Source organism: Novosphingobium ginsenosidimutans, assembly GCF_007954425.1.
Lineage (GTDB): Bacteria > Pseudomonadota > Alphaproteobacteria > Sphingomonadales > Sphingomonadaceae > Novosphingobium > Novosphingobium ginsenosidimutans.
Genome location: NZ_CP042345.1, coordinates 447,759 through 666,618, shown reverse-complemented (window position 1 = coordinate 666,618; position 218,860 = coordinate 447,759). Strand labels below are relative to the sequence as shown.

Here is a 218,860-nt window from a genome sequence, read left to right as displayed (position 1 = left end):
CCGCCCCAGCCAGGGCCGCACAGCCGATCAGGACCGTGCGCCGCTTCATCCGAAAATCTTCTGCAGGAAGGGGTTCATCATCCGTCCCTGCGGGTCAAGGCTGCGGCGCACCGCATTGGCCTCGGCAAATCGCGGGTAAAGTGCGGTGAGCTCTTTCGCGCTGAGCGAATGGAGCTTGCCCCAGTGCGGCCGCCCGCCTGCCTCGCGCAGCACAGGCTCGACCAGCCGCGCCATCCAGTCATGCGCTTCCTTGTAATAGGCGTGGACCGCAATCGATCCGCTTTCGCGCTGGTAGAAGGGCGAAAGCCAGGCATCGTCGGGCGCAATGATTCGCGCTTCGATCGGGAAGAATACGTCGGTTGCGTCGCGCTCGATCCGGGCGATGATTTCCTTGAGCGCGCCGACCTGCTGATCGATCGGCACGTGGTATTCCATTTCCTTGAACCGCACGGGGCGTTCGTTGGAAAGGAGCTTCCAGCCTTCGTCGATGGCGATTTCGGGCGGAATGTCCTCCAGCGCGGCGCTGGCCAGCTGCTTGCGCAGGCCCGGCGTGAACTCGAAGACATCGCGCAGGGTCTTGAGGCTCATCAGCGTGTCGGCGTCCTGGTCCGGCCCGCGCGGGCGGACCGGCTCGTCGGTCACATCATGGGTGATCAGCGCCGATTTGCCGGTAAAGGGCAGGACCAGAAACTCGGCATTGCGGTGCCGCGCGGCGAGCGCCGGCCAGTCCCGCAACAGGGCATCGGTATCGACCAGCCGCACTTCCTTGCGGACGCGCGTGATTGGCTTGTTGGCAAGCGTTACCTCGGTCAACACCCCGAAGGCGCCAAGCCCGACGCGCGCGGAATGGAACAGCTCTGGCCGGCTGTCGCGGCTGCATTCGATCACTTCGCCTGCGGGCGTAACCAGCTTCAGCGCTGTAACTTCGCCATGCAGCGCGGTCAGGCCCTTGCCGGTGCCGTGCGTTGCCGTCGCCATTGCGCCCGCCATGGTCTGCTTGTTGATGTCCGGCAGGTTGGGCATCTCCTGCCCGATCGCGGCCAGCGCCGGACCAAGCGCAGAAAGGCGCGTCCCGGCCCGCACGGTTGCAGTCATCGCGCCAGCTTCGTGGCTGACCAGGCCGGTCATCCGGTCCAGCGAGAGTAGCGTGCCTTCGGTCGGAACCAACGCGGTAAAGCTGTGCCCGGCGCCGACCGGGCGGATCGGGGCGGGCGCGGTGCGCAGCAGTTCGGCGAGTTCGGCATCGCTGGCGGGCGCGGCGCGCAGGGCTGGATAGGAATGCTCCAGCCCGGACCAGTTCTGCCAGACCATGCGGCCTTGTGCGTCGGTTGCGGGCAGGGCGGCAGGCTCGCGATCGAGCCACAGCCGCCGTCCGGCCAGGCCGCCTACGCCGAGCGCCAGCACGCCTGCGCCGCCCAGCAGGACCTTGCGCCGAGTCGTCATTGTGTGCGCCCCGCCATGAAGCGGATCAGCGCGGCGTGGTCGGCCGGCGTGCAGGTAAAGCACTGCCCGCCCGCCGGCATGGCTCCGAACCCGACCTGGGCGTGTTGCAGCAGTACATCCTCACCCTTGGCCCAGCGGGCGTCCCACTGGGTGCGGTCGCCCGTTAGCGGCGCGCCCGAATCCGCGACCGTGTGGCAGGCCTTGCACGAGCCTTCGTACAGCGCCGCCAGCCTAGCATCGGCGGGCTTCAGCGCGGCGCTTTGCTCGGGGGTCAGCGGCTGAGGAGGTGCCTCGCAAGCCGCCAGGGCCAAAGGCAGTGCAAAAAGCAGTCGGCGCATCGATTCTCCCCTTCCTTCAGAACGAAATCTAGCTATAGCTATATTTCTGTCAAGGAGGCAGCGCAGTGATCCGTAAACCGACGCAACAGCGCGCACTGGTGACATACGAGCGGCTGCTCGATGCCGCAGGTGAGCTGCTGGCAGAAGTGGGGGTGGAGCGGATCAGCACCAACCTGGTCGCGGCGCGCGCCGGGGTCAGTCCGCCGACGCTCTATCACTACTTTGCCGACAAGTACGCGCTGCTGGCGGCGCTGGGCGAGCGGCTGATGGTCGCGCAGAACGCGCTGGTCGGGTTGGGCGCGGCGGCCGACGAGGCCGAGATCGCGGAGGTGTTGCTGGCCCATGTCGCGCTGACCGAAGCCAGCCCGGGCGGACCGTGGATCATGCGGATGCTGCGTGCCGTGCCGCAACTGGCCGAGGTTCGGCTCGCCTCGCACCGCGCGCTCACCGCCGACCTGGTCGCGCGAGCGCTGGACGCTGATCCCGATCAGGATCGCGCGGCGCTGGAACGCCGGGCGCGGCTGGCGGTGGACCTGGGCTATTGCGCGATCGAGCTGGTGTTCGACGAACCAGAGCTTGAGCCGCGTGCCATCATGCAGGATGCCGCCCGCGCCATTGCGGCCGTGCTGACGGCCTAGCCCGCAATCGCGCCGAACAGGTCGTGCTCGTCGGCGTCCTCGATGGTGACCTGGACAATGTCGCCGGGCTGCAGGCTGGCCGGCACTTCACGCAGGTGGACCGCGCCGTCGATCTCGGGCGCATCGGCCTGTGACCGGCCGGTTGCGCCGATATCACCGTCTTCGTCAGGCTCACCCACCATGTCGATGATCACCGGCAGAGTCCGGCCGATCTTGGCCTGGAGCTTGGCAGCGCTGATCGCGGCAGTCTTTGCCATGATCCGGGCATAGCGTTCTTCCTTGACCGCTTCCGGCACGGTGCCGGGCAGGTCATTGGCGGCCGCGCCGGCGACGGGTTCAAAGCGGAAGGCCCCGACCCGGTCGAGCTGGGCCTCGTCGAGCCAGTCTAGGAGGTACTGGAAGTCCGCCTCGGTCTCGCCCGGGAAGCCGACCACGAAGGACGAACGGACTGCGATGTCGGGGCAGATCTCGCGCCAGGACTTGAGGCGTTCGAGCACCTTGGCTTCGTTCGCCGGGCGCTTCATCGCCTTCAACACGCTGGGGCTGGCGTGCTGGAACGGAATGTCGAGGTACGGCGTCAACAGCCCTTCGGCCATCAGCGGGATTACGGCATCGACGTGCGGATAGGGATAGACATAGTGCAGCCGCACCCACGGTGCCTGGCCTCCCCCAGGTACATTGGCGGGCGTGCGGAGCTGGCCCAGTTCGCGGGCCAGGTCGGTCATATGGGCGCGAACCTCGCGGTCCTTCCACATGCGGCTCTCGTGCCGGATATCGACGCCATAGGCCGAGGTGTCCTGGCTGATCACCAGCAGTTCCTTGGTCCCGGCGGCAACCAGTTTCTCCGCCTCGCGCAGCACGGCATCGACCCGGCGGCTGGCCAGCTTCCCGCGCAGCTGGGGAATGATGCAGAAGGCGCAGGCGTGATTGCAGCCCTCTGAAATCTTGAGGTAGCTATAGTGCCGCGGGGTCAGCTTGACGTCCGGCTGGGGGATCAGGTCAACGAACGGACCCTGCGAAGGCGGTGCCGCTTCGTGCACCGCCTCGACCACCGCCTCGTACTGGTGCGCGCCAGTTACGGCGAGAACCTGTGGGAAGCGGGCGCGGATTGTTTCGGCCTCTTCGCCCATGCAGCCGGTGACGATGACACGGCCGTTTTCGGCAATCGCCTCGCCAATCGCGGCCAGGCTCTCCTCCTTGGCGGAATCGAGGAAACCGCAGGTGTTGACCAGCACGACGTCGGCCCCGGCATAGTCGGGGCTCATTGCATAGCCATCGGCGCGCAGCCGGGTAAGGATCCGTTCGGAATCGACCAGCGCCTTCGGGCAGCCAAGGCTGACCATACCCACGCGCTTCTGGTCGGGAAGTTCGATTGTCATGGGGGCGGGCCCTTACACTGCACTGTCCGAAAGTGCTAGGGAAAGCGGATGGAGATCACGATCACCAAGGGGCTGAGCGAGGACCGGATCGCGATTGTGCATGCCGATGGGCGGCGCGTGGAGACGACGTTTCCCAAGAAGGGCTTCATTCCGCATGACGCGGTGCATGTCTTCGTTGAGCGCGAACTGGGGCTGAAGGACGCCTTCTGGGGCATGGTTAAGGCCGGTCGCCACCCGGAAGAGATCGCCGGAATCGCCAAGGCAGCCGGTCATGCCAGCGCATCGCGCAACACGGTGCCGGATGCGTCAATCGTCGAACTGCTTCAGGCCGAGCGGCTGGTCGAATGCTTCGAGGCTGACCAGTGGAGCGGCGGCAGCGGCGCGGCGGCGGACCTGATCGCCATGGCCGAAGTGGCCTGCCATACATCGCACGTGCCGCTGCCAGGGCTGAACGCCGCGCAGGTTGCGGCAATCCGATCACACATCACCGCCTTTGCGGGCGAGTGGATGGCGGCACCGCTGGGCCATGTGGCCCGCTTTGACTGGGAGTAAGGCGATGGGTGCAATGGACTGGCCGGGCGTCATTCTGGCAGCCCTGGCGGCAAGCGGCGTGTTGGCCTTGGCTTTCGGTCAGGCGCGCACCGGATGGCTCTATGCGGCCGTTCCGCTGAATCTGCTTTCCGCGCTGATGCTCGGCCACGCGCTGGCCCGGATCGGGCCAGAGAAACTCGCCGCCAAACCCCAGCTGTTCTTCATGCAGTCGGGCGGGCTGGCGCTGGCATTTGTTATCCCCGCGCTGTGGCTGACGCAGCTCCGCGACGGCGCGCCGCGGCAGCGGACGGTGATCGATAGCTTGGCCTTTCTTGCCGCCTATCTCGTGATGGGGTTCGTATTCTGGCTGCGGGCCTAGTTGGCGATTTCCGCAATGCGATGGTGCGGCAGTACGCGCCAGGCGGCTAGCGCCAGCACCACCTGCACGGCTTCCACCGCCATCGGCGTGGCAAAGCCCGGATAGCTGCCATCGAGCGCCAGGCTGACCGCGCGGCCGGTGAAGGCGATGCCCATCAACAGCGCGGGAACCAGCAGCAAGTCGCCATTGCGCCGCCAGCCGCCCCATAGCTGGCACCCGCCAGCGACCAAAAAGAAGGCGGTCAGGTCGGCGCGCAGCACCGCCAGGCCTCCGACTCCGACCGGCGAAAGGTTAAACGTCGTCCCCAGGCCAACCGGGTCGAGGAAAAAGCCGATCCCCAGCAACAGATTGAACAGGCCGAACAGGAATAAAAGGGCGGTCAGGATCAGGCGCATGGCGGTAACTTTCCCCGTTTTGACGATCTTAACCTTTGTGCCCCACGGAAATCCGAAAGCAAAGCCTGTTGCGCAAGGGGATGGGGCATTGCACAAGCTGGTGGCCATGACTGGCCCACGTATCCTTCTGGTGATTGGCGGCGGGATTGCCGCCTACAAGTCGTGCGAGCTCGTGCGGCTGATCCGCAAGCATGGCGGCGAGGTGACTTGCGTCCTCACGAGCGGCGGGGCGCAGTTCGTCACGCCGATGACGCTCGCCGCGCTGAGCGAGAACCCGGTCCACACCTCGCTCTGGGACCTCAAGAACGAGGTCGAGATGGGGCACATCCAGCTGTCGCGCCAGGCTGACCTGATTGTGGTCTGCCCGGCGACGGCCGACCTCCTTGCCAAGATGACCCACGGTATCGCCGATGATCTGGCGACGACCCTGCTGCTGGCGACCGATAAGCCGGTCATGGCCGTTCCGGCGATGAACGTGCGGATGTGGGAGCACGCCGCGACCCAGGCGAATATCGCTGCGCTGCGCGAACGCGGCATCGCGGTGATGGAGCCAGACGAGGGCCCGATGGCCTGCGGCGAGTTTGGGCCTGGACGCCTGCCCGAACCGATCGAGGTGATGCGCGCGATCTGCGACACACTTTCACTCGAATTGCTGCCCAGTGCGGTGCCCGAGCTGACCTGGGAGCCGGAAGACCCGCTGGCCGGTGCGGCTGACCTGGGCGGCCTGTCGAGCAGCCTGATCCAGCGCAGCACGACCTCGCGGATCGTGTTCGAAGACGAATTGCTGCCCGAGGATGCCGAGGTTGAGGACGTGGTCCCCTATGCGGACTTCGACGGGCCGGCGCCCTTCGTGCCGCTGCCGGATCCCGTCCCCGGCGATGCTGGTCCGATCCTGGTCAAGAAGGGCAAAGCCCGCGCTGCCCCGCCGACTGACGCCGAGGCGATCAACCATCTGGTGATGAACCAGGTCCCGCCCGAGCCGCTGCAGGGCGATACCCCAGCAGCCCCTCCGGTTGATGCTGCGGTGGGGGCCGATCCGCTCATCGGGCAGCCCGATTTCGAGGAAGATCCAGCGCATCGCCCGCTCTATGGCAAGCACGTCCTGGTCACTGCCGGACCGACGCATGAGCCGATCGATCCGGTGCGCTACATCGCCAACCGTTCCTCGGGCAAGCAGGGCTATGCCATTGCTGCCGCTGCCGCCCGCGCTGGCGCTCGCGTGACGCTGGTCTCTGGCCCGGTCGCCCTGCCCACACCGCCGGGAGTTGACCGCATCGATGTCGAAACGGCGCGCGACATGGCCGATGCGGTGCGCCGCGCGCTGCCGGCCGATGCCGCGGTGATGGTCGCTGCCGTCGCCGACTGGCGGACCGAGGACTACGCACCCGAAAAGATGAAGAAGCGCGGTTCGGCCCCGCCGGCGCTGCGGCTAACCGAGAACCCGGACATCCTGGCCATGGTCTCGGTAAGCGACAAGCGGCCCAAGCTGGTCGTCGGCTTTGCCGCCGAGACCGAGAAGGTGCTGGAACACGCCAAGGACAAGCGCAAGCGCAAGGGTGCCGACTGGATCGTGGCCAACGATGTCTCGGGCAGCGTGATGGGGGGCGATATGAACCTCGTCCACATCGTTTCAGCCAAGGGCGTTGACCACTTGCCCGAACTGCCCAAGGACGAGGTTGCGGTTGCCCTTGTCGAGAGAATTGCAGATGCCCTCAATGGATGATGTCCCGGTTGCGGTCATGCGTTTGCCGCACGGGGAAGGTCTCGATCTGCCGGCCTACGCCACCGCCGGCGCAGCCGGGATGGACGTGGTTTCGGCCGAGGACGTGACGATTGCGCCCGGTGCGCGCCATGCAGTCGCGACAGGTCTGGCGATGGCCATTCCTGCGGGGTTCGAAATCCAGGTAAGGCCGCGTTCAGGGCTGGCGCTGAAGCATGGGATTACCGTGCCCAACACCCCCGGTACCATCGACAGCGACTATCGCGGTGAGCTGAAGGTCATCCTGATCAATCACGGCAGCGAGGACTTTGCAATCCGCCGCGGTGACCGCGTGGCGCAGCTGGTGCTGGCCCCGGTCACACGAGTCGGCTGGGTGGAAGTGACCAGCCTTGATGAGACCGCACGAGGGGCGGGCGGCTTCGGTTCGACCGGCGGGGTGGTCAGCCTGAAAGGCTAAAGCAGGCCGATCACCGGCCACAAAAAAGGCGGGCCCGTTTCCAGGCCCGCCCACTCGGTGTTGGGTATATTAGTTACGCCGATTCTTTTCCGGTGCAACCGAAATCCGGACGGTTTCCCCGGAATTGCCCGGAAAGTCGGTGAACATCGCTTCGACCAGGTTCGGCACCAGGTACTGGAGCCGATTCGAGAGCGAAGCAGCCTCGGCCTTGCCTTCGAACAGGCGCTGGCCATCGGCCTTGCGATCGATCTTCAGGCTGATGCCGCTGGTATAGACGGTGTAACTTTCCACCCCGCCATCGAACCACGGGTCATACCAGCCATAGCCCCAGACCGAGGTCGGACGATAGAAACCGCGGCGGCCATAATAACCAAAGCGCGGGCCATACCAGGGCGACCAGAACGGATCGTCAAACCCGGCGGTGCGGCGGATCCGCTCACGCCCCTTGTCGACGCCATAGTCGAACCGGACCAGCAGCGTGGCGGCCTCGGGCGGGGCCGGGCGATAGCCCAGCGCACCCATCCGGTCTTCGACCAGGCGGGCATATTGCGAGAATTCCAGGCCGCCAGCCAGCGCCGGATCGTCAGCAACGATGGCAAAGGTCTGTCCCTGCGGTGCCGGCAGCTGGCTGGCAAAGCGGGTGACCTGGCTGTTGAAATTGGATGCACAGGCGCTGAGCGCGAGCATCAGCAAGGGTACCACCGCCAGCTTGAGCCGGCTGAGTGGCGAGACGCTTAGGTGCGACATGGAACCGGAACTCCGTAAACCGCCCAGTCTGCGAATCGTCAGACGGACTGGCGCAAAGGTTAGCATTGCCCCTCTGCTAGGGAAGCGCCGCTTAATCGTGCTTGAATAGCGACCGACCGTTAGCGTACCAACCCCAGCGCTGCATAGGCCTTCTCCAGCGTTGGCACCGCCAGCTTCCGGGCCTTCTCCGCACCCTGGCGCAGGATCGCATCCAGCGCGGCGCGGTCCTGGCGCAATTCGATGAAGCGGGCGTTGATCGGGGCGAGGCTTTCGACCAGCAGTTCGCCCAGCGCCGGCTTGAACTTGCCAAATCCTTCGCCGCCGAACCGGGCCAGCACCGCGTCCTGACTCTCACCCGACATCGCGGCATAGATACCGACCAGATTGGCCGCCTCGGGCCGCCCGTCCAGCCCGCCCTTGTCGGACGGCAGCGGTTCGGGATCGGTCCTGGCTTTCTTGACCTTGGTCATGATCGTCTCGGCATCGTCGGTCAGGTTGATGCGGCTCATGTCCGAAGGATCGGACTTGCTCATCTTGGCCGAACCATCGCGCAGCGACATGATCCGCGCGGCTTCGGCAGGGATGATCGGATCGGGCAGGGTGAAGACTTCTTCTCCGGCGCCGAAGTCATTGTTGAACTTCTGCGCGATGTCGCGGGCCAGCTCCAGGTGCTGTTTCTGGTCATCGCCCACCGGGACGTGGGTGGCCTGGTACAGAAGCACGTCGGCGGCCTGAAGCACCGGATAGGTGAACAGCGCGACTGAGGCTCCCTCGCGGTTCTTGCCGGCCTTGTCCTTCCACTGGGTCATGCGGTTCAGCCAGCCCATCCGGGCCGTGCCGTTGAGCAGCCACTGCAGTTCGGCATGGTGCGGCACCTGGGTCTGGTTGAAAAGGATCGAACGCTCGGGATCGATTCCGCAGGCAACCAGCGCCGCCACCATCTCGCGCGTGTTCGATGCGAGCTCAGCGGGCACGTGCGGCTGCGAAAGCGCGTGGAGATCGGCGAGGAAATAGAGGCACTGCCCGCCCTGCGCGGTCACATCGTCCTGCATCCGCACCCAGTTGCGGATCGCGCCCAGGTAGTTGCCAAGGTGCAGGTTGCCCGTGGGCTGGATACCGGAAACGACACGCATTGGACTTATTGGACCTCCAGGATTTCATCATCGGCTTCGGTGCGCTTGGGCCGGCGGCGGCGCAGCATGGCGATCAGATCAGGGTCAATCGCCCCGACCAGATAGGCGGTGCCGAAGAATACTGCCATCCCCGCGCCAACCAGTGCCAGCAGCGACCAAATCCGATCAAGCACCGATGCGCCGAAATAAGGCGAAAGGGCTGGCATCAGGAACCACAGCGCCGCGCCCATCACTACAGTGGCGATCACTTGCCGCGCGATCCGGCCCGCAAGCTTGGCGGTGAAATGGAACCAGCCACGGCGATGCAGGATGATGTAGAGCAGCAGGCAGTTGAGACTGGCCGAGCAGGCTGTTGCCGCAGCCAGGCCAACGATGCCGTATTGCCGCACGACGTAGAAGTTGAGGAACACGTTGAAGATCAGCGAAGCGAGCGCGGTCCAGACCGGAGTGCGGGTATCCTCGCGCGCGAAGAAGCCGGGGTTGAGGATCTTGACGATCACGTAGGCCGGCAGACCAGCAACCAGCGCGACGACGATCTGCGCCATGATCACCCCGTCCTCGGGCCGGAACTTGCCGCCGACGAAGAAGGCCGTGACAAAGGCCGGCGCGCAGATCGCCAGCGCAGCAGCGGCGGGTAGGGTCAGCAGGGTCGCGATTTCGAAGGCATTGGTCTGCAGCCGCTGCGCTTCGCCGCGATTGCCAGTATGGATATGGCGCGAAAGCATCGGCAGGATCGCTGTGCCGAGCGCGATGCCGACGATCCCCAGCGGCATCTGGTTGAGCCGGTCCGCCAGCTTGAGCAGGGTCAGTGAACCCTGCGGCAGGCTGGTTGCGAAGAAAGTGTCGACCAGCTGGCTGATCTGGTAGATTCCCGCCCCGAACGTGGCGGGCAGGATCAGCGCGCCGAGCCGTCTTACCTCGGGCGTCAGCTTGGGCAGAGTCAGCTTGAGCCGCACCCCGGCGCGCCGCGTTTCCCACATCAGGTAGAGTAGCTGGAGCAGGCCTGCGACAGACACCCCGACCGCCAGCGACCAGGCGGTGACCAGGTCATCCCCCCGGTGCGTATACCAGGCAAAGCCCATCGCCGCGATCAGGCTGACGTTAAGCAGGATCGGCGCCGCCGCGCCCGGCGCAAAGCGCGAGCGGGCATTGAGCAGGCCTGAAAGCATGGCCACCAGGCTGATCAGCGTGAGGTAGGGGAAGGTCACCCGGCTGAGCGTTACTGCCAGGTCAAACTTGCCCGGCACCTTCTGGAACTCGCTGGCCAGCAGCCAGACAATCCCCGGCATGGCCAGCATGGCAACGGCACTGAAGGCGACCAGCACCCAGACGAAGACCGCCAGGACATCGTCGGCAAACTTCTCGGCTGCTTCCTCGCTGCCGGGCTCACCGTCATGGCCGTGTAATGCGCGGCTGTAGAGCGGGACGAAGGCGACGCTGAAGGCACCTTCGGCAAACAGTCGGCGGAAGGTATTGGGCAGCGTGAAGGCCAGCTGAAACGCGTCCGCCGCCAGTCCCGCACCCAGCACCCGGGCCAGGATCATGTCGCGGGCAAAACCGAAGACGCGGCTGACCGCCGTCAGCCCGCCAATCGTGCCGACGTTGCGGATCAGGCTCAAGTTTTACCCCCCGCTATCAGGCTCAGGCGTTGCCGACCGGAGCCGCGTCGCCTTCGCCTTGCTGGGCAGCCAGCTGCTGCAGATAGATGCCGTTGAAATCGATCGGCTCAAGCAGCAGCGGCGGGAAGCCGGCGTCACGCACGGCGTCCGCGATCACCCGGCGGGCGAAGGGGAACAGGATGCGCGGCGCTTCGGCATAGGTGAAGGCGTGCTTCGAGGCATCATCCAGGTTGCGCATGCCCAGCAGGCCGCAATAGGACAGGTCGATGATGAAGGCGGTGCCGGCTTCGGCCACCGACTTCAGCGCGATCTTCAGCTCAAGCTCGCTCACTTCGTCGCTCAGCTGACGGGCGCCGATGTTGAACTGCACGTCGATCTGCGGCGCGTCGGTCCATGAATAGCTGTCCGGCGCGTTGGGGTTCTCGACCGAGAGATCCTTGACGTACTGCGAGATGATCCCGGCGGCTGGCGCGGTATCGGCGCCGTTCATGGCGGGGCCTTCAAGGCCAAGGTCGGTGATGATGTTGCCTTCGTCGGACATGATACAGCGTACTTTCGGCTGGAAAGGGATTGGAAATTGGCCGCGCGCCTAGCATTGCGCAGGTGCGGCGGCAAAGGTTTTTGCGGGATTGTGACCGCCTTGCGTCACTTGCCGCAAAAAATTGCCGTTAGGACCTTATCCACGCGTTGTTCATTTGTCTTGGCTACCTATTTAGGCATAGTGAATTGCAAGGCCGCGTTGCTGCGGCAGGGACTGAGTCACGTGGACAAGACTGTAGAGATCGTCATCCTCGCCATGATCGCAGCCTTTCTGGGCCTGCGGCTCTATTCGGTGCTGGGGCGCCGGGCAGAGCATGAAGAGGAAGTGATCCAGGGCCCCCGCCCGGGTGAGACGCCGCGCGTTGCCGCCGGCGAAGCTGCCGATCGCAGCCCCGCCGTGGTCCGGATGCCCGCAGTCGGCGTAACGCCGGCAATCGAACGCGGCCTGCGCGAAATTGCCGCGACCGATCGCCGCTTTGACATCACCGCCTTCCTTGAAGGAGCCAAGAGCGCCTATCGCATGGTCCTTGAAGCCTTCTGGAAGGGTGACAAGGAAACGCTGGGCGAACTGTGCGACCGCGATGTCTACGAAGGCTTTGTTGCCGCCATCGCTGCGCGCGAAGCTGCGGGCGAAGTGCTCCAAAACCGTCTGGTCCGGATCGAAGAGGCGGTGATCGTATCGGCTGCGTTTGAAGCGCCAATGGCCCGGATCACCGTGCGCTTTGCCGCCGATATCGCCGCCGTCACCCGTAATGCCGAAGGCCAGGTCGTGGCCGGTTCGCTCGACGATGCGATTGAGGCGCGTGACCTGTGGACCTTCAGCCGCGATGTGACATCGGCTTCGCCCGACTGGCTGCTTGACGAGACTGACGAGGCCTGAGGCCCAATGCGCGGCGGGGGCATCGCTGCGCTGGCCGGGCTGGCGCTGCTGGCGGGCTGTGGCCGGATCATCCCTGCGCCAGCCGGTGTAGTCCAACCGCCCGCAGGCGTCGCGGCCACCACTGCGCTTGCTGCTGGCTTCTGGGCCGGCCCCCCGATTGACAGCCTGGCCATCGACCAGAATGACGCCGCCGCGGCGTTGGCCTCGTTTCGCGAAAGCTGCCCGCGCCTGACAGCGCGTGACGATGCTTCGGGCTTGACCCGGCCCGCCGATTGGCAACAGGCCTGCACCGCCGCAACCAAATGGCCCGAGGGCCAGGCGCTGCGTTTCTTTGCCCAGCATTTCGAAGCGGTGAAGATCGGCGACGGCAAGGCCTTTGCGACCGGCTATTACGAGCCAGAGATCGCCGGGGTCCGCACCCGCCAGCCAGGGTTTGACGTGCCGGTCTATGCCGTGCCGCCCGATCTGGTCCGCGCCAATCCCGGCGATGCGCCGCCCAATGCCAATGGCACCATGCCGCTGGGCCGCTATGACGAGAGCGGCAAATTCGTGCCCTATTACGACCGCGGCCAGATCTATGACGGCGCGCTGGAAGGCAAAGGGCTGGAGATCGCCTGGGCGGCCGACCGGGTCGAGATGTTCTTCCTGCAAATCCAAGGCTCAGGCCGGCTGCGCGCGCCGGACGGATCAGTGATCCGGATTGGCTATGCCGGACAGAACGGCCATCCCTATACCGGCATCGGCGGCGTCATGCGCCAGCGCGGGCTGCTTGGCACCCTGCCAGGGCAGTACTCCGGCTCGATGCAGGGGATCATGCAATACGTGCGGGAACAGCCCGAGGCCGGCAACGCGCTGATGCGCGAGAACAAGAGCTTCGTGTTCTTTCGGGAGCTGACCGGTGAGGGACCGCTGGGCGCGCTGGGCGTGCCGGTGCGGCGTGAGAGCAGCGTGGCGGCCGATCCAGCCTTTGTCCCGCTTGGTGCGCCAGTTTGGCTCAAGATGGAGCGACCCGAAGCGAGCGGTCTGTGGGTGGCCCAGGACACCGGCGGCGCGATCAAGGGCGCCAACCGCTTCGATACCTTCTGGGGCGCTGGCGAGGATGCCCGCACCATCGCCGGCGGCATGAGCAGCCGCGGCGAAGCGCTTCTGCTGCTGCCCAAGGGCACGGTCGCCCGGCTGGGCGCCAGCTAATGCGCACCCCGCGCGGACTCTCGGCGGCCGAGGCCGCGCTGTGGGCGCGTGTCGCCAGTACGATCGATCCGCTCCATCCGGCGCGGCCTGCCGCCCAGACCTTGGCTGAACCTCCGGCGCCGCCACCGCCCGTGATAAAGCGGGTCAAGGGCCGGGTTCCTCCGCCCTTGCCGGCTCCGCCGCCCAAGGCGATGCCGCCGCGCCCGCTTGACCGCCACGGCCTCGATGGCACGTGGGAGCGCAAGCTGGCCAAGGCGCAGACTTCGCCCGACCTGACGCTCGACCTTCACGGCCACTCGCTCGATGCAGCGCACGCCCGGCTCGATGCGGGGCTGCTGCAGGCCGTGGCGATGGGCGCGCGGCTGCTGCTGGTGATTACCGGCAAGCCGCGCCCGGTTGCCGCCGCCGACCGCGGCGAGCGGCGCGGGGCAATCCGCGCCAAGCTGCTCGACTGGCTGGCAGCCGGTCCTCACGCCAGCCGGATCGCCGCCGTCCGCCCGGCACACCAGCGCCATGGCGGCTCGGGTGCGCTTTACGTCATCCTGCGCCGGCCTCGCTAAACAGGCTTCGGCTAAAAAGACGCCCCCCGCACCGGGTGGTGCGAGGGGCGGCAGGGAGGAAGGCAATAAGGCTTAGAAGTTGACCGTTGCCGTCACGAAGACCTGGCGCGGGTTGCCGTAGAAGGCGGTCAGTGTGCCTTCGCGGCCCAGTGCCGGGATCAGCGCCCCGGTGACCGGATTGGTCAGCGGCGCGCCAGTCGTGGCATTGCCGGCCATGAAGTTATAGCCCGAGGTCTTGTACTTCACGTCGAACAGGTTCTTGCCATAGACGCCCAGCGTCCAGCTCTTGCCCGGCGCCGTGTAGATCAGCGAGGCATCGACCAGCTGGTAAGCGCCCTGATCGAGGTAGGGGTTGGGCACTTCGAACTGATAGGTGGTGCTCTTGAACGAGACGCCGGCCGTTGCGGTCAGCGATCCCTCGCCCAGTTCGGCGCGGTAGCTGGCCTGGGCGTTGCCGGTCCAGGCCGGGGTGTTCTGGATCTTGCGGAAGGCTGCCACATCGGTCGGGACATTGGCGATGTTGGTGATGTACTTCTGGAACTTGGCGTCGATGTAGCCGAGCGAGCCCGACAGGGTCAGCGCGCCCAGGTTGGCCCGTGCTTCAAACTCCACGCCCTGCATCCGCGCCTTGCCGGCGTTGGAAACGACGCCGCAGAAGCTGGGCAGGCCCGAAACTGTGCAGGCGACCGAACCGGGGATCTGCACGTCGGTGTAGTCCATCCGGAAGGCGGCGAGCGCGACGAACAGCTTGCGATCGAGCAGCGAGCCCTTGTAGCCCACTTCGTAGCTGTCGACCTTTTCGGGCTTGAAGCTCAGGAAGGCGGCGATTTCGGCATCCGAACGCACGCCATTGCCATCAAGGTCAGGCGCATTGACGCCGGCGCCGCGCGGGTCGAAGCCGCCGCCCTTGAAGCCTTGCGAGTAGGAGGCATAGAGGTTGTGACCCTCGGCCGGCTTGAAGCTGATCGAGCCGCGCGGGGTGAACTTCTTGAAGGTGCTCTTCCCCTTGAAGTTGGTGCCCGGCGCGCCAAAGGCGACCCCGGCCCCGCCGAACACCGGCGAACCACCGCCCAGGTAGTTCTGGCGCAGGATCGTGGCCGTACGCTCGTCCCAGGTATAGCGGCCGCCGACCGACAGGCTGATCTGGTCGGTAAGGTCGTAGGTAAAGTCGGCAAAGCCGGCCAGCGTATCGGTGCCGATATCGGCGCTGGTGAAGGCGGTCAGGCCGGCCAGCGTGGTGAACAGCCGCACGTCGAACTGGGTCAGCGCCTTGGCATTGAGGTAATAGGCGCCGATCAGGCCGTTGAAGCGCCCGGAATTGATCAGCAGCTGCAGTTCCTGGCTGGTCTGGCTGTTCTTGTAGATGCCGGGGACGTCAACGTCGGTCGATGCCAGCGCGTCGAAGTCGATCGGCGAAGCTGAATCGTCCTTGCGGTAAGCGGTGATCGAGCGGACGGTCAGCGTGTCGTTCAGCTCGCCTTCCAGGAACAGCGAGGTGCCCCAGGCCTTGACGTCCTGCTTGGGCGAGACAAGGCCGCCGCGGGTGTCAAAGACATTGCTCAGCACTGGCGCGCCGGTGAGCTGGCTGGGGATCAGACGGTGGCCGCCGCGCTCGTTCGACTTGTCGTGGGTGTAATCGCCCGAGATCCGCGCGAAGATACCATCGCCATGGACTTCGATCGTGCCGCGGCCGGCCCAGATGTCCTTGTTGTAGTTTTCACGGCCGGTCGTCAGGTTGTCGCCAAAACCGCCGCGCGATAGGCGGGCAAGCGAGCCGCCAAGGCGCAGGGTGCCGTCACCCACCGGGGTGCTGGCGGTGATCACGCCATCGGCCTGGTTGTAAGTGCCATAGGTGCCGCGCAGCGACAGGCGCGGATCGTTGTCGATCTTGCGGGTGACGTACTTGACCGCGCCGCCGACCGTGTTGCGGCCATAGAGCGTGCCCTGCGGCCCGCGCAGCACTTCGATCCGCTGCACGTCATAGATGTCGACCACGGCGGCCTGCGGGCGGTTGAGGTAGACATCGTCAAGATAGATGCCGACGCCCTGCTCGAAGCCCGAAACCGGGTCCTGCTGGCCCACGCCGCGGATGAAGGCGGTGAGGGTGGAGTTGGTCGCGCGGCTGGCTTCCAGCGTGACGTTGGGGGCCTGTTCGGCCACAGCGGTGATGTCGATCGCGCCGGTGCGTTCCAGCTGGTCGGCCGAGAGCGAGGTGATTGCGATCGGCACGTCGGTCAGGTTTTCCTCGCGGCGGCGGGCGGTGACGATGATGGCATCGTCATCGGCAGCGCTGGCGCCTTCTTCCTGGGCCAGGGCGGGGGTCGAAAGACCGGCAAAGGCGCTGGCAATCAGCGAGGCACGGCAAAGCAGGGCAGTGGTACGCATCGGTGGGTTCCTCCCAAAAATTCCTCCGCCTGACGCGCGCGGCCCCAGGCTCTGATTGCGTCTTATATAAAAGTTGAACCAACTTTCAACTTCTCTATGCTTGCATCAAGCGAAAGGAAGCGCGAATGGTGGGGAAACGTGGCGCAAGTGCCACAGGGGCGGATCGCACCGCCCGTCTGATGGGGAGCAAAAGGATGGACGCAGCGGCCAATCTGCCGCGCGAGCCGCGCACCGAGCGTGGGCGCCGCACGCAGCGCACCATCCTCGATGCTGCCGCCGCCGAATTCGGCGACAAGGGTTTTCACGAAAGCTCGATCGTCTCAATCACCCAGCGTGCCGGCGTCGCGCTTGGCAGCTTCTATACCTACTTTGAAAGCAAGGAGGCGCTGTTCAAGGCGCTGGTGCTCGACATGTCCGAACAGGTTCGCCAGCTGGCCCTGCCGATTGTGGCCGAGGCGCGCGATCCCGTTGAAACCGAACTTTCGGTCCTGACCCGATTCCTGGAGTTCGCGCGCGAGCATAGCGAGATCTACCGGATCATCGACGAAGCGGAATTCGTCGCGCCCGAAGCCTGGCGGGCGCACTATTATGGGGGTGCTAGCCGCATCTTTGCCCGCCTCAAGGCGGCCAAGGATCGCGGCGAGATTACCGGTGAGGTCGACGAGATCCACGCCTGGGCGATCATCGGCATGAACGTGTTTCTGGGCCTGCGCTATGGCGTGCTGGAGCGCGACCGCTCACCTGAAGAAGTCGCCGCCATTGCAAACCAGCTACTGCAGCGGGGACTGCGCTAGACCTTGCCGACCAGCGCGGCTAAGGCGCGCCACCATGTCCAATCGCCGCACCTTTGCCATCATCTCGCACCCTGACGCGGGCAAGACCACGCTGACCGAGAAGCTGCTGCTGCAGGGCGGGGCGATCCACCTGGCGGGCGAGGTCAAAGCGCGCGGCGCGGCGCGGCGGGCGCGGTCGGACTGGATGAAGATCGAGCAGCAGCGCGGGATCTCGGTCACCAGCTCGGTCATGACCTTTGAGCGTGACGGGGTGACCTTCAATCTGCTCGACACCCCGGGCCACGAGGACTTTTCCGAAGACACCTATCGCACGCTGACCGCGGTCGACTCCGCGATCATGGTGATCGACGCCGCCAAGGGGATCGAGCCGCAGACCCGCAAGTTGTTCGAGGTCTGCCGGCTGCGCTCGGTCCCGATCATCACCTTCGTCAACAAGGTCGACCGCGAAGGCCGCTCGGTGTTCGAGACGCTCGATGAAGTGGCCGATGCCCTGGCGCTGGACGTTTGCCCGATGGCCTGGCCGATCGGGATGGGCGGTGAGTTCAAGGGCGTGCTCGATTTCGCCACCAACCAGATCAGCCGCCCGGAAGGTGACAGCCGCGAGTTCCTGGGCAAGCGCGAAGGCGCGGAGGACATCCCGGCTGACATCGCCGAAGAGATCGAGCTGGCCCAGGCCGGCTATCCTGCCTTCGATATCGAAGCCTACCGCAATGGCGACCTGACCCCTGTCTATTTCGGCTCGGCGCTCAAGAACTTCGGCGTGGCCGAATTGATCGAGGCGATCGCCAAATATGCCCCGCCGCCGCGCCCGCAGCCAAGCGACGCGGGCGTGATCAATCCCGATGGCAAGGAAGTGACCGGCTTCATCTTCAAGGTCCAGGCCAACATGGACCCGATGCACCGTGACCGGATCGCCTTCATGCGGCTGGTTTCGGGCACCTTCAAGCGCGGCATGAAGCTGACTCCGTCGGGCAGCGGTAAGCCGATCGCGATCCATTCCCCGATCCTGTTCTTCGCCCAGGACCGCGAGATCGCCGACAATGCCGAGCCGGGCGACATCATCGGCATTCCCAACCACGGCACGCTGCGGGTCGGCGATACGCTGTCCGAGACCAACAAGGTCCGCTTCACGGGCCTGCCCAACTTCGCGCCGGAAATCCTGCGCCGCGTGGCGCTGAAGGACCCGACCAAGACCAAGCAGCTCAGGAAGGCGCTCGACGACCTCAGCGAAGAGGGCGTGATCCAGGTGTTCTATCCAGAGATCGGCGCGCAGTGGATTGTCGGCGTGGTCGGCCAGCTGCAGCTTGAAGTGCTGATCAGCCGGCTGGAGGCCGAGTACAAGGTTGAGGCCGTGCTCGAAGCCTCACCCTTCGATACGGCCCGCTGGCTCAGGGGCAGCGATGCCGCGCTGAAAGCCTTCGCCGATTTCAACTTGTCCAACCTTGCCAAGGACCGCGATGGCGATCCGGTCTTCATGGCGCGCTCAAGCTGGGATGTCGGCTACCAGCAGGAAAAGAATCCGGAGCTGGTCTTCTCGGCAACCAAGGAGCGGTAACTCACTGCCCGTCATTCCCGCTTATATGGGAATGACGAGTTTGATGATGGCTTGCTGCGATCCGCTACCCGGCCTAACCAGCCTCCATGGAATTCACCGACCACCTCACGCCCGATCACGAGGCGATGATCGCCCGTCAGGCCGTGTTCTTTGTCGCCACGGCGGCGGACGAAGGCCGGATCAACCTCAGCCCCAAGGGCTTGGCCGATACCTTCAAGGTGCTGGGGCCGAACCGGGTGGCCTATCTCGACCTCGGCGGTTCGGGCAACGAGACCCACGCGCACCTAGCCGCGGATGGCCGCATCACCATCATGATGTGCAATTTCGAGCAGCCCGCGCTGATCCTGCGCATTTATGGCCGGGGCACGCCGGTTTTGCCGCAGGACGGGGGCTGGGCGGAGCTGGCGGGGCACTTCACCCTGCTGCCCGGCACCCGCCAGATCTTCGACATCGCGGTTGAGAGCGTCCAGACCTCGTGCGGCTGGGGCGTGCCGGTGATGAGCCTCGACAAGGAGCGTGAGACGCTGGTCAAGTATCATGCCCAGAGCGACCCGGCGAAGTGGGAGGCCAAGATGGCCGGCCGCACCCGTTCGATCGACGGCCTGCCGACCCGCGCGACCGATCGCTACATCGCCGGGGAATGAGCCAATGCGCGATATTCCCCCCTCCCGCTTGCGGGAGGGGTTGGGGGTGGGCCCACCCCGCTGCGACTAGCGCGCGGCGCGCAAGTCTCGCTGCCCCTCCCGCCAGCGGGAGGGGATAGGTAAGTGCAGCTCAAGTTCGCCAGCTACAACATCCACAAGGCGGTCGGGACTGATCGCCGCCGCGATCCCGACCGGATCCTGGCCGTGCTGCGCGAGATCGACGCCGATGTGATTGCCCTGCAGGAAGCCGACCGGCGGATCGGCCGGCGCGAAAGCGTGCTCCCGCGCGAGGCGATCGAGGATTACACCCCCTGGCAGCCGGTTGCACTCAATCACCGCCCGGATTCGCTCGGCTGGCATGGCAATGCCCTGTTGGTGCGGCGCGGGATCAGCGTGATCGAGGCGGGCGTCGTCCCGCTCCCCACGCTCGAGCCGCGCGGAGCGATCCGGGCCGACCTGATGGTGGAGGGACAGCGCGTCCGGGTGGTCGGCATGCACCTTGACCTGTCCGGCCTGCGCCGCCGCCAGCAGGTCCGCACGATCCTCGATCACCTGACCCGCTGCGATGGCGCTTGCCCGACCGTGCTGATGGGCGATTGCAACGAGTGGAGCCTCCACCGCGGCGCGCTCGGCGAATTCCGCGCGCCCTGGCGGCTGATCACCCCCGGCGCCAGCTTCCCCTCGCGCCGCCCGGTCGGCCGGCTCGACCGGCTGGTCCTGTGCGAGCGCTGGGAGCTGGAAGAGGCCGGGGTGCATCACTCGGCGCTGGCGGCGAAGGCGTCGGATCATCTGCCGGTGTGGATGCGGGTTTCACTGCCTAAAAAATAGGCACGTGCGCAGGATTCGAGCGCTACCGTACCAAGCCGCGCAATCCTGTTTCGCTGATTCTGCTGAATCTCCCTGATAATTCCAAACTGGCACGGCCCTTGCTGCACTAGCGAAAGCCGGGATGGGCCCGGCAGGCAAACAGGGGACGGGCATGAAATTCATCATCGCCATCATCAAGCCCTTCAAGCTTGACGAGGTGCGTGAAGCGCTCGGCGCGATCGGCGTCGCGGGCATGACCGTGACCGAGGTCAAGGGCTTCGGGCGGCAAAAGGGACAAACCGAAATCTACCGCGGTGCGGAATATTCGACCAACATGCTGCCAAAGGTGAAGGTCGAAGTCGCGGTGAGCGACGACCTGGCTGACCAGGTGATCGAGACGATCCAGCAGATCGCCAGCACGTCGTCGATCGGCGATGGCAAGATCTTCGTGCTCGACCTGGCTTCTGCCACCCGCATCCGCACCGGCGAAACCGGGGACACGGCACTGTGATTGCCGGCCCTGACAGGAGGACTTTTCCAATGATCCGCAAGATTGTTTGCGGTCTTGGCGCAGCGGGGGCCAGCCTCTTCGCCGCCACGGCCGCTTTCGCGCAAGACGCGACTGCAGCGGCCACTGCCGCCGCGACCGAGGCGGCTGCGACCGCCACCGAAGCGGCGACCACCGCCGCCTTCACTCCCACCGCCGAAATGGTCAACAAGGGCGATGTCGCCTGGATGCTCGTTGCATCCGCGCTCGTCCTGCTGATGTCGGTTCCGGCGCTCGCGCTGTTCTATGGCGGCCTGGTGCGCGCCAAGAACATGCTGAGCGTGCTGATGCAGGTGCTGACCATCGTCTGCGTTGCGGCGCTGGTCTGGTTCGCCTGGGGCTATTCGATGGCCTTCACCTCAACCGGCACGCCCTTCCCCAAGATCGTCGGCGGGCTCGACAAGGCCTTCCTGGCGGGGGTCGACGTAACCACCTTCGCAGCGACGTTCTCCAACAGCGTCTACCTGCCGGAATACGTCTTCGTGATCTTCCAGATGACCTTCGCCTGCATCACGCCGGCGCTGATCGTCGGCGCCTTTGCCGAACGCGTGAAGTTCACGCCGCTGATCATCTTCACGGTGCTCTGGCTGACCTTCGCCTATTTCCCGATCGCACACATGGTCTGGTACTGGGCTGGTCCCGACTTCCTCCACGCCGCGCCGGATGACAGCGGCCTGTTGTGGGGCTGGGGCGCGCTCGACTTTGCTGGCGGCACCGTGGTCCACATCAATGCGGGTATCGCTGGCCTGATCGGCTGCCTCGTGATCGGTCCGCGCGTCGGCTTCAAGACGGAATCGATGCCGCCGCACAGCCTGGTGATGACCATGATCGGCGCCTCGCTGCTGTGGATCGGCTGGTTCGGCTTCAACGCCGGCTCGGGCCTGGAAGCCAATGCCTTTGGCGCGCTGGCCTTCATCAACACCTTCGTTGCCACGGCTGCGGCCGGCGTGACCTGGGCGGTGATCGAACAGATCGTCCACAAGAAGCCTTCGCTCCTCGGCGCGGCCTCGGGTGTGGTGACCGGCCTGGTCGCGATCACTCCGGCGGCGGGCTTTGCCCACCCGGGCACCGCGATCATCCTGGGCGCGGTTGCCACTGTGGTCTGCTTCTTCTTCGTCACCACGGTGAAGAACAAGCTCAAGTATGACGACAGCCTGGACGTCTTCGGCATCCACGCGGTTGGCGGGATCGTCGGCGCGATTGGCACCGGCTTCGTCGCCAACCCGGCCTGGGGCGGCCAGGGCTGGATCGACTACACCGCACCGGTGGCCAAGGCTGGCGAGTTTGACCTCTATGGCCAGGTCATGACCCAGATCTGGGCAGTTGGCACCACGGTCCTCTGGACCGGCGTGGTCTCCACCGTGCTGTTCCTGGGTCTCAAGTACACCATCGGGCTGCGCCCCTCGGTCGAAGCCGAGCGCGAGGGCCTGGACATCACCGAACACGGGGAGCGCGCCTACAACATGTAACGCTTCTCTCAAGCTTGGCAGGGTCGGGTTCCTCCTCCTCTCCTCCCCCGATCCTGCCTCCCGGCGTTCCTCCTGCGAACGCAAACTAGATGGGCCGGAACTGCAAAGTTCCGGCCCCTTTTTTTTTGTTTGGTGGGGTAAGGCAGTCAGTCGCCGAAGAAGTTGAGCTCCAGCACCACGTTGTTGGGATCGGTCACGAACACCTGGCGCAGCCCGATCGAGGCGATGGTGTTGACGTGACGGGTCAGGCCGGCCGCATCAAGCCGCTCGATCAGGCCATCAAAGCCGGAGCAGTTGAAGGCCACATGGTGGATTGCCCCGGTCGGCTGACCGGGAAACACTTCGCGGTCGAACGCGCGCGGGCACTCCGTATGGTTGATGTGAACCAGTGCGCGGCCGGCATCGTCATGCATCCACTGGACCTGGTGCGGCGGCAGTGGTGGGGGGCCATCGCGGCGCTCCAACCCCAGCACGGCGGTATAGAAGGCGGCGGTTTCATCCATCTGCTCGGTGATCACGTTGAAGTGATCCAGTGCATTCACCCGCATGCCTTGTGCTCCTTTAGCGTGTCAGCGCAGCCTCGCACTCGCTCATCAGCTGGGCCATGATTTCGGCCACCGGCTGTTCTTCGGTCACCATGCCGACCGACTGGCCGGCCATCAGTGAGCCATTCTCGACATCGCCGTCAATCACCGCGCGGCGCAGCGCCCCGGCCCAGAAGTGCTCGATCTGGAGCTGGGCCTCGCCCATCTCGATCTGGCCTGTGTCGAGCAGCTTGGCCACTTCGACCTGCTTGGCAGTGAATTCCTCGGTGCCCTTGTTCTTCAGCGCGCGGACCGGGATGACCGGCAGGCGCGGATCAACCTGGACCGAGGCGACTGCATCGCGGGCATTGGCGCGGAAGAAGGCCTTCTTGAAATCGGGGTGCGCGATGGATTCGGTCGCGCAGGCAAAGCGGGTGCCCAGCTGGACGCCCGAAGCGCCCATTTCCAGATAGGCAGCGATCATATCGCCCCGGCCGATCCCGCCGGCCACGAAGACCACGTGGTCGGCCGCCAGTGCCGGCAGGAATTCCTGCGCCAGCACCGAAGTGGCAACCGGGCCGATATGGCCGCCAGCTTCGCTGCCTTCGATCACCAGCGCATCGGCGCCGGAGCGGAGCAGCTTCTTGGCGAGCGCCAGCGTGGGGGCAAAGACCAGCACCTTGGCGCCGAAAGCCTTGATCGCCTCAACCGAGCCCTTGGGCGGGATCCCGCCGGCAAGGACGACGTGGCTGATCTGGTGCTTGGCGCAAACTGCGATCAGGTCGAACAGGCCGGGATGCATGGTGATCAGGTTGACGCCGAAGGGCTTGGTGGTGAGCGCTTTGGTCGCGGTGATTTCTGCATCGAGCAGGTCGGGGGTCATCGCCCCGCAGGCGATCACGCCAAAACCGCCGGCATTGCTGATCGCGGAGACCAGGTTGCGTTCGGACACCCAGGACATCGCGCCGCACAGGATCGCGTGTTCGGTCCCCAGGAAGGCGCGGCCGCGTTCCATCAGCGCATGGGTCTTGTCGTACACTGGAAATTCCCCCCGTGGTCTTGGCGTCGCGCGCCTATAGGCAAGCAAAGTCCGCCCGGCTAGCCCTGCGCCTTACAGCCAGCCGGCACTTTTGAGCACTGGCACCATGTTGCGTGCAACCGGTGCGACGAGGCCCTTGCCGAGGACCAGGCGTACATTGCGTCCGTCGCGCTCAACCGTTTCAACCGCCGCCCGCGCCACCCACCAGCTGCGGTGGACCTGCGCGCCGTCAAGCCCGTCAAGCTCAGCCACGGCATCGCGCATCCGCAGCAGGATCAGGTCAGACCCAAGCGCGGTGTGGACGCGCAGGTAATGGTCCTCCATCTCCAGCGCGACGAGTTCGGTGCCAAGTGCGGGCGGAAGCCGGTCAAACAGACGCGGTTTGCCGGGCCTAGGGGCTGGCGCTTCGGCGGGGACTGCGACCGCTGCGGGCACCAGCACTTGCACCGGCGGCGGCTTCGACTGGACCAGATAGAACACCATGGTCACCACCGCGCCTATCGCCAGGACATAGCCATAGGTCCGCAACCACACCTCGGGCGAGGGCACTTCGAGCGGCGGCGGCAGGGCTTCGACCAGCCAGACCACCACGGTCATGGGAACGGTCGCGATCAGGCAGGCCAGCAGCCACAGCGACCATTCCGGCAGGTCCAGGTTCGCCCCCAGCCGTGCGACCAGCCCGCCGATCGGGCGGTAACAGGCATAGCCGGCCCACGCGAGGCCGAGCCAGTAAACCAGCCGCAGCCAGAACGGCGCGTCAAAGCTGCCGAGCGGTCCGACCACGGCCAGCACCACCCCGATCACCGTCATCACCGCCAGGTCAATCACGATCTGGCGGGCCGGGTGAGCGGCAGGCTGGGCGCAAGTCTCGGTCATTGCGGGCAAACCTAGCGCCCGTTCGCGCTTCGTAAAGTGGCGCGGCACCGGAAATGCGCACCTTTCGCGAAGCGCGCTGCACCATCTCCGCAAGCGCGCTTGCGGGCGAACGGGGTGACGGCAGGGAAGGGGCAACAACCGTTCAACCGGAGTTTTGCCATGACCACCATCGCCCTGCCCCGTCCTGCCCACGCCCGCGCCAACGGTTTCGATCTCGGCCCCGTTGCCCGTGCCGCCGTAGGTTTGGTTGGAGTTGGCTTCACCACCGCCTGCGCGCTTGCCGCGGTGCGCTTTGCTGCCGGCCTGGCCCCGGCCCATCCCAATACCCAGAGCATTGCGGTGTTGATCCATGTCGCCACGGTGCTCCCCGCCGTGCCCCTTGGCGCCTGGCTGATGCTGGCGCGGAAGGGCACGCCTCGGCACAAGGCGCTGGGCAAGGTCTGGGTCGTGCTGATGGTGGTGACAGCGCTGACAGCGCTGTTCATCCGCCAGATCAACGGCGGCGGGTTCAGCCCGATCCACATCTTCGTGCCGTTGACCCTGCACGGTGCCTGGAAGACGATCAGCACCGCCCGCCGCGGCGATATCGCGGCGCACAGGAAGGCGCTGATCGGGCTCTACCTGGGCGCGCTGACGATCCCCGGCCTGTTCGCCTTCATGCCCAATCGCCTGATGGGCACCTGGCTGTTCGGCTGATTGGCGAATAATCGATAAAACGCCACACTCTATCCAGTTTTGATCGATATCATCGATTATAGTGTTAGGACATGATCAGCTCAGTCGCCCGCTGAGTCGGGCTGAACAGGAGACATGACCATGGATGCCAAGACTGGATCGATCGACGGGGGCGGTTGCCCGTTTCATCAGCAGGATGGCGGCGTGCGCGCCCTGCTGGGGCGACAGAATCGTGACTGGTGGCCTGATGCCCTGGCCGTCGAAATCCTCTCGCCCAATGGGCCGAGCGACCCGATGGGCGATGACTTCGACTATGCCGAAGCCTTCAACGCGCTTGACTACCATGCGCTGAAGGCCGACCTGACCGCGCTGATGACTGACAGCCAGCCGTGGTGGCCGGCCGACTATGGTCACTATGGCCCGTTCTTCATCCGGATGGCCTGGCACGCAGCCGGGACCTATCGCACCGGCGACGGGCGCGGCGGGGCTAACAGCGGCCAGCAGCGCTTTGCCCCGCTCAATTCCTGGCCCGACAACGGCAACCTCGACAAGGCCCGCCGCCTGCTCTGGCCGATCAAGCAGAAGTACGGAAAGCACATTTCCTGGGCTGACCTGTTCATCCTGGCCGGCAATGTCGCGATCGAATCGATGGGCGGCCCGGTGTTCGGCTTTGGCGGCGGCCGCGCCGACGTGTTCGAGCCCGAGAAGGACATCTACTGGGGCAACGAGGACAAGTGGGTCAACGAAGGCGTCCAGACCCGGATCGACGAAGAGCGCGGCCTGACCGATCTCGACGGTCCGCTCGCCGCGATCCAGATGGGCCTGATTTACGTCAACCCCGAAGGCCCGGGCGGCAATCCGGATCCGCTGAAGTCGGCGCGCGACATCAAGGCGACCTTTGAGCGCATGGCGATGAACCACGAGGAAACCGTCGCGCTGACCGCGGGCGGTCACACGTTCGGCAAGGCGCACGGCAACGGCGATCCCTCGCTGCTCGGCCCGGCCCCGGCGGGCGGCGACATCGCTTCGCTCGGCTTTGGCTGGACCAGCAGCGCCGAACACGGCGGGATCGGTCAGTACACCGTCACCAGCGGGATCGAAGGTTCGTGGGTCAACACCCCCACCGAATGGTCGGCCAACTACTTCCGCCTACTGCTCGATTACGACTACGAGCTGGTCCATTCGCCGGCCGGTGCGCAGCAATGGCAGCCGATCAACCAGCGTGAGGAAGACATGGCCCCGGCCGCCTGGGACCCCAGCATCAAGGTTCCGACCATGATGACCACGGCCGACATGGCGCTGAAGATGGACCCTGAATTCCGCGTGATCTCGGAGAAGTTCCGTAACGATCATGAGGCGTTCAAGGATGCCTTCGCCCGCGCCTGGTTCAAGCTGTGTCACCGCGATATGGGCCCCAAGGCGCGTTATCTTGGCCCTGAAGTCCCCGCCGAAGACCTGATTTGGCAGGATCCGGTACCGGCCGGGACCATGCCCAGCGAAGCAGATGTTCAGGCGATGAAGGCGAAGCTGGCCGACAGCGGCCTGACCGTCAGCCAGCTGGTCAAGACCGCCTGGGCCTCGGCCAGCACCTATCGCAAGTCGGACCATCGCGGCGGCGCCAATGGTGCCCGCATCCGCCTGGCCCCGCAGAAGGACTGGGATGTCAACGAACCGGCCGAGCTGGCCAAGGTCCTCACCAAGTACGAGGAACTGCGCGCCGGAACCGGCTTCTCGATGGCTGACACCATCGTGCTGGGCGGCGTCGTGGGCCTTGAGCAGGCAATCAAGGCGGCGGGCTTCAACGTGGCCGTGCCCTTCACCGGCGGCCGCGGTGACGCGAGCGCCGAGCAGACTGACGCCGAAAGCTTCGCCGTGCTGGAGCCGCAGGCCGATGCCTTCCGCAACTACCTGCCGAAGAAGCTGCGCGTGAAGACCGAGGAAATGATGCTCGATCGCGCCGCGTTGCTGGGCCTGTCGGTGCCGGAAATGACCGTGCTGATCGGCGGCCTGCGCGTGTTGGGCACCAATTACGGCCAGCGCGGCCACGGCAGCTTCACGCACCGTCCAGGGCAACTGACGAATGACTTCTTCGTCAACCTGCTCGACATGACCCACGCGTGGAAGTCGGTCGAAGGGAGCGACGAGGAAGAGTTCGTCGCGACCGATCGCAGCAACGGCGGCGAAAGCTGGCGCGCCACCCGGGCCGACCTGGTGTTCGGTTCAAACTCCGAACTGCGTGCCGTGGCCGAGGTCTATGCCGAACGCGGCAACGAAGAGAAGTTCGTCCGCGACTTCGTTAAGGCCTGGACCAAGGTGATGAACGCCGACCGCTTCGATGTGAACAAGGGCAACCACGCTTAAACATCCCGGTGGAGCGCATGCTGCCCCGTCTCCGGCTTCAGCCGGGGGCGGGGTTGCTGCGTCAGTACCGCGTCCTCTTTCCCGTCATCCCCGCGAAAGCGGGGACCCATCTCCCGAGATGGCCGATGGCGCGACAGCTGCAATGACACGTGATGGGTCCCCGCTTGCGCGGGGATGACGGTAATGGTCTGAGCGCTTCCGAGTTAAACCGCCATTCAGCCGCCAGCCGTCACCGCCGCTTGTCGCCGTGGCGCTGCTGGCCTAGGCGGCGCTACCACGCTTGCCGAAGAGCTGCCTTGCCCAATCCCCTTACGCCATTGCTGGAACGCCTGCGCAACCGCGAGCAGGGAACGGCGCTGATCCTGGCGCTGGTGGTGGAAGCGCTGCTGGTGCTGGCGGTGCTGTCGATCGGGCTCTACGATCCGCCCAAGCCGCCGGGCACCGCTTCGCTGGTCAGCGTGAATGTCGCCGCCCCGCCCGCGCCGGAGCAGGACCAGCCCAAGCCCGAACTGGCCCAGGCCAAGGCGCCGCTGCAAACCCCGCAGGAAAAGCCGCCCGTTCCAACCCCGACAGTGGCACCGGTCCAGCCCGCGCCGCCGATCATCCAGATCTCGCGCAGCCAGATGGCCGAGCTCGACATCGCGCGTCTGCCGCGCCAGCCGGGGCCGCCAACCGCGCCGCCCAAAGGCACCTACGGCCCGGTCGACGCCGGCGTGCCGGGTGACAGCAAGCGGGTCGGCTCCGCACCCAATGGCGAGCCGATGTATGCCGCTGCCTGGTATCGCGAGCCCTATGACAGCGAGCTCAGCGGTTATCTCTCTACCGCCGATGGTCCGGGCTGGGCGCTGATCGCCTGCCGCACCGCGCCGGATTACCGGGTCGAAGATTGCGTCGGCCTGGGCGAATACCCGCAGGGTTCGCGGATCGAGCGCGCCGTTCTTGCCGCTGCCTGGCAGTTCAAGGTCCGTCCGCCGCGCGTCGGCGGCGTAGCGAAGATCGGCGAGTGGGTGCGAATTCGGATCGAGTATGGGATTGGCCCGCGCAGCCGTTAGCGCCGGCCAGAACCAGCTTTCCTACAGCCGGCGGGAAATGCGATATTCGCGCAATGCCGGATCAAACCGCCCCTGCTGCCCATCGCCCCGCGCGGGTTTTTCTTCCGCCGAGGTGGACGATCAATCCGATATCGGCCCGAAAGTCGCAGATAACTGCCGAAAAACCGATGTTGGAAGAAGCGGACACAGTGTCAACTGTGTCAAGTCCAACGTTACGCTGAGGCCGCTTCGTCCTTGGCATCCATGTCGTAAGCGGTGTGCAGCACGCGGACGGCCAGTTCGGTCTCGTCCTCGTCGATCAGAACCGAAACCTTGATCTCGCTGGTGCTGATCGCCTGGATGTTGATGCCGCGGTCGGCCAGGGCGCGGAACATCGTCGCGGCGACCCCGGCGTGGCTCTTCATGCCGACGCCGACGACGCTGATCTTGGCCACCTTGCCGTCAGTGATGATGCGATTGAAGCCGATCGCCTCCTTCTGCGCTTCCAGCAGGGTCTGGGCCCGCAGCAGGTCAGCTCCCGGCACGGTGAAGGTCACGTCGGTCTCACCCTTGTCGCGGCCAACGTTCTGAATGATCATGTCGACGTTGATGTTCGCCTGGGCCAGTGGGCCAAAGATCGTCGCCACGGCGCCCGGACGGTCGGGCACGCGGGTCAGGATGACCTTGGCTTCGTTCTTGTCGGCGGCGATGCCGGTGATCAGCTGGCGTTCCATATCCAGGCCTTCCAGTTCTTCGTCGGACACGATCATCGTGCCGGGGATTTCATCAGCGGGGGTGGCGTCATCGTCGATGAAGCTCGACAGCACCTGAACCCGCACGCCTTCCTTCATGGCGAGGCTGACCGATCGGGTCTGCAGCACCTTCGAGCCAACCGAGGCCAGTTCGAGCATTTCCTCGTAGGTCACGTACTTGAGCTTGCGCGCCTTGGCGACAATCCGCGGGTCGGTGGTGTAGACGCCGTCGACATCGGTGTAGATGTCGCAGCGGTCGGCACCGATTGCGGCAGCGACGGCGACAGCCGAGGTGTCGGAGCCGCCGCGGCCCAGCGTGGTGATGCGGTTGTCTTCGCTCACACCCTGGAAACCGGGGATCACGGCAATTTCGCCCGCCGACATCGAGGCGAGCAGGGCGTCGCTGTCGATCTCGCCGATGCGGGCTTTGGCATGGGCATCGTCGGTGCGGATCGGCAGTTGCCAGCCGAGCCACGAACGCGCCTTGCAGCCCAGCGCCTGGAGCGTCAGCGCGAGCAGGCCCGAGGTGACCTGTTCGCCGCTGGCCACGACTACGTCATATTCGGCGGGGTCATACAGCGGGTTCGCCTCGCGGCAGAAGCCCACCAGCCGGTCGGTCTCACCCGCCATGGCCGAGACGACCACGGCGACTTCGTGCCCGGCCGCCTGCTGGCGGCGGACGATGTTGGCCACCCGGCGGATCCGTTCCGATCCGGCCATCGAGGTGCCACCGAATTTCATCACGATGCGGGCCACGCCAGACGCACCTTTCCGCAATATTCTTGCCCGCGGAACCCCTCGCCCCGCGGCGCGCGCCCTGTTAGGGAGGCTCTATGAGCAATGCAACCTCCAGAGCGACCATCCGGCCCGAGGAAGCCGCCCATTTCGGCCAGTTGGCGGCTGACTGGTGGGATCCCAATGGTTCCTCGGCCATGCTGCACAAGCTTAATCCGGTCCGGCTGGGCTTCATCCGCGCGGCCATCGATGCGCACTGGGGCACCGATTCGCGCGGGGTTCGGCCGCTGTCGGGCAAGCGCGCGCTCGATGTCGGGTGCGGAGCGGGGCTGCTGTGCGAACCGCTGGCGCGGCTGGGCGCAGCGGTAACCGGAGTTGATGCCGCTGAAGAAAACATTGCCGTCGCCAGCGCCCATGCGGCGGGTGGCGGGCTGGCGATTGACTATCGCTGCGGGGATATCGGCGCGCTGCGCCTGACGGGTTTTGATCTGGTCACCTCGATGGAAGTGATCGAACACGTGGCTGATAAGGCGGCTTTCGTGAAGGCGCTGGCAGGGGCCTTGGCCCCGGGCGGGCTGATGATCCTCTCCACCCCAAACCGCACCGCGCAGTCAAAGCTGCTGCTGGTTGAAGGCGCCGAACGGCTGGGCATGGTCCCGCGCGGGACGCACCACTGGCAGGATTTCGTGACACCTGATGAGCTGCGCGAACTACTCGCCGATGCGGGGCTGGTCATGGGCGAGCCGCAGGGCATTGGCTGGAGCCCGACCAAGGGCCTCCACCTCTCGGCCGACCTTGCGCTCAACTACATCTGCGGGGTGACGCTGGGTTCCTGAGCCGGGGCTGCCGGTGCTGGCTCAGGCGGCGGCACGGCCTGGCCAACCCGAACCTTTGGGCCTTCGGCTAGGCAGGCCGGCAAGCGGCTGGCAAGGTCGAACGGCCGCTTGCGCAGCGCCGCGATCTCGGCCTCGCGCACGGCCAGGTAATAGTCGCGCTCGGCAGCATAAGGGTTGGTGCACTCGCCGCGCAAACGGCGCAGGAACTCGTCAAGCTCGACCCGGTCGTCGAGCGAGCGGGCAACCCCGGTGCCAAGTGCATAGGCGGGAGAGCTGAACGGCTTGCCGGCTACGCCCGGCACCAGCGACAGGTCGAGCACCCGCCCGACCAGGTCGCGGGCCGAGGTTGGGCCAATCAGCGGCAAGTACATGTAGGGACCGGCGCCGATGCCATAAAAGCCCAGCGTGTTGGCAAAGCCATTGCGTTCGTAGGGCAGCTTGAAGGGTTTGCGCTTTGCGACATCAATCAGCCCGGCCACTCCGACTGTGGAGTTGATCCCGAACCGGCCCAGCGCCCGGAACGCCTTGCCGACCTTCAACTGAAGCAGCGAGTTAACAAAGTTGATCGGCTCGCTAAGGTTGTTGAGCGCGTTGTGCACCCCCTGCCGAAGCGGCTTCGGCGCGGCCTTGGCATAACCCATGGCGATTGGCTCGACGAAGGCCTTGTCGACCGCCTGGACGGCCTCGAAGCTGACCTCGTTGACGGCAGCGGCCGGGTCGCCGGGAGGCGCGCCGCGGCCGGTCACGACGATGGCGTTGGGGTCTTCCGGCTGGACGGGAGCGGGCTGCGGCACTGGCTGCGGCGGGGCCGGCGCGACCGGCTCTGCAACCGGTGCAGGTGGCGCAACCGGTGGTTCAGCCGTCAGAGGAGCGGCCGCCAGCGCTGCGGCCATCAGGATCTGCAAGGTCGGTCTTCGCTTTCAGTGAGGCTTAGCCCCATGGAATGGTAGGTCTAGGTTGATGGAGGGCACACTGTCCATGGTATATGCGGCATTTACCGGTCACTTGGGGGTCATCGTGAAAAGCGCCCAGGCGACCACGGTGCCGATCACGAACAGCGGCCAGGACCAGAACATGCTGTGTTGCTGGAAATGTAGCCGCTCGATCGTCAGCCAGGCACCGCGCGAACCTTGCCCGCCGATCGCCGAGCTGACCAACCAGGACAGAAGCGCGGCGGGGAAAACTGCCTTGAACAGGTTCATAAGCCGACCTTTCGGGAACGCCGGTCCTCAGAAAGAACCGATCGTTCCCGAAGGTCAAGCCTGTGAAGCTGGGGCATCAATGCCGGGAGCGCCCGGCGCCGGTCAGTCGTTCTTCGCTTCCTTGACCGATTCATTGTGCAGGTCGGCTTCTGCTTCGGCCCGTTCCTGCTCGACGTTCGCTGCGGCCTTGTTGGCGGCGTTGGCTGCCTTGTCGCCCAGTTCGTCGGTCGCAGCCGCAGCCTTGTCGACACCGGTAGCCACATCATTGGCGGCGGATTCGGCGGTCGTCCCGGCGGCGTCCTGGGTCTTCTCGGAACAGGCAGCAAGGCCAAGAGCGGCGGCGGCAACGGCAGTTATCAGGGCAATCTTGCGCATGGCAGGTCCTCTGTTGTGAGCCCGAAGGCGGATACTCCGGAACCTGTTCGCCCTCAGTGGCCATCTGCCGGCGAGGGTCGATCAGCTTCCCGGAACCCGTTCAAGCGGGCCTTGGCGCAAAATGTTCCCGACCGTCCGGGCGCGGTCCTCCCACGTCCCGGTAACCGGCAGCCAAGGGACCCCGGTGAGCAGCAGGACATCCTGGGCCAATTGCGCGAACCGCGTGCGCTCCGCCTGGGTCCCGAAGAACCGCGTGCCATCGGCGATCCAAGGCACATCCGCGGCGAACTGCAGATAAAGGTCTGCCTTGGGATAGGCCAGCAGCGCCGTGGGCACCTCCCCAAACAGCATCTCGGCCCAGGCGGCGGTCATCAGCTGGTCGGTATCAAGAATCAGGATGGGCGGGTGCTGGGCCAGGGCAGCGCGGGTAAGCTCTGCCTGGCCCTCGGCAATCGCCAGCAGGTCGGCCATGGTCAGGTCGGTTCCGCGTTCTTCGCAATAAGCGCGACCGTATTCGGGCACCCATGGGATATCGAACTCGCGCGACAACTGCTCAGCCAAGACCGACTTGCCCGTGCTCTCGGCACCATGAAAACAGACGGTGAAGGTCACGCGGCGGTTGCGCGCTGGCGGCGCTCGACCGCGATCCATTCGCGCAGGCCGAAAAGGCTCATCACCAGCATCCCGCCATAGAGGCCTGCGGTGGGGTAGAGGCCGCGGTTGATGTAGAGCAGCACTGCCGCAATATCGATTGCGACCCACAGCACCCAGTTCTCGATCCGGCGATAGCCAAGCAGGATCTGCGCCGCGACCGAAGCGCCGGCAATGGCGCTGTCGGCAAAGGGCATGGCGGCATTGGTGTACTTGTGCATCAGCCAGCCCAGATTGAGGCTGAGCGCGGCGGTGACCGTCAGCCAGACCACCCGGCTGCGCCAGTCGAGCCAGCGCACGGCGACGCGGGTTTCATCTTCGCCCGCCTCAAGCGAACGGCGCCAGACGAGCCAGCCCCAGATGTTGGCGATGATAAAGAACACCTGCAGGCCGCTTTCGGCATAGAGCCGGCTCTCGAAGAAGATGAAGACGTAAAGCGAAACCGAGGCGATCGCGAAGGCAAAGTTCCACTGCGAGCGGAAAATCAGCAGGGCAATGTTGATCACCCCCAGCGCCGCCGCCAGCCATTCCAGCATCTTCAGGGTTTCGGGCGAAAGGATCATCCCAAAGCTGCCGCCCACTCGGCTTCCTTGAAGCCTACCAGCAGCCCACCGGGATGTTCGACGATCGGCCGCTTGATGCAGCTGGGATTGGCCGCCATCAGCGCAACTGCTTTCTGCTGATCGAGATCGGCCTTGTCAGCCTCGGGCAGCTTCTTGAAGGTCGTGCCGGCGCGGTTGAGCACCTTGTCCCAGCCAGCCGCCTGGCACCAGGATGCCAGCTTCGCCGCATCGGCACCGGCCTTCTTGTAGTCGTGAAAGGTAAAGGCAAGGCCCTGCCTATCAAGCCAGGTCCGCGCCTTCTTGACGGTGTCACAGTTGGGAATGCCGTAGACAATCAGGCTCACTCGGGCTGCCTTTCGAACTGGTGGGTGCGCGGTTTGTCCGCAGTGTAGAGCGTGTAGCTCTCGTAATAGGCCTCGCGCCCGCGGCGCTGAACCGTGGCGTGGTCGGCGTGGCGGCCCCAGGCATGGGCCGCTTCGGCGCTGGCCCATTCGGAGAGGGCGATGACCTCGCCATCATCGGCGACATAGCTCTTGAACGAGATGAACCCTGGCTGGGCCTCGGCCAGTTCCTCCATCCGCGCGGCGTCGGCGGCATAGGCGGCCGCATCCATATCGGGGCGCTTGCGATTGCGGAAGACGACCAAGAACATGGGCGCTTCCTAAGGCGCAGACGCCGCGCTCGCTAGTGGACTTTTCACCACATTGCCGCCAAAGCCGCAGCACTATGTCGTTCAACACCTTCGGCCGTCTGCTGCGTTTCACCACCTGGGGCGAAAGCCACGGGCCGGCGTTGGGCGCCGTGGTTGACGGCTGCCCCCCGGGGCTGGCGATCAGTGAAGCGGTGATTCAGCCGTTCCTCGATGCACGCCGTCCGGGCCAATCTAAGTTCACCACCCAGCGGCAGGAGCCGGACGCGGTGCGGATCCTCTCCGGCGTGTTTGAGGGCAAGACGACCGGCACGCCGATCAGCCTGATGATCGAGAATGTCGATCAGCGCTCCAAGGACTATTCGGAAGTCGCCAAGGCCTATCGCCCCGGCCATGCCGACTATGCCTATGACGCCAAGTACGGCTTTCGCGATTATCGCGGCGGCGGGCGCAGCTCGGCGCGCGAAACGGCGGCGCGGGTCGCCGCCGGGGCCGTCGCCCGGCTGGTGATCCCGGAAGTGGCGATCATTGGCTATGTCGCCGAAATCGGCGGCGATGCGATCGATCTGGCCAACTTCGATGCGGCTGAGATCGGCAACAACCCGTTCTTCTGCCCCGATGCCAAGGCTGCGGCGCGCTGGGAAAAGATCGTCGACGACGCGCGGCTGGCCGGGTCTTCGGTCGGCGCGGTGGTTGAATGCGTGGCCACTGGCGTTCCCGCCGGTTGGGGGGCGCCGCTTTATGCCAAGCTCGATAGCGAGCTGGCCGCCGCGATGATGAGCATCAATGCGGTCAAAGGCGTCGAGATCGGCGATGGCTTTGCTGCCGCCCGCCTGCGCGGCGAGGACAACGCCGATCCGATGCGCCCGGGCGAGGGCGGGCCAGAGTTCCTGGCCAACCACGCTGGCGGGATCGCTGGTGGAATCAGCACCGGTCAGCCGGTCAAGGTGCGGGTGGCGTTCAAGCCCACCAGCTCGATCCTGACCCCGGTGGAAACGATCGACCGCGATGGCGGCGCGACCGAAATCCGCACCAAGGGCCGCCATGACCCTTGCGTCGGAATTCGCGGCGTGCCCGTGGTCGAAGCGATGATGGCGCTGGTCCTGGCCGACCAGAAACTGCTGCATCGCGGACAGTGCGGCTGAGTTTCACAGTAAGTCGTCGAAGGCCGCAAAAATCTGCTTGAGGCCGGCTGGCTGGTCCGCCCGGCGCAGGATCTCAAGGGCAGCCGCGATATTGAGCGCATATTCGCCAACCGAATCCGCGCTGCGACATTGCTCGGCCCCGAGCGAGCGAAGCAGGCGGATCGCAGGTCGGTTCTCTAGCAGGACCTGGGAGTCGAGGGTGGCAATGCCCTCCAGCCAGCAATGAATCAGGAGCACTGCCGACAGCATCCGCGCGAGACCTTGCCCATGAAAGTCATCAAGCACGGCGATGGCAAATTCGGCACGGGGACCGTTCTCCTCGGAACGGACGGCGTGAACCACACCGATTGCCTGGTGATCCGGAACGTCTGACAGAAGCGCGCCCCAAGCCAGGTGACGATGACCGTCAACATCGGCCAGCTTTTCAATCACGTGATCGGGCATGGTCGGGGCCGGGGTGAAGAACCGCAAGTAGCGCGAGCGATTGGAAAGCTGCGCCACGCCATCGCGCAGCCGCTCTTCATCGTCGGGGCGGACCGCACGAATGCAGATCGCGCGGCCGTCCTCCAGCCGGGTCTGAATGACCCGTTCGTCGAAATCGCTGCATTGCGGCACTTGTGACACGCGGGGCAGCTCCCTCGGCTCGGTACGGACTTAACCTCTCAGCACCGCCCCGAGTTTCGCCGCAGCCGTGGTGATCGCCTCGGCAATCGCCTTCAGCTCAGCCTCGGTATAGCTTTTTTCGGCGGGTTGCAGCGTGACCTCGACGGCCAGCGACTTCTGTCCCTCGGGCACGCCCTGGCCGCGGAAGTCATCGAACAGGCGGACGGCTACGATGTTCGCCTTGTCCGCGCCTTTGACTGTGCGAACGAGGTCACCTGCCGCAAGCTTGGCATCGACCAGGAAGGCAAAGTCGCGCGTTACGGCCTGCAGTGCCGGGGGCGCATAGGCGGCGCGGGCAAAGCCGGCGGCGCCGCGCTTGGCCGGGATGGCGTCAAGGAACAGCTCTACCGCAGCGACCGGCCCGTCGACATCGAACTGCTTGAGCAGCGCCGGATGCAGCATGCCGAAGCGGGCAAGGACTGTCTTGGGGCCAAGCCGCAAGGTGGCCGACTGGCCGGGATGGAACTGCGCACCGGCCTCGCCCATGACTTGCAGGTTGTCGACCGGCGCACCGGCTTCGGCCAGCAATGCCAGCGCTTCGGCCTTGGCATCGAAGGCGTCGAAGGGCACGGCCTTGCCGGTTGCCCAGCCGCGCGCGGCCTTCTCGCCTGCCAGAACGACGCCAAGAGTCAGCCGTTCGTCACTGTGGCCACCTTCGCCGCGCAGGTAGCGGCGGCCCAATTCGAACAGTCGCAGGCCGGCAGCACCGCGATCGCCGTTGCGCTTGGCGGCGGAGAGCAGGCCCGGCAGCAGCGAGGGGCGCATGACCTTCAGGTCTTCGCTGATCGGATTGGCCAGCGTCCAGAGGCCGCCGTTGCCGTCCGCAAAGGCCTCCGCCTGGTCTTCGGGCAGGAACGACCAGGTGACCGCTTCGTTGAGCCCGCGCGCGGCGGCAGCGCGGCGCAGCTTGCGCTCCAGCTTCTGCGCCAGGGTCGCGGTCGGCCGAGCGACGCCATCAACGCGGGGCAGCGCGACGCTGGCGACATTGTCGAGCCCATGGATGCGGACCACTTCTTCGACCAGATCGGCGGCGCCATCGACGTCCGGGCGCCAGCTCGGCACGGTCACGTTCCATTGCGCATCGGCATGGAAACCAAGCGCAGCGAGGATCTCGCGCTGGCGCTCGCCGGGAATGGCAACGCCGCCGAGGCCTTCCGACATGGCCGGATCATAGGCCACAACCTTGGTCCCGGCGGGCGGATTACCGGCCTGGATCACTTCGCTCGGCTCCCCGCCGCAGATCTCCACGATCAGTTCGGTCAGGATTGCAAGACCGGCATCGAGGAAGGCTGGATCGAGACCGCGCTCAAACCGGGCACGGGCATCCGAGGTCAGGTTGAGCGCACGGCCGGTTTCGCCGATCCGCACCGGATCGAAATAGGCCACTTCCAGCAGCACGTCGGTCGTCTCATCCGAACAGCCCGAATGCTCCCCGCCCATGATCCCGGCGATGTCGTGGACGCCAATGTCATCGGCAATGACGGTCATTGCCGCAGTAAGCGTGTACTCCTTGCCGTTAAGCGCCAGCACCTGTTCGCCATCCTGGGCGCGACGGGCGAAGATCGCACCGGTCAGCTTGGAAAGGTCATAAGCGTGGGCCGGGCGGCCATAGGCCAGCATGACGTAATTGGTGATGTCAACCAGCGCCGAGATCGGCCGCTGACCAGCGCTGAGCAGGCGGTCCTGCATCCACTGCGGCGAGGCGCCGTTCTTCACGCCGCGGATCGCGCGGCCGAAGAAGGCCGGGCAGCCTTCCGGATCGTCGGTGCGGATCGGCAGCGGGCAGGGGAAGCTGCCGGGTACTGCCTGAACCGCGATCGGCTTCAGCGTGCCGAGACCGGCCGCCGCCAGATCGCGGGCAATGCCGTAGACGCCCATGCAGTCCGGCCGATTGGGCGTGATTGCCACGTCGAAGACCGGATCGGTGCCATGATAGTCGGCAAAGTCGGTGCCAACCGGCGCATCGGCCGGCAGCTCGATAATCCCGTCGTGATCGTCGCCCAGCTCCAGCTCGCGGGTCGAGCACATCATGCCGTTGCTCTCGACGCCGCGGATTGCGCTCTTCTTGAGTTCGAACCCGCCGGCCGGGACTACCGCACCCGGCAGGCCGAGCACGCCGACCAGGCCAGCGCGGGCATTGGGCGCACCGCAGACAACCTGCAGCGGCGTGCCGTGACCGGTATCGACGGTGAGGACCTGCAGCTTGTCGGCATTGGGGTGGCGCTCGGCGGTCAGCACCTTGGCGACCTTGAATCCGGCGAGCTTGGCGGCGGGATCCTCGATCCCCTCCACCTCAAGCCCGACGGCATTGAGCTTGGCCGCGATCTCCTCGACCGAAGCCGAGGTGTCGAGGTGGTCCTTGAGCCAGGAAAGCGAGAACTTCATTGCGCCGCCCTCCTCAAGCCGCAGTGCCGACGCCGCCCGACAGGGTCGGGACGTCGTTGGGGTTGAAGCCATAGTGCGACAGCCAGCGAGCATCGCCATCGAAAAAGGCGCGCAGGTCATCCATGCCGTATTTCAGCATGGCCAGGCGATCGACGCCGACGCCGAAGGCAAAGCCCTGCCACTCATCGGGATCGAGTCCGCCCGCGGCGATGACCTTGCGGTTCATCATCCCGCTGCCGAGCAGTTCCATCCAGCCATGACCCGGCGCATCGCCTGAACCGCCGAGCACGCGCCTGCCACCCACCAGCGCGAAGCCGACGTCGACTTCAACCGAAGGCTCAGTGAAGGGGAAGTAGCTGGGGCGGAGGCGCAGAACGATGTCATCGCGCTCGAAGAAGGCCTTCAGGAAGGTCTCGAGCGTCCACTTGAGGTGGCCGAGGTGAATGCCGCGATCGATCACCATGCCTTCGACCTGGTGGAACATCGGCGTGTGCGTGGCGTCGCTATCGCTGCGATAGACCCGGCCCGGGGCGATGATCCGGATCGGCGCGCCCTGTTCGATCATCGCCCGGATCTGGACCGGGCTCGTGTGGGTGCGCAGCAGCATGGCGCGGCCTTCCGCGTCCTTGTCGGGGAAGTAGAAGGTATCGTGCATGGCCCGGGCCGGATGGCTTTCCGGGATGTTGAGCGCGGTAAAGTTGTGCCAGTCGTCCTCGATCTCAGGACCGGTCGCGACGGCAAAGCCCAGGTCGGCGAAGATCTCGGCCAGTTCGTCCATCACCTGGCTGACGGGATGGACCGACCCGCGCGGTGCCTCGGGGGCGGGCAGGGTCAGGTCGACGGTCTCGTTGGCCAGGCGTGCTTCGAGGACGGCAGCTTCAAGCGCCGCTTTGCGGCTGGCGAGCGCATCCGTCACGCCCTCGCGCAGGGCATGGATCTGCGGTCCGACGCTCTGACGCTCTTCTGGCGACATCGTGCCCAGGGTCTTGAGCAAGCCCGAGATGGAACCCTGCTTGCCCAGAAACTCGATCCGCAAAGCTTCCAGCGCGTCGAGATCCTGCGCGGCGGCAATGCGTGCCAGCGCCGCTTCACGGGTGCTTGCGTAATCCACTGGTTTGGGCCCTGTCCTTTGCTTGGAATGGCGCCTTTAGCGGCCTTGCAGGCAGGGTCAAAACCGAATCTGCTATTTGATCGGAGTGGTCGCTCCGGCCGGCACGTCGAGCGTCTGCACAGCGGCGCCGTGGACGCGGGCACGCTCGTACATGAAGCGTTCCAGCACGGGATGTGGCATGGCCGCATATTGGCGCGGGCTCATGCCCATGAACTCACGAAAGTCGCGCACGAACTGGGCCTGGTCGTGGTAATGTTCATCGATCGCGCCGATCCACTTGCGCGAGCGATCGAGCATGAACTGAGCCAGGCTGCGCATGAAGCGCTGACGGCGCAGCAGCAGCTTGGGTGGAAAGCCGAAGTGGCGCAGGCAGGCCCGCTCGACCGTGCGCTGGCTGGTGCCGATCCGCTGGACCATATCGGTAACGGTTGCGACCTCAGGATCGACCAGGGCGGCGTGGATCGCCAGGATCCGGGCTTCCTCGTCCTGATCGATTGGGGGGATCGCGTCGAAGAAGGCGATGATCCGGGCTAGCTCTTCCGCCTCGTCCTCAACACGCAGGGTCAGGCTGTGGGCCAGCGACCGGAAACGGGCGAAGCTAACGTGGCGGTTTCCGTCAGCGATCAAATTGGCATGGTCGGCAGCGGGCTGGCCAATGAACCGGGCCCAGCCCAATGGCATGAGCCCGATCCCCCAGAAGCGCGTCTGCCCCAGCTTAAAATTGGTCGAGCGCGTGCTGGGGCCGGTGGCGACGAAACGCGCATTCTCGACCCGGTCCCCGTTTTCAATCCAGGCCTGGGGCCGCTCTCCGCCAAAGAAGCGCAGGTTGGCCCATTCGGGCTGGAGCGCGTCGGTCACAACCGCGCCAGGGGGCACGTCGATCTCGGTCAAGTAGAACGACGTGAAGCAGGCCTGCAGCGTTGGCGGCGGTGCGTGGAACCGAACCTTGACGGCTACGTCGGCAGGGAGAGCGTCGGGCATCAGGGGCGATGCAGAACCTGGACCGCTGCCCCGGCCGCTGCCTCACGCGCCTTGGCGGCAGCACCAAGGACCGGATGTTCCAACGCGGCATAGGTGCTGGGGCTCATGGTCATGAAGCGCTTGAAATCGCGCACGAAGTGGGCTTGATCGACATATTGGCAGTCCAGCGTCTTGATCCATGACAGCGAGGGATCAAGCAGAAATTGCGCCAGGCTGCGCAGGAACCGCTGGCGGCGCAGCAACAGCTTGGGTGAAAAACCGAAGGCGCGCAGCGAGAGCCGTTCAAGCGAACGCGGCGATAATCCGATCTTGTCGGCCAGTTCGCTGACAGTGCCCGAATCGAGATCGACCAAGGCGGCGTGGGCTGCCTTGATCCGGATTTCGTCTTCAGCTGGCGGACGTTGGTCAAGCAGCTGCAGCAGGAAGCTATCGATCCGCTGTGCTTCGCCCGCCGGGTCGGGCGCGCCGGCGAAGATCGTGTCGAGCAGCGGAGCAAAGTGGGCATAGGCCTGGCTCGTCGCGCCATCCACCGACCGATCGGCCAGCGCCGCGGCGTCGCTGCCGACCAGACGGGCCCACCCGACCGGCAAGAGACCGATCCCCCAGCTGCGCATCGGACCAGTCCGGAACCGGGCAGCCTGGCTGGTCGGCCCGGTAGCGATGAAGTGCGGCATCGGTTGAAGCGGCTGTGAGCCGATCGCTGCTTCCCAGCTATCGTTATGGGCAAACCGCAGGTTGGCCCACTCGGGATGGAGCCAGTCCTCGATCCGGTCATCGGCGGCGATATCCACCTCGGTTAGGTAGTAGGTGGTGATATAGGGCGCCAATGCCGGCGACGGCATGAAGAAGCGTACGCGCACCGCTTCGCCCAGTCGCTGGCTACTCATGGCTAGTGAATCACCCCTGTTTCCCGTGCTCGCAACGGGATTGGAGCGAGTGTTGCATTCGTGGCCCCTGCTCGCAAGCCTTTCAGGCCTATCACCTCTATACGAAACGAAAAGGGCGCGGACGGCTTGCCGTCCGCGCCCCTTGCGCTGTGGCAGCTGCCTGCGGCTTAGGCCGGCAGGGCAGCCTTGGCCTGCGCGATGATGGCAGCGAAGACGCCGCCTTCGTTCATCGCCAGATCGGCCATCGACTTACGATCGAGTTCGATCCCGGCCAACTTCGCGCCATGGATGAACTGCGAATACGACAGGCCTTCGGCGCGGACGGCAGCGTTGATGCGCTGGATCCACAGGGCGCGGAAGGTCCGCTTCTTAACCTTGCGGTCGCGATAGGCGTACTGGCCGGCCTTTTCGACGGCCTGACGGGCAACGCGAATCGTGTTCTTGCGGCGGCCGCGGTAACCCTTGGCCTGATCCAAAATCCGCTTGTGCTTGGCTCGGGTGGTAACACCCCGCTTGATACGGCTCATCTTTCAGTACTCCTCAGTTGAGCCCGTAGGGCGCCCACTTCTTGATCGTCTTCGCATCGGCGTCGGAAATGACGTCGGTGCCGCGATTCTGGCGGATGTACTTGCCGTTATGGCTGATCAGGCGGTGGCGCTTGCCGGCAACTCCGTGCTTCACCTTGCCAGTGGCGGTGAGCTTGAAGCGCTTCTTGACGCCGCTCTTGGTCTTGAGCTTGGGCATTTTCGTCTCCTTGTTCGAGACACGTCCAACCGGCCATGGCAGCCCTTGTAAGCCAGGCAGGTCATCGAATCCGTGTCAATTAAGGGCGCGCCCCTAAGCGGGAATCGCCGCGAAGGCAAGGCCTAAGCGCTATCGCGGCCCTGGAATTCCGGCAGGTTCTGCGTTTTCAGCCAGGCGCGAAAGTCGCCGCCGGGGATTGGCAAGGCATCTGCTGGCGGGGCCCCATTCATGCGATAGACCGTCACCAGCTCGCCGCTTGTCAGCGTCCGCGTCTCGCGCAGGTACCACGACGTTTCGGGCGAGGCGGGGTCAAACTCCTCGTAGCGGTCGAGCGCGGCAAGGTCCTCTGCCGAGAATTCCGGACCCGCGGCATAGACCTGGCCGTACACTTCGCCATCGCCGGGGACCAATGCAGGTAACCATCCATCGGCATCGGGCACAGCGACGAGTGCGCCCGTGATCCGGCCCGGTCCTTGCGGAACCAGACGGCCATGGATCGCGGCGATCGCGGGATTGAGATTGCCGGCCTGGAGCGTGCCGTAAAAGAAGAAGCGCATCCGGTGGTGTTGGCAAAGTGCGCGCCATCCGCCAAGAGCATTGCGATGTCCGACCGCCTGATCCTGACCCTGTCCTGTTGTGACCGCCCCGGAATCACCGCCCGGGTAACCGGGCTGCTGTTCGAGCTGGGCGGCAATATCCTTGAGGCGCAGCAGTTCAACGATATCGCCGACCGACAGTTCTTCATGCGCGTGGCCTTTGCCCCCGGCAGGACTAGGCTTGATGCCTATAGCGCGGCGGTGGACGGGCTTGCCAGCAAGCTCGGGATGCGCTGGACCTTGCGGGCGGCCAGCGACCGGCGCCGGGTGCTGATCCTGGTCAGCAAGTTCGACCATTGCCTGTCCGATCTGCTCTATCGTCAGCGGCTGGGCGAGCTGGCAATGGATGTGGTGGCCGTTGTCGGCAACCACCCGCGCGATGCTCTGGCGGCCAGCCTGCCGGGGGATCTGCCCTATCATCACCTGCCGATCACGCCCGAGACCAAGCCGCAGCAGGAAGCCGCCTTGCGCAACCTGATTGCCGAAACTGGGGCGGAGCTGGTTGTTCTGGCGCGCTACATGCAGGTTCTTTCGGACGACCTGTCAGCCCATCTTGCCGGGCGCTGCATCAATATCCACCACTCGTTCCTGCCCGGCTTCAAAGGTGCCAAGCCCTATCACCAGGCCCACACGCGCGGGGTCAAGATGATCGGCGCGACGGCACACTATGTGACCGCCGATCTCGATGAAGGGCCGATCATCCACCAGGATGTCGAGCCGATCAGCCATGCCGATGCGCCCGATGACCTGGTCCGCAAGGGCCGCGATATCGAGCGGCGCGTGCTGGCCGAGGCGGTGCGCCTGCATTTGGAAGACCGCGTCCTGCTGAACGGCAGCCGCACGGTCGTGTTCCGCAGCTAGGGAGAGAGCGATGCCCGGAGTCTGGTTTGACGAACTGTCGGTGGGCCAGCGGTTCGATCATGCGATCCGCCGCACAGTGACCGAGACGGACAATGTGCTGTTCACTACCCTTTCGCACAATCCGGCGCAGCTGCATCTGGATGCCGAGTACATGAAGGGCAGCGAATATGGCCAGGTGCTGGTCAATTCGTGCTTCACGCTCAGCCTGATGGTCGGCGTCAGCGTGGGCGACACGACTTTGGGCACGGCAGTCGCCAACCTCGGCTGGGACGAGGTGCGGTTTCCAAAGCCGGTCTTCATCGGCGATACGCTCAATATCGTGACCGAAGTGCTGGAGCTGCGGGGATCGAAGTCGCGGCCCGACGCCGGCATCGTCACCTTCCTGCATCAGGCGTTCAACCAGCGCGGCGAACTGGTCGCTTCGTGCAAGCGCTCTGGCCTGCAGCGCAAGAAGCCGGCCGCCTGAACCGCCACGGGTTTGCGCCGCCCGGCGATTGCGATAAGGCGGCGAAGCAACAGGGAGCTTGGCGCGCAGATGGCCGGAACGATCCTCGTCCTCAACGGACCCAACCTCAACCTGCTCGGCACGCGCGAGCCGGAGGTCTATGGCCACGCAACTCTGGCTGACGTCGAGGCCCTGTGCCGCGCCGAAGCCGAAGCAGCGGGGTTCACGATCGATTTCCGTCAGACCAACGCCGAACATGAAATGGTCGAGTGGATCCAGCAGGGCCGGACGGGTCTGGCCGGCATGGTTATCAATCCGGCCGCCTTTTCCTATGCGGGCTTTCCGGTGCTTGATGCACTCAAGCTGGTCGAATGCCCGGTGGTGGAAGTCCACATCTCCAACATCCACCGCCGCGACGAGGCCTGGCGCAAGGACACCATCATGACCGCAGCGGTAACGGGCGTGATCTCTGGCCTGGGGATCGCCGGCTATGGCCTGGCGGTGCGCTATCTGGCGGGGCAAGGCCGCAACTAGCGCTGGCAGGGACGGAATCGGCCAGGACCCTTGGCGGAAAAGCATAACATTCCAGCGTTATTCCATGACGGCCCAATTCTGACCATCATTCTAACCCGAGTCCTGCAGGAACCGCCATTGCGCCCCGTTTGCTCGCGATTTGTAAGCGCCGGTCATAATCTCGTCGCCGGGTTGTCCGCAGAGCATCATTTAGATCACATCGCGGCGTAACACTGCCCGCCTAACCCGCCCCCGAACCAAACCTGGATGGGGGTACTATGCGTAATCTGATTGCCGTGCTGCTTGCTTCGACTGCTCTGCTTTCGCAGGCTGCCTGGGCCGAAGAAGTCGAAGAGGAAACTGCCGCCGCTGCTGACGAAAGCGAAATCATCGTCTTCGGACAGGGCGAAACCAAGCAGGTCCAGGAAGTGGGTGCGCGCGACATCGCCGTGCTGCTGCCGGGAACCAGCCCGCTGAAAGCGATCGAGAAGCTGCCAAGCGTGAATATCCAGTCGGCGGATGCCTTCGGCAACTACGAATGGTCGACCCGCGTCACGATCCGCAGCTTCAACCAAAACCAGCTGGGCTTCAACTTTGACGGCATTCCGCTGGGCGACATGAGCTATGGCAACCACAACGGCCTGCACATCAGCCGCGTGGTAAGCCCGGAAAACATCGGCACGGTGCGCGTGACGCAGGGTTCAGGATCGCTCGGCACCCAGTCCACCAACAACCTTGGTGGTACGGTCGAAACGTTCTCGATGGATCCGCTCGATCGTCTCGCGGTCCAGGCCAATGGTACTTACGGCAGCGACAACACGATTCGCGGCTTCGTGCGCCTGAACGCGGGTAGCGCGGACGGTGTGCGCGGCTTTGTCTCCTATGGCTACGGCTCGACCGACAAGTACAAGGGCGAGGGCAAGCAGGACCAGCACATGGTCAATGCCAAGGTGGTTGTGCCGCTTGGTGAAGCGACACTCGACGGTTGGTTCAGCTTCTCGGACCGGCGCGAGCAGGATTATCAGGACATGTCGCTCGGGATGCTGGCGCGGCTGGGCTACGATTCCGACAACCTTTATCCAGACTATGCGCTGGCGATCCGCCTGGCTGACATTGGCAACAACCGCGGCGAAACCGGCGCGCCGGTTTCGAACGCCGCTGCGGGTACGGTCTATCCGGGCAACTACACCTCGGTCGACGATGCCTACTACGATGCCTCGGGGCTGCGTCAGGACACGGTCGCGGCGCTGGGCTTCAAGAGCCCGGTGGGTGATGATGTGAAGGTCGCACTGCGGGCCTACTACCACCACAACAAGGGCATGGGCCTGTGGGGCACGCCCTATGTACCAAGCCCCAACGGTGTTCCCATCTCGATCCGCACGACCGAGTACAAGATCGATCGCGGCGGTCTGTTTGGCCGGATCGACTGGGATGCCGGCATGAACAAGCTGTCGGTCGGCGGTTGGTATGAAACCAACAGCTTCAACCAGGCGCGTCGTTTCTATGACCTTGAAAGCCGGACCAACCCGGGCCGCTCGTTCCGCGAATATCCTAAAAATCCGTTCTTCACCCAGTGGGAGTTCGATTTCGACACCGAGACGCTGCAGTATTTCGTTGAGGATCGGATCGACCTGGGACAGCTGAAGATCAACCTTGGCTGGAAGGGTTTCAAGGTCACCAATGAGGCCACTGCCGTCGTCGCCGCAAGTTTCCCTCAAGGTAAGATCGGCGTGACCGACTGGTTCCAGCCACATGTTGGCGCGAACCTCTCGCTGGGCGGCAATGCCGAACTCTTCGCCGGCTTCACCCAGGCCACCCGCTCGTTCGCCTCGGCCACGACGACGGGTCCGTTCTCGACCAACCAGACCGGCTTCAATGCCATCGTCAATACGCTCAAGCCCGAAACCTCGGACACCTATGAGCTGGGCGCGCGTTACAACAGCTCGGTGCTCAACGGGGTGGTCGGGGTCTATCTGGTCAACTTCAAGAACCGCCTGCTCTCCGCCGCCAGCGGCCCGAGCATCGTCGGCAGCCCCTCGGTGCTGCAGAACGTCGGGGCGGTCCGCTCGGTCGGGTTCGAGGCTGTCGGCGACCTGAAGCTTGGCGGCGGGTTGGGCCTGTTCGCTTCCTATAGCTACACTGACGCTACCTACCGCGACGATGTCCGCAACATCTCCGGCACCTTGCTGGCAGCTATCAAGGATAAGACGGTGGTGGACTCGCCCAAGCATATGCTGCGCGGTGAGTTGACTTATGATCAGGGTCCGATCTTCGGGCGGATCGGCGTGAACTACATGTCGAAGCGCTACTTCACTTACACCAATGACCAGTCGGTGCCGGGCCGGGCGATCGTCGATGCCTCGATCGGGTACCGGGTGACCGACGGGATCGAGGTTCAGCTGAACGCGACCAACCTGTTCGACAAGCAGTACCTGGGCACCATCAATTCTGGCGGCACGGGCAACAGCGGGGATCGCCAGACCCTGCTGGTGGGCGCGCCCCAGCAATTCTTCGTCACGCTCAAGGCCGGGTTCTGATCCGGATTGGGTTCCCTGAACTGGGGCGGGGCAGATCTGTCCCGCCCCTCTTTTGACCTTTGCGACCGGCAGCAAGTGCGGCAAGCCAGCAGCCGGATTTTACGCAGGAGCATCCGATGCGCAAGCCCGCTTCCGTTACCCGCCGTACGACCTTGGCCGCAATTTCGGCCACCGCCGCCGTAGCTGCCTTGCCCACATTGGCACGAGCGGCGACGGGCGGGGCCGAGGTATTCCGCCACGGAGTGGCCAGCGGCGACCCCGATGCAACCAGCGTGGTACTTTGGACGCGGGTAACCGTTTCCGCGCCGCTGGAAGTCGAGTGGGAAGTGGCGAGCGATCCACGCTTCGCCCGCATCGTGCGCCAGGGTCGGGCTAGTGCCGGGCCGGAACGTGATTTCACGGTCAAGGTCCTGGCCGAAGGGTTGGAGCCCGGCGGGCGCTATTTCTATCGCTTCAGGGCGGCTGGCGTCACTTCGCGGGTAGGGCAGACCCGCACCCTGCCGGTGGGGCGGGTCGAGCAGCTGGGCATCGCGCTCGCGTCATGCTCCAACTTCGCCTTCGGCTATTTCAACGCTTACGATGCGATCGCGCGCGACGGGGCGGTCGATTTCGTTCTGCATACTGGCGATTATATCTACGAGTACGGCGCGGATGGCTGGGGCGGGGACATCGCCCGCCAGATCGGCCGGGTGCACGAGCCGGCGAACGAGATCGTCTCGCTCTTCGACTACCGGACCCGCCACGCCCAGTACAAGACCGATGCTGGTTCGCAGGCGATGCTTGCCGCCAAGCCGCTGCTGGCCTGCTGGGATGATCACGAAAGCGCGAACAACCCCTGGACCGGCGGGGCGCAAAACCACCAGCCGGACAAGGAAGGCGATTGGGTCGATCGGCGGGCTGCGTCAATCCAGGCCTATTTCGAGTGGATGCCCGTGCGCGAACCTGGTCCTGGCCGGACACGGATGCAGTTCTGGCGGACCTGGGTGTTCGGCGATCTGGCGACGCTTGCGACCCTGGAAACTCGCCATACCGCCCGCGCCAGGCAGATCGACTATGATCCGTACCGCAAGACCATCACCAGCTATGCCGCCGCGCGCGAAATGGAGCGTGACACCTTCGGCGCGGTTGGCCGCGCCATGCTGGCGCGCGAACTTGAGGCCGACCTGACGGCCGCCTGGACCCAGTCGAAGCTGGGCAACCTGCCGTGGCGGCTGATCGGCAATCCCATGCCGATTGCCCGCACCCGCGTTCCCGATGTGGTTGGACTTGGCTTGATTCCGGATCCGGCCAGCCAGAGTAAGCCGCTTTCGGCGGCGGTGGACATGGCGTGGAAAGGCAAGTGGAACCTGCCGTTCTATCCCGATACCTGGGATGGCTATGACTGGGCGCGCGAGCGGCTTTACAGCCAGGCGCGCGAAGCGGGTGTCGATGACCTGGTTTTCCTGACTGGTGACAGCCACAGCTTCTGGGCCAATCGCCTGGCCAATGCTGCTGGTCAGCCAATGGGCGTTGAGCTGGGAACCTCGGGCGTCACGTCTCCAGGCGATTTCATCGAAAGCGGGTTCGATCCGGCGACGGCCGCCAGGCTCGATGCCGCCTTCGCCGAGCACAATCCAGAGGTGGTCTGGACCGACAACCTGCACCAGGGTTACGTCCGCGTTGTGCTGACCCGCAACGAAGGCCGTGCCAGCTTTATCGCCATGAGCAACATCCGCAGCCAGCGCTATACGGCGCGCCCGGTGAGCGAATGGCGAATGGTGCGCGGCGATGCGGGGCTGGACCTGATCCGGATGTGACAAGGTGCGTCACAAACGTCTGATTTGTGTAAGCCATTTGTCGTCAAAGCGCCGTCACGGAGTCACGCAACAGCCGTAATGCCCGCCCCGCAACACACGTTTCGGGGAAACCATCATGACTTCGCTTCGCCGTTTTCGCGCCGTCCTGCTTTGCACCATCGGCACGCTCGCTCCGCTGTCCGCCGCCCAGGCCGAGGAAGCCGCCGAGGCTGATGCCGACACTATCGTTGTCACTGGGACTCGTCCGATCGCCGAATCCGAGGCTGCTGCGCTGAAGGTCCAGCGCGAGGCGGATTCGCTTGTGACGGTGGCGGCATCGGACTCGGTCGGCCGCCTACCCGACCAGAACGTCGCCCAGGCTGCCAGCCGCCTGCCCGGCATAGCCATTGAGCGCGACCAGGGCCAGGCCCGCTATATCTCGCTGCGCGGTGCGCCCAACTACTGGACCACACTAAGCTTCGACGGGATCAACGTCGTCAGCCCGGAAGGACGCGATGCGCGGTTTGACTCGGTCCCTTCGGCGATCGCGGCGCAGATCGTCGTGTCGAAGGCGGTGACACCGGACATGCCGGGCGAGACTGTCTCGGGCAACGTCAATGTCATTACCCGTTCCGCCTTTGACTATGGCGGGCTCCACGCCGCCGGCAAGGCCGGGATCGGTTTTGCCGAACTGGGTGACAAACGCGAATACGAAGGCTCGCTGGTCCTGTCCGACCGGCTGCCGCTGGGCGAGGGCGAGCTCGGGGTGCTGGTTTCGGCCAGCTATTACGAGCGCAACATGGTCACCGACAATTTCGAGAACGACTGGGAGCGCGTTGCGCAGGATCAGCGTCCAGGCGCCGCTACCCGCTTCTGGGTTCACGAGACCGAGAACAAGCTTTACCGCCTGACCCGTCGCAACTGGTCGGTTTCGGGCCGGCTGGACTGGAAGCCGGACAGCGCAAACACCGTTTCGCTGCGGTCGATCTACACGATCTTCACTGATGATGAGGCGCGCGACAATTACCGCTTCGATCTCGATGATCGCCAGGGTGACCTCGTCGCCGATCCTTCGGCCTGCACGATCACGCCCAACCCCACACCGACCACTTCGGGCTATGCCGATGTCTGCATTGGCAACACTCCGCTGAAGGGCACGATCTATGGCATCGATATCCGCCAGCGCAGCACGCTCCGCGCTTTTCGCCAGTCGATCTTCACCAACACGCTGGAGGGCAAGCATGACTTCGCCGATGGCTGGAATCTGGCCTGGCTAGCCAACTACACCCAGTCGAAGGACGACCGATCGGTGGTCGGCGAAATCGCCTGGGACAGTCCGTCGACGCGCGGCCTGCGCCCGACCGTGGGTTATGACTTCAGCGATCCGGGCTTTGCGCGGCTGACGCTGTTCAACACAGTGCAGTTGTCCAGCCCGACCCGCTATCAGGCCGGCACCCAGGTCACGGCGATCGACACCTTTGCCAAGACCCCCAGTTCGCTGACCGTGCTGGACGCGGTCGACACGACCGATGCCTACACCGGCAAGCTGGTCCTCTCGCGCGAGACCGCGTTGCTGGGCGGTGATGCTACACTCAAGCTTGGCTTCCAGTTTGATCAGCGCACCAAGGTAGTCGACGAAAACCAGATCCTGCTCAACACGGCGGCACAGCTGGCCGCGATTGCATTGCCCAGCGATTACAATGCTTTCTCGTTGTCCGATCCGTTCCTGGGCAAGATCGCGATGGGCTATACCTTCCGCTACTTCAACACCGACCTGATGCGCGCGGCGTCCGAAGCGGCACGCTCGCGCTTCACGGCCGTGCCGGTTACGGGCAACATCTATGACGTGCGCGAGCAGGTCTTTGCCGGGTTTCTGATGGGGACGGTAAAGTATGATTGGGGCAGCATTCTGGGCGGCGTTCGGGTCGAACACCTCAAGAACCGAGGCATTGCGACCGCCACGGTGGCTGGGGTTACGGGCCCGGTCACGGCCGAAGCCTCGCGCACCATGGCCTTCCCCAGCCTGCACCTCAACTTCAACGTAGACGATACGAAGAAGCTGCGCCTGTCATTCAACAGCGGTGCGGCGCGGGCTGACTATGACCAGCTGCGCCCGAACGTGACGATCAACGATGCCAACCAGGCGATTTCGGGCGGCAACCCGGCGGTAAAGCCGGAAAAAGCCTATGGCGTCGATGCTTACTTCGAATGGTACCTGCGCCCGCAGGGCTATCTGATGGCCGGGGTGTTCTACAAGAAGGTCAAAGACGTCCTCTATCGCCAGACCCGAACCTTTGGGTCGGATGCGCTCAACTCGGGCGGCATCGACCGGTCGGGCTATGTGTTCACCGGGATCACCAACGGGGGCGATGGCCGCGTTTACGGCTTCGAAGCGGCGGCCCAGCTGCAGCTCGAGCCGTGGACCGCGAACCTGGGTCTGCCCGAGTGGATGGGCGGATTCGGCATCAGCGCCAACCTGACGCTTAACAACAGCGAAGTGACCAAGCCGGCGATCGGCGCTATCCCGAACCGCAAGGTCCGCCTGCCGGGTACCTCAGACGTGGTCTATAACGTCGGCGGCTATTACGAGAAGTATGGCCTGTCGCTGCGCCTGCAGTACCAGCGTCGCAGCACCTGGCTGGACGGGATCGCCGATGACCTGGCCGATGGCGGCGACACCTATTGGGCTGCTGACGACGAACTAGATTTCTCGGCCCGCTATGCAATCACCAAGAACGTCGAAATCTACTTCGACGCCTCCAACCTGCTCAACAAGCCGGGCCGGCGCTATTCGGAGCCGGGCAATCTGCTGACCGCAACCGGTACGCCCAGCCCGACCACAACCAACCAGACGATCGAGTGGGAGCGTTTTGGTCGCCGTTACAGCGGCGGGATTCGGGTGAACTTCTGATGCGGGCAGTTCTGCTTGCCGCGCTAGTCTGGGCTGCGCCGGTCGCGGCCCAGACGGCGACAGTGGCCGCTCAGGGTGAAACTGTGCCGGTCGGAACGGCGCACGACGATGCGGCGGATGACCCGGCGATCTGGCGCAACCCCCGCCAGCCCGAGCGCAGCCTGATCGTTGCGACCGACAAGAAGGCGGGGCTCTACGTTTATGGCCTCGACGGGCAGGTGAAGGGCTTTACCGCAGCGGGACGGGTCAACAACGTTGCTCTTGTCGATATGGGCCGCAGCGGCGTGATCGTTGCAGCGAGCGACCGTAACGACGAAACCCGTGCGCTGATCCAGTTCTATCGGCTCGACACTCGGGCGGGAACGCTGACGCCGCTTGGCCGTGTCGAGGGCGGTGCTGGTGAAGCCTATGGCATCTGTCTGTGGCGGCAGGGTGGTGCGCTGAACGTCTATTCGGTCCTCAAGCACGGGACGATCCTTCACATCCGGGTCAAGCTGGACGGGCAACCCGTTGGCACAACCGCCCGGACGATGCAGCTCACCACTCAGACCGAAGGTTGTGTGGTCGATCCGCGCTCCGCGAAGCTCTACGTCGGTGAGGAAGATCGCGGCGTCTGGGTGTTCGATGCCAGGACGTCAGGCGGGCTGGAAGGCCAACTGATTGCCTCCGTCGATGGCACGCAGCTTGTTGCCGACGTTGAAGGTCTGGCGATCATGCCGCGCGGCGGCCGCGGCGGCTGGCTGGTCGTGTCGAGCCAGGGCGACAATGCCTTTGCCTTGTTTCGCCTGCCCGATCACCGCTTTGCCGGTCGCTTCCGGGTCACGTCGGGAAAGGTCGGCAGCGTCGAGGAAACCGACGGGATCGAGGTCCACCCCGGCAGCTTCGGCAAGAACTACCCAGGCGGTCTGTTCGTTGCCCAGGATGGGCACAACGAACCGGCGGCCCAGAACTTCAAACTGGTGGCCTGGCGCGATATCATCCGGGCGGTAAAAGCCAGCACCAAGGAATCCAAGCGATGATCGTCAGCCGCCGCGGCTTTGCCGCATCCAGTCTTGCGGCCCTGGCCATCGGCGGCTGGACTCGCGTCGGGCTGGCCCAGCAGGCCGAGAGCTATCGCAATGAAGTACCGGGTTATGGCCCCTTGCGCGCAGACCCGGCGGGCTATTTCGACCTTCCTGAAGGCTTCTCCTACCGCGTGCTGGCCAAGGCCGGCGAGCGGATGGACGATGGCTTCATCGTGCCGGACAATTTCGACGGAATGGGCTGCATCCCGCTCGCCGATGGGCGACTGGCATTGGTCCGCAACCACGAACTTAGCCTGGGCAGCGAATCCAAAGGTGCCGCTGGGGTTGATCCGGCGCTGGAGCAAAAGCTCGCCGCCAAGACGATATTCGACCGAGGACAGGGCGGACGCGTCCTTCCCGGCGGAACGACCACGCTGGTGCTTGATGCCAAGGGTGAACAGGTGCTGGGTCAGCACCTGTCGCTGGCCGGCACCTCGACCAATTGCGCGGGCGGCGTCACGCCTTGGGGATCGTGGCTCAGCTGCGAGGAGACCATCGTCACGGCCCCCAAAACCGGCACCTACCACGGGTGGGTGTTCGAAGTGCCCGCCGCTGAAACTGGCTTGGTCGACCCAGTCCCGCTCAAAGCCATGGGCCGCTTCCGCCACGAGGCGGCGGCGGTCGATCCGACCACCGGGATCGTTTACCAGACCGAGGATCAGGACGACGGCCTGTTCTATCGCTTCATCCCCAATGTTCCGGGCAAGTTTACCCAGGGCGGCAAGCTGCAGGCCCTGGCTTTCGCCGACGGCGGGCGTGACAGCCGCAACTGGAACGCTGCCGACTGGGCAATGGGTGCAAAGCGCGCGGTCAAGTGGATCGACCTTGAAGAGGTAGAGAGCCCGAATGACGATCTGCGTCAGCGCGGCTACGAAGCAGGCGCTGCGCGCTTTGCCCGAGGTGAAGGCATCCATCTTGGTCAGCGAAAGAAGGGCGGGGTGGAGTTCTTCTTTACCTGCACTTCGGGCGGGGCTGGGCGTTTTGGCCAGATCATGCGCTATGTCCCCTCGGCCGGTACCAGCCGACCCAGTCAGATCGAGCTGTTCCATGAGTCCACCGATCCCAAGCTGATGGACTATGCCGACAACCTGACGGTTGCACCCTGGGGTCACCTGATTGTCTGCGAGGATCGCAAGGGTGCGCAGATTAACCACCTGCGCGGCGTGACACCGGAAGGGCGGACCTATACTCTCGCCCGGCTCAATGCCGAAACCGAGTTGGCCGGGGCCTGCTTCTCACCTGATGGAAAGACCCTGTTCGTCAATGCCTATTCCCCCGGCCGCACGCTGGCGATTACCGGGCCGTGGCACAAGTTGGCCGGCTGATCGTCACCAAGCTGTAACATGGCTGTCCCATCTCTGCCGATGGGTCACACAGGGATGCATGAGTCGAATGGCGGGGGCGGCAGGTTCGCTGGTTGAGGTCGCGGCCCTGGCTGCATCCGAACGCTATTTCAATCGCGAGTTAAGCTGGCTCTCGTTCAACCTGCGCGTGCTGGCTGAAGCCTGCAATCCTGACTACCCGTTGCTGGAACGGCTGCGGTTCCTGTCGATCTCGGGCAACAATCTCGACGAATTCATGATGGTCCGGGTAGCCGGCCTGGCCGGACAGGTCCGGCGCCAGATCGAGGAAGTCTCGATCGACGGCATGACCCCGGCGCAGCAGCTCGCAGCGGTGCGCGATGCGGTGACCGAGCTCGAAACTGCGCAGCAGGACGTCTGGCGCGAACTGCGCGAGCTGCTCGCCGCCGAAGGCATAATGCTCGCCGATGGCCAGCGGCTGGAGCCCGCACAGGCGCGGTGGCTGCGTGACTATTTCGTCGAACATGTCGTGCCGGTGATCACGCCCCAAGCGATCGATCCGGCGCACCCGTTCCCCTTCGTTGCCAACCAGGGGATGGGCATTCTCTTTCCGTTGGTGCGGTCCGACGACGGGTCGGCGGTGATGGAGATGGTGCTGATCCCGCAGGCCCTGCCGCGGTTCATTCGTCTGCCGGGACCAGAGGCCGTGTACATCAGCATCGAGGACCTGCTGTGCCGCAACGCCGCGCTGTTGTTTCCAGGCTTTCGGGTGCTGGGCCACGGCGTCTTCCGCGTGCTGCGCGACAGTGATCTTGAGGTCGAGGAAGATGCCGAGGACCTTGTCCGTTACTTCCGCACCGCGATCCAGCGCCGCCGCCGCGGCCGCATTATCCTGCTCCAGCTGCAGGGTGGGATCGATCCGGCTGCGGAACAGCTCTTGCGTAAGCAATTGCGGCTTGATCACGCCATGGTGCTCAAGACCCCCGGCCTGATCGGCATCGGGGGACTGGCCGCCATGGTCGAGGAGGACCGACCGGACCTTAAGTTCGAGCCCTACAGCCCGCGCTATCCCGAGCGCATTCGCGAGCATGAGGGCGATTGCTTTGCCGCGATCCGCGAGAAGGACATCATCATCCACCACCCCTACGAAAGTTTCGAAGTGGTGGTCGATTTCCTGCGTCAGGCGGCGTCCGATCCCGATGTCGTGGCGATCAAGCAGACGCTCTACCGCGCCGGCAAGCAATCGGCAGTGATCGCCGCGCTGATCGCCGCAGCCGAGGCCGGCAAAGCGGTAACCGCTGTGGTGGAGCTGAAAGCCCGCTTCGACGAGGAGCAAAACCTAGAGTGGGCCAGCCAGCTTGAACGGGCGGGGATCCAGGTGATCTATGGTTTTGTCGATTGGAAGACCCATGCCAAGGTCTCCATGGTGGTGCGCCGCGAGGGCAAGGTTCATCGCACCTATTGCCACTTTGGTACGGGCAATTATCACCCTGTCACCGCCCGAACCTACACCGACCTCAGCTTTTTCACCGCCGATCCAAAGGCCGGACGCGATGCCGGCAAGCTGTTCAACTTCGTGACTGGATATGTCGAGCCGCAACGGACCGAACTGCTGACCCTATCGCCGATCGGCATGCGCGAGACGCTGTATGACTGCATCGATGCCGAGGCCGAGAATGCGCAGCGGGGCAAGCCAGCGGCGATCTGGGCCAAGCTCAACGCGCTGACCGATTCGCGTCTGATCGATCGGCTCTACGCCGCCAGCCAAGCCGGGGTGCAGATCAGCCTTGTGGTACGCGGGATCTGCTGCCTGCGCCCGGGCGTTCCAGGGCTGTCAGATAACATCATGGTCAAGTCGATCATCGGCCGGTTTCTGGAGCATAGCCGGATCTGGGCTTTCGCCTGCGGCCAGCCCTTGCCCAGCGCCAAGGCCAAGGTTTTTATCTCGTCTGCCGACGGCATGACCCGCAACCTTGATCGGCGGGTCGAACTGCTTGTGCCGATCCGGAACCGCACCGTTCACCGTCAGGTTCTCGATCAGGTGATGGTCGCCAACCTAATCGATACTGAGCAAAGTTGGGTCCTTGAGCCATCCGGCAGCTACCGACGCGTCGGCAAGGTGGCCGAGCCGTTCAACCTGCACAATTACTTCATGACCAATCCGTCGCTTTCGGGCCGCGGCGCGGCCTTGACCAACGGGCACAAGGTGCCAAAGCTGGCGCTGCGGCGCGGCGCTGCCTGAGGGGGCACCAATGGGACTGCGCGACACCAACAGCGGCCATGCGGGGGATCAGCAGGCCGTGATCGATATTGGTTCGAACACGGTGCGGTTGGTCATTTATGGCGGTCCGGCGCGCGCGCCGGTCGTACTCCTCAACGAGAAGGTTTCGGCCCGCCTTGGGAAGGGCGCTGCTGAGCACGGCAAGCTATCCGACAAGGCCATGAACGCGGCGCTGAGTGCCTTGGGCCGTTACGCCGCCTTGCTGCGCGCGCGCGGCATCAGGCGGGTCTACACTGTTGCCACCGCCGCCACGCGCGACGCCAGCAATGGTGCCGAGTTCTTGGGAAAAGTCGCGGCGCTCGGCCTCAATCCGCGATTGCTTTCAGGCGAAGAAGAAGCGCTGACCAGCGCCGCCGGCGTTGCGGGCGCCTTCCCTAACGCTCGGGGCGTCGTCGCCGATCTGGGCGGAGGCAGTCTGGAGCTGGTCCACATTGCCGGGACTGAGTGCGAGCATGGCAGCAGCCTGCCACTCGGGACGCTGCGCTTACCCGCCCTCCGCAGCGGCGGAGCAGCCAAGTTCAAGCGCAAGGTCGATAAGCTGATCGAGGAGACCGGCAGCCGCTGCGCGCCGGGTGAGGCATTGTACCTTGTCGGCGGTTCGCTGCGCGCGCTCGCCCGCTATCACCAGCATCTGATCGGCTCGCCAATCGACGATCCGCACGGCCTGGCGATGGAGCCCGATGCCTTGTTGACGCTGTGCCGCAAGCTGCAACGCAGCACTGTCTTGGCCGGTGCTCCCGGCGTGGCCCCGGCGCGGCTGGCAACCTTGCCCGATACCGCTGCCCTGCTCGCTGCGCTGATTGCCAAGACCCAGCCGAGCGAGGTGATCTTTTCCGGCTGGGGCCTGCGCGAAGGGCTGATCTTCAACGACCTGCCCCCTGCGCAGCGCCGCGCCGACCCCTTTGCCGCTGGTGTTCGGGCCTTTGCCGAGCCGCTCGGCGCTTCGCCGTCCGTCGCGGCGATGATCGCCGGCTGGACCGCCGGCGTGGTTGGCTCGCACGATAATCAGCGGGAGAACCTGCGGCTTTCGGCAACAATCCTGGCGATTGCTTCGCAGCAGGTCGAACCGAACCTGCGCAGCGTGACCGTGGTTGACTGGGCGCTGCACAAACGCTGGATCGGCATCGGTGGGCCGGAACGCGCCATGCTGGCGGCCTGCCTACTAGCCAATGTCAATCGCGAGATCCCGGTCGATATCGAACTGTTGGCCAAGCCCGAAGAAGTCCATCAGGCAGTATCCTGGGGCCTGAGCGTGCGGCTTTGTCGCCGCCTGACCGGTCTCGCGCCGCAGCTGTTCTCAAGCGCGGAACTGGCCGTTGCCGATGGGCAGTTGGTTCTCACACTCGCGCCGGTCATTGTCCCACTCGCCACCGAGGTAGTCGAAAAGGACCTCAAGCTGCTGGCTGAACATCTCTCGCTCAAGCCAGTGATCGAGCAGCGCGCGCTGTAACCAAACTGACTCTGTCCCGTCACGCCCGCGCAACCTGCCTGTGGCAGGCACTGGCCAGTGAGGGATGGAGATGAGCTATGCTCGTTCGCGACCGACAAGACGATCAGCTTGACCTTCGTTTAGATGACAAAGGGCTTGACCGCCGCCCAGTTCCGGCCTGGCTGCTGGGTGCCGATCCCAAGGGTTTCCGACCCAAGCGCCGTTACCGCACCGTCTGGATATCGGACGTCCATCTCGGCACGCGCGGCTGCAATGCCGTCATGCTGGTCGACTTCCTGCGTTCGGTGGAATGCGACACGCTCTACCTGGTCGGTGACATTGTCGACGGCTGGCGCCTGCGCAAGGGCTGGTACTGGCCCGATGCCCACAACGAGGTGGTGCGCCGCGTGCTCAAGATGGCACACTGCGGCACGCGCGTGGTGCTCATTGCGGGCAACCACGACGAGGTGCTGCGCGACTATGCCGGGATGAGCCTGGGCGGGATCGAGATCGCACTGGAAGACATCCACTGCACCGCCGATGGCCGCCGCCTGCTGATTACTCACGGCGACAGCTTCGATACGGTCGTGCTTTATGCCCGCTGGCTCGCCTTCCTTGGTGACATGGCATACGGCATCCTGCTCCGCGCCAACGTGGTGATCAACGCCGTGCGTCGCCGGCTGAAGCTGCCCTACTGGTCGCTCGCCGCGCACCTCAAGCGCAAGGTCAAGAATGCTGTGGCCTATGTCAGCAGCTTCGAAGAGGCGCTGGCCCACGAGGCGGCGGAGCGCAACCTCGACGGGATCGTCTGCGGCCACATCCACTGCGCCGAGATCCGCCAGATCGGCGATATTACCTATTACAACGACGGCGACTGGGTAGAAAGCTGCACGGCCCTCGTCGAGGAAACCAGTGGCGCGATGCAGATCATCCACTGGGCCGAGGAATGCGCCATCCCCGCCGATGCCAATGAACTGCTGATCGAGGAGTGCGCCATATGAGGATCGCGATCGCCACCGACGCCTGGTTTCCGCAGGTCAATGGTGTGGTCCGTACGCTGGCCGCCACCGTCGCCGAGTTGGACCGGCGGGGCTATGAAGTGGAGCTGATCACCCCTCAGAACTTCGCGACCATGCCGATGCCCGGCTATGCCTCGATCCGGTTGGCCATGGCGCCGCGCTTTACGACCCGGCGGATGTTGGGGCGGTTCAAGCCCGATGTTGTCCATATTGCTACCGAAGGTCCGATCGGCTGGAGCGCGCGCGGCTGGTGCAAATCGCATGGCGTTCCATTCACGTCGGCCTTCCACACCCAGTTTCCCAAGTACGCTGCCGTGCGCACGGGCCTTAGCGAAGACGTGTTCTGGCCGGTGATGCGGCGCTTTCACCGCTCCAGCCGCGCCGTCCTCGCCGCGACGCCCAGCCTTGAGGTCGAACTGCGCGAGCGCGGGATCAAACAGGTCCGCCCGTGGGGACGCGGGGTGGACCATTGGCTGTTCCGGCCCACCGGCGAATTGCACGAGGCAATTGCCAATCTGCCAAAGCCGATCCTGCTCAATGTCGGCCGCGTCGCGCCCGAGAAAAACCTCGAAGCCTTTCTTGATGCGAACCTGCCGGGGTCGAAGGTGATTGTCGGGGATGGCCCCGATCTTGACCGGCTGAAGGCGCTCTACCCTAAAGTCCACTTCATTGGCGCCTTGGCGGGCGAGGAACTGGCTGCGGCATATCGGACGGCTGATTGCTTCGTCTTTCCAAGCCTGACCGACACCTTCGGCCTGGTGGTGGTCGAGGCCCTCTCTTCAGGGGTGCCAGTCGCAGCATATCCGGTGCAGGGACCAATCGACATCCTGGGGCCGAATGGCCGCGGCACTGGCAAGGAAATGCCCGCGACTGTCGGCGTGTGCGACGACGACCTGGAGCATGCTGTCCTAAAGGCACTCACGTTGGACCGGAGCGCGGCTGCGGTCTTCGGCCAACGCTTCAGCTGGGAACGAGCGACCGATCAATTCGTGGCCGCGATCACGGCTGCACGAATGGAGGTCCAGTCTAGGTCAGACCATGAGTTGGCGCTCGTCTGATCGCTGCCCAGCGCGCGGGGCATGCTTGAAGGCAATCCTGCTTCACGGAGCGGTTTTGGGATCAGCCAGGCGATAGCTGCAAAAACTGGCGGATAAGCGCCGTGTTTTGGCGGAGACGAAGTCCGCCTAACAAACTTTCACACAGGGTCACTTAGGTTATGAGAAGTCGCTGAATTTGTTTGATCCTATAGGCAATGTCTCCTCTATCTGTTCACTATGCGCCGTTTGCGTTCATGGGCAATCGTTGTATTATCGTGGGCAGGAATATGGGCAAAGGGGCTGCCGACTATGCCGCGCAAGGTTCACAACGCGCTGACGCCGATGGCTGTGAAGGCTGCGGGCGTGGGGCGTCATGCTGACGGTGGCGGGCTCTATCTGCGCGTCCAGCAAGGCGGGGCTCGGTCCTGGCTGTTCCGCTCACTGGTTGGGGGCAAGGCCCGAGACGTTGGGCTTGGCCCAGCCGTAGGGCCAAATGCGCTCTCTCTGGCGGCGGCGCGAGAAATGGCACGCAATCTAGCGGCGCAGGCCAGCAAGGGCGAGCTGATCGAAGGCAAGCGCAGCAAGGCACGCAAGGCAGCCGCGGCACTTGAAGCGGCCAGCCGCGCGCGCCGAACGTTCCGCGAGGTGGCGGGCGACTATATCGACTTGCAGGAAAGCGGCTGGCGCAATGACAAGCATCGTGCGCAGTGGCGGGCCACCTTGGAGGCCTATGCATATCCGCATTTCGGTGACCGGCCAGTTTCGGAAATCGGGACGTCTGAAATCCTGACCGCCCTCAAGCCGATCTGGACCGCCAAGCCCGAGACCGCCAGCAGGGTGCGGGGCCGGATTGAGAACATCCTTGATGCAGCCAAAGTGCAAGGGCTTCGTTCTGGCGAGAACCCGGCCCGGTGGCGCGGGCATCTGGACCAAATGTTGCCAAAGCGGTCCCGGCTCTCGCGCGGGCATCACGCCGCAATGGCATATGCCGAGGTGCCGGATTTCATGGCGCGGCTGACCAACTGCGAAGGACTAAGCGCGCGAGCTTTGGAATTTACCATCCTGACTGCCGCTCGATCGGGCGAGACGCTAGGCGCGACGTGGGCCGAGGTGGATTTTGAGGGGGCGATCTGGACCGTGCCAGCCGAGCGCATGAAGGCTGGACGGGAGCATCGCGTTCCGTTGTCCCCTCGTACTGTCGCGATCCTAAAGGCGGTCCAGCCGCTCAATACCAAGGGTATCGCTAGTGTACCTGTCTTTCCCGGGAAGAAGGGCGGCGGGCTGTCCGGAATGGCCATGGGGATGCTGATGCGGCGGCTGGACCGCAAAGAGACCGTGCACGGCTTCCGGTCTGCTTTCCGCGACTGGTCTGCCGAAACTACCGGCTTCGCACATGAGGTCTGCGAGATGGCGCTGGCGCACGTGATCGGCAACAAGGCTGAGGCTGCATACCGGCGCGGCGATCTGTTCGACAAGCGGCGCAAGCTGATGGAGGCGTGGGCAGCATATTGTGGCAGTGCGGCTGCGGATCGCGCAAACATCGCGTCCATTCGCAAGGTCAATGGGTAACACCGCCCTGGAGTCTGCTAAGAAGAATGAATCTCTCCCGGCACTACGTCCGCAACGTTGGGCAGAGCGGACATTACTTCGGGGAAGCATGTTCAGGGAACTCGCGGCGCTAAAAGCATACCTGAACGCCCGAAAGGCCAATCAGCAGGCTGAACGCCAAAAGGAGTAGCGCAGAAAGCAGCCCTAAAGCAGCCAGGATCCCCCAAATGCCATGTGAAGGTGTGGGGCCGGCGAAATCAGCTCGGGCCTTCAAAATGCAGTAGCCGAGATTTGCAAAAAGCAGAGCTACCGATGCGATCAGCAACACCCACATCAGCTTTCCGGCCTTTCCAGCTTTAGTTTTCCATTGATTACCTAGCCTAGTTGGCGTCGCCAACGATCTCTAGTCGCTTAGCTCGAGAAGCATGCAAGCTAGGAACGAGCCACCTGCAGTTACTTGGCGATGCCAGACTTCAACGACTTTGAAGTATACGAAATATCCTGGCGGCACCTCTCGGGAAAGATGCTCGCCAATGCGAGGCAAAAACTCGAACTCCGCCGTGAATAGCGGTTCCAGAGCATCTCTGTCGTCGTAGGCTTCCACGATAGGCATGGAGAAAAGCTAGGCGATGGCGAATGTGCCCGCAATCTCGTCGTTCCAGGACCGGATCAATCGCCAGCAGTGTTGGGGTAAGCGGACAATCGACATTGCCAATTGCAGATAGCCTCGGCACCATCTCGTCATGTCCTCTCTAGACGCGACCAATTTTCCAGACTTAACGGTTACAATTGGTATGCGAATTTGGGGACAACTTCGCATCAGCGGGCCTAGAATACAGGCGGTAATCGTCACACGCTGTTTGGATGATCAAGCTTTCGGCAGATCAATGATCGCTCGCAGACCTCGCAACGGCGTATCTTCAAGCTTAACTTCGCCGCCGTAACCACGTGCAAGATCGCGCGAGATGGCAAGGCCGAGACCGCTTCCAGCTGTCACACTGTCAAGGCGCGCGCCGGATTGGAACATTGCCTCGCGCTGCTCTGCGGCTAGGCCGGGGCCATCATCCTCGATCTCGATGTTGACCCGGGAATCATGGACCTGCCATTTGAGCGTGCATCGGCTAACTGCCCATTTTCCGGCGTTATCAAGCAGGTTGGAGAGGATTTCGATCAAGTCCACTTCGTCGCACGCAACCTGAACGTTACCACTTCGTTTGAGCACGAATGCAATCCCGCGATCATAGTAGAGCCGCCTAAATGCTGTGACCAGGCGTTCGGCGACGACCCCGAGGCTTGTGGATTGACCTCGAAATGGCAGGACTGCAGCGCTGCGGGCCCGGGCCAGATGGAGGTCGATCTGCCGCTGCATCGTCCGCGCCTCGCGCAGAATGGTATCGGCAGCATCAGTCTTTCCCGCCTGGCGCAGATTTTCGGCCTCATCGATCAGGATTGAAAGCGGCGTACGCAGGCCGTGCGCCAGATTGCCGGCCACAAGCCGGCTGCGGGAAACCGATTCCTTGCTCGCCTCGATCAGGTTGTTCAATTCATTAACGAGCGGTGTGACGTCCGAGGAGTATTCGCTAACCATCTGTTCAGCGCGTCCCGTGCGGACATCGGCTACATCCTGGGTAAGCCGGGCAAGCGGCTTAAGTCCAAAACGGACCCGCAATACCACTGCGATGATCAGCAGTAGTGCGAAAATGCCCAGCGCCAGTGCCAATGAGCGATTGAACTGGGCCATGGCCTCGTCGATCAGCCGTTCATCGGTAGCGATCTGCAGCCGTAGCGGTGGACCACCCACGCGAGGGACCTGCCTCGCATATTCCAGCATCGGACCGGACGGGCCCTCGGTCCATACCATTCGCAAGCGGTCAGTACTTGCAAGACCGGGATCCAGACGGGCTTCGCCAAGTGAAGGTGATGTGATGGTCTTGTAGCCATCGCGACTGACTTGCCAATAATAGCCTGATCCTCGCGGCAAGTAACGCGGATCCGACAGGCGTCGCAGCATAAATGGTTGGCCCTGGGGATCGATCGCAACGAGGGCCGCGAGCTCGTCAATGTGGACACTCAGTTCTTCGTGGTAGCCGCTGACCAGGCTCCACCGGAAAAGCGCGGAAACAAGCATCCCGCCCGCCACGACACCAAGCCCGACCAACACCACTGTGCCGACCAGAAAATGCGAACGAAGCAGGCGCGCTAAACGGTTCATCGCCTTAACCGGTAGCCCAGGCCGCGCACGGTGCGAATGGCGTCCTTGCCGATTTTGCGGCGCAGCCTCGCTATGTTGACTTCGACGGTGTTGGCCTCACGGCCCTTGGCCGCAGGATAGAGATGCTCAAGGATCTCACCATGACCAAGGATGTGCGCAGGGCGGAGGAGGAACAGCTGGAGTAGCCGGAACTCAACCTGGGTAAGGTCAATGGGGTCTCCATCGACCCATGCGGCCTTCTGGCGCAGGTCAAGTTCTATACCGCTGGCTGACAGGCGTTCGCCAGCCTGGCCGGCCGCGCGGCGCAGCAGGGCATTGAGCCTGGCCACCAGCTCTTCGGCGCGAACTGGTTTAACGACATAGTCATCGGCACCGGCATTCAGCCCTTCAACCTTTTCTTCCCAAGTGCCCCGGGCCGAAAGGATCAGGATCGGCATGGTCAGGCCGAGCGACCGGATGCGCCGGATAAAGGTAACGCCATCCACATCGGGAAGTCCGATATCGACGATCAGCGCGGCAAAGCTCGTAAGGTCGTCAAATTGCAGCGCCTGTGCTGCGGTAGAGGCGTGTTCGACCACCATCCCATCGCTTGCCAGCCGCACAGCCATGCGGTTGGCAAGTCGCGCGTCATCTTCGATCAGCAGCAGCCGCATTGTCGTCTAGACAACGCGGACTTGCGGACCGCCTGAACGGCTATGCAAAATTAGCTCCATACTCACCCCCGTCGCACGAATGCCCCATTTGCCTTGCTACAGGCCGGTCCGCATTGTTCTTGGTCAAACCGTACCGAATTTGGTCTCCGACCGGATACCCATGGCAGCAAGGAACTCGGTCGGCAGCAGTCCACCAGCGCAGACAATTACCGCATCGTTCTCCAGCACCACCTCCGCGCCATCCTTTCGCAGGAAAACCCGCGCGGGCTCGACGCGCTGAACCGTGCTTTCGAGCAGCTCGGCAATGGTCCCGCCGGCGACTAGTTCCCGCAAGCTCTCACGGTTCTTTTGCCGGGCGCGGCCATAGCTGCTGCCGCGGTATGAGATGGTAACGTGGGTTCCGGGCTGCTCCGCAATGCGGACAGCCGCCTCCAGAGCACTATCGCCGCCGCCAACCACCAGCACGCGTTGGCCAGCATACTGCTCAGGATCGATCAGCCGGTAGACAACTTTGTCAAGCTCCTCGCCCGGGACATCCAGGGTGCGAGGAGTGCCGCGGCGGCCAATGGCCAGCAGCACGCACTTGGTGCGGTAGCGATCCTTGGTGGTCGTGACGATCAGGTGTGATCCTTCGCGCGCAATGGCTGTCACCTGTTCTTCAAACTGCGGGCGAAGGCCTGTTTGCTGGAGAACCTCAGTCCAGAACGCGAGCAGCTTCTCCTTGCTGACTTCACCGAACCGCACCTGACCAACGAGCGGGAGTTTCGCCGGTGCGGTCATCACCAACTTACCGCGTGGGAAATGCGCGACTGTGCCGCCAAGGCTCGCCTGGTCGATCGTGACAAAGCGCAACCTGTGTTGGATCGCGCCAAGGCTGGCCGAGATCCCAGCCGGCCCGCAGCCGACAATCACCACATCGAGCACATCGCTCCCGCCCGCGATTCGCCCGGCCGCGCTAGCGATGGCATCCATTGCCTGGCGGCCCTGCTCGATCGCATTGCGGATCAGCCCCATCCCGCCAAGTTCGCCGGCGATATAGACGCCGGGTACTGTCGTCTCGAAATCGGGGGTGAGGACGGGGATGTCGACCCCGCGCGTGGCGGTGCCAAAGACCAAGCTGATCGCTCCGGTCGGGCAAGCTGCTGCGCACGCTCCATGACCGATGCAAGACGTTGGTTCGATCAGTGTCGCCTTGCCATCGATGATCCCCAGAACCTGACCTTCCGGGCAGGCCCGTGCACAGGAGGCGCAGCCCAGGCAGAGCGCGGGGTCGATGACCGGGTGAAGTGAGGCCGGCTCCGTATGTCCGGCCTGACGGCTATCCTCGAGCACAGCCTGCGCGCGCGACGCTCGCCGTCGGGCAAGTGCCTCGCTCGCCCCCCAGATGGCAAGGAGCGGGAGCGCATAGACCAGGAGCAGTGGATCGACGGGCATATCAGCTGCCCGGAACCTCTGCAGCACGGGCGGCGGCGTTCACTTCGGCTAGTCCCGCTGGATCATTGGCAAGCGATTTTCGCGCCGTAGCAAAGTCGGTAGCAGCCTGCCTATCCTGTCCCAGAACCATGCGCGAGCGGACCAGCATGGCCCAGCCCTTGGCGTCTTGAGGATTGGCCTTGAGCTTGGCGGCTAGCCCGCCGACCATGGCCTCGACCGAGGCGGCCTGCTGGGCTGGCGGCAACTGCTGCACGGCTTGAGCCTTGGCGGGGTCGGGTGGTGGCACGGCGCCCAAAGGAGCGGCCTGGGAGGCCGGGGCCGCCACCTTCACCTTGAGCCGACCAGAAACGTCGATGCCCTGCTTAGCCGCTTCGTCACGGATCTTGGCCTGGACCTCGGCCTGCCACGGCGCTTCGGCCGGTCCGGCGTTGGCCAGCTCGATCCATCCGTCGAGCGCCTCCTTGGCGCGGCCATTCTGGGCCAGCCAGAGGCCCGCAAAATAGCGCGCACGCGGCTCCTTCGGGTCGAGCTGCAAGGCCCGGTCAATGGCTGCCTTGGCTTCTGGCGTGACTTTTCCGGCGGCAACCCCAACCAGCGCCTCACCATAGCCCGAATGAACTGTGGCCTGGTTGGGCAAAAGTTCAACAGCGCGCCGGTAGGGGGCCAGAGCCTGCTGCGGGCGGTTTGTCATCAGGTAGGACCAGCCGAGCATCCGGAAGCCCTCGCCATCGTTGCGATCCGTCTCGAGCCGCGCGGCCAACTTGGCGATCATGGTGTCGACATCGGCCAGTTGCGGGTTGGAGCCAGCTGGAGCGGCGGCCGGCGGCGGCGCTTCCTCGCCCATAGTCCCCTGCCAAACCAGCAGTCCGATCGCCGCCGTCACCATTACGCCGGACCCAATGAGCAGCTTGCGGCTGCCGATGCCGGCGGAATGAGGAAGCGTTTCGGAGGTTGGACCGTTAGCGTCTTCTCTGGACTGCCAAACGCGCATGGCAACGATGCCCAAGGCAATGCCAGCCAACCCTGTCAACAAGTACTGCAGCATCTATCGTCCTGTTCTGGCCAAAGGCCGTGTCCGGGCTGGTTTCTTCATGCCTTTGCGGTTCGCGCCCACCCCGTTCCTGACGTGAACCTTGCAAATGGGCCTCACCTCGACTGATTGACCGCTGTGCGGGACGAACCGAGGCCCATTTTTTTGCCCGGCGGCAACCAAACGCTAAGCACGTTCGGCAGAAAAGGCCGGATCGAAACTAGCGGGTTGCAAAGCCAGATGGCTTCTGGAGCAGGACAAATCCAAGCAGGCAGTCAACAGCCACGGTTAACGGCCAGCACAGTCGAGCGCGGCGTCTCGCTACTGGTGATCATCGCCGTGGGTGTCGCGATCGCCTGGGGCTGGATTTTCCGAGAGAGCTTGCCCTTCGATCCCGAACATGGGCTGGGTTATGCATTGGGCATCATCGGCGGATCCATGATGATCATCCTGCTGGGCTATCCGCTGCGCAAGCGTGCGCGCCCGGCGACGCGGGCTCCCGGCTCGGTTGGGTTCTGGTTCCGCTTTCACATGCTTTTGGGTCTGCTCGGGCCGCTGGCGATCCTTTACCACTCGCGCTTCAGCTGGGGTGCGCTGAACAGCGCTATGGCCCTGGGGGCGATGATCGTTGTGGCGTCGAGCGGTCTGATCGGTCGATTCTTCTATTCGCGCGTCCATCGCGGCTATTCCGGCCGCAAACTCGAGCTGCGAGCGCTTAAGCAGGATATGGACGGGCTGTTAGCCCAGCTTCAGATGGGCGGCATGCCCAAGCAGGCGGTGCTTGCCCAGATCCAGCCATTTGAAGATCGCGCAGTGAAGGCAGGCGGTGCGTTCTGGTCTAGCGCTGGGGCTGTGGTCGGCCTGGGAATCGAAACGCGCCTGGCGCAACGCCGGCTCATGGCCGCCCTGTCGCCGGAAGACGACCGAACTTTAGTGCTACGTCACCTGATCGACGAATACTTCGAAGCCGTTCGGCGCGGTGCCGAGTTCGCGTTTTATGACCGCCTGCTGCGGCTCTGGCACCTGCTGCACCTGCCACTGTTCGTGCTGCTTGTCGCGGCGGCTGTGCTCCATGTTGTAGCGGTGCATATGTACTGATGCGCCGCGCGCTGGCCTTGCTCTGGCTGCTGTGCCTTTGCCTGGCAACGCCGGTCACCGCGCAGACCATCATGGAACGGTTGGTCACGCCCGGGCCACTGGCCAATTCCCACGCCAAGCTCGAGTCCAACTGCGAAGCCTGCCACAGTTCGTTTCGCAAGGAAGCCCAGAACGGCAAGTGCCTGTCGTGCCACAAGGGCGTGGCCAGCGATGTGGCCAGCGGCACGAAGTTTCACGGCAGGTTTGGTCCCGCCCGCAGCAGTAGCTGCAAAAGCTGCCACAGCGATCACAAGGGACGGAATAACGGTCTGATCGCGCTCAACCCCTCGACCTTCAATCACGCGCTGACCGATTTTACCCTAACCGGCGCGCACCAACGCGTGAAGTGCGCGGGGTGCCATCGCGGCAACGATTTCCGCGGGCGCCCAAAGGACTGCGGGAGTTGCCACGCAGCGACTGATCCGCACAAAGGGCAGCTTGGGCGGGCCTGCCAGACCTGCCACACGACCGCAGCCTGGAAGCCCGTCCAAGGCTTCAATCACGCATCAACCGGGTTTCCTCTGACTGGCGCGCATGCCGGCAAGGCCTGTATGAGTTGCCATGCCGGCCAGCGCTGGAAAAACCTGCCCGCCACCTGCAATTCCTGCCATGCCAAGGACGATGCCCATGGTGGCAGCCGCGGCACGAACTGTGCTTCCTGCCATACCACTGCGAGCTGGCGCGCGGCCACTTTCGATCATGCGACCACAGGCTTTCCGTTGATCGGCGGTCACGCTGCGGCAACCTGTGCGGGGTGCCACGGCGCCGGTAACGCTAACCGGAACCCGTCGCGCGGCTGCTATGCCTGTCATGCCAGCAACGATAGCCACAAGGGTGCCAATGGGACTGACTGTGCCAGCTGTCACACCCCGCGTGGGTGGCGCCAGATCAGCTTCGATCACGACCGGATGACGAGCTTCTCGCTCAAGGGCGCGCACCGCACTGCCAGCTGCCAAGCCTGCCACAAGCAACCGCCCAAGGTGGCAAAGCCCCCCGCCACTTGCTTTGGCTGCCATGCCGCCGATGACATCCACAAGGGCAGTAATGGCCAGGACTGTGCGCGTTGCCATCAGGTCACGGCCTGGAAGGCAGTCGATTTCAATCACAACACGATGACCGCCTTTCCCCTCGCCGGAAAGCACGCCGAGGCGAAATGCGAGGCGTGCCATGCCCGCCCTGCGCGTGAGGTCAAACTTTCAGGGCAATGCTCTGCCTGCCACGCCAAGCAGGATCCGCATGCCGGAAAGCTGGGCGGCGACTGTGGGCGCTGCCATACCGCTGCCGCTTGGACCGGGTCGGTTAAGTTCGATCACGACCTGACCCGCTTCCCCTTGTTGGGCAAGCATGCCGCACTGGCTTGCACCGCGTGCCATGCCGACAAGAGCTATGCCGCCAAGGGCAACACCTGCGCGGCGTGCCATGCAGACAAGCATCATGCCGGAACGCTGGGAACACCGGCACAATGCCAGAACTGCCACTCCACCAGCGACTGGACGGCCTGGCGCTTCGACCATGACCGGCAGACGGGCTTTGCCCTGACCGGCAAGCACAAGGGGCTGGTCTGTTCTGCATGCCATGCCCGGCCCGGCAATCCGGCCCAGCAGGGCACGCAATGCATCGATTGCCATCGCCGCCATGATCCCCATCGCGGCGGTTTCGGCGAAGATTGCGAACGCTGCCACACCACGAGTGGCTTCTCCGAAATCATCGTCGGAGCACGTCGGATTAAATCCTAACAGCAACCTGACATTAACCTTGCAAACGCTTTCGTTTGTCGGCCAGCCGATTCCTCAGGGCGACAGTCCGAGAGCGTCCATATACCCTTTCCATTCTGCCGATGTTTAGGCTCCCACCCAGAAGATTACCGCGCACAGCTTCCGGCATGGGGTCGGTTGGGTCGTGTCGCAACTTGGGTGGTGGGCGTTGCCTGGACGGGTCCATGCAACATTGATGGCATTGCTGACCGCACTCCTCTTGGTGATGAGTGCGATGCCGGCTGCCGCCCAAGACAAGGCTGCCAGGTTCGATCACTTCCGCACCGGCTTCCCCCTGACTGGCGCCCACGCTGCCGTGCGCTGCGAAGGCTGCCACAAGAACGGCGAGTTTGCCGGGACGCCGCGCGATTGCCAGCGCTGCCACAATTCGATCCGCGCCACCGGGATGCCGCCAAACCACCTGCGCACCCAAGACAATTGCGACAGCTGCCACAGCACAAAACAATGGCAGGTCGAAAGGTTTGATCACAGCAGGTACAGCGGCAGCTGCGCCACTTGCCACAACGGCATTCAGGCCGTCGGCAAGACCGCGAGCCATTTGCCGACTGCCAAGGAATGCAGCGCCTGCCACAGCACGACCAGCTGGGATGCCGTCCGCTTCGACCACAGCGGGATCACCGGCAACTGTGCCAGCTGCCACAATGGCACCAGGGCAACCGGCAAGAGCAGCAGCCACTTGGCCACGAGCCAGGATTGCTCTGCCTGCCACAATACCAATGGCTGGAGCGGAGCGCGGTTCGATCACGCTGGGGTAACTGGAAACTGTGCCAGCTGCCACAACGGCACGACCGCCAAGGGCAAGTCGAGCACGCACCTTGCCACAACCAATGCTTGCGAGGATTGCCACCGGACCACCGCTTGGGTTCCGGCCAGCTTCAATCACGCTGACACGACGGCAAATTGCGCCAGCTGTCACAACGGCACGCGCGCTACCGGCAAGCCAAGCACACATATCGCCACCACTGCGGAATGCAGCACTTGCCACTCAACCAAAGTCTGGAGCCCCGCGAACTTCACCCACACGGGAGTCACCGGCACCTGCGCATCCTGCCACAACGGCACCAGCGCCAGCGGCAAGTCCAACAATCACATAGCGACCAATACGGCCTGCGAGGACTGCCATACCACCAACGCTTGGACGCCAGCCAAGACGGTCAACCACAACGATGTGATCGGCACCTGCACAAGCTGTCATAATGGCAGCAAGGCCAGCGGGAAGACGACTACACATATCGCCACCACAGCCGAGTGCAGTACCTGCCATAGCACCAGCGCCTGGACCCCGGCCAACTTCAACCACGCCAACGCCACTGGCAGTTGCGCTTCATGCCACAATGGGACCAGCGCCACCGGCAAGTCCAGCAATCACATAGCGACCAATACGGCTTGTGAGGATTGCCACACCACCAGCGCATGGACACCCGTAAAGACGGTCAATCACAACGACGTTATCGGTACCTGTTCAAGCTGCCACAATGGCAGCAAGGCGAGTGGCAAGACGGCAACGCATATTGCCACGACGGCTGAGTGCAGCACCTGCCACAGCACTAATGCCTGGACGCCGGCCAACTTCAGCCACGCCAACGTTACCGGTAGTTGCTCTTCGTGCCACAACGGCACCAACGCAACCGGCAAGAACGCGACCCACATCAGCACCACGAACGCCTGCGCCGATTGCCACACGACGACAGCCTGGACGCCAGTGAAGACGGTCAATCACGCGGCCGTGATTGGTACCTGCTCGAGCTGTCACAATGGCAGTACTGCCGCTGGCAAGTCCGCTACCCACATCGCGACGACTGCACAGTGCTCTGATTGTCACAGCACAACCGCATGGACCCCAGCCAACTTCAGCCACGCCACTGTGTCTGGCAGTTGCTCTTCGTGTCACAACGGCACCAATGCGACCGGCAAAAACGCAACCCACATCAACACGACCAGCGCCTGCGCCGATTGCCACACCACCACAGCCTGGACGCCGACGAAGAAAGTAGATCACGCGGCCGTGATTGGTACTTGCTCAAGCTGCCACAATGGCAGCACGGCCGCTGGCAAGCCCGCCACCCATATCGCCACGACCGCGCAGTGCTCCGATTGCCACAGCACCGCGGCCTGGACCCCGGCCAACTTCAGCCACGCCAACGTCACCGGCAGTTGCTCTTCGTGTCACAACGGCACCACCGCGACCGGCAAGAATTCGACTCACCTTAACACGACAAATACGTGCGAAAGCTGCCATTCCACTTCGGCCTGGGTCCCGGCCAAGACCTTTGCCCACACCGATGCAATTGGTTCTTGCGCGTCATGCCACAACGGCACCAGCGCCCCAGGCAAGAGCGCGAGCCACATCCGCACCACTGATCAGTGCGACTTCTGCCACGTCACCACCGGCTGGACGAGTGTCAGGGTCGATCACACCCAGGTTCTTGGCACTTGCTCAAGCTGCCACAATGGTGCTGTCGCGACCGGCAAACCGGCAACCCACATCGCCACCACGGCCGAGTGCAGCACCTGCCACAAGACCACGGCCTGGCTCCCCGCGGCGGTTGATCACAGCACGGTCGGCACAAATTGCTCAAGCTGCCATAACGGCACTTCGGCAACCGGAAAGTCACCCAGCCATTTCGTGACCAGCCAGCAGTGCGGCGACTGTCATCGTACGACAGCCTGGGTTCCGCTGCTGACCTACCTCCATAACTCGCCAGCCTATCCCGGCCAGCATGCGCGCGCTCTGGTTTGCCTCGATTGCCACACCACCAACTCGCAGACCGTGCCCTACCGTTATCCGGCCTATGTCCCGAACTGTGCCTCGTGCCATGCCGGGGATTTCCGGCCGAGTGCACACAAGAAGTACGAGGCACCGACCACCGCCTTCTACAGCGTGTCCGAACTGCGCGACTGTACTGGCTCGTGCCACCTCTATTCCGACAACACCATGACGACGATCAAGGAGCGCCGCAGCGGCCACCATCGCGTCAGCTCATCTGAATTCTAGGGGCAATGATGTGACCAACCCTACCAGGACCAGCCTTGTTTCCCTTGCCGCAGTCGCCGTCGCCGGCGCGGCTGGCCAGCTTTATCCCGAGCCCGCGTTCGGCCAAACCGTATCGGACCGGCTGCTGTCCGAAGTAAAGGCCGACAGTGTCGCCGGCTGCATAACGCTGACCATCACCTTCAACCTGCGCGTTCAGGTGCTCAGCTCTTTCCCGGAAAGCGGTCGCGAGTTGCACGTCCGGCTGCTTCCGCTCGACAACTATCCGGCGGTGAATATGCGGGATTCGCTGCGCGCGCCACTATCGGTGCCCGAGCTGCGTTCGATCGATTATGAGGGCGACAATCCCGCAGGCCCGGTCCTTTCGCTGTTCTTCACACATGACATGGCGTTTAGCGTTACGCCCGGAGAAAAGCCGCAGACCCTGGTTATCCGGCTGGCAGAGCCGGGCAGCACGGCCTGCACCGGCGAAGTGCCTGCCAGTGACGCACCCAGTGCAAGCGACACGCTTGAAACGGGACGGCTTTCGGCCGAGGCCGAGCAGGCAATTAAGGACAACAACCTCGATCGCGCGATCCAGTTGCTGACCGTTGCGGTCCAGCGGCCCGAGAACGAGAACAGCATGCGGGCGCGCGAGTTGCTTGGGCTGACCCGCGAGCGGAAGGGCCAATCGGCTCACGCCCGCGCCGAGTACGAGGAGTATCTGCGCCGCTACCCCACTGGTGAGGGATCGGACCGGGTGAGGCAACGCCTGGCCGCGCTGGATACGGGCACGCCCACAGCGCAGTCTGGCTCGCCATTGCGCCAAGCGCGCGGCCTTGGCGGCAATGGCAAATGGACCTGGGGGCTGCGCGGCAGTTTCTCGCAATTCTATTTCCGCGACCAAGGGCGGACGAGCACGCTCAACACTAATTCGACGCTGGGCGTTGAGATCGACAATTCGGTCAACGTCAACCAGCTGCTGACATCTGGCGATGTGACCCTGTCGGGTGGTGACGATCGCCGCCAGTTCCAGCTCCGCGCAGCAGGATCCTATACCAAGAACTTCGGGACCAGCACTTCGATCACCACCATCAGCAACGGCAATGAAGTGCTGACTTTCCGCTCGCGTCCAGGTGGTGGGACAACCGCGCTTACGGCCTTGTACCTCGATTACACCGAGAACGCTCTCGACACCCAGGTCCGAATCGGCAGACAGAGCCGCAACACGTCAGGCGTGCTGGGGCGGTTCGACGGTGCATTGGTCGGGTGGCAGGCCAATCCCAAACTGCGCTTCAACGTCGTTGGCGGGTTCCCGGTACTATCCTCGCGGCAGACCTATGTGCTCAAGGAACGTCCCTTCTATGGCGTCAGCGTGGACATCGGCGCCAAGCGCAGCCCGGTTCAGACCACGATTTACTGGTTCGATCAGCGCGCCAAGGGCGGCTTTGTCGATCGCCGCTCGGTCGGCCTTGAGACCCGCTTCCTGAAGCCGCGGTTCAATGCCTATGGCATGATCGACTACGATGTGAAGTTCAGCCAGCTCAACCTTGCGCTGGCATCATTCACCTACAACTTCGCCGATGGTTCGAACCTCAGCGTCACGGGCGATTATCGCCGCTCGCCCTTGCTGACGACCACCAACGCCTTGCTCGGCATGCGGGTCGCTCAGATCGACCCGCTCACGGGCATTCCGGTCTACACCCTTGACGGTAGCGGCAACGCACTTCAGTCCATGATAAATCCGGCCAATCCCAGCGGATTGCGACCATTCTTTACCGATGCGGAGATCTATCGGCTGGCGCTCGATCGCACGCTCATCGCCAAATCCGCGACGGTCACCTATTCGCGCCCGATCACCAAGAAGCTGCAGGTCAGCGCCGATTTCTCGCTGACCGACACCGGCGGCACCCCGGGGCTGGCGCAACGCTTCTACACCGACCCGGCAGGCAATCTGACGGTACCACCGCTGGCGCTCTACGATCCGATCGCGCCGCTGCCAGCCACCGGCAAGGAGTACTACTACGGCCTCCAGCTGATCGGCTCGGACCTGCTGATGGCGAACGACATCTACATCCTATCGGGCCGCCTCGCCGATACCGCCACGGCCAAGATCTACACCGTCGATCTCAACGCACGGCTCCCGATCAAATCGAACTTCCGCCTCAGTCCGCGGCTGCGCTATGGCTTCCGCGACGGCAAGGTGACCGGATTGGTCGCTCATCCGGGGACATACCGTCAGCTCCAGCCGACCATCCGGCTCAACTATTATCCGATGAAGCATTCTGAGGTGGAGATCGAGTTTGGGGGCAACTTCTCCCGTCAGTCGGTCTGGAACGGCACTGCGTTCGACACGGTCAAGGAAAAGGGCTGGGTGCTGACGGCCGGCTACCGGCTGGACTTCTGACCATGCAAAGCGCGGAAAAGGACACGGCAGCATGATCGCGGAGGCCGGCCTCGCCGCGCTTTGGCTTGCCGCCACGATGGCGCTTCTGCAGCTTGCACTGGGTGCGCTAGCGGTGGGGCGCGGGCAGAAATCGCTCGCGCCCGCCATCGCACCGGTTGCATTGACTCAGGCCGCCCTTTGTAGCTTGGCTTTTGCCTGCCTGATCGTTGCTTTCATGCGGTCTGACATGTCGGTTTTGCTGGTCGCAGCGAATAGCCATTCAGCCAAGCCGATGATCTACAAGATTGCAGGAACTTGGGGCAATCACGAAGGGTCGATGCTGCTCTGGGTGACAATCCTCGGCTTAGCCGGGGCGACCATCGCCTTGTTCGAGAACAAGTTGCGCGCCGATACGAAGCTAGCGACTTTGGCCGCCCAGGCGGCGATCGCGTTAGGTTTCTATGCTTTCCTGCTGTTCGCCTCGAACCCGTTCACCCGCATTACCGGAGTCGCGGAGGGGGCAGGGCTCAACCCGCTGTTGCAGGATCCCGGGCTCGCCTTCCATCCGCCGACGCTCTACGCTGGTTACGTCGGCATGTCGGCGGCGTTTTCCTTCGCGGTCGGTGCCCTGATCACGCGCGATGTCGGGCCGGCTTTTGCCCGGGCAATGCGGCCCTGGGTGCTGGGTGCCTGGATCCTGCTGACGATCGGCATCACGGCCGGATCCTACTGGGCGTACTATACGCTTGGCTGGGGCGGCTGGTGGTTCTGGGATCCGGTCGAGAATGCCTCGCTGATGCCCTGGCTGGCTGCGACAGCGCTGCTTCATTCGGTGACGGTCCTGGCGACGCGCGATGGGCTGCGAGCCTGGACGATCATGCTCTCGGTCCTGGCCTTCTCAATGTCGATGGTCGGAACCTTCCTGGTCCGTTCGGGCATTCTGACCAGCGTGCATTCCTTCGCGGTCGATCCCCAGCGCGGCCTGTTCCTGCTAGGCCTTCTGGCAATCTACATCTCTGGAGCGTTAGCGCTCTTCGCGATCCGGGTCGGCACTGTAACCGAGGGGAACCGCTTCGACCTGTTTAGCCGCGAGGCCGCCCTGGTCATCAACAACCTGATTCTGACGGTCATCCTGGTGATCGTGCTGGCGGGCACGCTCTACCCATTGATCCTTGAGGCCGCGAACGGCTCCAAGATCTCGGTCGGTGCGCCTTACTTCAATTCGGTTGCCGGCCCGCTCGCCGTCGGAATGATGGTGCTGCTTGCCGCAGGCCCACTGCTGCGCTGGCGCAGTGATCGGCCTGTTGCCGTGATTGACCGACTGGCACCGGCGCTGTTCGCGGGCGCTATCGCGCTGCTGCTGCTCGCCGCTTTCGGGGGTAGCATCGGCGTGTTGCCATTCCTCGGCCTGGTCGCTGCCGCAATTTTAGGCGTGGCCAGCCTGGCCCCGCTTTGGAAGCGCGACTTGCGGCGGACGCCGTTGTTCACCTGGGGCATGGTGATTGCGCACTTCGGTTGCGCGCTGAGCGTGGCCGGGATGGCCAGCGATTCCGCGTTCACCACGGAAAACATGGTCTCGCTGGCAGCTAATGAAACGCGTCCGATCGGGCCGTTCCAGGTAACCCTCTCAGGCGTGCGCGAAAAGCAGGGACCGAACTATCAGATCCTCGAAGCGGTGCTCACCGTCCGCAAGGGCGAAAGCGCGCCGTTCGAGATGACCCCGCAGCTTCACGCCTTCAGCCAGCCGCAGATGACCACCAACCAGGCGGCGATCGAGACCTACTGGAACGGCCAGCTCTACATCACGCTGGGTGAGGATTTCTCGGGCGACAAGTTCCTGCTGCGGATGTGGTGGAAGCCGTTCGTCACGCTAATCTGGATCGGCGGCGTGTTGATAGCGCTGGGCGGAGCGCTGGCGCTGCTTGGCCGCGTCCGCCGCGACCTGTGGGGGAAGCCCTGGCCGTGGAGCCGGGTTGGAGCCGGAGCCCGAGCGTGAGCCGCAAGCTTATCCTTTGGTTGCCATTCGCTCTGACGGCGGCGCTTTTCGTTGCCTTTCTGGCCGGGCTGAGCAACTCGCCAGAAAAGGTGATCGCCTCCCAAATGGTCGGACAGCCGCTACCTGACTTTGTCGCGGCGCCAGCCTTTCCGGACCAGCCAGGTGCTGCGAGCGCAAGCTTCAGGGATGGCCGGCCCCGACTCCTTAACGTCTTCGCGTCCTGGTGCGTCCCCTGCGTTCAGGAGATTCCGATGTTGATGCAACTGAAGGCCGCCGGAGCGGAGGTTGTGGGCATTGCAGTCCATGACAACAGCGCCGATCTCACCCGGTTTCTGGCCAGCAACGGCAATCCCTATACCGCGATCGGCCTGGACGAGAACGGCAAGGCCCAGATCGCGTTAGGCTCTGCCGGTGTCCCGGAAACCTTTGTCGTCGATGGCAAGGGCACGATCATCTACCAGCACATCGGCGTGGTGACCGATGCCGACAAGGAAAAGCTGCTGGCCATGCTGGGAGTAACGCGATGACCGCGCGCGGCCTGATCTTGGCTTTCGTCCTGCTCCTGACCTTGCCTGTTCAGCTCAGAGCGCAGGATCTTGCCGAGGTTTCATTGCCTGATCCGCGCCAGGAAGAGCAGGCTCTGGCGCTGATGGATTCGATCCGCTGCGTGGTCTGCCAAGGCCAGCCCGTTTCCGGCAGCAACGCCGACCTGGCCGGGGACATGCGCCGCCTGATCCGCGAGCGGATTGCCGCCGGGGATTCGCCTGAGGCGGTGCGCGGCATGCTGATCAGCAAGTACGGCGACTGGGTCAGTTTCAAGCCGGAGGTCAAGGCGCGAACCCTGCCACTCTGGCTGGTGCCGCTGCTGGCACTGGCGGTCGGGATCTGGTTGGTTTCGCGCCGGCTAAAGGTGGAGCGCAGCTAATGGGGTGGGTCTTCGCGAGCGCCTTTGCGGTAATCAGCTTTCTTGGGCTGTATCTGAGCGGGCGCTGCTCGCGTCTTGCCCTTGAACTGGCGGTGGTTGCCATTTTGACGGCTCTGGCTGGCTATGGCTGGCAAGGTAGCCCCGATCTGTCCGGCCAACCCACAGCGCCGGCCATGGAGACCGGAACCGGGAGCAAACTGTGAACTACGATCAGATTTTCGACCAGGCGATTGACCGGCTGCATTCGGAAGGCCGCTATCGGGTGTTCATCGACATCCTGCGTAACAAGGGCGCTTATCCCAACGCCCGCTGCTTTGCCGGGCACAATGGCCCCAAGCCGATCACCGTGTGGTGCTCCAACGACTATCTCGCCATGGGTCAGCATCCGACCGTGATCAGCGCGATGGAAGAGGCGCTGCACGATGTCGGCGCCGGATCGGGCGGCACCCGCAACATCGGCGGCAACACCCATTACCATGTCGATCTGGAGCGCGAACTGGCCGACCTGCACGGCAAGGACGGCGCGCTGCTGTTCACCTCGGGCTATGTCTCGAACGATGCCACGCTGTCGACGCTCGCCAAGATCCTGCCGGGCTGCGTGATCTTCTCGGACGAATTGAACCACGCCAGCATGATCGCCGGCATTCGCAATTCGGGCGCTGAAAAGAAGGTGTTTCGGCACAACGATGTCGCACACCTGGAAGAGCTGCTGGCCGAAACTGACCCCGCCCTGCCCAAGCTGATCGCCTTCGAAAGCGTCTATTCGATGGACGGCGATGTCGCCCCGATCCACGCGATCTGCGACCTGGCGGACAAGTACAATGCGCTGACCTATATCGACGAGGTCCACGCCGTCGGCATGTACGGCGCGCGCGGTGGCGGCATTTCCGAGCGTGACGAAGCGGCAAGCCGCATCACCATCATCGAAGGGACGCTGGGCAAGGCTTTTGGCGTGATGGGGGGCTATATCGCGGCCGATTCGAAGATCATCGATGTGATCCGCTCCTACGCGCCCGGCTTCATTTTCACGACCTCGCTCTCGCCGGTGCTGGTTGCCGGCGTGCTCGCCTCGGTCCGCCACCTCAAGCAGTCGAGCATTGAGCGCGAAGGCCAGCAGGCCGCCGCCGCCTTCCTCAAGCGCTCGTTTGCCGAGGCTGGCCTGCCGGTCATGCCCAGCACCACCCATATCGTGCCGCTGATGGTCGGCGATCCGGTCCGCGCCAAGCAGATCAGCGACATCCTGCTGGCCGAATACGGCGTTTATGTGCAGCCGATCAACTTCCCGACCGTGCCGCGCGGCACCGAGCGCCTGCGCTTCACCCCCGGCCCCGCCCACACCGAGGCCATGATGCAGGAACTGACCGAAGCCCTGGTCGAAATCTGGGAACGCCTGGAGCTCAGACTGGCAGCTTAAGTTGCGATGACTGCCACTCAACCGCCCCTCAGCTTTCAAGCACCAACTAACTTAGTCTCTTGCGCTAGCCCCTGAATGATTGGCTGCTTCCGTCAAATTGTTCTGGAGCGAGGAACGGCCGCTTTGCTCGCGGCAATGGACGTTGATCAGACTGCTTTGCTCGGTTGATCCATCCCGAGTTCTAGGCATTGTTGCCTCGGGTCCACTTTATGCACCCTTGATGTTTGTGCGGAAGCGCCTGCTTCCGCTGATCCTATCGCCGGATCTCATGAGAATATCGAAATCGCCGCTCTGTCGTGTCTCAATTGAAGCAATCGAGGCCTGGCGAACCAAACGAGAGCGGTGCACGCGAGCGAATCCTTGGCGTTGGAGTTCTGCTTCAAGATCACCGAGTTTTCGTCGCATCAATTGTGCGCCAAATGAGCCATGCAGCTCGACGTAATTCCCAGCTGCCGAAACCCAATCAACTTCATCTGGTTTGATCCAGATGGTTCGGCTTCCATCTCGAACTTCAATCAGGACGCCAGCGGGATCCACAATGCTATCGGGGATGCGATCAGCAACGAGGCGTCTTGAAACATGGAATACAAGCATGAGTGCAGCGTAAGTGATCAGATCCTTGCGGAACTCGAACAGCAACATCCCGCCAGGTGAGTCTGTAGGTGCATATCGTTCACCGGCGATGGCGAAGCTGGCTAATCGCAAACCGAGCATCAGCAGGGTGTGTGCCAGCGAAAGAGCTGCGCATGCGACGGCATGGATGGCAATCACCACCGTCATTGGGCGAATTCTCAGAAGACGGTTTGCCAGCCAGAGAATGAACGGCAGCAGGATGAACCACGCCAGGAAGCTGGTGATCTCCAGCAACCACGCCTGCCATGGGTCAATCGGTCGCCCCAGTGCCTCCCGCTGGTCGATGAGGGTGGTCGCATTGACGATCACATAGACGAGTCCAAAGGCGCCATACGCCATCGCAGTCATCATCCGTGGTTCGCGCCAACGCGCTGAAGCAGAACCACTCGCCATCGTTCTCCCGCCGCTCGTCACATCTGTCTCAGCGTCCAACACCCCAGCCCCACCATTTGTCACATGTGAAAAGCGGTGAGCCAAGCGCTGCAATACCTCCTCTTGCATCAAGATGCGATGGAGGATCGAAATGCGTAGTGTATCAGCGACAACAGGCAGGCAGTTCGGGCTTGATTGGCTTCGGATCGGCGCCTTCGGGCTGTTAATCGTCTACCATATTGGCATGTTTTTCGTCCCTTGGGGCTGGCACGTTGAAGCCTCGAATACGATCGACTGGGTGCAATGGCCAATGATGGCTGTGAACCCGTGGCGGCTGTCCTTACTGTTCTTGATATCTGGCATCGTCTCTAGGTCATTGATGGCGAAGCTTGCTAGCTCGAGGCACTTCGCGACGAGCCGGTCGACTAGGCTCCTGGTTCCGCTGCTGGCTGGCATGGTGATTTTTGTTGTCCCTCAGCCTTGGTTCGAACTGCGTGATCGCGGGGCTTACACGGAAGGCTTCTACTACTTCTGGGGGCATGACTACTTCGAGTTCGGCGCAAGTCGCGGGACGCCTCTGCCCACATGGAACCACCTGTGGTTCGTCGCATACCTGTGGGCCTATTCCATGCTTCTTGCATTGATCGTGGCCTTGCCGACATCGGTGCGAGCTAGCTTGCAAAAGTGTTTCAATCGGCTCTTCTCAGGCTGGCGCTTGTTCCTATTGCCGATCAGTTGGCTCGTATTTGCTCGAACCATGCTCTTCCCAGCATTCGGAGAGACACACGCCCTCGTAGACGACCCATATTCTCACGCTGTCTACGGTTTTTCGTTCTTCTTTGGCGTGGCCGCCGCGCGCGCGGCAACAGCGTGGGATGCGATCAACTCAAACTGGAGGCTTTCGCTAGCGTCTGCGGCGCTTGCCTGTAGCCTGATGTTCTACATCCAGGCGAGCGGTGCACAGTCCGACGTTGCAGTTTTCGCGAAGGCGATCGCTCGGTCGGTACTCGCCTGGAGTGCCATCCTTGGCTTGCTCGGATTTGCGCAGACCCATCTTCATCATGATGGTCCAGTCCGCCGATATCTGACTGATGCCATATTCCCTTACTACATCGCCCACCAGACGATCATCATCGCAGTCGGCTTCCACCTTAAGCAACTGGGGGCAGGGGCTGCAGTCGAGTTCATCGGCATTCTTATCGCCACACTTGTTGGGTGCGCTGTCACCTATGAGACCGCTCGGCGGATCAACTGGCTACGCCCGATCCTCGGCCTCAAAAGGCTCAAGGATACCAGCACGATTGCGGCTAGTCCGGCAGTTCTCGCCAACTGAGCCGGTATCGCCCCAGAACTGCAGAAAGGAGTTCCCAATGAATAGCGCTCCGTTGTCGCCCCCAAGTCGATCTTTCCGTTTGTTGATGCTCTTGTGCTTTCTCGCGCTCGCAGGCGTCTTTTCGCTGACCCTCTCGCCGCTTTCGTCCCTGGCACCGCAGGGTGTTGATCCTGATGTCTTTCGATGGCTCTCGCTCGTACAGCCTGCAATCCTGGCCATTGTATGCGCAAGCCTTGGCTACGCATTGGCCCATCAAGTTAGTCTTGATGCACCGCTTGGACGCGCGTTGGTTGAGAAGCAGCCGCTTCGACCAGTTCTTGAGAAGCAGCTTGCTCCAGCACTCATTGGCGGTCTGCTGTCAGGCCTGGCTGTTATTGGGTATATCCGCTTCACTGCGGGTTTGGCACCCGTGAGGCTCGAGCTGTCCCTAGTATCGAAGCTTCTCTACGGCGGAATAACGGAAGAGATCATTGCGCGCTGGGGGCTGATGTCTCTTGGCGTGTGGATCGCCGTGAAGGTAACGGCACGCGGCTGCCAGCCAAAAGCAATTCACTATTGGATCGGCAACATTGTCGCGGCGGCGCTATTCGCAGTGGGGCACCTGCCCGTCCTGTTCGCAGCCTCAACGGAGGTTTCGACGACACTTGTGTCAGCCGTGGTCGTTGGCAACATGTTGCCTGGATTGGTCTTTGGGTGGCTGTTCCAATCGCGCGGACTGGAGGCGGCTTTTATCGCACATGCTACAGCGCACGTTGTAAGTGTCAGCTACCTATCAGTGCATTTCGGTTAGATGGGGCAGCACTTTGGATGGAACTCATGAACGACGGCTTCTTTTTAAGCTGGTCACTTGGCGGTCTTCGGTTAGTTTGACGAATGAACGGCTGGTTTCAGCGCGCATTTTCGGTCCGTCGAACGGCAGCAATGTCAGCGAAGTCTGCCCCAACGACAGCTCAGTTGGACGATCCGGAACGGCAGCTCCCGACCTCAGAATCTTTGAAAGCCGACGATCCAGGCACCGCACGGCCTATCGACCATCAAGGTTTCGAGTCCGAAAGCTGCACCCTCGGGCCTGAAAACGATTCAGTTGATCTGCTTTTGGAGTAGCAACGCAGCAATCGGGTGTTCGTGCACTGACCGTAAGACAAAACTGCCGAAGAGTCGCGCCCTCGATTTTTGTCGAGTTGCCACTCCAGACGGTGCGGATGGCATTGCTGCCAAAAGGTGGGTTAAAAGGTGGGTAGGCTCCTTTGGGCCCTACTAAACACTTGAATATGTTTAAGGTCTGGCGGAGACGGAGGGATTCGAACCCTCGGTACCGGATTTACCAGTACGACGGTTTAGCAAACCGTTGGTTTCAGCCACTCACCCACGTCTCCGGATCGCAGCGGCGAAGCGCGGCCTATAGCGGGGGTGTCAGGGGGCGGCAAGGGGCTGGCGGGACTTTTTGCGCGAGCCGTTTGGGACTCGGTTCGCCGTAAATCCGACTCGACTGGTCGCCTGTCGATTGCCGGGCAGGGCGGGGTGGATTCTCACCTGTGCAGTTAACCTGCCCGGGTTACATCCCGGGCGGCCGAGCACGGGAAGCTATGGACATGATCAAGGCAAACATCCGGGACAATTGGCGGGCGACGCTGCTGGGCCTGGCTGCCCTTGCGCTAAGCACCAGCGGTGCGGCGCAGGTGACCTCGGTCGATCCGAACAAGGCGATTGATGGCGATCTCAAGACCGCCTCGACCCAGCCCGCTTCCGCGCCATCGCCAAGTGTCGCGGTCGATCCGGCTCCGGCACCGACGGCGGCCGCCCCCGCGGCAACTGCCTCGCAAGCCGCGGCCAACCCAGCCCAGGCCAGCAAGGCCGGCACGACCTACAAGCAGGATGACCTGATCGGCGCGGCCGAAGGGGTGTTCGGCAAGGGCGCGCAGGGCCTGGCGCAGATGATCCAGGATCTGCTCAAGAAGCAGGGTGAACCCAATGCCTATATCGTCGGGCGTGAGGGCGGCGGCGCATTGGTGGTCGGTCTGCGCTACGGCTCGGGCACGCTGCACCACAAGATCGAGGGGCAGAAGCCGGTCTACTGGACCGGGCCATCGGTCGGCTTTGATGTCGGGGCCAATGCCGCCAACACCTTTGTGCTGGTTTACAACCTCTACAACACCGAAGACCTCTACAAGCGCTTTGGCGCAGGCGAAGGGCAGGCCTATCTCGTTGGCGGCTTTCACGTCAGCTACCTGCGCCGCGGCGATGTGGTGCTGATTCCGGTGCGGATGGGAGCAGGGCTGCGGCTGGGGGTGAACGCCGGCTACATGAAGTTCTCGAAGAAGCAGAGCTGGCTGCCTTTCTGATTTGCCCCCTTAATCGGGACCAAGGGCGACCGTTCTGCAATCTGAACCCGGTTGCCTGTCCCTTCCAGGCATGGCCCGGCAGCCCCCCGAAGCTGCCGGGCCCTTTGCTTTTTCGGGATCAGTCGAACCCGACCCAGCGGGTCGCTTCCTCGACCGACTTGCGTTCCGAGACCACGGCATTGGCCGGGAAGCTGTCATCCGGCCAGCCTAGCGCAACCGCCTTCATGATCACCTGATCATCCGGGATGCCGGCGTGTTCGCGCACCACCGGGCTCTGCATGATCCCCTGGCTGTTGATCACGCAGCCCAGGCCGCGCGACCAGGCGGCGTTGACCAGCGCCGTGGTGACCGCCCCGCAATCGAACGGCGTATCATCGCTATCAGCCAACTCCTTGTCATAGGTGATGATCACGCAGACCGGCGCATCGAACTGGCGGAAGCCGCGCAGCACCCAGTCGAGCCGGGCGTCCTTGTCATCGCGGGCGATGCCCTGCGCGGCGAAGAGCTGCTTGGCGACGCCGACCTGGCGCTCGCGGTGGACGCCTTCAAAGGCGTGGCCGGTGCGGAATTCGCGGCTGTGCGGCACGCCAGCCAGGTTGCGCTCGGTATTCCCGGCGCGGATCCGGTCGAGCGGATCGCCGGTGATGACGTGAAAGTTCCACGGCTGGGTGTTCATCGAACTGGGCGCGCGCATGGCGAGGGTCAGCACTTCCTCGATCAGTTCGCGCGGAACCGGCTTGTTGAGATAGCCCCGGATCGAGCGGCGGCCCATGATGACATCATCGAATTCCACGTGTCGTTTTCCTCTTAACCCAGAACCAGAACATTGTTTTCGCGCCGGATCGGGCGCGTCGTGGCGATTGCCATCATTGCCGCTCCGCCAGTGCGGTCGAGCAGATCGGCGAGCCGCGCGGCCTCCGCGCCGGTCAACGCTGCAGCTGCGGCCTGAGCGCGGCCGAAGTGCCACAGCGAGTGCGGCTGGCTGCCGCGCTCCATTGTAACGCCGCGCCAAGGGTAGCTGACCCGCCCGACGTGCGGGTGCACCTGCCGCGCGCCATTGTGCGACACGAGCTGGCCAGGCGCGGGATCGGCAAGGCTGCCGACCCACCGGTCAAAGCAGGCCGCATCGGCGGCGAGGCCGGGGCCCCACTGCGCGAACACCACCTTCAGCAGGGCCTCCAGCGTTTCGGGCAGGGCGTCGCCAGCCGGGAAGGATGCGTTGTAGCCGGGGAAATCGGCATCTTCGATCTCGGCGCAGTTCATCCGCTCGGTCCAGCGGAACACATTGGGAGCCGTGGTCTTCATCAGGAAGCCGGGCACCGGATCGCGGGCAAGGTGGGCATAAAGCGGTGCCATCATCCCGAAATCGGCCAGGCTGGGGCGCCCGCCCAGCAGGTAGGGATGCTGCTGGAAGTGCTTGTCCAGCACGGCCAGCAGTTCGGCATAGCTTTCTTCCATCGCCGGAATGACCGCCTCGGTCACGCCCAGGTTGGGCAGGAAGCCAGCAAAGCGCGTCATCAGCTTGCCCGCCGTTTCCAGCCGCTGCTCGTGCGGCATGTGCGGAATGGCGCGGGCGAACTCGGTGCGCAGGAACAGCTCCTGTCGGTCGCGGTAGGACCAGCGGTAATGCATCGCTAGCGGCAGCAGATAGTTTGACCCGAAGGCATCGAGCAGGTGGGCTACGACCTGCTGAACCGGGCCCGGCGGGGTGAAGTCTGGCGCTGGCGTGCAGGCTTCGATCGTGTCGATGATCGCGGTGGTGTCCTGCACGATTTCCCCCGCCGGGGTGCGAACCACCGGAATCACCATATGCCCGACCTGCGGGATCACCTCGCCCAGGAATTCCGGATCGGCCGCCGAAACTTCGCGGTAGGGCACGCCCTTCTTGATCAGATAGCTGCGCGCCTTGCCGGCATAGAGCGAGTGCGGTGTCGCCCATAGAATGTACTGGCCACCGGCCATGAATCGCCCCCTCCCGCTGTTTTCAGGCGGGCTTGTGGCACGCGTTCAACAGGACTGGAAGCCCAGTCGTTGTGCGGCGGCAATCAAGTCCTCGCGGCGGCTTGGCGCGAGGCGATTGGCGCGGGCGGTGTAGACATCGACCAGCGCCTGGCCGGCCTTTGCTGGCGATCCGCCATCGAACGGCGGAGCGGGATCGTATTCCAGGGCGAGCTGAACCGCGCGGGCGTGATCCTCACCCGCGATCTCGGCCATCAGCGCCAGGGCAAAGTCGATCCCGGCGGTCACGCCGCCGCCGGTTGCGCGGTTGCGATCGATCACGTGGCGGGCCTGAACCGGCTCGGCGCCAAACAGGCTGAGCAGGTCATGCCAGGCCCAGTGGGTGGTGGCCTTGTAGCCTTTGAGCAGACCCGCTGCGCCCAGGATCAGCGCGCCGGTGCAGACGCTGGTGACCCATTGCGCGTCCGCGCCGACCCGCCGCACCCAGTCGAGGGCCGGGGCATGATCGATCACCTTGCTGACCCCGATTCCGCCGGGCACGCACAGCAGGTCGGCCTTTGGCACTTCGGCAAAGGTCGCGGTTGGCAGGATTGAGAAGCCGGCGTCGGTTGGCACCGGATCGAGACTGTCCCAGACCAGATCGACCTTGGCATCGGGCAGACGCGACAGGAACTGGGCTGGGCCGGTCAGGTCCAGCTGGGTGACATTGGGGAACAGCAGGAAGGCGATGCGCATGGCCCGACCTTGGCATGGCCCGACCACCGCATCAACCAGCCTCAGCGCATCAGCAGGATCGAAATGCGGCGGTTGCGCGGGTCTTCGGGGTTCTCACGCACCAGCGGCTCGCGATCGGCCACACCTTCGATCTTGCGGAAGCGGCTTTCGCCAATGCCCTGCCGCAGCAAGGCCTGGCGGGTCGCCTCGGCGCGGCCGGCAGAAAGCGACCAGTTGTTGGCTCCGCCGCCGCGCCAGGGCAAGGCATCGGTATGCCCGCGAACCGAAACGTCGCCGGGTTCAGGTGCGATCACGCCGCCGATTGCCTTCAGTAACAGTGAAGCGTCGCTGGTCAGCACAGTAGTGCCCAGCTGGAACATCGCGAAATCGGCATCGTCGACCAGATCGATCCGGATCCCTTCGGCCGTATCGATCATGCGCACCTGCTTGGCGATCCGGCCAGGCACCTTGCCCTCGGCCAGTTTGGCGGCAAGCCGTTGCTGCAACGATTTGACCTTTTCGCCGCCTTCCTTGGGGCCACCCTTGGCATCGCGGGGGATGGTGATGCCCTTGGTCCCGGTCTGGCCGGCGCGGTTGGGGTAATTGTCGGCATCGGTGATCGATGATCCGCCCAGCATGCCGTTGGACCCGGCGCTTTCCTGCTTCAGCTTGACCAGTGTCGGCGTGAAATAGTCGGCCAGACCCTTGCGCTGCTTCTCGTTGGTGGCGCCCAGCAGCCAGAGCAGCAGGAAGAAGGCCATCATCGCGGTGACGAAGTCGGCATAGGCCACTTTCCAGGCGCCGCCATGATGCCCGGCAGCAACCACGGTGATCTTCTTGACGATGATCGGCGGGCCTTCTGGCTTGCCCTTCTTGGGCGCGACCATGGCCTAGCGACCCCGCAGCGCGTCGAGCAGTTCGGACAGGCCCGGGCGGAAATCGTGGCCCAGGCCGGAACGCGCACTTTCGACGACCAGCGGCTGCGGCCAGCCGTGCAAGCTGGCGATGATCACTTGCTTGACCGCGTGGAAGATCTGCTCGTCTGCTTCCAGCACCTGCTTCAGCCGTCCGGCCATCGGCGCGACCATGCCGTAGGCCAGCAGCACGCCCAGGAAGGTTCCGACCAGCGCCGAACCGATCATGCCGCCCAGGATTGCCGGGGGCTTGTCGATCGACCCCATGGTCTTGACCACGCCGAGCACGGCGGCGACGATCCCCAGCGCCGGCAGCGCATCGGCCAGACCCTGCAGCGCGTGCTGCGGTTCGTGCATTTCATGGAAATGGGTCTTCAGCGCATTGTCGATCACGTCCTCGACCGCGCGCACTTCCAGCGTGCCGGAAGAAACGACAATCAGCGTCAACGTATCGGCGATGACGGCGGTCAGCTCCTTGTTGGCAAGCAACCGGGGAAACTCAGCAAAGATCGCCGAGCTGGCCGGATCGGTGACATGGCTTTCCAATGCCACCGGCCCTTCGGCACGCAGCAGCTTCATCAGCTTGGTTACCAGCACGATCGCATCGACATGGTCCTGCTTGGTGTGGCGTGGACCTTTGAACACCTTGGCAAAGGCACTGCCGATCGCCTTCAGGCCGTGAAGCGAGTTGCCGGTAACGAGCGCGCCCACTGCAGCGCCGCCGATGATCAGCATTTCGTGCGGCAAGGCGTGAAGCACTGGCCCCAGCGCGCCGCCGGTCAGGGCAAAGCCGCCAAAGACCATGACGATCAGGATGATGATGCCGACGACGGCGTACATGGTGGTTCTGCCCCTTCTAGGTAATTCGGATCAGCGCAGCATCGCGAACAGGCTGAGGCCTGCGAGGCGCGTGAAGGCGGCCTGGCTGGCTTCGAGCACGGTCATGATTTCCTGCAGCGCGGTTACAGTGGTGGCGAGATCGGCCCCGCCGATGTCGGCCTGTTGTTCGGTACGCTGTTCGCTGCGCTGGGTACGGCGCTCGCTGACCAGGTCGATCCAGTTCATTCGGCCGCCGATCACGGTCTGGGCGGTGGTGATCGATTCCAGTCCTGAATCGAGCGCGCCCAGCGCGTCACGCGCGCTCTGCGCGGGATCGGCGCTGCCGCCCTGCATCGCCAGGCCCAGATCACGGACCAGGGTGAACAGGTTGGTTGCCCCGGCGGGGCCGTTGAAATTCAGGAACTCCGGCCCGGTCACGCCGCGCAGCACGGTCTGACCTTCGCCAAGCGCCAGTTCGCCGGCCTGGGCGGTACCGGCATAGACCGGCAAGCCCGCAGCATCGAGGGTGTAGGCCTCGCCCGTCGCCTCGCCGCCGAACAGGGCGTGGCCAGCGCTGTCGCGGCTGTTGGCGAGGCGGATCAGCTCGCCATAGATTTCCTTCATTTCCACGCCGATACCGGCGCGCTGGCTGGTGGTCAGCGTATCGCTGGCAGCCTGGACCGCCAATTCCTTTACCCGGGTCACATAGGCGGCAAAATCGCTCAGCGCGCTGTCGGTCAGGGCCAGGTCAGAGCTGACCCGCGCGCCGGCTGCGGCGCTGATTTCGGAAAATCGGTCCTCACGCGAGAGTGCCCGGAGCTGTGCCGCGCCGACCGGATCGTCCGACCCGCGCAGCAGCCGCTGGCCGGTCCCGATCGAACCTTGCAGGCTTTCGGCCTGCTTGCGCAGATCACCCAGCGCGCGGCTGGAGCGTTCGTAGAAGGCGCTGGTGGTGATGGTGGTCATGGCGCAGGTTTCCTTGTCGCTCAGCGGATCGCCAGCAAGGTATCGAACAGGTCGCTCGCCACCTGGATCACGCGGCCGCTGGCCTGGAAGGCCTGCTGGAAGCGGACAAGGTTGGCGGCTTCGTCATCCAGGCTTACCCCGGCCTGCTCGGCCAGCGCGATGCGGGCCGCACCGGCGATCGAATCGAGCGCATCGGCCGTGGTCCGCCGCGCGGCGGCTGCGCTGGCAGAGCCAAACATCAGGCCGTCGATCCGGTCGGTCACCTGGGCGCTGCCCAGTGCATTGCGCAGGGCGGCCAGATTGGCGGGATCACGGCTTCCCGCGCCAGCACCGGCCGGGGCCGTGGCCAGGCCCGCTCCGCTGGCCAGCGCCAGGGTAATGCCGCCGGCTCCGCTGCCGGAAAACAGCGGCTGGCCGGCAGAGCCATCAAGCGCGACGCCATTGGCCTGGGCCGTGTTGGCGGCGGTGACGAGGTTATCGGCGATCGAATCGAGTTCGGTCTTGCGATCGCGCACGCCGATCAGGCCCTGGGCCTGTCCGGCGAGTTTGCCAGAGCTGAGCGCCACTGCACTGCCAGCGAGGGTAAAGCTGATCGTTCCATCTGCCGCCGTGGTCATGGCGAAGGACTGAGTGGTCCCGGCGGTGACCAGCACCGGCCCGGTGCTGCCGCCGATCCGCACGGTCACCGACTGGTCCGGGCCATAGCTGGTGCTGATCCCGACCTGCGTGGCGATCTGCTGAAGCAATGCATCGCGCCGGTCGAGCAGCATGGTCTGGTCGCTCGATCCGGCCGAGGCGCGGGTCAACTGAAGGTTCACCCGCGCCAGTTCGGCGGCATAGGTGTTGACGTCCTGGGTTCCGGCTGTCGCTGCAAAGCGCAGCCCTTCGCCCAGCGTGTCGAGCGATCCCGAGGCAAGGTTAAAGCTGCGCGCCACGGTCCGGGCATCTTCCAGCGCGCCGGCCCGCAGCGCCGGATCGACGGGGTTGCTCTCAAGCCGCTGCAGCGCGGCTTCAAAGGCGGTCATCGCCGGGAACAGACCCGATTGATCGAGTGCTGCCTCGATATTTTCGTAACCGCTCAGTTCTTCGGCGGCACGGGCTGAATCGCTGCCGGTGCGGCGCACTTCAGCCTGGCGGAAGAGATCGGCATTGCGGGTCACGCCATCGATGCGGACGCCCGAAAGGGTCAGATCGCTGGGCGCAAGCCAGGTCCCGGCGCTGCCCACTTCGGAAACGCGTAGCGAACGGCGGATATAGCCCTCTGTCCCGGCGTTCGAGATGTTCTGCGCCGTCAGGTCGAGCGCAGCGCGCGAGGCACGCAGGCCCGAGAGACCGATCGAGAAAAGGTCACTGGCCATTGGTCACTCCCTCGGCCGGGAGATGGCGTGCGAGTTGCGCTTCGATCTGTTTGGCCAGCCCGAGCGCGCCGGTCTGTGCGGTGAGGTCGGCAAAGTGGCTGTCCTGCATCGAACGAAAGGTATCGAGCCCCTGGCCACCGATCAGGCTGTCGCCGAAACCAGCCTGACGCGCGGCGGCCAGCATCTGGCGCACGAAGATCGCCTCAAACGCCTTGGCGGCGCCGGCCAGCTTTTCGCGGTCGGTCCCGTGGCTGGCGGTAAGCGAGCCGGTGGCGAGCAGGGGCGCGGAAACCGGGGTCATATTACGACCATCTCCGCCTTGAGCGCGCCTGCCTGCTTGAGCGCCTCGAGGATCGCGACGAGATCCGACGGGCTGGTGCCGAGCAGGTTGAGTGCATCGACCACCTTCGCCAGCGAGGCGCCCGGGCGGAACAGTGCGACTGTCCGGCCGCCCTCTTCCGCAGAAAGCTTGCTGTCCTCCTGCTGTGCGGTCTGGCCGCGGCTGAACGGGGCAGGCTGGATCACTTGCGGGTTCTCGTCGATCCGTACGGTCAGTTTGCCGTGGCTGATCGCTGCGGGCGAAAGGCGCACGGCCGAATTGATTACCACCGTGCCGGTGCGGCTGTTGACCACGACCCGCGCTGGCGTTTCGGCCGGCGTGACATCGAGCATCTCGATCGCCGCCATCATGCTGGCGCGGGCGTTGGGATCGAGCGGCAGGCGCAGCGCGAGAGTGACCCCGTCCTCTACCTGAGCGGCATTGGGGAAGCGGGCGTTGACCGCATCGCGGACCCGCGCAGCGGTTAGGAAATCGGCGGCGAACAGGTTCCAGCGCAGTGTGTCGCCGGACTCGAAGCCGGTCGGCACGCTGCGCTCTACGCTGGCGCCATCGGCGATGCGACCCACCGTGGGCACGTTGACCGTCAGCTTCGATCCATCGGCTCCGGAAATGCCCAGGCCGCCGACGGCAAGGTTGCCCTGGGCCATGGCATAGATTTGTCCATCGGCACCGTAGAGCGGGGACAGGATCAGCGATCCGCCGCGCAGGCTTTTGGCCTTGCCAATCGCCGAAACGGTCACGTCGATACGCTGGCCGGGCTTGGCGAAGGGCGGCAGGTCGGCAGTGACCATTACCGCAGCGGCGTTCTTGAGGCTGGGGTTGACCCCGGCGGGCAGCTGCACACCGACCCGGCCCGAAACGCCGCGCATGGCTTCGGTGACATAGGCCAGGCTATCATCGCCAGTGCCATCAAGGCCAACGACCACGCCATAGCCGGTCAGCTGGTTGGAACGGACGCCCTGGAAGGCGCCCAGGTCGCGCACGCGTTCGGCCTGGGCCGCAACCGGGCAGGTCAGCGCGCAAGCGAGCGCGAAGAGGGTGAGAAAGCGTGCCATCAGAACGGACTGATCATGCTGAAGAACTTCGACAGCCAGCCTTCGCGGCTGGCGCGCTGGACCGACCCGTTACCGGCATATTCGATCCGCGCATCGGCGACCCGGCTGGAGAGAACGCGGCTATCTCCGTCGAGATCGGCCAGGCGCACGATCCCCGAAAACTGGATCCATTCCTGGCCCTGGCTCAGCAACAAGCGCTTTTCTCCGCGTACCAGCGCGGTCCCGTTCGGCCGCACTTCGGCAATGGTCACTGCCAACTCACCCGAGAGCGAACTGGTCTGGCTCGCGTTGCCCTCGCCCTTGAACGACGATTGGCTGCCAGCTTTAAGGGCATCGGGGTTGAGGAAAGACAGTGGACCGGCGGTGGGCGGCGTGATCGAAGCGTTCCCGCCGCGCTGGGTCTTGGACCCGGCCGACTTGGAAGTGGTGGTGCTTTCGACCAGCAGGATCGTTACCGGATCGCCAACCGCGCGGGCACGGTGCCCCTGGATCAGCGGGGCATAGCCAGCGCTGGCGTTGAAGATCGCCCCATCGGCCGCGCGCGGCGCCGACGGTGCTGCGGGCAGGGTGGGCTCGAACCCGGCTGGCGGCTTGGGCTTGGCGGCCACCGGCGTCGTCAGTGTCACAAGCATAAGAGCAGTCAGGGCGCGCTTCATCGCCATCCTCACAGTGTCTGGTTGGCGTTGCGCAGCATCTCGTCGACTGCGGAGATGAGCTTGGAATTGATCTCGTAGGCGCGCTGGGTCTCGATCATGTCGACCAGCTCTTCGACCACGTTGACGTTCGAAGCCTCGAGCATACCCTGGCGGATCGAGCCGCGCCCATCGGCCCCGGCAGCGCCGATCTGGGCCGGCCCGGATGCGGCCGTTTCGGATACGAAGTTGTCCCCCAGCGCCTGCAGGCCGGCCGGATTGGTGAAGCTGGCCAGGGTAAGCTGGCCAAGCTCGGTCGGCACGCTGGAACCCGGCAGATTGGCCGAAATCGTCCCGTCGGGACCAACCGAAATGGCGGTCGCGCCTTCCGGAATGGTGATCGCAGGCTGGACCGCATAGCCCTGCGGCGTAACAAGGGATCCCTCGGCTGAGCGCGAGAAGTTGCCAGCACGCGTATAGGCGAGGCGCCCGCCCGGCAACTGGACCTGGAAAAAGCCTTCACCGTCGAGCGCCATATCGAGCGGATTGCCCGTGCTCGACAGCGTTCCCTGGGTGGTGATCGAAGTGGTCGATTGCAGGCTGACCCCGGTGCCCAGGTTGAGCCCGGTGGCATAGGCCGTCTCGGTCGAGCTCTGCTGCCCAGCGACGCGGTTTTCCTGATAGGCCAGCGTCGCGAAATTGGCGCGGTCGCGCTTGAAGCCGGTCGTGGCAATGTTCGCCAGGTTGTTGGCGATCACCCGCATCCGGGTGTCCTGGGCTTCAAGCCCGGTGCGGGCGACATGCAAGGCGGAAGAGGGCATCGGTCAGTCTCCGTGAAATGGAATTCAGGTCATGCGCATCAGGCTGGCGCCGCCCTCGTCGAGCTCCTTGGCCGTGGCGACGAGCTTGGTGCGCATGTCGTAGAGGCGCTGGGCCTCGACCATGTCGACCAGTACTTCGCTGGGCCGAACGTTCGATTGCTCAAGCGTGGCAGGGGCCAGTCGCGCTTCGGCGTCGCTCGGCAGGATCCCGCCACCGATCACCCGGAACAGGCCGTCGAGGCCTTTGGCGATCGCGGTGCCTGCCGGATTGGCCAGCTTGAGCCGCCCGACTTCGGCCGGAGCCGCCTCGGGCGTGCCCGGATCGCGGCGCAGCACGGCGCCGTCCTCGGCAATGGCATAAGTGCCACCGGGGGGCAGCGTAATCGGGCCGCCTTCGCCCATGACGGCAAAGCCTTCGCCATTGACCAGCAAGCCATTGGCCGAGACCGTCAGGTCGCCGCGCCGGGTATAGGCTTCGCTGCCATCGGGGGCCTGGACCGTCAGCATGGCCTGACCCTGGAGCGCGACGTCGAGCGGACGGCCGGTATTGACCATCACGCCCGGCGTCATCATTGCGCCCTTGACCGCCGCATCGGTCATCGCCCGGGCCTCGACTGCCGGCCCCTTGAGGGTCAGCGGAGTCATCTGCAGCACCTCGGCGCGAAAGCCGGTGGTCTGGGCATTGGCCATGTTGCTGGCGATCACCCGCTGCCGGGTCATCGCTGCAGTCATGCCGGTTACGGCAGTCCAGATCAGGCGGTCCATGGGCTAGTCCTAGGTCCGCAGGTTGATAATGGTCTGCGACAGCTGGGTGGCCGTATCGATCGCCTTGGCATTGGCCTGGAAATAGCGCTGGGCAGTGATCAGCCCGACCATTTCCTCGGCAATGTCGACGTTCGACTGCTCGAGGCTGCCTGACAGCATGGTGCCGAAGCGCGCAGCACCAGGCTGGCCGTAGGATGCGGGGCCGGAAATGCCGGTGGCCTGCCAGTCCTGGTTGCCAATCTGCAGCAGGCCCGGCGGCGAGACGAAGCTCGCCAGCGCAACCTTGCCAAGTTCGGTCACCGTGCCATCGGCATAGGCGGCGATCATCGCCCCATCGGCCTTGACGGTGACCGACATAAGTTCGGCACCCGCGCCATTGGTCGCCGGGGCCTGAGCATCCTGCGGGGTAGAGGACGTGACGTTACCGTTGGCGTCGACCGGCAACACCTGCAGCCGGTTGCCCTGGACATCGGTGATATAGCCGGCGCCATCCATCCCAAAGTTGCCGTTGCGGGTATAGAAGGTCTTGCCGGTAACGGGCGAAACCTTGGTGAAGAAGCCTTCGCCATTGATCGCCAGGTCCAGCGCGGCGCCGGTCTGCTGCGTCGGACCGAGCGAGAAGTTCTGGTCAATCGACTGAACCGCCGAGCCGATCCCTTTGACCAGCTTGGGGTTGGACGAGGCCGTGCCCGAAACGATATCGGCAAAGTTGATCCGGCTCTTCTTGAAGCCGGTGGTTTCGGCATTGGCCAGGTTGTTGGCGATCACCGAAAGTTCGGTCTGGGCATTCTTGAGCCCGTTGAGAGAGGTGTAGAACGACATGGGTGGTTACTCCTGAACCGGGGTCTGGGCGGGGAACGCCTGGTCAAGCCGGGCGGCAATGTCCTTGAGGGTCGAATTGATCTGCTCGATCCCCGACAGCGAGGAGAACTGCGCCATCTGCGCGATCATCTCCTTGTTATCGACCGGGTCGGTCGGGTCTTGCGACTTGAGCTGGGTGGTGAGCAGCCGGATGAAGTCCGACTGGCCCAGGGTTGGCCCGTTGGTTGACGAGCTGGAGCGGGGGGCGGCGGGGTTGGACCCCGCCGCTGTGACAGGGGAGACCATCACTTCATCCTCATGGTTTCAAGCATCAGCTGCTTGGCGGTGGAAAGGGCTTCGACCAGGTTCTGGTACTGGCGCGAGGCATCGAGCATCTCGACCATCTCGGCGTTTTCATCGACCGGGGCAGTCCAGATGTTGCCTTCCGCATCGGCCAGCGGATGGTCGGGTTCATAACGCTTCACCGGCTGCGCGCTTTCGCGCATGATCCCGCCGACGCGAACGGTCGAAAGGCCCGAGGCGCGATCGACCTCAGCCGCAAAGACCGTGCGGATCGGGCGATAGGCGGTTGCCTCGCTGCCGGTGACGGTGCCGGCGTTGGCAAGGTTGGACGAGGCGGCGTTCATCCGCACCAGCTGGGCCGACATGGCCCGCTGCGCAGCGCCGAACAGGGTGAGGGGCTGGTTGGCCATCGTCACTCGCCCTTCAGCGCGCGGGTCAGTGTCTCGATCCGTCCGCGCAGGAAGCCGAGCGTGGCCTGATAGGCGACGGCATTCTCCGCAAAGGCGGTCTGCTCGGTCGCCATTTCGACCGTGTTGCCATCAAGGCTGGGCATGACCGGCACGCGGTATCGCGTGGCCTTTTCTGCGGCGCGATCGGTGCCCAGGCCCTCGTTGCGGGCCTTCAGGGCCGCAGCGAAATCGAGGTCGCGGGCCTTGTAGCCAGGGGTCGCGGCATTGGCGATGTTCGAGGTGATCAGCGCCAGCCGCTGCGAACGCAGCTGCAGCGCGGTGCCGTGGATTCCGAACAGGCTCTCACTCATGGCAGGTGTCCTCATGACAATGCGTGACACGTATTCCGCAAACACCATGCCAATTGCGCAAATGGCGGTTTTCTGCGGGCCATATGCTGGGTGACCGGCAAGCTTTTGCCGCCATCCGGCAATCTTCCGCCATTGCTGAATGCCGCCGTGCGTTGACCGTTCTTGCGGGTGAAGGAGTTTACCCGATGGACCTGACCACCCTGATCGATGGACCGTCTGCGCTGATCGTTGGTGGCGGAACCTTGCTGGCGACTGTGCTGCGCAGCGGACTTTCCGATTGCCGGATCACGCTGGTCAAGCTGGGCGGACTGGGACGGCGGGGGTTCAACCTTGATCACACCCGGGCCGAGCTCGGTCTGCAGATCCAGGAAATCCGCCAGGATGGCCTGCTGCGCGCCGTGCCGCACCATTCGGGTGACGCCGAGTTTGACGAGGCGACCGATGCGCTGATCGGCCGCCGCTCGGTCTCCGCCCTGCTCGAAGCGCACGAGGCACACCGCAGCCGCCGCCTGGCCGAAAGCGAACGCGCCGTCCGTACCCTGGCCCAGGCGGCCGAGCTGGCTCCGGTGTTCGGCCTGGCGGGGACGCTGGTTTCGCTGAGCCAGCTGCCCACAACCGGGCTGGCGCAGGGGGCTTTTGCCGGTTCGATCTCGATGGCGGTGACCACCACGCTCTATGGCCTCCTGGGGGCCAACCTGCTGCTCGCTCCGCTGTCGCGGATGATCGAGCGCAAGGCCCTGGCCGAAGAGGCCGAACGCCAGCAGGTTACCGATTGGCTCGCCGCGCAGGTCGAGGCTGCCGTTGCGCCTCGCCCCAGCCGCGTGCCGGGCCGCGAGGTGGCCGCATGATAGCCCGCGCCGGGAGCGGCTGGCAGACCGTGCTGGCCGATCTCTCGTTGATCCTGTTCATGGTGACGGCGGCGGCAGTGTCGGAAGCGCCGACCCAGCCGAGCCCGCCGCCGCCTGCCCCGGTTACCCTGCCTGCTCTGGGCGAACCGGTTGCAATCTGGCGCGCTGCGCCAGGCGGGCCGCGCCTCACCGAATGGCTTGCGAGCCAGCCCGCCGACCCGCGCCAGCGCCTGACGCTGGTCGCAGCGCCGGCCGATGGCCCGGCCTTACTGGCTGAAGCCGCCGCCCTGCCGCGTCCGGCGCGCGTTCTGATCGAACCGGGTCTGTCCGGCCCGCCCTATGCCGCGCTTACCTATGATACCGGAGACAACCTATGATCCGCACATTGCCGCTGCTGCTCGCCGTGCTGGCCAGCCCTGCCCTGGCGCAGGGCCTTACCGATCTTGACGAGGTGGACCGCCAGGTCAGCGCTTTTGTCGGTCAGCCGACGCCGCCAGTTGACCGCCGCCTGCGCCTGGCGCGCTGCACCGCGCCCTTGGCACTCGACTGGTACGGCAATGGCCGCCAGGCAGTGCAGGTGCGTTGCCCTGTGCCGGCCGGCTGGACGCTCTATGTTGCGATGCCGGCTGCCGCGGCAGCCGCCGCCGCGCCGCCGCTGGTTCAGCGCGGCGATAGCGTGACGATACAGGTCGGCGGCGACGGCTGGGCCGTTTCGCAGCCGGGCGAAGCCCTCGAAGCCGGCGCCGCCGGAGCCTGGATCAAAGTGCGCGGCCTGGTTCCCAAGGCACCGGTGCTGCGCGGACGGGTGCTGCGGCCAGGCCTGGTCGGCGTCGATTTGCCGTGATCCGGCAAAAGGCTGCCGGTCGGGCTTAAAAAGTCCTGACACCGGTCGTTCTCGGGCATGATGACAGATCAGGAGCGGCACCATGCCACCGATTGACCTTCCCCCGCTGCGCCCCGTCGCCAGCATCGATCCGCGCCAGCCACGCCCGCTGGCCGAACGCCGCACCCCGGCCGACGGCACCGACAGCGCTGCACCGGCAGTTGAAGTCGAAACCCTGTTCGCAGGCGGCCAGCCGCCAGTCGACCAGGCCCGCGTCACTGAAATTCGTAAGGCGATCGAGGCCGGTCGCTATCCCGTTATCCCGATGCGCGTTGCCGATGCGCTGATTGCCTCTGGCCTGCTGCTGCGGAGTGGAAAATGAGCTTGAACCAGCAACTGCGTGACAACCTGCGGCAGATGCTTGCCGTTCTGCAGAACGAGCGGCATGCGCTTGCCGCACTCGATCTCGATGCGATCCTGGGTTGCGCGCAGGACAAGCGCGAGCTGTGCGGCCGGATCGACACGACCGGGCCCTTTTCGCAGGACTTCGAATTGGACGAGGAATGCCGCGGACTGCTTGATGCGGCCAAGCGAATTAACGAGGTAAACCGCCAGGTTCGCAACCTTCTGGCCGCCAATGTTTCGGCCCGGCTGGAAGTGCTGGCCGGTAGCCCTGCGCTCTATCGCCCGGCCGCCGCCAGTTATGCCCGGGTGGGCATCAATACCTGATTTGGCACGGCCCTTGCTGAAACGGTCATAGCACGTTTCACGAGGGGAGGTTTGGCTTGGGCCAGGCCAGTATCATTGCCAACACCGCCGCAGCGCCAACTGGCGCACGGCCCGAAGTTCAGGCTGCGATTGCCCGCGCTGCGCAGGCGACGGGAGTCGACTTCTCTTATCTTCTTGCTCAGGCGCGGCTTGAATCGAGCCTCGATCCCGCAGCCCGTGCCACCACGTCGAGCGCGGCCGGGCTCTATCAGTTTACTGGCGGCACCTGGCTGCAGACGCTGGAAAAGCATGGCGCGGCCCATGGTGCGGGCTGGGCGGACACGGCAATCGAAGCGGGCCGGGTCAGCGACCCCATGCTGCGCCAGCAAGTGCTGGCGCTGCGTCACGATCCCGACCTGTCGGCACGGATGGCGGCCGAACTCGCCCGTGATAACCGCGCTGCGCTGCTGCCGGTGCTGGGACGCGAGCCCGATGCGGCCGAGCTCTATCTGGCCCACTTCCTGGGAGCGGGCGGCGCAACCAAGTTCCTGACTGCACTTTCAGCCGATCCGGCGCAAAATGCCGCCATGTTGCTGCCCGAGGCGGCTGCCGCCAACCGGGCGATCTTTTATGAAGGCGGCCAGCCCCGCTCGCTTGGCGGGGTGATGGGCCTGCTGCGCGACAAGGTTGATCGCGCAATGGACGCGCCGACGGAAGCCGCGCCCTGGTCGACTGCCGCGCTGGTGGCAGAACGCGAGCCGTTGGGCGCGCCAGAGCTGGGTAGCAGCCAGCGCCCCTCAATCTCGGCCACCCTCGCCAGCACTTTCGCGCTGGGACCGGGCGGTGACGCCCCGGCTCATATCCGTGCCGCCTATGGCAAATTGAAGGCATTCGGGCTGTGATTTCGCTTACTCGCCCACGCCTTGCCACGGTGGCGCTGCCGGTCGGCATCCTGACGCTGATCTGTCTGATGATCGTGCCGGTTCCGGCGCTGCTGCTCGACATGTTCTTCGTGCTCAACATCGCGCTGTCGGTGGCGGTGCTGATGGCGGCAATGAATGCTCAGAAGCCGCTCGACTTCTCATCCTTCCCCTCGGTCCTACTGTTCGCGACGCTGCTGCGGCTCTCGCTTAACGTCGCCTCGACCCGCGTGGTGCTGGTCCATGGCCATGAGGGCGAGGCGGCGGCCGGCCATGTTATCGAGGCCTTTGGCGCCTTCCTGGTCGGCGGCAACTTTGCGGTCGGGCTGTTCGTCTTCCTGATCCTGGTAATCATCAATATGGTGGTGATCACCAAGGGCGCGGGCCGCGTCTCCGAAGTTTCGGCGCGGTTCACCCTCGATGCCTTGCCCGGCAAGCAGATGGCGATCGATGCCGACCTCGCTGCCGGGATCCTGACCGCTGATGAAGCCAAGGCTCGCCGCCGTGAAGTGGCGACCGAAGCCGATTTCTACGGGGCAATGGACGGCTCCAGCAAGTTCGTGAAGGGCGATGCGATCGCCGCACTGCTGATCCTGGCGGTCAATATCATCGCCGGCTTCTGCCTGGGCATGATCAGCCACGGCCTGACCGCCGGAGAATCTGCCGAAGTCTATGTCACCCTGGCAGTCGGCGACGCACTTGTCGCGCAGGTCCCGGCGCTGCTGCTGTCGATTGCCGCCGCCGTGATCGTCACGCGCGTGGCCGATGATCGCGACGGCGAAGACCGCGACCTGTCGGGCCAGATCGGCGGCCAGCTGGCCGAACCCCGCACTTGGCTGCCGGTTGCGGCGATTCTGGGGGCGATCGGCTTGATCCCGGCTATGCCGCAGACGATTTTCCTGCCGGCGGCGTTCGGGGCCCTGGCCCTGTGGCGGGCGCTTTCGAAACGCGCTGCGACACGGGCGCTGCCCCCGGTTCCGGTAATCGAGACTCCCGATCCGGCGCGTATCAACCTTAGCGAGGTCTCCGACCAGACGTTGGTCACGATCGAGCTTGGCTATGGCCTGGTCCACCTGGTCGATGAAGCGCGCGGCGCGCCGCTGGTCGGTCGCATCACCGGCGTGCGCAAGCAATTGAGCCAGGCCTTCGGTTTTGTCGTCCCGCAGTTCCGCGTGCGCGACAGCCTTGAGCTCGCCCCGCACGATTATCGCATCCTGCTTGGCGGGGTGCCGCTGGGCGGGGCCTCGGTCCGGCCGGAGAAAATCCTGGCGATCGATGTTGGCGAAGTGCGCGAAGGTCACGTGCTGGGCGGGGAAGAGACGCGTGATCCCAGCTTTGGCTGCCCGGCGCGCTGGATCGATGCTGCCCAGCGGGATCTTGCGATTGCCGAGGGCTTCCTGACGGTCGATGCCTCGACGGTTATCGCCACCCAGCTCAATCAGCTGCTCGGCGAACGGCCCGGTGAACTGCTTGGCCCGGATCAGGTCCGCGCGATCCTCGATGCGGTCAAGGAACACAACGCCGGTCTGGTCGAAGCGATCCATCCGCAGCCGCTGAGCCTGGCCGCGCTCACGCGCGTGCTGCGTGCCTTGCTGGAAGACGGCATCCCGATCAGCCATCCGCTGCCAATTCTCGCCAGCCTGGCCGATGGGGTGCAGATCGCTGCCGACCACGACCGGCTGGTCGAACTGGTCCGCGCCGACCTTGGCAACCTGATTGTCGGCCGGATTTGCGCGCCCGGCGAACGGTTGCCGGTGCTGACCCTGGATGCCCAGCTTGAGGCGGCGATTGTCCAGGGGCTGAGCGATCCGGCCACCGGCCAGCCACTGATCGAACCTGATCTTGCCCGCAATATTGGCGAACACGTTGCCGCCCTCGTGGCCGAACGGGGCCCCTCCGCGCCGCCGCTCGCCCTGATCGTCCAGCCCCGCGCGCGCCGTGCGCTGGCGGGTCTGCTCAAGCTGCGAGCGCCCTCGTGCCTCGTCATTTCCATCGCCGAACTGCCGGCGAGCCAGCCGATTGAGGTGGTCGCCGTGATTGGCGCGCCAGCCACCCCCGCTCTTCCCCAACCGGAGATTCTTGCCGCATGATCCAGGATCACAACAGCCTGAAAGCTGCTGGCGCCTATCGCTGCGCCACGACCGACCGCGTCCGCCGCTTCATGCCCATGGTCCGGCGGCTGGCCTGGCATGTCCACGGCTCGGGCCGCGCCGGAATCGAACTCGAAGACCTGATCCAGGCTGGTCTCGTCGCCCTCACCGAAGCGGCGCAGCGCCATGCCGGACCCGGCGAGGACGGCTTTGCCGCCTACGCGAAGATCCGGGTGCGCGGGGCGATGGTAGACCTGATCCGCCGCGCCGTTCCGATCTCACGCGGCGGGATCGAACGACGGCGGCAACTGGCCGACCAGCAGACGGTGCTGCGCGGGCAATTGGGGCGCGAGCCGACTGCCGCCGAACTGGCCGAAGGACTAGGCGTTACCGCCGACGAGCTGGCGGCACTGCGCGGCAGCAGCGAGCCCTTGCGGTTTGAGCCAATTGATGCAGTCTATTCCGACCACGATCCCGCCTTTGCCGATGAGCGGCCAGACAGTCACAACATCCTTGAAACGCAGGAGTTGCGCGAGGCGCTGGCCGGAGCATTGGCGAACCTACCGGAGCGGCTGCAACTGGTCATGCAACTTTATTTCGTGGAGGAGCTGAACCTGGCCGAAATCGCCGCCACGCTGGATGTATCGATCCCCCGTGTTCACCAGCTCAAGGCCCAGGCGCTCGACAAGCTGCGCGCCGAACTGGGCGGGCAGTTCGATATCGTCTAGCTTGCACCAAGGGAGCAGGTCCGGCACTATGCTGGCATGACTGCGTGCGATACCTGTGTTGTCCGGAACCGGGCTATCTGTTCCTCGCTCGATTCCAACGAGTTGGAAACGCTCAACACTATTGGTCGCCGCCGCACGCTGGCCCCGGGTGAATCACTGATCTGGGAGGGCGAGGATTCGGTGCTCGTCGCCAATGTGATCGACGGCGTGCTCAAACTTTCGACCGGGACCGAAGACGGACGCGAACAGATTGTCGGCGTGGTTTACCCGTCCGATTTCATTGGCCGCCCCTTTGGCTCGACCACCGGTCACGGCGTTACCGCGCTGACCGAAGCCAAGGTCTGCGTCTTCAGCCGCCGCGATTTCGATGCCTTTGCGCGCGAGCATCCGGCGCTGGAACACAAGCTGCTGCAACGAACCCTTGGTGAACTCGACCGGACGCGGCGCTGGATGCTGCTGCTTGGCCGCAAATCGGCCGGGGAGCGGGTCGCAAGCTTTATCGTCGAAATGTCGGAACGGCTGGTAGAACAGGGCTGCCAGGGCACCCATGACCAGCCGCTGAAGCGCTTTTCTCTGCCGTTCTCGCGCCAGCAGATCGCAGACGTGCTGGGGCTGACGATCGAAACCGTCAGCCGCCAGTTCACGCGTCTCAAGTCCGAAGGACTGGTGGACCTGCCCTCGCGGCGCGAAGTGGAAATCCTCGACCGCGAGGGGCTGATCGCCGAAGCGGGTTAGAAGCGGTAGGAAACGCCGCCGCTCAGGACCCACGGATCAAGCTTGTGCTTGGTTGTCAGCACTTCCACGCCAGCAGCATTGGACACGTGCAGGCGGGTGCTCATGAAGTACTTCTTGGCATCCAGGCTAAGACCAAAGCCCTTGTCGCCCAGCGGAATGTCGACGCCGACCTGCAGCGCCACACCGAACTTGTTGTCGAGCTTCACCTTGGTGCCGCCGAGTGCCGCAGTAGTCGCACCGGGCTTTTCGTCGATGTAGAAGAAGATCGATGGCCCCACGCCCACGTAGGGCTTAATCGGGCCGGCATCGAGGTGATACTTCAGCGTAACCGTGGCGGGCAGGATCAGGACGTGTTCAAGGATCTTGGCCCCGGCAATCGCACCTTCACCGCCAACCTTGTGCTGCGTCAGGCAGCAGATCGTCTCGATCGAGACGTTGTCGGAGGCGAAGTATTCGATCGCGATGGTCGGCACGACGTTGTCGTTGGCGCTGGTCTGGCTGCCGGCGGGCAGGCCGATGGCGTTGTTTTCCAGCGCGGTGATTTTGCCATCGGGCAGTACGCCGGTGGCGAGCAGCTTGACCTGGACCTTGCCGTCGGTGCTACCGGCTTGGGCCGGAGTCGCGGCGATGATCGCGCAGGCGCCCAGCAGGGCGGAGACAGTCAGTTTCTTCATAATCCCTCATCCGGCGCCGCAGCAGCTGCCCTGTGCAGCAGAGGTGGTTACGGCGCAGGAGGGGCAAATGCGACCGGATCGAACGCCGATCATTGATCCTGCGCAATTTTCGCATTGCCGATAGTTATTTCCGCACCAACCCCTGAAATTTGATCCCGGTCAATGCTGCATTGCGGCGGACCGTCCAGACGCGGTCTCATCTGATATTTCCAGAGAGGGAAGGCTCATGGAATCCGTAGTTTCGCGCAGCGGCCGTTGGCTGGCTGCATTGTTTATCTCCGTCATCGCCATGGCGGCCGCAGTCGACTGGGGCTTTGCAGTGCACATGGGCATCTTCGCCCTGGCGGCGCTGATTGGCCTGGTCGTTTCGCTGCGCACGGCCGATTTCAAGGCGGCCGCTGAAGGCCTGCTGAAGGTCCCGCACGATGAGGGCCGGTATGACGACGAGCTGATCCGCTACGGCATGATCGCCACAGTGTTCTGGGGCATGGCCGGGTTCCTGGTCGGCCTGGTCATCGCACTCCAGCTCGCTTTCCCGGTGCTTAACCTGGGTCTGGAATGGACCAGCTTTGGTCGCCTGCGTCCGCTCCACACCTCGGCCGTGATCTTCGCTTTCGGAGGCAGCGCGCTGATCGCCACGTCATTCTACGTGGTCCAGCGCACCTGCCGGGCGAGGTTGGCCTTCCCCGGCCTCGCCCGTTTCGTGTTCTGGGGCTATCAGCTGTTCATTGTCCTGGCGGCGACCGGCTACCTGCTGGGTATCTCCCAGGGCAAGGAATATGCCGAGCCCGAATGGTACGTCGACCTGTGGCTGACGCTCGTCTGGGTGGCCTATCTGGCGGTCTTCGTTGGCACGATCATCAAGCGCAGCGAGCCGCACATCTACGTTGCCAACTGGTTCTACCTCGCGTTCATCCTGACCGTGGCCATGCTCCACCTGGTCAACAACGCAAACGTGCCGGTCAGCCTGGTCGGTTCGAAGAGCTATCCGCTGTGGTCGGGCGTGCAGGGCGCGCTGGTCCAGTGGTGGTACGGCCACAACGCCGTGGGCTTTTTCCTGACCGCCGGCTTCCTGGCGATGATGTACTACTTCGTGCCCAAACAGGCGCAGCGCCCGGTCTACAGCTATCGCCTGTCGATCCTGCACTTCTGGTCGCTGATCTTCCTCTATATCTGGGCGGGTCCGCACCACCTGCACTACACCGCGCTGCCCGACTGGGCGCAGACGCTGGGCATGGTCTTCTCGGTCATGCTGTGGATGCCGAGCTGGGGCGGGATGATCAACGGCCTGATGACGCTGAACGGCGCCTGGGACAAGGTCCGCACCGATCCGATCATCCGCATGATGGTGCTGGCGCTGGCCTTCTACGGCATGAGCACCTTCGAAGGCCCGATGATGAGCGTGAAGAGCGTCAACTCGCTCTCGCACTATACCGACTGGACCATCGGCCACGTCCACTCCGGCGCGCTGGGCTGGAACGGCATGATCACCTTTGCCTGCGTCTATTACCTGGTCCCGCGGCTGTGGGGGCGTGAGCGGCTCTATTCGCTGCGCATGGTGAACTGGCACTTCTGGCTCGCTACTCTGGGGATCGTTTTCTACGCCTCCTCGATGTGGGTGGCGGGGATCACCCAGGGCCTGATGTGGCGCGAATACGGGGCCGATGGCTACCTGGTGAACTCCTTTGCCGAAACGGTCGCCGCGCTTCACCCAATGTACCTGCTGCGCGCCTTCGGCGGGGGCATGTTCCTGGTCGGTGCCGGTATCATGACCTTCAACGTCTGGCAGACCATTGCCGGCAACCTCCGCGACGAGGAGCCGCTTTACCAGCCCAAGTATGATCCCGCCGCGGACCGTCCGCTCACCGCTGTTCCGGCCGAATAAGGGGGCTTTCAAGATGACTGCAAACGCAACCGACGCCCCCAAGGAAGACTGGCGGCGCCACAAGAAGATGGAACGCAACGTCGCGCTGTTCGGCCTCGCTGCCTTTGCGGCGGTGACGATCGGCGGGATCGTGGAAATCGCCCCGCTGTTCTGGATCGACAACACGATCGAAAAGGTGGACGGGATGCGCCCCTACACCCCGCTCGAGCAGGCCGGGCGCGACATCTATGTCCGCGAAGGCTGCTATGTCTGCCACAGCCAGATGATCCGCCCGTTCCGCGACGAGGTGGAACGGTACGGTCACTACAGCCTGGCGGCGGAATCGATGTATGACCGGCCGTTCCAGTGGGGCTCAAAGCGCACGGGTCCGGACCTGGCGCGCGTCGGCGGGCGCTATTCGGATGAATGGCACGTCCAGCATCTGAAGGATCCGCGCGCCGTGGTGCCGGAATCGGTCATGCCGACCTATGCCTTCCTGGCCGATCGCGATCTGGATGCCGGCGATCCCAGCGCCACGCTGACCGCGCTCTACCGGGCCGGCACGCCCTATACCAAGGAGCAGATCGCCAAGGCCGATGCCGACCTCAGGCTGCAAGCCGATCCGATGGGCGACGCGGCTGACCTGAACAAGCGCTATCCCAAGGCCCAGGTCCGCGACTTCGATGGCAAGCCCGACCGGCTGACGGAAATGGATGCGCTGGTGGCCTACCTGCAGATGCTGGGCACGCTGGTCGATGTCAACAGCGCCGCCGCGCAGGAGGATCTGGCCAAGGAGAAGGGCCGGTGAGCACGCACTCCACCTATGACATGCTGCGGCATTTTGCCGACAGCTGGGGACTGCTGGCCATGCTGGTCACCTTCCTCGTGCTCGTGCTCTGGCCGTTCCGGCCGAGCGCCCGCTCCGCCAACGAGGCGGCCAAGACCATGATCTTCAAGGACGACGACGATGGCCAACGCTGATCAATTGCCGGCCTCCGCCGGCCCCCGCATCGATGAAGCAACCGGGGTCGAAACCGTTGGCCATAGCTGGGACGGGATCGAGGAACTCAACAACCCGCTGCCGCGTTGGTGGCTGTGGACGCTCTACGCCACGATCTTCTTCGCGATCGGCTACATGATCGTCTACCCGGCCTGGCCAATGCTTAACAAGGGCACCGAGGGCCTATGGGGCTGGTCCAGCCGCGGGCAGCTCGACCAGGAGATGAAAGCCGAGGACGCCCGCCGCGCCGGGACCCTCGCCGCGCTTGCCGCAACACCGGTCGAAGAACTGGCCAGCAAGCCCGACCTGATGCGGGCTGCAATCAACGGCGGCCGCGCCGCCTTCCGTGTCAATTGCGTGCAGTGCCACGGTTCGGGCGCGGCGGGCAGCAAGGGCTATCCCAACCTGCGCGACGACGATTGGCTGTGGGGCGGCACCATCAAGGACATCGAGACCACCTTGATCAACGGCATCCGCCAGCCCGGCAATGACGCGACGCGCCAAAGCCTGATGCCGAACTTCGGCAAGGACGGGATCTTGCCCCCGGCTGACATCGCTGCGGTGGCCGATCATGTCCTGTCGCTTTCTGGCAAGGCCGCGCCCAACGCGCGCGGTGCGCAGCTCTTTGCCGAGAACTGCGCCGCCTGCCACGGCGCCGATGCCAAGGGCGGCCGCCAGTTCGGCGCGCCCAACCTGGCCGACGCGATCTGGCTTTACGGCGGCAAGCGAGAACAGGTGATGGGCAGCATCCACCAGGCCCACGCCGGGGTGATGCCGGCTTGGGGCGGCAAGCTTGATCCGGTGACGATCAAGATGCTGGCCGCCTATGTCCACTCGCTGGGCGGCGGTGAGGATTTCGTGGCGGCACCTGCTGCCGCGCCGGCCGCAGCTCCTGCGACAGGGGAGGCCAATGCTCAGCCCTGAGCCTGCCAAGGTATCATACTACGAAAAGCGGAAGGCCGTCTTTCCCAAGGTGGTGAGCGGCCCCTTCCGCCGCTTCAAGTGGCTGATGCTCGTGGTCACGCTGGGGATCTATTACCTCACGCCGTGGCTGCGCTGGGACCGGGGCCCCTATGCCCCGGACCAGGCCGTGCTGGTCGATCTGGCCAACCGCCGCTTCTACATGTTCTCGATCGAGATCTGGCCGCACGAGTTCTATTTCGTCGCCGGCCTGCTGATCATGGCCGGGATCGGGCTGTTCCTGATTACCAGCGCCTTTGGCCGCGCCTGGTGCGGCTATTCGTGCCCGCAGACGATCTGGACCGATCTGTTCCAGCACGTTGATCGCCTGATCGATGGCGATCGCAACGCCCAGCTGAAGCTTGAGGCCGGACCATGGAACGCAGCCAAGCTGTTCAAGCGCGGGCTCAAGTGGTCGATCTATCTGGCGATCAGCTTCTGGACCGGCGGCGCCTGGATCATGTACTTCGCCGACGCGCCCACGCTGACCGTCGATTTCTGGACCGGTCAGGCCGCCCCGGTGGCCTATGCCACAGTCGCCGTGCTGACCGCCACGACCTTCATTTTCGGCGGTTTCATGCGCGAGCAGGTCTGCATCTACATGTGCCCCTGGCCGCGGATCCAGACAGCCATGCTCGATGAAAAGAGCCTGATCGTCACCTACAAGGACTGGCGCGGCGAACAGCGCGGCTCGGTCAAGGCCAAGGAACGCCAGCCAGATGTCATCGGCGACTGCGTCGATTGCAACCAGTGCGTCGCGGTCTGCCCGACCGGCTACGATATTCGCAACGGACCGGACATCGCCTGCATCACCTGCGGCCTGTGCATCGACGCCTGCGACAAAGTGATGGTCCAGTTGGATCGCCCGCGCGGGCTGATCGACTATGCGACGCTGGAAGACTGCGAACATGAGCGGGCCGGCGGCCAGCGCCGCTCGATCCTCAAGACGGCGCTGCACTGGCGGACCCTAGCCTATTTCGGCGTCTGGGCGGCGATCGGCGCAGGCCTGCTTTTCGCGCTCGGCACGCGCACGCGGATTGACCTCAGTGTCGCGAAAGACCGCAACCCGCCCTTCATGCTGCTGTCGAACGGCGAGGTCCGCAACGACTACACGATCAAGCTGCGCAACATGGAAGCGCGCCCGCGGCCGATGTCGGTCACGCTCGAAGGTCTGCCGGGCGCGGTGATGTGGACCGACGAGATGGGCCGCGAAAGCGCCTCGCGCGAACTGCAGTTCACCGTTGCGCCCGACCAGACCAAGCCCGTGCGCGTCTATGTCGTCGCGCCGCAAGGGACTGAGGAAGAGGAATTCACCTTCGTCCTTGCCGCGCGTGATCGCGAGGCTGGCGGTGACCGCGCCGAGACCCGCTTCGATGCTCCGGAAGAGGACCACGACGAATGACCATCGCTGCCAGCACCAAAGGCCAACTCACCGGCCGCAAGGTCACTGCGATTTTCGTGGTGTTCTTCGGGATCGTCATGGCGGTCAACTTCACTATGGCGCATTTCGCCAGCTCGACCTTTGGCGGCGTGGTGGTGGAGAACTCCTATGTCGCCAGCCAGCACTACAACAAGTGGCTGGGTGCTGCTGCCGCCCAGCAGAAGCTGGGCTGGAGCGCCACGCTGGCACGCTTGCCGGATGACCGGGTGGCAGTGCGCTTTGCCGGGGCGCCGGACGGGCTGACGGTCAGCGCCGTGGCGCGCCACCCGCTGGGCCATGCGCCGGACCAGGCGCTGGTCTTCGTCCGCGCCGCCGATGGGGCTTTCGTCTCGACCAGGGCGGTCGCGCCAGGCCGCTGGATGGTACGCATTGCCGCCGAGGCCGGTAACGCCAAGTGGCGCGAAGAACAGGAACTGCGATGAACGCCCCGGCCCGCCTCGATGATGTCACGCCGCTCGAGGCGACGGTGCTGGTCGTGCCGGGGATGCATTGCGCCGGCTGCATGGGTAAGGTCGAGCGGGCTTTTGCCGGACTCCCGGGGGTCCATTCTGCGCGTGTAAACCTCACCGCGCGGCAGGTGCGGGTCGAGCATGAAGCGGCCGTGCGCGAGCCAGAGCTGATGGCCGCACTGGCCGACGCCGGGTTCGCCAGCCAACCGCGGGTTGAAGACCTTTCCGCGCCGCCTTCTGCGGTGAAGCCGCTGCTCGCCCCGCTCGCTGTGGCGGCCTTTGCCTGCATGAACGTGATGCTGCTCTCAGTCTCGATCTGGTCGGGGGCTGACGGCAGCACACGTGACCTGTTCCACTGGCTTTCGGCGATGATCGGCGTGCCGGCGATTGCCTATGCCGGGCGGCCGTTCTTCACCTCGGCCTGGGGCGCGCTGAAGCAGCGCAGCACCAACATGGACGTGCCGATCTCGATCGGGGTGACACTGGCGACCGGCCTCAGCCTCTATGAAACCGCCACCGGCGGGCATGAGGCCTGGTTCGATGGCACGCTGATGTTGCTGCTGTTCCTGCTGGCAGGCCGCGTGCTTGACGCGATGATGCGCGACCGCGCCCGGGCCGGGGTCGATGCCCTGCTGCGTCAGGCTGCCCCGGGCGCAATGGTGGTAAGCAAGGACGGCACCGCCCAGTGGATTGCCGCGCGCGATCTGGTGCCGGGGATGGTGATGCGCGTCGCCGCCGGGGAACGGCTGGCAGCGGACGGAGCGATCGTGACCGGCCAGAGCCGGTTCGACCGCTCGCTGCTGACCGGCGAGAGCGCTCCCGTAGCCATGCTGGCCGGAGACGAAGTCCACGCCGGCACGCTCAACCTTGATGCTCCCGTTGACGTAAAGGTCACCGCTGCCGGATCCGACACCTCGCTGGCCGAGATTGCGCGGCTGATGGAGGCGGCGGGGCAGATCCGCTCGCGCTATGTCCGGATCGCCGACCGGGCCTCGCGGCTCTATGCGCCCGCTGTCCACACGCTCGCCGCGCTGACGCTGGCCGGCTGGCTGATCGCCGGGGCGGGGCTGCACCATTCGCTGGTGATCGCGATTGCCGTGCTGATCATCACCTGCCCCTGCGCGCTCGGCCTGGCCGTGCCGGTGGCGCAGGTGGTGGCGAGCGGGGCGTTGATGCGCGCCGGGATCATGGTCAAGGACGGGGAGGCGCTCGAACGGCTGGCCAATATCGACCGCGCGCTGCTGGACAAGACCGGCACGCTGACGCTGGGCCGCCCGCTGCCCGATCCCGCCAGCCTTGCGGCGCTGGATGGCGATGAAGCTGCAGTTGCCCTGGCGCTCGCCACGCACAGCCGCCACCCGCTGTCGCGCGCCTTGGCCGATGCGCTCAGCGCCGCAGGGACCCGCGCTGCCGAATTGCAGGACGTTGCCGAGGAAGCCGGCCGCGGGGTTTCGGCCTTGTGGCAGGGACAGGCAGTCGCGCTGCGCCGGCCGGACAGCGCCACCGGCATCGCTGCGGCGCTCGCCATTGGCACACGTCCGGTCCGCCTGATTTCCTTTGCCGATCGCATCCGCCCCGATGCCGAACAAGCGCTGGCGGAACTGAAGGTGCTGGGCATCGAGGCGACGATCCTCTCCGGCGACAACCCCGCTGCGGTGGCCGAAGTCTCTCGCCAGACGGGCCTGACCGCCCAGGCCGGGGCCAGCCCCGCCGACAAGCAGTCTGCCATCGCGCGGCTCCAGGCCGCCGGGTACAAGGTGCTGATGGCGGGCGACGGGCTGAACGATGGCCCCGCACTTGCGGCCGCAAACGCCTCGATCGCGCCGGGCAGTGCCAGCGATGTGGGGCGGCAGGCGGCGGACCTGGTGTTCCTGGGGGACTCGCTGCTCGCCCTGCCGCGCGGGGTGCGCGCCGCGCGCCGGACCATGGCGGTGGTGAAGCAGAACTTCATACTCGCCATCGGCTACAATGCGCTGGCCGTGCCGCTGGCCATGGCCGGCCTCGTCACCCCGCTGATCGCAGCCGTGGCCATGTCGACCAGCTCCTTGATCGTCATTGCCAATTCGCTGCGCCTTTATGGAGCCGCGCGGTGAACGGACTGGCCATCCTGATCCCGGTCGCGCTGGGCCTGGGAATGCTGGGGCTGCTGGCCTTCTTCTGGGCGCTCAAGCGCGGACAGTTTGACGACCTTGATGGGGCCGCCGCGCGGATCCTGATCGATGACGAGGATGACAAGGCGGCATGAACCGGTTCCTGCGCTTCTTCGCCTTGCTGGCCATAGCACCCGCCGCGCTCCACGCGGCGCCGGTGATGGCCAGTGACAGCCTGCTGGTGCCGATCTGCACGGGCGATGGACAGATTCGGCTGGTCACGATCCCGAAGGGCGGCGACAGTCCGGGCAAGGGCGGAGCGCAGGATTGCGTCAAAGGCTGCCACGGCGGCACGTCGCGCAAGCGCGCCGGCGCGCTGCAAATTGAGCCAGCGCAATGACGCCCGGGTCCGAATCCCCGACAAGCACCGGCATGTGGCCGTACTATCCCGATCTGCTCGCCGTGCCGGTCCCGCGCTATACCAGCTTCCCCACTGCGGCGGAGTTTGGTGAGGGGATTGGCAGCGTCGATGCCGATGCCGCCCTGCGCGGCGTGTCGGGCGATGTCTCGCTCTATGTCCACATCCCGTTTTGCGAGCAGATCTGCTGGTACTGCGGCTGCAACACCGGCGCGGCCAACCGCCGCCAACGCCTTGCGAGCTACCTAGATGCCCTGCACCGCGAAATCGCCCTGGCCGGCGTTCGGCTCGACGGCCGGATCGCCGCGCGCCGGATCGCCTTCGGTGGCGGCAGCCCCAATGCGATCACGCCGACCGACTTTGTCCGGCTGGTCGATGCGCTGACGCTCCATGTCTCACTGGCCGAGCCGCTGCTGTCGATCGAGGTCGACCCCCGCACCCTGACAACCGAATGGGCCGAAGTCCTTGGTTGGGTCGGCGTCAGCCATGCCAGTATGGGTGTGCAGACCTTCGCCCCGCACCTCCAGGCCGCGATTGGCCGGGTTCAGGATGATGCCCTGATCGCGCGCGGTACAGAGATGTTGCGCGGGGCCGGTGTGACCTCGCTCAATTTCGATCTGATGTATGGCCTCCCCGGCCAGACCCTGGCGGACCTTGAAGCCTCGCTGCGCCGCACGGTCGAACTCGGCGCGGATCGGATCGCGCTGTTCGGCTATGCCCATGTCCCGAACCTGATCCCGCGCCAGCGCCGGATCGATGGCAGCCATCTGCCAGATCAGGCAACGCGCTTTGCCATGGCCCAGTTCGGGTATCGGTTGCTGGTGGGTGAAGGCTATTTGCCGGTCGGCTTCGATCACTTCGCGCGGCCCGGCGATGCCATGGCCCGCGCCGTGCAGGACGGCACGCTGCGGCGCAACTTCCAGGGCTTTACCGATGATCAGGCCCCGGTGCTCGTCGGCCTGGGCGCTTCTGCGATCACGATGATGCCGGGAATTATCTGGCAGAACGAGAAGAATGCCGGGCGCTACCGCATGCTGCTGTCGCAGGATCGCCTGCCGGCTTCGGGCGGCCTGATCCGCAGTGCCGACGATCAGCGCCGCGGCGCGGTGATCGAAGGGATCCTCTGCCGGGGTGAGGCGCGCCTCGATCCCGATCTCGCCAACGAAGTGCTGATGCGGCTGCTGCCTTTCATCGATCGCGAACTGGCCGAACTCGATCACGGCACCCTGCGGCTGCTGCCCGAAGCGCTGCCCTATGCCCGCACTATCGCGGCGCTGTTCGATCCCTATCGGCAGGATTCTGTCCGCCGGTTCAGCTCTGCTGTTTAAGCCAAAAAAAAGAGCGGCTGTACTGTGCAGCCGCTCCAGGTGGGGAGAATTTTTGAGGGGAACCGGCTGGCTCCCGTCTTGTCTCCCTGATGGAACGGTCATGCAGCCAAAGCTTTGACCAAAATCAACTGCGCGATTAAATTTACCGCTGGGCCTGTTCGACCAGGCTGTCCGGCCCCAGCACCTGCGGCAATTGGGCAGGCGCGCCGCCGCTGGCGGGATACCACAGATAAAGCGGGATCCCCGCCGCGCCCTGCGCCGTGAGGAACCGGGTGATCGCCGGATCGCGCCGGGTCCAATCGCCGCGCAGCACGATCACCCCGGCTTTGCGGAAGGCTTCGCGGGTCGGCTCGCGCTCAATCGCGACGCGTTCGTTGACCTTGCAGGACAGGCACCAGTCGGCGGTCATGTAGACGAACACCGGCTTGCCGCTGGCGCGGGCCGCGGCAAGGGCTTGCTCGCTGAAAGGTCGGGCATCGAGCAGGCCCGCCTCGGGACTGGCGGATGGCGCGCGGACCATGCCGGGCAGACCAATCGCCGCAAGCGCCAGCAGCGCGGCGAGGCCGCTCCACCACAGCCGCCCGCCGGCCAGGCCATTGCGCTGGCGCCGGCCGAGCAGGACCAGCGCGGCCACCACGATCACCGCGATCAGGCCCAGCGCGAAGGCAAAGGCATTGCCACCGATCCGGCTGGCCAGCCAGATGAGCGCCAGCGCGGTAAGTCCCATCGGCAGCGCCATCCACGCGCGGAACTTGCCCATCCACGGCCCCGGCTTGGGCATCCGCCGCCGTAGCGCCGGGACCCAGGCAATGGCGAGGAAGGGCAGGGCGATCCCCAGGCCAAGCGCAGCGAACAGCAGCAAGGCGGGCAGCGGCGGCAGCAGCAGCGCAGCGCCCATTGCCGCAGCCATAAACGGTCCGGTGCAAGGCGTGGCGGCAAAGGCGGCGAGCAGGCCCGTGGCAAAGGCACCTTGCGGTGAACCTTCGCTGGCGAACCCCGGCACCATGAATTCGTACAAGCCCAGCAGATTGGCCGTGATCGCCACGGCCAGCAGCAGCAGCGCGGCGACCACCAGCGGCTCCTGCAACTGGAAAGCCCAGCCCACTTCCTGCCCGGCCGCGCGCAGGCCCAGCAGCAAGCCGCCGAGCGCCAGGCAGGCGATCACGACGCCCGCGGTATAAGCCAGGCCTTCGGCGCGGGCCTGGCTCGCGCTTTCACCGGCGCGGGCCAGGCTCAGCGCCTTGAGGCTCAGGATCGGGAAGACACAGGGCATCACATTGAGCAGCAGGCCGCCCGCCAGTGCCGCCAGGATCAGCCAGGCAAGCGAAGGTGCGGCGCTCGCGCTGGCGGTCAGTGGTTCCCCACCGGTCGGAACGTCGCCCGGCGCGGCACTGATTGTCACCCCGTCGCCATGAGGATTGAGCCGCAGGACGGCCTCGATCGCGCCGGGCTGGGCCGGATCGTACTTTGCCACCGGCACTTCGGCCACCAGCAGGTCGCCTGCCCGGAAGAAGGCTTGCGGGGCGGCATAATCGACCACGCTGCCCGTGGCGAGGAACAGGTGCGGCTCGCTTACCTGCATCGCCGCCGGAAGCGGGATCGCAACGCGCAGCTTGCGGTTCGCAAAGGCGAAGCGCGCCGGACTGCCGAGCGGGGCGGGGAGCGCAGCGCGCCAGCGGTCAAACCGCGCATCGGGTTGGCCCGGCGCGCCGACCGTCACCCTGGCGGCGAGTTCGCCTTGTTCCGGCACGCAGATCTCGTCGGTGCAGGCCAGCCATTGTGCCTTGGCGCGCAGGTCCAGCACCTGCCCGGGCTTGGCGTCCGCCGGAACGGTGAAGGGCACCAGCACGGCATATTCGGTCTTGAACACGTGGTTCATCAGCCCGGCGATGGTCAGCGTGGCAGGCACCGGATAGGCCAGGGCGCCAGCCTTGGCGCCCGGGGGTAGCGACCAGGCAACGCTCATGCCCTGGCCGGCATCGCCCGGGTTCTGCCAATAGCCATGCCAGCCGGGCTTTGGCTGCATGTCGATCGCCAGCGTCACCGTGCGGCCGGGCATGGCCGGGCCTTCCGCCAACAGGGTTGCGACGATGTTGGTTTCGCCCGCGCGCGCCGGACTGGCCACCAGGATCAGCAACTGCAACAGGAAGGCGATCAGTGCCGCAAGGCGGGGCATCGAAATGTCTTCTCCTTGGCCTTTCGCAGGCCTTGCACTTGGGCGCTGGCAACGCCATCAGGGCCTTGCCGATTTCGGCGATCAAAGCAAGGATTCACCCATGCGCCGCACCGTTGTTAGCCTGTTTGCCACTGCCGCCCTGGGCCTGTCAGCCCCGGCTTTGGCCCAAGGTCAGCCAGCGGCGGCATCGGCTCCAGCCCCAACTGCCGAGCCCGCCCGCCCGCAACTGGTCCTGGCGCTGTCGGTCGATCAGCTATCGGCCGATCTGTTCGCCCAGTATCGCGAGCACTTCACCGGCGGGTTCGCGCGCCTGCTGAGCGGCGCAGTCTTCCCTTCGGGGTTCCAGTCGCATGCCGCAACTGAGACCTGCCCCGGGCACTCGACGATCCTGACCGGCGCGCGTCCGGCCCGCAACGGGATCATTGCCAACAACTGGTTCAATCCGGCGATCGCGCGCGCGGAGAAGAAGATCTATTGCTCAGAAGACCTGACCGATCCGGCCAGCACCCCGGGCAATCCGGTCGTCTCGGCCAACCTGCTCAAGGTGCCGACCCTGGGCGAACTGATGAAGGCCGCCAACCCCGCGACCCGCAATGTTGCCGTCTCGGCCAAGGATCGCGCCGTGGTAATGATGGGCGGGCACAAGATCGACGCCGGCTATTGGTGGAAGGGTAGCGCCTTCACGACCTTCAAGGGCCGCGAGCTGACCCCGGCTGCGCTGCGCGTCAATGCGGCCACCAGTGCCTTGCTGGCCAAGGGGGCGCCGGCGCTCAAGCCGCCGGTCTGGTGCGGCCCGCGCGACCGGGCCGTGACGATCGGCAATGGCACGGTTGGAACCTTTCGCTTCGCCTTGCCCAAGGGGGCCAAGCCCGATGTACTGCGAGTTTCGCCGCGGATGGATGGGGCAACGGTCGATCTTGCAATTGGCCTGGTTGACGAGCTGAAGCTGGGCCAGGGCTCTGCGCCCGACGTGCTGTCAGTCAGCCTTTCGGCCAATGATTACATCGGACACGCGCTCGGCACCGAAGGGGTCGAAATGTGCATCCAGATGGCCGAGCTGGACCGCACGATCGGCCGGCTGTTCGCCGCGCTCGACAAGCGCAAGATCGACTACTTGGTGGTGCTGACGGCCGATCATGGCGGCCATGACGCGCCCGAACGGCTGCGTGAACAGGCCATGCCTGGGGCCGCCCGCGCCGACATGGCCCTGATGCCGGCGGCCTTGGGGGCGGAAATCACCAAGCGCACCGGCGTGGCCGCACCGCAGGGACAGCCGCTGATCTATGGCGACGGGCCGTTTGGCGACATGTACGTCAATGCTTCGGTTATTGGCGCTGCCCGCACCCGCGTGATCGAGGAACTGGTCAACCTGACTCGCAACCATCCGCAAGTGGCTGCCGCCTTCACCGCCGGCGAACTTTCTGCAACCCCGGTGCCCACCGGCAATCCCCAGGACTGGTCGATCCGTGAGCGCGCCCGCGCCTCGTTCATGGCCGAGCGGTCGGGGGATGTGGTGGTGGTGCTGAACCGGGCGATCACGCCGATCCCGGTTCCGGTCGCGGGGGCCTTCGTCGCCACTCACGGCAGCGTCTGGGACTATGACCGGCGCGTGCCGATGCTGTTCTGGCGAAAGGGCATGGCCGGGTTCGAGCAGCCCAACCCGGTCGAGACGGTCGATATTGCGCCGACACTGGCCGCCGCCATTGGTTTGAAGGTTGACGATGGCGCCTTCGATGGCCGCTGCCTCGATCTCGACGCTGGGGCGGGCAACAGCTGCGAGCGCACCAAGTGAGCGCGCGGCGCGACCTCGTCATCCTGGGGGGTGGGCTGGTCGGCATGACGCTGGCGCTGGCGGCGGCGCGGCAAGGGATCACCAGCCACGTGGTCGACAAGGCCACGCCCGAGCAACTGACCTCAGAGGGCGCCGACGGCCGCGCGTCGGCCATATCGACCGCCAGCTGGAACCTCTTCGCCAATATCGGCCTGGCAGAGACGCTTGAGCCGCTGGGCTGCCCGATTGCCGCGATTGCCGTGACCGACCAGATGAAGCCCGGCCGGATCGATTTTCAGCCGGGGGCGGAGGACGGCTCGCTCGGCCGGATGTATGCCAACCGCGATATCCGGGTGGCGCTGTTCGAAGCGGCAAAAGCCGAACCGGCGATTGCCTGGCATGCGGGTACTGAAGCGGTCGAGCGCGAGCGCGGCGAGCATGGCGTGCGCGTGGTGCTCGACAATGGCGAGGAATTGACCGGCAGCCTGCTGATCGCGGCCGAGGGGCGCAAGTCACCCACCCGCGATGAAGCCGGGCTGGCGACCGCCAAGTGGGACTATCACCACCGCGCGATCGTAACGGCGCTTTATCACGAGAAAAGCCATGAGAACGTAGCCTGGGAGATCTTCTATCCCGCTGGCCCCTTCGCGCTGCTGCCGCTGCTCGACGACGCTGTTCGGCACCGCTCGGCGCTGGTCTGGACCGTGGCTGAAAAGGATGCCGCCGGTGTCCTCGCCATGCCCGAAGCGCTGTTCCTGGATGAGGTACAGCGCCACATGGGCGGAATGTTCGGCGCGCTTGCGCTGGCTGCGCCGCGGATGAGCTATCCGCTCAACTTCCATCGCGCGCCGCGCATTGTCGACCAGCGCCTCGCGCTGATCGGCGATGCTGCGCATGGCATTCACCCGATCGCCGGGCAGGGCCTTAACCTCGGGCTGCGTGATGTCGGGGCGCTGGTTGAAGTGCTGGCCGATGGCATGCGGCTGGGGCTGGAGCCGGGCGATGCCCAGCTACTCGCGCGCTACGAGCGCTGGCGCTCGGTTGACAGCTTCTCGGTCGGATTTGCCACCGATGCGATCAACCGCTTGTTCGCGATTCCGGGCCGCCTGCCCAGCGTGGTGCGGCGGCTGGGCATGGGCGCAGTCCAGCGCTCGGGCTGGCTCAAGCGCTTCTTCATGGACGAGGCACGCGGCATGTCGGGTGACTTGCCGGCGCTGCTGCGGGCCTAAGGCTTACCCGGCTGGCGGCGCGCCAGGCCCCGGTTGTTGCACGGCCACGCCGGTTCCATTCTTGAGCTTTTCCGGCTCCAGCAAGGCGGCGGTCTCGATCAGGTCGAGCGCCTTTTGCGAAGCAGCATAGCGGCGCGCGGCATTGACCCAGTCACCGGCGGCAGAGGCACCCGGCAGTCGCTGCACTTCCGCCAGCGCCGTCTCAACCTGCCCGCTGCGCAGCATCAACCGAGCACGATCAAGCCGCGCGTCGGGCTGGGCCGAGGGTGCATCGCCGCGGCGAACCACAAACAGGCCGGAGAGCTCGCGAGTAAAGCGCTGCCAGCCGCCTTCGTTGGCGGGGGTGCCGAGCAGGGTCGGGCCCAGCGCTTCAAGATCGCTGCTCAGCTGGTCAATCGTGACCGGGCGCTGGGCATTGGCGATCAAGGTGGCAACCGAATTGGCCTGGGCATCGCCAAACCGCAGCTTGAGCTGAGTCTCAAGGTAGCCCAGCGGCGCCCCGCGCTCAATCGCGCGGCGAGTGGCGAGTGCGACTAGCAGGGCTTCGGCGCGGGCGGTATTGCCTTCGGTTGCGGCGGCCTGAAGATCGAGCCGGGTCAAGCGCTGCTCCAGCGCGGCAATCCGCTGGTCCATCCCGCCAGCAACAGCGGCGAGCGAGGGACTGGCCGAGGGGGATGGCAGGGCGGCGAGCGGGCTGGCCGAAGGTGCCGGTGCAGCCACTTCGGCACGGCCGAAGCCGGCATCGATCGGCAGGCGATCATCATATACCAGCCAACCAATCAGCGCAGCGCCGCCGACAAAGGCCAGGAGCGAGGTGCCAAGGACGGCGCGCAGCGAAATGCCTGAGCCGGCGGGGCGGCGCGAATAGCTGTCAAATTCAGTCATGCGAGGTTGCGATGGCCTTCAGGACTTGGTGTTTCCCCAAGGGTCTTGGCACATCTGGCGGGCCAAGGCCAGCAGTGCGCGGTCGCTGGTATCGGGGGCCACCGCCACTTCGCCCCAGCCATCGCCCGCTGCCGCGGCAATTCTGGGCCCCAGCGCGCAGAGCCTGAGGCGCGCCCGGCGCAGGCCGTTACGGACGCATTCGGCGGCAAAATGGTGCGCCGCCTCGGCTGAGTGGAGCGCGATCAGCGCCGGTTCGGCCAGCAGCGCAACTAGTTCGGCCGGCATCGGCTGGGCAAGGCTGGCATAGACCACCCGTTCGGTCATGGTGACGCCTGCTGGCGGGGTCAGCACAATCCGTTCCTCACCCGCCAGTCGCAGCAACCGCTTGTGGGCCGCGTCAAGCTGGCCGAGCACCGACTGCAGCCCGCCCTGACCCTGACCGATCACGGAAATCCCCGCCGCGCGGGCGACATCGGCGGTGGCATCGCCCACGGCATAGGCTGGGAGGTGACGGACAGCCGCCAGGCCCGGTCCGGCATGGCGGACCGCATTGGCGCTGCCCAGCAGGAGCGCGTCATGTGCATCGGGGGGCGGGGCCGACCACGAGCGCTGGGTCACGGCAAACAGCGGAAAGCTCCGCGGCTCAAGACCCGCTCCCCGCGCCGCGTCCACCGTTGCGGTGCAGCCAGGCTCTGGGCGGATCACAACCAGCGGAACCATACGCGTTTCCTTAGCTTGCAAAACCCTCGAAATGCTGCCGGATTGCCGGTGAAGCCTGATCGAGCAGCAGGCGTGCGAGCTCGGCCGGACCGGTAGCATCGCCCGCCGGGAAGTGCATGGTGGCGGCCACGCGCTCACCCCCGTCGGGGCTGAACAGTGCAGCATGGAGCACCAGCTCGCCATCGCGATGCTCGGTCAGCGCGGCGATCGGGCTGTGGCAATTGCCGCCCAGCGCCGCCAGCAGCGCGCGTTCGGCCAGCAGCGCTGCATGGCTTGCGCGATGATCGATCGCGGCCAGCAGACCGGCTGTCCGGTCATCGCCCGGACGGCATTCGATCGCGATGCAGCCCTGGCCCGGTGCGGGCAACCAGACCGCGGGATCAAGCGGCGTGCCAACGTCGCTCTGTCCCAGTCGCTCAAGGCCGGCGGCGGCCAGCAGGGTCACATCGGCTTCGCCGGCTTCCAGCTTGCCAAGCCGGGTGGCGACATTGCCGCGGAACGAGACGATCTGGCAGTCGGGCCGGAAATGCAGCGCCTGGGCGGCGCGGCGCGGAGCGCTGGTGCCGATCCGGGCGCCGGGCGGCAGGGCTGCCAGGCTATCCACGCCCACCAGCACGTCACGCACATCGGCGCGCGGCAGCACGGCGGCAATGGCAATTCCGGCGGGGCGCAGCGTCTCGACATCCTTGGCCGAATGGACCGCAAAGTCGATCTCACCCTCCAGCAGCCAGACATCGAGTTCCTTGGTCCACAGCGCCTTGCCGCCAATTTCGGCGAGCGGGCGGTCCAGGATCTTGTCGCCGCTGGCCTGCACGGGGACGATTTCCACCGTCAGCCCCGGGTGGGCAGCACAAAGCCGGTCGCGTGCTTCTTCCGCCTGGGCCATGGCAAGCGGTGAGCGGCGGGTTCCAAGACGGAGTGGACGGTCAGTCATGCGCGCCTTGTGCTAGTGCGCATTCTCGCTAGATGGAAGCAAGAATGGGGCTGGTGCTCGGAATTGAATCGTCCTGTGACGAGACAGCGGCTGCGCTGGTCGATGGCGAGCGTCGGATCGTGGCGCAGCGGATCGCCTCGCAAGATGATGCCCATCGCCCCTATGGCGGTGTGGTCCCCGAAATTGCCGCGCGGGCCCACGCCGAACGGATCGCGCCGCTGGTAGCGGCCGTGTTGCAAGATGCCGGGATGGAACTCGGCGATCTCGATGCCATTGCGGCCACGGCGGGCCCCGGCCTGATTGGCGGGGTGATGGTCGGGCTGGTCACGGCCAAGGCCCTCGCCATGGCCAGCGACAAGCCGCTGATCGCGGTTAACCACCTGGAAGGCCATGCACTGTCCCCGCGGCTGGCCGATCCTGCTCTACAATTCCCTTATCTGCTGCTGCTGGTTTCCGGCGGGCACTGCCAGGTGCTGCGGGTTGAAGGTGTCGGGCAGTACCGCCGCCTTGCCACGACGATTGACGATGCCCTTGGCGAAGCCTTTGACAAGACTGCCAAGATTCTGGGCCTGGGCTTTCCCGGTGGCCCGGCGGTTGAGCGGCTGGCACGCCAAGGTAGCCGGAAAGCCGTGCCACTGCCCCGGCCGCTACTGGGAAGCAGCGAGCCGCATTTTTCTTTCGCCGGCCTCAAGAGCGCGGTGCTGCGGGCCAAGCAGGCCGGCACACACGCCGATGCCGATATAGCCGCCGCGTTCCAGCAGGCCGCGCTCGATTGCGTTGTTGACCGGACCCGCCGCGCGCTGGCCGATAGCGACGGCCTAACCGCGCTGGTCGTCGCCGGCGGGGTCGCCGCCAATCAGACGATTCGCGCTGGCCTTGAAGGCCTTGCCGGTGAGTTTGGCCTGCCCTTCGTCGCGCCGCCGCTGGCGCTCTGCACCGATAATGCGGCGATGATCGCCTGGGCCGGGCAGGAGCGGTTGGCGCTGGGCAACTTTGTGCCCGATCCGCTCGATATTGCCGCACGGCCGCGCTGGCCGCTTGATCCCGATGCCGCGCCAGTGCGCGGGGCGGGGGTAAAGGCGTGAGGCCCAGCGTCAGCCTGGGGGTGCTTGGCGGCGGGGCCTGGGGCACGGCGTTGGCGCAGGCCTATGCTGCCAATGGCACGCCGGTGCGCCTGTGGGCGCGCGAGCCCGAAGTCGTGGCAGCGATCAATGCCGAGCGGCGCAATCCGCTGTTTCTGCCGGGTGCCGAGCTGTCCCCGGGGATTGCGGCCACCACCGACTTGGCAGAGCTCGATGATCTGCCGGTCCTGCTGGTGGTCGCGCCGGCGCAGCATCTTGGCAAGGTCCTGTCTGGCTTGACCGACCGCCCGCGAGACCTGGTGCTGTGCTCCAAGGGGATCGAGGCGGGGACCGGACGGCTGATGGCCGATGTCGCGCGCGAGGCGCTGCCCCTGGCCGAAATCGCCGTCCTGTCCGGCCCGACCTTTGCGCACGAGGTGGCCGCCGGCCTGCCGACTGCCGTGACCCTGGCCTGCAGCGGGGGTGAGGCGCAGTGGGCGCGGCTTGGAGCCCTCCTGTCGCGCCCAACGCTGCGGCCCTACTATTCGGACGACGTGGTCGGGGCGGAGATCGGCGGAGCGGTCAAAAACGTGCTGGCGATCGCCTGCGGCGTGGTTGACGGCCTGGGCCTGGGCCAGAACGCCCGCGCCGCGCTGATCGCGCGCGGCTATGCCGAGATGACCCGGTTCGGCCTGGCATTTGGCGCGCGGGCGGAAACGCTGGCCGGGCTGTGCGGCCTGGGCGATCTGGTGCTGACCTGCTCCTCCACTTCCAGCCGCAACTTCACCCTGGGCAAGGCGCTGGGCGAAGGGATCGGCGCGGCTGAAGCTCTGGCGGGCAAGCTCAGCGTGGCAGAAGGCGCGCACACCGCGCCGGTGCTGGCCGAACTGGCAGAGCAGCGCGGGATCGCCATGCCGATCGTCGCGGCCGTGGCCCGCTTGCTGGCGGGTGAAGCCCCGGCGCGGCAGGTGGTGGCTGAACTGCTGGCTAGGCCGCTCAGGGCCGAGGGCGAGACGGCGTGAGCCAGCCCCCGGATCAGGATATTGCCGCCCTTGCCAAGGGCGGGCGGACCAATTTCCTTGGCTTCGTCTTGCGGCTGGGCGGCACGGCGCCGTTCCTGTTCATCGCCGGGCGGTTCTATGGGGTTGAGGCGCTCGGCCGCTATGCCTCGGCGCTGGTGATTGTCGAACTGATCGCCCAGCTCTGCGTGCTGGGGCAGCGCCGCGGTCTGGCCCAGCGCTTGTCGGAAGACCCGCGCGAGGAAGTCCATGTGATCGCCGATGCGATGACGCTGACCCTGCTGCTCTCGCTCGGCGCTGCAGCGCTGCTGTACCTGTTCCCGGCGCCGATGTTCCCCAGCGGCGAATACAACGAATGGGACCGGCTGCTGCCGCTGGCGATTGTTGCCAATGCGCTGACCGACATTGCGCTGGCGGCGCTGGCCTATCGCTACAACGTTGGCGCAACGGTGCGGGCGCGCAGCCTGGTCGAGCCGTGGGTGCAGACCCTGGCGGCGATCGGCTTCCTGTTCGTGCTGCCCGCCGCGGGCCTGGCGCTGTCGTTCATCCTGGCCAAGGTGGCGGCGCTGCTGGTCGCGCTGTGGCCGCTGCTGCGGACCTTCGGGGCCCCGCGCGGCTGGCACCCGCACCCGCTGCGACTGGGCAAGCTGGCGCTGCTCTCGGCGCCGCTGGCGGGGGCGGACATGGTCGAATGGGGCACGCGCAAGCTCGACATCGCGCTGCTCGGCTTCTTCACCTCGCCGGTCGCGGTCGGGGTCTATTACGCCGCGCAGCAGGTCGCCTCGCTGCCGCAGAAACTGAAGACCAGCTTCGAGCCGATCCTGGGCCCGGTCATCACCCGCAACCTGCGCGATGGCAACCACGCGGCGATCGCGGCGCAGGTCAACCAGGTCGGTTTCTGGATCATCGCCGCACAGGCCGGAATTGCGCTGGCGCTGGCTATTCCGGGTGAGGCGGTGATGGGCCTGGTCGGCCCGCAGTTCGTTGGCGGCACCGGGGCGCTGACCTTCCTGCTGCTGGCCGAAGTGGTTGCCGCCACGGCCGTGGTGAGCGAGGCAGCGCTGGTCTATGTCGCGCGGCTCAAGAACCTGTGGCTCTCGCTGGCGACGATTGCCTTCCAGGCGCTGCTGACCGTGGGCGGCATCCTGCTGGTGCGCCACTATGGCCTGAACGACAAGTTCGCCGCTGCCGCTGCCGCCGGGGCGCTGCTGCTGGCGCTGGGCTTTGCCTCGCTGGCCAAGGGCTGGTTGCTCGGGCGGCTGCTCAAGGCGCCGGTCAACCCGTTCCGCTGGCCGCTGGTCTGGGCGGTCGCCCCGGCGGTGCTGGTCGGCTGGGCGGTGACGCGCTACCTGCCCGAATGGGCCGAACTGGCGCTGGGTCTGCCCGCGATCCTCTTCACTTACGGCTACGTGATCTGGCACAAGGGTTTCGGCCCCGAGGACCGCGTGCTGTTCCGCAAGAACGTAGGCGGCTCGTCCGATGTCGCTGAGGAAGGCAAGCCATGATCGATCTCAACAATCCCAACCTGCTGATTTTCGCCGGCGCGCTGGTCTTTGGCCTGCTGCTGGTCTGGTACCTGTTTGGCCGCTCCAGCGCCCCGCGTGAGCGCAGCTACAAGCCCGACGTACTGGACGAAGGCGCCGCCCCGGCCGCGCGCAACCAGGCGCTGATCGATGCGCCGCCGGCCGCCAAGATCGAACCGGTGATCGTGCCCGCGCCGGCGCCAGCGCCGGAACCCGTGCCGGTGGCTGCGCCGGTGCCTGCGCCCGAAGCAAAGCCTGCGCCCAAGCCCAAGGCCGAACCGAAGCCCAAGGCTGAACCCAAGCCAAAGGCAGAGCCGGCGGCCAAGACCGAGCCAAAGCCCAAGGCTGCGCCCAAGCCAAAGGCCGAACCCAAGCCGAAGGCCGAGGCCAAGCCGGTTGCCGCCGCCCCTGCCGGACCGGATGACCTCAGCCGCATCAAGGGCCTTGGCCCCAAGCTGCAGAAGCTGCTGCCCGAGCTTGGCATCACCACCTTCGCCCAGATCGCGGCGATGACCGAGGCCGACCTGGCCGAGCTCGATACCAAGCTTGGCGCCTTCGCCGGGCGTCCGGCCAAGGACAGCTGGGTCGAACAGGCCAAGTTCCTCGCCGCCGGTGACACCGCCGGGTTCGAAAGCAAGTTCGGCAAGGTCTGAACCGCCTTTGACGGCGGTCAATGCATTGGCCGCCGTCCCTGCCATCCTGTCGCTTGTGGTCGCGCCGCAAGAGGAGGCAGCAATGCTGGCAGTGGAATGCGATAAGGCGGCGGGTTTTGCCGAACTGACGCTTGATGGCGCGATGACCGGCGATGAATATGCCAAGGTCATCAGCGCGATCGACGATGCGCTGCAAAGCCACGACAAGCTCAACCTGGTCTGCGTGCTGCGCCATTTCGGCCCTGTCGATTGGTCGATCTGGCCCAAGGACCTTGTGTTCCACGCCACCCACCGCAACTGGATGAAGCACGTCGCGATCGTCAGCGACATGGGCTGGGTCGAGCCGACCATGAAGGTCTTCGCGCCGTTCTACGCCGCCGAGATCCAGTGCTTCCCGCTCGCCAAACTGGACGAGGCGCGCGCCTGGGCCCGCACCGGATCGATCACCAGGGCGGCGGACTGAGCGGGCCTAGCGCCCCCACTTCTTCTGGCTCTTCCCGAACCGGGTCTTCCTCGTCCCCGGCTTGCCCTCGTTGCTGCGGCCGACGATCGGCGCCTTGCGCTCGCCTTCGGGCAGGCCCAGTTCTGTCGCTTCGAGGCGGCGGATTTCGTCGCGCAGGCGGCCGGCTTCCTCGAACTCCAGGTCGGCGGCGGCGGCGCGCATGCGGCCTTCCAGTTCCTCGATATAGGCGCGCAGGTTGTGGCCGACGAGGTTGTTGCGGTCATCATCGTCGATCTCGACCAGCACCCCGTCGCGGCTGGCGGTGTCGGCGACGATATCGTGGATGTTGCGCTTGATGCTTTCGGGCGTGATGCCGTGGAGCTCGTTATAAGCGCGCTGCTTTTCGCGGCGCCGGTCGGTCTCGGCAATGGCGCGCTCCATGCTGCCGGTCATCCGGTCGGCATAGAGGATCACCCGCCCATCGACGTTGCGCGCCGCGCGGCCGATGGTCTGGATCAGCGAGGTTTCGCTGCGCAGGAAGCCTTCCTTGTCGGCATCCAGGATCGCCACCAGCCCGCATTCCGGAATGTCGAGGCCCTCGCGCAGCAGGTTGATCCCCACCAGCACGTCATAGACGCCCAGCCGCAGGTCGCGGATCAGCTCGATGCGCTCCAGCGTCTCGACGTCGGAGTGCATGTAGCGCACGCGCAGGCCGGCCTCGTGCATGAACTCGGTCAGGTCCTCGGCCATCCGCTTGGTCAGCGTGGTGACAAGGGTGCGATAGCCGGCTGCGGCGGTCTTGCGGCATTCCTCGATGCAGTCCTGCACCTGGTCCTCGACCGGGCGGATTTCCACCGGCGGGTCGATCAGGCCGGTCGGGCGGATCACCTGTTCGGCAAAGACCCCGCCCGATTGCTCCATTTCCCAGCCGCCCGGAGTCGCCGAAACGGCCACGGTTTGCGGCCGCATCGCGTCCCACTCGTTGAAGCGCAGCGGGCGGTTGTCGATGCAGCTGGGCAGGCGAAAGCCATATTCGGCCAACGTGATCTTGCGGCGATGGTCCCCTTTGGACATCGCGCCGATCTGCGGCACGGTCTGGTGGCTTTCGTCGACGAACAGCAGGGCATTGTCGGGGAGATACTCGAACAGCGTCGGCGGCGGCTCACCCGGCAGGCGGCCGGTGAGGAAGCGGGAATAGTTCTCGATCCCCGCGCAGCTGCCGGTCGCCGCGATCATTTCCAGGTCGAAATTGGTGCGCTGCTCCAGCCGCTGGGCCTCGAGCAATTTGCCTTCCGCTTCCAGCTCCTTCAGCCGCTCGGTCAGTTCAAAGCGGATCGCGTCGGCCGCCTGCTTCATCGTCGGGCCGGGCGTGACATAGTGCGAATTGGCATAGACGCGCACGGAGGAGAGCTTGTCGCCCGCCTTGCCGGTCAGCGGATCGAATTCGGCGATGCTCTCGATCTCGTCGCCGAAAAAGCTGATCCGCCAGGCGGTGTCTTCCAGGTGGCTGGGGAACAGTTCCAGGTTATCGCCGCGCACGCGGAAGGTGCCGCGCTGAAAGGCGGCGTCGTTGCGCTTGTATTGCAGGGCGACGAGCTTGCGAATGATCTCGCGCTGGTCCTCGCTCGCCCCCACCTTCAGGTCAAAGATCATGGCCGAGTAAGTCTCGACCGAGCCGATGCCATAGAGGCACGAGACCGAGGCAACGATTATCACGTCATCGCGTTCCAGCAGCGCCCGGGTGGCCGAATGGCGCATCCGGTCAATCGCCTCGTTTACGCTCGATTCCTTCTCGATATAGGTATCGCTGCGCGGGACATAGGCCTCGGGCTGGTAGTAGTCGTAATAGGAAACGAAGTACTCCACCGCGTTCTCGGGGAAGAAGCTCTTCATCTCGCCATAAAGCTGCGCGGCCAGGATCTTGTTGGGCGCGAGGATCAGGGCCGGGCGCTGCGTCGCCTCGATCACCTGGGCCATGGTAAAGGTCTTGCCGCTGCCCGTTACCCCCAGCAGCACCTGGGTCTGGTCCCCGGCCTGCACGCCCGCCACCAGCTCGGCAATCGCGGTCGGTTGGTCCCCGGCGGGCTGGTATTCGGACACGATCCGGAACGGCCGCTGCCCCGCGGCCTTTTCAGGCCGGGCCGGCTTGTGCGGCACGAAGTCGGCAGAGGTATCGGGCTCTTCCAGACCGCGGCGGATGATGAGCTGAGACATCTTGCAGACTATGGGGGTTTGCGGTTTGTTCCGCAACAGGCTTCGCGCTCAGCGGAGCTTTCGGGCCGCCGCCTGGCTGCGCCGCAACTCAGCGCGGGCGTGATTGAGGTCGGTATAGCAATAGGGTCCGACGCGGTAATGCGTGACGCTGTAGGACACGATCGCATCTGCCTCGCTCTGGATCACCACCGCTTCCCGGTTGTCGTCAGTCAGGCTGGCGGCGTGATCGGGATGGGCGGCGGTCATGATCGTGTCCTCTCGCGGGGGCGCAGGCGGAAGATATTCCATGGCGAGGCATAGCTGCCCATCCGCTGCGACGGCGCGAGCGACGGCGCATTGAGGCTGGCGGAGTCGGTGGCGGCGCGGCGCGCCGGGAACAGGGCGGCAAGGCGGGCGAACAGGCGTTGGCGCAGGGCCATGGGCAGTATCCTTGATCAAGAGTGCAGTGCAGCCGAGCTGAGGGGACTGATCGCGCCTGCGGGGCAGAACAGCCGGCGGTCGCGCGCCCGCTATCTGCTTCACAGGGCACGACTAGCCTGCCCGAACCCGGACAAGATCAGGCCTTGCGCAAGTTCGTGGCGCGGCAATCCCCGACGCCGTCGCTGCGGGGCTCATAGCTGAACCGGTCGTCTTCCTGGGGGATATAGGCGGGTCGGTGCAGGTCTGCCCGGGCAAAGGGCAGGCGCTCACCCCCGGCATCGGGAAAAATGAACCCGGCCCCCAGCATGGCATCGTAATTGGCGATCTTGCCGGTCAACATCATGACGCTTCTCCTTGTGGCCCGCGCAGCCGGAATGGACGCGCTGACGCTATTCGGCGGAAAAGCTGGAAAGGGGCAGGCCAGTAAGTGGCGCCGCCGGATGCCGGACCCTTCGACAGGTAGCTTGCCGGGTATAGCCCGGATCGCCTCCATCCACAACGCGCATCGGCCGTTGCGGGGGTGCGGGAAAGCGGCGCGGAACAGCGCCTTGACCGGAAACGGGGTGAGGCGAGTGGGGCGGCTGCGAAGGGCAGGCCGGATCGAGCGGGCTAAGGCGGATGACTGGTCGCCTGCGCGCGGCTTGCCGCGATAGCGACGGGACGATGTAAAATTTATCTTGCTTAGGCAGATATTTAGCGTAGCTTCTACCCATCAGCCAAGGTTTCGGAGGCCGTGTGATGAGCAAGCCCGAATTAACCCCGAAGATGATCGAAGACCTTCGCGAAGATATGCTGCGGCGGATTCGCGATATCGATGAGAACGCGATGGTCCGGATCTCAATCGGCCGACCTATTGCGGAAGACCTGGGCCACTTTTCGGATTGGCATGACAAGTGGCGTGACAAGGATGGCGGCTGGAGCGATGGCTTTGGCCGATCGCCGCCTTGATGGATCCGGCGAAGAGTGGCCATTCCCCTTCTAATCGTACAGCCAACTTCGTTCTGCAATCTGGATTGCCGCTATTGTTATGTCCCGAACCGCGAGGTGAACGACAGGCTTCCGGGCGCGGACCTGCGGCTAATCCTTGAAAACATCAACCTCGCCCTTGGCGACGAGTTTGAGTTGCAATGGCACGCCGGCGAGCCGCTGACTGCAGGGAAGTCCTTCTATCGCCAGGCCAATGCTACAATCCGCGCGTTCGAGGCGTCTCGCGGCGTTCGGGTCCACCAGTCGCTCCAAACCAACGGCACTCTGATTGATGACGAGTGGTGTGAGATCTTCAACGAGTTTGAGATCGGGATCGGCGTCAGCATTGACGGGCCGCAGCCGCTGCATGATCTGAACCGTCGGGCTCGATCGGGCAGGGGCACGCATCAATCGGTCATGCGAGGCATCGACTTGCTGCGCCGCCATGGCAGAAATCCTGCGGCCCTTTCGGTTGTGACGCTTGAAACGATCAGGAACGCGGAACTCTGGTTCAATTTCTTCGTCGACAACGGCTTCGACCGGCTGGGCTTCAATATCGAGGAAATTGAGAACGCGAACTTCGCGACCTCATTTGGTCAGTCGAACACGTACGATGCGCAGTTCCGGGCATTCATCGAAGAAACATTCGCTTTATATCTGCGAAATCAGGAAAAAATCGATGTTCGGGAATATCGGAACGTTGTGCAGATATTGCAGGAAATCAGGAAGAATAAAGATTTTCGAAGAACGCCGGAAGAGGCCAAGAAGGGTCAAATCTCCACGGTCGACAGGTTGGGGAACGTTTATCCGTACAGTCCGGAGTTCGCCGGAATCTATGCTCCGGCATTCAATGGCTTCACGATTGGGAACCTGAAGAACGATAGCTTGAACGATATCTTCAAATCGGAAGCCGCAGCCAGGATCGATGATGCCATATCGCGCTCTGTCGAGCGCTGCCGCAGCGAATGCGCCTATTTCCAGCTTTGCGGGGGTGTGTTCTTCTCAAACAAGTTTGCCGAGCACGGGCATCTCTATGGAACCGAGACCGGCACCTGCCGCAGATCGGTCAAGATCATGTTCGATGCCGTAATCGGACTGCTCGAAACGCAGCAGCTGGCCTGACTGACCGGACGGATCGAATCTTTCGCCCCATCAGGCCGCCGAACAGCCAATGTCGCCGCCGCCTTACAGGTTACCGATGCGGGCAGTGGCTTGGAGCGAGCGACGGCACGGCAGAACCGCCGACCGACCTGGCAGGTCCCGCCATCATAGGTCGAGCTTGACTCTGATCGCCCCGTGATCCGACGCTGCAGTCGAATGGCCGGTTATGCCGGGCAGGGGGGTGATGCCCAGCTCGGGCTTGTCGGCGGCCACGGGCATACCCTGGCGCAGCACTTCGACGCCGCGCACCTTGGCGGCGAGGGCGGGGGAGACCATCACATAGTCGATCTGGTTGAACTGGCCGCGATAGAAGTAGGTCCAGCGATCATTGGCGGGCTGGTTCACCACGTCGAAGACATCCCGGATATGGGGTGAGGTGGCGAGAGGGCTGATTGGGCCGCTATCAGGCGTGTCGTTGAAATCGCCAACTACTGCGTAGTAATCGATCGTTCCAGCATAGCGCTGGGCGACAATCTCGGCCACCCGCGCGGCCTGCCCCTTGCGGCGGGTATCGGATTCGGGCGAGTTGTTCATCTTGCTCTTGAAGTGATTGAGCAACAGGAACAGCGATTCCCCGGACGGCAGCTGGCATTCGATCTCAAGGCAATCGCGGCTGAAAATGCCCTTGCCGGCCTTTTTGTCGAAGGCGTTGGTCTGGATCCGGCCTAGCGTCGGCGTGCGCAAGTAGAGCCCCAGATCGATCCCGCGCGGATCGTTGGGGGAATCGATCGATAGATGCTGCTTGTAGCGATAGTTGAGCAGTTCGGCGTTGAACGAGCGGAGCGCCTGGTTGCCCTCCACCTCGACCAGGCAGAGGATATCGGCGTTGATCTGCTTTATCATCGCGGCGGTGTTGAGCCGCTGCTGGTCGCTGAAATTGGCGCGCAGGAACTGGATCCCGCCGATCCAGTCTCCGCGACCGCTGGCTGTCACCCGGCGGTTATTACCCCTACCCGTGAACAGCTTGCCCACGTCTTCTTGGATTTCGATGAAGCGCGACAGCTCGTTGTCCAGCGCCTTGATCCGGGCCTTGTCGGCAGCGGAGTAGCTATCCTTGTCGATCAGGTTCTGCAGCTCTGCCACTTGCGCCAGCCGCTGGTTGATCGCGGCCTGATCCTTGAGGTTGAGGATCGCCGGACGATCGAACAGGTTTTCGACGTTATAGGTCGCAAGGCTGATCATGATTCGCTCCCAAGTTGGCTATCACGGGAAAAATCTTAGGCGAGTCAATCCTATCCGTCCGTGATGACGGTCACGCGACAACCGATCTGCCCTGCGGCGGCGAAGTGCGGAACTGGGTCTGTCCGCTATGGAGCGCCGCATCCGCGACGAAGCTCGCCGTCCTCTCGACTTGTGCGCATGTTCGCCCCACACTCGCTGGCCAAACGGAGGGACAGGATGAGCGAAAGTTTGAGCCGGTCAGTTGCTGGCAAAGTCGTGCTGGTCACGGGTGCGGGTAGCGGCATGGGGCGCGCGACGGCAGAGGTCTTTGCGGCCGAGGGGGCGCTTGTGGCGCTGACCGACCTGGCGGGCAGCGCAATCGAGGACATTGCGGCGGACCTGCGCGCCAAGGGCCACCAGGCGCGCGCCTGGGTGCTGGACGTGAGCGATCACGTGGCGATCCGCGCCGTGGTGCCGGAAGTGGCCGCGGCGTTCGGCGGGCTGGACGTGCTGGTCAACAATGCCGGCATTTCCAGCTTCTGCCCGATCGATGACGAGGAGCACTATGACCTGATCTGGGACCGCGCCGTTACCGTGCTCCTGACCGCGCACCAGCGGCTGATCCGGGCGGCGCTGCCATTCCTGCGGCAATCGTCCAGCCCCCGCATCGTCAACATCGCCAGCACCGAGGCGCTGGGGGCGACCAGTCGCGACAGCCCCTACTGCGCTGCCAAGGCCGGGGTGACGGGGCTGACCCGCGCGCTGGCGGTGGAGCTGGGCAAGGAAGGGATCACCGTCAACGCGATCTGTCCCGGCCCGATCGTGACCGGCATGACCGAGAAGGTCAGCGAAGCCGACAAGGAAGTCTTTGCCCACCGCCGTACCGCGCTGCGCCGCTATGGCCAGCCGGAAGAAGTGGCACATATGACGCTGAGCCTGTGCCTGCCCGCCGCCAGCTATATCACCGGGGTGACGATCCCGGTCGATGGCGGGCTGATGGCAAGGAACGCATGAGGCAAGGCGTGATCGCGCGGTTGTTGCCGCCCGATCCCGGCGGCGCGGGTGGATCGCGCGCGGCGGCGTGGTTCCTGGTGCTCTACGGGGTGCTGATGGCGGTGCCGGGGCTGATCCATGCCTTTGCGCCGGATGGCGGGATCGGCACGATCGGCGGGGTCGACCTGAGCAGTGACTTTGCCCGGATCCGCGCGATGACAGCCTGGGCCGGGGCCACCCAGATCGCCCATGGCCTGGCCTGCATCGCGGTGGGACTGCGCTATCGCGCGCTGGTGCCGCTGTTCCTGCTGATTGCGCTGGGCGAGCGCCTGGTGCTGAGCTGGTCGGCCTGGATTGCGCACACGCCGCCGGGCGGGCACCACCCGCCGGCGCATTATGGCGATCTGGTCAGCCTGCCGCTGCTGGTGCTGTTCCTGTGGCTGGCGCTGCGGCGGAGCGATTGAGGCCGCAGGCCGGGTAGCTGAGGGCCCGAAACGGATAAGGCAATGCCTGAAGCAGAATCCGCTCGCCGATCTATAACGGCGGTTGGTCGGAGACGAAGGACTTTGGTCGAACTTCATTGGCCCAGGCTCCCGCGCGGAGCCTAGGCCACCGTCCAGGAGGCCGCCCTGTGGGGAGGGCGGTGCGTTGGATGGACTGCCAGTCGTGGCGCGGGGGCTCGCACGGACTGGCGGTGGGAGAATGACTGATGTTGCCGAAAAGCCCTGCTGCCGCGCTGCGCCGCGCTGCCCCGCCCTTGTGGATTGGCCTCTTGGCCTGTGCCGCGCCGGTCATGGCCCAGGATGGGCCGGCAAACGACACGCCGCCGCCCAGCGCCGCCGTCTCCGAAGGCGAAGGGGCGAGCCGGACCAAGGTCTACCAGGCCGATTTCTTCATAGCCTTTTCGCCCACCACTGCCCTCGACATGGTGCGCCGGGTGCCGGGTTTCGCGATCGAGGAAGCGGACCGCGAAGTGCGCGGCTTCAGCGGCGCGGCGGGCAACGTGGTGTTCAATGGGGCGCGGGCCACATCTAAATCCGATGAACTGGCGGCCCAGCTTGCCCGCATTCCCGCCCGCCGGGTGCTGCGGATCGAGGTGGCGCCGGGCGATGTCTATGGTTCCGACTTTGCGGGGCGCAGCCAGGTGCTCAATGTCGTCACCACCAAGGCCGGCGGGATCGACGGCAATCTCAAGGCCAGCGTGACCCGCATCCACAGCGGGCGGGCTACGCCCAACCTGGAAGGCGCGGTCGTGATCCGCAGCGGCCAGTCCACCTTCAACCTCTCGGCCGAAAGTGGCCGCCGGATCCAGAGCGAGATCGGCTTTGACGAGCTGAGCCGCGCGAGTGACGGCGTGCTCTTGGAGCGGCGCGACAAGCGCAACGAGATCCGGGAGCGCAACCCTGCCTTTGCGGCCAGCTGGGCGCACGATGGCGGGACCAACAAGGCGGCGCACCTCAACCTGCGCTATGCCCCAGGCGGCTTCAAGCTGACGCAGTTCAACCATGTCACCCCGCTGAACGGCCCGGAGCGCGACGACCGGCTGACCCAGGACTACAGCCCCAAGCGGTTCGAGATTGGCGGCGACCTGACCCGGCCGCTGGGCGGCGGGGCGCTCAAGTTCGTGGCGCTGGCCAACCGGCGCGAGCGCGATGACTTCGATGCCTATTACACCCGGCAGGGCGAGGCGGTGATCGGCGGGTTCGAGCAGGATACCACCTCGCGCTATGACGAAGTGCTGGGCCGGCTGACCTGGACCCATCCCAAGGTGGCGGGCTTCGCGTTCGAGCTGGGGAGCGAGGTGGCCTATAACAAGCTCAACAACGCGACCGACCTGTTCCTGCTTGGCCCCAATGGCGCGCGCAACAAGATCGACCTGCCGATTGACCGGGCGACGGTGGATGAGCTGCGCAGCGAAAGCTACGTCAACCTCGGCCGCCAGCTCACGCCTTCGCTGCGGCTCGATACGACGCTGGCCTTCGAAGTCTCCAAGCTGACGGTCAGCGGCGATACCAGCGCGGAACGCTCACTGAAGTTCTTCAAGCCGGGCATGACGCTTGACTGGAAGGCCGGGGGCGGCTGGCACGTCCAGGCTTCGATGCGGAGGCAAGTGGCGCAGCTCAATTTCTATGACTTCATCTCAGCGGCCGAACTGGCGAATGATCGGGTCAACGGCGGCAATGCCAACCTGCGGCCGCAGCGGACCTGGGAAGCGCGGCTGACAGTCGAGCGGCCGGTGCTGGGCAAGGGCCAGATCCGGCTGGAGGCCGGCTATGACTGGGCCAGCGACCTGCAGGACCGGATCCTGACGCCCGAGGGCTTTGACGCACCCGGCAATATCGGTTCGGGCACCCGCAAGTTCGTGCAGGGCACCTTTGATGCCCCGCTCGACACGCTGGGCCTCAAGAGCACCCGGCTCAAGCTGACCGGCGGCTGGCAGGAGCATTCAGTGCGCGATCCGCTGACCGGGCAGGAGCGCCCATGGAGCGGCTTCCGCCCGGCCTGGAACTGGAGCGCGGAACTGCGCCGCGATGCCGGCCAATGGTCCTATGGCCTGCAGGTGTTCCGCGAGGCGACCAGCACGGTCTACCGGATCGATGAGATCGACCGGTTCTTCAACTCGGGACCCTTCGGGATCGCCTTTGCCGAATACCGTCCGGACAAGAAGACCACGATCCGGTTGGATCTCGAGAACGTGTTCGACGTGGCCGGCCAGCGGCAGCGGACGTTCTATGACCCCGACCGCCGCCAAGCGCTTGCCTCGGCAATCGAGTTCCGTCACCGCGACGCGCACGCCGCGGTGACGCTCTCGGTCAACCGCACCTTCGGCGCGGGTTGATCGTCAGGCCCAGTAACTAAGCCGGGTAGGCGAGGGTCTCGAAGCGCTCGAGGTGATGATCGATGCTGCCGAACTGGCCTTCAATCATCGTTCCGCGCTTGAAGTAGTGGCCGATTGCCAGTTCCATGGTGATGCCAATGCCGCCATGGGTCTGGATCGCGTTCTGGCCGACGAACTTCAGGCTGCGGCCGACCTTGGCCTTGGCCATTGAGACCGCGGCCTTGCGGGCCTCGGCGGCTTCGTCGAGCTTCAGCGTGCCCATCAGCGCCATCGACGAGACTTGCTCGGCCTCGACGAACATGTCGCTCATGCGGTGCTGCAGGACCTGGAACTTGGCGATCGGCTGGCCAAATTGCTTGCGCTGCTTGGTGTATTCGACCGTCTGGTTCACCATGGTGCGGGCAATGCCGCTGGCTTCGGCGCAAACTGCCATGGTCGCTTCATCGACCACGCGTTCGATCAGTTCGATCCCGCCAGTCAGCAGCGCCTCGCCCGGAATGGCGACGTTTTCGAAGTAGACTTCCGACGCCATGAAGCCATCGACGGTCGGATAGTCGCGGCGGGTGATGCCGGGGCGGTTGGCTTCGATCAGGAACAGCTCGACGCCGGCGCGGTCACGGCGGCCGCCGCCGGTGCGGGCGGTGACGAGCAGGTGGGTCGCCCAGGGGGCGGCATAGACCACGCCCTTGTGACCATTGAGGACATAGCCCGCGCCATCGGCCTTGGCCGTGGTGCCGATATCGGCCAGGTTGTAGCGGCCCTGCGGCTCGGCATAGGCAAAGGCGATCACGCAATCGCCGCTGATGATCGCGGGGATGGTCGCTTCGGCCAGCGCGCCGCCGGCGTGCTTCAGCGCGCCGCCGCCGATCACCACGGTCTGCAGCCACGGCTCGATCGCGATGACCTTGCCGAATTCTTCCATCATGATCATGTTTTCGAGGGCACCGCCGCCCATGCCGCCATGCTCTTCGGCAAAGGGCGCGCAGGTCAGGCCGAGCTCGGTGGCAATTGCCTTCCAGATGCCCGGATCACGCCCTTCGGGGCTGGCCAGCATCTTCTTGCGGCTTTCAAAATCATAGGTGTCGGCCAGGAACCGCGCGAGGGTTTCGCGCAGCATGCCCTGGGTTTCGTTGTAGCTCAGATCCATTGGATAAATTCCTCGTCCCTCGCCTGCCGCTCCGCTGAGCAGCGGGGAGCCAGCCGGTGCTGCCGGCCATGGCTCCCCGCCGAAGCGGAACTGACAAGCCCCAGTTTACTGCGTTATCAGAGGCCCAGCACCATCTTGGCGATGATGCCGCGCTGCACTTCGTTTGAACCACCGTAGATGGTGGTCTTGCGCATGTTGAAATAGCTTGGCGCGGTGCGGTGGGCCCAGTCGGGTCCGATCGGGTGCTCGTTATCGCCTTCGCCAAAACCGCGGAAGTAGGGCGCGCCATAGTGGCCGGCCGCTTCAAGCGCGAGGTCGGTGATCCGCTGCTGGATCTCCGAACCCTTGATCTTGAGGACCGAGCTTTCCGGCCCCGGACCCTTCCCGGCGGCTTCACCCGCCAGGGTGCGCAGCTCGGTATATTCGAGGGCGGTCAGGTCCATTTCCAGTTCGGCCACCTTGCGCCGGAAGAACGGGTTGGACAGCAGCGGCTTGTCGCCATCCATCTCCGCCGTGGCGATCGCCTTGATCTTCTCGATCCCGCGCTTGGAACCGGCAACGCCGGCAATGCCGGTGCGTTCGTGGGCGAGGAGGAACTTGGCGCAGGTCCAGCCCTTGTCCTCTTCATAGACCCGGTTTTCGATCGGCACGCGCACGTTGTCGAGGAACACCTCGTTCACTTCATGCTCGCCGCCCAGGGTGATGATCGGGCGCACTTCGATGCCCGGCGTCTTCATGTCGATCAGCAGGAAGCTGATGCCTTCCTGCTGCTTCACGTCGGGGTTGGTGCGGACCAGGAAAAAGCCCCAGTCGGCGTGCTGGGCCATGGTGGTCCAGGTCTTCTGGCCGTTGACGACATAGTGATCGCCGTTGCGCTCCGCCTTGGTGCGGAGCGAAGCGAGGTCGGAGCCGGCGCCCGGTTCCGAATAGCCCTGGCACCACCAGTCCTCGCCCGACAGGATGCGGGGCAGGAACTTGGCCTTCTGTTCGGGCGTGCCGAAAGTGTAGATCACCGGGCCGACCATCGACAGGCCGAAGGGCATCAGGCGGATGCAGTCGGCGCGGGCGGTTTCTTCGGAGAAGATGAAGCGCTGCGTCGGGGTCCAGCCAGTGCCGCCGTATTCCACCGGCCAGGCGGGGGCGACCCAGCCCTTCTTGTGCAGGATGCGGTGCCAGGAGAGGAAGTCTTCCTTGGAGAGCTCGTCGCCCTCATCCTGCTTGCCGCGCAGCTCGGCCGGATAGTTCTCGGCAATGAAGGTCCGAACCTCGTCGCGGAAGGCAAGGTCCTCGGGGCTGAAATCGATGTCCATGTTCCTCGATCCTCTGGTTATGCTGTTGCGGCGCAAAATGGCCCGGAATTGCGCGCGTAGCAAGGATCGGTTGCAAGGCAGGACCAAAGACCTAGGCGGGCGTGACGCTGTCGTTACGGCATGCTGGCCTTGGGGCGGGCAGGCGCAGTTGGCAGGTTCCGCCGCAATCGCTAGCAACAGCGGCAGGAGGGCCTTCTTATGCGCCGAATCGCTCTGGCACTTGCCACCATCCTGCCACTTGCGGCCTGCGGGCAGGAGCCTGCCCAGCAAGCGCCTGACCAGGCTGCGGCCAAAGCTGCCGCGAAGGCACCGCAGCCCGAGCCTGGGCAATACCGCGTGACGATGAAGGTCAGCAACATCGCCTTTCCCGGGATGAGCGGCGCGATGGCCGAAAAGGCGAAGACGATGTTTGGCGGCACCGGCCATACCAGCGAGTTCTGCCTGACCCCGGCCGATGCGCAGAAGGGGCAGGAGGAATTCTACAAACGCACCGCCGAGGGTGACTGCAAGTATGAGAAGTTCAGCGCCACGGACGGATCGATCGACGCCGTGATGGTGTGCCAGACCGGCAAGGGCATGACCGCGCGGACCGAGATGAAGGGGACCTTCAGTTCGGTCCGGTCCGATATCACCCTCAAGACCCAAAGCCAGGTGCCGGGCGCGCCGGGCGGCGGCATGACCATGGACGCCCAGATCATTTCCGAACGCATTGGAGACTGTACTTGAGCCACCCCTTCCGTTTCGACCGCGCCATTTCCCGCCGCCCCGGTGCTTCGGTGGTGAAGGGCCTGCGCGCCGGGGGTGGCCCCGATCCCTCACTGGAAGGCGTGCTGGCTGAACACGCCGCCTATGTCGCCGCGCTTGAGGCGGCCGGGCTGGCGGTGACTCTGCTTGATCCGCTGGAAGACTTTCCCGATGCGATCTTTGTCGAGGATCCCGCACTGGTCTTCCCCGACTGCGCGGTGCTGCTCAACCCCGGCACGGAAAGCCGCGCGGGTGAGGGTGCCTACCTGCGTCCGGCGCTGGCGGCGATGTTCGATACCGTGCTCGACCTCCCCGAAGGCCACGCCGACGGCGGCGATGTGCTGGCGATGGACGGCGCGGTCTATATCGGCCTCTCCGCCCGCACCGATCGCCAGGGGGCCGAGGCGCTGGCCCGGCTGCTGGAAGGGACCGGACGCAAGGCCGTGGTGGCGGAAACGCCGCCCTCCGTGCTCCACCTTAAAACCGCCAGCTCAATCGTGGACGAAGAAACGATCCTCGCCACCCGCGAACTCGCCGCCAGCGGCGTCTATGCCGGCTACCGCGTGCTGGAGATCCCGGCGGGCGAGGAAGCCGGCGCCAACGTGCTGCGCGTCAACGACACGATCCTGGCGGGCAGCCGCTTCCCGCGCATCCTGGACCTGCTGGACGGGCATGGGGCCAAGGTCGTTACCCTGGAGAACAGCGAGATCGAGAAGATCGACGCCGGGTTTACCTGTATGTCGTTGCGGTGGTTCGGGGGGTAGCGGCCGTCCAAACCTTTCCAACCTTCCAAAGTCCCCGTCACCCCGCACTTGATGCGGGGTCCCGCTTGTCCTGTTGGCCTGGCGCAAGGCCGCAAGAAGAAAGCCCAGCCCCGGATCAAGTCCGGGGTGACGACAATGGGAATGGGATCGGGCTGGTCTCTGCCCTCCGCCCATTTTCCTACACCGCCGCCGCCTGATACAAGCGCGGCGGCTCTTTCCAATCGTTGATCCTCACCGCCGCCGACCAGCGCCAAAGCCCGCTGCGCCGGGCTGCCGTTTTTTTGTTTTCCAACCTCCGCATTCGCCTCGGAAATGCCGGAAAGCGCAGCAATTCGGCCAGTTCGGGCCTGTTGGAAGAAGCGGACTCAGTGTCAACTGTGTCAACTTGAGCGTAACGCTGCCTTCCATCGTCACCCTTTACTGGATCCGGGGCGACTTAGCGGGGGTTGGCCCTGTCTGTTTCGCACTCGCAGCATAAGTGCTTGACTCCATCCGTGCATCGGGCAGTCATTGCGTTCCATGGGGCAAACCACCGCAGCGTTTGATGAAATGCTCACTCAGGCCGGGGGCGTGCGCGCGGCCTATGGCGATTACCGCGAATGGTTCGATGCTCAGGACCCGGCCCTGCTGCGCCGCAAGAATGGCGAGGCGGAGAACTTCTTCCGCCGCACCGGCATCACCTTCAACGTCTATGGCGACGATGCCGGGGAAGAGCGGCTGATCCCGTTCGACATGGTGCCGCGGATCGTTACCCCCAACGAGTGGCGCAAACTGAGCCGCGGGATCGAGCAGCGGGTCCGCGCGCTCAATGCCTTCCTGCATGACATCTATCACCGCCAGGAAATCGTCCGCGCCGGGCGGCTGCCGCAGCGGCTGATTGCCGAGAATGCCGCTTTCCTGCCGCAGATGGTCGGCTTCGTGCCGCCGGGTGGGGTCTATACCCATATCGTCGGGGTTGACCTGGTTCGCACCGGCCCGGACGAGTTCATGGTGCTGGAGGACAATGCCCGCACTCCTTCGGGCGTGTCCTACATGCTCGAGAACCGCGAAACGATGATGGCGATGTTCCCGGAGCTGTTCACCCGCGTGAAAGTGGCCCCGGTCCAGGACTATCCGCGGCGCCTGGCGCGCAGCCTGGCCGCCTGCGCTCCGGCCGCGGCGGGAGACCGGCCGACCGTCGCGGTGCTGACGCCGGGCATCTACAACTCGGCCTATTTCGAGCACGCCTTCCTGGCCGACCAGATGGGTGCCGAACTGGTCGAAGGCAGTGACCTGCGGGTAGTCGATGGCCGGGTGGCAATGCGCACGACGCGGGGGTACGAGCCGATCGACGTGCTCTACCGCCGGGTTGATGACGAGTACCTCGATCCGCTGACCTTCAATCCCAACTCGGCGTTGGGCGTGCCCGGCATCATGGATATCTACCGCGCGGGCGGCATCACCATCGCCAATGCGCCGGGCACGGGAATTGCCGACGACAAGGCGATCTATTCGTTCATGCCCGAGATCGTCGAGTTCTACACCGGCGAGAAGCCACTGCTGCAGAATGTGCCGACCTGGCGCTGTTCGGAGAAGGACAGCCTGGCCTATGTGCTCGACAATCTGGCCGAGTTGGTGGTCAAGGAAGTCCACGGTTCAGGCGGCTATGGCATGCTGATCGGGCCGACCAGTTCCAGGAAGGAGATCGAGGCCTTCGCCCTCAAGCTGCGCGCCAAGCCCGAAAGCTACATCGCGCAGCCCACCCTGGCGCTGTCGACCGTGCCGATCTTCACCCGCGCCGGCCTGGCCCCGCGCCACGTCGATCTGCGGCCCTTCGTGCTGGTCAGCCCCAAGGGGATCGAGATCACCCCGGGCGGGCTGACGCGCGTGGCGCTCAAGAAGGGGTCGCTGGTGGTCAATTCGTCGCAAGGCGGGGGCACCAAGGACACCTGGGTGCTGGAGGACTAGGCGCGATGCTGGGCAGGACCGCCAACGGGGTGTTCTGGATGGCCCGCTATCTCGAGCGGGCGGAGAACACCGCGCGCCTGCTCGACGCCGGTTTCAGGATGGCGCTGACCCGCGACGTGCTGACGGCTGAGGCGGAATGGCGCTCGGTGATCCTCACGGTGGGCCAGACCGCAGGGTTCGAGGCGGTCCATGGCCAGGCCTATACCGGCGACAAGGTGTGGAACTTCCTGCTGCGCGACAAGGCCAATCCGGGTTCGGTCCTGGCCATGCTGGAGGGGGCACGGACCAACGCCCGCTCGGTCCGCACGGCGCTCACCCGCGAGGTATGGGAGGCCGTTAACGAGAGCTGGATGCTGCTCTCCGAATGGCTGGCCCGGCCGGTGAAGGAGGCCGTGCTTGGCCAGGTCCTCGCCGCGGTGCGCCGGCAGATGACGCTGGTGCGCGGGGCGATGGACGGCACCATGCTGCGCAACGAGATCCACAACTTCACGCGGATGGGCACCTTCATCGAACGGGCCGACAACACCGCCCGGATCCTTGACGTGAAGTACTATGTCCTGCTGCCCTCGATCGCCTGGGTCGGGTCGAGCCTCGACAATGTGCAGTGGGAATCGGTGCTGCGCTCGGTCGCCGGGGACCGGGCCTATCGCTGGCTCAATGCCGGGGCGATGGACCCGCGCGGGATTGCGCAGTTCCTGATCCTTGACCAGCGCTTCCCGCGCAGCTTGCACTTCTGCATCGACAAGCTCCGCTCGAACCTGCGCGGGCTGGCGCATGAGTACGGCCACGAGACCGGCGCGCACGAACTGCTGCGCGGGCTGGGCACCCAGTTCCACGACGCGACGATCGAAAGCATCGTTGAGCACGGGCTGCACGAGTTCATTACCGAGTTCATCGCCTGCAACCAGCAGGTCGCCCAGGCGATCGAGCGCGACTACCGGTTTTACGCCTGATGCGCCTCAGGATCGCCCACACCACGCACTACCAGTTCGGCCAGCCGGTCGCGCACGGGCTGCAGCGGCTGCGCCTTTCGCCCAAAACCACGCAGGGCCAGAAGGTGCTTGCGTGGCAGATGAGCTATGAAGGCGCGGTTGAGGAAGTGCGGTTCGAGGATCACAACCATAACCACGTTGTGCTCGTCTCAGTTGTGCCGGGGGCGAGCGAAGTCATCGTTCGCTGTGAGGGTGTCGTGGCGACGGCGGACAATCACGGCGTGATCGGCCAGCATTCCGGGTATATGCCGCTCTGGGCATTCCTCGCTCAGACGCCGTTGACCCGGCCCGGGCCCAAGGTGCGCGCAATCATGAGCGGGCTCGACGTGCCGCGAGACGAGGCGGTCCCGATGCTGCACCGCCTCTCCGCCCTGGTGCGCGAGGCGGTCGATTACCTGCCGGGCGAGACCTCGGTCCAGACCACGGCGGAAGAAGCGGCGACACTGGGCGCCGGCGTGTGCCAGGATCACGCCCATGTCTTCATCGGCGCGGTCCGCGCGCTCGGCCTGCCGGCACGCTATGTATCTGGCTACCTGATGATGGATGATCGGATCGAACAAGAGGCCAGCCATGCCTGGGTCGAGGCGCACGTTGAGGGGTTGGGCTGGGTCGGCTTCGATGTCGCCAACGGGATCAGCCCGGACGAACGCTATGTCCGGGTTGCAACTGGCAGAGACTATGCCGAGGCAGCACCGGTAACCGGCCTGTCATGGGGCGGTGGGGAAACTCGGCTGGCAGTCTCACTGGCAGTTGAACAACAGCATCAGGAACAGTAGGCGAAGGTCTTCGCTGGACCGGCCAAAGGGGATCGCCGCTTGACCTACTGCGTCGGAATGCTGCTCGACAAGGGCTTGGTGCTGATGAGCGACACCCGCACCAATTCGGGCGTCGACAACATCTCGCAGTTCCGCAAGATGCACTGCTGGTCGGTTCCCGGCGAGCGGATCATCGCGATCATGACCGCCGGCAACCTTGCCACCACGCAGGGCGTGATCAGCCAGATCGAGGAACGCAACAAGGCCCATGCCGAGCGGCACAACTCGCTGCTGGAAGTCGATACGATGTTCCAGGCCGCGAGCCTGGTTGGCAAGCTGCTGCGCGACACGATCGCAGCCAGCTCCGAACAGAACGGCGAGGAGGCATCCGGTACCTTCACGGCGTCGATCATCGTTGCCGGGCAAATCAAGGGCGGACAGCCGCGGCTGTTCCTGATCTATCCTGAGGGCAACTTCATCGAGGCCAGCTTCGATACGCCCTTCTTCCAGATCGGCGAGACCAAGTACGGCCGCCCGATCATCATCCGCGGCTATGATCGCGACATGAGCTTCGAAGATGCGGTCAAGCTGCTGATGGTCAGCTTCGATTCCACGATTAAGGCCAACCTTTCGGTCGGGCTGCCGCTTGACTTGCTCGTGATTGAGCAGGACCGGTTCGAACCCGCGCACCAGCGCCGCATCACGGCCGACGATCCCTATTACCGAGCGGTTTCGGCCGGCTGGAGCGAGGCATTGAAAAATGCCTTTCACGCACTACCTGATTACAGCTTTTAACAGGGTTGATTGCGCGGGAGGCTACTATTCTTGCGTCAATACAGCAATCAGACCATACTGGGTCTCGGAAGTTGGAAGTTCTGGGGCTACAAATGCGATTCGGTGAAATGGAGGCCCCGTTACCTGCGCTGATCGAACTCAGCGCGATGGCGATGTGCGTCACCAATCCGCGCCTGCATGACAATCCGGTCGTCGCCTGCAATCAGGCCTTCACGGACCTGACTGGTTACACGATCGAGGACATTGTCGGCCAGAATTGCCGTTTCCTCTCGCGCGCCGATCCTCATCCGGAAATCGCCGAAAAAATTGGCCAGTCGGTGCGCGAAAAGCGCGGCGTGCTGTTCGAAGTGGTCAATTACAAGAAGGATGGCACCCCGTTCCGCAACGCGGTGATGGTCGCGCCGATGTTTGACGAGCACGGGGCAGTCAGCTTCTTCCTGGGATCGCAGGTCGAAATCCCCGAGCCTAAGATCGATACCGGCATGGCCGAGCGGCGCGAGGCGGCGCAGCAGCGGATTGCCGGGCTGACCCCGCGCCAGCGCGAGATCTTGGAGCTTATGGCCAGCGGCCAGCTCAACAAGCAAATCGCCTACGCACTCGACCTGTCGGAAAAGACGGTGAAGATGCACCGAGCGCTGCTGCTACAGCGACTGGGCGTCGGGACTTCGGCTGATGCGGTGCGCCTGGCTGTTGAAGCGGGCCTCTGATCCGATCCTGTCCCAAAGACCACAACCTTAAGTCCGTATGGTGACTTGGGCCGTCCAGGTGCAGAAAGATGAGCGAGACACACAGCGGTCTCCGCCTTGCTGCTGCGGCCTACCCAACCACCCCCTCCCAAGGGCCCGGTAGCAAGCGAGGAAGCAGGTCCGGCAACGGGTCGCGCCCGATAAGGTGCCGGGCCTGCTTCCCTCCAATCTCAACGACAGAAGCCGGAACCCGATAACTCCACGTGGAAGTGGTCACGGTGCGCGGCATTATATGCGGGTCCAAGGACCGTGCCGAAGCGCTTGCAGGCGCTCTGGTGTACAATTGCCAGGAACTGCTTCTCCTCGCGCGATCCGGCATACCAGTCTTCCAGCACCGAAATTCGCCGACCATCAGCGAGGATGAAGGCCGAAACGTCGATTGCGCTGGCTGTAGCGTGCGCGCTGCGGCGATCGCTGCCAGCCACATTGCGGCAGGCATAGCTGCCCATCGTCTCGATCTTGACCAGCGGGCTGCCCAAGATCTGCCGCGCGGCGCGATCAACGCCAAAGCGCGCCCAACCAGCCAAGGTATCAGCCAGCGGGCAGGCTACCGGGCCAAGATTGACCAGCTGCAAATGGGCATCGTCGCTGCGCAGGCTGGTCAGGCGGACAGTGCCGATGGTCGAGCATCCGGCGCCGAAGTACTGATCCGGCAGCGGGGTAAAGCTGGCGCGGGTCAAACTGAGGTCGGCCATGCACTGCCGCACTTCCGGTCGCGGCGTGAAAGTTGCGCTAACTGGGCGGCGGACGGCATCATGCTTGGGTGCCTGCGGGATGTCGATGCAGGCACTCAGCAGGGCCAACGCGGGCAGCAAGGCAAGCGTATTGCGCATGGTCACAATATCCGGCGACATGGTTAACAACTGGTTACCTGCGGCAAGCGCTGCGACAAGGACCGGTAGGGGTTGCCAGCCATCGCTTCGCAAGCTATCCGGCAATTAATGCGAACGATTATCAATAGCGTGAAGCTGTTCTGGCTGCTGCTGGCTGTGCCGGGCATTGCCATCCTCCACGGGTGGCTGACCGGCGCAATCGAGACGATGGACATGATCCATCCGACCGGCGAGATGAGCGCGCGGCTGATGGTCGCCGCCATGCTGATCGGGCCGCTGGCCGGTCTGCTTGGTCCGAAACGCTGGCTGCTGTGGCTACTCGCCCGGCGCCGCGCGCTGGGCGTAGGTGCCTTTGCCTATGCGATCGCGCACCTGGTGTTCTACGCGATCGATATGGGCAGCCTTGAGGCGATCCTGGGCGAACTACCGATAGCCTCGATCTGGACCGGCTGGTTGGCCCTTGCGCTGATGCTGCCGATGGCGCTCACCAGCAACCAGACTTCGATGAAGCTGCTGCGCACGGCCTGGAAGCGGGTCCAGCAACTGGCCTATCCCGCCGCTATCCTCACGCTGTTGCACTGGTGGTGGGTCCATGATGGCGCCACCGGCGCGCTGATCCACTTCGCCCCGCTTGCGCTGCTCTGGTTCATGCTGGCGCTGCGCAAGTTCACCAAGTCCCAACCATCCCCCCAAGCAGGAGTATAAGCCCATGCGTTCCCTGATCCTCGCTGCCGCGTTTGGCCTCGTTTCGGCGGCCGCGCTTTCCACCGCCACCCCGGCCGAAGCGACCGGCAAAGTCAAGTGCCAGGCCGGCCCGCAGTCTGGCTGGAAGAATGTCGAAGCGCTCAAGGCCCAGCTGACCAAGGACGGCTGGAAGGTGACCAAGGCCAAGGTCGATGGCGGCTGCTACGAAGTTTACGGCGTGCTCCCGACCGGCGAGAAGGTGGAAGCCTATTTCCATCCGGTCAGCTTCGAAAAGCTCTACGTCGCCCAGCGCGGCAAGGTGCTGTTCCGCAAGTCCGGCTACTGATTGCAGCGACCTGGCCCAAAGGCACATTTGACGATGCGTCATTGACAAGCCCGGGGCCGCCTCTATGTGCGGCTCCGGGCCACGCGGTCCCAACGCCGCGCGAGCTCTCTGCAAGGAGAGACTACAATGACTGCACAACTGCCGGCGCGCAAACCCGCGCGTCCGTTCTTTTCTTCCGGTCCCTGCGCCAAGCCGCCCGGATATGCCCCCGAAAAACTGGCTACCGAATCGCTTGGGCGCTCGCACCGCGCCAAGATCGGCAAGACGCGCCTGCAGTACTGCATCGACCTGATGCGCGAAGTGCTGGGCCTGCCCGATACGCACCGCATCGGCATTGTCCCCGGGTCTGACACCGGCGCCTTCGAAATGGCCATGTGGACCATGCTCGGCGCCCGCGGCGTTACCTGCCTCGCTTGGGAGAGCTTCGGCGAAGGCTGGGTGACCGACGCGGTCAAGCAGCTGAAGCTCGAGCCCAAGGTCCACCGCGCCGACTATGGCCAGCTGCCCGATCTCTCGAAGGTGGATTTCGCCGACGACGTGCTGTTCACCTGGAACGGCACCACGAGCGGCGTGCGTGTGCCGGATGGCGAATGGATCCCGGATGACCGCGAAGGTCTGACATTTGCCGACGCGACCAGCGCGGTCTTCGCTTACGACATTCCCTGGGACAAGATCGATGTCGCCACCTTCTCCTGGCAGAAGGTGCTGGGCGGCGAAGGTGGCCACGGCGTGCTGATCCTGGGCCCCCGCGCAGTCGAGCGACTGGAGGAATATACCCCGTCCTGGCCGCTGCCCAAGGTGTTCCGCTTGGTCTCGAAGGGCAAGCTGACCGAAGGCGTGTTCAAGGGTGAAACCATCAACACGCCCTCGATGCTGGCGGTTGAGGATGCGATCTTCGCGCTCGAATGGGCCAAGTCGGTTGGCGGGCTGGAAGGCCTCAAGGCGCGCTGCACGGCCAACGCCGATGCGTTGAACAAGATTGTCGCGCATCGCGATTGGCTCGGCCATCTCGCAGTCGATCACGGCATCCGTTCGAAGACTTCGGTCTGCCTGACAGTCGAAGGTGCCGACGAGGCCTTTATCAAGGCCATGGCCAGCGCGCTCGAAAAGGAAGGTGCAGCCTATGACATCGCGGGTTACCGCGATGCCCCGCCGGGTCTGCGCATCTGGTGCGGCGCCACGGTTGAGACCGCCGATATCGAGGATCTCGGCCCCTGGCTCGACTGGGCCTACGCGACCGTCAAGGCCGCGGCTTAAGCTTCAGGCGTCACCTCGGCCGCAGCGCCGGGGTAACGCTTTCCCCATTCTCGCCCGCGGACAAGCGGGACCCCGGATCAAATCCGGGCTGACGAACCAAGGACAAGTTGAAATGACCAAGCCTCGCGTACTCATTTCCGACAAGATGGACCCCAACGCCGCGAAGATCTTCGAAGAGCGCGGCTGCGATGTGGACGTGATCACCGGCGAAACCCCGGAACAGCTGATTGCCCGGATCGGTGATTATGATGGCCTTGCCATCCGCAGCTCGACCAAGGTGACCAAGGCGATCCTTGATGCGGCAAAGAACCTGAAGGTGATTGGCCGCGCCGGGATCGGTGTCGACAATGTCGATATCCCGGCCGCTTCGGCCCAGGGCGTGGTGGTGATGAACACCCCGTTCGGCAACTCGATCACCACGGCCGAACACGCCATCGCGCTGATGTTTGCGCTGGCCCGCCAGATCCCCGAAGCCAATGCCCAGACCCAGGCCGGCAAGTGGCCGAAGAACGATTTCATGGGCGTTGAAGTCACCGGCAAGACACTGGGCCTGATCGGTGCTGGCAATATTGGTTCGATCGTTGCCAGCCGGGCGCTGGGCCTGCGGATGAAGGTCGTTGCTTTCGATCCCTTCCTCAGCCCCGAGCGCGCTGTCGAACTGGGCATCGAAAAGGTTGAGCTTGACGACCTGCTGGCGCGGGCGGACTTCATCACCCTGCACACCCCGCTGACCGACCAGACCCGCAACATCCTGTCGGCCGAGAATATCGCCAAGTGCAAGAAGGGCGTGCGGATCATCAACTGCGCCCGCGGCGGCCTGATCGACGAAGCGGCGTTGAAGGCAGCGCTCGATAGCGGCCAGGTGGCCGGCGCGGCGCTTGACGTGTTCCAGACCGAACCGGCCAAGGAATCGCCGCTGTTTGGCACGCCGAACTTCATCTGCACCCCGCACCTTGGCGCCTCGACCAACGAAGCCCAGGTCAACGTCGCGCTGCAGGTGGCCGAGCAAATGGCCGATTACCTGGTGAACGGCGGCGTCACCAACGCGCTCAACATGCCTTCGCTCTCGGCCGAGGAAGCGCCGAAGCTGAAGCCCTACATGGCACTGGCAGAGCAGCTTGGCAGCCTGGTTGGTCAGCTCACCACCGGTTCGATTCCGCGCGTTTCGATCCATGCCGAAGGCGCCGCGGCCGAGCTGAACATCAAGCCGATCGTTGCCGCCGTGCTGGCCGGCTTCCTGCGGGTGCAGTCGGACACGGTCAACATGGTCAACGCGCCCTTTATAGCCAAGGAGCGCGGGATCGAGGTGCGTGAGGTCAAGACCGAGAAGGCCGGCGATTACCACACCCTGATCCGCGTCTCGGTGAAGACCGATGCAGGTGAGCGCTCGGTGGCGGGAACGCTGTTCTCGAACGCGGAACCGCGCCTGGTCGAGCTTTTCGGCATCAAGGTCGAAGCCGAACTCGCCGGGCACATGATGTACATAGTCAACGAGGACGCCCCCGGCTTCATCGGCCGGATCGGCACCCTGCTGGGCGAAGCCGGCATCAACATCGGCACCTTCAACCTTGGCCGCCGCGCGGCCGGCGGGGAAGCCGTGCTGCTGCTCAGCGTCGACAGCCCGGTCCCGGCCAATGTCATCGCCGCGGCGCGCGACGTGCCCGGCGTGAAGCGGGTCATGGCGCTGGCGTTTTAAGGCACATTCGGGCAACGGGATCGCCACGATGCAAGACACCGACCGCGACCTGTTGCCCGAAGGCCTGGAAGACCGCCTGCCGCGCGATGCGGCTGCTGCCGCTCGCGTGACTCGCGCCGTGCTCGACGTGCTGGACAGCCACGGGTACGACCGTGTGCAGCCGCCGACGATCGAGTTCGAAAAGTCGATGGCCAGCCGCATGGCCGGGGTCCAGCCGCGCCGAATGTTCCGATTCGTTGATCCCGCGTCCTTGCGCACCCTGGCGCTGCGCAGCGACATGACCGTGCAGGTCGGCCGGATCGCCGCCACGGCTCTGGCCCAGCACGCCCGGCCATTACGGCTGTGCTATGCCGGGCAGGTCGTTACCATCAAGGGCGACGGCCTCGACCCCACGCGCGAGCGGCTCCAGCTGGGGGCCGAACTTATCGGCAACGATTCCGTCGCCGCTGCCGGGGAAGTGCTGGCTGTCGCGCTCGAAGCCCTGACGGCAGCGGGCGCCAAGGGCCTCTCGGTCGACTTTACGCTGCCCGATCTGGTCGATGCCCTTGCGGCTGAGGCCATGCCGCTCGATCCGGAAGCGATCGAGGCAGTGCGGCGCGAGCTTGATGCCAAGGACGCCGGCGGCCTTGTTGCTGCGGGTGGCCAGGCCTACCTGCCGCTGCTTGCCGCGATCGGACCGTTCGCTGCTGCCGTTGAAAAGCTGGCCGCCTTTGACAAGAGCGGTGTCCTTGCTGGCAGGATCGCGGCCTTACACACCATCGCGGACCGCGTCGGCAGCCTCGCTCGCCTAACCCTCGACCCGAGCGAGCGCCACGGGTTTGAATACCAGTCCTGGTTCGGCTTCACGATCTATGCCGAGGGCCTGCAAGGGGCAGTCGGGCGCGGGGGCAGCTATGCCATTCTTGGCAGCGGTACGGAGACCGAGCCGGCCATCGGCTTCTCGCTTTACCCCGATGACCTGATTGACGCCCTGGCCGAAGCCGAGCCGCGGGCCGACACCCTGTTCCTGCCGCTTGACTACAATGCCGAAGTGGCCGCTCGGCTTCGCGCCATCGGCTGGCGCACCGTCGCGGCGCTTAGCGCGGCGTGTGAGCCGGTGGCACTGGGCTGCACTCACCGGCTCGATGGCACCGAGGTCGTTCGGCTTTAGCGGCCGAAGATCGACTTCAGCCAGGCATCGACCACAGCGGTTGCCGGATAGTCCGGGTTGCCGAGCTGCCGGTTGATCTCAGCATGGCCCTGCAGCCCGCGCCCTTCGAACTCGCGCCGCTCGACCGTGGTCCCGCCCTGACGCAAGGCCGCTTCGAGCGCCTTGGCCTGGGCCACGCCATCCTGGCGCTGAACATGGATCAGCAGGAAGCGTGGGGCATTGGGCGCGGCGGCCTGAAGCGTCGGGGAGAGCGCCCGCTGGCGCACCGGGTCGGTGCCAAAGGCCTGGACATAGGTATCCTGCATCATTGGCCCGCCATCCTTCATCTGCGCTGCCACATCGTAAGCCGCGCCATCGTTGGGCATCACCCCGGCGAGATCGCGGAACGACAACCCGCCACTGCGCAGGTATTGCTCGTCCGTGCCCACCAGAGCGACCAGGTGCGCGCCGGCGCTGTGGCCGGTCAGGACCACCTTGCTGCGATCAATCCCCAGTTCACGCGCCCGGTCCAGCAGCGCGCGGACCGATTGGGCGACGTCAGCTGCCTGCTGCTCGACCGTCGCCTCCGGAACCAGGCGATAGTTGATCGCTGCATAGTTATAGCCAAGCCCGGTGTAATGCGCCGGGGCATAACGGCTGCCGGCGACATCCTTGCTGCCGCGCTTCCACCCACCGCCGTGGACGAAGATCACCAGCGGGGCCGGGCCGGCCGCGCCCTTGGCCTTGTAGAAATCGAGCTGCTGCAGCCGATCGCTGCCATAGGCGAAGGTCTGGTCGGGCCGGGTGCGCGGGGCATCGGCATCGCGCTGCGCGCCGCGGCGCTCGCCCGAACCGCCCTGGCGGCTTTCCATCCGCTCCTTCAATCGTTCACGCAATCGGTCACCGGGCGCGGCCTGGGCGATAGTGGTGCCGATCAGCGCTATTGCGCCAAGCGATAGTATAAGGCTCTTGCGCATTGACATTCCCTCATGATTGCCTGTGCGATTTCGCTGCTACCGGGCGGGTTGCTGCCAGGTGAACGGCGCGGTCACAATTTGTCGCAGTTTGTCGCGGCGGTTCGGGTGCGGATAGCTTGACGCCCGTGCCGCATCGGCCTAACGCGCCGCCCGTTTGCGGGGCCTTGTGCTCCCACTGGTCCCCCCCTTGTGCCGAGTCCTGTCGAAGGGCGCATGCGGGCAATTTTGGCAGGGTGAGGGACTCTATCCAATGGCTAATGTAACCGTGATCGGCGCCCAGTGGGGTGATGAAGGCAAGGGCAAGATCGTCGATTGGCTGGCCAGCCGCGCCGATGCCGTCGTGCGGTTCCAGGGCGGACACAATGCCGGCCATACGCTGGTGGTTGGCGATCAGGTCTATAAGCTCAGCCTGCTGCCGTCTGGCATTGTTACCGGCACGCTTTCGATTATTGGCAATGGCGTCGTGCTTGATCCCTGGCATCTCAAGGCCGAGATCGAGAAGCTCGAAGGCCAGGGCGTGGTAATCAACACCGAAAACTTCGCGATTGCCGACAACTGCCCGCTGATCCTGCCGCTGCACCGCGACCTTGATGGCCTGCGCGAAACCGCCGCCGGATCGGGCAAGATTGGCACGACCGGGCGCGGGATCGGTCCGGCCTACGAAGACAAGGTTGGCCGCCGCGCCATCCGGGTTTGCGATCTGGCGCATCTCGATGCGCTCGACGCCCAGTTGGACCGGCTCTGTGCACACCACGATGCGCTGCGTGCCGGGTTCGGCCAGCCGCCGGTCGACCGTGCTGCCCTGCTCGCCGAGCTCAGTGAAATTGCGCCTTTCGTGCTGCAATATGCCCAGCCGGTGTGGATGCGGTTGAAGACGGTGCGCAAGGCCGGTGCGCGGATCCTGTTCGAAGGCGCGCAGGGTGTGCTGCTCGACGTCGATCACGGCACCTATCCTTTCGTCACGAGCTCCAACACCGTCAGCGGCACCGCGGCGAGCGGTTCGGGCCTTGGCCCTTCGAGCACCGGTTTCGTGCTGGGCATCGTCAAGGCCTATACCACCCGCGTCGGCTCGGGCCCGTTCCCGACCGAGCTTGAGGACGAGACTGGCCAGCGGCTGGGTGAGCGCGGGCACGAATTCGGCACGGTTACCGGGCGCAAGCGCCGCTGCGGCTGGTTCGATGCCGTTTTGGTGCGCCAGTCCTGCGCGATTTCGGGTGTCACTGGCATTGCCCTGACCAAGGTTGACGTGCTCGACGGGCTGGAGACGGTGAAAATCTGCACCGGCTATCGCCTCAACGGCAAGATCCTCGACTATTTCCCCAGCCACGCGGCCGACCAAGCCAATGTGGAACCGATCTACGAGGAAATGGAAGGCTGGAGCGGCACCACCGCCGGTGCGCGCAGCTGGGCGGATTTGCCGGCTCAGGCGATCAAGTACATCCAGCGCGTTCAGGAACTGATTGAAACGCCGGTCGCCCTGGTCAGCACCTCGCCCGAGCGCGAGGACACGATCCTGGTCCGGGATCCGTTTATCGACTAGGAATTCTTGACATAATCCCTTTTTGTTCTACTCCTGTTCAATCGAAACAGGAGTCGCAAAGCTATGTCCCAGGCCAATTTTGCCTACGCCACTCCCGCAAACGATGCGGCGGGATTGCCACTGGCACTGTCGATCTTTGCTGATCGCGGTCATGTCAGGGAACTGCTGCGGGAGGATGCCGAGGCAGCGGGCTTTCGCGTTGCCGAAGTTGGCGAGGTTGCGGCGCTGCTCGAAGGCGCGGTGCGTCCTTTGGGCGCAGTAGTACTGCTCGATTGCCCGATGGTTGATGGTGCACGGCTGGCGGCGCTCTCGCGGCTCGATCTGCGCGCGGCCCACTGCGGGGCGCAACTGATCGTTTCGACCACGGTTGCCGCGCTTGACGATGTCTTTGCCTGCCTTGACCAGTCGGGGCCGCAAATTCTGGTTGAACCCAGCCGCGCCGAGCGGGTGATTGCCCTGGGGCGGGTACTGGCAAAGTTTCCCAATCTGCGGCTGCGCGAACTATCGGAGGAAGACCGGCTGGTGCTGCTGCGGCTGACCGAACAGGTCTGCCAAATTGCTCAGCGGCTCGAACACCTCGAAGGGCCCGGTCGTGATCAGGCCGCTGTTAGCGAATCGGGGTTCCGGTTCGAAAGCCCAACTACACCCTTCGCCCCGGGCAATGGCGATGGCGGTGAACGGATCGCCCGGACCGCGCGTCCGCCACTGCCAGATCCGCGTTTGGTGCGCCAGATTATCCGCCAGCGCCAGCTCCGGGCGCGGTTCTTCGATGGCGATTTCTTTGCCGATCCTGCCTGGGATATGTTGCTAGACCTCACCGCCGCCCGGGCCGAGCATGCGCGGGTCTCGGTCTCGTCGCTCTGCATTGCCAGCGGCGTTCCGCCGACCACAGCGCTGCGCTGGATTGGCCAGATGACCGAAGCCGGTCTGCTCCAGCGCGTGGAGGACGAAACCGACCGCCGCCGCGCCTTCATCACTCTGTCTGACCAGGTGGCGGACAGTATGGCGCGCTACTTCGCCGAACTGGGTGCGCAGGCAGCAACGCTGGTATAGGCTTCACAGCCGCGCCGCATTGCGCTAGGCGCGCGGCTCTTGACCATACGGTCGGGCGCTTAGCTCAGTTGGTAGAGCATCTCGTTTACACCGAGAGGGTCAGCGGTTCGAGCCCGTTAGCGCCCACCAGGTCAGGCTTCGATCAATTCGATCCGGTTCCCGAATGGGTCCGATAGATGGGCCCGCCGCACGCCGGGCAGCAGGTGATCGTCTGCAACCGCATGGCCTGCGGTTCGCAAAGCTGCGCAAAGCCCGTCGAAATCGTCCACCAGCAGACCCGGATGCGCCTTGCGCGCGGGCCGGAAGTCTTCATCGACCCCAAGGTGAAGCTTGACCGGGCCAAGCTCGAACCAGCACCCCCCACGCGCAGCCAGGGCTGGCGGCTTGGCAACCTCGATCATTCCCAGCTGATCCACATAGAAGGTCCGCGCCTTGTCCTCGCCGCCGCTGGGCATGGCCAGCTGGACATGGTCGATCCCGACGATCACTGTTCGGCCAGCATCTTTGCAGTTTCGGCACTGCTCCAATCATGCCCGCCGACATAGCGCCAAACTTCGCGGCCTTGGGCGTTGTAGTAGATTGTCGTCGGCAGGACGGTGACCTTGTACTGCACGGTCAGCTCGCCATCAGGATCGAGCCACGGCTCAAGCTTGTCCGCGCCGCGCGCTTTGAGAAAACCCGCCACTTTGTCGGCCGGGGGCATATCCTGCGACACAGTCAGCACTTTCAGGCTGTCCGCGCGGTCCTTGGCAAGTTGGTTCAGGGTCGGCAGTTCGGCCACGCAGGGCGCGCACCAGGTGGCCCAGAGGTTGATCAGCAGCGGCTTGCCCTTCAGACTTGCCAGCTCGACGGTCTTGCCGCTGGCATCGCGCAGAGTGAAATCGGGCAGCTCGCTGCCCTTATGGGTGCGGTCAATCGTGCCAGAGAGCTCTCCGCCAGCCGGTGAAGCGGCAGGTTGCGCCGGAGCCTTGCTTTCCCTATCGCACCCCCCAACCAGCAGGGCACAGCCAAGGACGGCGATCTTGAGCGAGCGGGACGATAGCAAGAGCAGCTCCAATGCGATGTGGGGCGGACGGTTCGCCGAGGGGCCCTCGGCGATCATGCGCGAGATAAACGCGTCGATTCCCTTCGACAAGGCGCTGTGGCGGCAAGACGTTGCTGCAAGCAAGGCCCATGTTGCCATGCTCGGTGCGCAGGGCATCGTCAGCGCGGAGGATGCCGCCACGATCGCCGCCGGGCTCGACCAGGTTGCAGCGGAGTACGAAGCGAACGGGGTCCCCGAAAACTGGGACCTTGAAGACATCCACATGACCACGGAAAGCCGCCTCGCCGAACTGATCGGTCCGGCCGCGGGGCGGTTGCATACGGCGCGCAGCCGTAATGACCAGGTGGCCACCGACTTCCGGCTATGGGTGCGTGATGCAATCGACCAGGCCGATGCCGGGCTGAAGGCGCTGCAAGCCGCGCTGGTCACCCGCGCCGGCGAGCACACGGACAGCATCATGCCCGGTTTCACCCACCTGCAGACCGCGCAGCCGGTGACGCTTGGCCACCACCTCATGGCCTATTACGAAATGGCTGCGCGCGATCGGTCACGCCTGGCCGATGCGCGCGCCCGCCTCAATCAGTGCCCGCTAGGCGCCGCCGCGCTGGCGGGCACTGGATTCCCGATCGACCGGCAAGCAACCGCACAGGCGCTTGGCTTTGCCGAGCCAACCCGCAACAGCCTCGATTCGGTGTCCGACCGCGACTTTGCGCTCGATTACCTGATGGCGGCAGCCCAGATCGCACTGCATCTCTCGCGTCTGGCGGAAGAGTTCATTATCTGGGCGAGCCAGCCGTTCGGCTTTGCCGCACTGCCTGATGCGCTTTCCACCGGAAGCTCAATCATGCCGCAGAAGAAGAACCCCGATGCAGCGGAGTTGGTTCGGGGCCACGCTGGACGGATCATCGGCAGCCTGACTTCGCTGATGATCACCATGAAGGGCCTGCCGCTGGCCTATTCAAAGGATATGCAGGACGACAAACCACCCGTGTTCGAGGCGGCCAGCCTGCTGACGTTATGCCTGGCCGCGATGGAGGGCATGGTCACCGGCACGACTTTCCGCACCGAACGGATGCGGGCTGCTGCCGAGCTGGGTTATGCCACAGCGACCGATCTGGCCGACTGGCTGGTGCGCCAGGAGAACATCCCCTTCCGCGAAGCACACCACATCACCGGCGCTGCGGTGAAGCTGGCTGAAAGCCGCGGGATTGCGCTTGATGCCTTGCCGCTGGCCGATCTTCAGGCCATCGATCCCCGGGTCGATGAGCGCGTTTTCGCTGCCCTCTCTGTTGACGCCTCGGTCGCCTCGCGCGCCAGCTATGGCGGAACCGCGCCCGAACAGGTAAGGCAACGCGTGGCCGAAGCGCGTGTGGCGCTGGGGCTGGAGTAACTGCAATGCGCCGTCTGGTCCTTCCCGCTGTCCTCCTGCTCGCGCTTGGCGCCTGCGGTCAGCGTGCGGACCTGAAACCCCGCGCGGGGCAGGATTTGCCTCCGCCGCCCTATGGTCGGGAAACCCGGCCAAAAGCGGAAGCGCTGCTGCAGATCACCCCCCAGGCCGCCCCGGAGCGCAGCGTGGAGCTGCGAAAGAAATCGGAAGAACGCACCGACGATCCGTTCGACCTGCCCCCTTCCGACGAGTAAGCATCCATGGACCACTTTCAGATCATCGACGGCGAGCTGCACGCCGAGCGCGTACCGCTGAGCCGCATTGCCGCGGAAATCGGCACGCCCGTCTACGTCTATTCGCGTGCCACGCTGGAGCGGCATGCCCGTGTCTTCAACGAGGCGCTCAGCGCGCTGCCCAAGAAGCATGTGGCCTTTGCGATCAAGGCCAATCCGAACCTTGCCGTGCTGCGGGTAATGCAGCGTGAAGGTTTTGGCGCCGATGTCGTCTCGGGCGGAGAGCTGGCGCGCGCGCTGGCTGCCGGGATGCCAGGTCAGGACATTGTCTTCTCCGGAGTCGGCAAGCTTGAGCGTGAAATGGTCCAGGGCCTTGATGCCGGGATCGGCCAGTTCAATATCGAGAGCGAGGAAGAAGGGATCGAGCTGGCGGCTGTTGCCGCAGCCCGCGGCCAACGCGCCGCTTGCGCGCTGCGCGTCAATCCCGATGTCGATGCCCGCACGCACGAGAAGATCTCGACCGGCAAGGCCGAGAACAAGTTCGGCGTGCCGATCGATCGCGCGGCCGGCATCTATGCGCGGCTCGCTGGGCTTCCAGGGCTCGATATGCGCGGCGTCGCCGTCCACATCGGCAGCCAGCTTCAGCACCTGCAGCCGCTCGAAGATGCCTTCATCAAGCTCGGCGCGCTGATTGCCGAGCTGCGCGCGGGCGGCCAGACCGTGACCCATGCCGATCTTGGCGGCGGGCTTGGCGTGACCTACAAGGCAGGTGAAGTCTATCCGACCCCGGCCGAATATGGTGCAATGGTCGCCCGCATCTGCGGCAGCTGGGATGTGACGCTGATGTTCGAACCCGGCCGGGTGATCGTCGGCAATGCCGGTGTCCTGCTGACCCGCGCGATCCGGGTGAAGCGCAGTTCGAACAACACGCCCTTCGTGATCGTCGATGCGGCGATGAACGACCTTGCGCGTCCCGCCATGTACGGTGCCTGGCACGATTTCGAAGCGGTGAAGCCCACCGGCCAGCGGATGACCGCGCATATCGTCGGCCCGATCTGCGAGACTGGCGATACCTTTGCCATGGACCGTGAGATCGATGCGCTGGTTGCCGGGGACCTCGCCGTGTTCCGCACCGCGGGGGCCTATGGCGCGACCATGGCTTCGTCCTACAACAGCCGCGGCTTTGTTGCCGAAGTGATGGTTGATGGCGATCAGTTCGCCGTGGTGGCCGACCGGATCCTGCCCGAAGCGATCACCTCGGCCGAGCGGGTCCCGGCCTGGCTTGATTGATGCTGCACAGCCTGCCCCTGTTCCACCGAATTGCCGGTCAACCGGTGATCGTGCTGGGCGAGGGGGAGGCAGCGGAGGCCAAGCGCCGACTGCTCGAACGGGCCGGGGCCTTGGTCGTTGGTTTCGAGAACCAGCAAGCGCGGCTGGCCTTCGTCGCACTGGATGAACCAGAGGCCGCCGCGGCCGAACTCAAGGCGCGGGGCCTGCTGGTCAACGTGGTTGATCGGCCCGAGCTGTGCGATTTCACGACCCCAAGCCTGCTGGAGCGCGGCCCAGTACTTGTGGCCGTTTCAACCGGCGGGGTTTCCGCCGGGCTCGCCAAGGCGCTTAGGTTGCGGCTCGAAGGTCTGTTGCCGCACGCGCTCGGTGGGTTGGCCGAAGCATTGAATGGCGCGCGTGCCGCGATGAAGTCGCGCTGGCCTGATGGACGGGAACGGCGCCGCGCGATGGATGCAGCCCTGGCACCGGGCGGGCCGCTCGATCCGCTGGCAGAGCGCCACGACATCGCAGCCTGGCTTGATGGCGCGGAAGGCAGCGCGGGTGGCACCTATGAGATCGTCCTGCGTTCCGCCGATCCAGATGACTTGACGCTGCGCGAGGCGCGCTGGCTGGGAAGCGCGGACCTGGTGGCCTATGAACCGGGTGTGCCGACTGCGGTTCTAGTCCGCGCGCGGGCCGATGCGCAGCAGATTGAACTAACGCTTGGCATGCAGGCGCCGGACGAATCCGGCCTCACTGTGATCATTCGGCGGGGATTAGCAGCACCTTGATCTGGGCTAGGGCGATCGGCTTGGACCGGTCATCTTGCCAGGCCTCGGCATTGACCAGCGCCACGCGGCGTCCCGCCCGGGTCACGCTACCCTTGGCGAAGGTTACTTGCTCGGTCCCGCCCCGCATGAATTCGACCTGGATGTTGACCGGCTTCAGCCGCATGGATTCGCCCCGCCGGGTCAGTTCGGCCTGAAGCGCAGCAAAGCCCGCCATTTCCATTAGACCGGACATCGCCCCGCCGTGGAGAAAACCGGGCCGCCCGGCCACACGGTTGGAATAGTCGACCCGCAGCACCGGCTCACCGGCCTCGTCATGGTCGATCTCGATACCCAGGGCCTGAGCATAGGGGGTGAGGGCCATGGTCACAGGTATGGTCCGTGTGTGGCCATGAAGGTGCCAATGACGTGTGCAACCGGATCGGCCGGATCGCCATCATGGGCAACGCCGCGAATGAATGAGATCGTGCGGGTCAGCTTGTAGCACTCACCCCGGCCGATCACGGTCTGGCCCGGCGTTGCGGCGCGCATGTAATCGACGCGCAGGTCGAGCGTGGCGTGCGGCACAAAACTGCCCGATTTTGTCCAGACGCTCATCGAAGTGGCATTGTCCATCAGGCTGATGATCGGGCCTGAGGCGAGCACACCCATGCCGCCGACGCCGCCGTCGATCCCGACCAGGTCCTCGCGCCAGGGTAGCTTTAGTTCCACCCAATCCTCGCCGTGAGCGTGGTACTGGATACCCAGCCAGCCGCCATGACCGTGTCTGGTCATCATCCGCGCGGCAAGCGACGGATCGAACCGCGTGCCGGGCGGCAGAATGCTGGGCGGCTTCTCGCTCATCGGCGCTTCTCTGCTGATGCGAGCACTCGATTACAATCTTTTAATTTCACCAGAGGGGGGCAGGTGGGCGAGGCTGGCGCGGCAAGGCACTTCCGTCTTGCAGGCAATCCAGGGGATGACCAATGAACCTGCCCAAGATCGATATTTCCGCGCTGCCTGATCTCGATACGCTGACCGGCGTGTTCGGCAGCCTGTCCAACCCCGCGCAGGGGCTGCAATCAGACGATCTGCTGATCATGATCATGACCTTCATCTACGACGTGGTGGCACCTTAAGCGCGGCCCGGTCCAGATGCTGATCAGACCGGAACTGATGGCGCTGCGGGCGGACGACACCCCGCAGCGCCTGATCCAGCGGCGCCTGGTCGACCAATCGAACGCCTGGCGCCAGACCGGTCAAGGCGCGCAGGTGGAGGCGGAACTGCTGCGCCTGGCCAGTGGCGCGGCCCTGGCAGACCTGCCGCTGCTGGCTGCGCTTTTCACAGCAGGCGACCCGGCTGCTGCGGGCCTGGTCGGTGGGGTTGCAGCCTGGCTGCTCACCGAGTTGGCCAAAGCGCCGCTGGGTCAGGTGCCGCTGCGGCACCAGTATGATCGAACGCTGGCGACACTCGTGCTGGCGCGGAGCCATGGGGCGAGCCTGGCCATCCAGGCGATCGACGGGGCCGGTCTTGCGCTGAAGCCACCGGCGCAATCGGTCAGCTTTGCCGCCAACGAGAACTGGGAGCACATGTTGGCTGGCAGTGCCCTGATCGAGCGAGTCCAGATTACCGGCCGCACCCAGGCCGGTGTGGCGATGAGGCGAGAGCAGCTCACGTTCGCTGCTGGCGAAGTGACGCAGCGCAGCGGCCGCGAGGTGGCCCAGATCTATAGGCAGGTGTCAGGCATTGCGGTGCTGCTCAGGTTGCAGCGTTCCGATGGGTCCGGCGCGGCGAGCTGCGAGTATGCGCTCGAAGATGGTCGCCTGCTGCACCAAGCGGCGGGAACCCCGCGCGACAGCCGACTGGAGCTGACCGCCTCACTGCTCGGACGCATGGCACGGCGTGATGCTGCACCCTTGCTGGCTGCCATGGCCGAGGAAGCCGGCTCGCCGCACCTGCGCTGGCAGGCCCTGCGCGAATGTCTGGGGCTGGACAGCGCGATCGGATTTGCCGCGTTGAGCGCAATTGCGCGGCGCAGCGAGGATCCGCTGGCGGTGCCTGCGGGGGCCTTGCGCGCGCAATTGCTTGAAGCCTATCCCCAACTTGCCGAGGTGTCGGCATGCCCCGCGTGATCGAGCTGATCGATGAAGATGCCGCCAGCCTGGCCGAAGCCTGCGATGGACTGGCGGCAGTGGGCGTTGATTTCGACGATCCGGAGCGGCTCGATAATGCCGCGCGGTGGCTGCGGCGACTGGGCAACAACAAGCAGTTCCTTGGCGATCTCCTGATCGCCGCGCTGGCGCAGCGCCACCGCGAGGATGTGCTGGACAGCTCCTATGGTCCGCAGGTGGTCATGCTGGCTCCGCCCAATGGCAACTTCTTCATCCGCGCCAATCTCTGGCCCTCGACCGACGAGCATATGCTGCGCGCCTCGGGCGGGACTTCGTTCGTCTATGGCCTCCCGCACGATCACAACTTCAGCTTTCTGACCCTGGGCTACTTCGGCCCAGGATACTGGAGCGACTATTACGAGTATGACTATGGCGAGGTTGTCGGCGCGCGCGATGAACCGGTTCCAAGCCTGCGCTTTGTTGAACGCTCGCGGCTGGAGGAGGGCAAGCTGATGCTATACCGCGCCCACCGCGATGTTCATGCCCAGCATCCGGCCGATTCGCTGTCGGTCTCGCTCAACATCATGCATACCACGGGGGCGCAGGGTTGGCTCGACCAGTACCGCTTCGATCTCGATAAGCGGCAGATCGGGGCGATCGTATCGGGCGGGCCGAGCGAGGCGTTGATGCGGATTGCGGTCGGGCTGGGCGGCGACCAGGCGCTGGACCTTGCGGAACGCTTCGCCCACCACCACCCGAGTGACCGGATGCGGCTGGCTTGCTGGGATGCGCTGGCCGGGATGGCAACGGACGCCGCCTCCCGCGATGCGGTGTGGCAGCGCGCAGAACTGTCGGGCAGCCGACTGGTCGCTGCCGAGGCGCTTGCCCGACGTTGCGAGCTGTTCGCTTAATCCAGCCCGCCGGCAAGCGCATCGATTGCGGCTTGCAGGATTACCGCGGCCGCCGCCGCATCGATCCGGTCGGCGCGTCTGGCGCGGCTCATGTCCTGGGCGATCAGTGCGCTTTCGGCGCTGGCGGTGGACCAACGCTCGTCCCACAGCAGGACTGGCAGGTTCAGCACCTCGGCCACATTACGGGCATAGGCGCGGCTTGATTGGCTGCGCGGACCTTCGCTGCCGTCCATGTTGAGCGGTAGGCCGATCACCACGCCAACAACCCCGCGCTCGGCCACCAGCGCAGCGAGCGCCTGGCGGTCTGCGCCGAACTTGCCACGCTTCAGCGTCTTGCCGGGTGAAGCAAAGCGCCAGCCAGCATCGCAGAAGGCCGTGCCGATGGTCTGGGTGCCAAGGTCAAGGCCCAGCAGTGCCCCGCCGCTGGGCAGTGCGGCACGAAAATCTGGCGCAAAGGTCGTGGTTAGCGCGGCCGCCATGCCTTGGCCCGGCGAACGAAGTCTGCACGAAGGTTGGCCCAGTACAGCGGCACGTCATAAACGTGGTAGTTGCCCTCGGGCAGCACGAAGGGGCCCATTTCCGGCCCGGCTCCGATCCGCAGGATTCCTTGCGCGTCACACCGCGCCCCCACCAGCTTGGGCTCCAATGTTCCGTTCTCAAGCTTGCTGTCGGGCACCATCGCGCCAAGATTGGCGCTGGCAGGGGCTTGCCCGCCGGCAACGCCGGTCAACGGATTGGTGCAGAGATAGCTCAGCGCCGGTGCCCCGGATTGGCGCTTGCCGGCGAAGCGCTGATAGGCCCCGATCATCATGCTGGCATCGCCGCCGTCGGTGTAGCTCAGCCACGAGACAACACAGCCAGTCTGGTCCGGGGCAGTGCAGGCCGGGGTTCCCATGGCCGGCAGGTCAGTGGTCTGATCGACCAGCCAGCCGATTGGATAGGCAGCGACCAGCCGTGCGGCGAGCGGCGTTCCTTTGACCTTGTCAGCCAGCAGCCGCTTAAGATGATACCCGCCCTGGCTGTGCCCGGCGATCACAAAGGGGCTGCCAGTGGGAATGGAAGCGATGAACTGGTCAAACGCGGCCGAGACATCGCCATAGGCCAAGTCCAGAGCCTGTTGCGCCTCGGGCTTGTCGGTCACGAAGGCACCGAAGGTGGCCTGGCGGTAGCGCGGGATCCAGAGCTGGGTCGAGACATTGAAGGGCGTTGCCGCGGCGCGCACCATCATGCCTGCGATGCGGTTGGCATCCTGGTCATCCAGCGGCGCGTTCCAGTGCGCGCGCTTGAGATAACTGGTCGGGTGGATGAAGAACACCGGGACCGAAAGTGTCTCGGCATCCTTGGCCAGTCCGGCGGGCCGCCACTGTGCCGGGCCAGCTTGTTTGAAATCGGGCCGCGCGATCCAGCGAGCCGGATCGGCATAGGCGTTGGCCGGGGCAGGGGGCTGCGCTTCGAACGCCGCACCGGGCGTAAAGGCAAGGCGGGTGAGTTGTTCTGGGTAGAAACCCAGCGCCAGCCGCCCGGCGATGAACAGCACGATCAGGACAGCAATCACATAAAGAAACTTGCGGGCCATCGGCTATCCCTGGGCCTCCGCCTCGTGATGCTCGTTGCGCACCGATTGCCGCTCTAGCGCTACCTTGAGCATGGCAACCAGCGGATCGGCCAGCAGCAGCCCGATAAGCCCGAACAGCGCGCCCATGATCAGCTGCGCGCCAAGCACCAGTGCCGGGGCCAGATCGGCCGTCTTCTTCGCGATCATCGGCACGATGATGTTGCCGTCGACCGTCTGCACTACGACATAGACGATGATGCAGTAGACCCCCATCTCCCAGCCGCCGGAAAAGCCGACCAGCACCATCAGCAGGCCGGAGATCGGTGCGCCGATGTTGGGGAGGAAAGCCAGCAAGCCGGTCAGCAGACCGAGCAGCCCGGCCATCGGCACCCCGTAAAGCGCCAGCATGATCCAAGTCCCCACCCCTTCCACCGCCATGCCGAGCAGGCGGCCGAACATCAGCATACGCAAGGTCTTGCCCATCTGCGCCGCGGTGACATCGAAGGAATCGCGCTCCTCGCGCGGCAGCATCCAGGCAAAACCGCGGCGATAGAGCTGCGGTTCGGCGGCAAAGTAGATTCCCAGTACCACGATCAGAAAGGCGGTGGTCAGCCCGCCGATCACGCCGCCGACAGCGGAGGTCACCTGCCGCACGCCGCCGATGGCCTGTTCGATCAGGCCCTGGACATTGCTGGTATTGATGCGGAAGCCGTGGCTTTCCAGCCAGGCGGCAGCCTTGAGTGTTTGGGCCTGGACGATGGCTGGCAGTTCCGAAGCCTGGGCGGCGATCTGGCTGCCGGCAAACATCGCCGTCCAGGTCAGGAAGGCAACCGCGCCGAGCAGCACCAACGTCACCCGGATTGCCCGGTTGACCGGAAGGACCCGGCCAAGTAGGCGCGCACCACCATCGATCATGGCGGCAAAAACCATGCCGCCGAAAATGACCAGCAGCGGCTGGGCCAGCACGACGGCCAGCGCCACCAGCCCGACCATGCCGATCCAGACAAAGGCGCGCTTGGCCTCGTGCCGCAGCAAGGGATCGGAGATATCGGTTGGTCCGACCGCCGCCTCATCGGCCGCCACCGGGGCAGGCTTGCGGCTGCGGCGGCCCTTGGCAGGGGAAGTGCTGGCTGTGTCACTCATTGCGGAACCTCCGCGTCACTTGCCTTGCGGTACGTGGACCGGACGCAGGCTGCGCCAGGCGCGATCGCCTCGCAAGGCGCCCCACCAGCTTAGCGGGTTCCAGGTCTCGCTGCCGTTCAGGCTGAAGGTCGTGAATTCGGCGCGGCCGCCGATGTCATAAAGCGGCACGGGACCACCCAGGCCGTTCTCCCAGAGTTCGGCGCGGCTGTCGGCCGAATGGTCGCGATTATCGCCCATCAGGAAGACGTGGCCTTCGGGCACGGTGATCTCGTCCATGTTGTCGAGGCTCTGCTGCATGTGGTCGATCACAATGAAGCTTGCACCATTCGGCAGCGTCTCGCGGTAGGCTGGGATCTCATAGACCACCCGGCCCGAAGGTAGGCGGACGCGGTAGTTCTGGAAATAGGTGTAACAAGAGCCGCCATCGCAGGTCAGTTCCGGATCCTCGGGCAATTGCACCGATGGTTCTACCGCGCGCGGCACCGGTTTGCCGTTGAGGATGATAATCCCGTCCTTCACTGCAATCCGGTCACCCGGGCGGGCGACCACGCGCTTGATCAGATCTTCCTCGCGGTTTGCGGGAACGACGATGACAATATCGCCATAGTCGGGCGTGCCACCAAACAACCGCCAGGTGCCGCGCGGCAGCAAGTGAAAGCTGACCGAGGACCAGTTGAAGCCATAAGGGAATTTCGACACCACCAACCGGTCACCCACCAGCAGGTTGGGCATCATCGAGATCGACGGAATGTAGAACGGCTTGGCAACGAAGCTATGGAAGGCCAGCACGGCCAGCAGCATCAGGCCAAGGCTGCGGATTTCGGCCAGCCAGTTTACCTTGTCGGGCTTCGCGGCAGTGTCCGGGGCAGGATTGGTTTCAGTCATGGGTACCGTCATTTGGGGCGGGCCTCGATGATTACAAAGGCCTGGGCCCAGGGATGGTCGTCAGTAAGGGTCAGATGGACCACGGCTTCATGGCCTTCCGGCGTTATGGCGGCAAGCCGTGCGGCAGCGCCGCCGGTCAGCGCCAGGGTCGGCGCGCCGGAGCGGGCGTTGACTACGCCAATGTCCTTCATAAACACGCCGCGTTTGAATCCGGTGCCGACCGCCTTGGAAAAAGCTTCCTTGGCGGCAAAGCGCTTGGCCAGAGTGCCAGCCTTGGTGAAGGGCCGCGAATTGCCCTTGGCACGCTCAATTTCGGTGAACACGCGCTGCTCAAACCGCTCGCCAAAGCGATTGAGCGAATTCTGGATCCGCTCAATGTTGCAGAGGTCAGAGCCAATGGCGATGATCAACGCGTCGCATCCATCAGTTCGCGCATCCGCCTGACGCTGGCTTCCAGACCGACGAAGACCGCCTCGCCAATCAGGTAGTGGCCGATGTTGAGCTCGGCGATTTGCGGGATCGCAGCAACGGGCTGGACGTTGTCATAGGTCAGGCCATGGCCGGCATGCGGCTCGATCCCGTTTTTCGCGGCGAGCGCCGCCATATCGGCAAGCTTCTTCAATTCCACCGCGCGCGCCTCGCCCTCTGCATGGGCATAATCGCCGGTATGCAGCTCCACCACCGGCGCGCCAAGCCGCATTGCGGCCTCGATCTGGCGTTCGTCCGGGCCGATGAACAGGCTGACACGGATGCCGGCATCGCACAGGCGGCCGACGATCGGGACCAGGCGGTTGTGCTGACCGGCGGCGTCCAGTCCGCCCTCGGTGGTGCGCTCTTCCCGCCGTTCGGGGACGATGCAGGCGGCGTGTGGTTTGTGGCGCAGTGCGATGGCCAGCATCTCGTCGGTGGCGGCCATTTCGAGGTTGAGCGGCAATCCAGTGGCGCCGTGAATCCGGGCAAGGTCATCATCGCGGATATGGCGGCGGTCTTCGCGCAGGTGGACGGTGATGCCGTCACCGCCGCAAGCGGCGACGATCTCTGCCGCCCGTACAGGATCGGGATGATCGCCACCGCGCGCGTTGCGAATGGTCGCAACGTGATCGATGTTCACACCCAGTCGCAGGCGGTCCGGTATCACGGCTTCGCTCGGCTCCCCGGCTTGATTGCCGGTGTCGCTGCCAGTTCGGGCGGCAGCTCATCCGGTGCGTAGGTCGGGAAGTTGATGGCAATCAATGGGAAAAACGGCACGCCCAGATCGACCGAGCCCGCCGAACGGTCGACGAGCGCCGCAGCGGCGATTACCTTACCCCCGGCTGCGCGGATACAGTCCATCGCCTCGCGGCTGGAAAGCCCCGTGGTCACCACGTCCTCGACCAGCAGGACCTTCTCGCCGGGTTCGATGGTGAAACCGCGCCGCACCTCGAAGGTGCCGGTGGGGCGTTCGACAAAGATCGCCTCTACTTCGAGCGCGCGGCCCATTTCGTGGCCAATGATCACCCCGCCCATCGCCGGTGAGACCACCTTTACGATGTCCTTGCGCAGCTCGCGCGGGATTCGCTGGGCCAGGGCAATCGCCAGCCGCGCAGCGCGCGCCGGATCCATCAAAACGCGTGCACATTGCAAGTAATGCGCACTGTGGCGGCCGGAGGAGAGCAGGAAATGCCCCTCCAGCAATGCCTTGCTGGCGCGAAATTCTGCCAGAACCTCTTCATCCTGCATGAAAAATCGATTCCTTGTCCGTTGCTGCCGTTACGGCATTGCCCCAAGTGCCGTGTTGGCCCCGGGCGCGTTCAAAAATATCCCCTAGAGGCGCTTGAGGTGCCCCGCAAGCGCGCGTATAGGCCCCAGCAAATCTGGACTCCCATGGGGGCGGGAGACGGGCTTAGCCCTGCTCTTGCCGGCAAAGAGAAAGCGAAAGTAGCGCTACGATGAAACTGCTTCGAACCGCCCGCATTGCGGGGAATGCGATCAAGGCAATCGGTCTTTCCCTGGCCCTCGCCGCGCTGCCGCAAGCTGCACTGGCGGCGCCGGCTGCCGCTGCACCCGCTGTCGAAGCGGCCGCCAGCCCGGCTGCTGCTCCGGTTGCGGCGGCCCCGACTGCAGCTGCACCTGCAGCGGAAGCTGCTGCTGCTGCGCCGGCAGCTCCGGCGGTCGATCCCAACGATCCGCGCTTCCAGATCGCCCCGGGTGGCTACACCCCGATGGCACCGACCCCGGGCAAGGGCATGCCGGTTGCCGGGGGTATACACCTGCAGGATCAGTATTCGCCGACCGGTGAATATGCCCGCTGGATGCATGATGCCTTCCTGCTGCCGATCATCACCGTGATCTCGCTGTTCGTGCTGGGGCTGCTGCTGTGGGTGATTGCGCGCTACAACAAGCGCGCCAACCCGGTTGCCTCGAAGACCAGCCACAACACCCTGCTCGAAGTGATCTGGACCGGCCTGCCGATCCTGATCCTGGTCGCGATCGCTGTGCCTTCGGTCACTCTGATCGCCAAGCAGTACAAGCCGGCTCCGGCCAAGGCCGTCACGATCAAGGCCACCGGGAACCAGTGGTTCTGGACCTATTCCTACCCGGACAATGGTGGGTTCGAAGTGATCTCCAACATGCTGCCGGAAGAAGAAGCCAAGAAGCGCGGTGAGCCGGGCCACCTGGCGGCTGACTTCCGCATGGTCGTTCCGGCCGGCGAGCCGATCCGCCTGCAGGTGACTGCGGCCGACGTGATCCACGCTTTTGCCGTCCCCTCGCTGTGGTCGAAGCTCGACGCTGTCCCGGGCCGGATCAACGAGAAGGTGCTCTTCATCAAGGAGCCGGGCGTGTACTACGGCCAGTGCTCGGAACTGTGCGGGGCCCGTCACGGCTACATGCCGATCGTCGTCGAAGCGCTGCCCCGTCCGAAGTACAATGCGTGGGTCATGACCCAGGCTGGCGGCAAGATCGATGGTCTGCCTGAAGCTCCGGCTGCTGCTGCGCCGGCTGCCGCCCCCGCCGCTGCTCCTGCTGCAGCGCCTGCCGCCGCTCCGGCTGCTTCGCCGGCCCCGGCCGCCTAAGCCAGAATTAGAAGGACAAGGGTTCGATCATGGCTACTACTGCCGAACACTTCCAGGCCCACGACGAAGGGGCTCACCATGACCATGATCACAAGCCGGGCTTCTTCGCCCGCTGGTTCATGTCGACCAACCACAAGGACATCGGTACGCTGTACCTGATCTTCGCGATCTTCGCGGGGATCATCGGCGGTGCCTTTTCGGGCATGATGCGCCTTGAGCTGGCACAGCCGGGCATCCAGTACCTCGATACCTTTGCCCGCTGGTTCGGGGAGGCCAATCCCAGCTTTGACCAGGCGCTCCACATGTGGAACGTGCTGATCACTGCGCACGGCCTGATCATGGTGTTCTTCATGGTCATGCCGGCAATCATCGGCGGCTTCGGCAACTGGTTTGTGCCGATCATGATCGGCGCGCCGGACATGGCCTTCCCGCGGATGAACAACATCTCGTTCTGGCTGACGGTGGCCGGCTTCTGCTCGCTGCTGCTCTCGGCCTTCGTGCCGGGCGGCACGGGGATCGGCGCCGGGATCGGCTGGACGGCTTACGCGCCGCTCTCGACCTATGGTTCGACCGGACCGTCGGTGGACTTCGCGATCTTCTCGCTCCACCTGGCCGGTGCTGCATCGATCATGGGTGCGATCAACTTCATCACCACCATCTTCAACATGCGCGCGCCGGGCATGACCCTGCACAAGATGCCGCTGTTCGTGTGGTCGGTGCTGGTTACTGCCTTCCTGCTGCTGCTGGCCCTGCCGGTCCTTGCCGCGGCGATCACCATGCTGATCACCGACCGCAACTTCGGCACGACCTTCTTCGATCCGGCTGGCGGCGGTGACCCGGTGCTTTATCAGCACCTGTTCTGGTTCTTCGGCCACCCCGAAGTGTACATCATGATCCTGCCGGGCTTCGGCATCATCAGCCAGATCGTCTCGACCTTCTCGAAGAAGCCGGTGTTCGGCTATCTCGGCATGGCCTATGCCATGGTCGCGATCGGTGTGGTCGGGTTCGTCGTCTGGGCGCACCACATGTACACCACCGGCATGAGCGTGAACACGAAGCTCTACTTCACCCTGGCGACCATGGTGATCGCGGTGCCGACCGGCATCAAGATCTTCAGCTGGATCGCCACGATGTGGGGCGGCAGCATCGAGTTCAAGTCGCCGCTGGTCTGGGCGATGGGCTTCATCTTCCTGTTCACCGTTGGCGGCGTGACCGGCGTGGTCCTGGCCAATGGCGGCGTGGACGACGTGCTGCATGACACTTACTACGTGGTGGCGCACTTCCACTACGTGCTGTCGCTGGGTGCGGTAACCGCGCTCTTTGCCGGGTTCTACTACTGGTTCCCGAAGATGAGCGGCCGGATGCACTCCGAGTTCCTGTCGCACCTGCACTTCTGGGTATTCTTCATCGGCGTCAACACCATCTTCTTCCCGCAGCACTTCCTGGGTCTGCAGGGGATGCCGCGCCGCTATCCGGACTACACCGAAGCCTACGCCTATTGGAACTACGTCTCTTCGATCGGCTACGTCATTATGGCGAGCTCGCTGGTGATCTGGTTCGTCAACATCATCTATGCCTTCACCATGGGCAAGAAGGCGGAAGACAACTACTGGGGCGAAGGTGCCACGACGCTGGAATGGACTCTGTCCAGCCCGCCGCCGTTCCACCAGTTCGAAACCCTGCCGGTCATCGAGGACAAGGGTCACCACTAAGACCCGGTCCGTCCGAACCGACTGGACAGAATCCGCCCCGGCCCGCAAGGTCCGGGGCGTTTTCTTTGGAGCGATAGCGATGCCTGAATTTCGGTTGGTCGATTGCGGTGAAGTGTCCTTGCGCTGTGCAATCGAAGGCCCGGCGCCCGGCACGGCCCCACTGGCGATCATGGTCCATGGTTTTCCGGAAAGCTGGTATTCTTGGCGGAATCAACTTGGGCCAGTCGCAGGGGCTGGCTACACGGCCTGCGCGATCGATGTGCGCGGCTATGGCGGATCGGACAAGCCGCAGCCGGTCGAGGCCTATACGCTCCAGAAGATCGCCGGTGACCTCATCGGCCTGGCCGATGCGCTCGCGCGGGACAGCCGCGTCGTGCTGATCGGACATGACTGGGGCGCGCCGATCGTCTGGAACACGGCCTTCACCAATCCCGAGCGGATCAGCGCAGTGGCCGGGCTGTCCGTACCTTTCGCCGGCGCGCCATTGCGGCCCTTTACCGAGGTGTTCCGAGAACATTTCACCAGCCAGGGTCGGTTCTTCTATCAGGAGTTCTTCCAGGAGCCCGGCGTGGCCGAGGCCGAGGCCGAGGCCGACCCGCGCGATTTCGTGGCGCGAATGATGTACTCGATTTCGGGCGATGTGCCGCCGGGGGACTATTGGTCGAAGCCGCTCGGCGCGACCTTTCTGCAGGGCCTCCCCGATCCGCAGCCGGTGCCCTGGCTGAGCGAGGCGGACCTCGATTACTACGAGGGCGAGTTCAAGGCCTCGGGCTTTCGCGGCCCGCTCAACCGCTATCGCAATCACGAGCGCGACTATGAATGGCTGAAGCCCTGGCAGGGCAAGCCGCTGGAGCAGCCGTGCCTGTTCATCGGCGGCAGTCGCGATCCCGCCACAACGCTGTTCGGTGCCGTGGCCGATCCCGTGGCGATTATGCGGATGTTCGCGCCCAAGGTGGAAGGACACGTGCTGGAAGGCGTCGGCCACTGGACCCAGCAAGAGCGGCCGGAAGAAGTGAACGCCCTGCTCATCGATTGGTTGAAGCGACTCTAAGGCGCGACTATAGGCGCACCCAACCATGACCGCAGCAACCCCAACCGCCCCGGCGCTACCGACCGACTGGCGCGACTTTTTCGCGCTGACCAAGCCGCGCGTGATGACGCTGGTGATCTTCACTGGGCTGTGCGGGCTGCTCGCCGCGCCGGTGCCGGTCAACCCGGTGCTGGGCTTTACGGCCATTCTTTGCATTGCCGTGGGTGCGGGCGGTTCGGCCGCGCTGAACATGTGGTGGGAAGCGGACCTCGATGCGCAGATGAAACGCACCGCCTCGCGGCCCTTGCCGGCTGGGCGGATGCCGCGCGAATCGGCGCGCGATTTCGGGCTGGTGCTGTCATTCTTCTCGGTGCTGATGATGGCGGTCGGGGTGGGATACCTGGCCGCGGCGATCCTTGCCTTCTCGATCTTCTACTATGCCGTGATCTACACCATCTGGCTGAAGCCGCGCACGCCCCAGAACATCGTCATCGGTGGCGGCGCGGGCGCTTTCCCGCCGATGATCGGCTGGGTTGCTGCCACCGGCGATGTCACGCTTATGCCGATCCTGCTGTTCGCGATCATCTTCTTCTGGACCCCGCCTCACTTCTGGGCGCTCGCGCTGTTTGTCGAGATCGATTACGCCAAGGCGGGGATACCGATGATGCCGGTGGTGGCCGGGCGCCATTCGACCCGGCGCCAGATCCTGGTCTATTCGGTGCTGCTGCTGCCGCTGTCCATGTTGCCTTTCTGGATTCCTGGCGGGGCAGGCGTGGTCTATGGCGCTGCGGCGCTGATCCTTTCGACGATCTTTCTGTTGCTGGCGCTGCGCGTCGCCGTGTTTCGCCAAGGGGTGGGGGAAGCCGACATGGGACCTGAGAAGCGGCTGTTCCGCTTTTCCGTGTTCTACCTTTTCGCCCTGTTCGCTGCCCTGGTGGCGGACCGCTGGATAATGGGATGAAGCAAATGCCCCACTTTCCCGAAGACCCCGAAGCTGAACGCAAGCGGATCATCAAGCAGCGCAACCTGATGCTGGGCGGCCTGCTCGGCGCTATGGTCGTGCTGTTCTATTTCATCAGCATCGCGCGGATCGGGGGGTAAGGTCATGGCTGTTCTGAGCCTGCCCAAGGATCCGAACGCCCGCACAGGCGTGCTAGCATTGTTGGGGGCCGCGGCAATGCTGGGTCTCGGCTTCGCCTCGGTGCCGCTGTACCGGATCTTCTGCCAAGTAACCGGCTTTGGCGGCACGACCATGCGCTCGACCGAGGCCGAAGCTTCGGCGGTCAAGATCACCAACAAGCTGATCTCGGTTCGCTTCGATGCCAATGTCGATCGCCTGCTACCGTGGCACTTCATCATGGACCAGACCACGCAGGAACTGCGGATCGGTTCGCGCAAGATGGCCTACTATTCGGCCAAGAACCTGTCGGACCAGCCGATCACCGGAATCGCCTCGTTCAATGTCGAGCCGGAACTGGCGGGCAAGTACTTCCACAAGGTCCAGTGCTTCTGCTTCAACGAGCAGACGCTGCAGCCGGGCCAGTCGGTCAACATGCCGGTGATCTATTACGTCGATCCGAAGATCCTCGACGATCCGGAAACCAAGGACATCGAGCAGATCACGCTCAGCTACACTTTCCACAAGGCAGCGGACCAGCCTGCAAAGACACTGGACCAGCAGCTAGCCGCGCGATAAGGGCGAGGCGAAATCATGCGTCGCGGGCCAGCCCGGGGCGCTTCAGGGGATCAATTGGGAACCACGCACATGGCCGGCACCAAGAACCACGATTACCACATTCTCGAGCCCGATATCCTGCCGTTCCTCGGTTCGGTCTCGGCGCTGACCGCCACCAGCGGCGGCGTGCTGACCATGCATGACATGGCCGCCGGCAAATATGTACTGCTGGTCGGGTTCTTCGGCATCCTGTTCACCATGTTCCAGTGGTGGAGCAAGGTTGTTCGCGAAGCGCATGAAGGCCACCACACGCCCGTCGTGCAGTTGCACCTGCGCTATGGCATGATCACCTTCATCGCTTCGGAAGTGATGTTCTTCGTCGGCTGGTTCTGGGCCTTCTTCGATTTCTCGCTGTTCCCCAGCGATCTGGCCGAAGTGGTCGGAGGACAGTGGCCGCCTAAGGCGATCGAAGCGGTGCTCGATCCGTTCGACCTGCCGCTGCTTAACACGCTGATCCTGCTCTGCTCGGGCACTACGGTGACCTGGGCGCACCATTCGCTGATCCACGGTGACCGCGATGGCCTGAAGAAGGGCCTGTGGGCTACCATTCTGCTCGGCCTGCTGTTCACCTCGATCCAGGCCTATGAATACTCGGCTGCGCCGTTTGCCTTTGGCCAGAACACCTATGGTTCGGCCTTCTACATGGCGACCGGCTTCCACGGCTTCCACGTGCTGATCGGCACGATCTTCCTGATCGTCTGTCTGAAGCGCGCCTACAATGGTGACTTCACCCCCAAGCAGCACTTCGGTTTCGAAGCGGCTGCCTGGTATTGGCACTTCGTTGACGTGGTCTGGCTGTTCCTGTTCGTTGCCATCTACGTGTGGGGCGGCTGGGGTCACCCGATCCACTGATGGAAAACGGCACAAGCCAATCCACGAAAGGGCAGCCCGGCATCCCCGCGGCTGCCCTTTTCGGTCTTTGCCCGCAATGCGGCGCGCGCACGCTGTTTGACGGGCCAGCGCGATTTGCCCCGCGCTGCACATCGTGCGGGCTGGACTATGCGCAGTTCAATGTCGGCGATGGTCCGGCGGCTTTCCTGACCATGATTGTCGGCGCATTGGTGGTCGGCCTGGCGGTCTGGCTGGAATTTGCTGTGCACCCCCCGTTCTGGGTCCACATCGTGCTGTGGGTGCCGCTGGTTGCGGGCCTGACGCTCTTGGGCCTGCGCGTCAGCAAGGCTGCCTTGCTGGTGGCCGAATACCGGCGCAAGGCAATCGAGGCCACTAGCAGCGACCTGCGCCAGCCGTGATGCGCCGTCTGCCGATCATCCCAACTGTACTGGTGCTCGCCGCGGTGGGCGTGATGATTGCGCTCGGCTTCTGGCAGCTTGATCGCCGCGCCCACAAGGAAGCGATGCTGGCGCGCTATGCCACCGCTCAAACCCTGACTGCCGAGGTGTCGTGGCCGATCGATCCGGCGCAGCAGGAAGCGATGCTGTTCCGCCGGACTACGCTTGACTGCCGAGTGGAAGGCAAAGACGCCCCGCTGGCCGGCTATGATCGCAAGGGCACCGTCGGTTGGGCCCATGCCGTGACCTGCGTTCTCCCCGGTGGCGCCCGAGCGGAAGTGGTGCTGGGATGGGCCAAGGACCTTGCCGAACGCCAGTGGCGGGGCGGCACGGTGCGCGGCGTGATCGCGCCAGGTGCTGGCAAATCGATCCGCCTGATCGCCGATCCGCCGCTAGCTGGCCTCGCTGCCAGCGCGCTGCCCGATCCCAAATCGATCCCCAACAACCACTGGTCCTACGCGATCCAGTGGTTCCTGTTCGCCGGGGTGGCGCTGGTGATCTATGCCCTTGCGCTGCGCAAGCGCCTTGCCGCGCGGGGCGACGAGGGCTAACGGCCCCGCTTGATGGACTACATTTCGACCCGTGGCAGCGCGCCCGCGCTGGACTTCGCCGGAGCGACGCTGGCTGGCCTCGCCAATGATGGTGGGCTGTACGTGCCCCGCGAATGGCCCCGCTTCAGCGCGGACGAGATCGCAGCCATGGCCGGGCTGCCCTATGCCGAGCTCGCCGCGCGGGTGATGCAGCCCTTCGTGGGTGACAGCCTCACGCCGGAGCGGCTGCTCGAGCTGACTACCCAGGCTTATGGCCGCTTCGCCCACAAGGCCGTGACACCGCTCAAGCAGCTCGACGAACAGCACTGGCTGCTCGAGCTGTTCCACGGGCCGACCCTGGCTTTCAAGGACGTGGCGCTGCAGCTGCTGGGCCTGCTGTTCGAGGAATTCCTGAGTCGCGGTGGCGACCCGCTGACTATTGTTGGCGCGACCTCGGGCGATACCGGCTCGGCGGCGATCGATGCCGTGGCGGGCCGCGCCCGGGTCGAGATATTCATGCTCCACCCCAAGGGGCGGGTCAGCGAAGTGCAGCGCCGGCAGATGACCACGGTGCTGGCCCCCAACGTCCACAACATTGCGATCGAGGGCACCTTTGACGATGCCCAGGCGATGGTGAAGCGGATGTTCAACGATGCGGCGATGACCGATCGTTTTGCGATCGGCGCGGTCAATTCGATCAACTGGGCGCGGCTGATGGCGCAGGTGGTCTATTACTTCGCCGCCGCGCTCCAGCTCGGCGCGCCGCACCGCAAGGTCGCCTTTGCCGTGCCGACTGGCAACTTTGGCGATGTCTTTGCCGGTTATGTCGCGGCGCAGATGGGCCTGCCCATCGAGCGGCTGATTGTTGCTACCAATGTCAACGACATCCTCCACCGCGCGCTGACCACGGGTGACTATTCTGCAGGGACAGTCACGCCAACGGCAGCGCCCTCGATGGACATCCAGGTCTCGTCCAATTTTGAACGCCTCCTGTTTGACCTCGGTGGGCGTGACGGCAAGTCGCTCGCAGCGCAGATGGCCGGGTTCGAGGCAACCAAGGCGATGCAGCTGACCAATGCGCAGCGCGAAGGGGCGGCGGCCCTGTTCACGAGTGCCCGCGCCGATGCCGATGATATGGCCCGCGCCTTGCGCTGGGCCTGGGACGCAGCCGGGGAACTGCTCGATCCGCATACGGCAATCGGCCTCCATGCGGCGCAGGTCGCAGGGATCGATCCTGCGGTGCCAGTCCTTACACTGGCGACGGCGCATCCAGCAAAGTTTCGTGAGGCGGTCGAACGCGCGACCGGTCACCGCCCGACGCTCCCAGCGCGGATCGGTGACCTGTTCGAGCGTGAGGAGCGACTCGTCGAGCTGCCGGGTGACTATGCGGCGATTGCAGAATACGTCGCCGCCCGCGCGGTGCCGCGTGGCTGAGCTGCTAAATGGCTGAGCTTATCGAGGCGCCGGTCGTGATGACCGGGGCGGGCTGGCCGGACTATGGCCTGCTCGACAGCGGTCACGGTCGCAAGCTTGAGAGCTATGGCCCCTACCGGTTCGTCCGGCCCGAACCGCAGGCGCTGTGGCGGCCGCGGCTGGAGCGTTGGGCGTCGGACGCGGAGTTCGTGCCGGCCTCCGATGACGATGGCGGCGGGCGCTGGTCCTATGCCAATCCGGTCCCGCGCGAAGGCTGGCCGCTGGCGCGCGGCGCGGTCAGATTCACCGCGCAGTGCACCCCGTTCCGCCACCTCGGCTTCTTCCCCGACATGGCCCCGGTGTGGGACTGGATGGGCGAGCAGCTGGCCGGGCGAACTGACGCCCAGACGATGAACCTCTTCGGCTATACAGGGGTCGGCACGCTCTCGCTGGCGCAATACGGTCCGGTCACTCACGTTGATGCCAGCAAGAAGTCGGTCGCCCAGGCGCGCGAGAATGCGGCGCTTTCGGGCATGACCGAGCGGCCGATCCGCTGGATCATTGACGATGCCGCCAAGTTTGCCGCGCGCGAGGTGCGCCGGGGCAAGCGTTATGACGGGATCATTCTCGATCCGCCCAAGTTCGGGCGTGGGCCAGAGGGTGAGGTCTGGCGGCTGGAAGAGCATCTTGCACCGCTGGTCGGCGATTGCCGGCTGCTGCTGGATGCCGACAGCCGGTTCCTGTTCCTGACGGTCTATGCCGTACGGATGAGCAGTCTGGCTCTGGCTGGCCTGCTGGATGAAGTCTTTGCCGACCTGCCTGGCAAGATCGAGCATGGCGACCTGGCGGTGCGAGAGACGGGCGAAGACGGACGCCTTTTGCCGACCGCGATCTTCGCGCGCTGGTCAAATAACGGCTAAGGCGGCGCCCATGGCCGATTCGCTGATCCTGGAAGTTGCCGATTTCGAGCATGATGTCCTGACCGGCATCTACTCTGAAGAAACCGGCCGCCCGCAACCGCTGCGCTTCACCATTCAGGTAAAGCTCAAGGTGGCGGATCGTTACGCGCCCGAAACGCCGCTTTCTGCCAGCAAGAACTACATGGACCTTAAGTTCGCCGCCTCCGAGGCGCTGCCCAAGGGCGCGCACTTCACCCTGATCGAGGCCGTGGCCGATCATATCTGCGACACGCTGTTTGTGCAGGATGAGCGGGTCGAGGCGGTCACCGTCAAGATCGTCAAGCTGGCGATCAGCGAGGCGGGCGAGAAGATCGGCATCACTCTGACCCGCGAGCGGCGCTGATGGAACTGGTGCGGATCGCAGGCCTGCCGGACGATCCGCTGGAGGCTGCGGCCGCGTTTCACGTTGAACAGGTTGCTCCAGTCCGCGCGGCCACCACTGATCTGCTGCTGGTCTTTCCGGCTGCCGATCATACCCATCGCGGCTGGCGGCTGGCAGCCGTGCAGATGCTGGCGCGGGCCAAGGCGCCGCTGCGCGTCAACGCCGTTGCGGGCGGCAGCGAGGCGTCGGTTGCCGCCGCGGCTGAATATCTCGCCCGCGCACCGGGGCTGACCGGCCAGTTGATTTCGCTAGATGACGCCGGGGCCGGGGCGGTGATAGCATCGTCCTCATGACCCTGGTTGATCAATTCCAGCGCCGGATCTCCTACCTGCGCCTCTCGGTGACGGACCGCTGCGACCTGCGCTGCGCCTATTGCATGCCCGAACGGCAGACCTTCCTGCCCCGCAAGGACGTGTTGAGCCTGGAAGAGCTGCACAAGCTGGCGCTGGGTTTCATCGCGCGCGGTATCACCAAGCTGCGGCTGACCGGCGGTGAACCGCTGGTGCGGCGCGACATGATCGAGCTGGTCCAGGCGATTGGGCGCAAGCTGGGTGACGGTCTCGACGAGCTGACCCTGACCACCAACGGCACGCGGCTGGCCGAATTTGCCGACCCCCTGTTCGCCGCTGGTATGCGCCGCGTGAACGTCTCGCTCGACACCTTGGACCGGCAGGGCTTTGCCCGGCTCGCCCGGCGCGACAGCCTGCCGCAAGTGCTCGAAGGCATCGCGGCAGCGCAGGCGGCCGGGCTCAAGGTCAAGCTCAATACCGTGGCGCTGAAGGGCACCAACGAGAACGAGATCCCGGCCCTGATCGAATGGGCCCACGCGCGCGGGCTGGAACTCACACTGATCGAGGTGATGCCGCTGGGCGAGGTTGAGGAAGACCGATTTGACCAGCATCTCTCGCTTGGCGAAGTGCGCGCCGCGCTGGAGCAACGCTGGACCCTGACGCCCAGCGAGCACCGCACCGGCGGCCCGGCGCGCTATTTCGATGTTGCGGAAACGGGCGGGCGGATCGGCCTGATCACGCCGCTGACCAATAACTTCTGCGAAGGCTGCAACCGCGTGCGGGTAACGGCCACCGGCCAGCTCTATCCGTGCCTCGGCGGGGGCGAGCGGGTCGACCTGCGGGCCGCGCTGCGCTCCGAAGATCCCGATGCGGCGCTGGTGGAGGCGCTGGACGTGGCGATGAAGATCAAACCGCTGCGCCACAACTTCCGGATCGACGCGCATGGCCAGGCCCCGGCCCTGCCGCGCCATATGTCGATGACCGGGGGCTGATTTGGCCAAGCTGGTATTCCTGGGCCGGCTGGCTGACCTGGCCGGCGCAGCAGAGTGCGAGGTTGCGCCCGGGACGCTCGAAGCGATCCTGGCCGGCCTGCCGGTCGAATTGGCTGTCGCATTGCTCGACGAAAAGGTCCGGATCGCCCGCAACGGCGAGCTGCTGATCAATCCGGGCAGCATCATGGTCGCGGCGGGTGACGAGATTGCTTTCCTGCCGCCCGTCAGCGGGGGCTGAGCCAATGCTCGACGTGCGTCTGCTGACCGAGCCGTTCATTCCCGGGGTCTTCATCGGTCCCTTTACCAATGCCCATCCCGGGCTGGGCGGGGTCTGCACCTTCGTGGGCGAAGTGCGCGGCGGTGGCGGGGTCGAGGCGCTGGAGCTCTCGCACTACGAACCGCTGACCCTGCCGGGGATGCGGGCGCTGGCGCAAACGGCGTCGAGCCGATTCGGCCTGATGGGGATGCTGATGCTCCACCGGGTCGGCACGATGTATCCCGGTGAGCCGATCGTCTGTGTTTCCGCCGCAGCCGAACACCGGCGCGCGGCCATCGACGCGGTCGACTTCGCGATGGACCACCTCAAGAGCGATTCGTGGTTCTGGAAGCGCGAATTGCGCGGTGGGGTCTGGAACTGGATCGAACCGCGCGATCAGGATCACGCGGACCTGCGCCGCTGGGGTTAGGGTGCGAGCTGCGCCTGCAGACCGGCGATAACCTTGTCCTGGGTGGCAACGATGGCACCCGCAGCCTCGCGTGCGGCCTTGGCCTCGCTGGCCGGTTCACCCTCGATTCGGCTGGCCGCGTAGATCGCGTCGATATCGGCCAGCGCCACCATGCCTTCACTGCGCGCTGTATCGAGGTCAGCGAGCGCGACCATGGCCACGGACCAGGCTTCACTCGCCTTGGCGGCTCCGGCTGCCGCGCCGACAATCTGGCGGACCCGCCCTTCGCGGGCCTGGAACTTGGCGTCGGCCGCACGGACGCGGTCCAGCAGCGAATCGATCTGCCGGGCGACCGCCGGATCGACCGGTGCCGGGGCGGGCGGTGGGGGCGGCGGAGTGAATGTTCCCGTCACCCGTTCGATCGGCCGCCGCGCCAGCGAAGGGTATTCACCCGGCGTCGAAGCGCAGGCACTCAGCAGGAATGCAAGGGTCAGGCTGGCGGGCAGGCGATTCATTGCCCGTGCCATAGCACGCCCGGCGATCTGCGCCAGCGGCCAAGAATCCATGGCCCGGTTGGTTGACAGCGCGGGGACCTTGCACTAGTGGCGCACCTTCTTGTGGCCCCCCGCACCCGCGGGGCGGTTGCTATGCTTTATATACGGAATAGGTCACATGTTCGCTGTAGTGCGCACTGGCGGCAAGCAATACCGGGTTGCCGCCGGAGACAAGATCGCGGTTGAGAAGCTGGCTGGTGAAGCCGGTGAAACCATCACGCTGGGTGATGTCCTGCTGGCTGGTGATGGCGGCGAAGTGAAGGATGCCAAGGGCGTCGTCGTTTCGGCTGAAATCATCGCTCAGGCGAAGAGCGAGAAGGTGATCGTTTTCAAGAAGCGTCGCCGGCACAACTATCGCCGCAAGAACGGCCACCGCCAGCAGATGACCCTGCTGCGCATCGTGTCGGTCGGTGGCGAAGCCCCGGCTAAGAAGGCTGCCAAGAAGGCCGCCCCCAAGGCCGAAGCGGCCGCTGAATAAGAATCCGGAGTAGTTCGAGATGGCACACAAGAAAGCAGGCGGTTCGTCGCGTAACGGTCGTGATTCGGCCGGCCGTCGCCTTGGCGTGAAGAAGTTCGGTGGTCAGGAAGTGATCGGCGGCAACATCATCATCCGCCAGCGCGGTACCCGCGTGTACCCGGGCGCCAACGTGGGCATGGGCAAGGATCACACCCTGTTCGCGCTGACCGAAGGCCGCGTCCGATTCCACGATGGCAAGCTTGGTCGCAAGTACGTGTCGGTAGACATGGCGATTGCCGCCGAATAACCGGACAGTCGATCACGGGCTGTCCTGACGGGCAGCCCCGCCGAAGCAAGCTTCGGCCGAACGAGGGAGAGGGGCCCGCCCGTCTCCCTCTTTTTGCATCTCCCTCTGCCGCTTTCGGGAACATCCCGGAGCAGATGTAACTTGGCCGTCACGGGACCGCGCTAAAGCGGACTGGCGGGGCCGGACGAGTGGAGAGTTTGAATGTTTATGCGCAGCGAACGACTGTTCCTGCGGCCAGGCTGGCCGGAGGACTGGGAAGAACTGCACGCCCGTGTGGCCGACGAAGCGGTGGTGAAGAACCTCGCCAAGGCGCCCTGGCCCTATACCGCCGACGATGCCCGCTGGTTTGCCAGCCAGCCGCAGGATCAGCGGCTGCCGCACTTCTTCATCACCCTGCCGACCAGCGCCGAACCGGCGCGGCTGATCGGCTGCGTCGGCCTTGCCCAGGATGGCGACGCCGTTGAGCTGGGCTACTGGCTCGCGCGCGAGTACTGGGGCAGAGGCTATGCCAGCGAGGCTGCCAGCGCGGTGATCAGCGTGGCCCGCGTGCTCGGACACAAGCGGCTCGTCGCGGGCCATTTTGCCGATAACCCGGCTTCGGGCCGGGTGCTGCGAAAGGTTGGATTCCGCTCGACGGGTCGGGTTCGCCAGCGCTTCAGCCTGGCGCGCGGGACAGAAGTGACGTCGGTCGAGCACGAGCTTGATCTTGCTGAACCATGCCGCAGCGATGACGACGACCCGGCCATGAAGCGCGCCGCCTGAAAGCCAGACAAGAAAAACCTCCCCAGGCCAGGCTTGGGGAGGTTTTTCGCTTGAGCCAGTTTGATCAGGCCAGCACGGCGTCCTTGAACTCGCTGTCGTGCTTGCCGATCAGCGCGCGGTCGTCGTGGTTCCAGGGGTGGAAGCCCGGCAGGAAGTAGCTGAGCCAGGCCGGGAAGATCCGGCGCAGCACGCCCGGCGTGCCAACGAGGTACCAGGCCAGCTTGGCCTTGACCTTCCAGCCGCTCAGCCCGTCTTGCTTGAGCAGTTCCAGCGTATCCTGCCAGCGGTTGCGGATGAAGTTGGTGGTGACGATCAGCATCATCAGGCTCTTCACCTTCCAACGCTTGTAACGGGTCCAGTCCTTCGTGGCATGGAGCCAGGTGTCATAGGCGACGCCTTTGTGCTCGATCTCTTCGATTGCGTGCCAGCGCCACATCGCGGCGGTTTCGGGCTCGGCCCCGGCGAAGTGCTGCGGGTTGGCCAGGAACTCCTGCGCCATCATCGCGGTATAGTGTTCCAGCGCCATGGTGACGGCGAGGTTGAGGATCGCCGGACGGTCCTTGGTCAGTTCCAGGTTCGCAGCAACGCGCTGATCGATCGCATCAAGGTCATACCCGGCATCGACCGCCGCGCGGTTGAAGGCGATGTGTTCGCGGGTGTGATTGATTTCCTGCTTCACGAAAGCGCGGATCTCAGCCTCCAGCTTGGGGCCGGCGCCTTCGCGGTGGGCCTTCACGGCTTCGATGAAGAAGGCTTCACCGCGCGGGAAGGTGGCCGACAGGGCATTGTGCCAGCCCGTGGCGATCGGATCGTTGTTCAGCCACCAACGACCGGGCTTGTTCTGCCGGCCAAAACGCTGGTCGCGCACCGTGATGGTGAGGTCTGCGGGGGTAGGACCGGCCTTGCTCATCGTGGCGGCGGGTTCTACGTCGAGGGGGAACTTGGTGGGGGCGTTCATGGCGCCTTATTAGGATTAACTGACACTCATGTCAATAAGGAAACGCCTGAGCCAGGAAGAGAGCCGCACCGTGGCGCTGGAAGCCGCGCGCGCGCTGCTGATCGAACTGGGTCCGCAAGCAGTGACGCTTAAGGCTGTGGCGGCGCGAATCGGCCGCACCCATGCCAACCTGCTGCACCACTTCGGTTCGGCGGCGGGGCTGCAGAAGGCACTGGCCGAGCACTTGGCGATTACGATCTGCGCCACGATCGAGGAAGCGGTCCTCGCCAGCCGCAAGGGTGAAGGGAGCCCGCGCGACGTGGTCGATCTGACCTTCGATGCCTTCGACAAGGAAGGCGGCGGCGCGCTTGCCACCTGGATGTTGATGAACGGCAATGAAGATGCGCTTGATCCCTTGCTGGCAGTGATTCACGAGCTGGTCGATGATCTGGGCGAGCACGAGGGCGGCAAGATGCACGACGTCACGCATGCGCTGTGCCTGATGGCGCTGGGCGATGCCTTGATGGGCGGACCGCTGGCCGATTCGCTGGGCCTCAAGCGCACCGCCGCGCGCGACATTGCCGAGAAGATGCTGATTGACGGCGCCATCGCCGCCGGGATCGTGGTGCCGGATCAGCCTTCCAGCTGAAGCCAGTCGGGCAGGCGCTCGGCCGGAATATCCTCAACCCGGCGGTGATCGACCGCCAGGCCTAGCTCAGGATAGGCCGTGCGCTGCCGCGCCGGATCGCTTTCGGCCAGCGGCACCACCACCAGCCGGCGATTGACCTTCTGCCGCCAGTTCATCCGCGCGGTGTTTTCCTGCCCCACGTAGCAGCCCTTGGTGAACGACACGCCGTTGAGTTCGGCGGCGTTGCATTCTAGCCAGAGCAGATCGGCAAGTTCGGCTTGGCCCTCGGTCACGCCCAGTGACAAGCGATGCGCGCGCCATTGGGCCGAGACATCCTCACCATCGCGCGCGCCAAGCCAGCGCTGGCCCAGGTCCGGCAGGCGCGGGTCAGGCGATGTGCCACCTCCCGGCTGCCAGTGGACGCCCAATGCCGAATCGACGGCTATGCCGATCTTGCGGCGCAGACGGTAGATCGACAGCCGTTTGGCCAGCGCTTCGGCTTGATCAGCCTCGCAGTCGATCAGCAGATCATCGCCATTGGCCCAGACCACGAAATCGAACAGCACCTTGCCCTGCGGGCTCAGCAGCGCAGCCCAGGCTGGTAGGGCGTCCGAGACGTCATTGGTCACCAGGCCGTTGAGGAACCCGCGCAGGTCCTCGCCAGGTTCGGTGGCGCTGAGGCGGATCACGGCGCGGTCGGTGAGGAGTGTTGCAGTCATGCGTGACAGATAGGGCGGCGCTTGCCTAAGGGAAAGGGATGACCGACGCCCCGAATCGCCTGACCATCCGCCGCCCCGACGATTGGCACGTTCACCTGCGCGATGGCGCGGTGCTGGCAGGTGTGGCGAAGCACACAGCGCACCAGTTTGCCCGGGCGATCGTGATGCCCAACCTCTCGCCGCCAGTGACCACCGTGGAAGCAGCAGCGGCCTATCGCAATCGGATCGTTGCGGCAGCTGGCCCTGGCTTTACCCCGCTGATGACGGCCTATCTGACCGACACGATTGCCGCAGACGAAATTGCGCGTGGCTTTGCCGAGGGCGTATTCACCGCAGCCAAGCTCTATCCCGCGCACGCCACCACCGGATCGGCGCACGGGGTGACCGACGTCGCCAATATTCGCCCTGTGCTGGAGCGGATGGAGAAGATCGGCATGCCGCTGCTGATTCACGGCGAAGTGACCGATGCCCATGTCGACATCTTCGACCGCGAGGCCGTGTTCATCGAACGCACGCTTTCGGGTCTGGTCCGCGACCTGCCTGGGCTGAAGGTGGTGTTCGAACATATTACAACTGCAGATGCCGTGGCTTTCGTCGAAAGCGCAGGGCCGAACGTGGCGGCAACGATCACGCCGCAGCACCTGCACATCAACCGCAACGCGATGTTCACCGGCGGAATCCGCCCGCACATGTACTGCCTGCCGGTGGCCAAGCGCGAGGTCCATCGCCTCGCCCTGCGCAAGGCGGCGACTTCGGGCAGCGCCAAGTTCTTCCTGGGCACCGACAGCGCCCCGCATGCGGTTGGCGCCAAGGAAGCGGCCTGCGGCTGCGCCGGTATCTTCAACGCGCCCTATGCGCTGGAAAGCTATCTGGCGGTGTTCGAAGAGGAAGGCGCGATTGACAAGTTCGAAGGCTTTGCCAGCGAGCATGGACCGCGCTTCTATGGTCTGCCGCTTAACGAAGGCACAGTCACGCTGGAGCGGAGCGGGACACAGGTGCCCGACATGATCGATGCCAACGGCACCCCCATCGTACCGTTTCACGCGGGCGAGGAACTGGTCTGGCGCTACCTGGGCTAGGCGCGGCGGGTCCGCGCCAGCAGATCAATCACGAACAGTGCGATAGCTGCCCAGATCAGCGCGAAGCTGGCGAGCTGAGCTGTGCCCAGCGGCTTACCGAAGAACAGCAGGCCGACCAGAAAGACCATTGAAGGCGAGAGGAACTGGATCATCCCCATGGTCGAATAGGCCAGCCGCTGCGCCGCCATGGCAAACAGCACCAGCGGCGCGGCAGTGACCACGCCCGACAGCACGATCAACCCGGCATCCTTCCAACTCCACAGGATCGCGCTGCCCGCAGGCGACTGTGCGAACCAGCTGGCAATGGCGAGCGCCGGCAGCAGAAGGACAATCACTTCAACCGTCAGCCCGGTCAGCGCATTGACAGGTGCAAGCTTGCGAACGAAGCCATAGGCGGTCCACGAGAGGGCCAGTACGATGCTGATCCCCAGTGAGGCGAGTGCTTCCCAGGCCATCAGCAGGACGCCCAGGGTAGAGATGGCGACAGCCAACCATTGTCGCCGGGTCAGCTTCTCATTCAGAAACACGGTTCCGGCGAGCACACTGAACAGCGGCGTGACATAATAGCCAATACTGGCGGCATAGACCTCGCCCGCCTGGATCGCGGCGACATAGACCAGCCAGTTGATCCCGATTAGCACTGAAGAGGCCAGCAGCATCCAGCGGGTGCGCGGCTGAGCAAAGGCGGTCCGTACCTCGCCCAGTTGTCCGCGCCAGGCTAGGATTGCAAGGCACAGTGGCAGCGAGGAAATCACCCGCCATCCGACAAATTCCACCGCCGGAATATGCGCGACGAGCCACAGGTACAGCGGCAGCAGGCCCCAGATCAGGTGCGCGCCCAAGGCAAGCGGGAGCCCGCCGGAGCGTTGATGAGGGGCGGGCGTATGCATGGACGCCGGTTAGACCTGCAGCCGTACTCCGGCAAGCGCGCAGCGCGGCCTCAAAATAAATCTGTTCCTGACAGTCCGGTTGCGGCCCGTTCAGCTTTCTGGGCGTAAAGCTGAATGCAACGGATCAAGGAGACTGACCATGCCGAAGACCTTCAAGAGCGCTACCCTGGCCCTGCTGGCCCCGGTTATGGTGCTGACTGCCAGCCCGGCGCTGGCCGACCCGGACCACTATCGCGGCCATGACAATGGCTGGCACCATGGCGAACGCAAGCGTGATCGCTGGGAAGATCGCCGCGGTGACCGCTATCGCGATGGCTATCGCGGCGAATACCGGGGCGACTATCGCACCGAATACCGCAATGACTATCGCAATGGCGGCTACTATGGCGAACCGGTCTACCGCAACACCCGCACCTGGCGCGGTGACGACGGCCGCTACTACTGCCGCCGCAGCGACGGTACGACCGGCCTGATCGTTGGCGGTGTCGCCGGCGCGTTGATCGGCCGTGAAGTCGCCGGACGCCGCGGTGACCGCACGGTTGGCGCGATCCTGGGCGCTGCAGGCGGTGCCCTGCTGGGCCGGGCGATCGACAAGAACAGCAGCAACAACGGCTATCAGTGCCGCTAAAGTGACCTTAACCATCGCGCGGGTAACGCTACCCGCGCGATGGACCGTTTTCTGCCCCTGCTTGCGTTAAGCCTGCTCACCGCTTGCGGTGATGCGGCGGCGCCCGAGACGGCCCGCCTGCGCGATCCCGCCATTATGGGCGCTCTCTCCGAACCCTTGTTAAGCGATCCCGATCTGGTCGGCGCCAGCCGCAACGCCACTATGCTCTCGGGCGGCGGCCTGGCGGAAGGCGGGGTGCCGTTATTCGGCCCCGATGCCAATGAAGCGGCTCGGGCCCGCGATGAGGCTGCCGGTCTAATTGGCGGCAACATTCCCCCCGCGCCGAACGGTGCAAGTGGAGCAAAAGTCTCGTCCGTCGCCCGAGCGGTCACCGCTGGCGGCGTCGCGGCGGCGCTGCCCTTTGCGGCAAAATGCGCGGGTTCGCTTGACTATTCGTTTATCTGGGCAGCCCGGCTGCCCGCCACCTTGCCGGTTTACCCGCGAGCTCATGCGCAGGAAGCGGCCGGCAGCGACGCGGCCGGGTGCAGGCTGCGCGTGGTCAACTTTCGCACACCCGTGGCAGTCAGCGACGTCATCGATTTTTATCATGCCAGCGCCGCTCGGGCCGGGTTGTTGCCGCGGGTGGCGAGGATCGGCACGGACTTGGCGGTCAGCGGTGCGAACGGCAGCGTGTCTTTTGCGGTTCACGCCCGCAAGCTGGCCGACGGTGTCACCGAGGTGGACCTGGTCACCCAGGGTTGATCACGCCTCGCGCAGGCCTACCCCGATCATCGCGCGGGGCTGTTCCATCTCGTTGGAGGCGACCGGATAGGCGCAATAGTCTGCCGCATAGTAGGCGCTCGGACGGTGGTTGCCAGAAAGGCCAACCCCGCCAAACGGGGCGGCCGAACTGGCGCCGTTGGTGGGCCGGTTCCAGTTGATCACGCCAGCGCGGACATTGGCCCAGAAGCGGTTGTATTCCTGCGGGGTCCCGCCAATCAGCGAGGCCGAGAGGCCGAACCGCGTGTTGTTCGCCTCGGCAATTGCCTCATCAAGGTCGCTGGCCTGGCTGACTTGCAGCAGCGGTCCAAACAGTTCGAGATCGGGCTTGTCCTTGACCGCGCTGACATCGATGATCGCTGGGGACAGGAACGGCAGGTCATCGCGCAGGCGGATCAGGTGCTTGATCGCCTTGCCGCCGTTGCTCAGCAGATAGAGGAAGCTCTCGGTCAGACCATCGGCAGCCTGGTTGTCGATCACCGGTCCCATATAGGGCGCTGGTTCATCAAACGGCGCGCCAACGATGATCCGGTCGGCCAGCCGCTTCACTTCGGCCATCAGCGGCTCGTGCATAGAAGTCTTGACGATCAGCCGGCGTGCTGCGGTGCAACGCTGCCCGGCTGAGGTGAAGGCCGACTGCACTACCAGCGCAGCCGCATCGGAGATCTTCGGCGTGTCCCAGACCACCAGCGGGTTGTTGCCGCCCATCTCGAGCGCGACGATCTTGTCCGGACGGGTTGCCAGCTTGCGGTTGATCGCGATGCCGGTGTGGGCCGAGCCAGTGAACAGCACGCCATCGATCCCGTCGTGCGCGACCAGCGCCTGGCCCTCGGCCGGGCCGCCGATCAGCAGCTGGATCACCGCTGCCGAGATCCCGGCGCGGTGGAAGCACTGGACCAGCAGCTCGGCCGTTGCCGGGGTCTTCTCGCTGGGCTTGAAGACAACTGCGTTGCCGGCAATCAGTGCTGGGACAATGTGGCCATTGGGCAAGTGCGCGGGGAAGTTGTAGGGCCCCAAAACGGCCATCACCCCATGCGGCTTGTGACGCAGCGCGGCGGTGCCCTGCATGGCATTGTCGAGCTTGCGCTGTGCGGTCCGCTCAGCATAGGCGCGGATCGAAATCTCGACCTTGTTGACCACGCTTTCGACCTCGGTGCGCGCTTCCCACAGCGGCTTGCCGGTCTCGCGCGCGATCATCGTCGCCAGCTTTTCGGAATCCTTGCGAACCTCGTTGGCGAAGCGGCGGACCAGTTCCATCCGGGTCGAAAGCGGCTGCGCGGCCCAGGCTGGCCAGGCGCGGCGGGCGCGTCCGACGATCTCATCGACATCGCCATGCTTGCCTCGCCAGAGCTCGGCTCCCGTGGCTGGCTCGTAGGAAATCAGTTCTGCTGTGCTCACGCTTCCACCCCAATCGGCCCGCGACACGCCGATGCCGAGCGCCTTAGCCGAGCAGGCCCGCTCTGAAAAGCTTTGGCTTTCAGGTTAGCTATTTGAGCCTAAACGCGCGGTGGTGGACCCAGGGCCTCGCCCAGTCGGCGGATTGCAGCGATCGTCTCGCCCAGCGGAGCCCAGTCATCGCGCTGGTCGATCGCAGCCCAGATCGCCTCGACATTGTCGACCACCAGGCTCGGTGGCCGGTCTTCTTGCCACAGGTCGTGCTCGGTGCCGACCGGGTTGAAATCCCTGAGCAGCGTTGCAAATTCCCCCTCGGCTTGGCGGCCAAAGCGGTGGCGGTGGAAGAAGGCATCGGGCGAAAGCGCTTCTTCGCGCATGGTCTGCTCGGCCCGGGCGATCAGGGCATAGTCAGCATCGAACCCGCGCGACTGCACGCCCAGTCGCCATAGGAATTGGCGAGCAAGGGCAGTCTGGTAAAGCGGTCCAAACCGCTCCAGCGCAGCGATCAGCGGCGGTGCTTCGGCCACCAGCCGCAGCGCCACCGCCAGTTGTCCGCAGTTCCAGTGCAGCGCTTCGGGCTGGCGGCCGAAGGCGTAGAGCCCGGCATGGTCGAAATAGGCGGCAGTGAAGCTCGGGTCCCAGGCCGGCAGCCAGCGCCACGGACCATAGTCAAAACTTTCGCCTGAAATGTTCATGTTATCGGTGTTGAGCACGCCGTGGACGAAGCCCGCTGCCATCCATTCTGCCGCCAGCTGCGCCAGCCGTTCAACCACCTGGTGGAGCAGGATCACCGCCGGCTCGTGGCGTCCCGGGGCGTCCTCGGGCGGGGGTGGGCCGGGGAACTGCGCCAGGCAATAGTCGATCAGCGCGGCCATTTCGGCGCGGCTTTCGAGGTAGGCCAGTCGCTGGAACGTGCCGATGCGAATGTGTCCGTGACTAAGCCTGATCATCACCGCCGCGCGAGTGGGGGAGGGCTCGTCTGAACGGTAGAGATCTTCGCCGGTCTCGATCACCGAGAAGGTCTTGCTGGTGTTTACGCCCAACGCCTCGAGCATTTCGGTTGCCAGGATCTCGCGCACCGCGCCTTTCAGCGTAAGCCGTCCGTCGCCCTCGCGGCTCCACGGGGTTTGGCCCGAACCCTTGGTGCCAAGATCGAGCAGTCGGCCCGCGCCATCACGCATTTGCGCAAACAGGAAGCCGCGCCCGTCACCCAGGTCCGGGTTATACACGCGGAACTGGTGACCGTGATAACGCAGCGCGAGCGGCTGGGGCAGGTTGTCCGGCAGAGGGGCAAAGCGGGCGAAGTGCTCGACCCAGGCGTCGTCGGACAAGCCCGACAGACCAACCGCCCGATCCCAGCGGTGATTGCGAAAGCGTAAGACCGCCTTTGGAAAGTCGGCAGCCTTCACCGGATCGGCCAGCCATGGGGCGAGCTGGGCAATCGGCGTATCGGCACGATAGGGGGCGGCTTGCGGTTCGGCACGCATCCGGCAATAGTGGGACCAACCGCCGCGCGGCACAAGCGCTGCAAAGTGTACCGCTAAACATTACCCGAAGGTCCGGCCAGAAGATGACTGATTTTACTGACGGCTATTGGACCAGTCGCGATGGCCTGCAACTGCATTATCGCGACTATGCTGGCCGCGCCGACCGGCCCCCGGTGCTGTGTCTGCCCGGCCTCACCCGCAACGCCCGCGATTTCGAGGACCTGGCCCAGCGGCTGGCCGGCGAGTGGCGGGTGATCTGCGTCGAGCTGCGCGGCCGCGGTGACAGCGGTTATGCCAAGGATTCAGCCACCTACAATCCGCTGCAGTATCTTGAGGATCTGGGCGAGCTGTTCGCGCAGGCCAAGCTCAGCCAGGTGGTGGCGATCGGCACCTCGCTAGGCGGGCTGCTGACCATGCTGATCGCCGCGACCGGGCCAGAGCGCCTGGCCGGGGCGCTGCTGAACGATGTCGGGCCGGAAGTTGACCCCGCTGGGATCGAGCGGATCCGCGGTTATGTCGGCCAGGCGCGCAACTTCCCCACATGGATGCACGCCGCCCGGGCGCTGGCGGAATCGCAGGGGCCAACCTTCCCCGAGGCTTCGATCACCGACTGGCTGGCCATGGCCAAGCGCTGCATGGTGGTGGGCAGCAATGGGCGGATCCACTTCGACTATGACATGAAGATTGCAGAACCCTTCGCCACAGCGGATGGGGCCAGCAATGTCGACATGTGGCCGGCCTTCGAGGCACTGGCCGGCCGGCCGGTCACCCTGCTGCGCGGCGCGCTGTCTGATGTGCTGTCGGCCGCAACCTTCGAGCAGATGGCCAAGCGCTTGCCAGAGGCCGTAACAGTTACCGTACCCAAGGTCGGCCATGCGCCGACGTTGAGTGAGCCGGTGGCCGTGACAGCGATCGACCAGCTGCTGGCCCGGATCAAATGAAGAAGCGCACCCCGGTCCCGCGGCTGCGGGTGTTGCATCTCCATTCCAGTTTCGATCCCGGCGGCAAGGAAATGCGTGCCGTACAGCTGATAAACGCCTTCGGGCCGCAAGTGGCGCACAGCATCGTCTCGGCCGTGCCCGGGGCGTTGGGCGCAGCGCGGGCGATCGATCCAGCGATCCCGGTCGACTACCCCGAGTTCCCCGAGCTGACCGGCAAGCCATTCCCCCGCCGCCTGCAGGAGCTCGCCCGTGCGATGATCGGCTTTGACCTCGTGCTGACCTATAACTGGGGCGCGATGGACGCGGTGCTTGCCCACACTGCCTTTGCCGAGGTGCTGAAGCTGCCGCCGCTGATCCATCACGAAGACGGCTTCAACCAGGACGAGGCGGTGCGGCTGAAGTGGCACCGCAATCTCTTCCGCCGGATCGCGCTGTTCCGCGCCCAGAGGCTGGTCGTTCCGTCGCAGCGGCTGGAACACATCGCCCGTACCGCCTGGAAGCAGCCGGCGGCGATGGTGAAACGCATTCCCAACGGCATCGCGGTCTTCGCTTATGGCCGCAAGCCCAAGCCCGATGTCCTGCCGCGCGTGATCAAGCATCCGGGCGAACTGTGGCTGGGGACGTTGGCGGGCCTGCGCGCGGTCAAGAACCTGCCGCGGCTGGTCCGCGCCTTCGCGCCGTTGCCCGAAGCATGGCAGCTGGTGATCCTGGGCGAAGGGCCGGAGCGCGAGGCGATCCGCGCAGAGGCCGTTAGACTGGGGGTCGGGCACCGCGTGCACCTGCCCGGCCATGTCGCTCACCCGGCCCAGGCAATGGGGCTATTCGATCTGTTCGCGCTGTCTTCCGACAGTGAGCAGTTCCCGATCTCGGTGGTCGAGGCAATGGCCAGCGGCCTGGCCATTGCCGCACCGCGGGTGGGCGATATCGAGGCGATGGTAGCAGGCGAAAACTGCCGCTTCCTCTCCCCTCCAGGGGACGAAGCCGCCCTGTCTCAGGCACTTTTGGCCCTGGCCGAAGATGCCGATTTGCGTGCGTCCATCGGCAAGGCCAACCGCACCCGGGCCGAGGCCGAGTATGACGAAGCCAAGATGATCACCGCCTATCGCAACCTCTACGCCGGGGCCCTGGGCCGCACCGCCTTCCCCTGAATCGTCGTTCACCCGTGCTTCACGGGGGACAGCGCAGAGATCGGGCGTTGAAAAGGCCCGCCCATCAGCTAAACAGCGCGCACGTTTGACCCAGTTTCCGAGTGAAAGTCACCGCCTTGGCCTTGCCTCCGTCCGATCGTTCCGCACCGTCCAAGTCCGAAGAGCAGGCCGCCGCCCAGCAGGACGTGTTCCTGCGCGAAGTCGATGACGCGCTGCGTGAGGATGAGCTCAAGTCGATCCTGACCCGCTATGGCAAGCCGATCGGCGGGGCTATTGCCGTGGGGCTGCTGGCGCTGGCGGGCTATCTCTATTGGGATAACTCGACCAAGCAGGCCGCCGGCGAACGTAGTGAGCAGGCGATCATCGCGCTCGACAAGTTGGATGCCGGCAATACCGGTGCCGCGCTGGCCGATCTCGACCAGCTGACCAAAGATGGCAGCGATGGCAGCAAGGCGGCCGCAGCGATGACCCGCGCTGCGATCCTGGTCCAGCAGGGCAAGCCCGAGGATGCCGCCAAAGCCTTTGCCGCGATTTCCGCCGATACCGGCGTGCCGCAGGCCTATCGCGACCTGGCGACGATCCGAGAGGTTTCGCTGCGGTTCGATGCGATGCAGCCGCAGCAGGTGGTGGATAAGTTGAAGCCATTGGCCGTGCCGGGCAATCCCTGGTTCGGCAGCGCAGGCGAGCTGGTCGGCATGGCCTATCTCAAGATGGGTAAACCCGATCAGGCCGGCCCGCTATTTGCCGCGATCGGCAAGAATACCGAAGTGCCGGGTACACTCCGTACGCGGATGCGCCAGGTGGCCGGCCAGCTCGGCTATGATGCGGGCAGCGATGATGCCGTCAACCTCGTCACCGCGCAGCAGTAAGTTTAGTCAAGGATAGTCCATGCAAGCCAAACCGATTTCCCGCCGCCTGACTGCCTCGCTGGCGCTGGTCCTCGCCGTTTCGCTGGCCGGTTGCGGTGCATTCGGCGGCAAGGACAAGCCGAAGACCCCGACCTTGGGCAACCGCATTCCGATCCTTTCGCGCGTCGATACCGGGGCCAAGATCGATCCGCTGCTGGCGAGCATCTCGGTGATCGTTCCGCCCGCTGCCGCCAATCCGGACTGGCCGCAAGCCGGCGGGACGGCCAGCAAGTCTTACGGGAACCTCGAACTCGCCGCCAATCCGGGACGCTCGTGGACCGCGCAGGTCGCCGGGTCGGACAAGAAGCAGCGTCTGGCCGCTTCGCCGGTGGTCGGTGGCGGCCAGCTGTTCGTGATGGATACGGCCGGCACGGTCAGCGCCTTTGATGCCCAAACCGGTGCCAAGCGCTGGAGCACCAGCTTTTCGCTGAAGGGCGATGGTCAGACCTCGATCTATGGCGGCGGCGCCAGCTTTGCCGATGGGCGGGTCTATATCACCACCGGCCTGGGCGAAGTGGCCGCGCTTGATGCCAGCAACGGCTCGATCGTCTGGAAGGTCAAGCCCGCCGGCCCGCTGCGCGGATCGCCGACCATTGCCTTCAACTCCGTCTTCGTCATGACCATGGACAACCAGGTCTATTCGCTCAACGCAGCTGACGGCGCTGCGCTTTGGAACGAGGCAGCCTCAAGCGGCCAGACCGGCGTGTTTGGCGTGGCCGCTCCGGCCGCAGGACAGGGCACGATTGTCGCGGGCTTCAGCACCGGCGAACTAGTGGCCTTCCGCTATGAGAACGGCCGTCAGCTATGGTCCGATGCGCTGGCGCGTACTTCGCTTTCGACCACCGTGGGTGTGCTGACCGACATTGACGCTGATCCGATCATTGATCGCGGCCGGGTCTTCGCCCTGGGTCAGGGCGGGCGCATGGCGGCTTATGAACTGGTCACCGGCCAGCGCATCTGGGAACTCAACCTGGCGGGCATTTCCACCCCGGCAATTGCGGGCGACTGGATTTTCACCCTGACCGACGATGGCAAGCTGTTGTGCATCCAGCGCGCGACCGGCAAGGTCCGCTGGCTCACCCAGCTCGCCCGGTTCGAGAACGAGGAAAAGAAGAAGAACCCGATCTTCTGGACCGGCCCGGTGCTGGCCGGCGGCCGGCTGTGGTTCGCCAATTCGAACGGGCAGGTCTATTCGGCCGGGGTTGAGGACGGGGCGCCGGTGGCCTTCACCGATCTCAAGAATCCGGTGACCCTGGCCCCGATCGTGGCCGGCGGCTCGCTCTACATCCTCGATGACAGCGGCCGGATTTCTGCCTTCCGTTGATGTTACCGCGCCATTAACCCTTCGCTGCTAAGGCGAAGGCAATGAGCACGTCCCAGCCTCCGGTGCCGCAGCGGCCGGCCAGCGACGTCTCCGCTGCCGTGGGGCTGTGGGGTGTGGCCGGGCTGGCGGTGTGGATCTGCTTCTGCCATTTCTGGCCTGAAATCAGCGCAGCGCTAGGTTTGGCTGCGCCGCAAGAGCGCCTGTCTGGCCCCTATGCCGGGCTCGCCGGCTTGGTTGCCGCGGCCCTGCCGATGGTCGTGGTCTCGCTGGTCAAGGACAAGGTCCACCGTCGTCCTTCGACCGGGATCGACTGGAGCAAGCCGAGGCCGGTTGCCGCCATCGTCGATATCTCGATCACCAAGCTGGCTGGCCTCTGGGCCACCTGGGCGGCGATCGGCGCATTATACTGCGTCGCCCGGTGGTATTGGGACGAGCCATACCTGCTGTCCATGCAAGTGCTGGGGACCCTCGCCGGACCACTGTTTGTCGCTTCCATTCCCTATGTCATCTGGCTTGATCGCGTGCTGGTAGAGCCACGCGATGGAGCCTGGCATTTCGGGGCCCTGCTGATCGGGCGCGAGCCGTTCGATCCGGCACAGGTCTGGCATCACGCGCGCGCCTGGGCGGTGAAGGGCTTCTTCACCGCCTTCATGATCTCGATCGTGCCAGGCGGCTTCGGTATCCTGGTGCAGAATGACTGGGCGCCGCTGCTCCGCGATCCGGTCCAGCTGGCGGGTCTGCTGATAACGGCGATGTTCGTGCTCGACGCGCAGATTGGCACAGTGGGCTATATCATGACGATGAAGCCGCTGGACGCGCAGATCCGCAGCGCCAATCCGTTCCTCGCGGGCTGGCTGGCGGCGCTGATCTGCTATCCGCCGTTTCAACTGATGCAGGGCAACGGTCCGCTTTACTACCAGACCAATACCCAGAACTGGGCCTACTGGTTTGCCGGGCATGAGCTGGTGCTGTGGGCCTGGGCGGGCGTTCTCGTCATGCTCGCAGCGATCTATGCTTGGGCGACTGTTGCCTTTGGCCTGCGCTTCTCCAACCTGACTTATCGCGGCGTGCTGACGGGCGGCCCCTACCGCTTCACCAAGCATCCAGCCTATCTGGCCAAGAACACCTTCTGGTGGCTGGAGACTCTGCCGTTTCTGGTGGTCAGCCATTCGTTCACCGACATGGTGCGCAACACCTTTTTCCTGGCCTGTGTCAGCGCGATCTATTTCTGGCGCGCCAAGACTGAAGAAGCACACCTGCTGGCCGAGGATCCCAAGTACCGTGCCTATGCGGATTGGATGGCGCAGCACGGGCTGATTACGCGGCAGTTCCGCCGCCTTGGTCAGGCACTGCGCGGGCGGCGCCAGGTGCTGCACCCGGCGGAATGATCAGAGCGGTTCGCCGCGCTCCGCTGCGAACCCGGTGACCTGCCGGCTCGACAAGCCAAGGTCCGCTCGCTCCGCAATCCAGCGTTGCATGTGCGCCGATTTGAAGTGCGCGGCCAGGTGCTCACGGCTTTCCCAGATCTCGCTGACGCGAATCAGGCCGGGGTCGAGCAGGTCCTCGGCATAGTTGTATTCGATACAGCCAGCTTCCGCTCGGCTCGCCTGGATAACCGCGATCATCAGCGGGCGCGCCGCCGCCAGGTTCTCAACCGGTATGCGGAACTGGCCGACGATCGCGATCGGCATCAGAAGCTCAGCTCGTAAACGCGGCTGATATCGCCGCCCCATTCGCCGTGGAACTTGTCGAGCAGGCGCTGGGCCGGAACCTTGCCGCTCGAAACGATCTCGTCGAGCGGGTTGAGGAAGCCGGCTTCGGTATCGCCCATCGAATTGAGCCGGTTGCGGGCATTAAGGCCCGCGCGGCTGATCACCAGCACTTCGGCGGCAATGTCCTTCAGCTTGCCCCCGCCCGGCAGCGGGGCGTCCAGACCCAGCTTGGGCACTTCGGCGCGCAGCCGTTCGCGGCCTTCCATGTCCCAGTCCTTGACCAGGTCCCAGGCTGCGTCGAGCGCGGTCTGATCATAGAGCAAGCCGACCCAGAAAGCGGGCAGAGCGCAGATCTTGTTCCACGGCCCGCCATCGGCCCCGCGCATCTCGAGGAACGACTTCAGCCGCACTTCGGGGAAGGCGGTGGAGAGGTGATCGACCCAGTCGCTGGCCAGCGGACGCTCGCCGGGCAGGATCGACAGCTTGCCGTCCAGGAAATCGCGGAACGAGAGGCCGGCGGCATCGATGTACTTCCCGTCGCGGAACACGAAGTACATCGGCACGTCGAGCATGTATTCGACGTAGCGGTCATAGCCGAACCCATCCTCGAACACGAAGCTGGCCATGCCGGTGCGGGCCGGATCGGTATCGGTCCAGATGTGGCTGCGGTAAGAGAGGAAGCCGTTGGGCTTGCCTTCGGTAAAGGGCGAATTGGCGAACAGCGCCGTGGCCAGCGGTTGCAGCGCCAGACTGGTGCGGAACTTCTGTACCATGTCGGCCTCGCTCGAATAGTCGAGGTTGACCTGGATCGTGCAGGTCCGCAGCATCATGTCGAGGCCAAGGTTGCCGACGCGCGGCATGTGCCGCAGCATGATCGCATAGCGCCCCTTGGGCATGATCGGCAGTTCGGCGCGAGTCTTGTCGGGCCACATGCCCAGGCCCAGGAAGCCCTTGCCGGTCTTGCTACCGATCGCCTTGACCTGATCGAGATGGCGCCCGGTTTCGGCGCAGGTCTGGTGCAAGGTTTCCAGCGGCGCGCCCGACAGCTCAAGTTGCCCAGCCGGCTCCAGGCTGACCGCGCCGTCGCTGCCGGACAGGGCGATGATATTGCTCGCCCCAGAATCATCAGACTCTGTCACCGGCTCCCAGCCATAGTCCTGCATCGCGACCAGCAGATCGCGGATTCCGCCGGGCTCGTCATAGGACGGAGCGTGATGATCCTTGGTGCAATAGACCAGCTTCTCGTGCTCGGTCCCGATGCGCCAGCGCTCGCGCGGCTTCTCGCCCTTGATCATTGGGGCGAGCAATTGCTCGCGGCTTTCGATCACAGGATCGTTGCGATCTGAAACCTGTCTGGTGCTCATGGCGCGGAGTTAGTGCGAAGAATCGCGTCGCGCCAGCAAATTTATGCGGGGGCTGTCCAGTCGCCCCTTGTCCCCATCCATAGCGCGGTAGCGGCAATGACGGCGGTTTCGCCGCGCAAGATACGGGGGCCAAGGGTGATCGGGCGGGCCTGCGGCAGGGCGCGGATAGCGGTCCGCTCAGCCTCGTCAAAGCCGCCTTCGGGACCGGTCAGGAGTGCAGCGGGGCCGTTGTTCGCGGCAAAAGCGGAGGCAGCCGGGCCGCCGCCATTCTCGTCGGCGAAGAACAGGGTTCGATTGGCTTCCCAGTCCCTCAGCAGGGCATCGAGCTTCACCGGGGCGAGCAGCTCTGGCAAGGCAGTCCGCGCGCATTGCTCGGCCGCCTCGGTCAGGATGGCGCGCGCCCGCTCAAGGTTGAGCTTGTCGGCCACGCAGCGCCGGGTCAGCACCGGCTGGATCCGCGCGACGCCCAGTTCGCAGGCCTTCTCCAGCACCAGATCGAACCGGTCCTTCTTGAGCAGCGCGGCGCAGAGCGTGAAATCGGGCACCGCCTCGCGGGGGCGGAGCAAGGTTTCGGCGGTAAGCAGCACGTCGCGTTTGCCCGCATCCGCAACGCGTGCGGCCCATTCGCCGGTCGTATTGTCGCACAGGATCACCGCGTCGCCCGGCCCGACCCGCATCACCCGCGCCAGGTAATGCGCCTGCGGACCCTCGATGCTGATTTGCAGGCCTTCGCCCAGCATCTGCTCAACGAACAGGCGCGGCGCGGATTTGGGTGGCCAGGCGGGGGTGGCGGGCATGGCGCATGCTCTAGCGGATTTCGGCTGATTGGCTACAGGGTAAGCATGACCGCCGAAATCGTCCCCGATACCCAGCACCGCGGGCTGGTGGCCGCGCTGCCGCAGCCGCTGCGAGACCTGGCGCAGCTCGCCCGGTTTGATCGGCCGATCGGCTGGTGGCTCCTGTTCTGGCCCTGCGCCTGGGGGCTGCTGCTGGCGGGCGGGGAGAGCCGATGGGACCTGCTGCTGTGGTTCCTGCTCGGCTCGATCGCGATGCGCGGCGCGGGCTGCGTTTATAACGATATCGTCGATGCCGATCTGGACCGGCAGGTGGCGCGCACTGCGGCGCGGCCGGTGGCGAGTGGGCGGGTTAGCCAGGGAATGGCCTGGGCCTGGCTGCTGGCGCTGTGCGGGGTCGGGCTAATCGTGCTGCTGCAACTTCGCTGGCAAGCGCAGCTGGTCGCGCTGGGCAGCTTGGCGCTGGTCGCTGCCTATCCCTTCATGAAGCGGATCACCGGCTTTCCGCAGGCCTGGCTGGGGCTCGTCTTCACATGGGGCGCCCCGGTCGGCTGGATCGCTGTGAACGATGGGAACCTTGCGGCCATGACGGCGCTCTATGCCGGGGCGGTGCTGTGGTGCGTCGGATACGACACGATCTACGCCTGTCAGGATCGCGAGGACGATGCCATGGTCGGGATCGGTTCGAGCGCCTTGACGCTGGGTACGCATGTGAAGGCAGGCGTGGCTGTATTTTATGCCGGGGCAGTCTTGCTCTGGGCGCTGGCCTTCTGGCTGCTTCGGCCAGACTGGCTGGCGTTGCTGGCCCTAGCCCCGGCGGTGCTGCACCTTGCCTGGCAAGTGCTCACCCTGGATGACCGTGATGCCGACAATGCACTCGCCCGCTTCCGCGCCAACCGCACTGCCGGCTTGCTGGTCGCGCTGGCCTGCTGGGTGGTCGGTAACGCCTGATGTGCAATCTCTACCGGATGACCAAGGGCACGGCCGAAGTCGCCGCGCTGTTCGCGGTGGAGGACGCGGCGGCAGGCACCAATTTCGCGGCCGAGCTTTATCCCGGCTATCCGGGTCTGGTGGTCGAGGGTGGACGGCTGCGGGCAATGAACTGGGGCCTGCCGGTTGTGCTGACCGGCAAGCAGGGCCAGAAGCTCAAGCCCAAGCCGGTCACTAACGCCCGCGACGACAAGCTGCTGACCCCGTTCTGGCGCGACAGCTTCGCCCGCCGCCGCTGTCTGATCCCTGTAACCCAGTGGGCCGAGCCGCAGGGCCCGGCCGGGCGCATGACCCGCTCGTGGTACTCGCTGCCTGGCGTCGAGGTCATGGTGGTTGCCGGACTGTGGCGCCCGACGGCAGAGTGGGGCGATTGCTATGCCATGGTCATGGTCGACAGCTCGCCCGCCATGGCCGAGGTGCATGACCGGATGCCGGTAATCCTGGCCCCGGATAGCTGGGAGCAATGGACCAGTGGCTCGATCGATCATGCACTCGACCTCTGCCAGACCTGGCGAGGACCGCTGCTGGCCGACCACACCGGCGACCGCTGGGTGGACGGAAAACCCATCGGCACCCAGCCGCCGCTGCTTTAGCGGGTCAAAGCGGCCACTCCTGCTGCTGGATCACTACGCGGTAACCTTCCGGATCCTGATAGGTCTTGCCGAGCAGGTCCCAATAAGGGTTGAAGGAGGCTACCGGCGCATGGCCCGCCGCTTCCATCCGCGCGCAGGCGGCTTGCCATTCGGCGACGTCAGGCATGTAGAGCACCAGCAGGTGATCCTCGCTTGGTGCAGTCGGTGCAATGTGGCCTGGGGCGCGGGTGAACTCCAAGTGCCAGGGCGCGCCAGGTAGGCCTAACATGAGCCCGTCGAATCCGCCATGATCCGCGAAACTGGTCAGCACGGTCAGGCCCAGTCCGTCGCGATAGAACGATAAGAGGGCATCGATGTCGTTGGTCGGTCGTGCGACCCGCAACTTGAGAGCCGCCTCACGCATAGCTGACCACCTCGAACTCGATTCCGTCCCAGTCGAAGAAGTAGAAGCGGCGGCCGGGTTCGTAATCGGCATGGTTGAAGGGGACGAGGCCGGCCTCCTTGACCACCACTTCTGCGGCATCAAGATCGTCCACCACCAACCCGACATGGTTCAGCGGGGTGCCCTTGGCGAAGGGGCCGCCGCGGCCCTCGTTGGTGTAGATCGCCAGGTAATCGCGCTCGCTGCCGACATGGATTGTCCACCCGCCCAGCTGCGAAGGACCACGCCAGCGCTCGTGCCAGCCGCACAGGCGCTGGAGCAGGGCTGACGAGCGCTCGGGATCGCTGACCGTGATGTTGACATGCTCTAGAAATCCGTTGGCCATGATTCTTTATCCTTTTCAGCATCTTGATCCGCAAAGTGCGAATAAGGCTTTACCTAGATGCAACCTCAAGCTAACTTGAGGTCAAGCGAATTCGCTTGGAAAAGGCATTTGGCCATGGACAAGAACGACCTGCTCCCGATCGGCGAACTGGCGCGGCGCACGGGCCTCGCGGTTTCCGCAATCCGGTTCTACGAGGATAAGGGCCTGATCCAGGCGTTCCGAACCATGGGCAACCAGCGGCGCTTTTTGCGCAGCGATATCCGCCGGCTCAGCTTCATCCTGATCGCACAGAAACTGGGCCTCGGTCTGACCGAGATCGAAGCAGAACTCTCGCAGCTGCCGCAGGGCCGCACGCCCACCCTGTCAGACTGGCAGAAGCTCAGCCGCTCGGTCCGTGTCGCGCTCGATGCCAAGATCCAGCTGCTCACCCGCACCCGCGCCAAGCTCGATGAATGTATCGGCTGCGGCTGCCTTAGCCTCCAGCGCTGCCAGCTCTACAACAGGGATGATCGTGCGGGGGCAGGGGGCACGGGGCCGAGATATGTGCTGGAATAGCTACTCCGCCGCCAGCAGTTCTTCCGCGCCCTCAAGGTCGACGCTGACCAGGCGGCTCACCCCGCGCTCGACCATGGTCACGCCGAACAGGCGGTGCATGCGGCTCATCGTCACGGCGTTGTGGGTGACGATCAGGTAGCGAGTGTCGGTCTCCTTCACCATCGCGTCAAGCAAGTCGCAGAAGCGCTCGATATTGGCATCGTCTAGCGGCGCGTCGACTTCGTCGAGCACGCAGATCGGCGCCGGGTTGGTAAGGAACAGTGCGAAGATCAGCGCCACCGCCGTCAGAGCTTGTTCCCCGCCCGAGAGCAGGGTCAGCGAGGTCAGGCGCTTGCCCGGCGGCTGGGCGTAGATTTCGAGGCCAGCTTCAAGCGGATCGTCGCTGTCGACCAGTGCCAGGTGCGCCTGGCCGCCCTCGAACAGTTTGGAGAACAAGCGCTGGAAGTGGGTGTTGACCGCCTCGAAGGCGGCGCGCAACCGCTCGCGGCCCTCGCGGTTGAGGTTGCCGATCGAGCCGCGCAGGCGGTGCACCGCTTCGGTCAGTTCGGCCTGCTCGGCGATGCTGGAGGCGTGGCGCCCCTCAACTTCAGCGAGCTCTTCGGCCGCGACCAGGTTGACCGGGCCAAGCCGCTCGCGGTCTGCGACCAGCTTGTCATGCTCGGTGCTTTCCTGGCCTGAGGGGCCGACTTCGGCGGCGACGAATTCGAACCGTTCAGGCAGCAGCGGCGGCGGGCACTGGAAGCGCTCGCCAGAGATCGCGGCCATTTCCGCGCGGCGGCCTTCCTCGTTCTCGGCGCGGGCCGCTGCCCCGGCGCGGGCTTCGCGCGCGGAGGCGAGCGCTTCGTTGGCCTCGGCAAAGCGGTTCTCGATCCGGCGAGCGGCATCGCCCAGCTCGCTGACTTTGGCCTCGGCTGCAGCGAGTTCGCTGCCAAGGCGATTGCGCACTTCATCACCCGCTTCAATCTCGCGGATCAGGCTGGCGGGCTTCGCGGCCACGACGGCGCGTTCCTCGGCGATTTCCTCGGTGCGGCGGGTCATTTCGCTGAGGCGACTGGCGGCATCGCCGGCCCGGGTCTGCCAGCCCTTGATGTCGGCGCGCTGCGCATTGCAGCGTTCGCGCGCGACGGCCAAGCCCTGGTCATGCGAGGCCAGCGCAGCGGTGGCCGCCTGCAACCCCTGGCGCGATGCGTCATGGCGGGCCTGGGCCGCGGCAAGCTGGGCGCGGCCGGTGGCAGGATCAGGCAATTCGGCACGGCGCACTTCTGCGCCCGCCAGCTCGGCTTCGGCCTGCTTGCGTTGTTCGGCCAGATCGCCAGCCGCTTCGGCCAGTTCAGTGCGCCGCGCCTCGAGCCGGGCCCTGGCAGCCTCGGCCTGGTCGACGGCGCGCAGCGCGGCGCGCTCCTCTTCGGAAGCAGCGGCAAGAGCGCGTTCGGACGCAATCACCGCCAGTTGTAGCTCAGAGAGTTCAGCCTGTACCGCAGCAGCGCTGGTTTCGGCTGTCTCGACGGCAGCGCGCTTGTCGGGCAGTTCGGCCTCCAGCGCGGTCAGGCGGTTCTCGGCTTCCAGCCGCGCGGCCTCGGCGGCGCCTTCACCCTGGCTGACAAAGCCATCCCAGCGGCGGATCCGGCCGGCGCGGGTGACCAGCCATTCGCCGGGGCCCAGCGCGCGGCCATCGTCGCTTTCCGCCACATGGACCAGCGCAAGGCGGGCCTTGAGCTCGTCCGGGCACTGGGTGACGTGCGCGGCAAGGCTATCGGCGACCGGCTTGGGCGCGGCAGCGCCGGTCCAGAAGCGGCCATCCTCACCAGCGGGAGCCTGGCCCAGCGGCGCCTTGGCATCGCGGCCGAGCACGGCGGCAATCGCGCGCTCGTAACCCGGCGCGGCGCGCACCTGATCGAGCGCGACCGGCAGGCCGTGCTTGCCGCTGGCCTGCTTGGCGCGGGCATCGCGGTCACGCACCAGCGCCTGCCATTCGCGCTCTACCCCGGCAAGTTCGGCCTTGGCCGAGGCCACGGTCGATGATGCGGCATCGCGCGCGGACTGCAGCTCTGCCTTGCGTGCCTGCTGCCCTTCCAGCGCGGCGCGAGCGGCTACCAGCCGTTCGCCAGCCGCATCGCGTGCCCGTTCGGCTTCGGCCAGCGCGGCGAGCGGATCACCTTCGCGGGCGAGCGCGGCTTTCAGGTCTTCCTGCCGCCGCGCCTCGGCCTCAAGCCGCGACAGGCGCTGCTGGGCGGCGGCGACTTCGGCCTCGGCCACGCGCCATTCGGCCTCGACCCCTGCCTGGTCGGCGGTTGCCTTGGCCAGCGCGAGTTCGGCACCGCGCAGGTTGCGATCGGCATCGTCAAGCGCGGCGGCGATGAGCGGGCGGCGCCTTTCCTCAGCCTCGAGCCGCTCCTCACCCTCGGTCAGTTCGCGTTCCAGCCTGGCGAGGGCTTCGGCGGCATCGCGAGTCAGCCGGTCAGCATCGCCCTTGTCCGCTTCCAGCCGCGCTGCCTGCCGGTCGAGGTCGTTGAGTCGCTCTTCGGCCGCTTCAAGCTGGCTGGTCAGCGCGGCCATGCGGTGACCATGGGCCGTGGCGTCGTCGCGTCGGTCGGCCAGTTCATCGCGCGCTTCAGCAAGGGCAGAGGCTGCTTCGTGCTGGGCCTTCTGCGCCTCGGCCATGGCGGCCTGGGCGGCAGCAACGCGGGCTTCGGCAGCCTGGGCTTCGGCCCGGGCAGCTTCGGCCGCCGCTGCCGCATCGCGCCAGCGGGCATAGACCAGCCGCGCCTCGGCCAGCCGGATCTTGTCAGACAGCGCCTTGTAGCGTTCCGCCGCGCGGGCCTGGCGGCGCAAGGACCCGATCTGGGCGTCGAGCTGGCCCATCAGGTCTTCCAGCCGCGCCAGGTTTGCCTCGGTCGCGCGCAGCTTCTGCTCGGCATCCTTGCGGCGGACATGGAGACCGGCGATGCCCGCCGCCTCTTCCAGCATCATCCGCCGTTCGGCCGGCTTGGCGGCGATTACGGCAGCGATCTTGCCCTGGCTGACGAGGGCGGGGGAGTGGGCGCCGGTCGCCGCATCGGCGAAGACCAGCGCGACATCCTTGGCCCGCACGTCGCGGCCATTCACGCGGTAGGCGGAGCCGGCCCCGCGCTCGATCCGGCGGACAACTTCCAGATCGCTGTCATTGTCTCCGGCATCGGCGAGCAGCACGACTTCGGCGAAATCGCGTGGCGGGCGCTGGGCCGTGCCGGCGAAGATCACGTCTTCCATGCCCCCGCCGCGCATCGACTTGGGGCTGCTTTCGCCCATGACCCACCGGATCGCTTCGAGCAGGTTTGACTTGCCGCAGCCGTTGGGGCCGACCACGCCGGTCAGGCCCGGCTCGATATGCAGCTCAGCCGGCTCTACGAAGCTTTTGAAGCCCGACAGTTTAAGCCGCTTGATCCGCATCGTCTGGCCGGTCCCCCGCCTGGTCCCGGCTTAGCGGGCGCCAGCCTTTTCGAGCAGTACCTTCACGCCTTCCCAGGTGTTGGTGTCCAGCTTGGCGCCGTTGAGGAAGAAGGTCGGCGTGCCGGTGATGTTCAGCTCTTGGCCGGCCTTGTTGGTCGCCTCGACCAGCTTGGTGGCCTTCGCCGTGTCCGCCAGGCAGGCCTTGGCCTGATCGGCTGCAATCCCGCGCGAGGTGAAAAAGGTGTCCATGCCCCCAGCCTGGGCAATCGCGACAAAACGCTGCTCGGGTGGCAGCTGGCTGGCGGCCTGGAGCGCGGCTTCGTTCGATTGCAGGTTGGTGAACATGTTCTTCTGCCAGCCCCAGAACTGCTCGGCCAGCGGCAGGGTCGCCTCGGGCGAACCGCAAGTGGCGAGCAGGGTAGCCGGCACGTCGAGCGCGTTGAGCATGAAGAAGCGCACTTCATAGCTGACGCGCCCGCTGGCGATGAAATTGTCGCGCATTTCGGCGGCGCTCTTTTCGGCAAACTCGGCGCAGTGCGAGCAGCTCAGCGCGCCATATTCGACCAGCTTGATCGGGGCATCGGGATTGCCCATTCGGTAACCACCTTCGGGCGTCGCCGCATAGGTATCGGCCCAGCTGCCGCCGGCCGGCGGGGCAATCTTGGCAATTGCTTCGCCGCTGGTCGGCGCGGCGGCCGCGCCCTCTTCCTTCTTGCCGCAGGCGACCAGCGCCAGGGCCATGGTTGCAGCGACAAGTGCCTTGGGCGCGAAACCGAATTTTGCAGCAGTCATGATTCGCAAAAATCCTCTGGATTTGAGCCGCTAAAACTAGCCTAGCGGCCGGGGAGCGGGAAGGAGCGCCTGCATAGCCGACAGGCTTCTCCACAGGAGTCTCAGACAAAACCTTTCATCGCGCGGGCCAGCACTTCGCGGATCGCGGGCCAGGTGTTGACCGGCAGCAATTGCCCGTTGAGCTGGAAGGCCGGGGTGCCCTTGACCCCTTCGCTGTAAAAGGCGTTCTCGGTGCCCTTTTGCAGCTCTGCCACCAGCGCCTCATCGGCCAGGCACTTGTCAAGCTCGGGCCGCTTGTAGCCGCGCTTTTCCATCATCGCGTAAAGCCCAAGGTCTTCGGTCATGGCCTGGACGCGCTTGTTCCAGTCCGGGTCGGACCAGCGCTGCGCCTGGGCCCGGGTCGGGCTCCGTAGCCATTCGTGCTGGAACTTGAGCAGCTGAGTCGTGTTGCCGAAGAACTTCTCGGGCTTGCCGCAATAGGCGATCAGCGAGACCGTCTTGTCGATCTCGTTGAGGAAGAACGGGCGGATTTCATAGGCGACCGAGCCGGGCTTGATGAAGCGTTCGGTCAGTTCCTCGCCGCCCTGCATCTCGAAGATGCCGCAATGGGGGCAGGAGTAGGAGGCATATTCGATCAGCCGGATTGGCGCATGCGGATTGCCGCGAACGTGGTAGCCTTCCTTGCTGATCGTGACCGTGGCGGACCAGTCTGGTTCCTTCGGCTTGCTCGCGCCGGTCAGCAAGGTGGCGGCCGCAAGGGCAAGCAGGCCGGAGAACAAACCCCGCCGCCGCATTACATCCGCGCCTCGATCTGCGGCTGCAGCAGGCTCCAGCCATCGGTTCCGTAAAGCAACGCGCCGTCGATCGCGAAGCTGGGCGTGTGATCGACGCCCAGTTTCGAGGCGGCCTCGCTGCCAGCGGCCAGCCGCTGTGCCATGGCGCCATCGGCCAGGCAGCGATCAACCGTCACCCGGTCATAGCCGCGGGACGCCATGATCTCGTAGAAGCGGAAATCGGCGGCGATCGCGCGGGTCCGGGTAGGCAGTTCGCCGGTGGTCCAGCGCGCCTGCTGGGCCTTGCTGCTGCGGGCCAGGGTCTGGATCCACACCGGCTGGCTGCGCATGAAGGCGCTGTGGTTGAGCGGGAACCGGTCCTTCAGTCCGCAATTGGTTAGCATCGCCACGGTCAGGTCAATCGGATCGCGCACCACATGCTTTATCTCCACCGAAACCTTGCCGCTGCGGATGTATTTGAGCTTCAGCCCGGCATCGGATTCGAGTTCAAATTCGCGGCAATGCGGGCATGTATAGCTGACGAATGTGGTCAGCTTCACCTTGGCGGCCGGGTTGCCAAGGATCGTGCTTTGCTGCGGGGTCCGGGTCACGACCCGGTTCCAGTCCAGCGGCGGGCTGGCGCCCAGGGTCAGCGCGGCGGCGGTGAGCAGCAGGGCGGGGCGGAGCAGATGCTTCAAGATCACTTGTCCTCGTTGTTTTCACCCAGGCTGCGGGCCAGCGATTCGAGCACGGCGCGCAGTTCGGGATCGCCGATATCGCGCAAGGAATCGCCGAGTTCCATCGGAATCGGCTTGAGCGAGGGCGGCGCGGCGGGGCGGCGTTCTTCCGTTGGCGGCTTGACTATCCCCTGGCGCAGTTTGACCCGGGCAACCGCACTGTAGCCAAAGAAGCGGTTTACCCGATCGATGATCTCGGGCGTGACGTGGCTGATCAGCGGGGCGTGGGCGGGCAAGACCACCAGCTCAAGGATGCCGCTCGCCTTTTCGCCCGGCGGGAAGCGGATCGCTTCGGGGCTGCAGACCCGGGCGTGCTTGGCCCCGACGATTTCGGGCCAGCGGGTCACCACGCTCGACTGGACGAAGCCGAACCGGCGAAAGGCGGTGCGGCCCACTTCTGGCATCAGTTCGGAAACGCTGCGCGCCGCCCCGCCGCGGGGCCGTTCATAGGGGCGCGGCTTTGCTGCGGCCCCTTTTACGGGCTTTGTGCCTGGCTTCTTCGGGTCCCGTTCCATTGCATCGCTGGCAATGCCATAGCGCGGGAATGGATACCAGCACGGACACGATATCAGCCAGTCTATTGGCCTGGTATGAGGGCTTGGCGCGCGTGCTGCCTTGGCGCAGCCCGCCGGGCACGCCGCCGCCGGATCCGTATCGTGTCTGGCTGTCCGAAGTAATGCTACAGCAAACTACGGTTGCAGCAGTCGGTCCCTATTTCGCAAAGTTCCTGGCGCGCTGGCCAACTGTCAAGGAGCTTGCGGCCGCCGATGATGCCGAGGTGATGGCCGCCTGGGCAGGGCTGGGCTATTACGCCCGCGCCCGCAATCTGCTGGCCTGCGCCCGGGCCGTGGCGGCGCGCGGCGGCGCTTTTCCCGGCACCGAGGCGGAGCTGCGGGAACTGCCGGGGCTGGGCGCCTATACTGCTGCTGCTGTTGCCGCGATTGCGTTTGGGGAACGGGCCACAGTGGTGGATGCCAATGTCGAGCGGGTGGTGGCGCGGCTGTTTGCGATTGATGAACCGCTGCCCGCCGCGCGCAAGGCGATCCGGGCGCGGGCCGAGGAACTGACTCCGGCTGAGCGGCCCGGCGATTTCGCCCAGGCAATGATGGACCTCGGGGCAACGGTCTGCACCAACCGCAATCCGCGCTGCCTGCTTTGTCCGCTGGCCGCGAACTGCGCCGGGCGCCGCGCTGGTGCAGAGCGGTTTCCGGTCAAGCCAGCCAAGGCCGCCAAGGCGCAGCGCCGGGGCTGCGCCTTCTGGATCGAGCGGGGCGGTGCAGTCTGGCTTGTGCAGCGGCCGAACACGGGGATGCTGGGCGGGATGCGGGCCTTGCCTGATGATGGCTGGGCGGCCCGCAGCGATGGCTGCGGCGAAGGACCGTTGCCGGGGGAATGGCGCGCTGGCGGCGTGGTTCGGCACGCCTTCACCCATTTCGATCTCGATTTGCAATTGATGCTTTATTCGGGCGGCGATTTGGATAGGCTGGCGTCTGACAATGGCGAATGGTGGCCGCTGGACCGGATCGATGAAGCCGGCCTGCCCACCCTGTTCGCCAAGGCAGCGCGGCTGGCGCTGGCTGAACGAGAAACGGGAGAATGACCTTGCATCACCACGACGCCATCGCGCTTTCGCGCCGGAACCTGCTGCGCTCTAGCGTTCTGCTGGGGGCAGGAGCCGCCGTCGGTGCCCTGCCGTTCGGCAGCCAGCTGGCCCATGCCGCCGCGGCCGTGGGCTTTGAAACCCGCTGGCCCAAGGTTACGGCCATGCTCGACAAGTACGTCAGCCAAAAGAAGGTCGCGGGCATGGTCGCGGCGCTTGGCTGGGGGGAAAAGGACCCGGGCTTCATCGTGCGCGGCAAGGAGGCTTTCGACGATCCTGATAGCGCGGGCGAAAACAGCCTGTTCCGCGCCTATTCGCAGACCAAGCCGGTGACCGGCATGGCGGCAATGATGCTGATCGACGATCGCAAGCTGAAGCTGGACCAGCCGGTGGCAGACTTCATCCCCGAATTTGCCAATATGCGGGTGGCGATTGATCCGAAGAACAGCCTGGAATCGCGTCCGGCGCAGAACCAGATAACCGTCCGCCACCTGCTGACGCATACGGCCGGCCTGGGCTATGCCGGCGTTGGCAAGGAAAAGGTCAGCGCCGAGCTACTGCGCCTTGGCGTGACCCCGGCGGTGCTGACTCGGATGAAGATTCCCGGCCTGCCGGTCAGCCCGCCAACCCCGGGCCCGGACGAGTTCGTCAAGCTGGCCGCCACCGTGCCGCTGGTCTCCGAACCCGGCACTGAATGGCACTATTCGATGGGCCTCGACGTGCTGGGCGTGGTGATCCAGCGCGCTTCGGGGGCCAAGAGCTTCGAGGCTTTCCTGCAAGAGCGGATGTTCGATCCGATCGGCATGAAGAGCAGCTATTTCCAGGTGCCCGCGAGCGAAGTGCATCGCCTGACCGCCAATTACGGCCTGATGGGCGGTTTTCCGCTGCCGATCGATCTGAGCAAGAACTCGATCTACTTGGACCGCCCGGCCTTCGCTTTTGGTGGTTCGGGCCTGGTCTGCTCGCCGGCGGACTATGACCGCTTCCTCAAGATGATCGCCAATGGCGGTCTTGTCGGCACCCGGCGGGTGATGGGCGCGGCGTCGGTCGCGCTGGGCGTCAGCAATCTGCTGCCCGACGGGGTCGAGACCAAGGGCACCTTTATTGAAGGTGCGGGCAACGGCGCGGGTGGTCGTTCGGGCATGGGGCGCGATGCCGGGACTTTCGGCTGGGGCGGCGCGGCCGGGACAGTCGGCTTCGTCAATGTCCGGATGGGCCTGCGCGCCGGGGTCTATACCCAGTACATGCCGTCCGAAGCCCTGCCGATCCACGCCGAGTTCCCGCAGACGGTTCTGGCCGATCTGGCTGCGATGCGCGGCGCATGAAGGCGCCGATCGCCTTTGCCGGTTCACCGATCGACCGGGCCGACCACATCCGCGCCAATCCCGAAGAGCTGGCGGCCCTGACGAACTGGCGCGCGCGGCTGCTTAAGCTGGATGGCCTGGCGCCGGTCTATACCGATGAGGGCGCGCTGGAATGGGGCACGTTGGCGGATGCCGATCCGGACGCGGAACTGGTGTTCCTGGGGCTGATGGATGGCAAGGCCTGCTTCGCCGCCGTGCCCGATGAAGGCGCGACCGGGCCAGCCTATGCCAACCCTTCGATCTGGGCCGCCATGTCGGCGCTCGATCCGGGCGAACTGGCGCTTTATGGCGGCGCGCGCAGCCTGGTCGATTGGCACGCCCGGCACCGCTTCTGCGCACGGTGCGGCGGCGCGACCCAGGTCAGCAAGGGTGGCTGGCAGCGCAACTGCGACAGCTGCAAGGCCCAGCACTTCCCTCGCACCGATCCGGTCACGATCATGCTGATCGAACACAAGGGCCACCTGCTGATGGGCCGCCAGCCGCGCTTTCCGGCGCGGATCTATTCGGCGCTGGCGGGCTTTGTCGAACCCGGCGAAACGATCGAGGAAGCCGTGGCGCGTGAAAGCTTCGAAGAAGCCGGCGTGCGGGTGCGCGACGTGTCTTATGTCGCCAGCCAGCCGTGGCCGTTCCCCTCGCAGCTGATGATCGGGTGCCACGCCTTCACCGATGATCCGGAGCTGGCAGTTGACTTCACCGAGCTTGAAGAAGCGCGCTGGTTCACCCGCGAGGAACTGGAAGCCGCGCGTGCCGCCGGTCCTGATGGTACCGACACGCTGATCTTCCCGCGGCCCTTCGCCATTGCCCACAACCTGCTAGTCTGGTGGCTCGACAAATGACCCAGCCCGCTAAAGTCACGATCGACATCTGGTCTGATGTGATGTGCCCATGGTGCATCATCGGCTATTCACAGCTCAAGAAGGGCCTGGCAGCGCTGGAGGGCGAGGTTGAGGCCCAGGTCCGCTGGCATGCCTTCCAGCTCAATCCCGATATGCCGCCAGAGGGCGAGGAACAGCAGGCGCACCTTGCCCGCAAATATGGCCGCACGCCCGACCAGATGGCCGCAGCGCGCGGACAGATGAAGGAGATCGGCGCCCGGGCCGGCTATTCGTTCGACTATACGGGTGAGGGTGAGGCACCGCAGGCGCGGCTGTGGAACACGCTGCGCGCGCACCAGCTGCTGCTGTGGACGCTGGCGCAGCACGGGCCGGAAAAGCAGACCGAGCTGAAACTGGCGCTGTTCGATGCGCACTTCCAGCAGCGCCGCAATGTCTCTGACCCTGCCGTGCTGCTAGATGTGGCGGAAGCTGTCGGGATTGATCGAGACGCCGCTGCGGCCGCGCTCGACAACACGGTGCTGGCCCAGCAGGCGCAGGAAGAACAGCGCATGGCCTATGATATGAACGTCAGCGGCGTGCCGGCGATGCTGATCAACGGCAAGTTCCTGATCCCCGGCGCGCAGGAGCCCGAGACCTATGCCAATGCCCTGCGCCGCGTGGTCACGCGCGAGGCTGAGCTGGCGGCGCGGGCAGGATGATGCCCGACTATTCTGGCCAGGTCGCGGTGATCACCGGCGGGGCCGGGGGGATCGGCGGGGCCCTTGGCAAGGCGCTCGAAGCGGCAGGCGCGCAGGTCCTGCTGGCCGATCGTGAAGCGGCGGACGGAATCGTTGCCTGCGACGTAGCGAACCTGGAAGAGGTCGAAGCTTTGGCTGAGCTGGCCTGGCAGCGCTTTGGGCGGGTTGACCTGCTGGTCAACAACGCCGGGATTTCCGGCGGCGGTGGGCGCTTGTGGAAGGCCGACATTGCCGCCGCCCGCCGCGTGTTCGAGGTCAATTTCTGGGGCGTCTGGCACGGCTGCGCGGCCTTTGCCCCGCGCATGGCGGCGCAGGACCACCCCTCGGCGATCTACAACGTGGCTTCCGAAAACGCGCTGTTCTGCGCGGTCCCGCGTTCAGCCGCCTACATCGCCTCAAAGCACGCGGTGCTGGGCCTGACCGAAAGCCTGCGCGAGGACCTGCCCGAGCATGTTCATGCCGGCACGATCATCCCCGGCTGGGTCCTTTCCGGCCTGACCAGCGAGGGCGGGCGCGATCAGGCCATGCCGGCCGAGCGCTATGCCGAGATCATCCTGCCGCAGCTGGCCGCACGCGAGCGGTTCGTGGTCAGCCACGCCTACAACGTGGTGCCGATGACCGAGCGGACCGCTGCGCTGGAAGCGGCCTTTGCCCGTTATGCCCCGCGCTATGACGGCGATGAGGAGCACGACGTGCGCGCCTATATCGCCCGCCTGCGCGGCGGTTAGGTAAGCTCCAGGGCGGAAAATAGGCCCTCGGCCAGCCAGCTGGCAAACCACGCTCCGAATTGCGGAAGGCCGTCCGCACCAACGCGCGCAGCCACTTCGCCAAAGCTCTCCCCGCCCGCCAGAGCTACGAGCGCGGTACCTTCAGCCGGGTCAAGCAGCCGGTAGTGCGGCGACAGGTCCTGGCGCCAGACGATCAGCCAGCCTGATTCCGGCAGCCTTGCCGGGGCGCTCGCCGCCGCCTCGTCTCGCAGCAGCGGCCACAAGGTCACCACATCGAAGTTCACCTGGCGCGCCGCAAAGCCCGGCGCCGGGATGAAGCGCAGCCGCGCCCAATCGTCTTCGGACAAGCTGGCCTCGGCCAAGTCCGCAGCAGTCAGGACTGGCGCATTGCGGGCGGCAAACGCCTGTTGCAGCTGCCATTCGAGCCAGGCCAGCTCTGCCACTTCGGGATCTTCGGCAAACAGGGTTCCGAGCAGATCCGGAAAAGCTTCCCCAAACAGATCGAGCGTCCAGCGATGCGGCGGATTGGTCAGGATGTAATGGGCGGCGGCCTGTTCAAAGGCCTCCTCGCCGACCCAGCGTTTGGTCCGCTCGAAGCCCGATGCCAGCGCATCGCTCAACCGGCCGCGATAGGCGTTGCGGTAGATCGCCATGCCAGCGGACGAGGGCGGCAGCGCGTCATCGGCAGCAATCTCGGCCAGGAAGGCGCGTTGCAGGACTGCCAGGGTCATGCCGGCACGCGCTCCGCCAGACAGCGCGCCTGGGCGAGCTCGGCCAACAGGTCCGCCAGTGGCGGAACCTGGTCATCGCGTTCGATCATGGTCGCAACCGGACCAAGGTGGTCAACCGCAGAGGCATAGAGCTGCCAGACCGGGTCAGGCACGGGCGCATCGTGGGTGTCGATCAGCATGCCCTCTGGACCTTGGCTATGCCCGGCGAGGTGGATCTGGCGGACGCGGCCTGTCGGGATCCCGCTCAGGAATTCGAGCGGATCGAAGCCGTGGTTGACGCTGGAAACGAAGACGTTGTTCACGTCGAGCAGCAGGTAGCAGCCGGTTGAAGCGCTCAGTTCGGCCAAAAACTGCCATTCGGTAAGAGTGCTGTCCGGGAAGCGCACATAGCTTGACGGGTTCTCGATCAGCAGCGGCCGCTCCAGCGCGTCCTGCGCGATGGTCAGGTTGCGGATGCAGCGCGCCAGCGCTTCTGCGGTATAGGGGACCGGCAGCAGATCGTGCGAATTGTGGCCGCCAAACCCGGTCCAGCAGAGATGGTCGGAGACCCACAGCGGGTCGATCCGCCGGGCCAGCGTCTTGAGCTCGGCCAGATAGGCGCGGTCCGGCTCCTGGTCCGCGCCGAGCGACATCGAAACGCCGTGCAGGATCACCGGATAGCGTTCGCGCACGGCTTCCAGCGTGGCCAGCGGGCGGCCGCCACAGGCCATGAAATTCTCGGAAATGACCTCGACGAAGTCGACCGGCTGCGGCGCGGTCAGGAACGCTTCGTGGTGTTCCTTGCGCAGACCCAGGCCAAAGCCGGAGAAGGGCGGGATGGTGCCGGTCATCGCTGTTGAACCATTGCGCGAGGAAAGGGGTGGGCCCGGCCGGGAGGGGGGTGAGGGCAGCGGCCGGGCCCGGGGGAGGGATCAGCCCAGATCGCCGATCGTGCCGCCGCGCTTCAGGCATTCGCCGGCCTTCATGGCCTTGAAGCCGTGGCCCTTACAGCCGTTCATGCCCTTGCATTCGTGTTCGGTGGTCTTGCAGTCAGCCGTGCCCTTGCAGGTGTTGACGCCGTAGCAGTGGACGGTGTCAGCATCGGCGAGCGCCTTGCCCGAGCTGCCGGCCGGGGCGGGGGCAGCGTTGGCAGCGGCGGCGAGGACGAAAGCGGCGGCGAGCGAAGCAAGCGCCGAAGCGGTCTTGGCAGTGTGCATGTCGGGGAACTCCAATTGAGGGTCGTGCCAGGTCGGCATCTGGCCATTCGCCGCCGCTGCCGATCGGGTTACAGCCGGACGGCGCATTTTTCTTTTTAGGGCTGGCTGTAACCGCTCGGCGCGGGCTGCCGAATGGGGGAAGGACAACGCCAACCGGCGCTGCCCCGCATTACAGGAGTTGCCCCCATGAACCGCTCGACCGTCTCGATTTCCGCCCTGGCTGCCCTCGCCGTCCTCACCGCCACCAGCGCCGCGCAGGCGCAGAGCAAGCCCGCTAAGGCGACCGAAAAGTGCTACGGCGTAGCCAAGGCCGGCAAGAATGACTGCGCCGCCGGCCCCGGCACCAGCTGCGCCGGCACCTCGACCCGCGATTACCAGGGCAATGCCTGGAAGCTGGTTCCCAAGGGCACCTGCCTCAAGACGAAAACCCCCAAGGGCTTCGGTTCGCTGGAACCGCGTCCGTGACACTGCTGTCCGGGTTGATCCAGCGCTATGACAGCCTGACCGCGACGCTGGCCGGCAAGGTGCCCGATGGCGTGCTGCTGGCCTTCGTACGGGTCGTGCTGGCCGGGATCTTTTGGCGTTCCGGGCAGACCAAGGTAGAGGAGGGCACCTGGTTCCAGGTGACCGAGACGACCTATGAGCTGTTCCGGACCGAATATGCCGGCGTCCCGCTGCCGCCCGAATTCGCGGCGCTGGCCGCCACGGCGGCGGAGCATGTCTTTCCCGCCTTGCTGGTGGCCGGGCTATTCACGCGGCTGTCCGCGCTCGGCCTGCTGGGCATGACGCTGACGATCCAGTTCTTCGTCTATCCGGAGGCCTGGTGGCCGGTTCATTCACTGTGGGCCGCGCTCGCCCTGGTGCTGGTGCTGCGCGGCGGCGGCTGGCTCAGCCTTGATGCACTGCTGGCGCGAGGACGCTGTTGACGGCCGACGAAGCCACCCTGGCCCGGCTCGCCGCGCTGGCCCAGCACGGCGACCGGACGGCCTATGCCGCGCTGCTGCAGGCCGCGCGGGATTGGCTGCTGCGCTATTTGCGGCGGCGGGTGAACCCGTGCGAATTGGATGACCTTGTCCAGGAAACGCTGCTCAGCCTGCACCGCAAGCTGGCCAGCTACGATCCGGGACGTCCGTTCCTGCCCTGGCTGGCGGCGATTGCCCGCTACAAATTTGTCGACCACCTTCGCCTGGCCTACCGCCGCGCTGAGGACGAACTGAGCGACGAGCAGTTGCCCGCAGTCGATGCCGAACCGGCGATTACTGCCCGGATCAGCCTTGACCGGCTGTTCGAGGAATTGCCCCCGGCGCAGTGCCGGGCGATCGAACTGGTCAAGATCGAAGGCCGTTCGATCAGCGAGGCCAGCGCTGCCACGGGGCAGAGCGAATCGCTGATCAAGGTCAACATTCACCGCGGCCTCAAGCGGCTGGCTGCCCTGATCGAGAATTGAGAAGAACCATCATGACACGCAGTACTGATTCCCTGATCGAAGCGCTGGCGCAGGACCTGGCCCCGGTCCGTCCGCTCCGCCGCTGGCGTGGCATGGCCGGCGCCCTGCTCGGCCTGGCGGCAGGCGTCCTGCTGCTGCTGGGCCTGTTCGGGATCCGCTCTGACCTCCTCGCCGCGCGCCCCGATCCGGTCGGGGTGGTTTCGGCCGGCGTATTCCTGGTCCTGACCCTGGCCTCGGCCTGGGCGGCGATCGATTCGGCCCGACCTGCGGTCGGCGCAAGGCGCGATGGCTGGGCCTGGAGCCTCGCTGCCGCCGCAGTTCTGCCGTTAGGGGCGCTGTTCCTGATCGTGACCGGCCTGCTGCATGGCAACGCATCGCCGCTGCGCGACAATGGCCGCGATTGCATTACCTTTGGCCTGTTCGCCGGGCTGTTTACCGCCGCGATCCTGACGGCCTGGCTGCGCCGCGGCGCGCCGGTGCGGCTGGGCCAAGCCGGGTTGCTGACGGGATTGAGTGCGGGCAGCGCAGGTATCTTCGCGGTCTCGCTCTATTGCCCGCATACCGACATGGTCCACATCGGCATCTGGCACGGACTGGCGGTAGCGATCGCCGCCGTGCTGGGCCGGCTGATCGTGCCGCCGCTGCTGCGCTGGTAGGCTCTAGACGAGGCCCAGCCGGGCCAGATCGGCGGCGATGTGGCCTGGCAGGACCTCGCCGCTGTCTTCATCGCTGCCAAGATCGCGCGGGGCATCGGCGTCCTCAAGATAGCGCCAGCCCTGGTGGGCGCGCTTGGGACGCGGCAGCACGTCAATCAGCTTGGCGGCAATGACGATGTTGGTCCGCCCGCCCTCGGCCTCTTCAAACCGCAGTATCGGGCTGCGCATGACGAGCTGGTGCTTGAAGATCCAGAACAGCGAGCCGCCTGGCACGATTTCCTCGTGCCGCTTGGGCAGATAGCGCGTGGTCAGCCGCGCCTCGGCGCCGCGGGTTGCGAACCAGCTGCGCATTTCCTCAAGCGACTGCGCCCCGTAGGCCACTTTGGTCAGGTGAAGCGGCATGGCTCAGCCCACCAATCCTGAGGCCACCGCCAATCCCAGGAAGGCGAAGAAGCCCATCGAATCGGTGATCATGGTGACAAAGACCGAGCTTGCCACGGCCGGGTCCTGGCCCAGGCGGTCGAGCGTAACCGGCACGACCACCCCGGCGAGGCCCGCGGTGATGATGTTGACCACCACGGCCGTGCCGATCACGACACCAAGCAGCGGGTTCGAGAAGACCAGTGCGGTCGCGACGCCGATCAACGTGGCGACAGTCACCCCGTTGAGCACGGCGACGCGGAATTCGCGCAACAGGATGCGGGTGGTGTTCGTGCGGGTCAGCTGATTGGTTGCGAGCGCGCGGACGGCGACGGCCATCGTTTGCGTCCCGGCATTGCCACCGATCGAGGCCACCATCGGCGATAGTGCGGCGAGTGCGACCAGCTTTTCGATCGCCCCGCCGAAACTGCTGATGATCGTTGCGCCAAGCAGCGCGGTCGCGAGGTTGGCGATCAGCCAGCGGACGCGCGCGACATAGGAATCGCGGATCGGCTCGTTGATATCGCCTTCGCCGGCGCCAGACAGCAGCAGCACGTCTTCGCCGGCTTCTTCCTGGATGATGTGGACCACGTCATCGACCGTGATCTGGCCGACGAGGCGGCCATCGGCATCGACCACGGCGGCCGAGATCAGGGCATATTTCTGGAACCGCAGCGCCACCTCTTCCTGATCCATGGTCACCGGGATCAGGGTCTGGTCGCGCTGCATCACGTCGGTCAGCGCGATCGACCGGGGAGTGCGCAAGATCCAGCTCAAGGCGCAGGTACCGACCGGGTGGAACCGCGCGTCGACAATGAACACTTCCCAGAACTCGTTGGCCAGATCGCGTCCGTCGCGCAAGAAATCGATCAGGTCACCGACGGTCATGTGTTCGGGCACCGCGACGAAATCGCGGCTCATCAGGCGGCCGGCGGACTCTTCCGGATAGGACAGCGCGGTCTCGATCGCCGCGCGGTCCTCGGGCTCCATTTCGGCGAGGACAGCCTGCTGGTCTTCCTCGTCGAGGTCTTCCAGCATGGCGACGGCGTCGTCGGTGTCGAGCTGTTCGGCAATATCCGCGACGGTTTCGGCCGGAAGCTGTTCGACGATGTCCTCGCGGACATAGTCGTTCAGCTCGGCATAGACCTCGCTGCCCATCAGGTCGCTGATGGCAATGGCCAGCGCCGGGCGTTCGTCGGAATCGAGCAGTTCGAACAGGTCGGCGATGTCGGCCGGGTGGAGCCCTTCGACCAAGCCATAGACCGCGTCGTTCTCGCCCGCTTCCAGCCCGTCGCGGACGCGGCGGACGAATTCAGGCTTGAGTGTATTTTCGGCGTCCAGGCTGTCGCTTTCGTGCGCCGGCTCGGCCGCGGCAGCGGCGCCTTCGAGCAGGTCTGGGTCGAGCTTGTCCACGGTCATGACCGGGCCGGTCTAGGCGCGTTGCCGGCATTTGCAACCCGGCCTTCGGCTTGATGCGTGACTTTGTCCCAACCGGCCCTATATCGGCTGCGAAAACCTAATGGAGACTACCATGGCCGAAACCCTCACCCTGTCGCTCGATAGCGGCGATGTCGTCATCAAGCTGCGTCCGGACCTTGCGCCAGGCCACGTCGAACGGATCGTCGAGCTGGCCCAAGAAGGCTTCTATGACGGGGTGAAGTTTCACCGCGTGATCCCGGGCTTCATGGCCCAGGGCGGCTGCCCCAACGGAACCGGCATGGGCGGTTCGGATAAGCCGGACCTGCAGGCCGAATTCAATAATGAACCCCATGTGCGCGGCGTCTGCTCGATGGCCCGCACCAGCTATCCGCATTCGGCCAACAGCCAGTTCTTTATCTGCTTCGACGATGCGACCTTCCTCGACAAGCAGTACACCGTCTGGGGCCAGGTGATCGAAGGCATGGAACATGTCGACGCCCTGCCCAAGG

Annotated in this window: 234 protein-coding genes and 2 tRNA genes (2 of these 236 only partly in view); 138 read left to right on the top strand and 98 right to left on the bottom strand. The window is 65.0% G+C overall.

All coding sequences use genetic code 11. The features are described 5' to 3' along the window. The 3 genes in view from FRF71_RS03330 to FRF71_RS03320 are tightly spaced (each overlapping or abutting the next) and all read right to left on the bottom strand, a layout consistent with a single transcriptional unit that may run on beyond the window. Window positions 1–49, bottom strand: partial view of an alanine racemase gene (locus FRF71_RS03330; RefSeq protein WP_147089231.1) — the start only. The gene continues 1,196 nt to the left of window position 1, outside the view; 49 of the gene's 1,245 nt are visible here — the first part of the coding sequence; it begins with the start codon at window positions 47–49; its stop codon lies beyond the left edge, outside the window. Next, window positions 46–1,443, bottom strand: coding sequence for a D-arabinono-1,4-lactone oxidase (locus tag FRF71_RS03325; RefSeq protein ID WP_147089230.1), 1,398 nt, complete (start codon window positions 1,441–1,443; stop codon window positions 46–48). The genes FRF71_RS03330 and FRF71_RS03325 overlap by 4 nt, the downstream gene beginning before the upstream one ends. After that, window positions 1,440–1,781: a c-type cytochrome gene (locus FRF71_RS03320; protein ID WP_147089229.1), complete on the bottom strand. Its 342-nt coding sequence runs from the start codon at window positions 1,779–1,781 to the stop codon at window positions 1,440–1,442. Before FRF71_RS03320 ends, FRF71_RS03325 begins: the two co-directional genes overlap by 4 nt. A 65-nt stretch (window positions 1,782–1,846) precedes the next feature. On the opposite strand from FRF71_RS03320, the gene FRF71_RS03315 reads away from it, so the two are divergent. Beyond that, entirely contained in the window at window positions 1,847–2,419 is a 573-nt protein-coding gene (locus tag FRF71_RS03315; protein ID WP_147089228.1) for a TetR/AcrR family transcriptional regulator, read from the top strand. On the opposite strand, the gene rimO is transcribed toward FRF71_RS03315, so the two are convergent. Beyond that, window positions 2,416–3,798, bottom strand: a complete 1,383-nt coding sequence (gene rimO, locus FRF71_RS03310; RefSeq protein WP_147089227.1) for a 30S ribosomal protein S12 methylthiotransferase RimO — start codon at window positions 3,796–3,798, stop codon at window positions 2,416–2,418. The genes FRF71_RS03315 and rimO overlap by 4 nt on opposite strands. Before the next feature lie 48 nt (window positions 3,799–3,846). On the opposite strand from rimO, the gene FRF71_RS03305 reads away from it, so the two are divergent. Both FRF71_RS03305 and FRF71_RS03300 read left to right on the top strand, forming a co-directional pair. Further along, a complete protein-coding gene (locus FRF71_RS03305; protein WP_147089226.1) occupies window positions 3,847–4,350 on the top strand; it encodes a hypothetical protein in 504 nt (167 codons plus the stop codon). 13 nt (window positions 4,351–4,363) lie between these two features. Continuing rightward, on the top strand, window positions 4,364–4,708 hold the full coding sequence (locus tag FRF71_RS03300; protein ID WP_238339395.1) for a DUF1761 domain-containing protein: 345 nt from the start codon (window positions 4,364–4,366) through the stop codon (window positions 4,706–4,708). Here the strand turns inward: FRF71_RS03300 and FRF71_RS03295 are convergent. Further along, window positions 4,705–5,103, bottom strand: coding sequence for a hypothetical protein (locus tag FRF71_RS03295; RefSeq protein ID WP_147089224.1), 399 nt, complete (start codon window positions 5,101–5,103; stop codon window positions 4,705–4,707). The genes FRF71_RS03300 and FRF71_RS03295 overlap by 4 nt on opposite strands. A 106-nt stretch (window positions 5,104–5,209) precedes the next feature. On the opposite strand from FRF71_RS03295, the gene FRF71_RS03290 reads away from it, so the two are divergent. Continuing rightward, window positions 5,210–6,826, top strand: a complete 1,617-nt coding sequence (locus FRF71_RS03290; protein WP_147089223.1) for a bifunctional phosphopantothenoylcysteine decarboxylase/phosphopantothenate synthase — start codon at window positions 5,210–5,212, stop codon at window positions 6,824–6,826. After that, window positions 6,810–7,280, top strand: coding sequence for a dUTP diphosphatase (dut, locus tag FRF71_RS03285; protein WP_147089222.1), 471 nt, complete (start codon window positions 6,810–6,812; stop codon window positions 7,278–7,280). Before FRF71_RS03290 ends, dut begins: the two co-directional genes overlap by 17 nt. Before the next feature lie 69 nt (window positions 7,281–7,349). Here the strand turns inward: dut and FRF71_RS03280 are convergent, their stop codons facing one another. From FRF71_RS03280 to secB, 4 genes are all read right to left on the bottom strand, one after another. Next, complete coding sequence (locus FRF71_RS03280; RefSeq protein WP_147089221.1) at window positions 7,350–8,027, bottom strand: DUF4136 domain-containing protein; 678 nt, start codon at window positions 8,025–8,027, stop codon at window positions 7,350–7,352. Window positions 8,028–8,146: 119 nt separating this feature from the next. After that, entirely contained in the window at window positions 8,147–9,160 is a 1,014-nt protein-coding gene (gene trpS, locus FRF71_RS03275; RefSeq protein ID WP_147089220.1) for a tryptophan--tRNA ligase, read from the bottom strand. 5 nt (window positions 9,161–9,165) lie between these two features. Continuing rightward, a complete protein-coding gene (gene murJ / locus FRF71_RS03270; protein WP_147089219.1) occupies window positions 9,166–10,779 on the bottom strand; it encodes a murein biosynthesis integral membrane protein MurJ in 1,614 nt (537 codons plus the stop codon). 22 nt (window positions 10,780–10,801) lie between these two features. Next, a complete protein-coding gene (secB, locus tag FRF71_RS03265; protein WP_147089218.1) occupies window positions 10,802–11,320 on the bottom strand; it encodes a protein-export chaperone SecB in 519 nt (172 codons plus the stop codon). 255 nt (window positions 11,321–11,575) lie between these two features. Between secB and FRF71_RS03260 the strand changes: the two genes are divergently transcribed. The 3 genes from FRF71_RS03260 to FRF71_RS03250 are packed head-to-tail and all read left to right on the top strand — an operon-like array spanning window position 11,576 to window position 13,950. After that, window positions 11,576–12,199: a Tim44/TimA family putative adaptor protein gene (locus FRF71_RS03260; RefSeq protein WP_147091503.1), complete on the top strand. Its 624-nt coding sequence runs from the start codon at window positions 11,576–11,578 to the stop codon at window positions 12,197–12,199. Window positions 12,200–12,205: 6 nt separating this feature from the next. Beyond that, window positions 12,206–13,390 (top strand): murein transglycosylase A, encoded by a 1,185-nt coding sequence (gene mltA / locus FRF71_RS03255; protein WP_147089217.1) that lies wholly within the window; start codon window positions 12,206–12,208, stop codon window positions 13,388–13,390. Beyond that, the gene (locus FRF71_RS03250) at window positions 13,390–13,950 is read left to right on the top strand and encodes a Smr/MutS family protein (RefSeq protein WP_147089216.1); all 561 of its coding nucleotides are present in this window, start codon (window positions 13,390–13,392) and stop codon (window positions 13,948–13,950) included. The genes mltA and FRF71_RS03250 overlap by 1 nt, the downstream gene beginning before the upstream one ends. A 72-nt stretch (window positions 13,951–14,022) precedes the next feature. Here the strand turns inward: FRF71_RS03250 and FRF71_RS03245 are convergent, their stop codons facing one another. Beyond that, complete coding sequence (locus FRF71_RS03245; protein ID WP_147089215.1) at window positions 14,023–16,335, bottom strand: TonB-dependent receptor; 2,313 nt, start codon at window positions 16,333–16,335, stop codon at window positions 14,023–14,025. Window positions 16,336–16,529: 194 nt separating this feature from the next. Between FRF71_RS03245 and FRF71_RS03240 the strand changes: the two genes are divergently transcribed. The 6 genes from FRF71_RS03240 to FRF71_RS03215 all read left to right on the top strand — a co-directional run bounded on the left by FRF71_RS03240 (window position 16,530) and on the right by FRF71_RS03215 (window position 22,151). Then, window positions 16,530–17,129 (top strand): TetR/AcrR family transcriptional regulator, encoded by a 600-nt coding sequence (locus FRF71_RS03240; protein WP_147089214.1) that lies wholly within the window; start codon window positions 16,530–16,532, stop codon window positions 17,127–17,129. Between the two features lie 34 nt (window positions 17,130–17,163). Beyond that, the gene (locus FRF71_RS03235) at window positions 17,164–18,684 is read left to right on the top strand and encodes a peptide chain release factor 3 (RefSeq protein WP_147089213.1); all 1,521 of its coding nucleotides are present in this window, start codon (window positions 17,164–17,166) and stop codon (window positions 18,682–18,684) included. Window positions 18,685–18,770: 86 nt separating this feature from the next. Beyond that, window positions 18,771–19,328, top strand: a complete 558-nt coding sequence (locus FRF71_RS03230) for a pyridoxamine 5'-phosphate oxidase family protein (RefSeq protein ID WP_147089212.1) — start codon at window positions 18,771–18,773, stop codon at window positions 19,326–19,328. A 123-nt stretch (window positions 19,329–19,451) separates the two neighbouring features. Continuing rightward, complete coding sequence (locus tag FRF71_RS03225) at window positions 19,452–20,156, top strand: endonuclease/exonuclease/phosphatase family protein (RefSeq protein ID WP_147089211.1); 705 nt, start codon at window positions 19,452–19,454, stop codon at window positions 20,154–20,156. A gap of 151 nt (window positions 20,157–20,307) precedes the next feature. Then, window positions 20,308–20,646, top strand: a complete 339-nt coding sequence (locus FRF71_RS03220) for a P-II family nitrogen regulator (RefSeq protein WP_147089210.1) — start codon at window positions 20,308–20,310, stop codon at window positions 20,644–20,646. Between the two features lie 29 nt (window positions 20,647–20,675). Beyond that, window positions 20,676–22,151, top strand: coding sequence for an ammonium transporter (locus tag FRF71_RS03215; protein WP_147089209.1), 1,476 nt, complete (start codon window positions 20,676–20,678; stop codon window positions 22,149–22,151). 146 nt (window positions 22,152–22,297) lie between these two features. Here FRF71_RS03215 and FRF71_RS03210 read toward each other — a convergent pair whose 3' ends face one another. The 3 genes from FRF71_RS03210 to FRF71_RS03200 all read right to left on the bottom strand — a co-directional run bounded on the left by FRF71_RS03210 (window position 22,298) and on the right by FRF71_RS03200 (window position 24,590). After that, a complete protein-coding gene (locus tag FRF71_RS03210) occupies window positions 22,298–22,699 on the bottom strand; it encodes a VOC family protein (RefSeq protein WP_147089208.1) in 402 nt (133 codons plus the stop codon). A gap of 13 nt (window positions 22,700–22,712) precedes the next feature. Beyond that, the gene (locus FRF71_RS03205) at window positions 22,713–23,690 is read right to left on the bottom strand and encodes an NAD(P)H-dependent flavin oxidoreductase (protein ID WP_147091502.1); all 978 of its coding nucleotides are present in this window, start codon (window positions 23,688–23,690) and stop codon (window positions 22,713–22,715) included. 96 nt (window positions 23,691–23,786) lie between these two features. Next, complete coding sequence (locus tag FRF71_RS03200; RefSeq protein WP_147089207.1) at window positions 23,787–24,590, bottom strand: LytTR family DNA-binding domain-containing protein; 804 nt, start codon at window positions 24,588–24,590, stop codon at window positions 23,787–23,789. 159 nt (window positions 24,591–24,749) lie between these two features. Between FRF71_RS03200 and FRF71_RS03195 the strand changes: the two genes are divergently transcribed. The 3 genes from FRF71_RS03195 to FRF71_RS03185 all read left to right on the top strand — a co-directional run bounded on the left by FRF71_RS03195 (window position 24,750) and on the right by FRF71_RS03185 (window position 28,678). After that, entirely contained in the window at window positions 24,750–25,286 is a 537-nt protein-coding gene (locus tag FRF71_RS03195) for a DUF2306 domain-containing protein (RefSeq protein ID WP_147089206.1), read from the top strand. 120 nt (window positions 25,287–25,406) lie between these two features. Beyond that, complete coding sequence (gene katG, locus FRF71_RS03190) at window positions 25,407–27,626, top strand: catalase/peroxidase HPI (protein ID WP_147089205.1); 2,220 nt, start codon at window positions 25,407–25,409, stop codon at window positions 27,624–27,626. Window positions 27,627–27,922: 296 nt separating this feature from the next. Next, window positions 27,923–28,678 carry a hypothetical protein gene (locus tag FRF71_RS03185; RefSeq protein ID WP_147089204.1) on the top strand — a complete coding sequence of 252 codons (756 nt, stop codon included), beginning with the start codon at window positions 27,923–27,925 and terminating at the stop codon, window positions 28,676–28,678. Between the two features lie 212 nt (window positions 28,679–28,890). Here FRF71_RS03185 and FRF71_RS03180 read toward each other — a convergent pair whose 3' ends face one another. Continuing rightward, window positions 28,891–30,165, bottom strand: a complete 1,275-nt coding sequence (locus FRF71_RS03180; RefSeq protein ID WP_147089203.1) for an aspartate kinase — start codon at window positions 30,163–30,165, stop codon at window positions 28,891–28,893. A 77-nt stretch (window positions 30,166–30,242) separates the two neighbouring features. Between FRF71_RS03180 and ubiG the strand changes: the two genes are divergently transcribed. Further along, window positions 30,243–30,980, top strand: coding sequence for a bifunctional 2-polyprenyl-6-hydroxyphenol methylase/3-demethylubiquinol 3-O-methyltransferase UbiG (ubiG, locus tag FRF71_RS03175; protein WP_147089202.1), 738 nt, complete (start codon window positions 30,243–30,245; stop codon window positions 30,978–30,980). On the opposite strand, the gene FRF71_RS03170 is transcribed toward ubiG, so the two are convergent. The 7 genes from FRF71_RS03170 to FRF71_RS03140 all read right to left on the bottom strand — a co-directional run bounded on the left by FRF71_RS03170 (window position 30,950) and on the right by FRF71_RS03140 (window position 34,423). Next, window positions 30,950–31,873 carry an MlaA family lipoprotein gene (locus FRF71_RS03170; protein WP_147089201.1) on the bottom strand — a complete coding sequence of 308 codons (924 nt, stop codon included), beginning with the start codon at window positions 31,871–31,873 and terminating at the stop codon, window positions 30,950–30,952. The two genes, ubiG and FRF71_RS03170, sit on opposite strands and share 31 nt — an antisense overlap. A 108-nt stretch (window positions 31,874–31,981) precedes the next feature. Next, window positions 31,982–32,182, bottom strand: coding sequence for a hypothetical protein (locus tag FRF71_RS03165; RefSeq protein WP_147089200.1), 201 nt, complete (start codon window positions 32,180–32,182; stop codon window positions 31,982–31,984). Between the two features lie 102 nt (window positions 32,183–32,284). Then, window positions 32,285–32,557: a hypothetical protein gene (locus FRF71_RS03160; protein ID WP_147089199.1), complete on the bottom strand. Its 273-nt coding sequence runs from the start codon at window positions 32,555–32,557 to the stop codon at window positions 32,285–32,287. 81 nt (window positions 32,558–32,638) lie between these two features. After that, the gene (locus tag FRF71_RS03155) at window positions 32,639–33,169 is read right to left on the bottom strand and encodes an AAA family ATPase (protein ID WP_238339393.1); all 531 of its coding nucleotides are present in this window, start codon (window positions 33,167–33,169) and stop codon (window positions 32,639–32,641) included. Continuing rightward, a complete protein-coding gene (gene pnuC / locus FRF71_RS03150; protein WP_238339392.1) occupies window positions 33,166–33,789 on the bottom strand; it encodes a nicotinamide riboside transporter PnuC in 624 nt (207 codons plus the stop codon). Before pnuC ends, FRF71_RS03155 begins: the two co-directional genes overlap by 4 nt. Then, window positions 33,768–34,115 carry an arsenate reductase gene (locus FRF71_RS03145; protein WP_147089197.1) on the bottom strand — a complete coding sequence of 116 codons (348 nt, stop codon included), beginning with the start codon at window positions 34,113–34,115 and terminating at the stop codon, window positions 33,768–33,770. The genes pnuC and FRF71_RS03145 overlap by 22 nt, the downstream gene beginning before the upstream one ends. Next, complete coding sequence (locus FRF71_RS03140) at window positions 34,112–34,423, bottom strand: antibiotic biosynthesis monooxygenase family protein (protein WP_147089196.1); 312 nt, start codon at window positions 34,421–34,423, stop codon at window positions 34,112–34,114. Before FRF71_RS03140 ends, FRF71_RS03145 begins: the two co-directional genes overlap by 4 nt. 74 nt (window positions 34,424–34,497) lie before the next feature. Between FRF71_RS03140 and aroC the strand changes: the two genes are divergently transcribed. Beyond that, entirely contained in the window at window positions 34,498–35,565 is a 1,068-nt protein-coding gene (gene aroC / locus FRF71_RS03135) for a chorismate synthase (protein WP_147089195.1), read from the top strand. Between the two features lie 3 nt (window positions 35,566–35,568). Here aroC and FRF71_RS03130 read toward each other — a convergent pair whose 3' ends face one another. From FRF71_RS03130 to FRF71_RS03095, 8 genes are all read right to left on the bottom strand, one after another. Further along, a complete protein-coding gene (locus FRF71_RS03130) occupies window positions 35,569–36,189 on the bottom strand; it encodes a GNAT family N-acetyltransferase (RefSeq protein ID WP_238339390.1) in 621 nt (206 codons plus the stop codon). Between the two features lie 30 nt (window positions 36,190–36,219). Beyond that, window positions 36,220–38,613 carry a phenylalanine--tRNA ligase subunit beta gene (gene pheT, locus FRF71_RS03125; RefSeq protein WP_147089194.1) on the bottom strand — a complete coding sequence of 798 codons (2,394 nt, stop codon included), beginning with the start codon at window positions 38,611–38,613 and terminating at the stop codon, window positions 36,220–36,222. 13 nt (window positions 38,614–38,626) lie between these two features. Beyond that, window positions 38,627–39,724: a phenylalanine--tRNA ligase subunit alpha gene (gene pheS / locus FRF71_RS03120; protein ID WP_147089193.1), complete on the bottom strand. Its 1,098-nt coding sequence runs from the start codon at window positions 39,722–39,724 to the stop codon at window positions 38,627–38,629. Window positions 39,725–39,796: 72 nt separating this feature from the next. Then, window positions 39,797–40,705, bottom strand: a complete 909-nt coding sequence (locus FRF71_RS03115) for a helix-turn-helix domain-containing protein (RefSeq protein ID WP_147089192.1) — start codon at window positions 40,703–40,705, stop codon at window positions 39,797–39,799. Continuing rightward, on the bottom strand, window positions 40,705–41,592 hold the full coding sequence (locus tag FRF71_RS03110; RefSeq protein WP_147089191.1) for a helix-turn-helix domain-containing protein: 888 nt from the start codon (window positions 41,590–41,592) through the stop codon (window positions 40,705–40,707). The genes FRF71_RS03115 and FRF71_RS03110 overlap by 1 nt, the downstream gene beginning before the upstream one ends. Before the next feature lie 167 nt (window positions 41,593–41,759). After that, window positions 41,760–42,119 carry a 50S ribosomal protein L20 gene (gene rplT / locus FRF71_RS03105; protein WP_147089190.1) on the bottom strand — a complete coding sequence of 120 codons (360 nt, stop codon included), beginning with the start codon at window positions 42,117–42,119 and terminating at the stop codon, window positions 41,760–41,762. A 13-nt stretch (window positions 42,120–42,132) separates the two neighbouring features. Continuing rightward, on the bottom strand, window positions 42,133–42,336 hold the full coding sequence (gene rpmI, locus FRF71_RS03100; protein ID WP_067536462.1) for a 50S ribosomal protein L35: 204 nt from the start codon (window positions 42,334–42,336) through the stop codon (window positions 42,133–42,135). 122 nt (window positions 42,337–42,458) lie between these two features. Further along, window positions 42,459–42,893: a gamma-glutamylcyclotransferase family protein gene (locus FRF71_RS03095; protein WP_147089189.1), complete on the bottom strand. Its 435-nt coding sequence runs from the start codon at window positions 42,891–42,893 to the stop codon at window positions 42,459–42,461. A 45-nt stretch (window positions 42,894–42,938) separates the two neighbouring features. On the opposite strand from FRF71_RS03095, the gene purU reads away from it, so the two are divergent. From purU to FRF71_RS03030, 13 genes are all read left to right on the top strand, one after another. Then, window positions 42,939–43,793 (top strand): formyltetrahydrofolate deformylase, encoded by an 855-nt coding sequence (gene purU, locus FRF71_RS03090; protein ID WP_147089188.1) that lies wholly within the window; start codon window positions 42,939–42,941, stop codon window positions 43,791–43,793. Window positions 43,794–43,803: 10 nt separating this feature from the next. Next, window positions 43,804–44,259 carry a MaoC family dehydratase gene (locus FRF71_RS03085; RefSeq protein ID WP_147089187.1) on the top strand — a complete coding sequence of 152 codons (456 nt, stop codon included), beginning with the start codon at window positions 43,804–43,806 and terminating at the stop codon, window positions 44,257–44,259. Between the two features lie 69 nt (window positions 44,260–44,328). Continuing rightward, window positions 44,329–44,772 carry a type II 3-dehydroquinate dehydratase gene (locus FRF71_RS03080; protein ID WP_147089186.1) on the top strand — a complete coding sequence of 148 codons (444 nt, stop codon included), beginning with the start codon at window positions 44,329–44,331 and terminating at the stop codon, window positions 44,770–44,772. 257 nt (window positions 44,773–45,029) lie between these two features. Then, on the top strand, window positions 45,030–47,288 hold the full coding sequence (locus FRF71_RS03075; protein WP_147089185.1) for a TonB-dependent receptor: 2,259 nt from the start codon (window positions 45,030–45,032) through the stop codon (window positions 47,286–47,288). Between the two features lie 116 nt (window positions 47,289–47,404). Then, window positions 47,405–49,084 carry an alkaline phosphatase D family protein gene (locus FRF71_RS03070; RefSeq protein WP_147089184.1) on the top strand — a complete coding sequence of 560 codons (1,680 nt, stop codon included), beginning with the start codon at window positions 47,405–47,407 and terminating at the stop codon, window positions 49,082–49,084. Between the two features lie 115 nt (window positions 49,085–49,199). Then, the gene (locus FRF71_RS03065) at window positions 49,200–51,974 is read left to right on the top strand and encodes a TonB-dependent receptor (protein WP_147089183.1); all 2,775 of its coding nucleotides are present in this window, start codon (window positions 49,200–49,202) and stop codon (window positions 51,972–51,974) included. Continuing rightward, complete coding sequence (locus tag FRF71_RS03060; RefSeq protein ID WP_147089182.1) at window positions 51,974–52,993, top strand: phytase; 1,020 nt, start codon at window positions 51,974–51,976, stop codon at window positions 52,991–52,993. Before FRF71_RS03065 ends, FRF71_RS03060 begins: the two co-directional genes overlap by 1 nt. After that, window positions 52,990–54,363: an alkaline phosphatase PhoX gene (locus FRF71_RS03055; RefSeq protein WP_147089181.1), complete on the top strand. Its 1,374-nt coding sequence runs from the start codon at window positions 52,990–52,992 to the stop codon at window positions 54,361–54,363. The genes FRF71_RS03060 and FRF71_RS03055 overlap by 4 nt, the downstream gene beginning before the upstream one ends. A gap of 67 nt (window positions 54,364–54,430) precedes the next feature. Further along, a complete protein-coding gene (locus FRF71_RS03050) occupies window positions 54,431–56,581 on the top strand; it encodes an RNA degradosome polyphosphate kinase (protein WP_238339514.1) in 2,151 nt (716 codons plus the stop codon). Window positions 56,582–56,591: 10 nt separating this feature from the next. Beyond that, window positions 56,592–58,070, top strand: a complete 1,479-nt coding sequence (locus FRF71_RS03045; protein WP_147089179.1) for a Ppx/GppA phosphatase family protein — start codon at window positions 56,592–56,594, stop codon at window positions 58,068–58,070. A 77-nt stretch (window positions 58,071–58,147) separates the two neighbouring features. Then, window positions 58,148–59,050, top strand: coding sequence for a UDP-2,3-diacylglucosamine diphosphatase (locus FRF71_RS03040; RefSeq protein ID WP_147089178.1), 903 nt, complete (start codon window positions 58,148–58,150; stop codon window positions 59,048–59,050). Then, window positions 59,047–60,126, top strand: coding sequence for a glycosyltransferase family 4 protein (locus FRF71_RS03035; protein WP_147089177.1), 1,080 nt, complete (start codon window positions 59,047–59,049; stop codon window positions 60,124–60,126). The genes FRF71_RS03040 and FRF71_RS03035 overlap by 4 nt, the downstream gene beginning before the upstream one ends. Before the next feature lie 288 nt (window positions 60,127–60,414). Then, window positions 60,415–61,674 (top strand): tyrosine-type recombinase/integrase, encoded by a 1,260-nt coding sequence (locus FRF71_RS03030; protein ID WP_147089176.1) that lies wholly within the window; start codon window positions 60,415–60,417, stop codon window positions 61,672–61,674. A 109-nt stretch (window positions 61,675–61,783) separates the two neighbouring features. Here FRF71_RS03030 and FRF71_RS03025 read toward each other — a convergent pair whose 3' ends face one another. The 5 genes from FRF71_RS03025 to FRF71_RS03000 all read right to left on the bottom strand — a co-directional run bounded on the left by FRF71_RS03025 (window position 61,784) and on the right by FRF71_RS03000 (window position 66,838). Beyond that, window positions 61,784–62,050: a hypothetical protein gene (locus FRF71_RS03025; protein ID WP_147089175.1), complete on the bottom strand. Its 267-nt coding sequence runs from the start codon at window positions 62,048–62,050 to the stop codon at window positions 61,784–61,786. Between the two features lie 471 nt (window positions 62,051–62,521). Further along, window positions 62,522–63,865, bottom strand: a complete 1,344-nt coding sequence (locus tag FRF71_RS03015; protein ID WP_147089173.1) for a sensor histidine kinase — start codon at window positions 63,863–63,865, stop codon at window positions 62,522–62,524. Next, window positions 63,862–64,518: a response regulator gene (locus FRF71_RS03010; RefSeq protein ID WP_147089172.1), complete on the bottom strand. Its 657-nt coding sequence runs from the start codon at window positions 64,516–64,518 to the stop codon at window positions 63,862–63,864. Before FRF71_RS03010 ends, FRF71_RS03015 begins: the two co-directional genes overlap by 4 nt. A 123-nt stretch (window positions 64,519–64,641) precedes the next feature. Then, entirely contained in the window at window positions 64,642–65,952 is a 1,311-nt protein-coding gene (locus tag FRF71_RS03005) for an NAD(P)-binding domain-containing protein (protein ID WP_147089171.1), read from the bottom strand. Window position 65,953: 1 nt separating this feature from the next. After that, entirely contained in the window at window positions 65,954–66,838 is an 885-nt protein-coding gene (locus FRF71_RS03000; RefSeq protein WP_161597874.1) for a tetratricopeptide repeat protein, read from the bottom strand. A 282-nt stretch (window positions 66,839–67,120) separates the two neighbouring features. Between FRF71_RS03000 and FRF71_RS02995 the strand changes: the two genes are divergently transcribed. The 9 genes from FRF71_RS02995 to hemA all read left to right on the top strand — a co-directional run bounded on the left by FRF71_RS02995 (window position 67,121) and on the right by hemA (window position 79,586). After that, window positions 67,121–68,080 carry a hypothetical protein gene (locus FRF71_RS02995; protein WP_147089169.1) on the top strand — a complete coding sequence of 320 codons (960 nt, stop codon included), beginning with the start codon at window positions 67,121–67,123 and terminating at the stop codon, window positions 68,078–68,080. Continuing rightward, entirely contained in the window at window positions 68,080–69,855 is a 1,776-nt protein-coding gene (locus tag FRF71_RS02990) for a cytochrome c3 family protein (protein WP_147089168.1), read from the top strand. Before FRF71_RS02995 ends, FRF71_RS02990 begins: the two co-directional genes overlap by 1 nt. Window positions 69,856–70,099: 244 nt before the next feature. Then, a complete protein-coding gene (locus tag FRF71_RS02985; protein ID WP_161597873.1) occupies window positions 70,100–72,889 on the top strand; it encodes a cytochrome c3 family protein in 2,790 nt (929 codons plus the stop codon). 10 nt (window positions 72,890–72,899) lie between these two features. Beyond that, a complete protein-coding gene (locus FRF71_RS02980; protein WP_147089166.1) occupies window positions 72,900–75,272 on the top strand; it encodes a tetratricopeptide repeat protein in 2,373 nt (790 codons plus the stop codon). 31 nt (window positions 75,273–75,303) lie between these two features. Beyond that, window positions 75,304–77,247 carry a heme lyase CcmF/NrfE family subunit gene (locus tag FRF71_RS02975; protein ID WP_147089165.1) on the top strand — a complete coding sequence of 648 codons (1,944 nt, stop codon included), beginning with the start codon at window positions 75,304–75,306 and terminating at the stop codon, window positions 77,245–77,247. Beyond that, complete coding sequence (locus tag FRF71_RS02970) at window positions 77,196–77,774, top strand: DsbE family thiol:disulfide interchange protein (protein ID WP_337678496.1); 579 nt, start codon at window positions 77,196–77,198, stop codon at window positions 77,772–77,774. Before FRF71_RS02975 ends, FRF71_RS02970 begins: the two co-directional genes overlap by 52 nt. Then, on the top strand, window positions 77,771–78,172 hold the full coding sequence (locus FRF71_RS02965; protein WP_147089163.1) for a cytochrome c-type biogenesis protein: 402 nt from the start codon (window positions 77,771–77,773) through the stop codon (window positions 78,170–78,172). The genes FRF71_RS02970 and FRF71_RS02965 overlap by 4 nt, the downstream gene beginning before the upstream one ends. Further along, window positions 78,172–78,375: a hypothetical protein gene (locus tag FRF71_RS02960; protein ID WP_147089162.1), complete on the top strand. Its 204-nt coding sequence runs from the start codon at window positions 78,172–78,174 to the stop codon at window positions 78,373–78,375. Before FRF71_RS02965 ends, FRF71_RS02960 begins: the two co-directional genes overlap by 1 nt. Beyond that, window positions 78,372–79,586: a 5-aminolevulinate synthase gene (hemA, locus tag FRF71_RS02955; protein ID WP_147089161.1), complete on the top strand. Its 1,215-nt coding sequence runs from the start codon at window positions 78,372–78,374 to the stop codon at window positions 79,584–79,586. The genes FRF71_RS02960 and hemA overlap by 4 nt, the downstream gene beginning before the upstream one ends. A 207-nt stretch (window positions 79,587–79,793) precedes the next feature. On the opposite strand, the gene FRF71_RS02950 is transcribed toward hemA, so the two are convergent. Further along, the gene (locus tag FRF71_RS02950) at window positions 79,794–80,567 is read right to left on the bottom strand and encodes a LytTR family DNA-binding domain-containing protein (RefSeq protein WP_161597872.1); all 774 of its coding nucleotides are present in this window, start codon (window positions 80,565–80,567) and stop codon (window positions 79,794–79,796) included. A gap of 175 nt (window positions 80,568–80,742) precedes the next feature. Between FRF71_RS02950 and FRF71_RS02945 the strand changes: the two genes are divergently transcribed. After that, on the top strand, window positions 80,743–81,924 hold the full coding sequence (locus FRF71_RS02945; protein ID WP_161597871.1) for an acyltransferase family protein: 1,182 nt from the start codon (window positions 80,743–80,745) through the stop codon (window positions 81,922–81,924). A 37-nt stretch (window positions 81,925–81,961) separates the two neighbouring features. Further along, window positions 81,962–82,714: a CPBP family glutamic-type intramembrane protease gene (locus FRF71_RS02940; protein ID WP_161597870.1), complete on the top strand. Its 753-nt coding sequence runs from the start codon at window positions 81,962–81,964 to the stop codon at window positions 82,712–82,714. A gap of 493 nt (window positions 82,715–83,207) precedes the next feature. On the opposite strand, the gene FRF71_RS02935 is transcribed toward FRF71_RS02940, so the two are convergent. Continuing rightward, window positions 83,208–83,300, bottom strand: a tRNA-Ser gene (locus FRF71_RS02935). Between the two features lie 216 nt (window positions 83,301–83,516). Between FRF71_RS02935 and FRF71_RS02930 the strand changes: the two genes are divergently transcribed. After that, window positions 83,517–84,266, top strand: coding sequence for a DUF1134 domain-containing protein (locus FRF71_RS02930; protein ID WP_192900023.1), 750 nt, complete (start codon window positions 83,517–83,519; stop codon window positions 84,264–84,266). 118 nt (window positions 84,267–84,384) lie between these two features. On the opposite strand, the gene FRF71_RS02925 is transcribed toward FRF71_RS02930, so the two are convergent. From FRF71_RS02925 to flgB, 16 genes are read right to left on the bottom strand one after another with little or no spacing between them, the layout of a single operon-like run. Continuing rightward, entirely contained in the window at window positions 84,385–85,038 is a 654-nt protein-coding gene (locus tag FRF71_RS02925; protein ID WP_202878103.1) for a nitroreductase, read from the bottom strand. Window positions 85,039–85,073: 35 nt separating this feature from the next. Then, a complete protein-coding gene (locus FRF71_RS02920) occupies window positions 85,074–86,228 on the bottom strand; it encodes a glutathione S-transferase family protein (RefSeq protein WP_147089155.1) in 1,155 nt (384 codons plus the stop codon). Between the two features lie 45 nt (window positions 86,229–86,273). Then, a complete protein-coding gene (locus FRF71_RS02915) occupies window positions 86,274–86,960 on the bottom strand; it encodes a DJ-1/PfpI family protein (protein ID WP_147089154.1) in 687 nt (228 codons plus the stop codon). 41 nt (window positions 86,961–87,001) lie between these two features. Then, window positions 87,002–87,826, bottom strand: coding sequence for a flagellar motor protein MotB (locus FRF71_RS02910; RefSeq protein ID WP_147089153.1), 825 nt, complete (start codon window positions 87,824–87,826; stop codon window positions 87,002–87,004). Between the two features lie 3 nt (window positions 87,827–87,829). Beyond that, the gene (gene motA / locus FRF71_RS02905) at window positions 87,830–88,693 is read right to left on the bottom strand and encodes a flagellar motor stator protein MotA (RefSeq protein WP_147089152.1); all 864 of its coding nucleotides are present in this window, start codon (window positions 88,691–88,693) and stop codon (window positions 87,830–87,832) included. 30 nt (window positions 88,694–88,723) lie between these two features. After that, on the bottom strand, window positions 88,724–89,638 hold the full coding sequence (locus tag FRF71_RS02900) for a flagellin N-terminal helical domain-containing protein (protein WP_147089151.1): 915 nt from the start codon (window positions 89,636–89,638) through the stop codon (window positions 88,724–88,726). 20 nt (window positions 89,639–89,658) lie between these two features. After that, window positions 89,659–90,996 (bottom strand): flagellar hook-associated protein FlgK, encoded by a 1,338-nt coding sequence (gene flgK, locus FRF71_RS02895; protein ID WP_147089150.1) that lies wholly within the window; start codon window positions 90,994–90,996, stop codon window positions 89,659–89,661. Further along, window positions 90,986–91,297 (bottom strand): rod-binding protein, encoded by a 312-nt coding sequence (locus tag FRF71_RS02890; protein WP_147089149.1) that lies wholly within the window; start codon window positions 91,295–91,297, stop codon window positions 90,986–90,988. Before FRF71_RS02890 ends, flgK begins: the two co-directional genes overlap by 11 nt. Next, complete coding sequence (locus FRF71_RS02885; protein WP_147089148.1) at window positions 91,294–92,391, bottom strand: flagellar basal body P-ring protein FlgI; 1,098 nt, start codon at window positions 92,389–92,391, stop codon at window positions 91,294–91,296. Before FRF71_RS02885 ends, FRF71_RS02890 begins: the two co-directional genes overlap by 4 nt. Beyond that, on the bottom strand, window positions 92,391–93,023 hold the full coding sequence (locus FRF71_RS02880) for a flagellar basal body L-ring protein FlgH (RefSeq protein WP_238339513.1): 633 nt from the start codon (window positions 93,021–93,023) through the stop codon (window positions 92,391–92,393). Before FRF71_RS02880 ends, FRF71_RS02885 begins: the two co-directional genes overlap by 1 nt. 32 nt (window positions 93,024–93,055) lie before the next feature. Further along, window positions 93,056–93,844 carry a flagellar basal-body rod protein FlgG gene (gene flgG / locus FRF71_RS02875; RefSeq protein ID WP_147089146.1) on the bottom strand — a complete coding sequence of 263 codons (789 nt, stop codon included), beginning with the start codon at window positions 93,842–93,844 and terminating at the stop codon, window positions 93,056–93,058. Between the two features lie 24 nt (window positions 93,845–93,868). Continuing rightward, window positions 93,869–94,609: a flagellar basal body rod protein FlgF gene (locus FRF71_RS02870; protein ID WP_147089145.1), complete on the bottom strand. Its 741-nt coding sequence runs from the start codon at window positions 94,607–94,609 to the stop codon at window positions 93,869–93,871. 9 nt (window positions 94,610–94,618) lie between these two features. Beyond that, window positions 94,619–95,431, bottom strand: a complete 813-nt coding sequence (locus tag FRF71_RS02865) for a flagellar hook-basal body protein (protein ID WP_147089144.1) — start codon at window positions 95,429–95,431, stop codon at window positions 94,619–94,621. Between the two features lie 6 nt (window positions 95,432–95,437). Next, window positions 95,438–95,716, bottom strand: coding sequence for a flagellar hook assembly protein FlgD (locus FRF71_RS02860; RefSeq protein WP_147089143.1), 279 nt, complete (start codon window positions 95,714–95,716; stop codon window positions 95,438–95,440). Then, complete coding sequence (gene flgC / locus FRF71_RS02855; RefSeq protein ID WP_147089142.1) at window positions 95,716–96,123, bottom strand: flagellar basal body rod protein FlgC; 408 nt, start codon at window positions 96,121–96,123, stop codon at window positions 95,716–95,718. Before flgC ends, FRF71_RS02860 begins: the two co-directional genes overlap by 1 nt. Before the next feature lie 2 nt (window positions 96,124–96,125). Then, a complete protein-coding gene (gene flgB / locus FRF71_RS02850; protein ID WP_147089141.1) occupies window positions 96,126–96,473 on the bottom strand; it encodes a flagellar basal body rod protein FlgB in 348 nt (115 codons plus the stop codon). 185 nt (window positions 96,474–96,658) lie between these two features. On the opposite strand from flgB, the gene FRF71_RS02845 reads away from it, so the two are divergent. From FRF71_RS02845 to FRF71_RS02805, 9 genes are all read left to right on the top strand, one after another. After that, window positions 96,659–97,321, top strand: a complete 663-nt coding sequence (locus FRF71_RS02845; protein ID WP_147089140.1) for a MotA/TolQ/ExbB proton channel family protein — start codon at window positions 96,659–96,661, stop codon at window positions 97,319–97,321. Next, a complete protein-coding gene (locus FRF71_RS02840; RefSeq protein WP_147089139.1) occupies window positions 97,318–97,698 on the top strand; it encodes a hypothetical protein in 381 nt (126 codons plus the stop codon). Before FRF71_RS02845 ends, FRF71_RS02840 begins: the two co-directional genes overlap by 4 nt. Then, entirely contained in the window at window positions 97,695–98,165 is a 471-nt protein-coding gene (locus tag FRF71_RS02835; protein ID WP_147089138.1) for a flagella basal body P-ring formation protein FlgA, read from the top strand. The genes FRF71_RS02840 and FRF71_RS02835 overlap by 4 nt, the downstream gene beginning before the upstream one ends. A gap of 82 nt (window positions 98,166–98,247) precedes the next feature. Next, entirely contained in the window at window positions 98,248–98,526 is a 279-nt protein-coding gene (locus FRF71_RS02830) for a flagellar biosynthesis anti-sigma factor FlgM (protein ID WP_147089137.1), read from the top strand. Further along, a complete protein-coding gene (locus FRF71_RS02825; RefSeq protein WP_147089136.1) occupies window positions 98,523–98,873 on the top strand; it encodes a flagellar protein FlgN in 351 nt (116 codons plus the stop codon). Before FRF71_RS02830 ends, FRF71_RS02825 begins: the two co-directional genes overlap by 4 nt. A 56-nt stretch (window positions 98,874–98,929) precedes the next feature. Continuing rightward, window positions 98,930–99,754, top strand: coding sequence for a lytic transglycosylase domain-containing protein (locus tag FRF71_RS02820; RefSeq protein WP_238339386.1), 825 nt, complete (start codon window positions 98,930–98,932; stop codon window positions 99,752–99,754). A gap of 68 nt (window positions 99,755–99,822) precedes the next feature. Then, the gene (locus FRF71_RS02815; RefSeq protein WP_238339511.1) at window positions 99,823–101,862 is read left to right on the top strand and encodes a flagellar biosynthesis protein FlhA; all 2,040 of its coding nucleotides are present in this window, start codon (window positions 99,823–99,825) and stop codon (window positions 101,860–101,862) included. Then, complete coding sequence (locus tag FRF71_RS02810; RefSeq protein ID WP_147089134.1) at window positions 101,859–102,590, top strand: sigma-70 family RNA polymerase sigma factor; 732 nt, start codon at window positions 101,859–101,861, stop codon at window positions 102,588–102,590. Before FRF71_RS02815 ends, FRF71_RS02810 begins: the two co-directional genes overlap by 4 nt. 36 nt (window positions 102,591–102,626) lie before the next feature. Further along, the gene (locus FRF71_RS02805; protein WP_147089133.1) at window positions 102,627–103,325 is read left to right on the top strand and encodes a Crp/Fnr family transcriptional regulator; all 699 of its coding nucleotides are present in this window, start codon (window positions 102,627–102,629) and stop codon (window positions 103,323–103,325) included. Here the strand turns inward: FRF71_RS02805 and FRF71_RS02800 are convergent. Beyond that, window positions 103,322–103,999, bottom strand: coding sequence for an OmpW/AlkL family protein (locus FRF71_RS02800; RefSeq protein WP_147089132.1), 678 nt, complete (start codon window positions 103,997–103,999; stop codon window positions 103,322–103,324). The two genes, FRF71_RS02805 and FRF71_RS02800, sit on opposite strands and share 4 nt — an antisense overlap. A 226-nt stretch (window positions 104,000–104,225) precedes the next feature. Here FRF71_RS02800 and ccoN point away from each other — a divergent pair, with 226 nt between their 5' ends. The 10 genes from ccoN to FRF71_RS02750 are packed head-to-tail and all read left to right on the top strand — an operon-like array spanning window position 104,226 to window position 113,549. Next, entirely contained in the window at window positions 104,226–105,884 is a 1,659-nt protein-coding gene (gene ccoN, locus FRF71_RS02795) for a cytochrome-c oxidase, cbb3-type subunit I (protein ID WP_147089131.1), read from the top strand. 13 nt (window positions 105,885–105,897) lie between these two features. Continuing rightward, window positions 105,898–106,671 (top strand): cytochrome-c oxidase, cbb3-type subunit II, encoded by a 774-nt coding sequence (ccoO, locus tag FRF71_RS02790; protein ID WP_147089130.1) that lies wholly within the window; start codon window positions 105,898–105,900, stop codon window positions 106,669–106,671. Beyond that, window positions 106,668–106,844, top strand: coding sequence for a cbb3-type cytochrome c oxidase subunit 3 (locus FRF71_RS02785; protein ID WP_147089129.1), 177 nt, complete (start codon window positions 106,668–106,670; stop codon window positions 106,842–106,844). Before ccoO ends, FRF71_RS02785 begins: the two co-directional genes overlap by 4 nt. Further along, the gene (ccoP, locus tag FRF71_RS02780; protein ID WP_147089128.1) at window positions 106,831–107,787 is read left to right on the top strand and encodes a cytochrome-c oxidase, cbb3-type subunit III; all 957 of its coding nucleotides are present in this window, start codon (window positions 106,831–106,833) and stop codon (window positions 107,785–107,787) included. The genes FRF71_RS02785 and ccoP overlap by 14 nt, the downstream gene beginning before the upstream one ends. Further along, complete coding sequence (ccoG, locus tag FRF71_RS02775; RefSeq protein WP_147089127.1) at window positions 107,774–109,225, top strand: cytochrome c oxidase accessory protein CcoG; 1,452 nt, start codon at window positions 107,774–107,776, stop codon at window positions 109,223–109,225. Before ccoP ends, ccoG begins: the two co-directional genes overlap by 14 nt. Then, the gene (locus tag FRF71_RS02770) at window positions 109,222–109,686 is read left to right on the top strand and encodes a FixH family protein (protein ID WP_147089126.1); all 465 of its coding nucleotides are present in this window, start codon (window positions 109,222–109,224) and stop codon (window positions 109,684–109,686) included. The genes ccoG and FRF71_RS02770 overlap by 4 nt, the downstream gene beginning before the upstream one ends. Further along, window positions 109,683–111,806, top strand: a complete 2,124-nt coding sequence (locus tag FRF71_RS02765) for a heavy metal translocating P-type ATPase (protein WP_147089125.1) — start codon at window positions 109,683–109,685, stop codon at window positions 111,804–111,806. The genes FRF71_RS02770 and FRF71_RS02765 overlap by 4 nt, the downstream gene beginning before the upstream one ends. Continuing rightward, window positions 111,803–111,958 (top strand): cbb3-type cytochrome oxidase assembly protein CcoS, encoded by a 156-nt coding sequence (gene ccoS / locus FRF71_RS02760; RefSeq protein ID WP_147089124.1) that lies wholly within the window; start codon window positions 111,803–111,805, stop codon window positions 111,956–111,958. Before FRF71_RS02765 ends, ccoS begins: the two co-directional genes overlap by 4 nt. After that, complete coding sequence (locus FRF71_RS02755; RefSeq protein ID WP_147089123.1) at window positions 111,955–112,203, top strand: hypothetical protein; 249 nt, start codon at window positions 111,955–111,957, stop codon at window positions 112,201–112,203. Before ccoS ends, FRF71_RS02755 begins: the two co-directional genes overlap by 4 nt. A gap of 32 nt (window positions 112,204–112,235) precedes the next feature. After that, complete coding sequence (locus FRF71_RS02750; RefSeq protein ID WP_147089122.1) at window positions 112,236–113,549, top strand: radical SAM protein; 1,314 nt, start codon at window positions 112,236–112,238, stop codon at window positions 113,547–113,549. Window positions 113,550–113,691: 142 nt separating this feature from the next. Here FRF71_RS02750 and FRF71_RS02745 read toward each other — a convergent pair whose 3' ends face one another. After that, the gene (locus FRF71_RS02745) at window positions 113,692–115,725 is read right to left on the bottom strand and encodes a protein-disulfide reductase DsbD family protein (RefSeq protein ID WP_147089121.1); all 2,034 of its coding nucleotides are present in this window, start codon (window positions 115,723–115,725) and stop codon (window positions 113,692–113,694) included. A 100-nt stretch (window positions 115,726–115,825) separates the two neighbouring features. On the opposite strand from FRF71_RS02745, the gene FRF71_RS02740 reads away from it, so the two are divergent. Together FRF71_RS02740 and FRF71_RS02735 are read left to right on the top strand one after the other, a co-directional pair. Beyond that, complete coding sequence (locus FRF71_RS02740; RefSeq protein WP_147089120.1) at window positions 115,826–117,517, top strand: alkaline phosphatase family protein; 1,692 nt, start codon at window positions 115,826–115,828, stop codon at window positions 117,515–117,517. Further along, on the top strand, window positions 117,514–118,725 hold the full coding sequence (locus FRF71_RS02735; RefSeq protein ID WP_147089119.1) for an FAD-dependent monooxygenase: 1,212 nt from the start codon (window positions 117,514–117,516) through the stop codon (window positions 118,723–118,725). Before FRF71_RS02740 ends, FRF71_RS02735 begins: the two co-directional genes overlap by 4 nt. A gap of 3 nt (window positions 118,726–118,728) precedes the next feature. Here FRF71_RS02735 and FRF71_RS02730 read toward each other — a convergent pair whose 3' ends face one another. The 3 genes from FRF71_RS02730 to hemC are packed head-to-tail and all read right to left on the bottom strand — an operon-like array spanning window position 118,729 to window position 121,264. Further along, window positions 118,729–119,610, bottom strand: a complete 882-nt coding sequence (locus FRF71_RS02730) for a COG4223 family protein (RefSeq protein ID WP_147089118.1) — start codon at window positions 119,608–119,610, stop codon at window positions 118,729–118,731. An 18-nt stretch (window positions 119,611–119,628) separates the two neighbouring features. After that, window positions 119,629–120,330, bottom strand: coding sequence for a uroporphyrinogen-III synthase (locus tag FRF71_RS02725; RefSeq protein ID WP_147089117.1), 702 nt, complete (start codon window positions 120,328–120,330; stop codon window positions 119,629–119,631). A gap of 10 nt (window positions 120,331–120,340) precedes the next feature. After that, window positions 120,341–121,264: a hydroxymethylbilane synthase gene (gene hemC, locus FRF71_RS02720; protein ID WP_147089116.1), complete on the bottom strand. Its 924-nt coding sequence runs from the start codon at window positions 121,262–121,264 to the stop codon at window positions 120,341–120,343. Between the two features lie 44 nt (window positions 121,265–121,308). Between hemC and tsaD the strand changes: the two genes are divergently transcribed. From tsaD to FRF71_RS02695, 5 genes are all read left to right on the top strand, one after another. Further along, window positions 121,309–122,349: a tRNA (adenosine(37)-N6)-threonylcarbamoyltransferase complex transferase subunit TsaD gene (gene tsaD, locus FRF71_RS02715; RefSeq protein WP_147089115.1), complete on the top strand. Its 1,041-nt coding sequence runs from the start codon at window positions 121,309–121,311 to the stop codon at window positions 122,347–122,349. Beyond that, entirely contained in the window at window positions 122,346–123,347 is a 1,002-nt protein-coding gene (locus FRF71_RS02710; protein ID WP_147089114.1) for an NAD(P)H-dependent glycerol-3-phosphate dehydrogenase, read from the top strand. The genes tsaD and FRF71_RS02710 overlap by 4 nt, the downstream gene beginning before the upstream one ends. Next, entirely contained in the window at window positions 123,344–124,849 is a 1,506-nt protein-coding gene (locus FRF71_RS02705) for a lipopolysaccharide biosynthesis protein (RefSeq protein ID WP_238339384.1), read from the top strand. The genes FRF71_RS02710 and FRF71_RS02705 overlap by 4 nt, the downstream gene beginning before the upstream one ends. After that, window positions 124,846–125,520: a hypothetical protein gene (locus tag FRF71_RS02700; RefSeq protein WP_147089113.1), complete on the top strand. Its 675-nt coding sequence runs from the start codon at window positions 124,846–124,848 to the stop codon at window positions 125,518–125,520. The genes FRF71_RS02705 and FRF71_RS02700 overlap by 4 nt, the downstream gene beginning before the upstream one ends. 82 nt (window positions 125,521–125,602) lie before the next feature. After that, window positions 125,603–125,983, top strand: a complete 381-nt coding sequence (locus FRF71_RS02695; protein WP_147089112.1) for a SpoIIAA family protein — start codon at window positions 125,603–125,605, stop codon at window positions 125,981–125,983. 6 nt (window positions 125,984–125,989) lie between these two features. Here FRF71_RS02695 and uvrB read toward each other — a convergent pair whose 3' ends face one another. The 4 genes from uvrB to FRF71_RS02680 form a co-directional block, all read right to left on the bottom strand. Further along, complete coding sequence (gene uvrB, locus FRF71_RS02690; protein WP_147089111.1) at window positions 125,990–128,176, bottom strand: excinuclease ABC subunit UvrB; 2,187 nt, start codon at window positions 128,174–128,176, stop codon at window positions 125,990–125,992. A gap of 48 nt (window positions 128,177–128,224) precedes the next feature. Next, on the bottom strand, window positions 128,225–128,422 hold the full coding sequence (locus FRF71_RS02685) for a hypothetical protein (protein WP_147089110.1): 198 nt from the start codon (window positions 128,420–128,422) through the stop codon (window positions 128,225–128,227). Next, entirely contained in the window at window positions 128,419–128,595 is a 177-nt protein-coding gene (locus FRF71_RS15395) for a hypothetical protein (protein ID WP_161597869.1), read from the bottom strand. The genes FRF71_RS02685 and FRF71_RS15395 overlap by 4 nt, the downstream gene beginning before the upstream one ends. A 137-nt stretch (window positions 128,596–128,732) precedes the next feature. Beyond that, window positions 128,733–128,939 (bottom strand): cold-shock protein, encoded by a 207-nt coding sequence (locus FRF71_RS02680; RefSeq protein ID WP_147089109.1) that lies wholly within the window; start codon window positions 128,937–128,939, stop codon window positions 128,733–128,735. A 395-nt stretch (window positions 128,940–129,334) separates the two neighbouring features. On the opposite strand from FRF71_RS02680, the gene FRF71_RS02675 reads away from it, so the two are divergent. Both FRF71_RS02675 and grrM read left to right on the top strand, forming a co-directional pair. Further along, window positions 129,335–129,544, top strand: coding sequence for a hypothetical protein (locus tag FRF71_RS02675; RefSeq protein WP_147089108.1), 210 nt, complete (start codon window positions 129,335–129,337; stop codon window positions 129,542–129,544). 15 nt (window positions 129,545–129,559) lie between these two features. Continuing rightward, entirely contained in the window at window positions 129,560–130,684 is a 1,125-nt protein-coding gene (gene grrM / locus FRF71_RS02670; protein ID WP_161597868.1) for a cyclophane-forming radical SAM/SPASM peptide maturase GrrM/OscB, read from the top strand. A 144-nt stretch (window positions 130,685–130,828) separates the two neighbouring features. On the opposite strand, the gene FRF71_RS02665 is transcribed toward grrM, so the two are convergent. Then, entirely contained in the window at window positions 130,829–131,905 is a 1,077-nt protein-coding gene (locus tag FRF71_RS02665; RefSeq protein WP_147089106.1) for an endonuclease/exonuclease/phosphatase family protein, read from the bottom strand. Between the two features lie 216 nt (window positions 131,906–132,121). Here FRF71_RS02665 and FRF71_RS02660 point away from each other — a divergent pair, with 216 nt between their 5' ends. From FRF71_RS02660 to FRF71_RS02650, 3 genes are all read left to right on the top strand, one after another. Next, window positions 132,122–132,898, top strand: coding sequence for an SDR family NAD(P)-dependent oxidoreductase (locus tag FRF71_RS02660; protein ID WP_147089105.1), 777 nt, complete (start codon window positions 132,122–132,124; stop codon window positions 132,896–132,898). After that, the gene (locus FRF71_RS02655) at window positions 132,895–133,341 is read left to right on the top strand and encodes a hypothetical protein (RefSeq protein ID WP_147089104.1); all 447 of its coding nucleotides are present in this window, start codon (window positions 132,895–132,897) and stop codon (window positions 133,339–133,341) included. The genes FRF71_RS02660 and FRF71_RS02655 overlap by 4 nt, the downstream gene beginning before the upstream one ends. A gap of 245 nt (window positions 133,342–133,586) precedes the next feature. After that, a complete protein-coding gene (locus tag FRF71_RS02650) occupies window positions 133,587–135,716 on the top strand; it encodes a TonB-dependent receptor (RefSeq protein WP_147089103.1) in 2,130 nt (709 codons plus the stop codon). A gap of 16 nt (window positions 135,717–135,732) precedes the next feature. On the opposite strand, the gene FRF71_RS02645 is transcribed toward FRF71_RS02650, so the two are convergent. Beyond that, the gene (locus FRF71_RS02645; protein WP_147089102.1) at window positions 135,733–136,863 is read right to left on the bottom strand and encodes an acyl-CoA dehydrogenase family protein; all 1,131 of its coding nucleotides are present in this window, start codon (window positions 136,861–136,863) and stop codon (window positions 135,733–135,735) included. Window positions 136,864–136,979: 116 nt separating this feature from the next. Next, window positions 136,980–138,173, bottom strand: a complete 1,194-nt coding sequence (locus FRF71_RS02640; protein ID WP_147089101.1) for an acyl-CoA dehydrogenase family protein — start codon at window positions 138,171–138,173, stop codon at window positions 136,980–136,982. A gap of 198 nt (window positions 138,174–138,371) precedes the next feature. Here FRF71_RS02640 and FRF71_RS02635 point away from each other — a divergent pair, with 198 nt between their 5' ends. The 7 genes from FRF71_RS02635 (at window position 138,372) to FRF71_RS02605 (ending at window position 144,877) form a co-directional block, all read left to right on the top strand. Beyond that, window positions 138,372–138,899, top strand: coding sequence for a DUF3617 domain-containing protein (locus FRF71_RS02635; RefSeq protein ID WP_147089100.1), 528 nt, complete (start codon window positions 138,372–138,374; stop codon window positions 138,897–138,899). Continuing rightward, window positions 138,896–139,681: a dimethylarginine dimethylaminohydrolase family protein gene (locus FRF71_RS02630; RefSeq protein ID WP_147089099.1), complete on the top strand. Its 786-nt coding sequence runs from the start codon at window positions 138,896–138,898 to the stop codon at window positions 139,679–139,681. Before FRF71_RS02635 ends, FRF71_RS02630 begins: the two co-directional genes overlap by 4 nt. Before the next feature lie 519 nt (window positions 139,682–140,200). Continuing rightward, window positions 140,201–141,628, top strand: a complete 1,428-nt coding sequence (locus FRF71_RS02625) for a circularly permuted type 2 ATP-grasp protein (protein ID WP_147089098.1) — start codon at window positions 140,201–140,203, stop codon at window positions 141,626–141,628. A gap of 5 nt (window positions 141,629–141,633) precedes the next feature. Then, window positions 141,634–142,581, top strand: coding sequence for an alpha-E domain-containing protein (locus FRF71_RS02620; protein ID WP_147089097.1), 948 nt, complete (start codon window positions 141,634–141,636; stop codon window positions 142,579–142,581). After that, on the top strand, window positions 142,581–143,396 hold the full coding sequence (locus tag FRF71_RS02615) for a transglutaminase family protein (RefSeq protein ID WP_147089096.1): 816 nt from the start codon (window positions 142,581–142,583) through the stop codon (window positions 143,394–143,396). The genes FRF71_RS02620 and FRF71_RS02615 overlap by 1 nt, the downstream gene beginning before the upstream one ends. 39 nt (window positions 143,397–143,435) lie before the next feature. Beyond that, window positions 143,436–144,170 (top strand): proteasome-type protease, encoded by a 735-nt coding sequence (locus FRF71_RS02610; RefSeq protein ID WP_147089095.1) that lies wholly within the window; start codon window positions 143,436–143,438, stop codon window positions 144,168–144,170. 92 nt (window positions 144,171–144,262) lie between these two features. Then, complete coding sequence (locus FRF71_RS02605; RefSeq protein ID WP_238339382.1) at window positions 144,263–144,877, top strand: LuxR C-terminal-related transcriptional regulator; 615 nt, start codon at window positions 144,263–144,265, stop codon at window positions 144,875–144,877. Window positions 144,878–145,086: 209 nt separating this feature from the next. Here the strand turns inward: FRF71_RS02605 and FRF71_RS02600 are convergent, their stop codons facing one another. Then, complete coding sequence (locus FRF71_RS02600) at window positions 145,087–145,770, bottom strand: extensin family protein (RefSeq protein ID WP_238339380.1); 684 nt, start codon at window positions 145,768–145,770, stop codon at window positions 145,087–145,089. A gap of 87 nt (window positions 145,771–145,857) precedes the next feature. Here FRF71_RS02600 and FRF71_RS02595 point away from each other — a divergent pair, with 87 nt between their 5' ends. The 5 genes from FRF71_RS02595 (at window position 145,858) to FRF71_RS02575 (ending at window position 150,882) form a co-directional block, all read left to right on the top strand. Continuing rightward, on the top strand, window positions 145,858–146,454 hold the full coding sequence (locus FRF71_RS02595; protein ID WP_147089094.1) for a ferric reductase-like transmembrane domain-containing protein: 597 nt from the start codon (window positions 145,858–145,860) through the stop codon (window positions 146,452–146,454). 4 nt (window positions 146,455–146,458) lie between these two features. Then, entirely contained in the window at window positions 146,459–146,779 is a 321-nt protein-coding gene (locus FRF71_RS02590) for a PepSY domain-containing protein (protein WP_147089093.1), read from the top strand. A gap of 126 nt (window positions 146,780–146,905) precedes the next feature. Then, the gene (locus FRF71_RS02585) at window positions 146,906–148,036 is read left to right on the top strand and encodes a phosphoserine transaminase (RefSeq protein ID WP_147089092.1); all 1,131 of its coding nucleotides are present in this window, start codon (window positions 146,906–146,908) and stop codon (window positions 148,034–148,036) included. Window positions 148,037–148,148: 112 nt separating this feature from the next. Next, entirely contained in the window at window positions 148,149–149,732 is a 1,584-nt protein-coding gene (serA, locus tag FRF71_RS02580; RefSeq protein ID WP_147089091.1) for a phosphoglycerate dehydrogenase, read from the top strand. Between the two features lie 28 nt (window positions 149,733–149,760). Further along, window positions 149,761–150,882 carry an ATP phosphoribosyltransferase regulatory subunit gene (locus FRF71_RS02575; protein ID WP_147089090.1) on the top strand — a complete coding sequence of 374 codons (1,122 nt, stop codon included), beginning with the start codon at window positions 149,761–149,763 and terminating at the stop codon, window positions 150,880–150,882. Here the strand turns inward: FRF71_RS02575 and FRF71_RS02570 are convergent. After that, entirely contained in the window at window positions 150,879–151,838 is a 960-nt protein-coding gene (locus FRF71_RS02570; protein WP_420359390.1) for an alpha/beta hydrolase, read from the bottom strand. The genes FRF71_RS02575 and FRF71_RS02570 overlap by 4 nt on opposite strands. Before the next feature lie 250 nt (window positions 151,839–152,088). Here FRF71_RS02570 and FRF71_RS02565 point away from each other — a divergent pair, with 250 nt between their 5' ends. The 3 genes from FRF71_RS02565 to FRF71_RS02555 all read left to right on the top strand — a co-directional run bounded on the left by FRF71_RS02565 (window position 152,089) and on the right by FRF71_RS02555 (window position 154,560). Beyond that, a complete protein-coding gene (locus FRF71_RS02565) occupies window positions 152,089–153,378 on the top strand; it encodes an adenylosuccinate synthase (protein WP_147089088.1) in 1,290 nt (429 codons plus the stop codon). A gap of 63 nt (window positions 153,379–153,441) precedes the next feature. After that, complete coding sequence (locus FRF71_RS02560; protein WP_147089087.1) at window positions 153,442–154,431, top strand: winged helix DNA-binding protein; 990 nt, start codon at window positions 153,442–153,444, stop codon at window positions 154,429–154,431. Window positions 154,432–154,484: 53 nt separating this feature from the next. Continuing rightward, window positions 154,485–154,560 (top strand) — tRNA-Val (locus FRF71_RS02555). A 2-nt stretch (window positions 154,561–154,562) separates the two neighbouring features. On the opposite strand, the gene FRF71_RS02550 is transcribed toward FRF71_RS02555, so the two are convergent. After that, window positions 154,563–154,919, bottom strand: a complete 357-nt coding sequence (locus FRF71_RS02550; RefSeq protein WP_238339378.1) for a VOC family protein — start codon at window positions 154,917–154,919, stop codon at window positions 154,563–154,565. After that, the gene (locus FRF71_RS02545) at window positions 154,916–155,533 is read right to left on the bottom strand and encodes a TlpA family protein disulfide reductase (RefSeq protein ID WP_147089086.1); all 618 of its coding nucleotides are present in this window, start codon (window positions 155,531–155,533) and stop codon (window positions 154,916–154,918) included. Before FRF71_RS02545 ends, FRF71_RS02550 begins: the two co-directional genes overlap by 4 nt. Here FRF71_RS02545 and argH point away from each other — a divergent pair. The 4 genes from argH to FRF71_RS02525 are packed head-to-tail and all read left to right on the top strand — an operon-like array spanning window position 155,493 to window position 159,156. Next, window positions 155,493–156,866 (top strand): argininosuccinate lyase, encoded by a 1,374-nt coding sequence (argH, locus tag FRF71_RS02540; protein ID WP_147089085.1) that lies wholly within the window; start codon window positions 155,493–155,495, stop codon window positions 156,864–156,866. The two genes, FRF71_RS02545 and argH, sit on opposite strands and share 41 nt — an antisense overlap. 5 nt (window positions 156,867–156,871) lie before the next feature. Continuing rightward, entirely contained in the window at window positions 156,872–157,117 is a 246-nt protein-coding gene (locus tag FRF71_RS02535) for a hypothetical protein (protein ID WP_147089084.1), read from the top strand. Window positions 157,118–157,123: 6 nt separating this feature from the next. Next, window positions 157,124–158,386: a diaminopimelate decarboxylase gene (lysA, locus tag FRF71_RS02530; protein WP_147089083.1), complete on the top strand. Its 1,263-nt coding sequence runs from the start codon at window positions 157,124–157,126 to the stop codon at window positions 158,384–158,386. Next, window positions 158,386–159,156, top strand: a complete 771-nt coding sequence (locus FRF71_RS02525; RefSeq protein ID WP_147089082.1) for a precorrin-2 dehydrogenase/sirohydrochlorin ferrochelatase family protein — start codon at window positions 158,386–158,388, stop codon at window positions 159,154–159,156. Before lysA ends, FRF71_RS02525 begins: the two co-directional genes overlap by 1 nt. Here the strand turns inward: FRF71_RS02525 and FRF71_RS02520 are convergent. Both FRF71_RS02520 and FRF71_RS02515 read right to left on the bottom strand, forming a co-directional pair. Then, a complete protein-coding gene (locus FRF71_RS02520; RefSeq protein ID WP_147091494.1) occupies window positions 159,128–159,517 on the bottom strand; it encodes a PaaI family thioesterase in 390 nt (129 codons plus the stop codon). The two genes, FRF71_RS02525 and FRF71_RS02520, sit on opposite strands and share 29 nt — an antisense overlap. A 2-nt stretch (window positions 159,518–159,519) precedes the next feature. Continuing rightward, complete coding sequence (locus FRF71_RS02515) at window positions 159,520–159,996, bottom strand: PaaI family thioesterase (RefSeq protein WP_147089081.1); 477 nt, start codon at window positions 159,994–159,996, stop codon at window positions 159,520–159,522. A 122-nt stretch (window positions 159,997–160,118) separates the two neighbouring features. On the opposite strand from FRF71_RS02515, the gene FRF71_RS15390 reads away from it, so the two are divergent. From FRF71_RS15390 to FRF71_RS02505, 3 genes are read left to right on the top strand one after another with little or no spacing between them, the layout of a single operon-like run. Further along, a complete protein-coding gene (locus FRF71_RS15390; RefSeq protein ID WP_161597867.1) occupies window positions 160,119–160,271 on the top strand; it encodes a hypothetical protein in 153 nt (50 codons plus the stop codon). Between the two features lie 16 nt (window positions 160,272–160,287). Continuing rightward, entirely contained in the window at window positions 160,288–161,265 is a 978-nt protein-coding gene (locus FRF71_RS02510; protein ID WP_147089080.1) for an NAD-glutamate dehydrogenase, read from the top strand. Beyond that, a complete protein-coding gene (locus FRF71_RS02505; RefSeq protein WP_147089079.1) occupies window positions 161,253–162,155 on the top strand; it encodes a thioredoxin domain-containing protein in 903 nt (300 codons plus the stop codon). Before FRF71_RS02510 ends, FRF71_RS02505 begins: the two co-directional genes overlap by 13 nt. Here the strand turns inward: FRF71_RS02505 and ruvX are convergent. From ruvX to pyrE, 7 genes are read right to left on the bottom strand one after another with little or no spacing between them, the layout of a single operon-like run. Beyond that, a complete protein-coding gene (ruvX, locus tag FRF71_RS02500; RefSeq protein ID WP_147089078.1) occupies window positions 162,152–162,634 on the bottom strand; it encodes a Holliday junction resolvase RuvX in 483 nt (160 codons plus the stop codon). The two genes, FRF71_RS02505 and ruvX, sit on opposite strands and share 4 nt — an antisense overlap. Next, window positions 162,619–163,731, bottom strand: a complete 1,113-nt coding sequence (locus tag FRF71_RS02495) for a DUF3089 domain-containing protein (protein WP_147089077.1) — start codon at window positions 163,729–163,731, stop codon at window positions 162,619–162,621. Before FRF71_RS02495 ends, ruvX begins: the two co-directional genes overlap by 16 nt. A 3-nt stretch (window positions 163,732–163,734) precedes the next feature. Then, entirely contained in the window at window positions 163,735–164,853 is a 1,119-nt protein-coding gene (locus FRF71_RS02490) for an AI-2E family transporter (RefSeq protein WP_147089076.1), read from the bottom strand. Between the two features lie 15 nt (window positions 164,854–164,868). After that, complete coding sequence (gene lepB, locus FRF71_RS02485) at window positions 164,869–165,738, bottom strand: signal peptidase I (protein WP_147089075.1); 870 nt, start codon at window positions 165,736–165,738, stop codon at window positions 164,869–164,871. An 8-nt stretch (window positions 165,739–165,746) separates the two neighbouring features. Next, window positions 165,747–166,148 carry a holo-ACP synthase gene (acpS, locus tag FRF71_RS02480; protein ID WP_147089074.1) on the bottom strand — a complete coding sequence of 134 codons (402 nt, stop codon included), beginning with the start codon at window positions 166,146–166,148 and terminating at the stop codon, window positions 165,747–165,749. Next, window positions 166,145–166,876 (bottom strand): pyridoxine 5'-phosphate synthase, encoded by a 732-nt coding sequence (locus tag FRF71_RS02475; RefSeq protein WP_147089073.1) that lies wholly within the window; start codon window positions 166,874–166,876, stop codon window positions 166,145–166,147. The genes acpS and FRF71_RS02475 overlap by 4 nt, the downstream gene beginning before the upstream one ends. Then, window positions 166,873–167,457, bottom strand: coding sequence for an orotate phosphoribosyltransferase (gene pyrE / locus FRF71_RS02470; RefSeq protein ID WP_147089072.1), 585 nt, complete (start codon window positions 167,455–167,457; stop codon window positions 166,873–166,875). Before pyrE ends, FRF71_RS02475 begins: the two co-directional genes overlap by 4 nt. A 209-nt stretch (window positions 167,458–167,666) precedes the next feature. On the opposite strand from pyrE, the gene coxB reads away from it, so the two are divergent. From coxB to FRF71_RS02395, 16 genes are all read left to right on the top strand, one after another. Further along, the gene (gene coxB, locus FRF71_RS02465; RefSeq protein ID WP_147089071.1) at window positions 167,667–168,791 is read left to right on the top strand and encodes a cytochrome c oxidase subunit II; all 1,125 of its coding nucleotides are present in this window, start codon (window positions 167,667–167,669) and stop codon (window positions 168,789–168,791) included. Between the two features lie 29 nt (window positions 168,792–168,820). Further along, window positions 168,821–170,503: a cytochrome c oxidase subunit I gene (gene ctaD, locus FRF71_RS02460; RefSeq protein ID WP_147089070.1), complete on the top strand. Its 1,683-nt coding sequence runs from the start codon at window positions 168,821–168,823 to the stop codon at window positions 170,501–170,503. Window positions 170,504–170,582: 79 nt separating this feature from the next. Next, entirely contained in the window at window positions 170,583–171,554 is a 972-nt protein-coding gene (locus FRF71_RS02455; RefSeq protein ID WP_147089069.1) for an alpha/beta fold hydrolase, read from the top strand. Window positions 171,555–171,579: 25 nt separating this feature from the next. Further along, window positions 171,580–172,494, top strand: coding sequence for a heme o synthase (locus tag FRF71_RS02450; protein ID WP_147089068.1), 915 nt, complete (start codon window positions 171,580–171,582; stop codon window positions 172,492–172,494). A gap of 5 nt (window positions 172,495–172,499) precedes the next feature. Then, window positions 172,500–172,634, top strand: coding sequence for a hypothetical protein (locus tag FRF71_RS15680; protein ID WP_272949952.1), 135 nt, complete (start codon window positions 172,500–172,502; stop codon window positions 172,632–172,634). A gap of 4 nt (window positions 172,635–172,638) precedes the next feature. After that, entirely contained in the window at window positions 172,639–173,229 is a 591-nt protein-coding gene (locus tag FRF71_RS02445) for a cytochrome c oxidase assembly protein (protein ID WP_147089067.1), read from the top strand. Between the two features lie 69 nt (window positions 173,230–173,298). Then, complete coding sequence (locus tag FRF71_RS02440; RefSeq protein WP_147089066.1) at window positions 173,299–174,120, top strand: cytochrome c oxidase subunit 3; 822 nt, start codon at window positions 173,299–173,301, stop codon at window positions 174,118–174,120. Then, entirely contained in the window at window positions 174,120–174,518 is a 399-nt protein-coding gene (locus FRF71_RS02435) for a DUF983 domain-containing protein (RefSeq protein ID WP_147089065.1), read from the top strand. Before FRF71_RS02440 ends, FRF71_RS02435 begins: the two co-directional genes overlap by 1 nt. Continuing rightward, window positions 174,518–175,108 (top strand): SURF1 family protein, encoded by a 591-nt coding sequence (locus FRF71_RS02430; protein WP_147091493.1) that lies wholly within the window; start codon window positions 174,518–174,520, stop codon window positions 175,106–175,108. Before FRF71_RS02435 ends, FRF71_RS02430 begins: the two co-directional genes overlap by 1 nt. Window positions 175,109–175,120: 12 nt before the next feature. After that, window positions 175,121–176,521: a threonine synthase gene (gene thrC / locus FRF71_RS02425; RefSeq protein WP_147089064.1), complete on the top strand. Its 1,401-nt coding sequence runs from the start codon at window positions 175,121–175,123 to the stop codon at window positions 176,519–176,521. 8 nt (window positions 176,522–176,529) lie between these two features. Next, a complete protein-coding gene (locus tag FRF71_RS02420; protein WP_147089063.1) occupies window positions 176,530–177,420 on the top strand; it encodes a class I SAM-dependent methyltransferase in 891 nt (296 codons plus the stop codon). 10 nt (window positions 177,421–177,430) lie between these two features. Continuing rightward, window positions 177,431–177,802 carry a dihydroneopterin aldolase gene (locus FRF71_RS02415; protein WP_147089062.1) on the top strand — a complete coding sequence of 124 codons (372 nt, stop codon included), beginning with the start codon at window positions 177,431–177,433 and terminating at the stop codon, window positions 177,800–177,802. After that, window positions 177,802–178,134, top strand: coding sequence for a Rossmann fold domain-containing protein (locus FRF71_RS02410; RefSeq protein ID WP_238339376.1), 333 nt, complete (start codon window positions 177,802–177,804; stop codon window positions 178,132–178,134). The genes FRF71_RS02415 and FRF71_RS02410 overlap by 1 nt, the downstream gene beginning before the upstream one ends. Continuing rightward, window positions 178,131–179,123: a GTP 3',8-cyclase MoaA gene (gene moaA / locus FRF71_RS02405; protein ID WP_147089060.1), complete on the top strand. Its 993-nt coding sequence runs from the start codon at window positions 178,131–178,133 to the stop codon at window positions 179,121–179,123. Before FRF71_RS02410 ends, moaA begins: the two co-directional genes overlap by 4 nt. A gap of 1 nt (window position 179,124) precedes the next feature. Beyond that, complete coding sequence (locus FRF71_RS02400; RefSeq protein ID WP_147089059.1) at window positions 179,125–179,361, top strand: MoaD/ThiS family protein; 237 nt, start codon at window positions 179,125–179,127, stop codon at window positions 179,359–179,361. Window positions 179,362–179,365: 4 nt separating this feature from the next. Further along, window positions 179,366–179,809, top strand: a complete 444-nt coding sequence (locus tag FRF71_RS02395) for a molybdenum cofactor biosynthesis protein MoaE (RefSeq protein WP_147089058.1) — start codon at window positions 179,366–179,368, stop codon at window positions 179,807–179,809. Here FRF71_RS02395 and FRF71_RS02390 read toward each other — a convergent pair. After that, window positions 179,806–180,303 (bottom strand): hypothetical protein, encoded by a 498-nt coding sequence (locus FRF71_RS02390; RefSeq protein ID WP_147089057.1) that lies wholly within the window; start codon window positions 180,301–180,303, stop codon window positions 179,806–179,808. The two genes, FRF71_RS02395 and FRF71_RS02390, sit on opposite strands and share 4 nt — an antisense overlap. Window positions 180,304–180,460: 157 nt before the next feature. Between FRF71_RS02390 and rplU the strand changes: the two genes are divergently transcribed. The 3 genes from rplU (at window position 180,461) to FRF71_RS02375 (ending at window position 181,868) form a co-directional block, all read left to right on the top strand. Then, entirely contained in the window at window positions 180,461–180,820 is a 360-nt protein-coding gene (rplU, locus tag FRF71_RS02385) for a 50S ribosomal protein L21 (protein ID WP_147089056.1), read from the top strand. 19 nt (window positions 180,821–180,839) lie between these two features. Further along, window positions 180,840–181,106, top strand: coding sequence for a 50S ribosomal protein L27 (gene rpmA, locus FRF71_RS02380; protein WP_147089055.1), 267 nt, complete (start codon window positions 180,840–180,842; stop codon window positions 181,104–181,106). A gap of 207 nt (window positions 181,107–181,313) precedes the next feature. Beyond that, window positions 181,314–181,868, top strand: a complete 555-nt coding sequence (locus tag FRF71_RS02375) for a GNAT family N-acetyltransferase (protein WP_337678495.1) — start codon at window positions 181,314–181,316, stop codon at window positions 181,866–181,868. Window positions 181,869–181,932: 64 nt separating this feature from the next. On the opposite strand, the gene FRF71_RS02370 is transcribed toward FRF71_RS02375, so the two are convergent. Continuing rightward, complete coding sequence (locus FRF71_RS02370; RefSeq protein WP_147089053.1) at window positions 181,933–182,826, bottom strand: metal-dependent hydrolase; 894 nt, start codon at window positions 182,824–182,826, stop codon at window positions 181,933–181,935. A 28-nt stretch (window positions 182,827–182,854) separates the two neighbouring features. On the opposite strand from FRF71_RS02370, the gene FRF71_RS02365 reads away from it, so the two are divergent. After that, window positions 182,855–183,454 (top strand): TetR/AcrR family transcriptional regulator, encoded by a 600-nt coding sequence (locus FRF71_RS02365; protein ID WP_147089052.1) that lies wholly within the window; start codon window positions 182,855–182,857, stop codon window positions 183,452–183,454. Here FRF71_RS02365 and ygfZ read toward each other — a convergent pair. Next, on the bottom strand, window positions 183,439–184,152 hold the full coding sequence (gene ygfZ, locus FRF71_RS02360) for a CAF17-like 4Fe-4S cluster assembly/insertion protein YgfZ (RefSeq protein ID WP_147089051.1): 714 nt from the start codon (window positions 184,150–184,152) through the stop codon (window positions 183,439–183,441). The two genes, FRF71_RS02365 and ygfZ, sit on opposite strands and share 16 nt — an antisense overlap. Window positions 184,153–184,190: 38 nt before the next feature. Between ygfZ and pyrC the strand changes: the two genes are divergently transcribed. Beyond that, complete coding sequence (pyrC, locus tag FRF71_RS02355; protein ID WP_147089050.1) at window positions 184,191–185,231, top strand: dihydroorotase; 1,041 nt, start codon at window positions 184,191–184,193, stop codon at window positions 185,229–185,231. On the opposite strand, the gene rarD is transcribed toward pyrC, so the two are convergent. Next, window positions 185,228–186,121 carry an EamA family transporter RarD gene (gene rarD, locus FRF71_RS02350; protein WP_147089049.1) on the bottom strand — a complete coding sequence of 298 codons (894 nt, stop codon included), beginning with the start codon at window positions 186,119–186,121 and terminating at the stop codon, window positions 185,228–185,230. The two genes, pyrC and rarD, sit on opposite strands and share 4 nt — an antisense overlap. Before the next feature lie 139 nt (window positions 186,122–186,260). Between rarD and FRF71_RS02345 the strand changes: the two genes are divergently transcribed. Both FRF71_RS02345 and FRF71_RS02340 read left to right on the top strand, forming a co-directional pair. Beyond that, window positions 186,261–186,749, top strand: a complete 489-nt coding sequence (locus FRF71_RS02345; RefSeq protein WP_147089048.1) for a glycine zipper 2TM domain-containing protein — start codon at window positions 186,261–186,263, stop codon at window positions 186,747–186,749. A gap of 39 nt (window positions 186,750–186,788) precedes the next feature. Continuing rightward, entirely contained in the window at window positions 186,789–187,490 is a 702-nt protein-coding gene (locus FRF71_RS02340) for a hypothetical protein (RefSeq protein WP_147089047.1), read from the top strand. Here the strand turns inward: FRF71_RS02340 and astD are convergent, their stop codons facing one another. Beyond that, on the bottom strand, window positions 187,491–188,906 hold the full coding sequence (astD, locus tag FRF71_RS02335; RefSeq protein WP_147089046.1) for a succinylglutamate-semialdehyde dehydrogenase: 1,416 nt from the start codon (window positions 188,904–188,906) through the stop codon (window positions 187,491–187,493). Window positions 188,907–189,004: 98 nt separating this feature from the next. Then, window positions 189,005–190,390, bottom strand: a complete 1,386-nt coding sequence (locus FRF71_RS02330; RefSeq protein WP_147089045.1) for a protein adenylyltransferase SelO family protein — start codon at window positions 190,388–190,390, stop codon at window positions 189,005–189,007. An 83-nt stretch (window positions 190,391–190,473) separates the two neighbouring features. Between FRF71_RS02330 and FRF71_RS02325 the strand changes: the two genes are divergently transcribed. From FRF71_RS02325 to FRF71_RS02305, 5 genes are all read left to right on the top strand, one after another. Continuing rightward, window positions 190,474–191,331 carry an alpha/beta fold hydrolase gene (locus tag FRF71_RS02325; protein WP_147089044.1) on the top strand — a complete coding sequence of 286 codons (858 nt, stop codon included), beginning with the start codon at window positions 190,474–190,476 and terminating at the stop codon, window positions 191,329–191,331. Then, on the top strand, window positions 191,328–192,479 hold the full coding sequence (locus FRF71_RS02320) for a glycosyltransferase family 4 protein (RefSeq protein ID WP_147089043.1): 1,152 nt from the start codon (window positions 191,328–191,330) through the stop codon (window positions 192,477–192,479). The genes FRF71_RS02325 and FRF71_RS02320 overlap by 4 nt, the downstream gene beginning before the upstream one ends. Before the next feature lie 122 nt (window positions 192,480–192,601). After that, window positions 192,602–193,348 (top strand): tetratricopeptide repeat protein, encoded by a 747-nt coding sequence (locus FRF71_RS02315; RefSeq protein WP_238339373.1) that lies wholly within the window; start codon window positions 192,602–192,604, stop codon window positions 193,346–193,348. Window positions 193,349–193,367: 19 nt separating this feature from the next. Then, on the top strand, window positions 193,368–194,711 hold the full coding sequence (locus FRF71_RS02310) for an outer membrane protein assembly factor BamB family protein (RefSeq protein ID WP_147089042.1): 1,344 nt from the start codon (window positions 193,368–193,370) through the stop codon (window positions 194,709–194,711). A gap of 41 nt (window positions 194,712–194,752) precedes the next feature. After that, on the top strand, window positions 194,753–196,099 hold the full coding sequence (locus FRF71_RS02305) for a methyltransferase family protein (protein ID WP_147089041.1): 1,347 nt from the start codon (window positions 194,753–194,755) through the stop codon (window positions 196,097–196,099). Here FRF71_RS02305 and FRF71_RS02300 read toward each other — a convergent pair whose 3' ends face one another. The 3 genes from FRF71_RS02300 to FRF71_RS02290 are packed head-to-tail and all read right to left on the bottom strand — an operon-like array spanning window position 196,100 to window position 198,584. Continuing rightward, a complete protein-coding gene (locus FRF71_RS02300; protein WP_147089040.1) occupies window positions 196,100–196,402 on the bottom strand; it encodes a putative quinol monooxygenase in 303 nt (100 codons plus the stop codon). Continuing rightward, window positions 196,402–197,787 (bottom strand): glutamate--cysteine ligase, encoded by a 1,386-nt coding sequence (locus FRF71_RS02295; RefSeq protein ID WP_147089039.1) that lies wholly within the window; start codon window positions 197,785–197,787, stop codon window positions 196,402–196,404. The genes FRF71_RS02300 and FRF71_RS02295 overlap by 1 nt, the downstream gene beginning before the upstream one ends. 41 nt (window positions 197,788–197,828) lie before the next feature. Further along, the gene (locus FRF71_RS02290) at window positions 197,829–198,584 is read right to left on the bottom strand and encodes a 16S rRNA (uracil(1498)-N(3))-methyltransferase (protein WP_147089038.1); all 756 of its coding nucleotides are present in this window, start codon (window positions 198,582–198,584) and stop codon (window positions 197,829–197,831) included. A gap of 45 nt (window positions 198,585–198,629) precedes the next feature. Between FRF71_RS02290 and ubiA the strand changes: the two genes are divergently transcribed. After that, a complete protein-coding gene (ubiA, locus tag FRF71_RS02285; RefSeq protein ID WP_147089037.1) occupies window positions 198,630–199,532 on the top strand; it encodes a 4-hydroxybenzoate octaprenyltransferase in 903 nt (300 codons plus the stop codon). Beyond that, entirely contained in the window at window positions 199,532–200,164 is a 633-nt protein-coding gene (locus FRF71_RS02280) for an SOS response-associated peptidase (RefSeq protein ID WP_147089036.1), read from the top strand. The genes ubiA and FRF71_RS02280 overlap by 1 nt, the downstream gene beginning before the upstream one ends. 4 nt (window positions 200,165–200,168) lie before the next feature. On the opposite strand, the gene FRF71_RS02275 is transcribed toward FRF71_RS02280, so the two are convergent. Together FRF71_RS02275 and FRF71_RS02270 are read right to left on the bottom strand one after the other, a co-directional pair. Continuing rightward, the gene (locus FRF71_RS02275) at window positions 200,169–200,567 is read right to left on the bottom strand and encodes a VOC family protein (RefSeq protein WP_147089035.1); all 399 of its coding nucleotides are present in this window, start codon (window positions 200,565–200,567) and stop codon (window positions 200,169–200,171) included. Further along, window positions 200,560–200,931: a VOC family protein gene (locus FRF71_RS02270; protein ID WP_147089034.1), complete on the bottom strand. Its 372-nt coding sequence runs from the start codon at window positions 200,929–200,931 to the stop codon at window positions 200,560–200,562. The genes FRF71_RS02275 and FRF71_RS02270 overlap by 8 nt, the downstream gene beginning before the upstream one ends. A 114-nt stretch (window positions 200,932–201,045) precedes the next feature. Here FRF71_RS02270 and soxR point away from each other — a divergent pair, with 114 nt between their 5' ends. Beyond that, window positions 201,046–201,486 (top strand): redox-sensitive transcriptional activator SoxR, encoded by a 441-nt coding sequence (soxR, locus tag FRF71_RS02265; RefSeq protein WP_147089033.1) that lies wholly within the window; start codon window positions 201,046–201,048, stop codon window positions 201,484–201,486. On the opposite strand, the gene smc is transcribed toward soxR, so the two are convergent. The 5 genes from smc to FRF71_RS02240 all read right to left on the bottom strand — a co-directional run bounded on the left by smc (window position 201,487) and on the right by FRF71_RS02240 (window position 207,732). Beyond that, complete coding sequence (gene smc / locus FRF71_RS02260) at window positions 201,487–204,915, bottom strand: chromosome segregation protein SMC (RefSeq protein ID WP_147089032.1); 3,429 nt, start codon at window positions 204,913–204,915, stop codon at window positions 201,487–201,489. A 30-nt stretch (window positions 204,916–204,945) separates the two neighbouring features. Beyond that, on the bottom strand, window positions 204,946–205,707 hold the full coding sequence (locus tag FRF71_RS02255) for a thioredoxin domain-containing protein (protein ID WP_147089031.1): 762 nt from the start codon (window positions 205,705–205,707) through the stop codon (window positions 204,946–204,948). A 101-nt stretch (window positions 205,708–205,808) separates the two neighbouring features. Continuing rightward, window positions 205,809–206,501 carry a thioredoxin domain-containing protein gene (locus FRF71_RS02250; protein WP_147089030.1) on the bottom strand — a complete coding sequence of 231 codons (693 nt, stop codon included), beginning with the start codon at window positions 206,499–206,501 and terminating at the stop codon, window positions 205,809–205,811. Beyond that, on the bottom strand, window positions 206,501–207,178 hold the full coding sequence (locus FRF71_RS02245) for a DsbA family protein (RefSeq protein WP_161597866.1): 678 nt from the start codon (window positions 207,176–207,178) through the stop codon (window positions 206,501–206,503). The genes FRF71_RS02250 and FRF71_RS02245 overlap by 1 nt, the downstream gene beginning before the upstream one ends. 2 nt (window positions 207,179–207,180) lie before the next feature. Then, the gene (locus FRF71_RS02240; protein ID WP_147089028.1) at window positions 207,181–207,732 is read right to left on the bottom strand and encodes a DUF721 domain-containing protein; all 552 of its coding nucleotides are present in this window, start codon (window positions 207,730–207,732) and stop codon (window positions 207,181–207,183) included. A gap of 29 nt (window positions 207,733–207,761) precedes the next feature. Here FRF71_RS02240 and FRF71_RS02235 point away from each other — a divergent pair, with 29 nt between their 5' ends. The 5 genes from FRF71_RS02235 to FRF71_RS02215 are packed head-to-tail and all read left to right on the top strand — an operon-like array spanning window position 207,762 to window position 212,482. Beyond that, on the top strand, window positions 207,762–208,817 hold the full coding sequence (locus tag FRF71_RS02235) for an A/G-specific adenine glycosylase (RefSeq protein WP_147089027.1): 1,056 nt from the start codon (window positions 207,762–207,764) through the stop codon (window positions 208,815–208,817). Next, on the top strand, window positions 208,814–210,142 hold the full coding sequence (locus FRF71_RS02230) for a serine hydrolase domain-containing protein (RefSeq protein ID WP_147089026.1): 1,329 nt from the start codon (window positions 208,814–208,816) through the stop codon (window positions 210,140–210,142). The genes FRF71_RS02235 and FRF71_RS02230 overlap by 4 nt, the downstream gene beginning before the upstream one ends. Continuing rightward, window positions 210,139–211,017, top strand: a complete 879-nt coding sequence (gene nudC, locus FRF71_RS02225) for an NAD(+) diphosphatase (protein WP_147089025.1) — start codon at window positions 210,139–210,141, stop codon at window positions 211,015–211,017. The genes FRF71_RS02230 and nudC overlap by 4 nt, the downstream gene beginning before the upstream one ends. Then, on the top strand, window positions 211,014–211,715 hold the full coding sequence (locus FRF71_RS02220; protein WP_147089024.1) for a DsbA family oxidoreductase: 702 nt from the start codon (window positions 211,014–211,016) through the stop codon (window positions 211,713–211,715). Before nudC ends, FRF71_RS02220 begins: the two co-directional genes overlap by 4 nt. Further along, the gene (locus FRF71_RS02215; RefSeq protein ID WP_147091491.1) at window positions 211,715–212,482 is read left to right on the top strand and encodes an SDR family NAD(P)-dependent oxidoreductase; all 768 of its coding nucleotides are present in this window, start codon (window positions 211,715–211,717) and stop codon (window positions 212,480–212,482) included. The genes FRF71_RS02220 and FRF71_RS02215 overlap by 1 nt, the downstream gene beginning before the upstream one ends. Here the strand turns inward: FRF71_RS02215 and FRF71_RS02210 are convergent. From FRF71_RS02210 to bufA2, 3 genes are all read right to left on the bottom strand, one after another. Beyond that, entirely contained in the window at window positions 212,479–213,213 is a 735-nt protein-coding gene (locus tag FRF71_RS02210; RefSeq protein WP_147089023.1) for an HvfC/BufC family peptide modification chaperone, read from the bottom strand. The two genes, FRF71_RS02215 and FRF71_RS02210, sit on opposite strands and share 4 nt — an antisense overlap. Continuing rightward, window positions 213,210–214,043 carry an MNIO family bufferin maturase gene (bufB, locus tag FRF71_RS02205; protein WP_147089022.1) on the bottom strand — a complete coding sequence of 278 codons (834 nt, stop codon included), beginning with the start codon at window positions 214,041–214,043 and terminating at the stop codon, window positions 213,210–213,212. The genes FRF71_RS02210 and bufB overlap by 4 nt, the downstream gene beginning before the upstream one ends. A gap of 81 nt (window positions 214,044–214,124) precedes the next feature. Continuing rightward, window positions 214,125–214,409 carry a BufA2 family periplasmic bufferin-type metallophore gene (gene bufA2 / locus FRF71_RS02200; protein ID WP_147089021.1) on the bottom strand — a complete coding sequence of 95 codons (285 nt, stop codon included), beginning with the start codon at window positions 214,407–214,409 and terminating at the stop codon, window positions 214,125–214,127. 186 nt (window positions 214,410–214,595) lie between these two features. On the opposite strand from bufA2, the gene FRF71_RS02195 reads away from it, so the two are divergent. Genes FRF71_RS02195 through FRF71_RS02180 form a run of 4 tightly spaced genes read left to right on the top strand, consistent with a single transcriptional unit; the run spans window position 214,596 to window position 216,512 of the window. Continuing rightward, window positions 214,596–214,874 carry a BufA1 family periplasmic bufferin-type metallophore gene (locus FRF71_RS02195; RefSeq protein WP_147089020.1) on the top strand — a complete coding sequence of 93 codons (279 nt, stop codon included), beginning with the start codon at window positions 214,596–214,598 and terminating at the stop codon, window positions 214,872–214,874. Continuing rightward, window positions 214,871–215,335 (top strand): DoxX family protein, encoded by a 465-nt coding sequence (locus FRF71_RS02190; RefSeq protein WP_337678494.1) that lies wholly within the window; start codon window positions 214,871–214,873, stop codon window positions 215,333–215,335. Before FRF71_RS02195 ends, FRF71_RS02190 begins: the two co-directional genes overlap by 4 nt. Next, window positions 215,332–215,856 (top strand): sigma-70 family RNA polymerase sigma factor, encoded by a 525-nt coding sequence (locus FRF71_RS02185; RefSeq protein WP_147089019.1) that lies wholly within the window; start codon window positions 215,332–215,334, stop codon window positions 215,854–215,856. Before FRF71_RS02190 ends, FRF71_RS02185 begins: the two co-directional genes overlap by 4 nt. A gap of 11 nt (window positions 215,857–215,867) precedes the next feature. After that, window positions 215,868–216,512, top strand: a complete 645-nt coding sequence (locus FRF71_RS02180) for an NrsF family protein (protein WP_147089018.1) — start codon at window positions 215,868–215,870, stop codon at window positions 216,510–216,512. Between the two features lie 3 nt (window positions 216,513–216,515). On the opposite strand, the gene FRF71_RS02175 is transcribed toward FRF71_RS02180, so the two are convergent. Together FRF71_RS02175 and mgtE are read right to left on the bottom strand one after the other, a co-directional pair. Next, entirely contained in the window at window positions 216,516–216,914 is a 399-nt protein-coding gene (locus FRF71_RS02175) for a DUF1489 family protein (protein ID WP_147089017.1), read from the bottom strand. A gap of 3 nt (window positions 216,915–216,917) precedes the next feature. Beyond that, entirely contained in the window at window positions 216,918–218,351 is a 1,434-nt protein-coding gene (gene mgtE / locus FRF71_RS02170) for a magnesium transporter (protein ID WP_147089016.1), read from the bottom strand. A gap of 112 nt (window positions 218,352–218,463) precedes the next feature. Here mgtE and FRF71_RS02165 point away from each other — a divergent pair, with 112 nt between their 5' ends. Next, window positions 218,464–218,860, top strand: the 5' portion of a protein-coding gene (locus FRF71_RS02165; protein WP_147089015.1) for a peptidylprolyl isomerase. 50 nt of this gene lie beyond the right edge of the window; only the first 397 of its 447 coding nucleotides appear in the window; the start codon lies at window positions 218,464–218,466; its stop codon lies off the right edge, out of view.

What these genes read in the sequence shown, in the direction of transcription:
- FRF71_RS02930 (WP_192900023.1), top strand. Translation starts at nt 83,517, where the DNA reads ATGATCAAGGCAAACATCCGGGACAATTGGCGGGCGACGCTGCTGGGC.
- nudC (WP_147089025.1), top strand. Translation starts at nt 210,139, where the DNA reads ATGAAGGCGCCGATCGCCTTTGCCGGTTCACCGATCGACCGGGCCGAC.
- FRF71_RS02345 (WP_147089048.1), top strand. Translation starts at nt 186,261, where the DNA reads ATGCCGAAGACCTTCAAGAGCGCTACCCTGGCCCTGCTGGCCCCGGTT.
- FRF71_RS03010 (WP_147089172.1), bottom strand. Translation starts at nt 64,518, where the DNA reads ATGCGGCTGCTGCTGATCGAAGATGACGCGCGACTTGCCAACCGCATG.
- rpmA (WP_147089055.1), top strand. Translation starts at nt 180,840, where the DNA reads ATGGCACACAAGAAAGCAGGCGGTTCGTCGCGTAACGGTCGTGATTCG.
- FRF71_RS03215 (WP_147089209.1), top strand. Translation starts at nt 20,676, where the DNA reads ATGATCCGCAAGATTGTTTGCGGTCTTGGCGCAGCGGGGGCCAGCCTC.
- FRF71_RS02420 (WP_147089063.1), top strand. Translation starts at nt 176,530, where the DNA reads ATGGCTGAGCTTATCGAGGCGCCGGTCGTGATGACCGGGGCGGGCTGG.
- FRF71_RS02865 (WP_147089144.1), bottom strand. Translation starts at nt 95,431, where the DNA reads ATGTCGTTCTACACCTCTCTCAACGGGCTCAAGAATGCCCAGACCGAA.
- FRF71_RS02870 (WP_147089145.1), bottom strand. Translation starts at nt 94,609, where the DNA reads ATGGACCGCCTGATCTGGACTGCCGTAACCGGCATGACTGCAGCGATG.
- ccoG (WP_147089127.1), top strand. Translation starts at nt 107,774, where the DNA reads ATGCTCAGCCCTGAGCCTGCCAAGGTATCATACTACGAAAAGCGGAAG.
- FRF71_RS02250 (WP_147089030.1), bottom strand. Translation starts at nt 206,501, where the DNA reads ATGCGGCGGCGGGGTTTGTTCTCCGGCCTGCTTGCCCTTGCGGCCGCC.
- ruvX (WP_147089078.1), bottom strand. Translation starts at nt 162,634, where the DNA reads ATGGCGGCCGCGCTAACCACGACCTTTGCGCCAGATTTTCGTGCCGCA.
- FRF71_RS02950 (WP_161597872.1), bottom strand. Translation starts at nt 80,567, where the DNA reads ATGACTGCGATGGCGTATGGCGCCTTTGGACTCGTCTATGTGATCGTC.
- FRF71_RS02915 (WP_147089154.1), bottom strand. Translation starts at nt 86,960, where the DNA reads ATGCGCATCGCCTTCCTGCTGTTCCCCAATGTCACCCAGCTGGACCTG.
- pyrE (WP_147089072.1), bottom strand. Translation starts at nt 167,457, where the DNA reads ATGCAGGATGAAGAGGTTCTGGCAGAATTTCGCGCCAGCAAGGCATTG.
- FRF71_RS02835 (WP_147089138.1), top strand. Translation starts at nt 97,695, where the DNA reads ATGATCCGCACATTGCCGCTGCTGCTCGCCGTGCTGGCCAGCCCTGCC.
- FRF71_RS02990 (WP_147089168.1), top strand. Translation starts at nt 68,080, where the DNA reads ATGCGCCGCGCGCTGGCCTTGCTCTGGCTGCTGTGCCTTTGCCTGGCA.
- FRF71_RS02985 (WP_161597873.1), top strand. Translation starts at nt 70,100, where the DNA reads ATGAGTGCGATGCCGGCTGCCGCCCAAGACAAGGCTGCCAGGTTCGAT.
- FRF71_RS02665 (WP_147089106.1), bottom strand. Translation starts at nt 131,905, where the DNA reads ATGATCAGCCTTGCGACCTATAACGTCGAAAACCTGTTCGATCGTCCG.
- FRF71_RS02220 (WP_147089024.1), top strand. Translation starts at nt 211,014, where the DNA reads ATGACCCAGCCCGCTAAAGTCACGATCGACATCTGGTCTGATGTGATG.
- FRF71_RS02215 (WP_147091491.1), top strand. Translation starts at nt 211,715, where the DNA reads ATGCCCGACTATTCTGGCCAGGTCGCGGTGATCACCGGCGGGGCCGGG.
- FRF71_RS02625 (WP_147089098.1), top strand. Translation starts at nt 140,201, where the DNA reads ATGGGGCAAACCACCGCAGCGTTTGATGAAATGCTCACTCAGGCCGGG.
- FRF71_RS03115 (WP_147089192.1), bottom strand. Translation starts at nt 40,705, where the DNA reads ATGCCCGACGCTCTCCCTGCCGACGTAGCCGTCAAGGTTCGGTTCCAC.
- FRF71_RS02520 (WP_147091494.1), bottom strand. Translation starts at nt 159,517, where the DNA reads ATGGCCCTCACCCCCTATGCTCAGGCCCTGGGTATCGAGATCGACCAT.
- FRF71_RS02885 (WP_147089148.1), bottom strand. Translation starts at nt 92,391, where the DNA reads ATGGCACGCTTTCTCACCCTCTTCGCGCTCGCTTGCGCGCTGACCTGC.
- FRF71_RS15390 (WP_161597867.1), top strand. Translation starts at nt 160,119, where the DNA reads ATGAACCTGCCCAAGATCGATATTTCCGCGCTGCCTGATCTCGATACG.
- ccoO (WP_147089130.1), top strand. Translation starts at nt 105,898, where the DNA reads ATGACTGCAAACGCAACCGACGCCCCCAAGGAAGACTGGCGGCGCCAC.
- FRF71_RS03000 (WP_161597874.1), bottom strand. Translation starts at nt 66,838, where the DNA reads ATGGTGACGGCGGCGATCGGACTGCTGGTTTGGCAGGGGACTATGGGC.
- FRF71_RS03165 (WP_147089200.1), bottom strand. Translation starts at nt 32,182, where the DNA reads ATGAACCTGTTCAAGGCAGTTTTCCCCGCCGCGCTTCTGTCCTGGTTG.
- flgK (WP_147089150.1), bottom strand. Translation starts at nt 90,996, where the DNA reads ATGGCCAGTGACCTTTTCTCGATCGGTCTCTCGGGCCTGCGTGCCTCG.
- FRF71_RS02650 (WP_147089103.1), top strand. Translation starts at nt 133,587, where the DNA reads ATGTTGCCGAAAAGCCCTGCTGCCGCGCTGCGCCGCGCTGCCCCGCCC.
- flgB (WP_147089141.1), bottom strand. Translation starts at nt 96,473, where the DNA reads ATGAGTGAGAGCCTGTTCGGAATCCACGGCACCGCGCTGCAGCTGCGT.
- FRF71_RS02805 (WP_147089133.1), top strand. Translation starts at nt 102,627, where the DNA reads ATGACTGCGTGCGATACCTGTGTTGTCCGGAACCGGGCTATCTGTTCC.
- rarD (WP_147089049.1), bottom strand. Translation starts at nt 186,121, where the DNA reads ATGCATACGCCCGCCCCTCATCAACGCTCCGGCGGGCTCCCGCTTGCC.
- flgC (WP_147089142.1), bottom strand. Translation starts at nt 96,123, where the DNA reads ATGGCCAACCAGCCCCTCACCCTGTTCGGCGCTGCGCAGCGGGCCATG.
- FRF71_RS02275 (WP_147089035.1), bottom strand. Translation starts at nt 200,567, where the DNA reads ATGCGTGAGGCGGCTCTCAAGTTGCGGGTCGCACGACCGACCAACGAC.
- moaA (WP_147089060.1), top strand. Translation starts at nt 178,131, where the DNA reads ATGACCCTGGTTGATCAATTCCAGCGCCGGATCTCCTACCTGCGCCTC.
- FRF71_RS02290 (WP_147089038.1), bottom strand. Translation starts at nt 198,584, where the DNA reads ATGCCCGCCACCCCCGCCTGGCCACCCAAATCCGCGCCGCGCCTGTTC.
- FRF71_RS02660 (WP_147089105.1), top strand. Translation starts at nt 132,122, where the DNA reads ATGAGCGAAAGTTTGAGCCGGTCAGTTGCTGGCAAAGTCGTGCTGGTC.
- FRF71_RS02615 (WP_147089096.1), top strand. Translation starts at nt 142,581, where the DNA reads ATGCGCCTCAGGATCGCCCACACCACGCACTACCAGTTCGGCCAGCCG.
- FRF71_RS02845 (WP_147089140.1), top strand. Translation starts at nt 96,659, where the DNA reads ATGGACCTGACCACCCTGATCGATGGACCGTCTGCGCTGATCGTTGGT.
- FRF71_RS02445 (WP_147089067.1), top strand. Translation starts at nt 172,639, where the DNA reads ATGGCTGTTCTGAGCCTGCCCAAGGATCCGAACGCCCGCACAGGCGTG.
- FRF71_RS02195 (WP_147089020.1), top strand. Translation starts at nt 214,596, where the DNA reads ATGAACCGCTCGACCGTCTCGATTTCCGCCCTGGCTGCCCTCGCCGTC.
- FRF71_RS02490 (WP_147089076.1), bottom strand. Translation starts at nt 164,853, where the DNA reads ATGAGTGACACAGCCAGCACTTCCCCTGCCAAGGGCCGCCGCAGCCGC.
- FRF71_RS02945 (WP_161597871.1), top strand. Translation starts at nt 80,743, where the DNA reads ATGCGTAGTGTATCAGCGACAACAGGCAGGCAGTTCGGGCTTGATTGG.
- FRF71_RS03300 (WP_238339395.1), top strand. Translation starts at nt 4,364, where the DNA reads ATGGACTGGCCGGGCGTCATTCTGGCAGCCCTGGCGGCAAGCGGCGTG.
- mltA (WP_147089217.1), top strand. Translation starts at nt 12,206, where the DNA reads ATGCGCGGCGGGGGCATCGCTGCGCTGGCCGGGCTGGCGCTGCTGGCG.
- FRF71_RS02295 (WP_147089039.1), bottom strand. Translation starts at nt 197,787, where the DNA reads ATGAGCACCAGACAGGTTTCAGATCGCAACGATCCTGTGATCGAAAGC.
- ubiG (WP_147089202.1), top strand. Translation starts at nt 30,243, where the DNA reads ATGAGCAATGCAACCTCCAGAGCGACCATCCGGCCCGAGGAAGCCGCC.
- FRF71_RS02940 (WP_161597870.1), top strand. Translation starts at nt 81,962, where the DNA reads ATGAATAGCGCTCCGTTGTCGCCCCCAAGTCGATCTTTCCGTTTGTTG.
- katG (WP_147089205.1), top strand. Translation starts at nt 25,407, where the DNA reads ATGGATGCCAAGACTGGATCGATCGACGGGGGCGGTTGCCCGTTTCAT.
- ccoN (WP_147089131.1), top strand. Translation starts at nt 104,226, where the DNA reads ATGGAATCCGTAGTTTCGCGCAGCGGCCGTTGGCTGGCTGCATTGTTT.
- FRF71_RS02825 (WP_147089136.1), top strand. Translation starts at nt 98,523, where the DNA reads ATGAGCTTGAACCAGCAACTGCGTGACAACCTGCGGCAGATGCTTGCC.
- FRF71_RS03045 (WP_147089179.1), top strand. Translation starts at nt 56,592, where the DNA reads ATGGGACTGCGCGACACCAACAGCGGCCATGCGGGGGATCAGCAGGCC.
- FRF71_RS03080 (WP_147089186.1), top strand. Translation starts at nt 44,329, where the DNA reads ATGGCCGGAACGATCCTCGTCCTCAACGGACCCAACCTCAACCTGCTC.
- FRF71_RS03040 (WP_147089178.1), top strand. Translation starts at nt 58,148, where the DNA reads ATGCTCGTTCGCGACCGACAAGACGATCAGCTTGACCTTCGTTTAGAT.
- FRF71_RS03170 (WP_147089201.1), bottom strand. Translation starts at nt 31,873, where the DNA reads ATGGCCGCAGCGCTGGCGGCCGCTCCTCTGACGGCTGAACCACCGGTT.
- FRF71_RS03200 (WP_147089207.1), bottom strand. Translation starts at nt 24,590, where the DNA reads ATGACCGAGACTTGCGCCCAGCCTGCCGCTCACCCGGCCCGCCAGATC.
- FRF71_RS02810 (WP_147089134.1), top strand. Translation starts at nt 101,859, where the DNA reads ATGATCCAGGATCACAACAGCCTGAAAGCTGCTGGCGCCTATCGCTGC.
- FRF71_RS02830 (WP_147089137.1), top strand. Translation starts at nt 98,248, where the DNA reads ATGCCACCGATTGACCTTCCCCCGCTGCGCCCCGTCGCCAGCATCGAT.
- FRF71_RS02435 (WP_147089065.1), top strand. Translation starts at nt 174,120, where the DNA reads ATGGAAAACGGCACAAGCCAATCCACGAAAGGGCAGCCCGGCATCCCC.
- FRF71_RS02700 (WP_147089113.1), top strand. Translation starts at nt 124,846, where the DNA reads ATGATCGATCTCAACAATCCCAACCTGCTGATTTTCGCCGGCGCGCTG.
- FRF71_RS02280 (WP_147089036.1), top strand. Translation starts at nt 199,532, where the DNA reads ATGTGCAATCTCTACCGGATGACCAAGGGCACGGCCGAAGTCGCCGCG.
- FRF71_RS02560 (WP_147089087.1), top strand. Translation starts at nt 153,442, where the DNA reads ATGTCCCAGGCCAATTTTGCCTACGCCACTCCCGCAAACGATGCGGCG.
- FRF71_RS02410 (WP_238339376.1), top strand. Translation starts at nt 177,802, where the DNA reads ATGGAACTGGTGCGGATCGCAGGCCTGCCGGACGATCCGCTGGAGGCT.
- FRF71_RS02645 (WP_147089102.1), bottom strand. Translation starts at nt 136,863, where the DNA reads ATGGATCTGAGCTACAACGAAACCCAGGGCATGCTGCGCGAAACCCTC.
- motA (WP_147089152.1), bottom strand. Translation starts at nt 88,693, where the DNA reads ATGTACGCCGTCGTCGGCATCATCATCCTGATCGTCATGGTCTTTGGC.
- flgG (WP_147089146.1), bottom strand. Translation starts at nt 93,844, where the DNA reads ATGCCCTCTTCCGCCTTGCATGTCGCCCGCACCGGGCTTGAAGCCCAG.
- rplT (WP_147089190.1), bottom strand. Translation starts at nt 42,119, where the DNA reads ATGAGCCGTATCAAGCGGGGTGTTACCACCCGAGCCAAGCACAAGCGG.
- mgtE (WP_147089016.1), bottom strand. Translation starts at nt 218,351, where the DNA reads ATGACCGTGGACAAGCTCGACCCAGACCTGCTCGAAGGCGCCGCTGCC.
- aroC (WP_147089195.1), top strand. Translation starts at nt 34,498, where the DNA reads ATGTCGTTCAACACCTTCGGCCGTCTGCTGCGTTTCACCACCTGGGGC.
- FRF71_RS02430 (WP_147091493.1), top strand. Translation starts at nt 174,518, where the DNA reads ATGCGCCGTCTGCCGATCATCCCAACTGTACTGGTGCTCGCCGCGGTG.
- FRF71_RS02235 (WP_147089027.1), top strand. Translation starts at nt 207,762, where the DNA reads ATGGATACCAGCACGGACACGATATCAGCCAGTCTATTGGCCTGGTAT.
- FRF71_RS02255 (WP_147089031.1), bottom strand. Translation starts at nt 205,707, where the DNA reads ATGACTGCTGCAAAATTCGGTTTCGCGCCCAAGGCACTTGTCGCTGCA.
- soxR (WP_147089033.1), top strand. Translation starts at nt 201,046, where the DNA reads ATGGACAAGAACGACCTGCTCCCGATCGGCGAACTGGCGCGGCGCACG.
- FRF71_RS03065 (WP_147089183.1), top strand. Translation starts at nt 49,200, where the DNA reads ATGACTTCGCTTCGCCGTTTTCGCGCCGTCCTGCTTTGCACCATCGGC.
- pheT (WP_147089194.1), bottom strand. Translation starts at nt 38,613, where the DNA reads ATGAAGTTCTCGCTTTCCTGGCTCAAGGACCACCTCGACACCTCGGCT.
- FRF71_RS03245 (WP_147089215.1), bottom strand. Translation starts at nt 16,335, where the DNA reads ATGCGTACCACTGCCCTGCTTTGCCGTGCCTCGCTGATTGCCAGCGCC.
- tsaD (WP_147089115.1), top strand. Translation starts at nt 121,309, where the DNA reads ATGGGGCTGGTGCTCGGAATTGAATCGTCCTGTGACGAGACAGCGGCT.
- FRF71_RS03060 (WP_147089182.1), top strand. Translation starts at nt 51,974, where the DNA reads ATGCGGGCAGTTCTGCTTGCCGCGCTAGTCTGGGCTGCGCCGGTCGCG.
- FRF71_RS03140 (WP_147089196.1), bottom strand. Translation starts at nt 34,423, where the DNA reads ATGTTCTTGGTCGTCTTCCGCAATCGCAAGCGCCCCGATATGGATGCG.
- FRF71_RS02685 (WP_147089110.1), bottom strand. Translation starts at nt 128,422, where the DNA reads ATGACCGCCGCCCATCCCGATCACGCCGCCAGCCTGACTGACGACAAC.
- FRF71_RS02310 (WP_147089042.1), top strand. Translation starts at nt 193,368, where the DNA reads ATGCAAGCCAAACCGATTTCCCGCCGCCTGACTGCCTCGCTGGCGCTG.
- FRF71_RS15395 (WP_161597869.1), bottom strand. Translation starts at nt 128,595, where the DNA reads ATGGCCCTGCGCCAACGCCTGTTCGCCCGCCTTGCCGCCCTGTTCCCG.
- FRF71_RS02960 (WP_147089162.1), top strand. Translation starts at nt 78,172, where the DNA reads ATGGGGTGGGTCTTCGCGAGCGCCTTTGCGGTAATCAGCTTTCTTGGG.
- ctaD (WP_147089070.1), top strand. Translation starts at nt 168,821, where the DNA reads ATGGCTACTACTGCCGAACACTTCCAGGCCCACGACGAAGGGGCTCAC.
- FRF71_RS02450 (WP_147089068.1), top strand. Translation starts at nt 171,580, where the DNA reads ATGACCGCAGCAACCCCAACCGCCCCGGCGCTACCGACCGACTGGCGC.
- FRF71_RS02440 (WP_147089066.1), top strand. Translation starts at nt 173,299, where the DNA reads ATGGCCGGCACCAAGAACCACGATTACCACATTCTCGAGCCCGATATC.
- FRF71_RS02860 (WP_147089143.1), bottom strand. Translation starts at nt 95,716, where the DNA reads ATGGTCTCCCCTGTCACAGCGGCGGGGTCCAACCCCGCCGCCCCCCGC.
- FRF71_RS03240 (WP_147089214.1), top strand. Translation starts at nt 16,530, where the DNA reads ATGGACGCAGCGGCCAATCTGCCGCGCGAGCCGCGCACCGAGCGTGGG.
- FRF71_RS02585 (WP_147089092.1), top strand. Translation starts at nt 146,906, where the DNA reads ATGACTGCACAACTGCCGGCGCGCAAACCCGCGCGTCCGTTCTTTTCT.
- FRF71_RS02965 (WP_147089163.1), top strand. Translation starts at nt 77,771, where the DNA reads ATGACCGCGCGCGGCCTGATCTTGGCTTTCGTCCTGCTCCTGACCTTG.
- FRF71_RS02800 (WP_147089132.1), bottom strand. Translation starts at nt 103,999, where the DNA reads ATGAAGAAACTGACTGTCTCCGCCCTGCTGGGCGCCTGCGCGATCATC.
- FRF71_RS03280 (WP_147089221.1), bottom strand. Translation starts at nt 8,027, where the DNA reads ATGTCGCACCTAAGCGTCTCGCCACTCAGCCGGCTCAAGCTGGCGGTG.
- FRF71_RS02340 (WP_147089047.1), top strand. Translation starts at nt 186,789, where the DNA reads ATGGACCGTTTTCTGCCCCTGCTTGCGTTAAGCCTGCTCACCGCTTGC.
- FRF71_RS02640 (WP_147089101.1), bottom strand. Translation starts at nt 138,173, where the DNA reads ATGGACATCGATTTCAGCCCCGAGGACCTTGCCTTCCGCGACGAGGTT.
- FRF71_RS02570 (WP_420359390.1), bottom strand. Translation starts at nt 151,838, where the DNA reads ATGCGCAAGAGCCTTATACTATCGCTTGGCGCAATAGCGCTGATCGGC.
- FRF71_RS03050 (WP_238339514.1), top strand. Translation starts at nt 54,431, where the DNA reads ATGGCGGGGGCGGCAGGTTCGCTGGTTGAGGTCGCGGCCCTGGCTGCA.
- FRF71_RS03220 (WP_147089210.1), top strand. Translation starts at nt 20,308, where the DNA reads ATGAAATTCATCATCGCCATCATCAAGCCCTTCAAGCTTGACGAGGTG.
- FRF71_RS02840 (WP_147089139.1), top strand. Translation starts at nt 97,318, where the DNA reads ATGATAGCCCGCGCCGGGAGCGGCTGGCAGACCGTGCTGGCCGATCTC.
- FRF71_RS02545 (WP_147089086.1), bottom strand. Translation starts at nt 155,533, where the DNA reads ATGATCGCCGAGGGCCCCTCGGCGAACCGTCCGCCCCACATCGCATTG.
- FRF71_RS02680 (WP_147089109.1), bottom strand. Translation starts at nt 128,939, where the DNA reads ATGATGTTGACCGGCAAGATCGCCAATTACGATGCCATGCTGGGGGCC.
- FRF71_RS02300 (WP_147089040.1), bottom strand. Translation starts at nt 196,402, where the DNA reads ATGCCGATCGCGATCGTCGGCCAGTTCCGCATACCGGTTGAGAACCTG.
- coxB (WP_147089071.1), top strand. Translation starts at nt 167,667, where the DNA reads ATGAAACTGCTTCGAACCGCCCGCATTGCGGGGAATGCGATCAAGGCA.
- FRF71_RS02240 (WP_147089028.1), bottom strand. Translation starts at nt 207,732, where the DNA reads ATGGAACGGGACCCGAAGAAGCCAGGCACAAAGCCCGTAAAAGGGGCC.
- FRF71_RS02415 (WP_147089062.1), top strand. Translation starts at nt 177,431, where the DNA reads ATGGCCGATTCGCTGATCCTGGAAGTTGCCGATTTCGAGCATGATGTC.
- FRF71_RS02605 (WP_238339382.1), top strand. Translation starts at nt 144,263, where the DNA reads ATGCGATTCGGTGAAATGGAGGCCCCGTTACCTGCGCTGATCGAACTC.
- FRF71_RS02525 (WP_147089082.1), top strand. Translation starts at nt 158,386, where the DNA reads ATGCTGCACAGCCTGCCCCTGTTCCACCGAATTGCCGGTCAACCGGTG.
- purU (WP_147089188.1), top strand. Translation starts at nt 42,939, where the DNA reads ATGTCCGACCGCCTGATCCTGACCCTGTCCTGTTGTGACCGCCCCGGA.
- FRF71_RS02390 (WP_147089057.1), bottom strand. Translation starts at nt 180,303, where the DNA reads ATGAATCGCCTGCCCGCCAGCCTGACCCTTGCATTCCTGCTGAGTGCC.
- dut (WP_147089222.1), top strand. Translation starts at nt 6,810, where the DNA reads ATGCCCTCAATGGATGATGTCCCGGTTGCGGTCATGCGTTTGCCGCAC.
- FRF71_RS02395 (WP_147089058.1), top strand. Translation starts at nt 179,366, where the DNA reads ATGCTCGACGTGCGTCTGCTGACCGAGCCGTTCATTCCCGGGGTCTTC.
- FRF71_RS02305 (WP_147089041.1), top strand. Translation starts at nt 194,753, where the DNA reads ATGAGCACGTCCCAGCCTCCGGTGCCGCAGCGGCCGGCCAGCGACGTC.
- thrC (WP_147089064.1), top strand. Translation starts at nt 175,121, where the DNA reads ATGGACTACATTTCGACCCGTGGCAGCGCGCCCGCGCTGGACTTCGCC.
- FRF71_RS02620 (WP_147089097.1), top strand. Translation starts at nt 141,634, where the DNA reads ATGCTGGGCAGGACCGCCAACGGGGTGTTCTGGATGGCCCGCTATCTC.
- secB (WP_147089218.1), bottom strand. Translation starts at nt 11,320, where the DNA reads ATGTCCGACGAAGGCAACATCATCACCGACCTTGGCCTTGAAGGCCCC.
- FRF71_RS03250 (WP_147089216.1), top strand. Translation starts at nt 13,390, where the DNA reads ATGCGCACCCCGCGCGGACTCTCGGCGGCCGAGGCCGCGCTGTGGGCG.
- argH (WP_147089085.1), top strand. Translation starts at nt 155,493, where the DNA reads ATGTGGGGCGGACGGTTCGCCGAGGGGCCCTCGGCGATCATGCGCGAG.
- lepB (WP_147089075.1), bottom strand. Translation starts at nt 165,738, where the DNA reads ATGACTGAAACCAATCCTGCCCCGGACACTGCCGCGAAGCCCGACAAG.
- FRF71_RS02320 (WP_147089043.1), top strand. Translation starts at nt 191,328, where the DNA reads ATGAAGAAGCGCACCCCGGTCCCGCGGCTGCGGGTGTTGCATCTCCAT.
- FRF71_RS03095 (WP_147089189.1), bottom strand. Translation starts at nt 42,893, where the DNA reads ATGCGCTTCTTCTTTTACGGCACGCTCCAGGCCGGCAATCTCAATCCC.
- smc (WP_147089032.1), bottom strand. Translation starts at nt 204,915, where the DNA reads ATGCGGATCAAGCGGCTTAAACTGTCGGGCTTCAAAAGCTTCGTAGAG.
- FRF71_RS02890 (WP_147089149.1), bottom strand. Translation starts at nt 91,297, where the DNA reads ATGACCCCGGTTTCCGCGCCCCTGCTCGCCACCGGCTCGCTTACCGCC.
- FRF71_RS02505 (WP_147089079.1), top strand. Translation starts at nt 161,253, where the DNA reads ATGCCCCGCGTGATCGAGCTGATCGATGAAGATGCCGCCAGCCTGGCC.
- FRF71_RS02815 (WP_238339511.1), top strand. Translation starts at nt 99,823, where the DNA reads ATGATCGTGCCGGTTCCGGCGCTGCTGCTCGACATGTTCTTCGTGCTC.
- FRF71_RS03075 (WP_147089185.1), top strand. Translation starts at nt 45,030, where the DNA reads ATGCGTAATCTGATTGCCGTGCTGCTTGCTTCGACTGCTCTGCTTTCG.
- pyrC (WP_147089050.1), top strand. Translation starts at nt 184,191, where the DNA reads ATGACCGACGCCCCGAATCGCCTGACCATCCGCCGCCCCGACGATTGG.
- FRF71_RS03230 (WP_147089212.1), top strand. Translation starts at nt 18,771, where the DNA reads ATGGAATTCACCGACCACCTCACGCCCGATCACGAGGCGATGATCGCC.
- FRF71_RS03055 (WP_147089181.1), top strand. Translation starts at nt 52,990, where the DNA reads ATGATCGTCAGCCGCCGCGGCTTTGCCGCATCCAGTCTTGCGGCCCTG.
- rimO (WP_147089227.1), bottom strand. Translation starts at nt 3,798, where the DNA reads ATGACAATCGAACTTCCCGACCAGAAGCGCGTGGGTATGGTCAGCCTT.
- FRF71_RS02910 (WP_147089153.1), bottom strand. Translation starts at nt 87,826, where the DNA reads ATGGTCGCGCCCAAGAAGGGCAAGCCAGAAGGCCCGCCGATCATCGTC.
- FRF71_RS03110 (WP_147089191.1), bottom strand. Translation starts at nt 41,592, where the DNA reads ATGAGTAGCCAGCGACTGGGCGAAGCGGTGCGCGTACGCTTCTTCATG.
- FRF71_RS02180 (WP_147089018.1), top strand. Translation starts at nt 215,868, where the DNA reads ATGACACGCAGTACTGATTCCCTGATCGAAGCGCTGGCGCAGGACCTG.
- FRF71_RS02750 (WP_147089122.1), top strand. Translation starts at nt 112,236, where the DNA reads ATGTGGCCGTACTATCCCGATCTGCTCGCCGTGCCGGTCCCGCGCTAT.
- FRF71_RS02510 (WP_147089080.1), top strand. Translation starts at nt 160,288, where the DNA reads ATGCTGATCAGACCGGAACTGATGGCGCTGCGGGCGGACGACACCCCG.
- FRF71_RS03210 (WP_147089208.1), bottom strand. Translation starts at nt 22,699, where the DNA reads ATGCGGGTGAATGCACTGGATCACTTCAACGTGATCACCGAGCAGATG.
- FRF71_RS02600 (WP_238339380.1), bottom strand. Translation starts at nt 145,770, where the DNA reads ATGTCGCCGGATATTGTGACCATGCGCAATACGCTTGCCTTGCTGCCC.
- FRF71_RS02575 (WP_147089090.1), top strand. Translation starts at nt 149,761, where the DNA reads ATGCAAGACACCGACCGCGACCTGTTGCCCGAAGGCCTGGAAGACCGC.
- FRF71_RS02370 (WP_147089053.1), bottom strand. Translation starts at nt 182,826, where the DNA reads ATGAACGCCCCCACCAAGTTCCCCCTCGACGTAGAACCCGCCGCCACG.
- FRF71_RS03260 (WP_147091503.1), top strand. Translation starts at nt 11,576, where the DNA reads ATGATCGCAGCCTTTCTGGGCCTGCGGCTCTATTCGGTGCTGGGGCGC.
- FRF71_RS03030 (WP_147089176.1), top strand. Translation starts at nt 60,415, where the DNA reads ATGCCGCGCAAGGTTCACAACGCGCTGACGCCGATGGCTGTGAAGGCT.
- FRF71_RS03085 (WP_147089187.1), top strand. Translation starts at nt 43,804, where the DNA reads ATGCCCGGAGTCTGGTTTGACGAACTGTCGGTGGGCCAGCGGTTCGAT.
- bufA2 (WP_147089021.1), bottom strand. Translation starts at nt 214,409, where the DNA reads ATGCACACTGCCAAGACCGCTTCGGCGCTTGCTTCGCTCGCCGCCGCT.
- FRF71_RS03205 (WP_147091502.1), bottom strand. Translation starts at nt 23,690, where the DNA reads ATGGAACGCGGCCGCGCCTTCCTGGGGACCGAACACGCGATCCTGTGC.
- FRF71_RS03015 (WP_147089173.1), bottom strand. Translation starts at nt 63,865, where the DNA reads ATGAACCGTTTAGCGCGCCTGCTTCGTTCGCATTTTCTGGTCGGCACA.
- FRF71_RS02325 (WP_147089044.1), top strand. Translation starts at nt 190,474, where the DNA reads ATGACTGATTTTACTGACGGCTATTGGACCAGTCGCGATGGCCTGCAA.
- FRF71_RS02900 (WP_147089151.1), bottom strand. Translation starts at nt 89,638, where the DNA reads ATGACCACCATCACCACCAGCGCCTTCTACGAACGCTCCAGCCGCGCG.
- FRF71_RS02330 (WP_147089045.1), bottom strand. Translation starts at nt 190,390, where the DNA reads ATGCGTGCCGAACCGCAAGCCGCCCCCTATCGTGCCGATACGCCGATT.
- lysA (WP_147089083.1), top strand. Translation starts at nt 157,124, where the DNA reads ATGGACCACTTTCAGATCATCGACGGCGAGCTGCACGCCGAGCGCGTA.
- FRF71_RS02975 (WP_147089165.1), top strand. Translation starts at nt 75,304, where the DNA reads ATGATCGCGGAGGCCGGCCTCGCCGCGCTTTGGCTTGCCGCCACGATG.
- uvrB (WP_147089111.1), bottom strand. Translation starts at nt 128,176, where the DNA reads ATGTCTCAGCTCATCATCCGCCGCGGTCTGGAAGAGCCCGATACCTCT.
- FRF71_RS03005 (WP_147089171.1), bottom strand. Translation starts at nt 65,952, where the DNA reads ATGCCCGTCGATCCACTGCTCCTGGTCTATGCGCTCCCGCTCCTTGCC.
- FRF71_RS03295 (WP_147089224.1), bottom strand. Translation starts at nt 5,103, where the DNA reads ATGCGCCTGATCCTGACCGCCCTTTTATTCCTGTTCGGCCTGTTCAAT.
- FRF71_RS02270 (WP_147089034.1), bottom strand. Translation starts at nt 200,931, where the DNA reads ATGGCCAACGGATTTCTAGAGCATGTCAACATCACGGTCAGCGATCCC.
- FRF71_RS03070 (WP_147089184.1), top strand. Translation starts at nt 47,405, where the DNA reads ATGCGCAAGCCCGCTTCCGTTACCCGCCGTACGACCTTGGCCGCAATT.
- bufB (WP_147089022.1), bottom strand. Translation starts at nt 214,043, where the DNA reads ATGACCGGCACCATCCCGCCCTTCTCCGGCTTTGGCCTGGGTCTGCGC.
- ygfZ (WP_147089051.1), bottom strand. Translation starts at nt 184,152, where the DNA reads ATGACTGCAACACTCCTCACCGACCGCGCCGTGATCCGCCTCAGCGCC.
- FRF71_RS03305 (WP_147089226.1), top strand. Translation starts at nt 3,847, where the DNA reads ATGGAGATCACGATCACCAAGGGGCTGAGCGAGGACCGGATCGCGATT.
- FRF71_RS02455 (WP_147089069.1), top strand. Translation starts at nt 170,583, where the DNA reads ATGCCTGAATTTCGGTTGGTCGATTGCGGTGAAGTGTCCTTGCGCTGT.
- FRF71_RS02230 (WP_147089026.1), top strand. Translation starts at nt 208,814, where the DNA reads ATGACCTTGCATCACCACGACGCCATCGCGCTTTCGCGCCGGAACCTG.
- hemC (WP_147089116.1), bottom strand. Translation starts at nt 121,264, where the DNA reads ATGACTGACCGTCCACTCCGTCTTGGAACCCGCCGCTCACCGCTTGCC.
- FRF71_RS02375 (WP_337678495.1), top strand. Translation starts at nt 181,314, where the DNA reads ATGCGCAGCGAACGACTGTTCCTGCGGCCAGGCTGGCCGGAGGACTGG.
- FRF71_RS02590 (WP_147089093.1), top strand. Translation starts at nt 146,459, where the DNA reads ATGCGTTCCCTGATCCTCGCTGCCGCGTTTGGCCTCGTTTCGGCGGCC.
- FRF71_RS02515 (WP_147089081.1), bottom strand. Translation starts at nt 159,996, where the DNA reads ATGAGCGAGAAGCCGCCCAGCATTCTGCCGCCCGGCACGCGGTTCGAT.
- FRF71_RS02495 (WP_147089077.1), bottom strand. Translation starts at nt 163,731, where the DNA reads ATGGCCCGCAAGTTTCTTTATGTGATTGCTGTCCTGATCGTGCTGTTC.
- FRF71_RS02740 (WP_147089120.1), top strand. Translation starts at nt 115,826, where the DNA reads ATGCGCCGCACCGTTGTTAGCCTGTTTGCCACTGCCGCCCTGGGCCTG.
- FRF71_RS03035 (WP_147089177.1), top strand. Translation starts at nt 59,047, where the DNA reads ATGAGGATCGCGATCGCCACCGACGCCTGGTTTCCGCAGGTCAATGGT.
- FRF71_RS02365 (WP_147089052.1), top strand. Translation starts at nt 182,855, where the DNA reads ATGTCAATAAGGAAACGCCTGAGCCAGGAAGAGAGCCGCACCGTGGCG.
- FRF71_RS02745 (WP_147089121.1), bottom strand. Translation starts at nt 115,725, where the DNA reads ATGCCCCGCCTTGCGGCACTGATCGCCTTCCTGTTGCAGTTGCTGATC.
- FRF71_RS02770 (WP_147089126.1), top strand. Translation starts at nt 109,222, where the DNA reads ATGACCATCGCTGCCAGCACCAAAGGCCAACTCACCGGCCGCAAGGTC.
- FRF71_RS02725 (WP_147089117.1), bottom strand. Translation starts at nt 120,330, where the DNA reads ATGGTTCCGCTGGTTGTGATCCGCCCAGAGCCTGGCTGCACCGCAACG.
- FRF71_RS02565 (WP_147089088.1), top strand. Translation starts at nt 152,089, where the DNA reads ATGGCTAATGTAACCGTGATCGGCGCCCAGTGGGGTGATGAAGGCAAG.
- FRF71_RS02655 (WP_147089104.1), top strand. Translation starts at nt 132,895, where the DNA reads ATGAGGCAAGGCGTGATCGCGCGGTTGTTGCCGCCCGATCCCGGCGGC.
- ubiA (WP_147089037.1), top strand. Translation starts at nt 198,630, where the DNA reads ATGACCGCCGAAATCGTCCCCGATACCCAGCACCGCGGGCTGGTGGCC.
- FRF71_RS02635 (WP_147089100.1), top strand. Translation starts at nt 138,372, where the DNA reads ATGCGCCGAATCGCTCTGGCACTTGCCACCATCCTGCCACTTGCGGCC.
- FRF71_RS02695 (WP_147089112.1), top strand. Translation starts at nt 125,603, where the DNA reads ATGCTGGCAGTGGAATGCGATAAGGCGGCGGGTTTTGCCGAACTGACG.
- trpS (WP_147089220.1), bottom strand. Translation starts at nt 9,160, where the DNA reads ATGCGTGTCGTTTCCGGTATCCAGCCCACGGGCAACCTGCACCTTGGC.
- rplU (WP_147089056.1), top strand. Translation starts at nt 180,461, where the DNA reads ATGTTCGCTGTAGTGCGCACTGGCGGCAAGCAATACCGGGTTGCCGCC.
- FRF71_RS15680 (WP_272949952.1), top strand. Translation starts at nt 172,500, where the DNA reads ATGCCCCACTTTCCCGAAGACCCCGAAGCTGAACGCAAGCGGATCATC.
- FRF71_RS02595 (WP_147089094.1), top strand. Translation starts at nt 145,858, where the DNA reads ATGCGAACGATTATCAATAGCGTGAAGCTGTTCTGGCTGCTGCTGGCT.
- FRF71_RS03320 (WP_147089229.1), bottom strand. Translation starts at nt 1,781, where the DNA reads ATGCGCCGACTGCTTTTTGCACTGCCTTTGGCCCTGGCGGCTTGCGAG.
- FRF71_RS02755 (WP_147089123.1), top strand. Translation starts at nt 111,955, where the DNA reads ATGAACCGGTTCCTGCGCTTCTTCGCCTTGCTGGCCATAGCACCCGCC.
- ccoP (WP_147089128.1), top strand. Translation starts at nt 106,831, where the DNA reads ATGGCCAACGCTGATCAATTGCCGGCCTCCGCCGGCCCCCGCATCGAT.
- FRF71_RS02210 (WP_147089023.1), bottom strand. Translation starts at nt 213,213, where the DNA reads ATGACCCTGGCAGTCCTGCAACGCGCCTTCCTGGCCGAGATTGCTGCC.
- serA (WP_147089091.1), top strand. Translation starts at nt 148,149, where the DNA reads ATGACCAAGCCTCGCGTACTCATTTCCGACAAGATGGACCCCAACGCC.
- FRF71_RS02535 (WP_147089084.1), top strand. Translation starts at nt 156,872, where the DNA reads ATGCGCCGTCTGGTCCTTCCCGCTGTCCTCCTGCTCGCGCTTGGCGCC.
- FRF71_RS02765 (WP_147089125.1), top strand. Translation starts at nt 109,683, where the DNA reads ATGAACGCCCCGGCCCGCCTCGATGATGTCACGCCGCTCGAGGCGACG.
- FRF71_RS02925 (WP_202878103.1), bottom strand. Translation starts at nt 85,038, where the DNA reads ATGGGCCGCCGCTCGATCCGGGGCTATCTCAACAAGCCGGTTCCGCGC.
- FRF71_RS03160 (WP_147089199.1), bottom strand. Translation starts at nt 32,557, where the DNA reads ATGCGCAAGATTGCCCTGATAACTGCCGTTGCCGCCGCCGCTCTTGGC.
- FRF71_RS03195 (WP_147089206.1), top strand. Translation starts at nt 24,750, where the DNA reads ATGACCACCATCGCCCTGCCCCGTCCTGCCCACGCCCGCGCCAACGGT.
- FRF71_RS02175 (WP_147089017.1), bottom strand. Translation starts at nt 216,914, where the DNA reads ATGCCGCTTCACCTGACCAAAGTGGCCTACGGGGCGCAGTCGCTTGAG.
- FRF71_RS02920 (WP_147089155.1), bottom strand. Translation starts at nt 86,228, where the DNA reads ATGGCCGGTGGCCAGTACATTCTATGGGCGACACCGCACTCGCTCTAT.
- rpmI (WP_067536462.1), bottom strand. Translation starts at nt 42,336, where the DNA reads ATGCCCAAGCTCAAGACCAAGAGCGGCGTCAAGAAGCGCTTCAAGCTC.
- FRF71_RS03325 (WP_147089230.1), bottom strand. Translation starts at nt 1,443, where the DNA reads ATGACGACTCGGCGCAAGGTCCTGCTGGGCGGCGCAGGCGTGCTGGCG.
- FRF71_RS02730 (WP_147089118.1), bottom strand. Translation starts at nt 119,610, where the DNA reads ATGACTGAATTTGACAGCTATTCGCGCCGCCCCGCCGGCTCAGGCATT.
- FRF71_RS03235 (WP_147089213.1), top strand. Translation starts at nt 17,164, where the DNA reads ATGTCCAATCGCCGCACCTTTGCCATCATCTCGCACCCTGACGCGGGC.
- FRF71_RS02675 (WP_147089108.1), top strand. Translation starts at nt 129,335, where the DNA reads ATGAGCAAGCCCGAATTAACCCCGAAGATGATCGAAGACCTTCGCGAA.
- FRF71_RS02880 (WP_238339513.1), bottom strand. Translation starts at nt 93,023, where the DNA reads ATGCTTGTGACACTGACGACGCCGGTGGCCGCCAAGCCCAAGCCGCCA.
- FRF71_RS03290 (WP_147089223.1), top strand. Translation starts at nt 5,210, where the DNA reads ATGACTGGCCCACGTATCCTTCTGGTGATTGGCGGCGGGATTGCCGCC.